The 230,686-nt window shown below is 62.4% G+C and carries 191 protein-coding genes, 4 tRNA genes, 4 pseudogenes and 1 other annotated feature (2 of these 200 only partly in view); of the genes and pseudogenes, 66 read left to right on the forward strand and 133 right to left on the reverse strand.

Features of this window, described 5'->3' with window-relative positions; genetic code table 11:
• The 3 genes in view from GT590_RS00245 to GT590_RS00255 are tightly spaced (each overlapping or abutting the next) and all read right to left on the reverse strand, a layout consistent with a single transcriptional unit that may run on beyond the window.
• A protein-coding gene (locus GT590_RS00245) for an EAL domain-containing protein (protein ID WP_114551701.1) crosses the window boundary here: on the reverse strand, positions 1-466 show its 5' portion. Its footprint begins 2,192 nt before the window's first position; the window shows 466 of its 2,658 coding nt (coding positions 1-466); its start codon is at positions 464-466; its stop codon lies off the left edge, out of view.
• Positions 463-1,779 carry a 23S rRNA (uracil(1939)-C(5))-methyltransferase RlmD gene (gene rlmD, locus GT590_RS00250; RefSeq protein ID WP_114551702.1) on the reverse strand — a complete coding sequence of 439 codons (1,317 nt, stop codon included), beginning with the start codon at positions 1,777-1,779 and terminating at the stop codon, positions 463-465. The genes GT590_RS00245 and rlmD overlap by 4 nt, the downstream gene beginning before the upstream one ends.
• Positions 1,757-2,407: a GntR family transcriptional regulator gene (locus GT590_RS00255; protein WP_009305266.1), complete on the reverse strand. Its 651-nt coding sequence runs from the start codon at positions 2,405-2,407 to the stop codon at positions 1,757-1,759. The genes rlmD and GT590_RS00255 overlap by 23 nt, the downstream gene beginning before the upstream one ends.
• Positions 2,408-2,784: 377 nt before the next feature.
• On the opposite strand from GT590_RS00255, the gene GT590_RS00260 reads away from it, so the two are divergent.
• The 5 genes from GT590_RS00260 to GT590_RS00280 all read left to right on the forward strand — a co-directional run bounded on the left by GT590_RS00260 (position 2,785) and on the right by GT590_RS00280 (position 7,315).
• Positions 2,785-3,561 carry a dimethylarginine dimethylaminohydrolase family protein gene (locus GT590_RS00260; RefSeq protein ID WP_114533569.1) on the forward strand — a complete coding sequence of 259 codons (777 nt, stop codon included), beginning with the start codon at positions 2,785-2,787 and terminating at the stop codon, positions 3,559-3,561.
• A gap of 300 nt (positions 3,562-3,861) precedes the next feature.
• Complete coding sequence (locus tag GT590_RS00265) at positions 3,862-5,364, forward strand: basic amino acid/polyamine antiporter (protein ID WP_009305268.1); 1,503 nt, start codon at positions 3,862-3,864, stop codon at positions 5,362-5,364.
• Positions 5,365-5,517: 153 nt separating this feature from the next.
• Entirely contained in the window at positions 5,518-5,886 is a 369-nt protein-coding gene (locus tag GT590_RS00270) for a phage holin family protein (RefSeq protein ID WP_009305269.1), read from the forward strand.
• Between the two features lie 221 nt (positions 5,887-6,107).
• The gene (locus GT590_RS14640; protein WP_009305270.1) at positions 6,108-6,611 is read left to right on the forward strand and encodes a CidA/LrgA family protein; all 504 of its coding nucleotides are present in this window, start codon (positions 6,108-6,110) and stop codon (positions 6,609-6,611) included.
• 5 nt (positions 6,612-6,616) lie between these two features.
• Positions 6,617-7,315 (forward strand): LrgB family protein, encoded by a 699-nt coding sequence (locus GT590_RS00280; protein WP_009305271.1) that lies wholly within the window; start codon positions 6,617-6,619, stop codon positions 7,313-7,315.
• 235 nt (positions 7,316-7,550) lie between these two features.
• Here the strand turns inward: GT590_RS00280 and GT590_RS00285 are convergent, their stop codons facing one another.
• The 3 genes from GT590_RS00285 to GT590_RS00295 form a co-directional block, all read right to left on the reverse strand.
• Positions 7,551-8,723 carry an iron-containing alcohol dehydrogenase gene (locus GT590_RS00285; protein WP_015761453.1) on the reverse strand — a complete coding sequence of 391 codons (1,173 nt, stop codon included), beginning with the start codon at positions 8,721-8,723 and terminating at the stop codon, positions 7,551-7,553.
• A 109-nt stretch (positions 8,724-8,832) separates the two neighbouring features.
• Positions 8,833-9,627: a ZIP family metal transporter gene (locus GT590_RS00290; protein WP_009305273.1), complete on the reverse strand. Its 795-nt coding sequence runs from the start codon at positions 9,625-9,627 to the stop codon at positions 8,833-8,835.
• A gap of 563 nt (positions 9,628-10,190) precedes the next feature.
• Positions 10,191-11,942, reverse strand: a complete 1,752-nt coding sequence (locus tag GT590_RS00295; RefSeq protein ID WP_009305274.1) for an FAD-dependent oxidoreductase — start codon at positions 11,940-11,942, stop codon at positions 10,191-10,193.
• 201 nt (positions 11,943-12,143) lie between these two features.
• Here GT590_RS00295 and GT590_RS00300 point away from each other — a divergent pair, with 201 nt between their 5' ends.
• Positions 12,144-13,031, forward strand: coding sequence for a LysR family transcriptional regulator (locus GT590_RS00300; protein ID WP_009305275.1), 888 nt, complete (start codon positions 12,144-12,146; stop codon positions 13,029-13,031).
• Between the two features lie 55 nt (positions 13,032-13,086).
• Here the strand turns inward: GT590_RS00300 and GT590_RS00305 are convergent, their stop codons facing one another.
• The 7 genes from GT590_RS00305 to GT590_RS00335 all read right to left on the reverse strand — a co-directional run bounded on the left by GT590_RS00305 (position 13,087) and on the right by GT590_RS00335 (position 20,415).
• Positions 13,087-13,605 (reverse strand): ferritin, encoded by a 519-nt coding sequence (locus GT590_RS00305; RefSeq protein WP_009305276.1) that lies wholly within the window; start codon positions 13,603-13,605, stop codon positions 13,087-13,089.
• 150 nt (positions 13,606-13,755) lie between these two features.
• A complete protein-coding gene (locus tag GT590_RS00310; protein WP_009305277.1) occupies positions 13,756-14,952 on the reverse strand; it encodes a hypothetical protein in 1,197 nt (398 codons plus the stop codon).
• Positions 14,953-15,180: 228 nt separating this feature from the next.
• Complete coding sequence (nrfD, locus tag GT590_RS00315; RefSeq protein WP_009305278.1) at positions 15,181-16,074, reverse strand: NrfD/PsrC family molybdoenzyme membrane anchor subunit; 894 nt, start codon at positions 16,072-16,074, stop codon at positions 15,181-15,183.
• Between the two features lie 6 nt (positions 16,075-16,080).
• Positions 16,081-16,623 carry a 4Fe-4S dicluster domain-containing protein gene (locus GT590_RS00320; RefSeq protein WP_009305279.1) on the reverse strand — a complete coding sequence of 181 codons (543 nt, stop codon included), beginning with the start codon at positions 16,621-16,623 and terminating at the stop codon, positions 16,081-16,083.
• Positions 16,623-18,824 carry a molybdopterin-dependent oxidoreductase gene (locus GT590_RS00325; protein WP_009305280.1) on the reverse strand — a complete coding sequence of 734 codons (2,202 nt, stop codon included), beginning with the start codon at positions 18,822-18,824 and terminating at the stop codon, positions 16,623-16,625. Before GT590_RS00325 ends, GT590_RS00320 begins: the two co-directional genes overlap by 1 nt.
• A gap of 14 nt (positions 18,825-18,838) precedes the next feature.
• Positions 18,839-19,573 carry a molecular chaperone TorD family protein gene (locus tag GT590_RS00330; protein WP_161170775.1) on the reverse strand — a complete coding sequence of 245 codons (735 nt, stop codon included), beginning with the start codon at positions 19,571-19,573 and terminating at the stop codon, positions 18,839-18,841.
• An 80-nt stretch (positions 19,574-19,653) separates the two neighbouring features.
• Entirely contained in the window at positions 19,654-20,415 is a 762-nt protein-coding gene (locus tag GT590_RS00335) for a ferredoxin-like protein (protein ID WP_009305282.1), read from the reverse strand.
• A gap of 382 nt (positions 20,416-20,797) precedes the next feature.
• Between GT590_RS00335 and GT590_RS00340 the strand changes: the two genes are divergently transcribed.
• Positions 20,798-22,927, forward strand: coding sequence for an aldehyde ferredoxin oxidoreductase (locus GT590_RS00340; protein WP_161170776.1), 2,130 nt, complete (start codon positions 20,798-20,800; stop codon positions 22,925-22,927).
• A gap of 242 nt (positions 22,928-23,169) precedes the next feature.
• Here the strand turns inward: GT590_RS00340 and GT590_RS00345 are convergent, their stop codons facing one another.
• On the reverse strand, positions 23,170-23,763 hold the full coding sequence (locus GT590_RS00345) for an iron-sulfur cluster assembly scaffold protein (protein ID WP_161170777.1): 594 nt from the start codon (positions 23,761-23,763) through the stop codon (positions 23,170-23,172).
• Positions 23,764-23,860: 97 nt separating this feature from the next.
• A complete protein-coding gene (locus GT590_RS00350; protein WP_192925259.1) occupies positions 23,861-24,859 on the reverse strand; it encodes a hypothetical protein in 999 nt (332 codons plus the stop codon).
• Positions 24,860-25,255: 396 nt separating this feature from the next.
• Here GT590_RS00350 and GT590_RS00355 point away from each other — a divergent pair, with 396 nt between their 5' ends.
• The 3 genes from GT590_RS00355 to GT590_RS00365 all read left to right on the forward strand — a co-directional run bounded on the left by GT590_RS00355 (position 25,256) and on the right by GT590_RS00365 (position 29,058).
• Complete coding sequence (locus GT590_RS00355; RefSeq protein WP_238329122.1) at positions 25,256-26,608, forward strand: helix-turn-helix transcriptional regulator; 1,353 nt, start codon at positions 25,256-25,258, stop codon at positions 26,606-26,608.
• A 78-nt stretch (positions 26,609-26,686) separates the two neighbouring features.
• Complete coding sequence (locus GT590_RS00360; protein WP_114516220.1) at positions 26,687-27,952, forward strand: 4Fe-4S binding protein; 1,266 nt, start codon at positions 26,687-26,689, stop codon at positions 27,950-27,952.
• A gap of 68 nt (positions 27,953-28,020) precedes the next feature.
• The gene (locus GT590_RS00365; RefSeq protein ID WP_009305288.1) at positions 28,021-29,058 is read left to right on the forward strand and encodes a low specificity L-threonine aldolase; all 1,038 of its coding nucleotides are present in this window, start codon (positions 28,021-28,023) and stop codon (positions 29,056-29,058) included.
• A 70-nt stretch (positions 29,059-29,128) separates the two neighbouring features.
• Here GT590_RS00365 and GT590_RS00370 read toward each other — a convergent pair whose 3' ends face one another.
• The 4 genes from GT590_RS00370 to GT590_RS00385 form a co-directional block, all read right to left on the reverse strand.
• A complete protein-coding gene (locus GT590_RS00370; protein ID WP_009305289.1) occupies positions 29,129-30,040 on the reverse strand; it encodes an acetamidase/formamidase family protein in 912 nt (303 codons plus the stop codon).
• Between the two features lie 12 nt (positions 30,041-30,052).
• Positions 30,053-31,507 carry a sodium-dependent transporter gene (locus GT590_RS00375; protein ID WP_114549969.1) on the reverse strand — a complete coding sequence of 485 codons (1,455 nt, stop codon included), beginning with the start codon at positions 31,505-31,507 and terminating at the stop codon, positions 30,053-30,055.
• 98 nt (positions 31,508-31,605) lie between these two features.
• Positions 31,606-32,859: a DNA (cytosine-5-)-methyltransferase gene (dcm, locus tag GT590_RS00380; RefSeq protein WP_035584663.1), complete on the reverse strand. Its 1,254-nt coding sequence runs from the start codon at positions 32,857-32,859 to the stop codon at positions 31,606-31,608.
• 56 nt (positions 32,860-32,915) lie between these two features.
• A complete protein-coding gene (locus GT590_RS00385) occupies positions 32,916-33,614 on the reverse strand; it encodes an Eco47II family restriction endonuclease (RefSeq protein ID WP_035584660.1) in 699 nt (232 codons plus the stop codon).
• Positions 33,615-33,904: 290 nt separating this feature from the next.
• On the opposite strand from GT590_RS00385, the gene GT590_RS00390 reads away from it, so the two are divergent.
• A complete protein-coding gene (locus GT590_RS00390) occupies positions 33,905-35,383 on the forward strand; it encodes a LuxR family transcriptional regulator (RefSeq protein ID WP_035584657.1) in 1,479 nt (492 codons plus the stop codon).
• 195 nt (positions 35,384-35,578) lie between these two features.
• A complete protein-coding gene (locus GT590_RS00395; RefSeq protein ID WP_021410022.1) occupies positions 35,579-37,135 on the forward strand; it encodes a flavocytochrome c in 1,557 nt (518 codons plus the stop codon).
• Positions 37,136-37,355: 220 nt separating this feature from the next.
• Here GT590_RS00395 and GT590_RS00400 read toward each other — a convergent pair whose 3' ends face one another.
• The 5 genes from GT590_RS00400 to GT590_RS00420 all read right to left on the reverse strand — a co-directional run bounded on the left by GT590_RS00400 (position 37,356) and on the right by GT590_RS00420 (position 40,967).
• Positions 37,356-37,643 carry a hypothetical protein gene (locus GT590_RS00400; RefSeq protein ID WP_009305293.1) on the reverse strand — a complete coding sequence of 96 codons (288 nt, stop codon included), beginning with the start codon at positions 37,641-37,643 and terminating at the stop codon, positions 37,356-37,358.
• A 419-nt stretch (positions 37,644-38,062) separates the two neighbouring features.
• Positions 38,063-38,341: a hypothetical protein gene (locus GT590_RS00405; protein ID WP_009305294.1), complete on the reverse strand. Its 279-nt coding sequence runs from the start codon at positions 38,339-38,341 to the stop codon at positions 38,063-38,065.
• Between the two features lie 31 nt (positions 38,342-38,372).
• Complete coding sequence (locus tag GT590_RS00410; RefSeq protein ID WP_021409982.1) at positions 38,373-38,786, reverse strand: ATP-binding protein; 414 nt, start codon at positions 38,784-38,786, stop codon at positions 38,373-38,375.
• A 13-nt stretch (positions 38,787-38,799) separates the two neighbouring features.
• Positions 38,800-39,105, reverse strand: coding sequence for an STAS domain-containing protein (locus GT590_RS00415; RefSeq protein ID WP_021410015.1), 306 nt, complete (start codon positions 39,103-39,105; stop codon positions 38,800-38,802).
• 2 nt (positions 39,106-39,107) lie between these two features.
• Positions 39,108-40,967 (reverse strand): PP2C family protein-serine/threonine phosphatase, encoded by a 1,860-nt coding sequence (locus GT590_RS00420; RefSeq protein WP_233671073.1) that lies wholly within the window; start codon positions 40,965-40,967, stop codon positions 39,108-39,110.
• 319 nt (positions 40,968-41,286) lie between these two features.
• On the opposite strand from GT590_RS00420, the gene GT590_RS00425 reads away from it, so the two are divergent.
• From GT590_RS00425 to GT590_RS00440, 4 genes are all read left to right on the forward strand, one after another.
• On the forward strand, positions 41,287-41,478 hold the full coding sequence (locus GT590_RS00425) for a hypothetical protein (RefSeq protein ID WP_114516222.1): 192 nt from the start codon (positions 41,287-41,289) through the stop codon (positions 41,476-41,478).
• Between the two features lie 109 nt (positions 41,479-41,587).
• Positions 41,588-42,175, forward strand: coding sequence for a hypothetical protein (locus GT590_RS00430; RefSeq protein WP_114516223.1), 588 nt, complete (start codon positions 41,588-41,590; stop codon positions 42,173-42,175).
• A gap of 110 nt (positions 42,176-42,285) precedes the next feature.
• Positions 42,286-45,933 (forward strand): S8 family serine peptidase, encoded by a 3,648-nt coding sequence (locus GT590_RS00435; RefSeq protein WP_114555347.1) that lies wholly within the window; start codon positions 42,286-42,288, stop codon positions 45,931-45,933.
• 127 nt (positions 45,934-46,060) lie between these two features.
• Positions 46,061-46,279, forward strand: coding sequence for a hypothetical protein (locus tag GT590_RS00440; RefSeq protein ID WP_009305301.1), 219 nt, complete (start codon positions 46,061-46,063; stop codon positions 46,277-46,279).
• Positions 46,280-46,337: 58 nt separating this feature from the next.
• Here the strand turns inward: GT590_RS00440 and GT590_RS00445 are convergent, their stop codons facing one another.
• From GT590_RS00445 to GT590_RS00485, 9 genes are all read right to left on the reverse strand, one after another.
• Positions 46,338-47,279, reverse strand: a complete 942-nt coding sequence (locus tag GT590_RS00445) for a hypothetical protein (RefSeq protein ID WP_009608430.1) — start codon at positions 47,277-47,279, stop codon at positions 46,338-46,340.
• A gap of 325 nt (positions 47,280-47,604) precedes the next feature.
• Positions 47,605-47,865: a hypothetical protein gene (locus GT590_RS00450; protein ID WP_009608491.1), complete on the reverse strand. Its 261-nt coding sequence runs from the start codon at positions 47,863-47,865 to the stop codon at positions 47,605-47,607.
• 48 nt (positions 47,866-47,913) lie between these two features.
• Entirely contained in the window at positions 47,914-50,085 is a 2,172-nt protein-coding gene (locus GT590_RS00455) for an NHLP bacteriocin export ABC transporter permease/ATPase subunit (RefSeq protein ID WP_009305304.1), read from the reverse strand.
• A 12-nt stretch (positions 50,086-50,097) separates the two neighbouring features.
• Positions 50,098-52,296: an NHLP family bacteriocin export ABC transporter peptidase/permease/ATPase subunit gene (locus GT590_RS00460; RefSeq protein ID WP_227111382.1), complete on the reverse strand. Its 2,199-nt coding sequence runs from the start codon at positions 52,294-52,296 to the stop codon at positions 50,098-50,100.
• Positions 52,296-52,805 (reverse strand): hypothetical protein, encoded by a 510-nt coding sequence (locus GT590_RS00465; RefSeq protein ID WP_009608476.1) that lies wholly within the window; start codon positions 52,803-52,805, stop codon positions 52,296-52,298. The genes GT590_RS00460 and GT590_RS00465 overlap by 1 nt, the downstream gene beginning before the upstream one ends.
• Positions 52,802-53,089: a hypothetical protein gene (locus tag GT590_RS00470; RefSeq protein ID WP_009305307.1), complete on the reverse strand. Its 288-nt coding sequence runs from the start codon at positions 53,087-53,089 to the stop codon at positions 52,802-52,804. The genes GT590_RS00465 and GT590_RS00470 overlap by 4 nt, the downstream gene beginning before the upstream one ends.
• A gap of 230 nt (positions 53,090-53,319) precedes the next feature.
• Positions 53,320-53,532: a hypothetical protein gene (locus tag GT590_RS00475; RefSeq protein ID WP_009305308.1), complete on the reverse strand. Its 213-nt coding sequence runs from the start codon at positions 53,530-53,532 to the stop codon at positions 53,320-53,322.
• A gap of 191 nt (positions 53,533-53,723) precedes the next feature.
• Positions 53,724-54,089: a Nif11-like leader peptide family RiPP precursor gene (locus GT590_RS00480; protein ID WP_015761474.1), complete on the reverse strand. Its 366-nt coding sequence runs from the start codon at positions 54,087-54,089 to the stop codon at positions 53,724-53,726.
• 34 nt (positions 54,090-54,123) lie between these two features.
• Positions 54,124-54,429, reverse strand: coding sequence for a hypothetical protein (locus GT590_RS00485; protein ID WP_009305310.1), 306 nt, complete (start codon positions 54,427-54,429; stop codon positions 54,124-54,126).
• 761 nt (positions 54,430-55,190) lie between these two features.
• Between GT590_RS00485 and GT590_RS00490 the strand changes: the two genes are divergently transcribed.
• From GT590_RS00490 to GT590_RS00515, 6 genes are all read left to right on the forward strand, one after another.
• Positions 55,191-56,024 (forward strand): hypothetical protein, encoded by an 834-nt coding sequence (locus GT590_RS00490; RefSeq protein ID WP_161170778.1) that lies wholly within the window; start codon positions 55,191-55,193, stop codon positions 56,022-56,024.
• Between the two features lie 11 nt (positions 56,025-56,035).
• A complete protein-coding gene (locus GT590_RS00495) occupies positions 56,036-56,764 on the forward strand; it encodes a hypothetical protein (RefSeq protein ID WP_147271462.1) in 729 nt (242 codons plus the stop codon).
• A 73-nt stretch (positions 56,765-56,837) separates the two neighbouring features.
• The gene (locus GT590_RS00500; protein ID WP_147271461.1) at positions 56,838-57,575 is read left to right on the forward strand and encodes a hypothetical protein; all 738 of its coding nucleotides are present in this window, start codon (positions 56,838-56,840) and stop codon (positions 57,573-57,575) included.
• 91 nt (positions 57,576-57,666) lie between these two features.
• Positions 57,667-58,635 (forward strand): hypothetical protein, encoded by a 969-nt coding sequence (locus GT590_RS00505; RefSeq protein ID WP_086414248.1) that lies wholly within the window; start codon positions 57,667-57,669, stop codon positions 58,633-58,635.
• A complete protein-coding gene (locus GT590_RS00510; RefSeq protein ID WP_086414247.1) occupies positions 58,632-59,387 on the forward strand; it encodes a hypothetical protein in 756 nt (251 codons plus the stop codon). The genes GT590_RS00505 and GT590_RS00510 overlap by 4 nt, the downstream gene beginning before the upstream one ends.
• An 8-nt stretch (positions 59,388-59,395) precedes the next feature.
• Positions 59,396-59,812 carry a DUF3788 domain-containing protein gene (locus GT590_RS00515; protein ID WP_086414246.1) on the forward strand — a complete coding sequence of 139 codons (417 nt, stop codon included), beginning with the start codon at positions 59,396-59,398 and terminating at the stop codon, positions 59,810-59,812.
• A 219-nt stretch (positions 59,813-60,031) separates the two neighbouring features.
• Here the strand turns inward: GT590_RS00515 and GT590_RS00520 are convergent, their stop codons facing one another.
• Positions 60,032-60,268 (reverse strand): hypothetical protein, encoded by a 237-nt coding sequence (locus tag GT590_RS00520; protein ID WP_086414245.1) that lies wholly within the window; start codon positions 60,266-60,268, stop codon positions 60,032-60,034.
• A gap of 111 nt (positions 60,269-60,379) precedes the next feature.
• Between GT590_RS00520 and GT590_RS00525 the strand changes: the two genes are divergently transcribed.
• Complete coding sequence (locus GT590_RS00525) at positions 60,380-61,171, forward strand: hypothetical protein (RefSeq protein WP_147271460.1); 792 nt, start codon at positions 60,380-60,382, stop codon at positions 61,169-61,171.
• A gap of 191 nt (positions 61,172-61,362) precedes the next feature.
• On the opposite strand, the gene GT590_RS00530 is transcribed toward GT590_RS00525, so the two are convergent.
• The 13 genes from GT590_RS00530 to GT590_RS00590 form a co-directional block, all read right to left on the reverse strand.
• Positions 61,363-64,776 carry a collagen binding domain-containing protein gene (locus GT590_RS00530; protein ID WP_147271459.1) on the reverse strand — a complete coding sequence of 1,138 codons (3,414 nt, stop codon included), beginning with the start codon at positions 64,774-64,776 and terminating at the stop codon, positions 61,363-61,365.
• A gap of 11 nt (positions 64,777-64,787) precedes the next feature.
• On the reverse strand, positions 64,788-65,300 hold the full coding sequence (locus tag GT590_RS00535) for a DNA gyrase (RefSeq protein ID WP_086414242.1): 513 nt from the start codon (positions 65,298-65,300) through the stop codon (positions 64,788-64,790).
• Between the two features lie 70 nt (positions 65,301-65,370).
• Positions 65,371-65,709, reverse strand: coding sequence for a hypothetical protein (locus GT590_RS00540; protein WP_161170779.1), 339 nt, complete (start codon positions 65,707-65,709; stop codon positions 65,371-65,373).
• A gap of 95 nt (positions 65,710-65,804) precedes the next feature.
• Complete coding sequence (locus GT590_RS00545) at positions 65,805-66,797, reverse strand: hypothetical protein (RefSeq protein WP_205289555.1); 993 nt, start codon at positions 66,795-66,797, stop codon at positions 65,805-65,807.
• Between the two features lie 5 nt (positions 66,798-66,802).
• Entirely contained in the window at positions 66,803-67,558 is a 756-nt protein-coding gene (locus GT590_RS00550; protein ID WP_086414239.1) for a hypothetical protein, read from the reverse strand.
• A 13-nt stretch (positions 67,559-67,571) separates the two neighbouring features.
• Complete coding sequence (locus GT590_RS00555; RefSeq protein WP_086414238.1) at positions 67,572-69,257, reverse strand: glucosaminidase domain-containing protein; 1,686 nt, start codon at positions 69,255-69,257, stop codon at positions 67,572-67,574.
• A gap of 4 nt (positions 69,258-69,261) precedes the next feature.
• The gene (locus GT590_RS00560; RefSeq protein ID WP_161170780.1) at positions 69,262-71,799 is read right to left on the reverse strand and encodes a VirB4-like conjugal transfer ATPase, CD1110 family; all 2,538 of its coding nucleotides are present in this window, start codon (positions 71,797-71,799) and stop codon (positions 69,262-69,264) included.
• On the reverse strand, positions 71,768-72,199 hold the full coding sequence (locus GT590_RS00565) for a PrgI family protein (RefSeq protein WP_227791066.1): 432 nt from the start codon (positions 72,197-72,199) through the stop codon (positions 71,768-71,770). Before GT590_RS00565 ends, GT590_RS00560 begins: the two co-directional genes overlap by 32 nt.
• A gap of 5 nt (positions 72,200-72,204) precedes the next feature.
• The gene (locus tag GT590_RS00570; RefSeq protein ID WP_086414237.1) at positions 72,205-72,420 is read right to left on the reverse strand and encodes a hypothetical protein; all 216 of its coding nucleotides are present in this window, start codon (positions 72,418-72,420) and stop codon (positions 72,205-72,207) included.
• Positions 72,421-72,622: 202 nt separating this feature from the next.
• Positions 72,623-74,491, reverse strand: coding sequence for a VirD4-like conjugal transfer protein, CD1115 family (locus tag GT590_RS00575; RefSeq protein WP_086414236.1), 1,869 nt, complete (start codon positions 74,489-74,491; stop codon positions 72,623-72,625).
• Position 74,492: 1 nt separating this feature from the next.
• Positions 74,493-75,071 (reverse strand): hypothetical protein, encoded by a 579-nt coding sequence (locus GT590_RS00580; RefSeq protein ID WP_086414235.1) that lies wholly within the window; start codon positions 75,069-75,071, stop codon positions 74,493-74,495.
• A gap of 38 nt (positions 75,072-75,109) precedes the next feature.
• Positions 75,110-75,613 carry a peptide ABC transporter substrate-binding protein gene (locus tag GT590_RS00585; RefSeq protein WP_086414234.1) on the reverse strand — a complete coding sequence of 168 codons (504 nt, stop codon included), beginning with the start codon at positions 75,611-75,613 and terminating at the stop codon, positions 75,110-75,112.
• Positions 75,614-75,618: 5 nt separating this feature from the next.
• A complete protein-coding gene (locus tag GT590_RS00590; RefSeq protein ID WP_086414233.1) occupies positions 75,619-75,903 on the reverse strand; it encodes a helix-turn-helix transcriptional regulator in 285 nt (94 codons plus the stop codon).
• 641 nt (positions 75,904-76,544) lie between these two features.
• Here GT590_RS00590 and GT590_RS14415 point away from each other — a divergent pair.
• Together GT590_RS14415 and GT590_RS00600 are read left to right on the forward strand one after the other, a co-directional pair.
• Positions 76,545-76,721, forward strand: a pseudogene (locus tag GT590_RS14415) (transposase); the annotation flags it as partial.
• 26 nt (positions 76,722-76,747) lie between these two features.
• The gene (locus GT590_RS00600) at positions 76,748-77,545 is read left to right on the forward strand and encodes an IS3 family transposase (RefSeq protein WP_086414231.1); all 798 of its coding nucleotides are present in this window, start codon (positions 76,748-76,750) and stop codon (positions 77,543-77,545) included.
• A 3-nt stretch (positions 77,546-77,548) separates the two neighbouring features.
• On the opposite strand, the pseudogene GT590_RS00605 reads toward GT590_RS00600, so the two are convergent.
• The 9 genes and pseudogenes from GT590_RS00605 to GT590_RS14785 form a co-directional block, all read right to left on the reverse strand.
• Positions 77,549-78,747 (reverse strand): annotated as a pseudogene (locus GT590_RS00605) (IS3 family transposase).
• Positions 78,353-78,469 (reverse strand) — a sequence feature (AL1L pseudoknot). (Overlaps the previous pseudogene by 117 nt.)
• Positions 78,748-79,240: 493 nt before the next feature.
• Positions 79,241-79,684, reverse strand: coding sequence for an SDR family oxidoreductase (locus tag GT590_RS00610; RefSeq protein ID WP_232453205.1), 444 nt, complete (start codon positions 79,682-79,684; stop codon positions 79,241-79,243).
• Positions 79,685-79,686: 2 nt separating this feature from the next.
• Positions 79,687-79,860 carry a YccF domain-containing protein gene (locus tag GT590_RS00615; RefSeq protein ID WP_086414229.1) on the reverse strand — a complete coding sequence of 58 codons (174 nt, stop codon included), beginning with the start codon at positions 79,858-79,860 and terminating at the stop codon, positions 79,687-79,689.
• A 245-nt stretch (positions 79,861-80,105) separates the two neighbouring features.
• A complete protein-coding gene (locus GT590_RS00620) occupies positions 80,106-80,765 on the reverse strand; it encodes a molecular chaperone (protein ID WP_086414228.1) in 660 nt (219 codons plus the stop codon).
• A complete protein-coding gene (locus tag GT590_RS00625) occupies positions 80,758-81,222 on the reverse strand; it encodes a cytochrome b/b6 domain-containing protein (RefSeq protein WP_147271458.1) in 465 nt (154 codons plus the stop codon). The genes GT590_RS00620 and GT590_RS00625 overlap by 8 nt, the downstream gene beginning before the upstream one ends.
• Before the next feature lie 378 nt (positions 81,223-81,600).
• Positions 81,601-82,812 (reverse strand): NrfD/PsrC family molybdoenzyme membrane anchor subunit, encoded by a 1,212-nt coding sequence (nrfD, locus tag GT590_RS00630; RefSeq protein ID WP_086414226.1) that lies wholly within the window; start codon positions 82,810-82,812, stop codon positions 81,601-81,603.
• A gap of 14 nt (positions 82,813-82,826) precedes the next feature.
• Positions 82,827-83,450 (reverse strand): 4Fe-4S dicluster domain-containing protein, encoded by a 624-nt coding sequence (locus tag GT590_RS00635; protein ID WP_227791081.1) that lies wholly within the window; start codon positions 83,448-83,450, stop codon positions 82,827-82,829.
• Complete coding sequence (locus GT590_RS00640; protein ID WP_233839619.1) at positions 83,447-85,765, reverse strand: molybdopterin-dependent oxidoreductase; 2,319 nt, start codon at positions 85,763-85,765, stop codon at positions 83,447-83,449. The genes GT590_RS00635 and GT590_RS00640 overlap by 4 nt, the downstream gene beginning before the upstream one ends.
• Before the next feature lie 66 nt (positions 85,766-85,831).
• Positions 85,832-85,921, reverse strand: a pseudogene (locus GT590_RS14785) (twin-arginine translocation signal domain-containing protein); the annotation flags it as partial.
• 163 nt (positions 85,922-86,084) lie between these two features.
• Here GT590_RS14785 and GT590_RS00645 point away from each other — a divergent pair.
• On the forward strand, positions 86,085-86,699 hold the full coding sequence (locus GT590_RS00645) for a hypothetical protein (protein WP_161170781.1): 615 nt from the start codon (positions 86,085-86,087) through the stop codon (positions 86,697-86,699).
• A 536-nt stretch (positions 86,700-87,235) separates the two neighbouring features.
• Here GT590_RS00645 and GT590_RS00650 read toward each other — a convergent pair.
• The 5 genes from GT590_RS00650 to GT590_RS00670 all read right to left on the reverse strand — a co-directional run bounded on the left by GT590_RS00650 (position 87,236) and on the right by GT590_RS00670 (position 90,345).
• Positions 87,236-87,454, reverse strand: coding sequence for a hypothetical protein (locus GT590_RS00650; RefSeq protein ID WP_161170782.1), 219 nt, complete (start codon positions 87,452-87,454; stop codon positions 87,236-87,238).
• 179 nt (positions 87,455-87,633) lie between these two features.
• Positions 87,634-87,888: a helix-turn-helix domain-containing protein gene (locus tag GT590_RS00655; RefSeq protein ID WP_086414221.1), complete on the reverse strand. Its 255-nt coding sequence runs from the start codon at positions 87,886-87,888 to the stop codon at positions 87,634-87,636.
• Positions 87,889-88,541: 653 nt separating this feature from the next.
• A tRNA-Met gene (locus GT590_RS00660) sits at positions 88,542-88,618 on the reverse strand.
• 232 nt (positions 88,619-88,850) lie between these two features.
• A complete protein-coding gene (locus tag GT590_RS00665) occupies positions 88,851-89,600 on the reverse strand; it encodes an HXXEE domain-containing protein (RefSeq protein ID WP_161170783.1) in 750 nt (249 codons plus the stop codon).
• 16 nt (positions 89,601-89,616) lie between these two features.
• Positions 89,617-90,345: an HXXEE domain-containing protein gene (locus GT590_RS00670; RefSeq protein ID WP_015761482.1), complete on the reverse strand. Its 729-nt coding sequence runs from the start codon at positions 90,343-90,345 to the stop codon at positions 89,617-89,619.
• A gap of 241 nt (positions 90,346-90,586) precedes the next feature.
• Between GT590_RS00670 and GT590_RS00675 the strand changes: the two genes are divergently transcribed.
• On the forward strand, positions 90,587-91,069 hold the full coding sequence (locus GT590_RS00675) for a TetR/AcrR family transcriptional regulator (protein ID WP_227101294.1): 483 nt from the start codon (positions 90,587-90,589) through the stop codon (positions 91,067-91,069).
• 109 nt (positions 91,070-91,178) lie between these two features.
• On the opposite strand, the gene groL is transcribed toward GT590_RS00675, so the two are convergent.
• The gene (gene groL, locus GT590_RS00680) at positions 91,179-92,765 is read right to left on the reverse strand and encodes a chaperonin GroEL (RefSeq protein WP_009305321.1); all 1,587 of its coding nucleotides are present in this window, start codon (positions 92,763-92,765) and stop codon (positions 91,179-91,181) included.
• A 402-nt stretch (positions 92,766-93,167) separates the two neighbouring features.
• Between groL and GT590_RS00685 the strand changes: the two genes are divergently transcribed.
• Complete coding sequence (locus GT590_RS00685) at positions 93,168-93,962, forward strand: amidohydrolase family protein (RefSeq protein ID WP_009608408.1); 795 nt, start codon at positions 93,168-93,170, stop codon at positions 93,960-93,962.
• 47 nt (positions 93,963-94,009) lie between these two features.
• Here the strand turns inward: GT590_RS00685 and GT590_RS00690 are convergent, their stop codons facing one another.
• From GT590_RS00690 to GT590_RS00700, 3 genes are all read right to left on the reverse strand, one after another.
• Complete coding sequence (locus GT590_RS00690) at positions 94,010-95,329, reverse strand: hemolysin family protein (RefSeq protein ID WP_009305323.1); 1,320 nt, start codon at positions 95,327-95,329, stop codon at positions 94,010-94,012.
• A 278-nt stretch (positions 95,330-95,607) separates the two neighbouring features.
• Complete coding sequence (locus GT590_RS00695; RefSeq protein ID WP_161170784.1) at positions 95,608-96,996, reverse strand: uracil-xanthine permease family protein; 1,389 nt, start codon at positions 96,994-96,996, stop codon at positions 95,608-95,610.
• Positions 96,993-97,568 (reverse strand): xanthine phosphoribosyltransferase, encoded by a 576-nt coding sequence (locus GT590_RS00700; protein WP_009608477.1) that lies wholly within the window; start codon positions 97,566-97,568, stop codon positions 96,993-96,995. The genes GT590_RS00695 and GT590_RS00700 overlap by 4 nt, the downstream gene beginning before the upstream one ends.
• A 327-nt stretch (positions 97,569-97,895) precedes the next feature.
• On the opposite strand from GT590_RS00700, the gene GT590_RS14645 reads away from it, so the two are divergent.
• Complete coding sequence (locus tag GT590_RS14645) at positions 97,896-98,030, forward strand: hypothetical protein (RefSeq protein ID WP_009608410.1); 135 nt, start codon at positions 97,896-97,898, stop codon at positions 98,028-98,030.
• 119 nt (positions 98,031-98,149) lie between these two features.
• Here GT590_RS14645 and GT590_RS00705 read toward each other — a convergent pair whose 3' ends face one another.
• The 7 genes and pseudogenes from GT590_RS00705 to GT590_RS00735 all read right to left on the reverse strand — a co-directional run bounded on the left by GT590_RS00705 (position 98,150) and on the right by GT590_RS00735 (position 111,756).
• Positions 98,150-99,634 carry a basic amino acid/polyamine antiporter gene (locus GT590_RS00705; protein WP_009305326.1) on the reverse strand — a complete coding sequence of 495 codons (1,485 nt, stop codon included), beginning with the start codon at positions 99,632-99,634 and terminating at the stop codon, positions 98,150-98,152.
• 145 nt (positions 99,635-99,779) lie between these two features.
• Positions 99,780-102,647 carry an o-succinylbenzoate synthase gene (gene menC, locus GT590_RS00710; protein WP_009608504.1) on the reverse strand — a complete coding sequence of 956 codons (2,868 nt, stop codon included), beginning with the start codon at positions 102,645-102,647 and terminating at the stop codon, positions 99,780-99,782.
• A 48-nt stretch (positions 102,648-102,695) separates the two neighbouring features.
• Positions 102,696-103,535, reverse strand: coding sequence for a 1,4-dihydroxy-2-naphthoyl-CoA synthase (gene menB / locus GT590_RS00715; protein WP_114519812.1), 840 nt, complete (start codon positions 103,533-103,535; stop codon positions 102,696-102,698).
• 163 nt (positions 103,536-103,698) lie between these two features.
• A pseudogene (locus GT590_RS00720) lies at positions 103,699-106,482 on the reverse strand (phosphoenolpyruvate carboxylase).
• A 711-nt stretch (positions 106,483-107,193) separates the two neighbouring features.
• Positions 107,194-108,117, reverse strand: coding sequence for an alpha/beta fold hydrolase (locus GT590_RS00725; protein WP_015761489.1), 924 nt, complete (start codon positions 108,115-108,117; stop codon positions 107,194-107,196).
• Positions 108,118-108,460: 343 nt separating this feature from the next.
• A complete protein-coding gene (gene menD / locus GT590_RS00730; protein ID WP_161170785.1) occupies positions 108,461-110,287 on the reverse strand; it encodes a 2-succinyl-5-enolpyruvyl-6-hydroxy-3-cyclohexene-1-carboxylic-acid synthase in 1,827 nt (608 codons plus the stop codon).
• Positions 110,284-111,756: an isochorismate synthase MenF gene (locus tag GT590_RS00735; protein ID WP_009305334.1), complete on the reverse strand. Its 1,473-nt coding sequence runs from the start codon at positions 111,754-111,756 to the stop codon at positions 110,284-110,286. Before GT590_RS00735 ends, menD begins: the two co-directional genes overlap by 4 nt.
• 157 nt (positions 111,757-111,913) lie before the next feature.
• On the opposite strand from GT590_RS00735, the gene mscL reads away from it, so the two are divergent.
• Positions 111,914-112,375 carry a large conductance mechanosensitive channel protein MscL gene (gene mscL, locus GT590_RS00740; RefSeq protein ID WP_009305335.1) on the forward strand — a complete coding sequence of 154 codons (462 nt, stop codon included), beginning with the start codon at positions 111,914-111,916 and terminating at the stop codon, positions 112,373-112,375.
• Between the two features lie 6 nt (positions 112,376-112,381).
• Here mscL and nhaA read toward each other — a convergent pair whose 3' ends face one another.
• From nhaA to GT590_RS00805, 13 genes are all read right to left on the reverse strand, one after another.
• Positions 112,382-113,947: a Na+/H+ antiporter NhaA gene (gene nhaA / locus GT590_RS00745; protein WP_009305336.1), complete on the reverse strand. Its 1,566-nt coding sequence runs from the start codon at positions 113,945-113,947 to the stop codon at positions 112,382-112,384.
• Positions 113,948-114,022: 75 nt separating this feature from the next.
• A complete protein-coding gene (gene nrdD, locus GT590_RS00750; protein ID WP_009305337.1) occupies positions 114,023-114,412 on the reverse strand; it encodes an anaerobic ribonucleoside-triphosphate reductase in 390 nt (129 codons plus the stop codon).
• 255 nt (positions 114,413-114,667) lie between these two features.
• A complete protein-coding gene (locus GT590_RS00755) occupies positions 114,668-115,606 on the reverse strand; it encodes a helix-turn-helix transcriptional regulator (RefSeq protein WP_015761493.1) in 939 nt (312 codons plus the stop codon).
• A gap of 884 nt (positions 115,607-116,490) precedes the next feature.
• Positions 116,491-117,429: an aldolase gene (locus tag GT590_RS00760; protein WP_009305338.1), complete on the reverse strand. Its 939-nt coding sequence runs from the start codon at positions 117,427-117,429 to the stop codon at positions 116,491-116,493.
• A 482-nt stretch (positions 117,430-117,911) separates the two neighbouring features.
• Positions 117,912-118,829, reverse strand: a complete 918-nt coding sequence (locus GT590_RS00765; RefSeq protein WP_009608499.1) for a TM2 domain-containing protein — start codon at positions 118,827-118,829, stop codon at positions 117,912-117,914.
• A 155-nt stretch (positions 118,830-118,984) separates the two neighbouring features.
• On the reverse strand, positions 118,985-119,749 hold the full coding sequence (locus tag GT590_RS00770) for a TVP38/TMEM64 family protein (protein WP_161170786.1): 765 nt from the start codon (positions 119,747-119,749) through the stop codon (positions 118,985-118,987).
• Complete coding sequence (locus GT590_RS00775) at positions 119,742-120,725, reverse strand: PRC-barrel domain-containing protein (RefSeq protein WP_009305341.1); 984 nt, start codon at positions 120,723-120,725, stop codon at positions 119,742-119,744. Before GT590_RS00775 ends, GT590_RS00770 begins: the two co-directional genes overlap by 8 nt.
• 153 nt (positions 120,726-120,878) lie before the next feature.
• Positions 120,879-121,415: a YtxH domain-containing protein gene (locus tag GT590_RS00780; protein WP_015761495.1), complete on the reverse strand. Its 537-nt coding sequence runs from the start codon at positions 121,413-121,415 to the stop codon at positions 120,879-120,881.
• A 180-nt stretch (positions 121,416-121,595) separates the two neighbouring features.
• Positions 121,596-122,582 carry a D-alanine--D-alanine ligase gene (locus GT590_RS00785; RefSeq protein ID WP_009608495.1) on the reverse strand — a complete coding sequence of 329 codons (987 nt, stop codon included), beginning with the start codon at positions 122,580-122,582 and terminating at the stop codon, positions 121,596-121,598.
• A 34-nt stretch (positions 122,583-122,616) separates the two neighbouring features.
• The gene (locus tag GT590_RS00790) at positions 122,617-123,090 is read right to left on the reverse strand and encodes a hypothetical protein (RefSeq protein WP_009305344.1); all 474 of its coding nucleotides are present in this window, start codon (positions 123,088-123,090) and stop codon (positions 122,617-122,619) included.
• Positions 123,087-123,920: a hypothetical protein gene (locus GT590_RS00795; protein ID WP_009305345.1), complete on the reverse strand. Its 834-nt coding sequence runs from the start codon at positions 123,918-123,920 to the stop codon at positions 123,087-123,089. Before GT590_RS00795 ends, GT590_RS00790 begins: the two co-directional genes overlap by 4 nt.
• A 276-nt stretch (positions 123,921-124,196) precedes the next feature.
• The gene (gene serS, locus GT590_RS00800; RefSeq protein ID WP_009305347.1) at positions 124,197-125,486 is read right to left on the reverse strand and encodes a serine--tRNA ligase; all 1,290 of its coding nucleotides are present in this window, start codon (positions 125,484-125,486) and stop codon (positions 124,197-124,199) included.
• Between the two features lie 115 nt (positions 125,487-125,601).
• Positions 125,602-128,244, reverse strand: a complete 2,643-nt coding sequence (locus GT590_RS00805) for an ATP-binding protein (protein WP_226844320.1) — start codon at positions 128,242-128,244, stop codon at positions 125,602-125,604.
• Positions 128,245-128,484: 240 nt separating this feature from the next.
• Here GT590_RS00805 and GT590_RS00810 point away from each other — a divergent pair, with 240 nt between their 5' ends.
• Together GT590_RS00810 and GT590_RS00815 are read left to right on the forward strand one after the other, a co-directional pair.
• Complete coding sequence (locus GT590_RS00810; RefSeq protein WP_009305350.1) at positions 128,485-128,676, forward strand: DUF6724 family protein; 192 nt, start codon at positions 128,485-128,487, stop codon at positions 128,674-128,676.
• Between the two features lie 211 nt (positions 128,677-128,887).
• The gene (locus GT590_RS00815) at positions 128,888-129,769 is read left to right on the forward strand and encodes a PfkB family carbohydrate kinase (RefSeq protein WP_009305351.1); all 882 of its coding nucleotides are present in this window, start codon (positions 128,888-128,890) and stop codon (positions 129,767-129,769) included.
• 142 nt (positions 129,770-129,911) lie between these two features.
• Here the strand turns inward: GT590_RS00815 and GT590_RS00820 are convergent, their stop codons facing one another.
• The 5 genes from GT590_RS00820 to GT590_RS00840 all read right to left on the reverse strand — a co-directional run bounded on the left by GT590_RS00820 (position 129,912) and on the right by GT590_RS00840 (position 134,953).
• Entirely contained in the window at positions 129,912-130,808 is an 897-nt protein-coding gene (locus GT590_RS00820) for an acetamidase/formamidase family protein (protein WP_009305352.1), read from the reverse strand.
• Positions 130,809-130,947: 139 nt separating this feature from the next.
• Positions 130,948-132,867, reverse strand: coding sequence for a serine/threonine-protein kinase (locus GT590_RS00825; RefSeq protein WP_081434225.1), 1,920 nt, complete (start codon positions 132,865-132,867; stop codon positions 130,948-130,950).
• A 398-nt stretch (positions 132,868-133,265) separates the two neighbouring features.
• Positions 133,266-133,901 (reverse strand): YigZ family protein, encoded by a 636-nt coding sequence (locus GT590_RS00830; RefSeq protein ID WP_086414203.1) that lies wholly within the window; start codon positions 133,899-133,901, stop codon positions 133,266-133,268.
• A 66-nt stretch (positions 133,902-133,967) separates the two neighbouring features.
• Positions 133,968-134,054 (reverse strand) — tRNA-Leu (locus GT590_RS00835).
• A gap of 68 nt (positions 134,055-134,122) precedes the next feature.
• Positions 134,123-134,953 carry a CPBP family intramembrane glutamic endopeptidase gene (locus GT590_RS00840; RefSeq protein WP_114551612.1) on the reverse strand — a complete coding sequence of 277 codons (831 nt, stop codon included), beginning with the start codon at positions 134,951-134,953 and terminating at the stop codon, positions 134,123-134,125.
• 35 nt (positions 134,954-134,988) lie between these two features.
• Here GT590_RS00840 and GT590_RS00845 point away from each other — a divergent pair, with 35 nt between their 5' ends.
• Positions 134,989-135,762, forward strand: a complete 774-nt coding sequence (locus GT590_RS00845; protein WP_021409653.1) for a traX family protein — start codon at positions 134,989-134,991, stop codon at positions 135,760-135,762.
• A 67-nt stretch (positions 135,763-135,829) separates the two neighbouring features.
• Here GT590_RS00845 and GT590_RS00850 read toward each other — a convergent pair whose 3' ends face one another.
• Together GT590_RS00850 and GT590_RS00855 are read right to left on the reverse strand one after the other, a co-directional pair.
• Positions 135,830-137,179 (reverse strand): LCP family protein, encoded by a 1,350-nt coding sequence (locus GT590_RS00850; protein WP_021409658.1) that lies wholly within the window; start codon positions 137,177-137,179, stop codon positions 135,830-135,832.
• 275 nt (positions 137,180-137,454) lie between these two features.
• Positions 137,455-139,704, reverse strand: coding sequence for a MurT ligase domain-containing protein (locus tag GT590_RS00855; protein ID WP_114556907.1), 2,250 nt, complete (start codon positions 139,702-139,704; stop codon positions 137,455-137,457).
• Positions 139,705-140,304: 600 nt separating this feature from the next.
• Here GT590_RS00855 and GT590_RS00860 point away from each other — a divergent pair.
• The 14 genes from GT590_RS00860 (at position 140,305) to GT590_RS00925 (ending at position 153,370) form a co-directional block, all read left to right on the forward strand.
• Entirely contained in the window at positions 140,305-141,369 is a 1,065-nt protein-coding gene (locus tag GT590_RS00860; RefSeq protein WP_015761499.1) for a polysaccharide deacetylase family protein, read from the forward strand.
• A gap of 192 nt (positions 141,370-141,561) precedes the next feature.
• Positions 141,562-142,836 carry an ArsB/NhaD family transporter gene (locus tag GT590_RS00865; RefSeq protein ID WP_009305360.1) on the forward strand — a complete coding sequence of 425 codons (1,275 nt, stop codon included), beginning with the start codon at positions 141,562-141,564 and terminating at the stop codon, positions 142,834-142,836.
• Between the two features lie 111 nt (positions 142,837-142,947).
• Positions 142,948-143,023: transfer RNA gene (locus GT590_RS00870), tRNA-Thr, on the forward strand.
• A gap of 87 nt (positions 143,024-143,110) precedes the next feature.
• Positions 143,111-143,941 (forward strand): LytTR family transcriptional regulator DNA-binding domain-containing protein, encoded by an 831-nt coding sequence (locus GT590_RS00875; RefSeq protein ID WP_086414193.1) that lies wholly within the window; start codon positions 143,111-143,113, stop codon positions 143,939-143,941.
• Positions 143,942-144,141: 200 nt separating this feature from the next.
• Entirely contained in the window at positions 144,142-144,372 is a 231-nt protein-coding gene (locus GT590_RS00880; RefSeq protein ID WP_114551607.1) for a hypothetical protein, read from the forward strand.
• 209 nt (positions 144,373-144,581) lie between these two features.
• The gene (locus GT590_RS00885) at positions 144,582-145,433 is read left to right on the forward strand and encodes a CPBP family intramembrane glutamic endopeptidase (protein WP_114533273.1); all 852 of its coding nucleotides are present in this window, start codon (positions 144,582-144,584) and stop codon (positions 145,431-145,433) included.
• A 227-nt stretch (positions 145,434-145,660) separates the two neighbouring features.
• Positions 145,661-146,503 carry a stress response protein nst1 gene (locus tag GT590_RS00890; protein WP_114551606.1) on the forward strand — a complete coding sequence of 281 codons (843 nt, stop codon included), beginning with the start codon at positions 145,661-145,663 and terminating at the stop codon, positions 146,501-146,503.
• A 110-nt stretch (positions 146,504-146,613) separates the two neighbouring features.
• The gene (locus tag GT590_RS00895) at positions 146,614-147,099 is read left to right on the forward strand and encodes a universal stress protein (RefSeq protein WP_114556908.1); all 486 of its coding nucleotides are present in this window, start codon (positions 146,614-146,616) and stop codon (positions 147,097-147,099) included.
• Between the two features lie 115 nt (positions 147,100-147,214).
• Positions 147,215-147,925 carry a response regulator transcription factor gene (locus tag GT590_RS00900; RefSeq protein ID WP_114557980.1) on the forward strand — a complete coding sequence of 237 codons (711 nt, stop codon included), beginning with the start codon at positions 147,215-147,217 and terminating at the stop codon, positions 147,923-147,925.
• Entirely contained in the window at positions 147,913-149,508 is a 1,596-nt protein-coding gene (locus GT590_RS00905; RefSeq protein WP_114557964.1) for a HAMP domain-containing sensor histidine kinase, read from the forward strand. The genes GT590_RS00900 and GT590_RS00905 overlap by 13 nt, the downstream gene beginning before the upstream one ends.
• Positions 149,509-149,576: 68 nt before the next feature.
• Positions 149,577-150,395 carry a TVP38/TMEM64 family protein gene (locus GT590_RS00910; protein ID WP_114556911.1) on the forward strand — a complete coding sequence of 273 codons (819 nt, stop codon included), beginning with the start codon at positions 149,577-149,579 and terminating at the stop codon, positions 150,393-150,395.
• A gap of 126 nt (positions 150,396-150,521) precedes the next feature.
• Positions 150,522-151,784 (forward strand): UV DNA damage repair endonuclease UvsE, encoded by a 1,263-nt coding sequence (gene uvsE, locus GT590_RS00915; protein ID WP_114557965.1) that lies wholly within the window; start codon positions 150,522-150,524, stop codon positions 151,782-151,784.
• Between the two features lie 315 nt (positions 151,785-152,099).
• The gene (locus GT590_RS00920; protein WP_101720935.1) at positions 152,100-152,471 is read left to right on the forward strand and encodes a demethoxyubiquinone hydroxylase family protein; all 372 of its coding nucleotides are present in this window, start codon (positions 152,100-152,102) and stop codon (positions 152,469-152,471) included.
• 86 nt (positions 152,472-152,557) lie between these two features.
• Entirely contained in the window at positions 152,558-153,370 is an 813-nt protein-coding gene (locus GT590_RS00925) for a family 1 encapsulin nanocompartment shell protein (protein WP_086414186.1), read from the forward strand.
• Between the two features lie 59 nt (positions 153,371-153,429).
• Here GT590_RS00925 and GT590_RS14650 read toward each other — a convergent pair whose 3' ends face one another.
• The 3 genes from GT590_RS14650 to GT590_RS00940 all read right to left on the reverse strand — a co-directional run bounded on the left by GT590_RS14650 (position 153,430) and on the right by GT590_RS00940 (position 158,493).
• On the reverse strand, positions 153,430-154,674 hold the full coding sequence (locus GT590_RS14650; RefSeq protein ID WP_156732707.1) for a Fic family protein: 1,245 nt from the start codon (positions 154,672-154,674) through the stop codon (positions 153,430-153,432).
• Positions 154,675-154,827: 153 nt separating this feature from the next.
• Complete coding sequence (locus GT590_RS00935) at positions 154,828-156,552, reverse strand: AarF/ABC1/UbiB kinase family protein (RefSeq protein ID WP_156732706.1); 1,725 nt, start codon at positions 156,550-156,552, stop codon at positions 154,828-154,830.
• A 282-nt stretch (positions 156,553-156,834) separates the two neighbouring features.
• Positions 156,835-158,493 carry an FAD-dependent oxidoreductase gene (locus GT590_RS00940; protein ID WP_161170788.1) on the reverse strand — a complete coding sequence of 553 codons (1,659 nt, stop codon included), beginning with the start codon at positions 158,491-158,493 and terminating at the stop codon, positions 156,835-156,837.
• A gap of 192 nt (positions 158,494-158,685) precedes the next feature.
• Between GT590_RS00940 and GT590_RS00945 the strand changes: the two genes are divergently transcribed.
• From GT590_RS00945 to GT590_RS00955, 3 genes are all read left to right on the forward strand, one after another.
• Complete coding sequence (locus GT590_RS00945; RefSeq protein ID WP_009305375.1) at positions 158,686-160,143, forward strand: helix-turn-helix transcriptional regulator; 1,458 nt, start codon at positions 158,686-158,688, stop codon at positions 160,141-160,143.
• Between the two features lie 129 nt (positions 160,144-160,272).
• A complete protein-coding gene (locus GT590_RS00950) occupies positions 160,273-161,229 on the forward strand; it encodes a DMT family transporter (protein ID WP_114550057.1) in 957 nt (318 codons plus the stop codon).
• A gap of 707 nt (positions 161,230-161,936) precedes the next feature.
• Positions 161,937-163,415, forward strand: a complete 1,479-nt coding sequence (locus GT590_RS00955) for a L,D-transpeptidase family protein (RefSeq protein WP_086414180.1) — start codon at positions 161,937-161,939, stop codon at positions 163,413-163,415.
• Between the two features lie 421 nt (positions 163,416-163,836).
• On the opposite strand, the gene GT590_RS00960 is transcribed toward GT590_RS00955, so the two are convergent.
• The 6 genes from GT590_RS00960 to GT590_RS00985 form a co-directional block, all read right to left on the reverse strand.
• Positions 163,837-165,018 carry a 4Fe-4S binding protein gene (locus GT590_RS00960; RefSeq protein WP_192925264.1) on the reverse strand — a complete coding sequence of 394 codons (1,182 nt, stop codon included), beginning with the start codon at positions 165,016-165,018 and terminating at the stop codon, positions 163,837-163,839.
• Positions 165,018-166,034, reverse strand: a complete 1,017-nt coding sequence (locus GT590_RS00965; RefSeq protein ID WP_009305379.1) for a 4Fe-4S binding protein — start codon at positions 166,032-166,034, stop codon at positions 165,018-165,020. Before GT590_RS00965 ends, GT590_RS00960 begins: the two co-directional genes overlap by 1 nt.
• A gap of 9 nt (positions 166,035-166,043) precedes the next feature.
• Positions 166,044-166,709: a 4Fe-4S dicluster domain-containing protein gene (locus GT590_RS00970; protein WP_009305380.1), complete on the reverse strand. Its 666-nt coding sequence runs from the start codon at positions 166,707-166,709 to the stop codon at positions 166,044-166,046.
• Positions 166,710-167,055: 346 nt separating this feature from the next.
• Positions 167,056-167,955 carry a DmsC/YnfH family molybdoenzyme membrane anchor subunit gene (locus GT590_RS00975; protein ID WP_009305381.1) on the reverse strand — a complete coding sequence of 300 codons (900 nt, stop codon included), beginning with the start codon at positions 167,953-167,955 and terminating at the stop codon, positions 167,056-167,058.
• Positions 167,956-167,958: 3 nt separating this feature from the next.
• Positions 167,959-168,618 carry a 4Fe-4S dicluster domain-containing protein gene (locus GT590_RS00980; RefSeq protein WP_009305382.1) on the reverse strand — a complete coding sequence of 220 codons (660 nt, stop codon included), beginning with the start codon at positions 168,616-168,618 and terminating at the stop codon, positions 167,959-167,961.
• 18 nt (positions 168,619-168,636) lie between these two features.
• Entirely contained in the window at positions 168,637-172,218 is a 3,582-nt protein-coding gene (locus GT590_RS00985) for a molybdopterin dinucleotide binding domain-containing protein (protein WP_161170790.1), read from the reverse strand.
• Positions 172,219-172,487: 269 nt separating this feature from the next.
• Here GT590_RS00985 and GT590_RS00990 point away from each other — a divergent pair, with 269 nt between their 5' ends.
• Positions 172,488-173,306 carry a hypothetical protein gene (locus tag GT590_RS00990; RefSeq protein ID WP_161170791.1) on the forward strand — a complete coding sequence of 273 codons (819 nt, stop codon included), beginning with the start codon at positions 172,488-172,490 and terminating at the stop codon, positions 173,304-173,306.
• Positions 173,307-173,324: 18 nt separating this feature from the next.
• A complete protein-coding gene (locus GT590_RS00995; protein WP_009608483.1) occupies positions 173,325-175,259 on the forward strand; it encodes a UvrD-helicase domain-containing protein in 1,935 nt (644 codons plus the stop codon).
• 84 nt (positions 175,260-175,343) lie between these two features.
• Here GT590_RS00995 and GT590_RS01000 read toward each other — a convergent pair whose 3' ends face one another.
• The 3 genes from GT590_RS01000 to GT590_RS01010 form a co-directional block, all read right to left on the reverse strand.
• Complete coding sequence (locus tag GT590_RS01000) at positions 175,344-176,285, reverse strand: hypothetical protein (RefSeq protein WP_161170792.1); 942 nt, start codon at positions 176,283-176,285, stop codon at positions 175,344-175,346.
• A 333-nt stretch (positions 176,286-176,618) separates the two neighbouring features.
• Positions 176,619-177,299: a molecular chaperone gene (locus GT590_RS01005; protein ID WP_009305387.1), complete on the reverse strand. Its 681-nt coding sequence runs from the start codon at positions 177,297-177,299 to the stop codon at positions 176,619-176,621.
• Entirely contained in the window at positions 177,292-178,119 is an 828-nt protein-coding gene (locus tag GT590_RS01010) for a hypothetical protein (RefSeq protein WP_009305388.1), read from the reverse strand. Before GT590_RS01010 ends, GT590_RS01005 begins: the two co-directional genes overlap by 8 nt.
• 200 nt (positions 178,120-178,319) lie before the next feature.
• Here GT590_RS01010 and GT590_RS01015 point away from each other — a divergent pair, with 200 nt between their 5' ends.
• The 8 genes from GT590_RS01015 to GT590_RS01050 all read left to right on the forward strand — a co-directional run bounded on the left by GT590_RS01015 (position 178,320) and on the right by GT590_RS01050 (position 189,605).
• Entirely contained in the window at positions 178,320-178,781 is a 462-nt protein-coding gene (locus GT590_RS01015; protein ID WP_086414171.1) for a hypothetical protein, read from the forward strand.
• Positions 178,782-179,077: 296 nt separating this feature from the next.
• Positions 179,078-180,784 (forward strand): LuxR family transcriptional regulator, encoded by a 1,707-nt coding sequence (locus GT590_RS01020; RefSeq protein WP_086414170.1) that lies wholly within the window; start codon positions 179,078-179,080, stop codon positions 180,782-180,784.
• A gap of 922 nt (positions 180,785-181,706) precedes the next feature.
• A complete protein-coding gene (locus GT590_RS01025) occupies positions 181,707-182,951 on the forward strand; it encodes a DUF3662 and FHA domain-containing protein (protein ID WP_086414169.1) in 1,245 nt (414 codons plus the stop codon).
• 21 nt (positions 182,952-182,972) lie between these two features.
• Positions 182,973-183,386, forward strand: coding sequence for an FHA domain-containing protein (locus tag GT590_RS01030; protein ID WP_009305393.1), 414 nt, complete (start codon positions 182,973-182,975; stop codon positions 183,384-183,386).
• Complete coding sequence (locus tag GT590_RS01035; RefSeq protein ID WP_009305394.1) at positions 183,386-184,573, forward strand: Stp1/IreP family PP2C-type Ser/Thr phosphatase; 1,188 nt, start codon at positions 183,386-183,388, stop codon at positions 184,571-184,573. Before GT590_RS01030 ends, GT590_RS01035 begins: the two co-directional genes overlap by 1 nt.
• Complete coding sequence (locus GT590_RS01040; RefSeq protein ID WP_161170793.1) at positions 184,570-187,344, forward strand: FtsW/RodA/SpoVE family cell cycle protein; 2,775 nt, start codon at positions 184,570-184,572, stop codon at positions 187,342-187,344. The genes GT590_RS01035 and GT590_RS01040 overlap by 4 nt, the downstream gene beginning before the upstream one ends.
• Before the next feature lie 75 nt (positions 187,345-187,419).
• A complete protein-coding gene (gene pknB, locus GT590_RS01045; protein WP_015761515.1) occupies positions 187,420-189,423 on the forward strand; it encodes a Stk1 family PASTA domain-containing Ser/Thr kinase in 2,004 nt (667 codons plus the stop codon).
• A 106-nt stretch (positions 189,424-189,529) separates the two neighbouring features.
• Positions 189,530-189,605, forward strand: a tRNA-Arg gene (locus GT590_RS01050).
• A gap of 70 nt (positions 189,606-189,675) precedes the next feature.
• Here GT590_RS01050 and GT590_RS01055 read toward each other — a convergent pair.
• From GT590_RS01055 to GT590_RS14270, 14 genes are all read right to left on the reverse strand, one after another.
• Positions 189,676-190,992, reverse strand: a complete 1,317-nt coding sequence (locus GT590_RS01055; protein ID WP_009305397.1) for a histidine kinase — start codon at positions 190,990-190,992, stop codon at positions 189,676-189,678.
• Between the two features lie 50 nt (positions 190,993-191,042).
• The gene (locus GT590_RS01060; protein WP_009608420.1) at positions 191,043-191,966 is read right to left on the reverse strand and encodes a sulfite exporter TauE/SafE family protein; all 924 of its coding nucleotides are present in this window, start codon (positions 191,964-191,966) and stop codon (positions 191,043-191,045) included.
• Positions 191,967-192,088: 122 nt separating this feature from the next.
• Positions 192,089-193,396, reverse strand: a complete 1,308-nt coding sequence (locus GT590_RS01065) for a glycosyltransferase family 2 protein (RefSeq protein ID WP_009305399.1) — start codon at positions 193,394-193,396, stop codon at positions 192,089-192,091.
• A gap of 166 nt (positions 193,397-193,562) precedes the next feature.
• Positions 193,563-194,132, reverse strand: a complete 570-nt coding sequence (locus tag GT590_RS01070; protein ID WP_009305400.1) for a QueT transporter family protein — start codon at positions 194,130-194,132, stop codon at positions 193,563-193,565.
• A 453-nt stretch (positions 194,133-194,585) separates the two neighbouring features.
• The gene (locus GT590_RS01075) at positions 194,586-195,296 is read right to left on the reverse strand and encodes a ferric reductase-like transmembrane domain-containing protein (RefSeq protein WP_161170794.1); all 711 of its coding nucleotides are present in this window, start codon (positions 195,294-195,296) and stop codon (positions 194,586-194,588) included.
• On the reverse strand, positions 195,293-195,967 hold the full coding sequence (locus tag GT590_RS01080) for a molecular chaperone (RefSeq protein ID WP_009608413.1): 675 nt from the start codon (positions 195,965-195,967) through the stop codon (positions 195,293-195,295). Before GT590_RS01080 ends, GT590_RS01075 begins: the two co-directional genes overlap by 4 nt.
• Before the next feature lie 130 nt (positions 195,968-196,097).
• Positions 196,098-196,718 (reverse strand): 4Fe-4S dicluster domain-containing protein, encoded by a 621-nt coding sequence (locus GT590_RS01085; RefSeq protein ID WP_021409014.1) that lies wholly within the window; start codon positions 196,716-196,718, stop codon positions 196,098-196,100.
• 14 nt (positions 196,719-196,732) lie between these two features.
• Positions 196,733-199,216, reverse strand: coding sequence for a molybdopterin-dependent oxidoreductase (locus GT590_RS01090; RefSeq protein WP_114557974.1), 2,484 nt, complete (start codon positions 199,214-199,216; stop codon positions 196,733-196,735).
• Between the two features lie 580 nt (positions 199,217-199,796).
• Positions 199,797-200,510, reverse strand: coding sequence for a response regulator transcription factor (locus GT590_RS01095; RefSeq protein ID WP_009305406.1), 714 nt, complete (start codon positions 200,508-200,510; stop codon positions 199,797-199,799).
• The gene (locus GT590_RS01100) at positions 200,503-202,191 is read right to left on the reverse strand and encodes a DUF3365 domain-containing protein (protein ID WP_161170795.1); all 1,689 of its coding nucleotides are present in this window, start codon (positions 202,189-202,191) and stop codon (positions 200,503-200,505) included. Before GT590_RS01100 ends, GT590_RS01095 begins: the two co-directional genes overlap by 8 nt.
• Positions 202,192-202,357: 166 nt before the next feature.
• Positions 202,358-203,359 (reverse strand): ribosome small subunit-dependent GTPase A, encoded by a 1,002-nt coding sequence (gene rsgA / locus GT590_RS01105; RefSeq protein ID WP_009305408.1) that lies wholly within the window; start codon positions 203,357-203,359, stop codon positions 202,358-202,360.
• Between the two features lie 30 nt (positions 203,360-203,389).
• The gene (locus GT590_RS01110; RefSeq protein ID WP_161170796.1) at positions 203,390-204,004 is read right to left on the reverse strand and encodes a hydrolase; all 615 of its coding nucleotides are present in this window, start codon (positions 204,002-204,004) and stop codon (positions 203,390-203,392) included.
• Positions 204,001-205,521, reverse strand: a complete 1,521-nt coding sequence (locus GT590_RS01115) for a TrkH family potassium uptake protein (RefSeq protein ID WP_114552242.1) — start codon at positions 205,519-205,521, stop codon at positions 204,001-204,003. Before GT590_RS01115 ends, GT590_RS01110 begins: the two co-directional genes overlap by 4 nt.
• Positions 205,522-205,575: 54 nt before the next feature.
• Complete coding sequence (locus GT590_RS14270; RefSeq protein WP_181815922.1) at positions 205,576-205,713, reverse strand: hypothetical protein; 138 nt, start codon at positions 205,711-205,713, stop codon at positions 205,576-205,578.
• 223 nt (positions 205,714-205,936) lie between these two features.
• Between GT590_RS14270 and GT590_RS01120 the strand changes: the two genes are divergently transcribed.
• Positions 205,937-207,319, forward strand: coding sequence for a cytosine permease (locus tag GT590_RS01120; protein ID WP_114552244.1), 1,383 nt, complete (start codon positions 205,937-205,939; stop codon positions 207,317-207,319).
• A 170-nt stretch (positions 207,320-207,489) separates the two neighbouring features.
• On the opposite strand, the gene GT590_RS01125 is transcribed toward GT590_RS01120, so the two are convergent.
• The 4 genes from GT590_RS01125 to GT590_RS01140 form a co-directional block, all read right to left on the reverse strand.
• Positions 207,490-208,332, reverse strand: coding sequence for a nitrilase-related carbon-nitrogen hydrolase (locus GT590_RS01125; protein WP_086414164.1), 843 nt, complete (start codon positions 208,330-208,332; stop codon positions 207,490-207,492).
• A gap of 104 nt (positions 208,333-208,436) precedes the next feature.
• A complete protein-coding gene (locus GT590_RS01130; protein WP_086414163.1) occupies positions 208,437-208,742 on the reverse strand; it encodes a hypothetical protein in 306 nt (101 codons plus the stop codon).
• 59 nt (positions 208,743-208,801) lie between these two features.
• Positions 208,802-210,382 (reverse strand): hydantoinase/oxoprolinase N-terminal domain-containing protein, encoded by a 1,581-nt coding sequence (locus tag GT590_RS01135; protein ID WP_086414162.1) that lies wholly within the window; start codon positions 210,380-210,382, stop codon positions 208,802-208,804.
• Complete coding sequence (locus tag GT590_RS01140) at positions 210,382-211,491, reverse strand: DUF917 domain-containing protein (protein WP_009305415.1); 1,110 nt, start codon at positions 211,489-211,491, stop codon at positions 210,382-210,384. Before GT590_RS01140 ends, GT590_RS01135 begins: the two co-directional genes overlap by 1 nt.
• 313 nt (positions 211,492-211,804) lie before the next feature.
• Here GT590_RS01140 and GT590_RS01145 point away from each other — a divergent pair, with 313 nt between their 5' ends.
• The 3 genes from GT590_RS01145 (at position 211,805) to GT590_RS01155 (ending at position 215,396) form a co-directional block, all read left to right on the forward strand.
• A complete protein-coding gene (locus tag GT590_RS01145; RefSeq protein WP_086414161.1) occupies positions 211,805-213,310 on the forward strand; it encodes an ATP-binding protein in 1,506 nt (501 codons plus the stop codon).
• Between the two features lie 55 nt (positions 213,311-213,365).
• Positions 213,366-214,328 (forward strand): DUF1177 domain-containing protein, encoded by a 963-nt coding sequence (locus GT590_RS01150; RefSeq protein WP_114552245.1) that lies wholly within the window; start codon positions 213,366-213,368, stop codon positions 214,326-214,328.
• A 114-nt stretch (positions 214,329-214,442) separates the two neighbouring features.
• The gene (locus GT590_RS01155) at positions 214,443-215,396 is read left to right on the forward strand and encodes an aminopeptidase (protein ID WP_086414159.1); all 954 of its coding nucleotides are present in this window, start codon (positions 214,443-214,445) and stop codon (positions 215,394-215,396) included.
• 180 nt (positions 215,397-215,576) lie between these two features.
• On the opposite strand, the gene clpB is transcribed toward GT590_RS01155, so the two are convergent.
• From clpB to GT590_RS01200, 9 genes are all read right to left on the reverse strand, one after another.
• The gene (gene clpB / locus GT590_RS01160) at positions 215,577-218,240 is read right to left on the reverse strand and encodes an ATP-dependent chaperone ClpB (RefSeq protein WP_086414158.1); all 2,664 of its coding nucleotides are present in this window, start codon (positions 218,238-218,240) and stop codon (positions 215,577-215,579) included.
• Positions 218,241-218,258: 18 nt separating this feature from the next.
• The gene (locus GT590_RS01165) at positions 218,259-218,651 is read right to left on the reverse strand and encodes a heat shock protein transcriptional repressor HspR (RefSeq protein WP_009305419.1); all 393 of its coding nucleotides are present in this window, start codon (positions 218,649-218,651) and stop codon (positions 218,259-218,261) included.
• Positions 218,651-219,598, reverse strand: coding sequence for a DnaJ C-terminal domain-containing protein (locus GT590_RS01170; protein WP_009608498.1), 948 nt, complete (start codon positions 219,596-219,598; stop codon positions 218,651-218,653). The genes GT590_RS01165 and GT590_RS01170 overlap by 1 nt, the downstream gene beginning before the upstream one ends.
• A gap of 77 nt (positions 219,599-219,675) precedes the next feature.
• Positions 219,676-220,392 carry a nucleotide exchange factor GrpE gene (locus tag GT590_RS01175; protein WP_086414157.1) on the reverse strand — a complete coding sequence of 239 codons (717 nt, stop codon included), beginning with the start codon at positions 220,390-220,392 and terminating at the stop codon, positions 219,676-219,678.
• 5 nt (positions 220,393-220,397) lie between these two features.
• Positions 220,398-222,308 (reverse strand): molecular chaperone DnaK, encoded by a 1,911-nt coding sequence (gene dnaK / locus GT590_RS01180; RefSeq protein WP_035584576.1) that lies wholly within the window; start codon positions 222,306-222,308, stop codon positions 220,398-220,400.
• Between the two features lie 377 nt (positions 222,309-222,685).
• Positions 222,686-222,874 carry a 4Fe-4S binding protein gene (locus tag GT590_RS01185; protein ID WP_009305423.1) on the reverse strand — a complete coding sequence of 63 codons (189 nt, stop codon included), beginning with the start codon at positions 222,872-222,874 and terminating at the stop codon, positions 222,686-222,688.
• 245 nt (positions 222,875-223,119) lie between these two features.
• Complete coding sequence (gene hypE, locus GT590_RS01190; protein WP_086414156.1) at positions 223,120-224,142, reverse strand: hydrogenase expression/formation protein HypE; 1,023 nt, start codon at positions 224,140-224,142, stop codon at positions 223,120-223,122.
• A gap of 226 nt (positions 224,143-224,368) precedes the next feature.
• Positions 224,369-224,791 (reverse strand): nickel-responsive transcriptional regulator NikR, encoded by a 423-nt coding sequence (nikR, locus tag GT590_RS01195; protein ID WP_009305425.1) that lies wholly within the window; start codon positions 224,789-224,791, stop codon positions 224,369-224,371.
• Positions 224,792-224,802: 11 nt separating this feature from the next.
• A complete protein-coding gene (locus tag GT590_RS01200; protein ID WP_009305426.1) occupies positions 224,803-225,057 on the reverse strand; it encodes a hypothetical protein in 255 nt (84 codons plus the stop codon).
• A 105-nt stretch (positions 225,058-225,162) separates the two neighbouring features.
• Here GT590_RS01200 and GT590_RS01205 point away from each other — a divergent pair, with 105 nt between their 5' ends.
• Positions 225,163-225,618 carry a hypothetical protein gene (locus tag GT590_RS01205; RefSeq protein WP_114538362.1) on the forward strand — a complete coding sequence of 152 codons (456 nt, stop codon included), beginning with the start codon at positions 225,163-225,165 and terminating at the stop codon, positions 225,616-225,618.
• A gap of 78 nt (positions 225,619-225,696) precedes the next feature.
• Here the strand turns inward: GT590_RS01205 and GT590_RS01210 are convergent, their stop codons facing one another.
• Positions 225,697-227,109 carry a phosphoglucosamine mutase gene (locus tag GT590_RS01210; protein ID WP_161170797.1) on the reverse strand — a complete coding sequence of 471 codons (1,413 nt, stop codon included), beginning with the start codon at positions 227,107-227,109 and terminating at the stop codon, positions 225,697-225,699.
• Positions 227,110-228,098: 989 nt separating this feature from the next.
• Here GT590_RS01210 and galE point away from each other — a divergent pair.
• Positions 228,099-229,205, forward strand: a complete 1,107-nt coding sequence (galE, locus tag GT590_RS01215; RefSeq protein WP_347496711.1) for a UDP-glucose 4-epimerase GalE — start codon at positions 228,099-228,101, stop codon at positions 229,203-229,205.
• Here galE and GT590_RS01220 read toward each other — a convergent pair.
• A protein-coding gene (locus GT590_RS01220) for a GGDEF domain-containing protein (RefSeq protein ID WP_161170798.1) crosses the window boundary here: on the reverse strand, positions 229,202-230,686 show its 3' portion. It continues 378 nt past the right edge of the window; the window shows 1,485 of its 1,863 coding nt (coding positions 379-1,863); the start codon falls outside the window, past its right edge; it ends in the stop codon at positions 229,202-229,204. The two genes, galE and GT590_RS01220, sit on opposite strands and share 4 nt — an antisense overlap.

Raw genomic sequence — 230,686 nt, forward strand, 5'->3', positions numbered from 1 at the left:
CGAGCGCCGTGATGTCCACCGACTGCTGCAAATGCACACGCGACCCGTCGACCCAGGTCACCAGGCTGTCGTAGTTGCGGTACGTGCGCCCCGTCATGGGGCTTTCCTCGTCCCACTCCACCAATGGAACTTCGTCGCCGCAGCTTAGAAGCTCGTCAACCGGGCAGAAGGCGCATCGCTCGGTCAAGCCGCGCTGCAGCACCTGCCAGCACACCTTGCCCTCCGGATCCTCCACGCCGTAATCGTGCTTCATGAACCCGTTCATATAAAGAATGCGATCCGTCTTCGGATCAGTCACGTAGATGCTCGTGCGCATGCCTTCGAGAACCGTATCGAACACGAAGCTGCGCAGATCGGTGGAGCCGCCATGGCTCCCGTCGACCGCGAGCGGCGCGTCGTGCCGCATCCTCGGAACCGCTTCGTCAGGCTCATCGTTCGACGACTGACGAATATCGCAATCGCTCATCGGCCGCTCCTTTCAAAGAAGCCCTCGACGCGCTCCACCAGCGCGATCGTCTCAATGTGATCCGTATGAGGGAACATGTCGACCGGCTGCACCGTGCGAACGGCATAGCCGTGCTGGCGCAAAAAGGCCAGGTCGCGCACCTGCGTAGTCGGGTTGCACGAGATGTAGACGATGCGCCGGGGCGCCAGCGTCACTGCGGCCGCGAGGAACTCCTCGCTCGACCCGGCGCGCGGCGGATCCATCAGCAGCACGTCCACAGCATCGCCTGCGGCGGCGCGCTCGCGCATGAACGCCCCTGCATCGCCCACCGCGAACCGAGCGTTCTCCACGCCGTTGTGCTTCGCGTTCTCGCGCGCGTCGCGCACGGCCGACGCCACCGTGTCCACGCCGATCACCTGGCGCGCGCCGCGCTTGGCGGCCACCAGACCAATGGTACCGGTGCCGCAGTAGGCGTCGATGGCCGTTTCAGAGCCGGTGAAGCCGGCCAGGTCGATGGCGCGCTCGTACAGCACCTCGGTCTGCACGGCATTCACCTGGTAGAACGACTGCGACGAGATGCGAAAGCTCAGCCCGCACAGCTTGTCCAGGATGAAGCCCGGACCGTACAGCGTCTGCTCGCGCTCGCCGAGAATTACGTTGGTCTGGCGCTCGTTCACGTTCTGCACGACCGACGTGATGCGAGGGCAGCGGCGCACCAGCTCTCGACAGAACGCGCGCGATGCGGGGAAAGCGCGGCCGTTCGTGACCAGCGTGACCAGGATCTCGCCGCTCGTATGTCCCACGCGCACCACGGCGTGGCGCAGGAAGCCCGTGCCGGAATCCTCGCGGTACGGCTCGATGCTGAAGCGCGGCATGAGGTCGCGGACCGTGCGGATGATGCGCTTGGCCTCTTCGTTCTCGATGAGACAGCCGTCGGTGGGGACGATGCGGTGCGATCCGGCCGCGTACATGCCGCAGAGGATCTCGCGGCGCGGCTTCTGGGCGCGCTTGCCGTCGCGGCCGCCGCGCGCGTCGCGCCCCTTCCCCGCCCGAGCGTTCGCGGAGCCTTGCAGCTTGCGGCCGGGCGCGTAGGGGGACACCACCTTGTTGCGATAGTAGTACGGCTCGTCCATGCCCAGGATGGGCCGCAACGCGGACGCGTCAGCCACGTCGGCGAACAGCTCGGCCACACGCGTGTCCTTGCTTGCGAGCTGCTGCGCGTACGGAACGCCCACGTGCTGGCAGGCGCCGCACTCGCGCTCGACGGGACAGACGGGCGCTTTCTGCGTGGAACGCTGCGCGGGTTGGGCGCTACCAGACGAGGAACTTGGCATTGTCGATGCTCCAATGTACGTCGCGAATAAACCGTTGCAGCTCTTCGCCGTCGCGCAGCTCGAAGAGCCTGACGATTTCCGCATGCTCTTCGTTGGCCTTGCGCAGCAGGCCGTCCAGCTCGTCGGCGCCCACGTTGGCGTACTCCCGCTTCATGAAGTAGCGGTTCATCTGGTGAATCAGCCCTATCAGACGGGTGTTGCCGCACTTGCGCACATAGCAGTCGTGGAAGTCGTGCTGCAGGTCGTCGTATTTCTTGTAGAGGCCCTTCTCGATGGCCAGCTGCATGGAACCGTGCAAGAACTGCAGCTGCGCGATGTCGTCGTCGGTCATGTCGCCCACGGCCAACAGCGCGGCGCGGCCGTCCAGCGGGCCGATGATCTCCACGATTTCGCGGGCGCTGTCCTCCGTCACGCGCTTGACGTAGAAGCCCTTGCGCGGCACGTTCTCCAAGTAACCGTCGGCGGCCAGCTGGATGAGCGCCTCGCGCACGGGCGTGCGGCTGACGCCGAGCGCATCGCATATCTGCTGCTCGCTGATCTTGTGATCGTCGGCCAAAGTCCCGCCGTCGATCAGGTCGACGATGTGGTTGTATACATGGTCTTTGAGGGAACGGTATTCGTTCGTCATTTCATCCGCCTGTCGTACGGCCTTCGTGTATGCCAATATACCACAAGCACTACGGCGCATTCGCGCGCTTGCCCCGCATGCACGGAGGTTCTGCCGCATTCGCGCTCGCATTCCGACACGCATCATCGCCCGAAAAACACGCCTCAGCGGCTGGAGCGTGTTTTTCGGGCGATGATGCGCTCTGCGCACGCACCCCGCATCGCGCCCGAGGGAATTCGAGGGCTGACGCGCCCCTCGCCGTCGCCAAATGAGACCCACCATCCCCTTTTCAACAACTCCGAAAAACTTCCCGTTTCCTCTTGATTGTATACAATATACAGAATACAATATGCGCCATAGGAAGCAAACGGAAATGACCTCTCACGAAAGGATCCGTCATGACCAAGTTCTCCAACGTCATCGTCCGCCGCCCCGCCAAGTCCATGGTCGAGGGCATCACCTCCGCGCCCGAACTCGGCAAGCCTGATTACGAGAAAGCCCTCAAGCAGCATGACGACTACATCGCGGCCCTCAAGGAGTGCGGCGTCGAAGTGACCGTCCTGCCCGCCCTCGAGCAGTTCCCCGACTCCTGCTTCGTCGAGGATCCCGCGGTCATCACGCGCTGCGGCGCCATCATCACGAACCCGGGCGCCGACAGCCGCAACGGCGAGAAGGACGAGATCGAGCCGGCCGTGCGCAAGTTCTTCGACGACGAGCACGTGAAGCGCATCGTGAGCCCCGGCACGCTGGACGGCGGCGACGTCATGATGGTGGGCGACCACTTCTACGTGGGCCAGTCCGCCCGCACGAACGAAGAGGGCATCCGCCAGTTCTGCGAGATCCTGGAAGGCTGGGGCCTCGAGGGTTCCGAAGTGAAGCTGGAGAAGGTCCTGCACCTGAAGACCGGCGTGAACTACCTGGAGGACGGCAACATGCTGGTGTCCGGCGAGTTCGTGACGAAGCCCGACTTCGAGCAGTACAACCGCATCGAGATCCCCGAGGACGAGGCGTACGCCGCGAACTGCATCTGGGTGAACGGCACCGTCATCGTGCCCGAGGGCTATCCCACCGTGCTGAAGGCCGTGCAAGACGCCGGCTACGAGACGATCACCGTCGATACGTCCGAGTACCGCAAGCTGGACGGCGGCCTGAGCTGCCTGTCGCTGCGCTTCTAACCTGGGGGCTGTCTGTGGCGGCCGTCTAGCCGTTCAGAACCTGGGGGCTTTCGCACCCGGCCCCCGACCGCTCGGCCGGGAAAAGCGCTAGCGAACAATTCACTGGATTGTTCGCTAGCTCAAACCCCCAGAACCTTCACGGCTATCCGACTCGCCACAAACAGCTCGTCTCCTCCGTTCTTACATCGCCGCATACGGCGCGCTGCGGCACTTGCCCGGCGCGCCGTTGCATTTCCGACGCTCGCACCTTGCCGTGCCCTGCGTCAGCATTCCCTTCGACCCCCAGATAAAGGAGGGGCTATGTCGAACGCTGCCTCTGAAACCCTCGACGGGAGCCTCGCCGCCAGCGCAGGAGCCTCCCGCGACAAAGGTCAGATCATCGACCCGAACGGCCTCGATCTGTTCCGCCTCACCATGATGGTGATCACGGCCAGCATCTGCGGAGGCATCTTCGCGCTGGCCGGCGACATGGCCGCCGGAGGCGCCAGCACCGGCGCCGTGCTCATCAGCTGGGCCATCTGCTTCGTGGGCGTGTTCTCGCTCATGATGTGCTTCAACGGGCTGTCGCAGGCCCGCCCCGATCTCACCGGCGGCATCTACGCCTACGCGGCGGCAGGATTCGGCGACTTCGTCGGGTTCAACTCCGCATGGGGTTACTGGGTGTCGGCGTGCCTGTCGAACGTGTCGTTCGCCATCCTGCTGTTCTCGGCGCTGGGGTACTTCTTCCATCCGTTCGAAAGCGGCAACAACCTGCTGTCGTGCGTGTGCGCGTCGGCGTTTCTGTGGCTGCTCGTGTGGCTCGTGTCGCGCGGCGTGAAGGAAGCGGCCGGCATCAACGTCATCGTCACCATCGCGAAGCTCGTGCCGCTTTCGCTGTTCGTGCTGTCCATCGCGCTGCTGGGCAAGTTCGACCCCGCCATCTTCATGGAGAACTTCTGGGGCGAAGCGGGCGGACCCGACCTTGGCACGCAGATCGTGTCCACCATGATCGCGCTCGTGTGGGTGTTCACCGGCATCGAAGGCGCCGTGGTCATCTCGGGTCGCGCGAAATACGCCCGCGACGTGGGCCGCGCCACGGTCATCGGCTTCATCTCGGTGTTCGTGCTGTACCTCATCATCTCGCTGGAGAGCATGGGCGTCATGCCGCGCGCGCAGATGGCCGAGCTGGCCACCCCGTCGATGGCGGGCATCCTCGAACATGCCATCGGGTCTGTCGGCGCGAGCATCGTGAACCTCGGCGTGGTGCTGTCGCTTCTGGGCGCGATGCTGGGCTACGTGATCATCGCCGCCGAGACGCCGTTCGAAGCCGCGCGCCAGGGCGTGTTCCCGAAGTCGTTCGCGCGCACGAACAAGAACGGCGCGCCCATCGTCACCGTGCTCATCTCGGCCGGCATCACGCAGCTGTTCCTGATCGTGTCGGTGTTCTCGTCGTCCACGTACCAATTCTTCTACGCGTGCGCCGTGTCCACCATCCTCATCCCCTACGTGTGCTCGGCGGCCTACTACATGAAGATCGCCTGGAAGCGCGAGCACCTGACGCCCGAGCAGGTGAAGAAGGCCCGCGTGTTCGGCACCGTCGGCTTCGTGTACACGGTGTTCCTCGTGTGGGCGGCCGGGCTGGTGGGAATCATGATCACCACTATCCTGTTCGCTCCCGGCATCATCGTATATGCCATGGGCCAGCGCGAACGCGGCGAGAAGATACTGCCAAACATGGCGGACAAGGCGATAGCCGCCGTCATCGTGGTGCTCATGGCGGTATCGATCGCCCTCATGGCCACCGGGACGATACAGGTGCTGTAGCTCCCACTGCGCCGCCTGCTCGCTCGCGCAGGCGGCGCATACGCGCGGGTCGGCGCCGTTCGTTGGGTTACGGCTCCATGACCGATGTTTTCCGTCTCGCTTTCAGCGTGCTACAGTGATACGGATATATCGTCGCACGTCAAGGAGCGTCCCATGAACTTCATCATCCGCTGGCTCGTCACCGCTATCGCCGTGGGCGTTGCGGTGTGGATCGTTCCGGGCATGGATCTGCTCGGCGGCACCGACGCGTGGGTGGGCATCGCCATCTTCGGCTTGATCCTGTCGCTGATCAACATCAGCATCAAGCCCATCATGCAGGTGCTCAGCCTTCCCATCAGCGTGATCACGCTGGGCATCTTCTACCTGGTGGTGAACACGCTCATGCTGTACATCGCGGCATGGCTGGCCAACGGGATCTTCCAAGTGGGACTGGTCATCGACTCGTTCGGCAGCGCGTTCGTGGCCTCCATCGTCATCAGCATCGTATCGGCGCTGGTGAACGCATTGGTAGGCAAGGACTAGCATCCGGATCGCAACCACCTGCAAGCGGCACCGTCGGTTTCGGCAGTGCCGCTTTCTTTGGTTCGAGAGCGCTCCGAAACGATCGGAAGGGTCGTTTGCGTGAATTCTGAGCGCAGATCGCACGCAAACACGACAACCGCCGTACAATGGGCGCGGCAAAAATTGGGCAGGCGCACAAGCAAAGCGGCGCGTGCGCCCGCATACACGTGAGGATTGGAATCGTGAAACAGCAGACCGACGCCGTCTCAGGCGTCTCCGGGTGCGCGTCCGCACCTGCTCATGGCGATGTCTCTTGGCGCGCGAAAGCAGGACGGGCGGGCAAGCGAGGAGCGCGCTTCGCCGCGCAGCTCGCCCTGGTGGTTGCCGTGTACGGTGCGGGATGCGCGATCGCAAGCGTGCTTCCTGTCCGACTTCCGGGCAACATCGTGGGCATGGTGCTGCTGTTGGTACTGCTGGGCACGGGTCTGCTGAAAGCGCGGCATGTGGGCGACGCCTGCGACTGCCTGCTGGACAACATGTCGCTGTTCTTCATTCCCGCCGGCGTGGCCATCATGGGCTGCGTCTCCCTTTTGGAGGGCAACGCGCTGAAGTTCGCGCTCGTATGCGTAATCACCACGGTGATCGTGTTCTTGGCCACGTCGTACACGGTGATGCTCGTGTCTCGGCTGACGGCGAAGCGCGTCGATGCGACAGGCGTCGCCCGCGTCGCCGACGAGGAGGCGTAGGCGCGATGGACGGCATAGCGCAACTCGCACTGACACTCGCAGTGGGAACCGTCGCCTCGTTCGCAGTGTTCAAGCTTTCCGTGCTGCTGTACGAGCGCGTGAAGTCGCCGCTGCTCAATCCCCTGCTGGTTACCGTCGCGTTCATCATCGCGGCGCTCGTGGCGCTGCGCATCCCCCTGGATTCCTACGAGCAGAGCGTGCAGCTCATCTCGTTTCTGTTAGGACCGGCCACCGTGGCGCTGGCATACTCGGTGTACCGGCAGCGCCAGACGCTCAAGGAGCACTTCGTTCCCATCTTCGCGGGCTGCCTTGTAGGCTCGGTGGTGTCCATGGCTAGCGCCTACGCGCTGTGCAAGCTGCTGGGGCTCGACGATGCGCTTGCGCTGTCGTTCATCCCGAAGTCGGTGACCACACCCATCGCCATCGCGGTATCGCAGCAGCTGGGCGGCATCACGTCCATCACGGTGGCCGCCGTCATCGTCACCGGCATCCTGGGCGCCATCACCGCGCCGCTCATGGCGCGTCTGTTCCGCGTGCGCGACGGCATCGCCAAGGGCGTGGCCATCGGAACGTGCAGCCACGCGGTGGGAACGACGAAGGCCCTTGAGATGGGCGAGCTCGAAGGCGCCATGAGCGGCGTCTCCATCGCCGTGTCAGGTCTGCTGACCACCGCCATCGTCATCGTCGCAAGCTGTTTTCTATAGGAAGACGCCACCTCTCCGCGGCAAGCGGCACGAATGCTTCGCGTGAGACGCCCTTGAGTTCGCTTCCAGCTTGCTGGGGTTCTTGACAGCAATAGCGGAACGGCTCCCGATCCGCAAGGACAAGGAGCCGTAACCAAGTAGCCAAACCGCCGAAGCGATTCGAGAGCCGTGGGGAGTTAGAGCTCCCTGCGGCTCGCCTCTATTATACGAACGGGCGGCGCAAAAGCAAGCGCCGTTACAACGCGATCCTATAGATCTCGCGGGCATCGTCCATGGTGAGCTTCTTGAAGCTGCCGAAGGGCTCGCCCTTGTTCTCTTTGAGCGTGGGGATGAGCTTCTCGATGTCGTCTTCCTCCACGTCGAGCTCCGCGAGCGTGATAGGCATGCCGAGCGAGGCGAAGAACGAGCGCGTCTCGTCGATGGCCGACAGCGCGTCGGCGTTCACGTCGCCCGTAGGCGCCAGTCCGAACACCTCGCGACCGTAGTAGGCGAAGCGCGCCGGGTTCGCATCGTAGACGAACTCCATCCAGGCCGGGAACATGACGGCCAAGCCTGCGCCGTGCGTGATCTCGGGATAGAGGGCCGACAATTCGTGCTCCAGGCCGTGCGTCGCCCAGTCCTCGTGACGGCCGACGCCGGCGAGGCCCTGGTGGCACAACATGCCGGCCCACATCACGTTCGCGCGCGCATCGTAGTTCTCGGGATCCACCATGACGCGCGGCGCCTCGGCGCGCACCGTCTTCATAAGCGACAGGCACAGGTTGTCCGTCACCGGCACCGCGCCCACGTCGTCGAAGAAGCGCTCCAGCAGATGGCAGAACATGTCGGTAAGGCCCGCAGCAGTCTGGAACGGAGGCAACGTGAACGTGAGCTCGGGATTCATGAACGCCAGCTTCGGGCGCTGGGCGTTGTTCGCGTAGCCCGACTTCATCTGCAAGGCGTCGTTCGACACCACCGTGTTCTTCGACGCCTCGCTGCCGGCAGCCGGGATGGTGAGCACCACGGCGATGGGCAGCACGTCGTCCGTCGGCCGCTTCGTCTCGAAGAAATCCCACACGTCCCCGTCGTAGTGCGCGCCCACGGCGATGGCCTTCGCCGAGTCGATGACCGAGCCTCCGCCCACGGCCAGCACCCAGTCGACATCGTGCTCCTTGCACAGCGCGATGCCTTCGCGAGCAAGCGTGATCTCGGGGTTCGGACGCACGCCGCCCAGCTCCACGTGCTTGATGCCCTGTGCATCCAACGATGCCTTCACGCGGTCGATCAGGCCGCTTTTCACGGCGCTCTGGCCGCCGAAGTGCAGCAGCACCGTACGCGCACCGCACTCGGCCAGCTTGCTTCCCACCTGCTCTTCAGCGCCCTTTCCGAACACGAAGTGGGTCGGCGACACGAATTCGAAGTTCTCCATAGACGTTCCTTTCCGCCATGCGTTCACGTCATGTTGATTGTTCGTGGTGCAACGTATCACATAGTACTACCAGCAGCGTCTCCAAGAAAGAGCATCCTGCACCGCGCCTCTAGCCCAGCGCCACGTCCAGGATCATCATGACCAGGAAGCCGGCCATCACGCCCAGCGTGCCGGCGTTGGAGTGCTCGCCCAGATGCGCCTCGGGGATAAGCTCCTCCACCACAACGTACATCATGGCACCGGCTGAGAACGCCAGCATCCACGGCATGTACGGCGAGATGAGCCCGGCGAACAGCACCACGAGGATGCCGAACACCGGCTCAGCCAAACCCGACAGCGCTCCCAATGCGAACGCCTTCGGTGCGCTCATGCCCTCCTGCAGCATGGGCAGCGCCACTGCTGCGCCCTCGGGCACGTTCTGGATACCGATGCCGATAGCCAGCGCCACGGCCATGCCGAACATGGCGGGGTCGCCGCCGTTCTGGGCAGCCATGGCGAACAGTAGGCCAACGCTCATGCCTTCGGGGATATTATGCAACGTGACGGCCGTGAACAGGAGCGTGGGACGATCCCATTTGCTGGGCAGGCCCTCGGGCTTGCTCTCGCCCGGATGCAGGTGCGGCAACAGCTGGTGCAGCACCATGAGGAACGCCACGCCGATGGCGAATCCACCCGCAGCGGGAATCCACCCGACCTGCCCCGCTTCCTCCGCGCGCTCGATGGCGGGAATCAGCAACGACCACACAGACGCCGCTATCATTACGCCAGCCGCGAATCCTAGGAATATCCGCTGAAACACCATGCTGTTGCGCTTGCGAAACAGAAAAACCGACGCAGCGCCCAACGTGGTCATCAAGAAGGTGAAGCCGGTCCCGCCGGCAGCCCACAGCAAAGCAGTTTGCATGCTTGCTCCTATCGTATTCACTCGTTCGTGTCCATCGGCGCGTCGCACGGAATCGGGGAAACCGACGGCATCGCGCAGAGCCGTGTCCTTGTATCAATCCACAGTGTACGACAATAATCGATCGCGCACGCGATGCTTTCCCTCAGCGTCAACTTGAAGCTGCCAGCGCACGGGACCCCATCATCGCCCGAAAAACACGCCTCAGCGCGTGGAGCGTGTTTTTCGGGCGATGATGGGGGGGCTTGCAGCGGAGCCCCCCCCCCGACGCAACGAGGCCGGGGATGCTCCCCGGCCTCATCGAAAGGAATACCGACAGTACCGCTTGGCTGAAAGCCTACTAGCCCACCGCTCACACGATGTTCGTAGCAATACCTCACGAGACTGTTTACTTGGCGAAGATAGTCTTTATTCGTTCGTATTGCGATTTTTTTATCAACTGTCGGACAACGCCGATTGTACGCTCTTTTGTTCGGTTTGCGAACCCTCAGAAGCGTTTTTGTGCAGGTGAACAACCAAATCGTTGCCAATCGTCACCGCGTTGTCACGCCTCCGTTTCTGGTCGGCTACGCAAACTTCCCGGCCGCAAGGTCACGCCCGAGCAGATACCCGAACGTGAGGCAGTTGATGCCGTAGCTGTTACCCGGTATAGCGAAGTTGTACGTGTTGGCGTACATATCGCCCACCATAGCGCCGACGTTGAACAAGCCGGGGATGGGCTGGTCGTTCTCGTCGCACACCTCCATGTCCTTGCTCGTTCGCAGACCGCCCATAACAGTCATGAACATCGCGTAGTTCTGCGCCGCGTAGAAGGGGCCCGCCTCGTCTATCTTCACGAGGAAGTCGGGATTCTTGTAGAAGTCCTCGTCCACGCCCTTGTCGCACAGCTCGTTGTAGCGCGCGACCACCTCTTTGAGCTTCGCAGCGTCCAAGCCCAACTGCTTAGCCAGATCGTCCAACGTGTCGGCCTTGAAGTACGCTCCCGTCTCCACACCTGCGTCCCACATGGCCACCAACTCGTCGGGAGTAAGCGGGGGCAAGGTGTAATCCATGCCGAACGAATACCACTCGTGCCCCTTGTCCAGGATGGCTTGCGGATAATTCGCCGTCCAGATGCCATACGCTACGTTGCCCGGCTGAGACAACAGGTGATTCGAGCTGTAAGGCGCCGAAATATCCTCGCGCTGGTAACGCTCGGTGTTCATGTTCACATTCAAACCCATGTGGAAGCCGCACGGCTCGTGGCTGCCGCCCCAGGCGCCCTGCATCATGGGCGCGTTCGGATACGCATGCTGCCACGCCGCACCAACCCACAGGCCCATCTTCTGACCGTCGCCGCCGTAGATGCCGGTGAGGTTGAAGCTGGTGTTGTAGTCGATCTCTCCCTGCTCGTAACCCACTAGCGGCAGCACCATCGGGCAGTACGCGGCCAGCATCTCCTTGTCGTTGGAGAAGTCGCCCGTGGCCAGCACCACAGCCTGCTTCGCGACGAACTTCACATAGCTGCCGTCGGCCATCTTCGAAGCGATAACGCCCGTCACGCGGCCCTTGTTGTCGTCCTCCCGGATGAGCTGCTCGGCCTTCGTGTCGTAGATAATCTCCACGCCCAGCTTCTGCGCCTTTGCTTCGAGCGCCTCCACGGCGCCCTGCTGGCCCGTCGACACCATGGCGCTGTTGCCCTCGGTGGAGAAGGCGTGCGCGTAGTTCGGCCCCAGGTCGAACGTGTTGTCGCGCTCCATGATGACCTGCAGGCCGCTCTCGCGGGCGATGTCGATCATCCAGTTCATAGCCTCTTCGGACTCGTTATAGCCGCGCATCCACTTCTGCTGGTCGACGGCGAACGAGGCGGCACGCATCTCGTGATAGTAGAACGGCACTGGATCGAACGGCTCGATGCCCAGCTCTTCCATCACCTTCGAGTTCTTCGCGTAGTTCGAGCCGCCGCGAGAGATAGGAGCGCTGGCCGCCGAGAACAGCGTCACCTTCGCGCCCTGCTCGGCCGCCGACACAGCCGTGGTGAAGCCGGACATGCCGCCGCCCACCACGATGATGTCGTTCTCCACCGTCTCGGTGATCTGATCATCGGGAACGGGCTCAGGCGGAATCATGAACGACCACTTCGGCATGCCGTCGGTCAGCTTGAGCACCGCGTCGGACGAGTTGATCGCGCCGTCCATTGCGGGCGATGCAGCCTTCGCCTCGTCGGTCGCGCCGCCGCTGGGCGTGCAGCCCACGATGCCCGCTGCCGCTGCTCCGGCCGCACCCACCGCTCCGAACTTCAGAAAATCACGACGCGAGAATCTTTGTTGCTTTCCCATGATGTGCTCCCTCCTGGTTAGATACCTGCCCCTTGCAGGCATCCCCATCTTACGTACCGAGCCGCATCGCAAGAAAGCAGCTTCGAGTTGCCCACCCGCAACTGTTTTCTGCTTGCGCTCCGATCATGATCGGAGGTATCAAGAAGGCGTCGGCATGCGCTATGCTGGGAGCCGACACGAAACGGCTTCTGGGAGGGGACCGTGGATATTCGGCAACTGGATTACTTCATCGTCGTGGCACAGCTGGGGAGTTTCACCAAGGCGGCCGACGAGCTTTTTCTGTCGCGCCAGGCGCTCAGCAAGGCCGTGCGCAACCTTGAGCACGAACTGGGGCAACCGCTACTGGCGAATCGCGACAACCATCTGGAGCTGACGGATGCCGGGCGCACGCTGCTCGACGATGCCGCTCCGGTTGTGGAAGCTTTCAAACAGCTGGAGCGCCGCCACGTCGGCTGCGTCGGCGCCCCTGCGCTGCGCCGAACGCTTTCGGTGGCCATGGCGCACGGCACGGCGCTCTCCATGCCTGATCGAGCCATCGACGCATTTCGGGAAGAGCATCCCGACATCGTGTTGTCGGTGGAGGAGGTGACCACGGAAACAGCCATCGACATGGTGCGCACGGGCGAATCCGACATCAGCCTCGTGGGATCGGCTCCGCAGTACCTCGAGGAATTCGACCCCATGCTGGTGGTGGAGACGGGCGTGTACGCGTTCGTCCCCGAAGACAACCCGCTCTCCGCGCGCAAAGAGCTGGAGCTGAGCGACCTCGACGGGCAGCCGTTCGTGACGTTCGGCAAGCGAAACCACCTGCACCGCTACTTCGTCGAGGCGTGCGAGGCGGCAGGCGCGCATCCAGATATCCTCATGACCACGTCCGACGCCGAACTACTCGTCCGAAGCGCCACGCAACAGCATGCGCTGTATTTCGGGTTTCCACCCCACGTGCTCAACGACCCGAAGGAGGGGTGCGCACTCGTGCGCATCGCCGTGCCGCATGCCAGTGCGTTCGGTACCTACGGCATAAAACGCAAAGGAGCGCCACTCTCGTCGTCGGCACGGCTTTTCTGGCAGTACCTGGGTTCGCTGTAAACGAAAAAACGCCCCCGCATGGGCGGGGGCGCGATAGCTCGGAGACGCTTGCGGCCTATTCCGCAGCAGCCAGCGGGGACGGCACGGAGTACACGCGCGCGGCGTTCTCCTGATCGAGGTCGTACAAGGCCTTCGCATCGGAGCCGAACAGCTTCATGCGGGTGATCATCTTGTCGGCGTTGTCCTCTTCCTCCTGCTGCTCCTCGATGAACCAGTCGAGGAACTTCATGGTGCGGTAGTCCTTCACCTCGGCAGCGGCGGCGTAGATGTCGTTGATGAGGCTGGTCACGTACTTCTCGTGCTCGAGCGCGGCCTCCAACGGCTCCAGGAACGTGGTGAATTCCTTGTCGGGCTGATCGATGGCCAGCAGCTTCACCTTGCAACCGTTCTCGTGCAGGTAGTTGCGGAAGATAAGAGCATGGTCGCGTTCTTCCTTGGCCTGGATCTCGTACCAGTTGGCAAAGCCCTCGAGACCCTCCTCCTCGTAGTAGTCGGCGAAGGACAGATACAGATACGAAGAGTACAGCTCCTTGTTGATCTGATCGTTCAGCAATTCGTACACGCGTGCGTCCATGAGCATCTCCTTCTTGGGTCGTACGGGGGTGCAAACAGGTTGGGCACCCCGTTTCATCTGCGTATATGATAAACCTCATAAGGCTTTCCGACGAGGTTCGCGCGCACGCTCGCGCCAAATCAACACAGCGGCCAACCGGATGCCAGATGCTTATTCGACCTCTTCGGCCAAGTCGAGCAGCTCGCCCTCTTCGCTCGCCCTCCGCGCGGGTTCGCCCGCCGCATGGAGCCGCCCTATGGCCGCCACCACCTCGCTCAGCACTACAGCCACGATGTAGATCGACAGGACGCTCGACCACAGCAACTGGGCGTGAGCGCCGAACAGCTGAAATACGGTCATGCCGACCGCCACGCTGGCCGCACAGCTTGCGCAAAACGCAGCGAACACTTTGGAGAATCCCACGTCGGAACTCTTCGCCATCCACAACAGAACCACGAGGCCCAGCACATTCATCAACGCCACGCCCAAATAGGAGATGGTAGAGAACAGCATCAGCCCCGACAAGGCGCCGGTAGCGTTGGCGATCGGGCACACAAGCATGAGAGCCGCTGCAACGGGAAGCGCTATACGGTAGAACGCTTGAAGAATGCCGCCTCGCGCGCGGTACGCGTGCGCAACTACCCACCATACCACTATGGCTAGCAGCAGATACGCCATCGGCTTGTACGCGACGTCCCCGGACTCGACACCGATCCGATCGGACCATAGCGTCAAACCGATCGTGAAGAAGTTGAACATGAGGCCGGCAACCGCCGCCCATCCCTTCTGCATGACTTCGCGCATGGTTTCGAGCGGCTTTACCGCGACGACGCTGCGCAAGCCGGCCTTGATTTCGTCGGCCTGCACGATCTGGCTCGCCAGCAAGGGCAGCGCCCCGCACGATACCAAGACGAGCATTCCAAGGCAGAACAGAAACGGCGTGCCGGCATGCGACACCACGAACCACCAGCACGAGGCCGCCAGGAATGCCAGCATCGTGTTGAGCAGTGCCCCTTGGTAGGAAAACAGACGATAGTAGCGACCCCATTGACGCAGCAGGCAGGTCAGGCCGAAGCCCAGGAACAAACCAGCACCCGCAGCGCTCACCGGAGTAGGCAAAACCTGGTAGAGCAGCGCGCACAACACGCCCGCGATCGATGCGAGCAACCCTACGCCGATGGACCAGCGTCGCTTCTCGCCGTCGTGCGCCGAGACGAACACGACGACACACAACGCCACCACGCCCGCAAGGAAAGAATGGATGAACAGATCCGCCGCCCCTTCGAGCGCATAGGCGCCCAGCAGCAGATTGTCGGCATGCAGGCATAGCGCGAATCCGGCAAGAACGCAGGACAGCGCCAAGCCCATGGGCGACCACTCGCGAGCATATTTCGTGATACCGTTGATCAGATTACCTTTCCATGAAGCGATCTATTATAGTGCAAAAGCACGTAAACGCAGGTAACAGATACCAGATCGGCCGCGTGAGAAGTCCTTGATCCCAGCGTTGCGCAGCGGAAACGCTCGGCAGCCCGCAAACGCACGCGCGCCGCCCCGGAGGAGCGGCGCGCGGAACATCAGGCTGGGCGATGCCCGTTACAACATGGGCACCACCATGGTCAGCGGCAGGGCCGCGACCACCACCAGGTAGCGCAGCAGGAAGCCGCCCACCAGCACGCCCGCGTCGGACGCGGCGCTGATCCAGTGAGCTTTGCGGCTCTCCTCGAACTCCTTCGGGCTGAAGAACAGAAGCCACGTCTCCAGCGCTGTGGGCAGCACGAGGCCGATGAGCACGAGCCCGATCCAGAACAGCGGCGCGTATCCGCCGACCAGCAGCGACATCACCGAGTTCCAGCCGGCCGTGGAATTCGTGCACGTGATGAACATGAGCGCAGCGATCAGCACAAGCTCGATGACGGGCAGGCAGAAGTGGAACTTCTTGAGCACGCCCACGCGGTTGAACTCGTCAGCGTGCCTGAAGATGCCGATGAGCAGCACCGACGCCGCACCGGTGGACATGGCCGACACGAGGAACAGGATGGGCAGCAGCGCGTTGTTCCACAGCGGGAACGTCTTGCACACGCCCAGCAGGGCGCCCGTGTACATGGCCACGGCCACGCCGAACACCACGCCGGCGATATCGAGCCACACCGGCACGCGCTTCTTCATGAAGTCGAGGACCACCACGACCAGCGATATCACCGTGAAGCCGCCGAGGAACACGACGCCCCAGGTCATGACCGATCCGAAGTTCGTCAGCAGCAGGGCGAAGCGCAGCGGGTTCATGAGGCCCGCCTTCGCATCGAACATCAGCAAGCACAGGCCGATGATCACCACGATAGGCGCCACCAGATGCCCGATCTTGCGCATCGACACGGCCTCGGGATGTCGCCACCCCAGAAAAGCCGAGGTCACGAACGCGCCGCCGCCGAGACCGGCGAGGAACAGATACCATGCGATGATGGCACCCCAAATAGGTTCAAACGTCATCGTTCATCACCTCACGTAAAATACTTTGGACTTGGTCAGGTCGCCCGCGATAGGCTGCGCGTTCGTCGCGACGATCTCCTTCGAGATGTCGCTGTCCGGGTCGTCCAGATCGCCGAACATACGCGCCCCCGTCAGGCAAGCCTCCACGCACGAGCACATCTTCGTGCCCGTCGTCTCGGCCGACACCGTGCAGAAGCGGCACTTGTCCACCGCGCCCGTCTCCTCGTTGCGCACGCGCACCTGGTAGGGGCACGCCGCCATGCAGTACAAACAGCCGATGCAGCGGCCGTGGTCCACGCCCACGATGCCGTCCGCGCCGATATAGGCGGCGCCGGTGGGGCACACCGCCACGCAGGGGGCGTCCTCGCAGTGCATGCACTGCAAAGGCACCGTCTCCACGCGCACGTTGGGATACGTTCCCACCTCGTGCTCCTCGTAACGGATGAAGTCCTCGGTGGGCAACAGGTTGTTCTGGCGCTGGCAGGCCACGCGGCAGGCGTAGCAGCCGATGCACTTCTTCGTGTTGATGAGCATTCCGTAGCGAGCCATTACGCACCTGCCTTCTTAACGTTGACGACCGTCTCCTGCGTGCAGGCCGACCCGTAGCCCGGCTCCATGCGGAAGGGAACGTAGTCCATCTGGCGCAGGCCCACCTCGTAGGCGGTGTGCTGGTCGGGCGACGAGCAACCGTAGTGGCTGGGCATGTACAACGCCGTCGGGTTGATGCGCTGCGTGACCTTCACGCGCACGCGACCCGTGTGCTGGCCGTTGGACACCTCCACCTCGTCGCCGTCGGCGATGCCGCGGCGGGCAGCCGTGTCGGCGTTCATCCACACGCGCGTGAGGTCGTAGTCCTTCGTGATCTGCATGAGGTCCTCGATGTTGGCCGTCTGGGTGTGGCTGTGGATGGCCTGCTTGCCGCCGATCAAGCGCAGCTCGTCGCCCATGGGCATGACAGCCGGTTCGACCCACACCGGATAGGGCGACAGCCCCGCCTTCTCGCACGCCTCGCTGGCGAACTGCACCTTCTCGGTGGGCGTCTTCCACTTCGGCGTGGAGCCGTAGGAGAACTCCTTTTCGGGGAAGTGCGCCGTGCCCGTCTTCTTCAGCGCTTCCAGCGACAGCCCCACGGTTTGGAGCTGAGCGTCGGCCAGCTCGTCCACGCTGAACTGGAAGTACTCGCCCACGCCGCACGCCTCGGCCAGCTCGGAGAAGATCTGGTCCACCGGACGCGTGTTGGGATGCACCTTCTCCAGCACCTGGTCGCGCAGCGCGACAGCCGGCACCTTGCCACCGATGAACTCCGGCAGCTCGAGGCGCTCGAGGTAGCTGGTATCGGGCAGCACGTAGTCGGCCAGCAGGGCCGTTTCGGACATCTGCACGTCCACGACCACCATGAGGTCCAGCTGCGACAGCGCGTCAGCCAAGTACGCCGTGTTCGAATAACCGGCGGCCATGTTCGAGTTGTAGAAGAACATGCCCTTGATGTCGCCGTTCTTGGCCTGCTCGGCGGCGAAGAGGTTCGTGCCCATGCTGGTCAGCGCCAGCGGGTACTCCTCGGTGCCGGCGATCTTGTTCTCGGGCTTCGGCACGCTGGGGAACTTCTCCTTGTCCACATCGCCCGCAGACACGCTGGGCGTGAAGATGGCGCCGCCCTCCTGGTTCCAGCAGCCCAGCAGCGTGTTGAACAGGCATACTGCGCGCGCCGTCTCGCCGGAGTTCGCGTACGAGCAGCCGAACGCGCCGCGCCAGCTGGGCTCGATGGACGCCGCGGGGGCCGCTTCGGCGAACTCCACAGCCAAACGCGCGATAGTGGTTGCGGGGATGCCGGTGATCTTCTCGGCCCATTCGGGCGTGCAGTCGGCCAGCGACGCGGCCCAATCCTCGAAACCCACCGCGTTATCGGCCACATACTGCTTGTCGTACAGGCCGCGCGTCACCAGCACGTTCGACATGGCCAGCAGGAAGGCCAGGTCGGTACCGGGGTTGATAGGCACCCATTCGTCGGCGAACGCGATGGAGTTGTTGCAGCGCGGATCCACCAGCACGATATGCGCGCCGTTTTCGTGGGCGCGCTGCAGCTCTGCCACCGAGCTGGGGCGAATGGCGTCGGCGTAGCTGCGGCCGATGAACATCGTCATCTTGGAGTTCTCCATGTCGGACGCATAGCTGGCCGCGCCGATGGCCTGGGTGAAGCCGCTTTCCTTCGACAGATTGCAGGCAGCGCCGTGCGTGTACACGTTCGCCGAGCCCAGCGCGTTCATGAAGCGCTTCGTGTAGTACTTGCCCGACGGACGCGGATCCTGCACCATGGCAAGCGCCTGCGGCCCCTTGTCGGCGATGATGGCCTTCACCTTCTCGGCGATCTCGCTGTAGGCCTGATCCCACGAGATGGCCTCGAATGCGCCCTTGTCGTTCTTCTTGAGCGGATCGGTGAGGCGGTCCTTCGAATAGGCGATCTGGGAATAGCCGTAGCCACGGGCGCAGAGCTTGCCCTGGGCGTACGGATGGTCCTCGTCGCCGATAAGCTTCGTCAGGCGCCCGTCGACGACGTACGCCGTGAAACCGCATTTGCTCGAGCAGGCGTTGCACAGCGAATGGACGGTCTTGGTTTCTCCCCCTTGGGCCCCGTCATCAGCGTGCGCCTGCTCCCAAGCGTCGAAGCTCACATAGCCGGCCGCCGCCGTGAGCGCGACCGCTCCGGCGCTGCCAGCCAGGAAGCTCCGCCTGGTTATAGCGTGTTCTGACATAGCTGCTTCCTCTCTTATATGCATGCGTGTAAACGATTGCGTTCGGCACGCGCATCCGCGTCGACCCCTTGCTCGCCAGCACCCGACGTCAACGCCAGATGCTCCCGCATGCCCACGAGCACGTCGACCAGCCCGATGTAGAACCGGGCGTCGTCGGCAAGCTCCAGCAGGCGCATGCGATACGCGGTGAGCCACGAGAACCGCTCCAAAACGAATTGGCGGGCGGCATCTCGCATCCCCGACCGCAGCAGCACGGCTGCAAGGTCGAGCTCGAGCGCCAGATGATCCGGGCACGCCGAAAATTCCGGCGGCACCCGCATGCCCATGCGCTCCACGAGATCGCGCATATAGCGCGCCGAATCTCCCTGGTACATGCCCTCGGCTTTCGAGAACGGAGACGGCAGCGGCCCGTTCGACCACGTCGTGTACAACGACTCTGCCGGCACTGCCGATTCCGGCAGCCCTCCCGTGAAGTGGCGTGCGGCGAACAGCCGCTTCTCGTCGTACGTCGGCGGCGTGAACAGCGCCTTCACCTCTCCGGCGGAAAGGAACTCCTGAAGCGGGCAGCGGCTGCGGACGCGGGCTATCGGGCTGGTCGGCTCGCCGAGCGCGTCGTCGTCCTGCAAGCCGCGCCGAGCGGCGTCAAGAAAATCCGACCACAGCGGGCCGTCTACCAGTTGCTTCCACTCGTCTTGCCCGACGGGCGCGAAACACATCGACAGCACCGTGAACATCTCGTCGTATTCCATGGCTTTTGCCTCCTTTCCGCATCTCTTCGGATCGGCCGCGCTTTCAGCGGGCCGAAACCGGACATGTCCAGCGATCGCGCCTACGCTTGCACGAGGGTCGTCGTCCTCACGACGCCCTGGTCGATGACCTTCTGCGCGATATCCTCCCAATCGATGAACTTGATGGCGCCGTTCGGGCACTGCTCGGCGCAGCGTCCGCACGAAATGCACTTCGTGGATACGCCGGTCTCGCTGTCGACGCGCGGCATGTTCCACGGGCACGCCTGGCTGCACATGCCGCAGCCGATGCACTTCTTCGTGTCCACCGTGCGCGCACCGGACTCTTCGTCGGCGTAGATCGCGTGGACCGGGCAGTAGTTCATGCATGCCGGGTCGGCGCACTGCTTGCAGTGCTCGACAGTGAACTCGCAGTTATCGTAGATGCCGTCCTTGGTATCGACGCTGGCACCGAAGTTGTAGTTCGGCCACACGCGCACGCGGGCTATGTGCTGGCACACGCGACCGTCGTTCTTCAGCGTGCACATCATCTCGCAGCGCTGGCAGCCCGAGCAGCGGGCACGGTCGGTCACGATCATCTTCGTGGGCGTGGTGCGTATCTCGATGCGCCCCGAAGCGATCGAGGCCGACGTGACGCCCCACGATGCCAGCACGCCGCCGACCACGAGGCCGGCAACGCCGCAGCCGGCCATTGCCAGCACCGTGCGGCGCGTAAAGGTTTTCTGCTTGGGCTCCTCTTCGGGCCCGGCGCTCTGAGGCGCGGGCGCGGATGCGTTCGTCTCCGGCGCAGCGGCCGGGAAGCTCGTATCCTCGGAGGTGTTCTGGTTCAGATTGGAATCTGACATAGCCTAGTGCTCCCTCCCTCACATAGGTACGGTGAGTGTCATTTTCCTCGTCCCGTCGTCGCGCGAGTGTTCGATGCCCCTTTTAGGGGAACCGCCCCGAATGGAACGTTCGCGGCGACGGCTTGCGCTCGATATCGCTCCGCGCGCAGCCCCACACAACGCACGAAAGTATAGGATGGCCCCGTGCACGGCCCCTCCCCTCTTTGAGGTACTTTTTACCGCTGATCGGCTAGTTCCTCAAAATACCCTCAAAGAGGGGATGTCTCGTCCGCCTCTGTCGGCATACTGGCGAACGACGATTGTTGTCAGCGCTCGCATCGCCCACGCAGGTTCCCACACAACACCGAACCTCAGTAATCTATCCAAGATTTGGAGATGCAACATGGCTGACGAAACATCGTATGGATGGGCCGGTAAGATCCTCCGCGTCAATCTGAGCACGGGCTCGATCACGACGCAGCCGACCGACCCCTACAAGGAGTACATCGGCGGCATGGGCTTGGCCAACAAGATCATGTACGACGAAGTGCCCGCCGGCACCGACCCCTTCTCCCCCGAGAACAAGCTCATCTTCGCCGTGGGCCCGCTGACGGCTTCCGGCGTGCCCCTGGCCGGCCGCACCACCATCTGCTCGCTGTCCACGTTCACGAAGGATCATCTTGTGGTGGACGCCCACTGCGGCGGCATGATCGGCGCGAAGATCAAGCTGGCCGGCTGGGACGCCGTGGTGCTGGAGGGCGCGTCCGACCATCCCGTGTACCTCAACATCGTCGACGACAAGGTGGAGATCAAGGACGCCGGCTTCGTGTGGGGCATGGGCACCCGCGAGGCCACCGAGATGCTGAACCGCAAGGAAGGCGTCGAGGCATGCGTGGCCACCATCGGCCCCGCCGGCGAGAACCTGCTGCCGTACGCGTGCATCATCAACGCGCGCAACCACTCCGCCGGCGCCGGCACGGGCTCGGTGATGGGCTCGAAGAACGTCAAGGCGCTGGTGGTGCAGGGCAACGGCAGCGTGAACGTGAAGGACCCGCAGGCAGTGGCCGACCTGTCCGACTACATGCTGCGCGAGGTCATCGGCTCCAATAACAACCACGTGGTGCCGCAGACGCAGCAGGAATGGGCCGAGTTCTACGACAAGGGCTCCCGTTGGTCCGCGCGCAGCGGCCTGACCTGGGGCATGGCAGAAGGCGGCCCCATCGACACGGGCGAGCCGAAGCCGGGCGAGCTGAACACGGTGGGCTATCGCTGCATGAAGTCGGTGTACGACCTGGGCGAGGTGGCCGAGAAGTACACCATCAAGATGGACGGCTGCCACGGCTGCCCCATCCACTGCTACTCCGACCTGCGCACCGAGCGTACCGGCGAGCTGGGCGGCAAGACCACGTCGGGCAACACCTGCGCGGCCAACTTCCCGTTCAAATACATGGAGGGCATCCTCAAGACGGGCATCGCCGAGGACAGCGAGTCGGGCATTGTATGGAACACGCTGATCGGCACCACCATTGACGAGTTGGGACTGTGGTGCAACTACGCGCAGCTGTGGCGCGACCTGGCGCACTGCATCAAGGCTGGCGTGTTCGACCGCGTACTTCCCGAAGAGGAGAAGGCGAAGTACGACTGGCAGCGCATCTACAACGACGACCCCACCATCATGGTGGAGCTGCTGAACGACATCGCCCGGAACGACTCCGAGATCGCCCACATCGCCTACGGCCCGTACCACTGGACCGAGCGCTGGGACGACAAGGGCTGGTTCGATCAGCAGCCCAGCCAGCTGATCAACTACCGCGGCTGGCCCGTGCACCACGCCATCGAGTGCTTCGGCCAGGTGGGCGGCGTGTACAACATGATGTTCAACCGCGACGACATGATCCACTCGGCCGTGAACTTCCAAGGCTGCGGCCTGCCCTTCGAGCTGAAGCAGGAAATCGCCGAAGAGGTGTGGGGCGGCAAGGACGCCATCGACCAGAACAAGAACTACACGCCCATGAACGAACGCAAGGCGAACTTCGCCTGGTGGAGCGTGGTCACCGACGTGCTGCACGACTCGCTGACGCTGTGCAACTGGACGTGGCCCATGACCATGAGCCCCACGAAGGCGCGCAACTACCGCGGCGACCTGGACCTGGAGGCCAAGTTCTTCAAGGCCGTCACCGGCGAGGACGTGACCACCGACGACCTGTACCAGGCCGGCGCCAGAATCATGACGCTGCAGCGCGCCAACACCGTGCGCGGCATGACGAAGGAAGACGGCACCAGGGGCGAGAACGACATGCGCAACGTCCATGATGTGATGTGCGCCTGGACGTTCGATATCGACCCGGACAAGAAGCCTTTCACCGAGGGCACCATCAAGATGGACCGCGACGACTTCCAAACCGCCCTGGGCATGGTGTACGACACGTTCGGCTGGGATCACGAGAAGGGCTGCCCGACGGCCGCCTGCCTCGACCAGTACGGCATGGCCGACGTGAAGGAAGAGCTGGACAGCCTGGGTCTGCTGCCGTAGAGCAATCCTCCGCAGGGCCGCAACCCCTCCGCGGCTTTCGCCCCCTACGAGAACGCCCCGAATCCGGGGCGTTCTCTTTTCCGGCAGGAACCGGGGGCGCAGCAGGTTGTCATCCCGAACGCAGCGCGTCAGCGCGAAGTCGAAGGATCCCATGCAACGATAGCCACGGCGTTTTCCGCTGGCGCCGCGCGGGATCCTTCGACTCAGCTCCCTACGGTCGCTGCGCTCAGGATGACGGGGCTCTACGCATTCGCCATCTTCAACTCCACTCTCGTGGATCTCAAAGAACAGTGCTCGCAGATCATGCAGGGGACGCTCAGGGAGTTGCAGGGGACGACTGCGTCAAGCTCTTCGAGGGAGGCCCCTTGGCGAACGAGATAATCGCCGATGAGGGCGCGGACGGCCTCGATGGCGAAATGGAGCGTGTACACCTTGTCCACGGGAACCTCGTCGAGCGCCGTCTTCACGTCGTCGGTCGTGATGGCCAGCGCCTCGTCGAACGTGCATCCTTCGAGCATGGAGCACACCACGCTGGCGCACCCCGTGACGGCCAGGCAGCCGCGCGTCTTGAAGCCGGCGCGCACGAACGTCCGCGTGTCGGGGTCGATCACGGCGAACAGGCGCAGCGCCACCTCTCCGCGCTTCGACTTGCCCACCATGCTCTGGGCGTTGAACCCTTCGGGGGCGCCGCCGTTGCGGAAGTTCGCAACCACGGACAGCAGCGTGTCGGAGTAGCCCGTCACGCCGTCCTCGATCTCGGTTTGGTACACGTCGGCCGTGCGCAGCACATGGCGATCCTGCACCTCGCGGTACACGTTGCGAGCTTCGTCTTCCATGGAAAACCTCTCTTTCTAGCAAGATCCTGCAACTCCGCGCCTGCAGCGCTTCGCTCAGGACGACTAATGCAAGTACGCCGAACGGGCGCGATAGCGTTTACAGAAACATGTCGCGCTCGACGGAGTTCCACTCTGCGAGCGACTTGGCGTAGGCGGGCGTCAGGTACTCGGTGGAGAAGTAGTACACGTCGCCGTTCGACGCAGCGACGGTGTCGAGGTCCGGATAGGCGCCGCTGTCGCGCACGGTGCGCCACAACTCGTCGATTTCATCGGCCGACAGGTTGAACGGCTCGTTGGACAGCGACGACGCCTCCATGGGGCGCGGGTACTTCCGCGATTCGTCGCGCACGCACTCCACGAACGTGAGCACGCGATCGTCCTCGCTGGCGAGGAACGACCACCGCGCGTACGCATCGGTCATGCGCTCGGTGGAGTACAGGTAGTAGCTGTGCTTGCCGATGAGCGCAACGATATCGTCGCAGGGAACGCACGGGGGGTCGGCCGGGGTTTCGGCATCCTGTGCGCTATCGCGCCGCTCGGGATCCTTCGACTCCGCGCCTTCGGCGCTGCGCTCAGGATGACGGAGCTCCTCTGAGGCTTCGGAGCTGCGCTCGGGCTGGCGTGGCTCTTCTGCGCCCTTCGCCGTCGCAGCGCCTTCCGACTCGGGCTCCTCCTCCGTGCGCAGAATGCGGGGAACGCCCACCGCACGGGTCGCCGTGCGAACGGGGGTCGCAGAAGCCGCAACGACGCGCGCGTCGCGCTCAGCCCTGCGATCCTCAAGGTACTCGTACACGAACATCTCCCAGTCTTCGGCCGAGAAATGCGCCGGTACGAGGCCCGCCTTCAACCACTGCGACGGCTGAACAAGCTTGGCATCCGCAGACTGCGCGCGCACGTCATCGAATACCGCCGTCAGAAACAGACGCTCGACCTCTTCGTCGCTCAATTGCGCCTCGGCAGCTTCCCCCTCGCGACTATCGGCAGCCGTTTCGGCAACACGCTCCCATGCGGGCATCGCTATAGGCGCGCTGACGCTTTCCGCTTCGTCGGGAACCTTCAAACCGAGCGATTCGATATCTTCTCCTTGTTCAGCCATAGCCCGGATCACTTCGTCTCGAATTCGCTGAGCTTCTAAGTCAACCACCGCATCGCTCCTTTCCCCTGCGTTGTTTTTCGTATGGTATGATGACCCACGGCGCGCATCCGCCATCCCCTCTTTGAGGATAAATCGAGGTGAATGGAGGACGCGTCCGCGTCGACTACGTACCAAGCACGGGGAGGGAGTGTACGGTTGGGCGCACGCACGACAACAGCACCGACTCCAACAGGCGCCGAGCAAAACCAGGCCCGCAACGGACTCGAGGGAGCGGCACATCGCTTCGCGCCGCTCTGGCCGCTTATCCTTGGTCTGGCTTTCGGGCGGGCCGGACTGATCGTCGCCAGCTATGGAAGCTACACCAGCACCGACGAAGGTATTTTCACCGACGGCGCCATGCTGGTGGCATTAGTCGTCTTGGCTTTGTTCCTGGTCTTCATCGTCCTCAGCAAACGAACGATCAGCAAGCACGTCACCAACGTGATCATGCGCACATGCGTCGCACTGGAAGCGTTTGTGCTGATGGCTCTCGCCGTATTCGACCTTTTCGGCATCGGCGACGAAATCGAGCGCTTCGCGCTGAGCTCGCTGTGCACCCTCGTGTCGTCAGGCGCCATCTATTATTGGCTGCGCCGCGCCCGCGGAACGAGCACGACCACGGCTGCCGTCTTCGTGTTCGCCGCGCTCATCATCAGCGAAGTGGAGATTTATCTGTGCACGCTGCTGCCCGTATTCGCGGGAAACTTCGTTGCCGCCGCGCTCGTGCTGCTGCAATATCCCTGCATAATATGGGCGCGCAGGCAACGCCAACCGCATGACATCGTCTCGCCAACGCAGGCCAACGATTACTTCGGATTCTCAAAAACCATGTTGCAAAGCAAGCAGTTCCTCACTGCCACTGCACTGGGCATCGGATGCCTGTCTATCGTAATCGGCTTGCTGCGCGGCTACCCCGACGGCACCTCCATCGCGTTCACGCCCGCTACGCGCATCGTGTACGCTGCGCTGACCATCGGTGTGAGCGCCGCGTTGATCGTATTGGTGCTGAAGCGGCGAGAACGCGTCATGACCGTAGGGATTTTCGTGATCATGGAGCTGCTGGCCTGCTTCGCGCTGATCGCCTATGCCGGATTTCCCGACATGCTGGACATAGGAGCGGTATTCACCACCACGCTCAACGCGCTCATGGTGGGATTCACCTGGTACGTCATCATCGCGTTCATGAGCTACGGCTGGCGCGACCCGTATTACTACGCCATCGCGGGATGGCTGGTGTGGCTGGGCTGCCGCGCCGTTGCGCGCATCGCGTTGCTGGCGACTCACGAGCTGTTCTCCAACGACATGCTCATGAGCGCCGCGATGGGCACCATGGTGGTCCTCTCCACGCAAGTGGTGTTCGTGCAATTCCTCAATATCACGCGTCGCAACGCCGAGGAACAGGAGGAGCAGAGCGCACGACGACAGAGCATGCTCAAGATCATGGGACTCGACGAACACGAAAGCCTTGCGGACATGCGACAGGCCTCCATGAAGCACAACGCCGAAGAGATGGGCAAGCAGTTCCTGTTGTCCGATCGGGAGATCGAGGTGATGGCGCTGTATGCGCTCGGCTACACGCAGAAGCGCGTGGCCGAAGAGCTGTTCATCACGCAGGGCACGGCGCATGCCCACATCAAGCGAATCTACGCTAAAACCGGCTTGCACTCCCGTCAGGAGATCCTCGACTATCTTGAACAGTACGCGTCGTAGAATAGGATGCCGGCGCTCGCCGCGCATACGGCATGCGTCGGCAGACGAAGAGACGAGAGAAGACCCTGGGGGAACGGGATGCCGAATCTCATCGACATAGCGCAACACCTGGCCGAGCGACCGATGGTGGCGCTGCTGCACGAAGAGCGCTGCTTGCCGGAGCGCGATCTGGGCTCCACCTGCACGCGCTGCGCCGAAGCGTGCCCGGTCGACGCGATCGCCGTCGGGTTGGAGCGCGATGCGGAAGCGTCGCCCGCCGCCGCGTACGGCTCCGTGACGAAGGACGGTCCGGCCGGACCGCGTATCGACGACGATGCCTGCGTGCGCTGCGGCCGATGCGTCACGGCGTGCCCCACCGCCGCGCTTTTGGCGATAGCACCGCTCGACGACGACGCGCTGTTGGAAGCGAGCGTGCGGGCGGGAGCCGCGGCGGCGAAGCGGGCGGCGGGTTTTGCAGCGGAAGAGGCCGAGGGTCAGGGAGATTCGATCGGGACGCGCGATGCGGAAGCCCAGGTCGAGGCTCCGCAAGCCGCAGTCGCTCCCGCTTGCGCTGGATTCGCGTGCGAGCGCGCCCTGCGCGCGGGTCGCATCGATGCCGAGCGTACGGTCGCCCTTCCCTGTATGGCGTGGGTGGACGAAGCGCTCATCGTGCACATGGCGTGCTCGGGCGCGCAGCGCATCGCGTTGCTGACGGCTCCGTGCGCCTCGTGCGAGTACGCTGAAGCCGTCGTGGACCTTCCGAAAACGGTGCGTTCCGCCCAACGCATCCTCGACACGTGGCAGTTCGACGCCGCCGCGAGCATCGTCGAAACCGTCGACGATATAGCCGCGACAGAGGACGAGGACGCCGCAGGCGAAGTGTCGCGGCGCGGCCTGTTCTCGCAAGCGCGCTCGGCGCTGGTGGAGGCGGCCGCCGATGCAGCGTCGGCGCAGATGGACGCGCTGACCGGCCGAAACACCGCCGACGCTCCCGAGCCCGAGCCCGACCGCCGCCGCTGGCAGCTGCTGGACGACCTGCACGCTGCGGGCCTCCCGGCTGGCGATGCCGTCGTGCCGCGCGCGCTTGCACCGCGCGTGGACATCGATCCCGAGCGCTGCTCGGGCTGCGCGCTATGCGCGGGCTTCTGCCCCACGCAGGCGCTGCGCAAAGCCGGCAAAGCGCCAGGTGGGCGCACCCTGCTGGAATTCGATGCCGCGCTCTGCCGCGATTGCGGCACCTGTACCGAAACCTGTCGCTACGGCGCCATCTCCTGCGAGGAGACGCTCACCGTCTCCGAGCTGTTCGCGCTCGAGCCGCGCGCCATCGTCATACCCAAGCGCCGCGTGCTTCCCAGCCGCCGCTGACCGCGGACGATTCGCAACACCGCCCGCCTGCTACCATACCCCCTCATCAGAAAGGAACCGACGCCACGATGCTCCACTTCGACAGCGACTATATGGAGGGTGCCCATCCCGCTATCCTCGAACGCCTGGCCGCCACCAACTTCGACCAGACCTCCGGCTACGGCACCGACGAGGTGTGCGCCGCCGCCCGCGAGCGCATCCGCGAAGCGTGCGCGTGCCCGCACGCGAACGTGTACTTTCTGGTGGGAGGCACGCAGGCCAACGCCGCCGTGGCCGACCAGATCCTGCGGCCCTGGGAGGGCATCGTGTCGGCGACCACCGGCCACATCACCGCGCACGAAGCCGGCGCCGTGGAGGCGTGCGGGCGCAAGACGCTGCCGCTGCCGCACGTCGACGGCAAGCTGGTGGCCGCCGACGTGCGCGCGCTGTGCGAGGCGTACTGGGGCGACGAGAACCGCGAGCACATCGTGGCACCGGGCGCCGTGTACATCTCGCACCCCACCGAGTACGGCACCGTGTACTCGCTGGCCGAGCTGGAGGCGTTGGCGCAGGTGTGCCGCGACTTCGACATGAGGCTGTTCATGGACGGGGCGCGTCTGGGCTACGGCCTGGCCGCCGTGGGCGCCGACGTCACGCTGGCCGACATCGCACGCTTGTGCGACGCGTTCTACATCGGCGGCACAAAGGTGGGCGCGTTCTGCGGCGAGGCCGTGGTGTTCACGAAGCCGGGGCTGGACGACCACTTCTTCACGCTCATGAAGAAGCGCGGGGCGCTGCTGGCGAAGGGCCGCTTTCTGGGTTTGCAGTTCGACGTGCTGTTCGGCCAGGAGGACGGCGAGCTGCGCTACCAGCACATCGGGCGCCACGCCGTCGAGCTGGCGCAGCGCATCGCCGAGGGCTTCCGCGCGAAGGACTACGAGCTGGCCATCGACTCGCCGACGAACCAGCAGTTCGTCATCCTGGACGACGAGACGAAGGAGCGCCTGGCCGAACATGCGTCGTTCGGCTTCTGGGAGCGCACGCCCGACGGCCGCACCGTCGTCCGCTTCGCCACCAGCTGGGCCACCCGTCCCGAAAGCGTGAACGAGCTTCTGGCGCTGCTGTAACACGATAAAAGCCCCGGCTCGCTTTACGGCGAGCCGGGGCTTCGTTGCGTTCTTGGCGCGAGCGCTCGTGCTACGGCTGCGGCACGAGCGGCGGGAACTGGGGCAGCTTCGGGGTTCCCATGCGCAGGCTCAGCTGCACCTCGCAGGGCTTGCAGGCCTGGCTCAACTCCACGTCGCTTTGCACCGACATGTACATATACGTATCGACGGCATCCCAACCCGTGATGCGCATGAGCAGGCGCTGCATCTCCTTCGAGACGTTCATCAGAGCCTCGTCGAACTCCTGCGCGCTGGCGTTCACGTACCACTTGCCGTGCGGGCCGAACGTCTCCAGCACGGGCCAGTTCAGCTCGAAGTCCTTCACCAGCGACACCTTCACCGTGATCTCGGCCGCGATCTCGATGCCCGTGCCGCACAGCTCGGCATCGCCCATGGTGGCGTGCACGTCGCCCATTTGCAGCAGCGCGCCCGGCACGCGCACGGGGAAGTACATACGCGTGCCCTTCGTGATCAGCTTGTTGTCCAGGTTGCCGCCGTGCGCGCCCACGAAGCCGTCGATGACGTCCTCGCCGTCGGGCGCGGTGCCGATGACGCCGATCATCGGGTCGATGGGGAACTTCACGCCGTTGAAGTCGGCCATGCCGTCCTCGATGGGGATGATCTTGCTGCGGTAATCCGTCGTTTGGTACAGCGGTCCGCAGTGGTCGTCGGTGGCGATTACGCCATGGTCGGCCACTTGCACGTCGTAGATATCCACCACCAGCACGTCGCCCGGCTCGGCGCCCTCGATGTACACGGGGCCGGCCGCCGGGTTCGTGAACCCGTACGAGAAGTTGAGATCCTTCATGGTGACATCCTCGTTGGGGATGCGCCCGGCGAAGCAATCCTGCGTCTTGAACAGCAGCACCTCGCCCGGTTGCGCGGTCGCGCACGGCGCGTTGTCCTTGGAAAACGCCAGAACCTGATCGGTGATAACCTGCATGAAGTCCTCCTTCTACGACAGCCCCAGCCACGTGGCGAACTTCGGCACGTAGCCCATGACGAATATGATGATGATAAGCGCCGGAATGCCGAACTTCAGCCACAATTTCGACCAAGCCGGGAATTTCACGCCCTTGCCCGTGTCGGCCTCAGCCAGGAAGTTGTCCCAGCCCCAACCGCCCTTCGTCACGCAGAACAGCACGTAGAACAAGCTGCCCAGCGGCAGCAGGTTGTTCGACACGATGAAGTCCTCGATGGACTGGATGTCGCCGATGGCCGGAACCTGCACGCCCGCCAGCACGTTGAACCCAAGGGCGCACGGCAGGCTGAGCACCGTCACGATGATGGCCGTGCGGGCGACCGCCGTCTTGCGCGTCCAATTCCATTTGTCCATCGACCAGCTGATGAGGTTCTCGAACACCGCGATGATGGTGGACAGCGCGGCGAAGCTCATGAACACGAAGAACAGCGCGCCCCACAGCTGCCCCAGCGGCATCTGGTTGAACACGCTGGGCAGCGTGACGAACACGAGCCCCGGTCCGCTGCCCGGCTCCACCGCGAACGCGAAGCACGCCGGGAAGATGATGAGGCCCGCCACAAGCGCCACCGCGGTGTCCAAACCGCAGATGCGCAGCGCCTCGCCGGTGAGCGAGCGTTCCTTGCCGATGTAGCTGCCGAAGATTTCCATGGCCGAAATGCCCAGCGACAGGGTGAAGAACGCTTGGCCCATGGCCGCGTACACCGCGTCGCCGAACGTGGCCCATTGCTCAGCCGTCGTCGCGCCCGCGAACAGCTTGCCGAAGTCGGGGATGAGGTAGAACTTGAGACCCTCCAAGCCGCCCGGCAGCGTGACCGCGCGCACCACGAGCACGGCCATGATGCCCAACAGGCAGATCATCATCACCTTCGTGATGCGCTCGACGCCCTTCTGCAACCCCAGGCTGCACACAAGGAAGCCCAGCACGATGACCACGAGCATCCAGCCCACCAACTCGGTGGGGTTCGCCAGCATGTCGTTGAACACGGCGCCGACGCCCGCGCTGTCCAGGCCGTTGAACGCGCCCGTGCCCATCTTCACCACGAACGACAGCATCCAGCCGCCCACCGTGGTGTAGAACATCATGAGCACCATGCAGCCGATGTAACCCCACCACGAGAACCAATGCCACTTCCGCGACGGCTGCAGCGCGTCGAACGCCGCCGCCGAGCTCTTCTGGCTGGCACGGCCCACGGCGAACTCCATCACCATGACGGGGAGGCCCAAAATGACGAGGAACACGAGGTACATGAGCACGAACGCCGCGCCGCCGTACTCGCCCGTGATGTACGGGAAGCGCCACACGTTGCCCAAACCGATGGCACACCCCGCGGAAATCAAGATGAAGCCCAAACGCGAGCCGAACCGCTCGCGCTTGGCGACGCCCGCTCCGGCCACGTTCGCCGCGCCGGCCCCCTTGCCGTTGCTCATACCATACCTCTCCCGATGATTCTTGTACGAAATTGCCCGTAAGAAAAGCGTTACGATTGTAGCGTAAGAATTGTATGGTTGAGGCTTGAATCTGCTGGTCACTTCACCTTGAGAGGGGCAACTCGCTCCATGTCTTCGTCTATAGGAATGTAGCCAAGCGAAGCTAAGACGCAGCGTCCTACATGATAGCCAAGGTTGACCGGCACGGCATTCCCAATTTGTTTATATTGATTTGCGAGACTTCCCGAAAAAGACCAGTCATCTGGGAAAGTTTGAATTCTTGCATATTCTCTAACCTTCAGAGGTCGTGTTTCCGATGGATGGCACCTCTCTGTCTGCTTTTGGGCAGGAGCGCATGTCAATGTTAGACTCGGCTGATCCCACGACAGACGTCGCGCCATACCGGTTCTTCCTCCGGAAAGATGATAGCTGCCCCCCATGTATTCACGAGCAACGTCATCCGGAAGATCCCGCCAGCAACCACCTTCAGGAACGCGCTCCATGACCTTCCGCTTCTTCTCGGGATATTCTTGACCCTCCGAATCGGGACAGCCCTCCAATGCCTGCTTAAGCGAAATAAAGTAGTCACGCTCCTTCGGGAATAAGATCGGGCAATCAAGATCTTTTCGAACTGCGAAGATAATGAGCCTCTCGCGCTTTTGAGGAACATCAAGGTACTGAGCACGAAGAATCTTGTAATTGACCCTGTACCCCAGATCGTCAAGCGCCGCGAGCATCGTCTTCAACGTCCTGCCGCCATCGTGGCGTTCGAGCCCCCTGACGTTCTCTCCGATCGCGATTTTCGGCTGCACAACATGAATAGCGCGGGCAAACTCGAAGAACAGGGTGCCCCTCGTATCTTCAAAACCTTTTGATTTACCCGCATAGCTGAACGCCTGGCAAGGAAATCCCGCCTGCATTATCTCGGCCTGATAGGGGCTGAATTCGACATCGTGAACATCCCGATCGTCAATAACCCAATTCAATCCATGAGCATCGCTGTTGTCTTTCAACGCCTGTGCCGCATTCTTGTCGAACTCGTTCAGAAGTACATGATTGATTCCAGCATTGCTGAACCCGAGCGCAGTGCCTCCGGCGCCGGCGAAAAGGTCTATGCAGGTCGCATCGTCGAATGTTTCGTCCGCACGCAGGATCTGATAATCAGTCGAGTCCCCTTCGCCATTGAGCTTGCGGCGAAGGCGATGCAACTCGGCAAGATTGAACATACGCTTCTGGTTTTTATCTCGCGTTGACTTTATAAGACCGAGTTTGCTCCATCTTCTGATAGTGTCTGCCGAAACACCGAGCGCTTGCGCAGCAGCCGTCACGCTTGCAAACTCTTCTTTACCCATCGACCCTCACTTATAACCATTGCCTATGTAATGGTTATAAGTATACCTTATTGAGCTCAGTTCGTTGGCATGCTGATCAAGAAATATTCAAACATTCCTTCATCTTCGAACGGTTCTCCCTCGGCCACGTCTTTCAGAATGCGGGGAAACGCCATGTACAGCTCTTGAAGCGCATTCTCTTTGCCAAACGCCCACGTGTACGCAGTTGCACCATCACAGCATCGCACGGTTTCCTTCACGGGTCGCCCCGACACTTTCCAAGGACGATCGTATCTTTCCGGAGTCTTCGGAACGATTTGGACGAGATAGGAACTTGAACCGTGCATTTTCGAAAACGATTCCAACTTATCCCACATATGCTTCTCATCAGAAGCCTTGATGGTGTTGTAGCGATTCTTAACCTCAACGGCAATCGGTTCCGCATCGGAAGACTCCCGAACCATAAGATCGACGTCGCCGCCGCTGCATCCAAGATCCTTCCATCCCTCGGCAAGCCCGAGAACCGCCTGGTGCCAGCTGCCCACCGCATTCGAGATCGACTTGTTGATAGCCCTCAGCTTCTCGAACGCCATCATGCTTTCGGCGCTTTGATCGAACAGAACCGCCTGTACCATGATGGTGAAAGGATCGGGAGGGGTCTTCAAGGACTGGCTAGAGGCAAGCTTAGCCAATCGCTCGAAAGAATGCTTCGTGACTTCGAAAAGCTTCTGCTCATTTATCCAATCGAGCCCATACGAATGATCACGATCACTCATACTCTCCCCTTAAGACTCTGAGCCTGCATAATGGCAAAACTCGCTGTTTTTACTAGATCAAGCATATCATCTTTCCGCGAATGCCGCAGTGACTTTGCTGATGAGACTACCCTATCCATTAGAGCAAGCAGCACAAAATGCCCGAACATGACGAGGCCAAAGGAAAAGATACTTATCTGACTTTCTTCACGAAAGTTCTCCGATATGCCGCAAGCACGTTGCCGCGCGAAACCCGTCGCGGGCGCATTATAATGATGCGACGCAGCCTCGGGGGTCACGACGGAGGGGATATGGGGAACACCGACAAGCAGCATGGCGCAGGGCAGCTCGGTTCCGACCGACGCTACCTTGTCGCCGTTATAGGCTTCACGTGCCTGTACGCCGTGTGCGTGTCGTTCTTCTATTCCAGCTGGCTGGTCGGACGGCCGGGCTTTGCGCCCACGGCGTTCGACAACGTGCTGAATCCCTCCATCCTCGCCGCTTCGCTGCTGTTCTCGCTGCTCGTGCGTTCGAAACTGCCCCTCGGCCGCACGGCGTGCCTTGCAGCGGGTTACGCCGGCTTCGCGCTGGCGTTGGGCGGCACGTTCTTCGCCGCGACGAAGTCGCTCGACCCTGCCGTTGTCGCCGCTTCGGCGATAGCGGCCGGCATCGGCATGGGACTGGTCATGCCCTTCTATTTCGAGGCGTTCGCACGCTACTCGTCGCGCCGCATCGCCATCGCGTTCGGCATCATGTCGTTGGGCGGCATGGCGGCGAACATGCTGCTGGGGTTCGCGCCCGACGCCGTTTCGCTGGCAGCGTACGCGGTGCTGCTCGGCGCGTCGGCGCTGTGCCTGGGCTTCGCGTACCGTGCGGAAGCCGATGGAAGCGAACGCCGCGATCCCCCGTCGCATGCCCGCGGCGCGCTCTCGAAGCACGATTTCCTCAACGTGTTCCTCGTATCGGGCGTGTGCACGTTCGCGCTGTCCATCGTGTACGGCATCCTCGACACCGCGGCGACGGGCACCAGCGCCTCGCCCGCCGCGTCGATCCTCATCTCGCAGTTCGGAGGCATCGCGGCGGCCGCCGTGTTCCTCGCGTACTTCGGAACCCGTTCGAAGCCGAACCCGTCCATGCTGTTCAACGTGGTGTTCGGCATCCTTGCTACCGGCATCCTGTTCCTGCCGTTTTTGTCGAACGACTACGCCGTGTCGCTGAACATCCTGGCCGCCGCCGGATGGAAGCTCGTCATGCTGGCGCTGTTCTACCTCGTGGTCACCACCTACGCGCACTGCCGTACGAAGCTGCTCGTGGGCATCTCGCTGGCGTACGCGCTGCCGCGCTTCGGCCTGTTCGTGGGGCAGAACGTGGCGCAGCTGCTGGGCGTGGGCAGCACGGCCGACTTCGTGCGCACCACGGCGGTGGCGTTCTTCCTGCTGTACCTCATCCTCATGGTCATCTGGATGGTGAACTCGCACGAGCGCAAGCGCGCCGAATCGCAGGCGCGCGCGGCGGACGAGCTGCTCGGGCGTTTCGCGCAGGAGCAGGAGAGCGTGCGCAAGCTGCGCTGCGACGCGCTGGCCGACGACCACGGGTTGACGAACCGCGAGAAGGACATCCTGTACCTGCTTGCCCAAGGGCGCGACCTTGCGTTCATCTGCGAGACACTGTTTTTGTCGAAGAACACAGTGAAGAGCTACCAGAAGACCATCTACGCGAAGCTCAACGTGCACAGCAAGCAGGAGATCATCGACCTCGTGCATGGGGAGCTCGACGGATCTCGCCGTTAAAGCAAGCTCATCCTGAAGTTCGCTTTAACGATTCCCCTCCTATAACCCCTGATCGCGCACCCCACCTCAAGGGGGGTTTCGCAGTTTCCCGCTTCGGGTGGGGTGCCCGCGCCCGTTTGCGTCCGTAAGGTGGTTTCACGAGATGCGCCCCGACGGCGCATCGAGCACGTGAAACCATCATTGGAGGAGGCAGTAATGGGGATCAACGAAACAGGAGTATCGCGTCGCTCGTTCATCACGGGAGCGGCGGCGGCCGGCGTGCTGGCAACGTTGGGCTTGGCGGGATGCACACCGCAGGATAAGCAGACCGCATCGGCGGCCACAAGCGGCTCCGACACGAAATGGGATGAGGAGTGCGACGTCCTGGTCGTGGGCAGCGGGTACACGGGTCTGGCCGCGGCGCTTGAGGCGAAGAACGCCGGCGCGGACGTCAAGGTAATCGAGAAGACGGCGCGCGTCGGCGGCAACTCGGCGCTTGCGGCCGGCGACTTCGCCGTGTGCAACTCCAGCGTGCAGAAGCGCGAGGGCGTGCAGGATTCCGTCGAGCAGTACGTGGACGACATGATGGTGGCGGGCCTGCACCTCAACGACAAGGAAAAGTGCCGCGTGATCGCCGAGAAGTCCAACGAGACGTGGGAGTGGACCATCGAGATGGGCGCCACCTGGGCGAAGAACGACAACGACGAGTACTTCCTCTACCCGTACGGAGGCCACACCGTTATGCGTTCCATCGCGCAGGGCGACGGCGGCGGCGCGAACGTCACGGGCCCCTTCGCCGAGAAGCTGAAGGGACTGGGCGTCGAAGTCGAGACGAAGCGCATGCTCACCGAGCTGGTGAAGGACGCGAACGGCCGCGTGATCGGCGCCATCGTGCACGACAAGCCCAGCGGCAACGACGTGGAAAGCGGCACGCCCGTCGCCATCAAGGCGAACAAGGCCGTGGTGCTGACCACCGGCGGATTCGGCCGCGACCTGGCGTTCCGCCAGGCACAGGATCCGCGCCTCGACGACTCCGTGGATTGCACGAACCAGGAAGGCGCCACCGCCGAAAGCCTGCGCGCTTCGGTGGCCGCCGGCGCTATGGCGGTGCACACCGACTGGATCCAGCTGCTGCCTTTCATGAGCCCGGACGAGCAGGGCTACGGCGTCGCCGCCTTCTACACCGACGGCCAGGCCAGCTATGCTCCCACGCTGGACGTGGCCACCGGCAAGCGCATCGTCAACGAGCTGACCGACCGCAAGCGCTACGCCGACGCCATCCTGAAAACCGGCCAGCCGTGCGTGCAGATCACGTGCAAGAAGGCGCTGTACGACGGCGGCAGCGGCCTGGAGGGCGCGCTGAAGGCCGGCATCACCACCGAGTTCTCGTCCATCGAAGAAGCAGCCGAGCACTACGGCATGCCGGTTGATGCCGTGAAGGAGGAGATCGCCCGTTACAACACGTTCGTGGCGAACAAGCTGGACGAGGACTTCAAGAAGCCAATCCCCGACGACGCCCAAACCATCGACGAGCCGCCGTTCTACGGCGTGCGCCTGTGGCCGAAGGTGCACCACTGCATGGGAGGCGTGAAAACCGACCTCGAGTGCCGCGTCGTCGACATGGACCTGCAGGTCATCCCCGGCCTGTATGCAGCGGGCGAAGCGGTGGGCGGCATCCACGGCGCGTGTCGTCTGGGCTCCTGCGCCACGGCCGACTGCCTGGTGAACGGCCGCATCGCCGGCCAAAACGCCGCCAAGGAGCAGGGCGCCTAGCATCTGCGCGATGCGGCGTGCCGACCCCCGCTCGCACGCCGCATCGTTTGTCGCCCGAAAGCCGCGGTTTTGCCGCCAAGAGCGAGGCTTTCATGCGACAACGCGCCCCCTACCAACCAACTCGCGCCGCCCCGCCTCCCGGAAGGGCGACAAGCGAACCCCCGACCAAGCAGCGGCTCGAATAGAAGAACGAAAACAAGCGGAACCGCCGCAACCCTTGCTACTCCTCGTCGTCCACCTTCGTCTCGAACGTGAAGCGTGCAGCCTGCATCTCTTTGAGGTACGCCGAGCATATCCTCAGTTCGCGGCCGTCTTCGAGCGTGATGGCGAGCGAGCCCATCTTTCCATCCGTATCGAGTCGGATAAGCTTCATTGACGAGACCGACAGCGTCTTGATGGTCTGCCCGTCTTCCCCGCGCTCCTTGAATACGATCGGCTTCGTCTTCGTGAACCCGAATGCGTCGCGAATCTCCATCTCGCTCATGTCGGCCGTCTCAAACATTGTCATCACCGTTCCTTACCTCCGAGTATAGGGCGCCGCGCGTCATCCTCTCGATGCCCTGGAACGAAGGGTCGACCACGCAACCCTCCGCAGCAAAAAAACAACGATCGCTACCGTAGTATATAATCTTTTTAATCATTGATGACGAAGAGCTGTTCTAAAGAGCGCGCCCGCAATCGCCCAGATGCGAGCAAGGCCGAAGACGGGACGAACGAGCTTCCCGCGAAACGCAGCAAACACCGCCGCACCCAGCGGCGGTTCCCCATCGTTCGCCTCGCGCCAACGATCATGCGCTGTCGAATGCTATTGTTCGAGAAAAATCGACACCACGCACTGACAGAAAAGACCCCCGGGGTCTTTTACCAAGCGAACGCCGGCGTTTGCGAGAGCCTCGCAGCTGCAAACACCGGCAGCACAAGGCAGCGCTACTTGTACGTGATCAGCACCAGACAGCACAGCAGGCTGTCTCCCATGCCGCTGGGCGACAACTGCACGTCCAGGATCTCGTAGCCCTGCTTCTGCATGAACTCCAGCACGCCGTTCAAGATGCGCGACGTGTTCTTGCGGCTGTAGCCGCCCGCCATTTCAAACGCGCCCGCGTGGACCATCCCGTCTTTCGGGCGCAGATCCATGTTCTCCAGATACGTTGCCAGCTTCTCCAGCGCTTTATCCTCGGCGCTCTTACCCGTACCCATGAATCCCATGCTTCAGACCCCTTCCCTTCTGCGACGCGCCCTACCAGCGCTTCGCGATCGTCACTTCGTTGCACCCGTCGACGTAGCGGTACGAATGCGCGTCCATCAGACGCTTGACCATCATGATGCCCAAACCCCCGATGGGAGTCTCCTCCACCGAGCGGGGAGCCTCGGGGTCGGCGTGCCCGAACGGGTCGAACGGCACGCCGCCGTCGCGCAGCACCACCCTCGCCCCGCACCCGTCGGACGCGAGAGACACCGACACCTCCACATCGCCCGACCCGGGGTCGTACGCATAGCGAGCCACGTTCACGAACAGCTCCTCCACCGCCAAGCGCAGCTCCTTGCGCGCCTTGGGCGGGCACTCCGTCGTCCCCAAAGCCTCCGTCAGGAACCGCTGCACAGCAGGCTCGTTGCCCAACGCCGCCTCGATGCGCATGGTGCACGTCTGCACCGCCTCCACCTTCCTACTCCACGTCGAAGACGTCGATAAGACCCGTGATGTCGAACACCTCGCGAATGTCGTCGCTGGCGTTCACGATACGCAGAGTTCCTTCCGCGGCTGTGACCCGCTTTTGCGTGGCCACCAACACGCGAAGACCCGCCGACGACAGGTACTCCAGGTCGGCGAAGTCGAGCACCACCTTGCTCGTGCGCTCGAACACCGGCTCAAGAGCCTCCTCCAAATCGGCAGCCGTATTGGTGTTCAGATGCCCTCCCAACTTGAGAACCGCCTCGTCTCCGAAATAGTCTACTGCGATGTTCACATCCATGGTCACCCTCGATTCCCGGCCGCCGACGCCGCGGGGCCGTTTTCCTGTCCGTCGTAGCGCAGCACCAGCAGCGTGATGTCGTCGGCCTGATCGGCCCCTTCCGCAAAGGCGCGCACGTCCTCCTCGATAACGCCCGACACGGATGCCGGGTATCCGTCGCACTCCCGCTCCACCAGCTGGAACAAGCGTTCGTCGCCGTAACAATGATCCGACGCATCCATGGCCTCGGTCACTCCGTCGGTGTACAGGATCAGGGAGTCGCCCCGAATCATGGTGCGCTCGAACACGCGATAGGGTACACCCTCGAAGCTGCCCAACAGCAGACCCGACCGGTCGCGCATCCACTCGACCGAACCGTCAGCGTGTCGGTACAGCGGCGGGTTGTGCCCGCCGTTGGCGTAAACCAATTTGCCGGATCTCAAATCCAACACCCCAAGCCACACCGTAACGAACATGCCGGCTTCGTTGTCCTCGCACAGGCCGTCGTTCGCTCGAGCAAGCACCTGGTCGGGCGAGAGATCCTCGCGCAGGAGCTGGTTCAGCAGAGCCTTGACGCGCATCATGAACAGCGCTGCCGGTACGCCCTTGCCGGATACGTCGGCTATTACCACGCCGCAGTGATCCTGATCTATCAGGAAGAAGTCGTAGAAGTCGCCGCCCACTTCCTTTGCCGGGTGCATGGATGCCGATAGCCCGAAGTCATCGCATCCTGAGAACGGCGGGCGCACGGTGGGCAGAGCCGAAAGCTGAATGCGGCTGGCCACAGCGAGCTCGGATCGCGCCCGCTCGCGCTCGGCGCCCATGCGCGCGATGTCGTCCATGTGAGCCTGCAGCTCGTCGATCATGTCGGCCGTGCTGGCAGCCAGATCGCCCACTTCGTCTTTCGGGTAGCACTGCGAGCGGATGACGTCGGCCACGGCCGCGGACTTGCTGGCAGCGTAGTCCCGCACCTGGGAGCTGAGCGCTACGAGAGGTTTCACCAAGGTGCGGCGGAGCAGCAGAAGCATAGCCGTCAGGCAAACCGCGAACACGGCGAACGACACCACCACCGTGCTGGCAACCTGCGATCGCACTGCAGCTTCCAGCTCGTCGGTGCCCATCGACACCTCGTAAACCCAGGTCTGGCCGTCCACGGCAAAAGGCACGTACATAGCGTACGTTTCGCCGTCCGGCGCAAGGGCGGGATCCGTGCTGGGCTCGCCGGTTTCGACCGCTTCCCACAAGGCGGGGTAGTCAGCTTTGAGGCGCTGCTCCTCGTCGCCGAAGAAGTGAGCATCCACTCCGCGCTTCTGATCGCCGGAAATCCCCTCCGCAACGTAGAGGACGGTCTCGTTCTGCTCGTCCGGAACAACTACCGCAAGCCTCGACACGCTGAACGAAGCGCGCAGCCGGTCGAGCATCGCGTCCAGGGAATAGAGCGAGAGGGGTATGCTTTTTCGCTCGTACTCCGCCAGCATGCCGTCGAGACGATCCTGATCCTCCTCGGTCGCCTCCTCCTCCGACCCCTTGAGCCTGTCGACTTCGGCATTGTAAGCGCTTATCAGCCCCTGCGTTTCCGCGAGGCTCTGATCGTACGTCGTCGCGGGGTCCAACTCGTCAGCGTTGTCTATCCACGCTTGCAATGCATCCGAAGGAAGCGCCTGCGGAGTGGCGTTCGCGGCGTAACCGCCCACCTGCCCCAAGCGGTAGGCTTCGGACTGCAGGAAGGTATCGCGCGTGCTGACGTACGCGAGTGCGCAGTTGAGCACCACGGCCACTACGGCGAACGCCAGGAACACGAGCGCCAGCTTGCGAATGAGCCTTCCCGCATGCCCATCGTTTCGGCCGGACGACCGCTCCACCCGCCTTTCGTCGTTTTTCACGCAGCACCCCCGCATCGCGTCTTCATCGCATATTCGTTCGATCATAGGCCGGTCAGGCGATCGCTGGCAAGGCGCGCCGAACGAACGACCATTTCCAGCGAACGAAGGACGAGTTAAGCGAGAGAAGGCAAACAGAGCGAGCGGCTCTCGCCGCACAGCGAGCGGCTGACCTTGGCATCGTGCATGATCGTTCGTTCGCCGGGATCGGTCTTTCGTTCCGCACTGCTTGCCTTCGCGAAGGCCGTTTCTATACTGAAGGAATTCGAGACGTCCGGCACGAAGCCGAGCGCCCCCTGGACACGAGAAAGGCGGATAGGCTATGGATGGCTCCAACAAAGACGATCACGCGAAGACCCTTCCAAAGGAGCACGACCGCGACGCGGCAATCGACGACGCGCGGAAGGCCCCGGAAGAGCTTGAAGATGAAGGCTTGGATGCCGTATCGGCCGGCTTCGGCGGATGGTCTCGTTTTGGGCCAGGCATCCCCCCGAAGCCCAAACCTCTTCAGTAACACCTGCTCTTTGCAACCTGGCACCGCTCGTCATCAGGCACTTTCAGACGTCTGGTAGAAGCCGCACCCATACTTCGCCTCATCAATCCTCTACGATAAAGGACACGCTATGAGCAATCCAGCGCGTACCGGAACCCAAAAAGCCCTGCACGTCGTGTCCATCATCATGATCGTGCTCGGCGTGCTGGTAATCCTATCGGGCGCCTCCCTCATCGCGCTCGGAGTGTCGGCCGTCACGATGGGAATGGACCAGCCGATGACTTTGGGCGATACCGAGACCACGGCAGACACCACCTCCGTCGCTCTGGGAATCATCGTCCTCGCCATGGGCTTGGTTCAGCTCGTCGTCGCCGCATTCGGCCTGCGCGGCTCCAAGGACGCAAGCAAGATCGGGCCGTTTAGAATCCTCATCTGGGGCATCTCCCTGGTCATCCTGGCGACCATCCTGTACGGATGGTTTTTCAACGGCAACTGGCACATCCAGAACAGCCCTCTTCTGCTCATCGGCAACGTGATCTACCTGCTGGTGTGCTCCACCCTCGCCGACGTGGTGAAGAGGGAGCACGACCTGGGCATCGTGGGCGAGGCCAAGGCCAAAGTCGAGCGCTCGGGCAGCCAGAAGGCGCTGCTGGTCATCGGCGCCTGCACGTGGCTGGCCTACGACATCATGCGCCAGAGCCGCGGCATCGAGGCGTAAGCGCGAGCGGCCCAGGTGCCCCTGCACAGGTTTCCGAGCCTGTTGCCGTAGTTGCCAAAAGAGCAATTGCAACAAGAAGTATATGCGGTCACGAGAGAAGGGACGCGGCGATGGACGAAACGATAAAGCAGGGGAAGGGCGCGCTTCGCTTGCTGCTGGCGACTATGTTGGCGGCAATGCTGATCCCCTGGGCTCCCCGAGCGGCTTGGGCCGATGAAAACGAAGCAGCTGCCCAGACGCAGACGAGCGAGATCGCCGATCTGCTGGCTGCCGGAGACTACGTCGAGGGCGAGGCTCTCGTCGTCGTTGACAACGCGGCATCTCGAAACAGCCTCCGTTCGCGCAGCGTCGACCCGCTCTCCTCGGCCGAACCGCTCATGGACGCGTCGGCCGAAACGTACGCCACCGCTACGGGCGTCGACGTGCCGTTGGAACAATCTGTTTCCAACGGCCCGGTTCTCCTGCGCAGCGCAAGATCCCTGCCTGAAGACGACGCGGTGAGCATGGTGCTGGTGCGGCAGGAGGGTACCTCAACCAAGGATCTCCTGCGCCAGCTGCAGGACGACCCGCGCATCCTGTCCGCCGAGCCGAACTACGTGCAGCGGCTGGACGACCCCGATCAGACGGCGCTCGATGAGAGCACGCCGCAAGTCGCTGCGGCATTGGGGCTGGATTCGTCGGACGCGGCGCCGTCGGCTCCGGCGAGCGCGGATGCAAGCGGCACGGCCGCTGCCGACCTGTCCGGCTACCAGTGGGGCTGCCGCAACACCGGAGAAGTCATGGTGCAAGAAGAGGCGCCGCCCCTTGCCGGTTTCGACATCGCGCCGCCGAACTGGAACCAGGTCGGCACAACGAACGCCGCCGACGTCGTTGCCGTGGTTGACACTGGCGTGGACTACAACCATCCCGACCTCAACGGCATCATGTGCGATATGACGCAGTACACGGACAGGGGCGGACGCTACGGGATCAACGTCGTGCCCGGCATGGATCCCGCCGATCCGATGGACGATCATTACCACGGAACGCACTGCGCGGGCATCATCGCGTCGCAATGGGATGGCGTGGGGACGAGCGGCGTCGCGTCCGGCGTGCAGCTGGTGGCCGTTAGGGTCGCAGGTAGGCAGAACACGATCGAGAGTGCGGATACCATCAGGGCATACGAGTATCTTGCCGAAGCCGTTGATGCCGGCTTGCCACTGCGCGCCATCAACAACTCGTGGGCCGGAAGGACGATGAGCAAAGCATTCAGCTTGGCGGCGACGAAGCTGGGCGAGAAAGGCGCCGTGACCGTCATCGGGTCGGGCAACGATGCCGCCGACGTTGACAAGATACCGATGACCGCATCCGTGCTCGCGCATAACCCGTATGCGGTCGCTGTCGATGCGTCGGATTCTTCAGGGCAGCTCGCCTCGTTCAGCAACTACGGCGTGGAAACGACCGACGTGGTGGCTCCGGGCATGAACATCATGTCCACCGTGCCCCTCGGCAGGGCGGCCTACGCTCCCGAAGCCGACGGCTCCCCTTTGAGCTACGAGACGTTCGAAAGCGACGCCCCGTCGGTTACGGCGCGCGCGACGCCGACGTCGTCCGAGGATATAGATGCCGTCGTGCAGGGGGCGACCCATTTCGATGCGAGGGGCGGAGCTCTGAAGATCCCCTTTTCCGAAATGCTCACGGAAGAGACGGCGCTGGGCATCAGTTTTCGAAGCGTCGTGGTGTCGATGGAAGTCGATCCGTCGAACCAAGAGGACGTCCGGTACGTAGGAATGAACGCGACGACCACGAACCAGAACAACGACAACCTGCTTTACCAGGTTGCGATAATGAAAGACGGCGTGCTTGATTGGACGCCGGTGGGGCCGACGGCTGTCGCAATCCTTGGGAAGGACCGGGGCTGGACGACCATTGCCTTCGACGCCCAGGCGCTTGCCCAGAATGCCGGCGGCACCTTGGCGTTCGAAGGCGACAAGCTGCAGGTGCGGCTGACGTTCGCACGCGCCGGCACGCCGATCGCCCCGACCGATGCCCTGTACCTCGACACGGTTGGAACGGGCAGGGCCGGCTCCGCGATTCCCTATCAATCTTTGAGCGGGACGTCCATGGCAACTCCCATGGTCACCGGCGCGGCCATGGTGCTCGCGCAGGATGTCGACGGCTCCACCCCGGCCGAGCGCGCTGCGAAGCTGGCGGCGCTCGTGAAGGCCTCCGTGCGTCCGGTGGACGCGTTCTCCGGCAAGTGCTCGTCGGGCGGACACCTTGATTTGAGGGTTGCGTCGGGCGACTTCGTCCCGGTGGTGTCGGGCGCTCGAATGGAATCCGACGGCGACGCCGCACTCGTCATGGTGGAGGGTAGCTACTTCGGCGCAGCTCAGGGTGCGGGAAGCGTGCACATCGGCGGCAAGGAGGCTGCGGTGCGCTCCTGGTCGGACGGCTCCATCGTGACGGAGTGCCCGCAGGGTCTCAAAAGCGGCGTGCTGGTGGTAGAGGTAACGGCCGACAACGGCAAGAGCGGATCGAAGGGTTTCCTGCTGCAGGTTCCCGAGCGACCGGACGACCAATCCACGCCCCTGTTCGAGAAGACCATAGCGCTTCCCACGTCGGATGAGGGCCTGCCGGTTGGCGTGTCGTACGGTCTTCTGACCGGGCTGGGCGGTTCGCTATACCTGCTTCCAAACGACTTCAGCATATCGCATGCGGGCACTTATGCGCTATGGCGCTACGACCCCGACCGGGACAGCTGGACGCAGTGCGCCGACCTGCCCGAGGCTCTCAGCAGCGCGTCGATGACCGTGTTCGACGGCAAGCTGTACGTATACGGCGAAGCGGGCGAGACGGATGGGGCGTTGGCTCCTCGTCTTGTCAGCTACGATCCGGCGACGAACGCCTGGACTTCCCATGACGCTTCCCGCCTGCCGTTTCATGCGACGATAGTGAACTGCGATGGAGCGATGCTGCTGGTGGGCGGCGCCGCGTACGACGGTGCCAAATGGGTCGAGCTGACCGAAGGCAACATCGCCGTGTACGATACGCAGACGGGGGCGGTAACGGCTGCGGGATCCCTCGCGACAGGCCGCTCGACTCCCTTTGTCGTAGCGCGAGGGGCCGAGCTGTTCGTCGCCTTGGGCGATGTGCACGACGTGACGGGCTCTTCGACGACGAGCCCCGTATTCGAGCGCATCGTGAGATCCGGCGACTCGTACGTTGGCAACGACCTGTCCGCCGCCCTGCCTGCGCTTGCGCCCGGCTACGACGATTCGTTCGGCTTGGCAGCGGTCAAAGCCGGAGTGGTGCTGTCGGGCCGTATCAGCGTCGAAGAAGCCGACGGCGGACGCGAGCTCGATCAGGACACCTATCTGTTGGACTTGGCGAACGGAGACAAAAGTTTCCAAGGCATCGACAAGCGCGCCTCCCGGGTGCCGCTGTACTTCCCGAGCTCGACAGCGTACGACGGATGGCTGTACACCATGGGCTTCTCGGTCTACGAGAACGGTGGCCGGGTGATACGGGCCACGCCGATGGAGACGCTGCCCCAACCCGGCGACCTACCTGAACCTGGACCCGGTCCTACGCCCGAACCTGGCCCTGCAGCTGCGCCGGAACCGGTTGTCGGCAAGGGGGATGCAACGCCTCTGGTGAGGACCGGCGACCCATTAGGCGCTTTCGTGCCGGCTATCACGCTGGTCGCCGGCGCCATGCTCGCAAGCATAGGCGTTGCCACGGCTGCACGACAAAAAGCGAAAAAGAACAGGCTATGAAGACGGCAGCAGATGCCACCGGATCTTCTCGATGCGCACACCAGAGCCTACCGGGGTCAAAGGAAGTAAAAGAAGGATGTCTTTGTAAAAAACGACCGGTTATTCGATCTGAAACAGGAGGTAGGTTATGAGCGAATCCAAGAAGCACGACTCTTTGAGCGCCGAAGAGCTGGACGGGGTGGCTGGCGGCGTATTTTTTCAGAGGGATCCCTCCGAATCGTTCTGCCCGTTCTGCAGTATGAGCACGAAGGATCCCAAGTTTAAAGACACTCACCTATATCTTGGCGAAGGAGAGCGTTTCTGCGAGGTGGAATGCAAAACCTATCCTGGCGACGAAATCTGGTGAGATATGGTGAAGGCCGTCGAGGGATCGACGGCCTTCACGGAAGAATGGAAGCTCGCGCTTACGCCTCGATGCCGCGGCTCTGGCGCATGATGTCGTAGGCCAGCCACGTGCAGGCGCCGATGACCAGCAGCTCCACCGCGCCGCTCGCGCCGATGGACGAGAGCATGCCCTGCGCCGCGAGCCAGACGTCGCCGGCGACCTCGATGGCCAGGCCGATGACGCACAGCACGAAGAACGGCTTGACCTTCCGCGGATCGCGAGCGCCGCGCAGGCCCAGGGCGCCCACGACCAGGTCGACGACGCCGCTGCCGACCAGCACGACGCCCAGCACCAGGCCCACGGCGATGCCGGCCACCAGGTCCGGGTCGTTCGGGTCCATCGCGTTCACGGCGTCGGTGCCCAGGCCGGCGGCGATCAGCGCCAGGAACGCGAGGCCCAGCACGATGGAGATGACGGCGAACACCACCAGCACGATGGAGATGACGCGCAGCGCCTTCTGGCTGCCCGAGCGCTCGACTTCGGCCTTGGCCTCACCAACGATGCCTCGGTCATGCTCCTTCTTCACCACGTCGGCGAGGGTGGTGCACACCAGCAGGTAGACGACGTCGCCGATAAGCAGGAAGGGGTCGTCCAGGAATGTGCCGCCCAAGAACCAGTTGTACACGATCATCGCCAGGATGACGATGGAGATGCCCCAGCTGAGCGCGCGATAGGGGCCGACCTTGCTCGCATCGTTGGAAGCGCGCAGGCCAAGGAAGGCAACGATCAGCTGCAAGGCGCCCATGATCAGGACCAAAATGCCCACGGCCATGGTAAGGATGCCCGCCGTCGTCTCGGTGCCCTGGAAGTTCACTGCGTCGTTCAGGCCGAGCGAGTCGGCCGCCGCGCCGGAGGCTATGATGATCGCGCCTGAAAGCGCAACCAAAACTCCGAAGATGATCATGATGATAGAGGTGATGCGCAGAGCTTTCTGCGTACCGGTGCGAGGGGGATGCGCCATAGTACGTCCTTTCTCGAAAACGGATCTTTTAAGTCGAAGTATAGGAGCGCTGCGTCCGATAGGCGCGCGAAAGAGCCCGACAACGGAAAGGACGGCACGAGCGCGGCATATCCCGAAACGAACGCCGACGAGCCCGCGCAGATCCCTAGTCCCCGCCGACGGCGGACAAAGGCATGGCGACCCCGCTCGCAAGCACTGGCGACCCGCCGGGAACCGTCGCAGCAGCAACAGCCCTTTTCGCTGCCGCCGCGCTCGCAACTGCGGCGGCCATCGCGCGACGGACGCGTACGGGACGCGACGATCAGCGTCTGAAGCGAAAGTCCGCTTACTCGCGAAACAGCGTGTAATCCAGATCCGACTTGTTGCACTGCCACACAGTGGCGTTGCTGAAGCCGAAGCGCTCATGGTCGTTCGTAAACGCGGTGCCGTAGAGACTAACGGCAATTTTCATCCCGCAGTAAGGGCAGATGCCGCCGGGCACCGCTTTCGGAAGAGCGGCCACGGCCCTGTCGGACAGAGCCTCGCCGCCGGACACCTCGTCAAGATCGTCCAAGCCAAGCTGCTGGAATTTATCGGAATCGTTCATGTTCGATCCGCCTTTCTGTCAGCCCTTTAAGCGAACAGACCCCCACCCCTACATGGTCTGGCGCTCCACCAGTTCGGCGAATACGCCGCCCAACGCGCACAGCTCCTCGTAGGTGCCGTCCTCCACCACGCGGCCGCCGTCCAGCACGATGATGCGGTCGCATGCGCGAATGGTGGACAGCCGGTGCGCCACGATGATGCGCGTGCACTTCATCCGGTCGAGCGCCTCGCTCACCTGTCGTTGCGTCACGTTGTCCAGCGCGCTGGTGGCCTCGTCGAAGAACAGTACCTTGGGTTTGGGGGCAACGGCGCGCGCGATGAGGATGCGCTGGCGCTGGCCGCCCGAGATTCCGCCCGCGCCCTCGGACACCATCGTATTCATGCCCATGGGCATGGCGCGAATGTCGTCGGCGATCCCCGCCAGCTCGGCCGCCTCCCACGCATCCTCCATCGTGAGCCACGGCGCAGCCACCACGATGTTGGAGAAGATGTCGCCGGTGAACAGCTTTCCGTCTTGCAGCACCGTGCCGATGTTGCGGCGCAAACTGGCCACGTCCAGCGTCTCGATGTCGCGCCCGTCGTACAGCACGGCGCCTTTCTGCGGCTTTTCGAATCCCAGCAGAAGCCTCATGAGCGTCGATTTCCCGCAGCCGGTCTTGCCCACCACGCCCACGGACTGGCCGGGGCGGATCTTCAGCGACAGATCATCCAGCACGGCAGGCGCGCCTTCGGCGTAGCGGAAAGTGACGTTGTCCATCTCGATGCGACCGGAACAATGCTCGAGCACCTGCTTGCCCCCGGCGGACTCCGGCACCGATTTCATGATGGGTGCGGCCATATCGAGGTGCGGCTTGATGGACGCGAAGTTGCCGGCGACGCCGGCCAGCGACATGAACGCGCCCGTGGCCATGCCGTACGCCAGATTGAACGCCATGTACTCCGATGTCGACACACCGGTCTGCACGGCGGTGAAGTAGATGACGATGGTGCCCACCACCGAGACCGCCGTCTGCACGACGTTCGAGTAGCGCATGAGGCGCGGGCCGTTGTACGTCAGCTTGACCTCGTCTTTGTACGAATCGACCCAGGTGGCGTACGCGCGACGCTCCGCACCGGCCAGCCTGATCTTCTGGATGCCGGTGAACAAGGCGTATTCCCATCCCTTGCGGCGCGCGGAGTGCTCCAGCTTGCGCTTGGTCACGCTCACCTGCACCAGCACGGACGCCACCGACACTGCCGCGCTGGCCAGGATCACGCCCAGCGCGGGCAAGGCCAAACCGGGTGCGTACGCAGCTATCTGCGCCACGTACGCCAGAGAGAACACCGAGGTCAAACCCGTGGTCAGGACGATGTTCTGCAGCATGCTCGCCAGCGTCTCGATACTCGAGAGGCGTGCGGACAGATCGCCCGATGCGTACGCGCGGTAGAACGGCGCCGGCAGGGAAAGCGTACGCATCATGGCAGCGGCTTGCACCGACAGGCTCAGCTTCGTGCCAACGCGCGACATGACCAGTTCTTTCGCGCCGCCGATGAGCACCCGGGCGCACGTGACCGACGCCAGCAGCACGGCGATGGGCACCACCACGCCCACGTTGCCGCTATCCACCACCGGTCCGAAAATCAGACTGTTCACCGCAGGCAGAAGCATGCCCAACAACGTCACGGCCAACGTCGCCGCCACGATCATCACGTAATCCGAAAGGTCCAGGCTGCGCACCATGTGCAGCAGCACGTCCCTCACGCCCAGCTCTCGCTGCGGCAGGGGCTGGTAGAAGCAGTACGCTTCCTGCGTGAGCCGCGCAGCATTCGCGCGATCGACGCGTACCTTCTCGCCGGTGGCGACGTCGCTGTACGCGAAACCCCCCGCTGGCTGAGGGATCAGCGCTACCGGCGCGCCGTCGACGAACCCCAGCATAGCCCCCGCCGCGTCGCGCTGCCAGCCTTTCGACAACACGACGCGCCGGCACATCACGCCTGTTCCCCGCAGCTGGGCGTCTATGAGGTCGCGCACGCTCTTCGGGTCGCGCGGGGCATCGGCCGGCTTCACGCGGTAGTACGCCAGCACCTCGCCCACGGCATCGGCCGCGGCTTTGCCCGCATCCACTTCCGCGCCGCCCGCCGCCCGCCCGGTGATGGCCACGGAAAGGTCCCAGGCCGCCTGAGAGACCAGGTCCTCGTCATGCTCCAGCCGTTCTTTGATCTGACTGTCGAACCAACCCATGCGCACCTCCTCCTATTCCTGGGTCACCAGCTGCAGGTACATGCCCCCGCGCTCGCACAGCTCTTCGTGAGTGCCGCGCTCCACCACGCGGCCCTTGTCCAATACCACGATCTCGTCGCAGTCTCGCACGGTGGACAGGCGATGCGCCACCACGATGCAGGTGATGCCGCGCTTGCGCACCGCGCTCATGACCTCCTGCTCGGTCTTGGCGTCGAGCGCGCTGGTCGCCTCGTCCATGATGAGCACGGTGGGATCCTGCGCCAGCACGCGAGCGATTTCCAAGCGCTGCCTCTGTCCGCCGGACAGGTCGCGCCCGCCTTCGGACAACACGGCGTTATAGCCGCCGTCGCGCTGCATGATGACCTCGTGGATGCCGGCATCGCGCGCGGCAAGGATCACCTCGTAGTCCTCGATGGAGGTGTCCCACAGGCGGATGTTGTTGGCGATGGCGTCGTTGAACAACACGATGTCCTGGTCGACCACGGCCACCGACCCGGTCAGCACCTCGCGCGGCACCTCGTCCATGGGCGAGCCATCGAAGCTCACCGTACCCGACCAAGGGCGAAACAAGCCGCTGACCAGCTTGGCAAGCGTGGACTTGCCGCACCCCGAAGGGCCTACGAAGGCCACGCTACGTCCGGATTCCACATCAAGGTCGAAATCCTTGATCAGGGGTTCTTCCAACCTCGAGTATCCGAAGGTCACGCCCTCCATATGCACGGCGCCCTTGAGCTTCTCGCACGATGCGGCGCGGTCGAGCGGAGCCTGGGAGAACGCCGGATCATCCGGATAGCGCATGACGTCCTCGATGCGCTCCATGTCGGTGCGCATCTCCTGCAGCGTCTGCATGACGGACGTCAACGTGGAAGCGGGAGCCATGAACTGCGACAGGTAGCCTTGGAACGCCAGGATCATGCCCACGGTGAACTGGCCTTGCAGCACCAAGTACACGCCCGTCATGAGCACGGCGGTGTTGGTCACCTGCATGACCAGCTGGGGCACCAGCCCCAGTCGCTGCCCCAAGCGCGCGAAACGGACCTGTTGCGTGTTGAAACCTGCCTGGAAGCCGGCCCAGCGCTCGAAATAGCCGCCCTCCGCGCCGGCGGCCTTGATGGTCTCCACCATTTCGATGCCGGAAACCGTGGCGGCGGCCAGCTTGCCCGCATCGCGCATCTGCACGCGCGTCACATTCACGCGCTTCGCCGAGATCAAGCGCGCCATGCCCAGGTTTATCACCACCGACGCTATGCCGATGGCGGCCAACAGCGGACTGTAGGCAACCATCACCACGGCGTACAGCACCAGCAGAACGAAGTTCAGCAGCAGCGGCGCCAACTGCTTCACCAGCGATGCGGCGATGGTGGTGTTGGTGGCCGCACGAGCCGATAGGTCGCCGGCCATGCGCTGCGAGAAGAACTCCATGGGCAGGTGCAGAACCTTCCACATGAACGACGAGTTGGACACTACCGCCATCTTGCCCTCGAGACGTAGCAGGTACATGGCGTTCAGCACCTCGACCACGATGCGCACCGCTCCCACGGCTATCAGCAAGGCAATGAAGGGGTACAGCCATTCCGGGTTCTTCCCACCCAGCAGCCGATCCATGAACACTTGGGAGAGCGCCGGATTGATGATGCCGACGACGGCCGTCACCGCCGCCGTGATGGCCACGAACGCGAGCGCGGCGCGCGAACCCTGTAGGCGCGGGCCAACGAACTCCCATACCGACCGGGGCTTGCCGCTGGGCTGGAAGTCGGGACCCGGCACGAAGCGCAGCATGACGCCCGTGAAGGCGGCATCGAACTCCTCCTCCGTCACGGTCACCTCGCCGCGTGCCGGATCGTTCAGATGCACCTTGCCTCCCTTGAAACCGCGGCACACCACGAAGTGGCTGAAGTTCCAGTGGACGATGCAAGGGAACACGCCCTGCGAGCGCAGCGCCTCGGGCTGCATACGGAAACCCGAGGCCTCGAATCCGTAGGCGCGAGCCGCGCGCACCACGTTGGAAGCCTTGGATCCGTCGCGTGATACGCCGCAGTCCGCGCGCACCTGCTCGAGCGGCACCCATTTACCGTAATAAGCCGCTATCATGGCCAGGCAGGCCGCCCCGCATTCGAGCGCTTCCATCTGCATGATAACGGGAACCTTGCCCGCCATCTGACCAGGCTTGCCTGCAGTGCGAGCGCGGCGCGCTCCCTTACCCGGCAGCATCACGATGCGCCCCCCAGAATCAGGCTGATGGGAGCGAACTCGCTTGTGGCCACATGGGCATCGTACACGCCGTCGGGCAGGTCTATGGTCACGTCGACGGGAAACATCCAACTCGTTGCGTTCACCTTGTGCGCTGCGTACTCGTCCAGCTGCGCGGCCAGTGCGTCGGGAGAGAGGGGCGTGGTTCCCACGGACGCTACGGCGCCTTTGGCGCTGTCGGCGCTCACCGTGTCGCCGACGGCCACCTGACCTACCTCGTCCTCGGCGACGTAGCAGGTCGCGTGGCCGCCTTGCACCACCAACGCAGTAGGCATCGTGTCGACCAAGCGCCCGCAGCACGCCCATATGAAGCCGGCCAGTAACAACAGAAGCACGGCGCCCAGCACCATCCACACCCCGGGATTCGACACGCGGATGTAGTCGTCGAGCTGCTCGGGCGACTTTGCCCGATCCAGGCTTTCCTGGCGAAAGGGCGAAGCCGCCTTGTCTTTTCCGTCGCGTGCGCTCATCGTGAACCTCCCGTTTCGGTCAAACCGTCGAAGCCGGGCAGAACGATGGGAAGCTCGACTCCTTCGCAGCCGGCCGCAACTTCATCCAGTTCGTCAAGCGCCAGCTCGCCTTCGCCCAGCGCCCCCCAGGCGCTCTGCGCCGCTGCGTCGTTCACCCACAGGCCTTCCTGCTCTATAAGGCTCTTGAAGTCGTCAAACGACATGCCCCCCGCCGCATGGCGGGCGGCATCCATCGCAGCCTCGTCACGGTCGGAACGAGGGCTCTTCGCATCGGGTTCGACCATCGTCGCTCCTTGCTCGCGCGGTCAAAAGAAACGGTTCCCCTTTTTCGGGCATCGCTGCGCATCGTGAACGGATGAAGCGCGGGCGACGCTCTTTTCGTCAACCGACAACGATGGGGTACGAACACGCGACTGACAACGCCCCGCGAACGAACGACCACTTTCAACGAACGAACGACCAAGGACGGTTGCTCGTTCGAGAGAAGCGCTTAAAACCGCGCATTTTCATCGGATCAATAGCGGCACTCCGCCCGGATGCCGGGGATGACCTGCTTCCAATATTGGCACATCGTGCAATCCCTTGCGAAGTACGGATCGTAGCTTGAGAGCTGCTTCCCCGTTTTGGGGCATTGGTAATGGGAGACGTAATCGCCGGCCCCGCCGCTGACATCCTGCAAGCCGTCGTCTTCAAGCCTCTCGATCTTCAAGGAATCTTCGTTCTCCATGTGTTCGCTCCTTCGCTTCACGTCGATTGCGGTACCGGCCGTCGCGGCATGGGCATCGCCGACCATCTCCTCAACGCCCAGCTCACGCGCCTGCGCCGCCCATCGCCGCTTACGGGTTTCGCAAGCGGCGACGGGCGGCGGTTCTTCAAGAACCCCCGCCCAAGCTAATGCAGCCGCAGTCGCGTCCGCGCCTAGCCGACCTCCCCCATAAAGCGGCAGATGGAAGTGATCTCGCAGACCTCGCCGGTATCCCTCCGAATTCCCGTTCCCGTGGTCGGGCATTCGCACACCGCCCCGCGGTCGTTAACCAAGCCCAAACCGGTGTACTGGCAGCAGCAGGCTTCGCCTCCGGCGACGGCGCCCAGCTCGTCTTCATCGAGTTCCGCCGATGAGGGGGCGAAGTCCTCGGCCGACAAGTCGAAGCCGGCTTTCCGTGCGATTGCAGCCGCCTGTTCTGCATTCTCTTCGGCAGACAGGCCTTCAAGCGCTTTCAGCTCGTCTTTGATCGACTCGTCCTCGCTCGCCTTCTTCAGAAAGTCTTTCAATTGCTCGTTCATGCGCAATCCTCTCCGTTTCTTCGGTTTGCTGGTTTTACAGCGTTACCACGCAATAGTAATTCGGCCAATCGAACTGACCGTACTTGCAGGTGGCGCAACACTTCGTCTCCGATGCCTGGAAGTCGCACACGTCAGACGGGGACACGACATGATAGGCCCCGCCGACGGTCGCATCCAGCTGTTGCTCGGTGAGCTCGCCTTCCGCGGTTCTCACCGCCATGAAAGCTGCCTCTTTTTCGGGACTCAACTCAAGGCCGAGCTCGGCGCTGACCTCGCGAAGCTCCTCAATCGTCTGGATGCGCGCGGCGCGCTCCATCATCTCTTGCTCGGTAGCCGCCATAGCAGCTCCCCCTTCCTGTTCCGTCCGTCCTTCTTGGACGATGCCTGCCGATAAGTGTAGGAATCGCCGGCCTTCGCACGCAAGGCGTCGCGAACGAACGACCTATTCAACCGCACGAAAAGCCTGTTGCGCAGTGCGCAGCGGTAGGCAAAGGGAACGCTCGTTTCGTTTGAAGGGGCGTTCGTTTCGACCTCGTTTGGCATCGACGAGCCGTCTGCGGCTTTCTTCTATACTGCGGGGAAGGCGCTCGTCGCCTTCATCCTTTTCTGCATTTTGAAAGGTTGCCAGTGAAGAAGGCCGTGTTGCATACTTCGTTCTCGAGCCGTTCGGCGCATGTCTCCAGGAGAACATACCGTGACTAGCGAGAGCAGCAGGCATGTTCGGGGCGAGGCTCCCGTGGACGGTCCTGCTTCTCATCCCCTGATGGACGAGACGATTTCGCTGACGCGCGAGTTCGTCCATCGGTACTGGAACGGCGGGACAAGCTGGTGCGCCGCCCGCCTTTCCGATGATTTCGCATGGATGGGGGCACAGGACGACCAGCCCGACTCATCAAGCGATTCGTTTCGCCGGCAGATGGAGCAAATCGCAATCGAACGACCCCGCGTGGTACTTATGTGCGAGCAGTACCTGCCCGTTGCCGCCCAAGAGACCCTGTGCATCGTGGCAGGGAGCTACCTGGTTTTCGGCGACCCGGCATCCTTACTGGTCTGCGCATTCAAATACCAAACCCGTTCGAGCTCAACCGTGGCTTACAAGACATGGCCGAGCAGCGTGGTTTCGGATACTTGCGCGATGAGGTTGATGCGGACGATGGCTTTGGCAAGCTGGCATCGAAGGGCGATGAGCCCGCCACCCTCGGGCTCAGTAAACAAGAATACTATCTGAGCCGCGCTGAGCGTCGCGTACTTGAAAGCGGCGAGTATTCTTGGGTGAACGACATCCGCGATCGCGTTTCTATGGCGAAGAACCTTGCCCGCAACGAAAGCGAGTTTCGCCAAATCTTAGACATGCTTGAGGTGGACGTTGACGACAACTCGCCCAAGGCGAATCGTGCGGATTGGATCTATTCACTGCGCGATCAAGGTGCCAGGCGCGTTGGCGGCGAGCGCTTGGGTTACACCTTTGGCAAAGAAGCGCTACAGTCGCGCTTTGCCCGGTCGAGTGCCGCAAGGCCAACCATCGCAGCCTCCAAGAACTTCATGGCTATTGCGGTGCAGGCTACGGAAATCAACGACCTTGTAGAGTTGCACAACCTGGCATTCACATTGGAACTCAACGGACGCTATGGCATTGCGGGAATCGACGATTATGCCCGTCGTATCAGCAGCCTTGAATCTAAACGGGAACATGTAGAAACGCCCAGACAAAAGGACCGCATTACCGCGCAGATTACGCAGCTAGAGCAGGCGCGCGAATTCGTGCGCGAGAAGGCCCTGCTTCCGCAGCAGCGCCCGGCACGCCCCAAACGGCAACTTACGCCCGCACAGAAGAAGGTTGCGGCACAGCGCAGCCAATCCGGATACAGCTACGGCGATTCGCGGTATATCGATCGTGGCTATGACCAGCCAAGCCGAGACAGTCGAAGCAGATAGGAGTTTGCACTGTGAACATTCAAGTGTTTTATAACAGCGGGCGCGTTGACGAATTTGACGTGGATCGATTCACGCTTCCGCAGCCCTTTGACGGCAACAACATGCTCACCAATTTCGAGGTGCGCTTTGACAACCTGGATACCGAGAGCTTGTGGCTGCAAGCGCATTTCTATGACATTCGAGCTGAATACCGACAAGATGCGCAAGCCGACACAACGCCCGTTGCACGGCGCATGCGTGGATGGCGCTTTCTGCTGGTGGATAAAACCGAGATCAGCCATGTATCCAAGGTCGTGGTGAACAAAGAAATGGTTGCCTGGCGTGTGGGCGAAGACCTTATCAACGGGATCAAGTTCCGCGCGCAGGAGCTTGCCTGCTTCAACAACGACACGGCATCTTCTATCAACAGCAAAGCCGTGGCCGTGCATGACTATCTTGCCAACACAGATCCAGTTCTTGCTGCAAACGAAGACGAGCTGTGCCAGATGTTCGGATACACCCGAAGAGCCTACGAGCAAGTGCTGCTAGCCGAAGGGTGCCAGCCCACCGAAGAGAAGAAGCCCAAGCAGCAAAACTCAGGCACGGATGCCGAACAGGTTCCGGCCGAAGATGAAGAGGGCGAAGAGGATGAAGAGCTTTGGCTCGATAACCTACCCAACATCGATGAGGCGGATGAGCCCGACGACGACGGCTGGGACGACGACTATGACGATTACAACGATGAGGAGAGTGCACGATGAAGTTTGTATTCGGATTCTTCCGCTGGCTGTTTAAGGCCGTATTCCGTTTCTTCATGTAAAGGAGTGAGTTTTCATGAAAGCAAAAGATGCTCTGGCGCAATGCCGGCAGACTATTAAGAGCCACCCCAAGCAGGTAGCTGCCATTGCTGCTATCACAGTCGTTGCGGTTGCCCTTATCTGCGCGTTTTGCTTGCGCGGGTGCGATAGCAACGATGCTGTTGGCGAAAGTTCGACTGATACCGCAAGTCAAACAAGTAATGACGGCTCATTGAACGTTGCAGCTATTGAAGCTGGTCTAACAACCACAGAAGCGGTGCAAAGCGCTTCGTCGAACGAAGAGCAGAATGCCGATGCGGCAGCAGGCCAAAGCGCAGCAGAGAATGGTTTTGTTGGTTCTGATAGCCAACCCACTGGAACCGACTCAACACAGGCACCAAGCTCTGCACCGTCAGACAGCAATAATGTCGGGGCTTCTGGTGGCAGCAATAACGGTTCTTCGAGCAATAATGAAAGTGTGCCTGCAGCACCAAGCAAAAAGTGGGTTGTGGACTATTCGCAGGTTTGGGTTCAGGACTCCGCAGCGTGGGATGAATCCATTCCAACGTATGGTTACGAAGAAAAATCAATCTGCAATGTTTGCGGCTCAGACATTACTGGTAATGAAGTTACTCACGGCAAGGCCCACATGATGGCTGGCGAAGGCAGTGGTCATCATACCGAAATGGTTCAAGTGGTTACCGGCAGCCAAACCGTTCACCACGACGCTACCGGCCACTACGAAACCGTCGAGAGTGGTGGGCATTGGGAGTAAGATTTCAAGTGTAATTACATCTATTTTTACTCAATTTTACTTCTATGCTGTAATTGGGTAAAATATGGTGAAATTAAAGGAGGTGCAGGATATGGATTTGCCCGCAAGCGTTCTTGGCTTTACCGTTTCACAGGGAGAGACGCCGAATCTTGGCAGCTATCCTATCTTCTACACGCTGCACAACGATATCTCTCTCGGCTCCATCGGCGATACCGAATGCATGTTCGTCGCTCCCAAAGGCACTATCAGGTTGCCGATGCTGGTGAATATGATTGGTAAGCTGCAAGCCGGTTTCAAAATGCCGTGCGTCATCGTTTCGCAAAGCCTAAGCAAATACCAAGTTACGCGCCTATGCCAAGAAGGTATAGCCTGGATCAATTCAGAAGACACCCTTTTTCTGCCCTTTCTGGGGCTTTCCTTCTTGAGCTTTTCGGAACCCGAAGGCGCTAAGCCCTTATCGCCGCAAGCGCAGCGTCTGGCAATCCACATCATCAATGGCTCATGGGTAGGCAAGTCAACCAGCGAGGTTGCTCAGTTGCTGGGCAAGAGCTTGGCAAGCACTTCGAACTATTTCAAAGAAATCGAGCTCGTATTACCGCAGGTTATAGGATCCCAGGGACGCAAGCGTTTTATAGCCGAAGTGAAAGATGCGTCTGCAGCCGAACTGCTTGAAACCTTTGAGCCATATCTTTCGTCTCCTGTTGCATCATCTGTCTATCTCAAGTTCAAAGATAGCAAAGAAGACTTCTTATCCCAAGGTTGCTTCTATGCGGGGATCACCGCTTTGAGCATGCTCACGATGCTTGCAGATGACCACTGGACAACCTATGCGACAGATGAATACAACCATGCTTATTTGGACGAGTATGCAGACCGCATGAACGTCGTCGAAAAAGATGACGTGCCCGATATCTTGCTTGAAATCTGGAACTACGACATAGATGCAGATGGCGACCGAGTTGACGACATATCGCTTTATCTCTCACTGAAAGACAACGACGAAGACGACCCGCGTCTTGATGACGCACTGGAAACCCTGAAGAAAAGGATTTGCTCATGAGTGTTCAAGGCATGGAGCTTTTTAAGGAAAGATTTGCTGACTTCCCCGACCGATATGCATTGATTGGCGGCAGCGCGTGCGACCTTATTTTTGCCAGTCGCGGACTTCAGTTCAGGCGAACCAAAGATCTTGACATCGTCATACTGGCCGATCGACCTGCGAAGGACTTCGCCCAGACGCTCTGGGCGTTCATCGGCGATGGCGGATATACCTGCGGTTGGCGCAATGATAACGATGTGCATTTCTATCGCTTCACGGAACCAACGGACAATGCCTACCCACATATGATCGAGCTCTTTGCAAGGCACCCTGACTTTCCGCTTCACAACGAAGACTCGGAAATTGGACCCCTTCCCCTTGATGAAGACGTATCGAGCCTTTCGGCCATTCTTCTGAATGACGCGTACTACAACTTCCTTACGAGTGGGTTAGATAAAGTTGACGGCATAAGCATTGTAGACGCCGCCCATATCATTCCCTTGAAAGCTCGTGCCCATATCGACTTGAACGACCGCAAACGCAATGGCCAACACGTAAACAGCGCGGATCTTAAGAAGCACAAGAAAGACGTCATGCGTCTCATTGCATTCGTTCCCGCAGAGACGCATATCAGCCTCGATCCTCAGATTGCCAGAGATATGCAGCGCTTTGTTGCGGAAATGCGTGAAGAGAACATGCGTGTTGACCAGCTTGATATCGGAATGACATTGGAACAGGCGCTAGATATTCTTGAGGTAATTTACAAGCTATAGGAGTAAAGATGTCGGCAATAGAGGCACCAAGCGAAGAAGCCCTAACCGAATTAATCGGAGCCCGACTGCTTGAGGTATGGCAGACGCTTGACGCCACCATCAACCAGAGCTACGACATGGAACAAACATGGGGCTCGGGCGGCAAGAAATGGACGTACGAATACAAGTACCGCCGGGGCGGCAAGACACTTTGCTGCCTGTATGCCAAAAGCAACTGCATCGGATTCATGATCATCTTCGGAAAGCACGAGAGGGAGAAGTTCGAGGAAATCAGAGGCGAACTGCCTAAAGCGGTTTGCGACCAGTACGACGCCGCCGAAACCTACCATGACGGCAAATGGGTAATGTTCGCACCGACGGACACGAGCGACTTCAGTGACTACCTTAAGCTGTTGGCCGTCAAGAGAAAGCCCAACCGCATATAACGATGTTGGGTGCAAAAGAAACCCTTATGCTGTTGGATGTTTTACGTCCTACTGCAATTGTTGTCATTAGGTGGATAAATGCAGTAAGGATGCATTTGCATAGCGATGCCATTATGAACAAACAATCATCAAGTCTGCTCTCGATTCGTGGATTGTATTTGCGCAAACTAATGATTCGCGTTAGTTTGCGCAAGATGAGTCCAGACGGATCCCCCTCTCCTAAGCTGCAGCTGACAGAAACTTCCCGCAGGCGTTCATCAATTGTTTACGCGCCTTGGGGTCAATCCCTAAAAGCACGCAACCGGTGCAGGCCGCTATCGTAAACGCTGCCTGCGGGTTGATACGGTCAATAAACGCCGCAATGCTTTCATCAATCTTATTGCTTAGCCCAAACGAAAACGTTTTGGTCGTTCCATCTGTCATGTACTCAAATCCAGTCTGTCCGTTGAATTCCATTGTGGGCCTCCTTTATCAGAATCTCTTGCATGAATTAAGTATGGCGGCTATTATTTATACGTTCAACGCATGAAACTGAATATATTTATCAATATTGACGAAGGGATATCCGTGGAGAGCATAGAATTTACAAAAGCAGTGATCTGGAACGAACGACTCAGCAAGTGCATAGAGCGATACAAGATTGATCACGGAAAAAATGGCAAGTTAAGCTTAGAACGAATAGCTCAGGATTTTGAATCAAAATATGGAGACAGATTACCAAAGCATATTGGGCAACCTGATATAAGCAAATGGCAAAACGTCAGAACTAGATGTGGTTCGGGCAATCCGTTCCCAAGTCCAACATTAATGATTTACATTGCAGATTTTTTTGAAGTTGACCTCGGATACCTTCTCGGAGAGACCGATTCGAAGACTTTCCAAATGGAAGACGCCGTTTCCTTCATGGGGTTGACCGAAGAGGCGCTACAAAAAATACGACTTGCAACGAGCTACGAATCGGCATTCCATGCCGTGCAAATGTCAAATTTTGAAGCAAGAAAAATCATGAGCGCATTGTTCGAGTCAAAGAGTTTTTTTGCCCTAATCTCAGAAATGCAGCGGTTTGATTTCGCCTACAGCGATCCGGGATTATCGGATAATATTTGGAATAAACTCGAAAAGAAGCATGCCGCTGCTCTACTGAATAGGGCATTTGATTTTGATCCCTATGAGAATGAAGACTTTAAACGCGAGGATGATCCTGAATTGGTTGATGCGTATTTAGATGTGCAGGATGCTATTGATAAGATGCACGATCATGACGAAATGAATGCCCTAATCATGGAAGCTCAACGCTATAGAATTACTCGGCAATTTTCTGAGCTAGTCGAAGAGTTATATCCGACCTCCAAAGCATAATAGCGTCGCTGGTTTTATTATTTGCAATTAGCTTTTTATGACAACAGCGGCTGGGGATGAACCCAGCCGCTGCATTTAGTTGATGAATCCTTCTTCGATGCGGGAACAGTCTCCGCTAACCTTTGCGCAAGCAAGCGCGATTAGCGTGAACAGCCCCGACACGAAGCCGAGAAGCCAAAGTGCTATTGCAATCATTCAGTGTCCTTGTCTTCATCAACAGAGGTACCGCTTTTGCGCGCAAGATACATTGCTCCACCAGCGCAAGCAGCTGCACCTGCTAAGGCTGCGAAGGCCCACCAGGGGAAGCTATCGCCGGTTTTTGGCAAGTCACTGTTAGGGGTTCCGGGAGTCTCAGGTGTAGCCTTGTCCTTCATCTCGACCTTCTGCACGTCGCCCGTGGCCTTTACCGTAAACTTCACGTCTTCGGCGATCTCATAGCCATCGGGAGCGCTGGTCTCGCGAAGTGTGTAGTCGCCGGGCTCAAGGCCGTTGATGCGGTGAACCTTGCCGTTGGTATCCCATTCAGCAACCACTTTGTCGTCCTTGTCGATTACCTGCAGGTGTGCACCAGGAAGCTCATCACCGGTTGCGATGTCGGTCTTGGAGATGTCGACCTTGGTGTAGTCATCCTTCATCTCCACCTTCTGCACGTCGCCTGTCTCCTCGACCGTGAACTCGATGGACGTTGCCACGAGGTAGCCTTCGGGCGCGATGGTCTCGGTGAGCACGTAGCAGCCAGGCTCGATGCCAATGATGCGATGAGCGGTGTCGGTAGATACCCATTCCTCGATGACGTTGCCGTCCTTATCGGTCAGCACGAGCGTTGCACCAGGCAATTCTTTGCCAGTTGTCGCGTCGGACTTGGTGATATCGAGGATGGTCGGCGTGTTTTCGAACGTAAGCTCAAGGGTGTCGCCGAACTGAGTACCTTCCACATCTAGCCCAATGAAGCCTTGGTCATCCACCCTGAAGGAGACGGGTGCGGCATCTGCCGGAATGAAGTAGCCTGCAGGTGCCTTGATCTCAACGATTTCGAACGTGCCGTGCGGCATGTAGGGTAGGCTTGCCGTGCCGTCTTCGCCTGTCGTCAGCTCGCATTCCCAGTTGACGTTGAAGCCAGAGTCTACCTCATCGGTAACGGCTGGCGCAGTCTGTATGATGCGGAACGTCGCACCGGAAAGCGCCTTGCTCGTATCGGTCGAGTCAACCTTCAGCAGCTGCAAGGTGGTGGGCATGTCGACGGCATCAAGCGATTCCACCACGACGGGAACGAGCTGGCCCTGAGTTTCGATATTGATGTGGTGCTCATCGGTGTCAAGCGCCCAGCCCTCGGGGCTCTTGGTCTCGTAGGCCACGTAGTTACCCAGGAACAAATCCTCGATGGAGGCCTTACCGTCGGCATCCGTGGTCACATAGCCGACAACCTGGCCGTCTTCGAAGCGAACCGTGCCGTCGCCAGTGACGACGTCGCCCTCGGCCTTGATGCAATACTCAGCGTCCTCGACTGGCACCTCGGTGGTGCCATCGGTCTTGAGCAGTTGAATCTCCGCGCGGATGGGGGCATCAGCATACGTGAGCGTGATGGGGTCGTCCCAAGTGCGGTACTCATCAACCGTGAACGTGATGTCCTTGTCGCCAAGCACGTATCCATCGGGTGCCGCCACCTCATGGATGGTGTAGGTTCCCTCATCGAGCTTCATCGGCAACGTCACATGCCCCGTCTTGCCGATGGTGGTCCAGGTGTCGATGACCGTCTCGTTCATGTGGTCGGTGTAGGTGACAAGCTTACCGTTGCCATCGAAGATCTGGAAACTACATGCGAGCGGGATGGACTTGCCTGTTGTGCTGTCGACCTTCTGGATGGTGAGCGGGGTTTGCGGAATATGGTTTGCCACTACCTGCACGGGGCTGTACTGGCCCTCCTCGCCGATTACAATCTTCCAGTCATCCACGCCGATGAGCTTGATGCCGTGTTCCGCCTTCACGTGCTCGGCCACGTCATCGGGAATGATCTCATGCACCGTGTACTCGCCGTAAGCCAAAGCAGCGCTCCAGCCGACAGGCACATGGGTCTTGGTGGTGGCGAATCCGTTCTCGTCAGTGGTAAGCGTGCAAACGACGCCACCCTTTGCGACTTCGGCTCCGGTATCAGGTGAGACGACCGCATTCTCGTTCTCGTTGATGATCTGGAACTGCACGCCCTCAATTGCGATGCGAGTCAGCTCCTGGTTCTCATCATCGTTGTTCGTGGGGACTTCCTTGAACAATCGGTAGTCACCACGTTTAATGGTGTCGGGAACCTCGGGGCTGTTCCAGGAATATACGCTCTCGCCGATGACGCCATCGCTCGTAATCTGCACGCAGAATTTATTCGGCGGATTGTTGGGGTTCACGCCGTCATCGAGGTTATATCCTACAGGAGCCTTCACTTCTTCGATGATGGCGGTACCCAGTGGCATGCAAGCCGTTGTTCCATTGGTCTGATAGTACAGGTCGTCGCCGGCAACCTTGAACTCATTGGCAAAGTAGGCGTAGCCGTCCGCGTCTGTGGCAAATGTCCATGAGCGCGTAGGTTTACCCGATGCGGCAGCCTCGGCAGCACTGTTGTAGTAGCCGTCGTAGTACTTAACGCTGAACTGCGCTCCTGAGAGGTCGGCCACGCTTTGCGGTCTATGCTCGCTTGTGGTCGCATCAACCTTGCCAACCAGCATGCCAACCGGGTCAGTGCCGGGTGTCTCGGCGACCTTACCACCGTTCACACCGGTTGTTTTCCCTGGATTCACCACTACGGTGTACTTGTTCGGATCGAGCATATAGCCAACCGAAGGCAGCGTCTCCTTTACGTAGTACGTGCCCGCCTTGAGGTTTTCAAGCTTGCCGTAGCCATTGGCGTCGGTGACGATCTTGCCAACGCTCTTGCTGAGGCCGGAATCCGAATACACCGTATATTCCGCACCTGCCAGCGAGTAACACTTATTGCCGGCGGTGATGTCGGGCTTCCCGGAAGTTTTGGTCAGGTCGATGTTGCCGTGCTCGATAAGCTGCGGCGCGACGCACATGCTCTGCGAATTCGAGCTTGTCCATTCCGTGCCCGTTGCCTCATAACGGTTCTTGTTGTCTTTGTAGTAGCTCTTGGCTGCATCGTAGACACCATAGAAATCATCGTTGTCTGGTGTGACGTTGGCAGCAACGTAGCTGGTGTTGTACTCGCACCAAATCATGAACTGAAGATAGCCGGCCCGCTTGAGTGAACTCCAGTTGACATGCGCCTCGTTCAGATACTTTTCGTACAAGCCAATCTTCAGCGCCATATTCGCCGGCATGGCAGAGGACGAATAGGATGACCCTGCCGAGGCGACCTGCGTGATGTCGATGCAGTAAGCCGGCTTGCCATTCAGTTCGAATGCGCTGTCTGCCCAATGACTGCCGGTGTGGCTGTCGTACTGATAGAAGTCAAACGACCAGCCCGTATCGACAAGCGTTGCCTCAACGGCGTAGGCGCTTCGCGATGTCGTGAGTAGGCCCGTTATTCCCGAAAGGGCGATAAGCACCGCAAGCACGATGCGCATCGTTTTCGAACCGCTTTGTCTGATTGCTTTTCCCATGATCAACCCGCCTATCGCGTCTGAGCATTGCGCTGTGGCTGGGAGGATTCCTCAAGTGCGCCGGCACCGTTGCGCGCGGCTTGAGCCTTACCGCTTAGATCTGCCTCCTGTGTGCGGGACTCGCGGTCGTGGGCGTGCGCCTGGAGGTAGTCGCTGCGCTGCTTATCAACCGCATCTTTGATTTCCTGCGACATAACCTTTACCGTGTCGCGTTCGGGCTTACCATCGTCATCGAGAACGGGGTTGCCCTCGCCATCAAGAACGGTTCGTTTGAGCCAGACCTCCCTATCGGCAAGCAAGGGGATATCGCGGAAGTTCTCACCCCTGAAGCGCGAAGCATTGACGAATAGCGGGCTGAATTGATAGCAGCCAACGTCGATGCCATCGATGGTGGTGCCCTTGGGCAGCGTCACTTGGTTGAACGTCTTCAGCTCGCCGGTTGTCTTGTCGGTATACTCGATATCCGTGCGGACGAAGTTCTTGTGAAGCGTCAAAAAGACGTTCTTCTTCTCTGTTTCGGTCATTGTCTCAATCTCCTTTACATTGGCGGTGACGGGGTGTTGTGGAAGACCGCGCCGTTGTTAACTGCATCATTCATCTGCTCACTTGAGCCTCCTTTACAGGATCGTTGCGGCCGCGTTGGTCACCCGCATGGAACGCGCGCGCAGCTGCCTCACGTTCGGATAGGGATCGGGGCACTTGAAAAGCGACGCGCTCGAACTCCTCGTATTCCACGGGCCTCGCCTCGAAGGCCGCAAAGGGTACTGCTTCTCCGATAACGCCCTCGAATTCCTCTGCGCTTTCGTAGTCCCAATACTGGCCGCCGTCGTATTCGGACCAAGTGCCATCGGCGTTTCGCAAATGCGACGAGAAATACCAGCCGAAACCGTTAGGGCTTTCTTCGTCGTCAGTAACGTGCGCCTCGAAGTACATGGGCTCGTGCTCGCACATCAGGTCGTAAACGCGCCAAGCCGCCTGCTCGCAAGGGCAGGAATCATAGTCATACATAACGGTTCACCTCCTCTCTTCTATCCGCCAACGATGTCGCGGGCCCAGCTTCCGCTCTTTACCAAGGACAAGATGAGCAGGATGCACATCGCCAGGTACTGGAGCGCATAGGTGAGCCCGTTGGCAATGCCGTCTATGGGCGTACCCGTTCCGGGGTTCGCCGCATTGAGGCCGCCAAGGATTATCGGGAAGGAAATAAGTAGCACGAGGATGATGATGCCTGCCAGGCACACTGCCACGAAATTCTTGACGTAGCCGATGCCTATCTGGCGGGTATCCTCGGTACCCATGAGCGCGAGCGGTATGGGGCTAAATGCCGCCATGAGGTAGAGCTGGATGGCTCGCGCCCAAGAAACGACGAGCGCAACGATATAGGCCACTAGCACCACAACCCAGCTGATAAGCGCCACGATGAGCATGGCAACGAGCGCCGCTACGTCGTCGTCGGTGGTGACGATTGATACGGCATTAAGGTCGATGGCACCGCCCGTGCCGAACATGTTGATGACGCGCTCGATGGCGAGTTTTGTGATCGAGTAGATGGACGCCATGAGGTCGAAGCTGTTCTGAATAAGGAACAGGAAGACTGCAAAGAAAACGAGCAGGAACACGACTTCCTTCACACCCGGCAGGCTCGCATTGCCATCCATCTTCTGCGAGATCTGGATGAGCTTGATGGTGAACACGAACCCGAGCACGCCGCAGCCAATGGGCAGTATAGCAACCTGCCACACCCCATGGACGAGCGAGTACATGGTGGTGTTGCCCGCCGTGCCGAGCATAGAATCAAAACCGGCGGCGAGGATGCCATCGTAGCCGATGGACTTGAGCATGTTTATCTGGTTCGCGAAGATCCAGTTGCAGCAGTCGCGCAGCACCCCGCAAAGCCATTTATTGATGTCGTCAGCAATCGACGCGAAGGCGAAATCCGGGAACAGCATGAGCGAGCTTAAGATCAGGAATGTCCCCGCGAACGCTAGGACGAAGCGTCTGTCTTTGATAGTTACCGGCATCCGCATCACCCCATGACCTTGAACGTAGCCGGGCCGCGTGCGTATTCAACGGTAAGCACGGTCGATGCGGCATCATCGCAGGTGAAGTTGGCGCTTACCGTGCCGCTTGCGTAGTCGACTACAAGCGATTGCGTCCACGTTGCCTTGGTCGCCGTGGGAACATGCGCATGCGCGTAATCGGTCACGGCTTTGGAGAACCCTTCAGTTGTGCCGCCTAAGAGTTCACGGAACTCATCGTTAACACCTATAACCTCAACGACACCAGCGTTAGGCGCTCCCTGGCTGTAGGTTTTCGCCAGCGTGAAATCATCGCTTAATACGGTATAGGCACCTGCAGCATCTTGGCGTACAAGCACAAGGGAATCCTTGGTCGTGCCATCTGGCAAATCCAGCTTGAGCATGATCGACGTCTGGCTGCTTTCCTTCGTCACCGACTTGACATCGAATGCGGTCATGTTGTTGGCAACGCCGTCAGATTCGGCATAGCGGCCATCCTTAAACGCGATGGTCGACTTGCCGCCGTCGGCAGTCCACACACTGCTCTTCAGTATCGCCAGCGCGTTCTTCTCGTCTGCAGGCAGCTTCTGGCTGGAAGTATCCAAGGTATTCGGCTGTGCCTGGTTGTCTTCTGATTCTACTGGGACAATTTGTCCCACCGTTTCATCCTGGTGGACGAGCGTGCAACGCACGACGCTCGACCCGACTAGGATGACAACGGCTCCTATAGCAAGTGCCATGAGGATCTTGCCCTTCTTGTTCATTGCTTCAACGCTCCTATCTGTTCGCGCGCAACGCGCAGGTGAAATAGTTGATGCCGGAAGAGATCTTGCACACGTCACCGGTCTGCGGCTCATGGATGTACTGGTCTCCGCCGATGTAGATAGCCACATGACCGTACCTGTAGAGGATGTCACCAGGCTGGGCTTCGGACAGAAGAACTGTGGTAAGCGCGCTCTTCTGATCTTCGGTGTAGTGAGGAATGGATATGCCTGCCTGCGCATAGCAGTACTGGGTCAAACCCGAGCAGTCCAAACCGACACCTGGAGTAGACCCGCCCCACACATAGGGAACCCCAAGCTGGCTGTATGCCGCCTGCACAATCACGTCCCCGTTTGCCGTCATAGACTCGAATTGCTCGACGGTCATCCCATCAAAGCGGTAGAGGTTGTAGGTGGTCATGATGCTCTTGAGCGATTCAACGTAGCTTGAGCTTGTGGCATAGCCGGCGTCCTTCAAGCCTTCCGCCATCTTGTCGGACGAATGCGTAGCCATTGCTTCCTTGATAAGCGCGTTTTCCGAATAACGGGAGTTCTGCAAGAAGACGCGGCTGCGGAAGACGATGCAGTCCTTGTGCGACTTGAAGCTGGTGAACTCGGCGGTGATTGTGACGTGCTGCCCGCCATACTCCTCACCGGTCTGCCAACTGGAATGCCCCGACACTTCCTCGGCTAACCCGTAGGATGAGGCCCACTTGATTCCGAACAGGTTATTGTCGCGCGTTGCCAATCCGGACAGATGGTCTCCCTGGCCCGACTCGCAGATGATCTGCGCGATAGTACATCCTGCGGGATGTCCGTATTTCTCTTGGCATTCAAGCGCGGTTACCACCATTTCCTGCGTGATATAGGGAGGCAGCCCTGCCATTGATTGCTTTGCAGCCTCGTTTTCCCAGAAGCCGAAAAGGGCGCTGATGAGCTGAGATACCACCATCATGGCAAGCACGAATGCGATGATGCCCGCGATCACTCCAGCAACGGGTGCCAGTGCACCAGAGGCCATTGCGGCAAGCGTCTTTGTACCGCCTGCCTTTGCGGCAGTCTCCCCGGCAGCCTGGGCTGCCTTTGCCTGCGCGCCGTGTGCCTTGAGCCAGGTACGTCGTGACTGCATGCGCACCTTCGACTCCGCTGCTTTCTCCTTTGTTTTCTTGGAAACAGCCTTGCGAGCCCGATCTTCAACGGATTTGGCAGTACTGGGACAATTTGTCCCAGTAGCCTTTGCTGTAGTGTTGACCGCATCTTTAGAGGTGCGCATGGCTTTCGCTTTGCGGGCCAGCGCTGCTGCGTCGGAGCCCTTCTGATAAGCATCCGACATCCCGCTTGTCTCGTCATCCTCGTCCATCTCTGCTGCAGCGGAAGCAAATATCGCCGAGCGCATGTTGCGGCTCTTCTGCAGGGCGACGCCCGTCTGCCGCGTGACATTGCGTGCAGCCTGATCGCCGGCATCTGCACCTTCTTGTCCGCCTGCCTGGCGTACTGCGCGACCGAGCACGTTTCTGACGGAAACGCCTCCCTTGCGCGCACCTTTCAGCTCAGCCTCGGCAACCGCATCGGCCTTCTTGACGATGCCGGCGTTTACCGCATCGGTGCGCCCCGCCTTGGCCTCGAAGGCATTGTCGGACTCGCCCCGAGTGAACTCGGTAGCCTTCGCCGTATCGGTATGCTTGGCAAGGTTGCTCGACATGAGCCTATCCCTCGGTCTTTTCTTTGAAGCCAAACTCGAAGCGAGCAGCACGCTTGAGCGCTGCAATTTCTTCGGGCTTGGTGTTGAAGGTGTTGTAGAGCAAGCCCTTCGGCCAGTCGTCGGTAATGGCGATGCGGGCAGCACCTGCCACCAGCAAACCCTCGCCTGGCTTCACGGATTCATCGATGCACGCTTCTTCTTGGGCGGAAAGATCCAGTAGGCGCACCCACTCGCGGCGATCGAGCGGAGACTGCTTCAGCAGCATGATGTAGTCGGAGTTCAGCACCATGTTGCGTGCTTCCTCGTGTTCGAGCATATAGATGGAGTTCTGCGTGATGCCCGTGCAGATGAGGTTGAACTTGCGGCCCTCGGCCCAGAACTTGGAGAAGTAACTGATAATGGCCGGATGGCTGAATAGGCTCTGCACCTCATCGATGTAGAGCCAGGTGGTAACGCCGCGCTCGAAGTTGTAGTACATGCGGTTGCGCACCGCTTCAAGTGCCGTGAGCATGCCGAAGACGCGCATGTTGGAGTTCAGGTCCTTGAAGTCGATATTGGTGATGCGGTTCTTGAATGCGACGTTGGATTGGTTGTTGAAGAACGACAAGGCACCCTTCACGTAGCGCTCGTAACGAAGCGCAATGTCGCGTGCCTCAGCCTCGGGCTGGCGCGTAAGGATGTCATAGAAGTCACCAAGCGTCGGCATCCTGTCATGCATGGATGCGGCAACGTAGGCCGCCTCGACGCAACGGCTGATGATGGACTTGTCCGACTCCGGCAGGCCTTGAGCGCCTTCTGCCATGGTGGCAGACGATAGGGCCAATATCGCCTCTATCTTGAAGGCCATTTGCGACGCATTACCCATGTCTGCAACGTCGCCTAAGTCAAACGGATTCATGTAGGTTGACGAATCGGGCGCGAAGCGGATGGACGTGCCACCGGCTGGCTCGACCACGGGCGCGTATTCGCCTGCAGGGTCGAAGATGATAATCTCGTCATCGGGATAAGCCAAGATGGTGTTCATAATCTCGCGCTTGACGCTGAAGGATTTGCCGGAACCCGGCTTGCCGCAGACGAACCCCATGGGGCTTGCCAGATCCTTGCGGTTGCAAATGACCAGATTGCCCGACTGCTTGGACTGTCCCACGTAGCCACCGCCCGGCTGATTGAGCTCTTGTGAGGCAAACGGCATCTGGATAGCCACCTGCGCGGTGGTCATCATGCGACTCATCTCAACATGGTTGTGACCCAGCGGCAGCACCGAGTTCAGGCCCTGGCGCTGGCGGTAAGTGAGCGTATCGAGGTCAATGGAGTTACGGCGCGCCGTGCTCATGATTTGCAGCACTTGCTCGTCAAGTTCTTCCAAGGACTCGGCATACGTGTATACCAGGCCCGTGAAGATGAATAGGCGCTGGTTCTTGTTCTGCAGATGATCGAGCAGGTCTTCGGCTTCTTCTTTGGAGTACTTGAGCTCGGAGGGCAGGATCTGAAAGTCGTAGCCCTTCTTCACTGCCGTCATCTGCTCGTCGATGATCTCCTTGTCCATCCAGGCAAGGCGCTGCTTCACGTAGGCAACGGCCTTCGCCTTATCCATGGCTTGGATGTGCAGCGTGACGTTGAGCGGCAGGGCCAAGTCGATGATGTCAGCCAAGGCGCGGTCGGACAGCTCACTACCGAAACGACGGAATCCCAGCACCTGGCCATACATGCCGTCCGAATAGAAGCAGTCGGCGCGTCCCTGCGGCTTAAAGTCAAGCACACCCGGAGCGATAAAATCCTTGGTGCACAGACCGCTTCTGCATGACAGTTCATCGAACACGGAAGAAGTCAGCTTCTTGCCCGGACGCAGCTGCGAATGGATAGCAGCCAGGCGCTCTTCTCCACGCACCACAGTCGCGTCGCTTCTGATGCGCGCAAGCGTCTGCACGCAGTCGTTTCTCATGCGGGCGAGCTTCGGTACAGCGGCATCCACATTGGGCGCACCAACCGCAAAGGTCAGGTAACGCTCGCGGATGAGGTTAGACACACCTTCGCGCATCTTGTCGTTCAAGATGCGGTTGTATTCATCCACATAAGCGCGCGTGCGCTCCTCGTGGCACTCGAAGAAGATCTTGTTGCCAATCTCGTCTGCCGGTATCGGCGTATTCACGATGTTGAGTTGCACGGAGGTTTCCGCACCGAAGTAATCGAATAACTGACAGTACGTGGAAAAGATCGCCTGCTGGTTTTCCTCTCGTGCAGACTGATAGCTGATGTCGGTGAACTTCAACGTTTGTGAGAAAACGCCGTCCTCTACCTGGGCGATGCCGTCGGCATACATGGCGTCATAGCCGATATAGGCCAGCACGTCCTTCGCCGCAAAACGCGCACGACGCTTCGATGTCGTCTGTTCGGTGAGTTCCTTTTCCTGTGTGCGCAGGCGGCGGTTAACGTCTGATTTGCCGCGCGCCTTGGCGTTTGCGCGTGCCGCGTGTAGTTCCTTCTTCTCTTCTTTTGCGGCGCGCTTTGCTTCACGCCTGGATATCTTCTCGGCTCGGCTCATACAGCTCGGCCCCCTTCCTTTTGGCTTTGCGTGCATGCTTGCGATCTTGTTTCTGCGCGAGGGTTTCGCGCAGGGCTGGCTCTGCCTTGTCGATGGAAGATGCGTACAGGATCCTGTCGTCGTTGAAGGTATGCTGGAACCACAGGGGCATGAATTGTTCGAGCTTCATGGTGTAAGGCCGCCAGAATCCTGCGAGCCAAAACGGCATGGAGACCGCCATGACAGGAAGCGTGGCATTCGATACGTCGATGCCTAAAACGAAGTAGGTGAAGGCCGCTGCGGCAACTGCCGCTGCAAGCCCGCCCGTTACGCAGATAAGCGTGCGAAACGACAACTTTCCAACGATCTTCTCGCTGTATTCGCCAATGTCTTTATGGATTGATACGCTTAGCAACCGCATCACCCCTAGGCGGGAAGCCAGGATGTGTCGAGCATCCCGAAGTAGACGGCAGCGGCGATGATAATGGCACCGCCGGCGATGGTGGAGATGGCGCTGGCAATCTGGCTGCCGCCTTGCTGCTCGCGGATGGCGAGGCCAAGGGACACCGCACCCCAGACGACAAGGAAGCCGCCCAGGAACGTAACGCAGCCGGATACGAGCGTAATGATGTTTGCAAGCATATGGTTTGCACTCCTTTACATGGTTTCGCGGCCCAAGGTGGAAGTGGCCGCTGTTTCAAGTGGTAAAATTCGCTGCGGAGCGTAAGCTCCTTTACATTGGCGGTGGCGGTCCCAAGCGATTGTGTGGAAGCTTTCGTGAAGCGTGCGGTGCCCGTTATGGCATGGCCGCCGCCGTTGAGGTCGCTTACTGGGACAATTTGTCTCAGTGCATAGGCATCACGCTCCCGCGCACCCGTGCGCAGTAATCCTCAAAGTCAAACTTCTCTCGGAACACGGCGTCTTCGCCGTGCCTGTCAACGTACTTGTAGCGGGAATGCGTTTCGGGTCGGTATTTCCCGTCTAGAAGCGGATTCGTTCCTGCGATAAGCAGGATTGCCTGGCTGCGCTTCAGTTTGCCGATCTCGGCGGCCTGGATAAGGTCTCGCTCGCTACGCCCGTAGTTTTTGGTGGTGGATGGATTTGCGCCTCGGCTCTCGTTCACGTTGAGGGTCGACACCGTTTCCTTTCCAATCATCTCCGAGATTTCCTTATTGGTTTCGTTGGACTTGCTACCCAAAAACAACGTCGTGTCGCAGCAGTCGATGATGGTCTGTGCGTCATCTTTATACTCGCGCTTCAGCTGCGCGATTGACTGCAGGATTATGGATAGCGACATGTTGCGACTGCGAACGACGGCGACGGTCTTCTGCACCTCGGGCAAGTGTCCCAAGTTGGCAAACTCATCGAAGATAAAGTGCACCGGCGTGGGCAGCTGGCCCCCAAATTCGGCCAGCGCCTTATCGCACAGTACGTTCATCGTTTGCCACATCATGATGGCGAACAGAAACGCAAAGCTATCCGACGTGTCCTTCATGATGGCAAACAGCGCCGTCTTTTGTCCGGGGTCACCCAACGTATCCAAGTGCATTTCGTCATAACGCAATACTTCGCGCATCTCATCGAAGGTGAAGGGTGCCAGGCGCGCATTGCAGCTGATGATGATTGATTTCAAGGTCTTGGCAGCACCGCTTTTGAATGACGTGTAGTTGTTCAGGCTAAAGTCGTTTTCCGGCTTGGTCGGTGTCCCGGTTTTCACCCAGGCATAGCCGGTGTCGGTTCCGTTTGCAAAGCCGCGCACATCTGCATCGAAGCTAAATGCCTTATCGCTTACCTTCTGATAGGACTGCCCAGATTCGATTTCATGGAACAGCAGATCGAGCGGGCTCATGTATGATTCGTCATCCTCGTGTGCCTCTGCCAGATTGAGCAAAGTCATGAGGCCGGGGATATTGCGATCCTTTTCCGGGCAATGGAATACCAGGTAGCCTATGAGCGCCATGTAGAGCATGCGCTCGGATTTCTCCCAAAACGGATCGTTGCTGCTTTCGCCCTCAGGCGTGGTGTTCTTGATAAGGCAGTCGACGAAGGTGTAGACGTCTGCCTGCGTGTGCACGTAGGCGATGGGGTTGTAGTGCATGGACTTGGTAAAGTCGATGGTGTTGAAGCTCAGGATGCGGTACTTCTCGCGCTCCAGCATGTGACCGACGTCGGGAAGCATCGTTCCCTTGGGGTCGGTGACGAAAAACGACGTGTTTGCCTGCATGAGATTGGGCAGCACATAGTAGCGGCTCTTGCCGGAACCGGAGCCACCGATAACGAGCACGTTGCGATTGCGATCGAGTTCGAGGTCGAACTGCTTGCGGCTCACCGCCATCGCATAGTGTTCGGTGAAGATGATGTTGTTGTCGGAGGCCTCCTTATCGCGGAAACGCTGGCCTTCCTTGATCGTGCCCCAATGGGCAGAACCGTGTTCCTCGCCGTTGCGGTAATTGCCCTCACGCATAAGCGAGTAGGCCCAAACTATCCAGATGCCGCATGCCGCAACAAGGCCCGCTGCAAGAGCGGCAGGCTCAAAACAAAACACCGCGCCACGCTGGGCAATAAAGGCAGGAAGCGCATATACCGCCTCGCTGATATGTGCCAGAATCGGGGCCGGATACGTCGACAGACAAGCCGCGTAAACGTCCACCAAAATGAACGCTACTACGGAGAAAACGGAGGCGAAGATGAGCTTGTCTTTACGCAGCCTCATCCTATTTCGTCTTCACTTCCTGGAACTTGTCCTCGCGACCGATATCGCGCCCACGCCCTTGGCTTCGCCCGGCTTCCAGCGCAGCAGAAGAGGCCCGCACGCGGGCAGACCGCTTCTCCAAGGGCTCGGAGTCTCGGCTCGTTTCCTTCGTTTGTGTTTTAGCCGGCTCCTCGCCCCGGGAAAGCTGTGTGTCTGCTCGCTCAAGAGATCTGTCGACATCTTCAATCAACTCATCGAATACCCGGTCAACTTTGGAGGCGTCCTCATGCTTGAAGAGCAGGGATTCTTGCCCTGTCCTGTCATCGACAAAGAAGCTATGCTCGACGCCGGCGTCTTCAAGCTGCTTGTCCAAGATTTGTTTGATGCTGTCATAGCCTTCCATCTTGGAAAGCTCGTCAAGGTTTAAGCGTGCCCACTTGGGTTCGGCCTCGTCGACACCAAGGTCGCCCTTCGTGTGCTTGAGTGCAACGCTGAGCTTGCGCGCTGCCGCATGCATTGCTTCTTGACCCGCCTGCTGCCCAATATCCATGAGCCAATCGCAGAATTTCTCGCCTGACTCGTCGCCGAAATCGCTTGGCATAGTTGTCTCCTATCTACTGGGACAATTTGTCCCAGTGCCTATTTGTCTCTGCCGTCGCGTTGGGCTACGGGCTGGGTTTTCTGATGAGCGCCCGCATCCTTTACCCGCGTTGCCTTGTCCGAAAGGGATTCTTGTGATTCCAAATAGTCCAGGTCGTGACAGACTTGCGGGCTTGCTGCGGCCATAGAGCAAATCAGATGGTCAAATCTATCTGGATCTTCCACCGTGCCTTCAAAGCTGATGTTCTCGAAATCCAACCAGCCGTCATCAACCCGCTTTAGTGTCCACCACTCATCACCGCCGTTAACTTGCTGGATAAATGCGAGGTCTTTGTAGCAGATGCCCTGACGGATAGCCCAGTTACCGTGGGTGAAAAAGCTGCGCAGCTCTTCAAGGTCGTCGGCAACGCAGAACTCGTACGGATACTCCTCAAGATAGGGGTCATCTTGCCAGTCATAGCCGCCGCGCATAAGCCAGCCATTCTGCTGACACTTCTCAATAAGCGTTTCTTCGATTTGCGTATCGACAGGTCTAAAGTGCACGGTCTCTAGTCACCTGATTCCAATTTTCGAATTGTTTTAGCTACGTCCGATTTGAGCGTCCAAGGGATAAACCTCAAAGGGCAGATTGCCTGAATGGGAATCTGCAGGACAACCATCAGTAAGGCCAGCTCATCTGCGCGCATAGTGCGATCGCCCCTCAGGACGTTTCCGAGCCTTGCGGCGTCAATGCCAGTGCGGCGTGAAAGCTCAACAAGCGTTATGCCCTGTGCTTCCTTCATCTGGTTGGCGGCTCCGAGAATATGCTGTTCTAGAGTTTGGCAATTCTTCATGATGGGCTCCTTACGATTCCTAACGACGGGTCATCAGGAATCGCCTCATCGCCTCTTGGACGTTCGGCCACATCAAGATAATGATTGCGGGGTAGCAAAGGTGAAATCTTCGTATATCGGTAGCAAAGCTTTTCAGTTTGAAATCTTTTTCTTCCGTTTTGAAAGTACGACTGAATTTACGGCCCGTCTGCTCGTGCAAAAAAACGCAAGAAGCCCGCACACTTCGCGGGCTTCGAAATAGAATTTTTAGGCCCTTGGAGGGCATGACTTTGGCAGACGGTTCCACTTCACCTTTTCGCTTCTTTATTTGCGTGCAACCCTGGTTAATTGCTCAAGCGCGATGCGGGAGGCCTGACAAGATAATTATATTGCTAGCCAAATCATATTAATTAGCTACCTGCTAATTGCCTGGGGTGAATCGCCCCGGGTTCCCCGGACAGTTATAGATCACACGAAATCCGAAAGGACGATCTATAATGAACACCATGGAAAACAAGAAGCCTTACAAGAAAAGACCGAAGCAGTACCCAGAGGAGATCAGGCAAGAAGCGATCGATCTTTTCTATAGCTGCCTCAGTGAGTACAAGACAAGAAGGAAAGCATCCGAACATGTTGCTGAGCTCCTCGGTATCGGAGGTCCGGAAACCGTCCAGAAATGGGTGAGGCAGGCCGAGGTCGATGACGGGGTCCGTGTCGGTACCACCACCGATGAAAACGAGGAACTGAGAAGACTTCGAAGAGAAAACGCCGAACTCAAGCGAGCCAATGGGATACTCAAGGCAGCCTCGGCTTTTTTCGCGGCCGAGCTCGACCGGCCACAGAACAAATAATCCAGTTCATAGATATGTTCAAAGACCATCGTGAAGACAGTGGCCTACTCTGGCGTGTCGAGCCGATATGCAAGGTCTTAACAACAGAATACGGAGTTTCGATCTCGAGGTCAGGCTATTACGGCCACAAAAAGAGCCCACCCTCTAACAGGTCTATCAAGGATGCTCGCCTGAAAGATAAGATCCTAAAGATATATGAGGAGAACTACTCTTGTTACGGTATCTTGAAGATGTGGCACGCTCTTCGAAATGACGGAGAGAAAGTCGCTCGTTGCACTGTTGCCCGCCTTATGAGCGAGCTCGGGATCAAGGGAGCTGTACGTGGCAAAGTGAAGAGAACTACGATTGCCGGGAAGAATATACGTTGTGCCGAGGATCTCGTGAGACGCAACTTCAACGCAGACCAACCCAATGAGCTTTGGGTGGCCGATTTCACCTACATCTCCACCTGGGAGGGCTGGTGTTATTCCGCTTTCGTGATCGATGTCTTCGCCAGACGCATCATCGGGTATGCAGTATCGACCCGGATGAATGAAGCCTTGGTTGAAAACGCTTTCAAGATGGCGCTTCATACCCGCGTTTTCGAAGGAAACAGCGACCTTAAAGATGCCATACACCACAACGACAAAGGGAGCCAATATACCGCTATCGGCTTCGCCGAACTTCTCTCAAGCCACGGGATCCGTGCTTCCATCGGAAGCGTTGGTGACTCCTACGATAACGCTTTGGCTGAATCGATCAACGGATCATATAAAACGGAATTAACAAAGAGATTGAATCGCCCCGGGTTTACCGGAGACTCGATTCCTTGAGTCCTATGCTACCTGCATGAACTCCTTTTCCCAATATTTCGCCTCTAATTCAGCTGGCGGAACATATCCTATAGTACCAAACAACCTTTCCTTGTTATACCAGTCAACCCACTCAAGAGTAGAGTATTCAACATCATCAAAGCCTTTCCATGGTCCCATGTGACGAATAACCTCTGCCTTATAAAGTCCGTTGATTGTCTCGGCTAAGGCGTTATCGTAGGCATCACCTACAGAGCCAACGGAAGCCGCTATACCTGCTTCTTCAAGGCGTTCACTGTAGGCAATGGAGAGGTATTGTACGCCAGCGTCATTGTGATGGATGAGCTCTCCATCAGGATTTCTTTGCCATAATGCCATCTCAAGTGCATCAAGCACAAGTGCGGTGTTCATGCGTCGAGACACGTTCCATCCAACAATCCGGCGCGCATAAGCATCGACGATGAAGGCAACATAAACAAAGCCTGACCAGATGGCAACATAGGTAAAATCTGCCACCCAAAGACGATTAGGCGCAGCTACTGTGAAATCGCGATCAACGAGGTCTTTTGGTCGAGTAGCATTCTTGTTCGAGCTGGTAGTGACTTTGAATGCGCCGCGACGGATACCTTGTATACCCAGTTTTTTCATCAAGCGCTCAACGGTACAGCGAGCAACGCTGAATCCTTCGCGTAAAAGCTGTTTCCATACTTTGTCAGCACCGTATCGGCACATACTTTCTTCCCATACGCGATATATCTCAGGCTTCAGTTCCTGGTCACGAAGTTCTCTTTCACTTGGGATTTTGCTCTTGTGAGCATAATAGGTCGATGGAGCGATCGGCAGCATGGCACAAATCGGCTCGACTCCTAGTTCATCGCGATTCTTGTCGATGAAATCGACCATCACTTTTGTTGGCGGTCGAGCTCCGCCCCGAAGAAAGCCGCAGCTCGCTTCAAGATTTCATTGGAGCGTTTGAGCTCCTTGTTCTCTCGCTCAAGCTGTTTCATGTGTTCAGCTGCCGTCATGCCGTCCTTCAACGGTTCACCGGCATCCTCGGCAGTTCTTACCCATTTCCTGAGCGTCTCAGGGGTCATACCGAGCTTCTCGGCAATCGAGATGATGCAAGCCCACTGCGAAGGGTACTCGCCTTGGTGCTCATCGACCATCCGAACCGCTTTGTCTCGGATTTCTTTGGGGTAACGCTTTCCTTTTTGCTTTTCCATAATGGCTCCATCTTCTCAAACTTGGAGCCTCCGGTAAAGTCGGGGCGATTCAGATTCGGTCCTTGGGAATGCTTCGAACAACTCAATCTCGAAACCCATCGGTGGGTACACTGGTTCAATTCGGAAAGGATAAGCGAACATAATGATTTCAAGAGTCCGATAGAAGTAGAGCGGTTGTGGTACAGTGAGGGAGTCGATGTCAGAAGACATCGTAAAAGCAAGGTCTAAAACTGTCCACTAAAGTCGGGGCGATTCAGGGATAGCAAATGACAATAAGATATAGTAAATAACGAGGTCAAAGCGCTTTTTCACTATAAGTGATGGTAAAGCAATCTAGGCCGTGAACAAGTACTGTTTGACTAATCAAGAGATAAGAACAGAAGAAATCACCCCCCAGGAATTTTGCCGAAAACAAAAGAGAGAAGGGCGATGAAACCGCCACCAATCCCTTCCGTCTATACATCGAACGATGAACGCATGCTTTATTCCTATTTCAGCCTCTGCCGTTAATGATTGCGGCAGAGGCGTTGGCGACTAAATGCGGTATGAGATGTGAGCCAATGTTCATGATTTTCGTAGCTGCCGAGTAGTAGACAATGGACGACCGCCCCGTCTCCATGGAGTGATATCCCGCCGCTGCGACCTGTTCGGGTGTAGCTGGGCGGAAAAGCGTAAACATCTTAGAGGCGTTCATCTGCGCTGCCTTCTCGAAGCCCGTTGCCGTCGAACCAGGACAAAGCGCCGTCACCGTGACGCCGCTTTCGCACAGCTCGACATTAACCGCTTGCGAAAACGAGAGCACGAAGGCCTTTGTGACGTAGTAAATCGACATGTATGGCCCCGCTGAGAAGGCTGCCATCGACGAGAGGTTAAGAATGCGTCCGAAACCAGCGTCGTGCATATCCATCCCATATAGATAGGTCGTCTGCATAAGCATGGTCACGTTGAGCCTTGTCGAACGGTGCCAGCGACAGCGCCCGCCATGCGGAAGCTGATCCGCCGCAGCGGGACGCCGGCGATTGTGACGTAGAAGACCGCACCGGCGATTGCATACGCCAGCGCGGTCCATATGCCGCCGATCAGTATCCAGATGATGTTACCTATGGTCTCCATCTTTGCGACCCTCGTCTCTTCTCTCGAGAATGTGAGTCAGGCATTCTTCAGCGGTTGGCTAGATGTCCTGATTTCTATTCTACACAACAAGAACTCCGCGCCTAAGCTGAAGCCGACTTCACTTACCAGTGGAGCTGGCGAGTGTGGAATGTGTTCGATTTCGAAGTGATGAAGTATTCGCTAGCGCCTGCAGCGTGGCGTTGACAACAAATAAACGGAGGCCTGCACACGCCCTTCTACTGCGGTCACAACTTCGACAGTGTGCAGTCCTTTAATTGGCGGAGCATTTCGGCGGCACACCGATAGAAAATCTCGCTCGCCTCTCCGTCTATTGCATCGGCGAAATCTCTCGTCCACGTCTGCACATGGCCTTTCAAGAATGTCTCGTACACACTCTCGCCCACTGCGGCTCCCTCGCTCGGCTTTTCAGCGCCCCCTTCAACCGTGCACAGGTACTGGAGGAATTCAAGCTCGCACGCAATATGGTCGAGTGGCTCGCGCAGCCCCGGCCTATTTCCGACGCCCGCCGCGTGCATCGCGCTTTCCACTTCCGACGTTTCTCGACTGAGAAACAGAACGGGGTCCCTCCCCTCGGCAATCGCCTTCCAATAGCTTCCGTAAGGCGAAACCAGAGGTTCTCGGGTGCCGATGAACAGCCGGGTGTATTCGATACGCAGGGCGTGAAGCGCCGTATCCTCATCACCGGCGTATTTGTCGTCCACGCGTTCGAGCAAGGCGTCGAGGCGCACGTCGGTAATTCCCCATGCGTGGCACACCTCGCGAGAGGCTTGGGAATATTCGCCGGATGCAAGCGCCGCGGCAAGGTCGAAAGCGGGGAACGAGAAGCTTTTGGCGAGCAGTTCGAAAAGACCGGCCCTCTCGAGCCAAACGTTAGATTCAATCATGGGAGGATTCCTTTCTGCGGGTGAAGCGTTTACGCGAAAAGCGGATGGCAACACACCTTAGACGAACGGCGATGTGAACGACCACGAGAATGAACAAGACCTTCGCGCTGGCGGCATGCAGGGGGTCCCAGAAAAAGAACCCGTTCGTCTGAACCATCCCCAAGGCGGGAAGAACCGTTCCGGAAACCGCCAGGCCGGAGCAGGCGCAGACCACGATGGTAACCAAGGTTGCAAAATCGAGCACCAAGAGCATATGGGCCCCGCCCGAATGGGGTTTCACCGCGGCTCTAGCGATACGCATCCCCGTCTCCCAGCCGAGCACGACATGCGCAATCGCCAGGACGACGAGGGCGAGCCCGAGCCATTCATGCGCCAACAGCCCTGTCGCTGCGGGAAGCATCGAAGCCGAAAACGCGACGGAAACAGCCGTCGAGCATATACGGGGAACAGTGCGCACGCGCCTCACCTCAGCCTCTTCAGCGCGAGTATGAGCCCACCGGTCAGAACGCACGGCAAAACGAACCAGAGGTTCAGGCTCGCATCCGAGACCTTGCGGTACCGCCCCAACAGCGAGCTCCACGCGTGGCACTCCATCGAAGAGCACTCGGATACGGGGCAGGTAAGCTCGTTGACCCCATCGGGCTCGGGCACGTTCTCGTAGTCATGGCACAGACCGGAAGCGCACGAGGTGACCGGGCAGGCGGTGACGGGGGTAATCGCTTGGAGGGAGGGCGAAGAATCCGCCGCAACACCGCCTGCAACAAAGACTAGAGCCCCGATGAGGAGGAAGACGCCGGTGATTATCGCGCTCTTACGAAGCATCGGGACCCGCATATTACTCGGAAACCCGCTTGGCCTGGCGCAGAGGGAGGTAGCGCAAGCCGAGGAGCAGGAACAGAGCACCGAGGGCGATCACGCCCAGCGAAACGCCGAACTCGATGGGCTCGGGCCAATACACGAGCCCGCTATAGCCCGCCAGCGAATAACCGTCGGTCCAGTTGGTGATTGTGAAGGCGTTAGCCGTGTCGGCAAAATCGATGTTTGCGATCTGGAAGCCGCCGAGCATGATCTGGCAGCGTTTGCAGAACACGCCCGCGATGACCAGCGCGGACGCAACGACGACGCCGCCGTTCGTGCGTAGCTTCGGGACGAACAGGATCACCAGAGCAAGCGCCATGAACGCCATCTGTATCCAGAAGAAGGGGGCGATGGAACCGGTAGTGAGGGTGGCAACCACCTCGGCCCCGTCCGTCCCGCCGAAGTACCCGCTCGTCAGCAGGTCGCAGGCGAAGAAATACAGGTCGACGCACACGAAGACCGCCAGCATCTTCGCCAAGTTGACGATGTTGTGCTGATCGAGCTCGAGATACCCGACCTTGCGCAGAACGATGACCACGATCAGCACGAGCGCAGTGCCGCAGTCGAGCGCGCTGGCAACGAACCAGGGCGCCATGAGAGCGGTGTGCCAGAACTCGTGAGCCGGCGACAGCGAGAAAATCCAAGCAGTCACGCTGTGCACAAGGATTGCCACGATAAGCGCGACTGCGCTGACGAAGCGAATGCCCGTGTGCTTCATCCTGCCCTGCTCGTAGCGCACGTAGGCCCATAAGTACACGAGAGACAGCACCAGATAAATGGAAAGCACCAAGATGTCCCACATCAGCGGACTGGAGAGGTTTGAGTACACGAACAGCTCCCACAGACGCAGCGGGCCGCCCAGGTCGACCACGACGAACCCGATGGCCATGCACGTGCAGCACACGCTTGACCAGATCGCCACCTTCGAGATATCGCCGAAGCCCTTCATGCCGAATGCGTTCGGAATGGAGCTGATGATTAGGCCGCCCGCCGAAAGGCCAACGAAGAACATGAACAGGGTCAGATAGAGGCCCCACGCGTCCAGGTTGCGCATACCCGTCTGAATCATTCCGCCCGTGAGCTGCACCATCCACAGCACGATACCCGCAACCATCACGATTACACAGGCGATTATGCCTACTCGCACGCCCTTGCCTCCCCAGCGGGAAGCGGTTTTCTCTTTACTCATGATGTTCCTTTCCGCTAGACGAGGTAGTACACGCTCGGGTTGGTGCCGAACTCAGGATGCAACTGGGTGTGCTCGCGTGTGGCGATAAGCAGCGAGACTTCGGAATCCGGGTCGTCGAAATCGCCGAATATGCGTGCGCGGCCCAGGCACTGTTCCACGCAAGCAGGGTCCTTGCCCTCGGCCACGCGCTGTTCGCAAAATATGCACTTCTCCACTGTGTGCTTCTGATGTACCATGGCCCCGGTGTCGCCCAAGGCAACCTCGGCGTAGTACTGCGGTTCTTCCCAATTGAAGCTGCGCACTCCCGTGTAGGGGCAGCTGGCCACGCACATGCGGCAACCGATGCACTTGCTTGGATCCTGGTGGACGATCCCGGTTTCGGAGTCCTTCCATGTAGCACCCACCGGACATACCTTCACACACGCGGGATTCTCGCAATGCTGGCATGCTATGGGCCAGTGTTGGATGTTCGCGTCGGGGAACGTGCCGCTACAAGTATCAGGCTCGTTGCCGCCCTCGGTGAGTACGCGGTTCCAGATGATGTTGTTGGGGATGTTGTTGGCGATCTTGCACACCACGCTGCACGTCTTGCAGCCGCTGCAGCGCTTCAGGTCGATGACCATTCCGTAATGCATTATTCTTCCTCCCACTTCTCCATTTGGCACAGAACGTCGTGGTAGGCGTACGTTGGGCAGCTCCAGTCGCCGATCTGCTTATGGGTGAGTTCCTGGTTGCAGCCGCTCTTGTACTGCGATGCCTGCCAGCCGCGGTCGATGTCCAGGCAGCCGGGTCGGATGCCTGCCGAGAAGCACGCCTTGGCGACGGCGTGGCCGCGGTCGTTGTAGAGCTTCACGTAGTCGCCGTCGGAGATTCCGCGCGCCTCGGCATCGGCGGGGTTCATGCGCACGCAAGGCTCGTCGATCTCCATCTCGCGCAGCAGGGGGTTCTGCCCGTAGTAGGAATGTACGCGGAATCGGCGGGTGCCAGCCGTCAGTTGCAGCGGGTACTTCTCCGCTAGCGGGTTCGCCTCGAAACCGCCGGCGGTTTCGGGCCAGGCCTCCAGAGGCGGCTGCCACGTGGGCAGGCGACATGCAGACGGGTCGAAAACCTGCCCGAAGTACTGGAACGGGCTGGGTGTTTCCTGGTAGAACTGCAGGCGCCCGGTCGCTGTGGGGGGCGCGGGCAGGGACATCTTGTCCATGTAGATGATCTTCGCCTGCTTGAGCGCATCGTAATCCAAACCCATTGCGTTGAATACTTGGGTATCGAGGGTATGTGCCATGCCGGCTTCCATGTCGTCTTGGAAATACTTCTCCAACCCGATACCTTGGCCGATGAGCTGGGCGATCTCGTAGTCAGGCTTGGCCTCGAAGCGCGGGGTGATGCACCTCTCGCTTGCTAGCACGCATCCGTCGATGGCCATGGTGCCGATGGATTCCTGAATCATCGCCGCGGGAAGCACGATATCGGCCATGTCGCAGGTATCGCACCACTCCACGTTCACCGCAACGTGAAAATCGATATTGCGATAGGCCTTGAGCGTATCGTTGCGGTCGGGGCAGGAGTTCAGCAGGTTGGCGCCGAAGGAGAGCAGCATCTTCAGGGGAACGTCCACGGTAGGGCCGGGCACCTCGACGGTCTGGCCGCCATTTTCCATGGTGCAGCCCGGCAGCTGGTAGGAACCCTTGTCGATGAGGTCGTTGAACATGAAGGTCCCCAGGCTGGCGCTGGTGGTGGCATGTTCGGTTTCGGTGCTGGCAAAACCGCTGTCGTTGAGCGAATAGGGGAACGCCGGGTCCTTCACCAGACCCGCCACTATGCGCAGCGCATCGATTGCCGCCAAGTTCTGAAAACCCTGGCCGTAGTGGTCAACGCCGTAGCCCTGGAAGATCTCCGCCTCGCCGTTGTTCACAAGCAGGTTGCAGAACTCTTTGATTACGTCTTCGGATACGGTGACGATCTCCGCGGTGCGGTCCATGGGGTACTGCGCCGCCGCGTCCAGAAGGAGGCTATAGGAGGTGCTTACCTGTTGGCCCTCCACCGTAAGGTCCTTCATGCGCAGCGCGGGACTCGAGGCCGTGCTCGCATATCCGAGCGTACCCGTCGCCTCATCCCAGACGGCGTAATCGTCGTCGGCGCTGCCCTTCGCAATACTCGCGTCCAGGTCGCTTTTGCGCAGGAACATCCCGTCGCTAGTCTTCACCAGGAAGGGGGCGCACGAACGCTTCTGCATGTAGGAATCAGCGGTCATGCCGTTCTCTTCCATGTAGTTGATCATGCCCAGCGCCAGCGCACCGTCAGTGCCGGGGCGAACTGACACGAACAGGTCAGACTTCTGGGCAATCGTGTTGTAGTTCGGATCGACGACGACCAGCTTGCAACCGTTATTCTCAATAGCGTTCGCAATGGCACGCCAGGTGTTCGGCCACGAAACGATGGGATTGTGACCCCAGACCACGAACGTCTTGCAACTCTCAATAATGTCCCAATCGTTGCCGCCCTGGAAATAATATCCGCCGATGTTCACGTATAGAGCCTGGGCTAACGCGAAGTCCGTTGTGCGCTCTTGGTGAGAGAATTCCGCCAGATTCTCCAGGCGGTACAGGTTGTACAGATTGCGCGGCTCGGTCGTGCCGTAGGTGAAGGCACACACGCTGCTTTTCCCGAATTCGTTCTGATACCCTTTGATCTTCTCGCAGATGGTGTTGATAGCCTCATCCCAGCTGATACGCTCCCATTGTCCAGCGCCGCGCTCGGTACCCTCCACGCGCTTCATGGGGTACTTAATGCGCTTGCCCTCGACCAACTGCACCGGGATGCTCGCCCCGCGAGCGCACATGCGCTTAATATCGCGATCCGTATCTGGGATCTCGGCAGCACGCGTGAAAACCACGTTGTCGTTGCGCACCACGGCCTCCAGCGGGCATCCCATGCAAGCGTTGCAGTAGGTCATACACACCGTCTCTTCCACCCCGGCATGCACCTGCGCTTCGCCAATGGAGCTGCATGCGGAGAGCATGCTTCCTGTCGCAGCTGCTCCTGACGCCAGTGCCGCCATCTTCAGGAAACTTCTCCTGCTGAGCGCGGACGCTTTTTCTTTTCCTTCCACGTCTCCTTCTCCCTCCCTTTTCTCGTCCTTTTACCGACACCCAGTCGTTTACCTGGTGCTATTATTGTGAAGGGAGAGCCTGGTTGCATGCGCAACCAACAAGTTGTTGCGCATGCAACCAAAAGGATGTGATTTAATCACCCTGGAAGACGGGAGGATTGACATGGACGACTGCAGCCAAAACGCGCTCTGCGTGAGCCTGCCACCCGAAGTGCGACGCAGGCTATGTGAGAACTGTATCAAGGCGTCCTATGCGCAGGACACGATCATGCCTATCGACACTAACCACCCTATCGTCATCGTGGAAGGAATAGTGCTTGCAGTCTCTTCGGATAAGCCGCTGCTGCTCATGGCCCCGGGCTCGCTGCTGCTGACACCCTATTTCACGCCGCAGAAGGCCACACCTTGGCTCAGATCGGCGCAAGAGGTGGGGGAAGAAATCCGACAGGTTCGCTACCGCTGCATCACGCGGGCCGTGTTCAGCACGCTGACAAACAAGGCGGTTGAGGCGCTGCTCGAAGACCGAGAGTTCCTGCGCACTGTGTTCGACAACCAGCTTGCTCAATCTGACCTCATTACGAATTATCAACGCGCCCTCTATCACAACACTGCTTACACAGCCGTGCGTTTCATCCTGCAGCTCGCACGCTATTACAACATCAAGCGGCTCACCCACGCCCAGATTGCCTTGCTCACCGGGCGCAACCGGACCACCGTCACCAAGGTTATGGGCGAAATCATGCTTGCCGAACCCGAACTGGTGGAAGGCCTCGAGTAGCTGTCACGCTTGTGGATGCGGAAGGTGGTGGGAGCATCAACCACGTCGAACCGCTCGTCGAACACGGCGATTTCTTGGCCCTGGTACTCCAGGGCCGCGGCCTTCCTGCCACGTCGAGCGCGAAGCCGTCCTTGGCCTCGTAGACCATGTAGGCGCCCAGATACAGCTCGGGGCTCGTCACCATGCCATCCGCATCGGTCACTGAATCATGTCGGCCTGTCGTTTCCAGTCCGCATCGATGAAAGCGCCTTGGTCGCCAAAGCCAGCGCTGTTGACGAGTCGGTCGACTACAAGGCTGTCCGCGCGGGTACTCTCGTAGAGGCCGATAGCGGCATCCGGCACCGCAAGGTCGCAGGAGTAGACACGCACGTCGATACCATATGTTTGCGCAGCTCGAACGCCATCTCTTCTAACTTCTCCGTGTTTCTTGACACGAGGTAAATAAATAAAGAGTCGCCCTCTAAGTAGCGAACGGCCATCGTTCTTTCATGCGCTGTCTACCCGGTTTGGGTTACGTAGTCAACCGCCTGTTAAACCTATCTTCTATAAAAATTAGTCTCATTGTTTGCCGTCTCGATTCTTGCCCATACTTCCTTAGTGAAGCAGTACTGGGCGACATGACCAAAGTTGGACCTATCAGGATGCCGGTAGTCCTCTTTCGTTCGCCGTATTATCGGCGTGATGATCTTCTTGTCCCGAAGCTCTTTCATCCCGCGGGCATTTTGATTGGCCGTCAACCCCGTAATGTCGCTCATTAGCTCCGAGGACATCCTTCCAAGCCTACCGTCGGCGTATATCGCCCCGCACAATGCAATCATCACCATAAGACCGTTTCTGCCAACCTTTCGCTCTACCAGCACCTGCATAAGGCCCTGTTGGATAGTCGAATAGGTTTGCGGAGGGAAGCGAGCATACTCTCCTGTGTTTTGCTGGCTTATTCGCTGTACGTTGCGCGGCATATCAATGCCTGCTTCTTGATTTGACTTCTGACGTAGCGCTTGCACAACGCCTTGCTCGTCTTCCACGAATCGTTAATCTGCCACGCGACCAGTTCACCGGATCTGGCCATGCGAAGCGCGGTCGAATAAGAAACGTCCAAGTACGCCGCGGCTTCCTTCAGACTCCAAATTTCACCATCGATATCATCAAAACTCGCATCACTGCATTCCTTTGCCCGGTCTTCATACATCTAAGTCTCCTTCGCTGTGTTGCAATAGCGCCAGATTAACCAGATTGAGCAAACGGTGAAGGGCTTCTTCCAAGACGAGAACAAAGTTGTCTGTTCTGGGAATAATTGCTTTCAAATTGAAATTATTGCCGCATAGAGTCGCTTGATTGTGAAGCGTCGTATGGAGGGTCAAATTTCAAGACTTCATAAATAATCGATAGTCGGTACGATTGGCAAAGGGGACGGCACACGACGCCGGAGCTGCCGCATCATTTCATTTGCCTGGGCTTTGCCCTGCGCGTGTCGTTTCCCATTTCTTTTCCGTCAACACGCACAATCTCCTTGTGGAAAACTTTGCAGATATCCTATCTGATTCGCCGGTGCGCTTGGAGTTATTTAGATAAAGGGAAGATATAAAAGATAAAACGGTTGCGCCACAGCGTTAGCAACAAAGCAGTTGCTTGCTGTACAGCGAAACCTATGCTTGCGCCACAGCGTTTATTCACATTCGCCACAGCGAAATCTTTTCAATAAATGGTTGCGCCACAGAGCAAGCAAAAAGCGGATTTTGCCCAAATTTCCAAGGACAAGAAAAAAGTTTGTCGGTATAATGTCGGTTGACATGTCGGTTGACCGACAAAAAAGTCAGGGCCGAAGCCCTGACCTGCGATTATTGGTCGCGGGGACAGGATTTGAACCTATGACCTCCGGGTTATGAGCCCGGCGAGCTACCAGACTGCTCCACCCCGCATCGTTATGTTGCGCCTACCTCTCCTGCCCGAAGTGCCTTCAAACAGGAAAAGCGGCAAGAAAGAATATTACCCGTCTGCCTTAACGAACGCAAATCATTTCTCAGTGATTCACAAGGTCTACACGTTTTTAACTCGATCGAAAGCGAACTCCTAACCCTTGACGGCGCGGCGAGCCTCGCAGCGTACATGAATACAAGCCACGCCCTATCGCACCCCATACTCGGCGTCCTCTTAATCAACGCGAGCCTCGGACTGCTCGACATCCTCCTTGCAATAGCCGCCGTAACGCATGTAGTACTTGGCATCTTCGAACGCGAACATGCCCGGCTCCTGCTTGCGAACCCACTTCTTGAGAGGCGTCTCCGTAAGCGGCACGCACACGCAGCACATGACAGCGAACAACACCAGACACCACAGCCAATCGGTTGCCGTGACGCCTGCGATATGCGCGATCAGGTACGCTGCGGCCGGCAAGAACATCATGAGCGACGTGGCGAGCCCCGTATGGTAGATGGTCTTCTTGCCCTTGTCACGATACCAGAGGTAGGTGGCGACGCCGCCCGCCGTATGGGCGAACAGCTCCATGACGCACAGCAGGATGACGCACAGCGCAACCGCGTTCGACAGAGGAAGGAAGAAGCAGAGCGCTGCGTAAACGAGCGGGATCCACTGCAGCCCCACGTTGGTGACCATATCCGTGAGCCGGCTCATGGGATAACGCGTCGGATCGTAGAGGCTCTCGTCTTTCGGACGAAACACGCTCGTGTTGTAAAACCAATGAAGACCGCCGGGGAACTTCCACTCCTCGAGCACGTGGAAGGCCATGATGAAAGCCACGAAAACGCCCGCTTTGCTGCCCAGAGGCATGACATCCCAGAAGACGGCGGCAAGCACCGCCACCACCGTCGCCGTAACGCACAGGAACACGATCCACTGGTTATCGCACCATCTATCTAGTTTCTTTGCGAAATTGCTTGCCATTTGTCTACTCGCTTTCCTACTTCGCTTTCTTCGCTTTGCCGAAGAGACCCTTCGGAACGCTGCCGGGATCTGCCGCTGCGGCAGCCTTGCGCTCTTCCCAAACCTTCGCAACGTACTCGCGCTTGTAACCCCAAAGCTCTCGCTCTTCGAACGGATCCTTAGAATCGCGGTCATGCATGAAGAGGATCGGCAAGCCGAACGAGATGCCCAGCAGCACGAGCGAACCGGGGATGCCCCACCAAAGCTGATTAGCGGCTTCCGGCATGAACGTCAGCACGTACCATATGAACACGATGGCGACGGGCAGCTGCAAGAACACCGCCGCGAAAAGACCGGGGTTGTACTTGGACTTCAAGCGCATGTTGAGCACGATGCCATGCGCCGGAATTTGCCAGAGACCCTGGAATATCTGAGCCGCGGCAAGCCAAATGAGCTGCGGGAAGAAGATCGGAACGATATAGCATAGATAGCACAGGACGACGTTGCTGACGAAGCACTGGCGCTGGTTCAAGATATAGCGATCCGGACGCTCGATCTCGTTGAAGACGATCATGTTCGAGATGAGCGGAAAACCGCCCGGCCAGGCATACTCTTCGAACTGATGCACCAACATGCCCATCCAGCTGAAGATGAGCAAAACCTGCACGTAGTCAAGGGCGGCGCTGCCCCAAAGCCCCATAGCGAACGCGAGGATAACGAAAGCGACCCCTCCGATGTAGTACCAATACCTCTGCCAGAACTTCATGCGAACCGCCTCCTTCAACTGCTGAGAACTGAGTTTTGGCGTATTGACATCTCGCTATGGTTTGTACAATAGTAAACACAACGGTTTGTAGTCAACAGTCTGTTGATAGACAAATGTCGCATGCTCAACGCACTATGCAGTATTTGATTTGAAATGAACATTCGAAGCATTTTTGTCGAGGGAGCGCTTGATGGAGAACTAGAGGATACGCCTGAGCAAGACGCTGTTGAAAAACGCACTCGTGCACCTGCTCCAGAAGAAGCCCTTGAACAAGATTTCAGTACTCGAGATATGCGAGACCGCCCAGATAAACCGCACTACTTTTTACAAGTACTACGGAAGCCAAACCGACCTGCTCAACGAGATCGAGAGCGATTTTCTTGCGCAGCTCGACGAAAGCCTTGCACTCATCCCCGAACAAGAAGGCGCCGTAGCGTCTGTGCTCGCCAACCTCTACGAGCAGCGCACGACCTTCTGCACGCTCGTGCGGGCCATCCCGAGCCACGAATTCGCAACGCACCTCTTCTCCCTGCCGGGCATCAACGGGCTCTTCAAAAACCTCGCCATCGCCAGCAGCTGCACGAAATCGCAGACGCAGTATACGCGCGAGTTCATCTTTCAGGGCACCTTCGCCGTCCTCTGTAGCTGGCTGAGCAGCGAAAACCCCGAACCCGTTTCTGAAATCGCCGAGATGCTGGAGCTTCTCAAGGACAAGCTCTTATAACCGGCGCGGCATACCGGTTAAACGGAAACGAGCGCACTCCATGTCGGACGACAGCGGGCCCGCGCGATTGCGCGGGCCCGCATGGCAGAACCGGGTTTCGACGAGGACGTTAGTCTTCCTCGGGCACCATCTCGCTGACGGAGGCGTTCGTGATCAGAATCAGCGACGCCACAGAAGCGGCGGCCTGAAGCGCCGTGACCGTAACCTTCGCCGGGTCGGCGATGCCACGGCCGATCATGTCGCCGTACTCGCCAGTCATACAATCCAGACCCTGGCCCAGCGGCAGCTCCTTGACCTTCTCAACGGCCACGTCGCCGCGATAGCCCGCATTCTCCGCCAGAGCGCGCAGCGGCACCTCCAGCGCCTTGCGCAGAATGTCGATACCCAGCTGCTCCTCGGCGTTCTCGCATACGAGGCCGTCCAGCGCGGACGCGGCCTGCAGCAGCGCCACGCCGCCACCGGCCACCAGGCCCTGCTCTGCGGCCGAGCGGGTAGCCAGCAAAGCGTCCTGGATACGGCTGCGGATCTCGTTCATCTCGGACTCCGTGGCGGCGCCCACTTCCATGACCGCGATGCCGCTGGACAGCTTGGCCAGACGCTCGCGCAGAACGTCGCGGTCGTAGTCGATCTTCTCCGTTTCGATCTGCGCGCGCAGCTGATCGCAACGCTGCTCGATAGCCTCGGGCTTGCCCTTGCCGCCCAAGATGGTGGTACGGTCCTTGGTGATCTGCACGCTGGCGGCGCGGCCGAGCATGCTCTTGCGCGCATCGGCCAGCGTCAGGCCGCGATCAGGCGTGATAACTTCGCCGCCGGTGAGGATGGCCAGATCCTCGAGCTCGGCCTTGCGTCGATCGCCCAGAGCCGGCGCCTTCACCGCAACGCTGGTCAGCGTGCCGCGACGGCGGTTCATCAGCAACGTGTTCAGCGCCTCGCCGCGCACGTCTTCAGCGGCGATCAGCAACGGATGACCGGACTGCATGACCTCTTCCAGCACGGGCACGATGTCTGCGAAGTTGTCGCCCAGACGCTGGTCGGTCAACAGGATGTAGGGCTCGGTGAGCTCGCCTTCCAGGCGCGCCGGGTCGTCGGCCATGTACGGGGAGATGAAACCGTTGTCGAACATCATGCCCTTAAGGATTTTCACCTCGATGCCGAAGTTCTGAGACTTCTCGACCGAGATGACGCCGTCACGGCCGATGGCATCCATAGCCTCCGCGATCTTCTCGCCGATCTGGCGGTCGCCTGCGGAAACCGTCGCGATCTCGGCGATCTGCTCACGCGTGGTAACCTCGACGGCGTTCTTGAGAACCTCGTCGGCCACCACGTCGGCAGCGCGCTGGATGCCGCGGCGCAGCGCCAGCGGATCGGAACCGGAGATGACGCAGCGTACTCCCTCGCTCACGATAGCGTCGGAAAGGATGGTCGCCGTCGTGGTGCCGTCGCCCGCGTCGTTGTTCGCGGCGATGGCGGCCTCGCGCACGATCTTCATGCCCATGTTCTCGATGGGATCTTCAAGATCGACATTGGCGGCCACCGTGGCGCCGTCGTTGGAAACGTTGGGCTTCTCGTGCTCCTTCTGCATGGCGACGTAGCGCCCCTTCGGGCCGATCGTCACCCTCACGGCATCGGCCAGCTTGTTGACGCCGGCAGCCATCTTCGTACGGGTTTCGTTGTCGAACGCAATGTCTTTGGACATAGTCTGGTTCCCTTCTCATCGGTGTGCGGCGCTTCGCCATCACCGCGCGCACGATAGGCGCCTCTGCCGCTCGGCTGAAAAAACACTGACCCGAGCATGCGGAAGCTCATAAAAATCACTGTCGAAAAAGTTAGCACTCTTTTGCTTCGAGTGCTAGTCATAACAAGCTTTTTCCTCGTGACGAATGGAAAGCAGCGCTTTTTTGAAGGGCTTCGAACCTCTTGCCAATCGGAAGGCTCAGCACCGAAGCCTCGAAAGCGGCACCCAGAAACATGCTTCTGCCTAATGCGCCGCGAACGCCGATGCTCTACAATCAGGAGCTGCGCGATGCTGGCCGAGCGTTCAACTCGAAGCCGTTTCGCACCGCGCCGCCGAAACAGCACGACGCGAAGGAGCGCCTCCATGGCAGTGATCGATGCCCATGCTCACATATATCCCGACAAGATCGCCTCGCGAGCGGTCGACGCCGTGGGCGACTTCTACCTCATCGACATGTTCGGCGAAGGCACGGTGGAGCACCTGCTGTCCGCGCAGCAGCATGCGCCCATCACGCACTTCATCGTGCATTCGGTGGCCACGACGCCGGGCAGCGTGGAATCCATCAACAACTTCATCGCCGAGCAGTGCCGACAGCACCCCGAGTTCATCGGGTTCATGGCCATGCACCAGGACTATCCCGAGCCTGAGAAGGAAATCGAACGCGCCATCGGCCTGGGCCTCAAGGGCATGAAACTGCATCCCGACACGCAGCACGTGAACATGGACGACCCGCGACTCATGAACGTGTACGAGATGATAGAGGGGCGCCTGCCCATCGTCATCCACACGGGCGACTACCGTTACGACTACTCGCATCCGCGCCGCCTGATGAACGTGCTGAAAACGTTCCCCGACCTCGTGGTGGACGCGGCGCACTTCGGTTGCTGGTCGCGCTATGAAGTGGGCTACGACATCCTGCATAACGCCGACAACCTGTTCGTGGACGCGTCGAGCTCCCAGTTCTTCCTGGGGCAGCGCCGCACGGTGGAGCTGGCGCGCATGTGGGGCACCGACCGCATCATGTTCGGCTCGGACTACCCCATGTGGAGCCCTGCGGCGGAATACGACCAGTTCGTCACCGCCGGCTTCTCGGAGGACGAGCTGGAGAACATGCTGTGGCACAACGCCGAGCGTTTCGCCGGCGTGAAGGTGGGATAGCGCACGCAACAAGAAGCCCCGCCATTGCTGACGGGGCCTGAAGTCGTTTAGCTTTCGTCGCTTTCCGGAGCGTGCTCGAGCACCACCCGAATCTTGTCGATGCGGTGGCGGTCCATATCGACCACGGTGAACGTGGCCCTGTCGTCGCCGTCCTCGATGGTCACGGAATCGCCCTCGTCGGGGATACGGTCGAACACAGTGAGCAGCAGACCGCCCGCCGTCTCGCATTCCTCGGACTCGAGGGGCTCGAAACCAATGAGCTCGCCCACCTCGTCGATGGGAAGCGAGCCGTCGATGAGGTAGCTGCCATCGTCCAACTGCACGATCTCGTCCGAGCCGCCATGCGCGTACTCGTCATCGATGCGGCCGACGATCTGCTCCATGATGTCGCTCATCGTAACGATGCCGGCCGTGCCGCCGTGCTCGTCGATGACCACGGCGATTTTCGTGCGCTTCTCCTGCAGCGTTTGCAACAACTTCGCGATGGGCACGCCCTCGGGCACGGCCTGGATCATGCGCACGCGCAGGTCGTCGACTGTCGCGTCCTTGGGCATCGTGTAGAGGTCCTTCACGTGCACGAAGCCGACGATGCGGTCCTTGCTGCCGCGGCACACCGGGTAGCGCGTGTACTTGTACTGCAACACGGTCTGGAGGCTCTCCTCCAGCGGATCGTCGAGGTCGATGCACACCACATCGGTGCGCGGCGTCATGATGGCCTCGGCGTCTTTGTCGCCCAGGTCGAAGATGTTGTCCACGTATTCGTTCTGCTCGGGGTCGATGAGTCCGCTTTCGGTGCTCTCGTCGATGAGCAGCTTGATCTCCTCGTCGGTGTACACCTCGTGTTCGTTGGCCACGTCGTGGCCCAGCATCTTCATGACGCCGTTCGTAATGCTGTTGAACAACCACATGACGGGGTACGTGATGCGGTAGAACCACACGAGCGGCGTGGCCGTGAACAGGGCGTAGCGCTCGGTGGAGAAGATGGCCAGCGACTTCGGGATGAGCTCGCCCACCACGATGTGCAACGCGGTGATGATGACGAAACCGATGACGATGGAGATGCCGTGCGTGGCCGCCTCGGGCACGTTGAGTGCCTTGAACAGCGGTTCGAACAGGGCTGACACCGCAGGCTCGCCCAACCAGCCGAGGGCGAGCGAGGCAAGGGTGATGCCCAGCTGGCAGGCTGACAGGTAGGCGTTGACGTTGTCGGCGACGAGCTTGGTGTACTTGGCGCCCTTGCGACCCTCGTCCACGAGGATTTCGACTTGCGACTTGCGTACGCGCACGAGCGAGAACTCGGCGGCGACGAAGAACGCATTCATGAGCAGGAAAAACAGAACGAGCAGCAAACTGAGTGCTATGGGCATAATTGCGGATGGTCCTCCTTTATATGACTATTCGCCATGTAATCGTACGGCATCCGTCCATCTGGTCATACACCCGTTACCGGAAACCCGCAGGTTTCCACAAGTGGGGTTGAAGCCATCCGCCTATGGAGGAGCGACCCAGGAATCCAGAAGCCTCGCAAAGACGCATCATCGCCCCAAAAACACGCTCCAGCGACTGAGGCGTGTTTTTGGGGCGATGATGCGATCGGAAACTCAGGAACATCCGCGGCCGCACGCGCCCAGGCAACCGCGGGGCGTCACGCCGTCGCCAGGTCGCCGTCCTCGTCGACGCTCGGCGCCGCCTCGGCGGTCGAACGTTCGGACATCGCCGTCGCGCCCTCGATGCCGGCGTCCTTCGGCAGCACGAGGTTCGCCACCACGGCCACCAGGAACACCACGGCCACGCAGTTCTGCGCGAACACGCTTTGGATCAGCTCGGGGAAGTTCGCGAACAGGGCCGACACCTGCGTGAAGCCTATGCCCACGGCCAGCGACAGCGCCGCGATGAGGATGTTGCGCTGCGAGAAGCCCGCCCGCGCGATCATCTGGAAGCCGCTGACGATGATGTTGCCGAACATCATGATGGTGCAGCCGCCCAGCACCGCCTCAGGCAGCGACGCGAAGATCACGCTGATCACCGGCAGGAACGCCGCCAGGATCATGATGACCGCGCCCGTGGCGATGGCCTTGCGGTTCACCACCTTCGTCATGGCCACGAGGCCCACGTTCTGCGAGAACGACGTGATAGGCAGGCAGCCGAAGCACGCCGACAGCGAGCTGACGAAACCGTCGCAGGCGATGGAGCCCGAAAGCTCCTTCTCCTTCACCTCGCGGTTGAGGCCCACCATGGTCAGCGCGGAGGTGTCGCCGATAGTCTCGGTGGCCGACACGAGGAAGATCAGCGTCACCGACACGATGGCGCCCAGGTTGAACTCGGGCGTGAACGGCATGAGCTGCGGCAGTGCGAACAGCTCTATGTTCTGGAAGCCGCTGAAGTCGACCGCCCCCGCAACCACGGCGCATGCATACCCGATGACCAGGCCGAACAGCACCGAAAGCTGCTTGGTCTTGCCTTTCGCCAGCACCTGGAACACCAGGCACGAAACCAGCGAGATGGTGCCCAGCAGCAGGTTCTGCGGCGATCCGAAGTCGGCAGCGCCGGAGCCGCCGCCGAACGAAGAGACACCCACGCCCAAAAGCGAGAAGCCGATGGACGTGACCACGACGGCCGCCACGATGGGCGATATGATGCGCCGCCAATACTTCGCGAACAGGCCCAGCACGCCTTCGATGATGCCGCCCACGATGATGGCGCCGATGGCGACGTTGTACCCGTACGTGGCCGCGATGCCCACGAGCACGGTGACGAACGTGAAGCTGATGCCCATGACGATGGGCAGGCCCGACCCTACGCGCCACAGCGGGAACAGCTGGATGAGCGTTCCGATGCCCGCGATGAGCATGGCGCTTTGCACCAGCATGCCCAGCTGATCGTCCGCGAGGCCGGCCGCCGCGCCCACGATGAGGATGGGCGCGAGGTTCGCCACGAACATCGCGAGGATGTGCTGGATGCCGTAAGGAATGGCACGGACGACGGGTATGTCGCCGTCGAGCTTGAACAGGTTCTCGTGTACGAATGCTTTCATCGGAACGCGATCTCCCCCGTCTCGGGGTCCATGCGCTCCACGATGGCGAGCGACTCCAGGCGGTAGCCGCGCTCGCGCAGATCGTCACCGCCGGGCTGGAAGCCCTTCTCGATGGCGATGCCGATGCCCTCCACCGTGGCGCCCGCCTCGCCGACGAGCTCGATGAGGCCGTTCAGCGCGCATCCGTTCGCCAGGAAGTCGTCGATGATCAGCACATGGTCGTCGGCGTTCAGGAACTTCTTCGACACGATGACGTCGTACACGCGACCGTGCGTGAACGACTCGATGCGTGTCGTGAACATCTCGCCGTCCAGGTTGATGCTCTGAGCCTTCTTTGCGAACACCACCGGCACGCCGAAATGGCGCGCCACCACGCAGGCGATGCCGATGCCGGACGCCTCGATCGTGAGGATCTTCGTGATGGGAGCGTCGGCGAACAGCCGCTCGAACTCCTCGCCCATCGCGTCGAACAGATCGATGTCCAACTGGTGGTTGAGGAAGCTGTCCACCTTGAGGACGCCCTCCGACTTCACCACCCCGTCGCGCCTGATGCGTTCCTCCAAAAGCTCCACGTGCCGCCTCCGTCGTCGTTCCGTCTTCATGCGTCGCGTCATCTCGCAGACGCAACGAACCTTTGCAGGACAGTGTAAAGGACGCATGCCGCCAGGGGAACGGGGAATTCGCTAGATCGACGGGTTGCCCGCATGGAAACCACGTGGGAAATGATGACAAGGAATGTGGAATCCGCGTGGGAACAGCGCTGGAACCGCGCAAGATCGAGCAGACTTTCCATGGTGTTGCACGCCATGGAAACGTAGAACGGGCCCGCTATACTTGTAGGTACGGATTCGATCCGGCGGCTTGGTGCCTCTCCCTCTCATTACTCTAGAAGGATGGAGGTGAAGACCATGACCGCTTTGGATTTGCTTGCGTTGGCCGAATTGCTGTTGAAGCTGATGTCTCGTATCATCGAGTTTGCCCTGGTGATAGAAGACGCGCTCCAGTCCCACAAGGGAAAGGAGCGCTCCAAGTAAACCCAAACCGCCGAAGCGATCCGAGAGCCGTGGGGAGCACCAACTCCCTGCGGCTCGCCTCATATTATACGCATCGAACGGCAGCTCGCAAGGGTTTCCAAGCGATGCAGCTCGCGTCCCTACAGCACCACTTGGCCGGTGAACAGCAGCACGAGCGACGTGACGGCGGCGATGAGGATGATGGCCACCACCACCTTGTCCACCGTGCTCTTGAGGTACGGCTCGTTGCGCTCCTTCTTGCCCTTGATGTACATGAGGATGCCCGGCGCGTACAGAAGCGACATGAGGGTGAGCCCCGTCGCGCCCGACGCCCACGCCAGGAAGAAGCTGTACACCACGCCGAACACGCCGAAAATGCGCCACAGCACCAGGCTGCCGCCCACCTTGCCCTTGAACGCGTCGGGCTCGGTGAACGTGAGCTTCGCGAAGTACGCCGCCGACAGCAGGTACGGCAGCAGGATCATGCCGGCCGACAGCGCGTAGAAGAACTGGTACGTGCTGTCCGAGAACAGCATGACCACGAGGAACGCCTCGATGATGACGTTCGTCACCACGAGCGTGACGATGGGGGCGCCCTTCTTGTTCGTCTTGGCGAAGGCCTTGATGAACACGCCCTGCTCAGCCGCCTCGTAAGGCGACTCGCTGGACAGCACGGTGTAGCCCAACATGGCGCCCACCAGCGACAGCACCACGCCGCCGTTGATGAGGATGGCGCCCCACTGCCCCACCGCGTGCTCCATGACGCCCGCAAGCGCCGGGTTCTCCAGCTGGGCCAGCTCGGACAGCGGCATGACGCCCATGCTGAGCACGCTGACCATGAGGTAGATGCTGAGCACGCAGATGAACGCGATGATGGTGGCCTTGCCCACGTCGCGTTCCTTCTTGGCGCGACCGGAGATCGCGACCGCGCCCTCGATGCCCACGAACACCCAGATGGTGATCATCATGGTGTTGCTCACCTGGTCGAAGAACGGCAGGCCCGGATCGGCGCCCTGCGACATGTTCGCCAGAAAGATGCCGAGGTCGAATTTCTGCAGAAAGATGATGGCCGTGATGGCTACGAAGATAGGCACGAACTTCGAGATGGTGATAACGGCGTTCACGCCGGTAGCCTCTTTGATGCCGCGCGATACGAGGAACACGTAGAACCAGATGAGCAGGCTGGCGCCGATGACCGACGGCAGGTTCGTGCCGCCGCCGAAGATGGGGAAGAAGTACGAAAGCGCGCCGAACAGAAGCGCCGAGAAGCTGACCGTGCACAGAAGCGCGCTGATCCAGTAGCCCCAAGCGCTGTTGAAGCCCAAAAAGTCGCCGAACCCCGCATTCGCATAGCTGTAGATGCCGCCCTTCAACTGCGGCTTGATGCGCGAGAGCGCGAAGAACGTCATGACGAGGCACAGCACCCCGATTCCCGAGATGCTCCATGCAGTGAGGATAGCCGCGCCGCTGGCGCCGCCTGCAGCCTGGTCGCCCGCCAACGTGAACACGCCGCCGCCGACGATGAGCGTGATGACCGTGGTGACGAGGCGAAAGATGCCCAGTCCTCCGTGGGGTTGGGGAATGCCCGAAGTGGCGGACGCGTGGTGCGATGCGGATTCGCTCATGTAATCACCGTTTCCTTGATGGACAACTGGTAGCATGATACTCCACAACATTGCATTCCGTCACACCGTTATGCAACATTTTGCATGCAGAGCGGTTGTCGTCCCGAGCGGAGCGCATGGCACGGAGATGGCAAGGGGCGGGACGTCACGCAATGACGAGGCGCTCCACGAGGACGTTTTCCAACGCCGAGCGGTTGAGGTCGCAACCCAGGCCGCTGGCATGGCCTTCGCGGTTGAGCGTCACCATGCCGCGCTCGGCCGTGTAGGGCGGATCGGTGATGTCGCAGGAGAAGTAACGAGCCGTGGCTCCGATGTCGCCGGGCGCACCCACCGCGCTCAGCGTCTCGAACGCGGCATGCAGGCGCCTGGACACGCCCGTGTCGTACATGCCGCCCATCCACACCTCGATGCCCCGCTTGCGCGCCATTTGCACGAAATCGAGCGCAGGCTGCACGCCGCCGCATTTTCCCAGCTTGAGGGCGTAGCACCGCAGCTCGGGCTGCGCCAACGCACGGGACAGGTCCTCGGGGCGCACGATGGACTCGTCGAGGCAGATGGGGGTGCGCAGCGTGCGCTGCAGACGCGCGAGGCGGCTGAACAGGTCGGTCGGCCCCACGGGGGGCAGGCGCCGCGGATCCAGCGGCTCCTCGATCCAGGCGACGTTCAGGCCGTCCAAGCCGCGCAGCTCCTCGGCTTCACGCTCCGAGAAGCTCTGGTTGGCGTCGAGCGTGATCATCATGTCGGGCAACGCGGCGCGCACGGCCTGCGCGCATGCGAGCGCGGTTCCCGGTTTCACCTTCAGCTTCACGCGCTTGTAGCCTGCCTCGGCGCAGCGGCGCGCGGCCGCGGCCGTCTCGACCGCGGAGCCCAGCCCGATCGCCGCGCCGGCCGGCACGGATGCCGAAGCGCCCGCGGTCGCGGCGTTCGCAGCCCCGCCGATCAGCTGCCATAGCGGCTTGCCGACGATCTTGCCGTACAGGTCCCACAGCGCAGGCTCGAGCGCGCCGCATGCCAACGGAAACGCCTTCGCCTCGGGAACGGCGGCGAAGGCGGCGCTCGCCTCGCTGGGATGCAGGAACGCCTCGCGCAGCACGATCGGAGCCAGAACGTCGTGGAGGATGCGCGCGTCCTGGTCGAGCGTTTCCGGCAGATACCAATCCGTCGGAAACGCCACGCACTCGCCCAGCCCCGTGCGACCGGCATGATCCGTCACTTCGACGATGATCGACTCGCGATGCGTCAGAGTGGCCTTGGCTGTTTTGAACGGCGTTTTGAACGGCAGCCGGATGCGGTGCAGCGTGACGCGCGCCACCTCGATGCGCTGGTCGTAGCGCCGCTCGAGCGCGACGCGGTCGATTTTCCCGATGCCCGTGCGCGGGAACTCGTCGAGCACGCACACGTGCTTCGGCAGGTACAGCTTCGACAGGCGCGGCGCCAAGCTGGTGCGAACGTACGACGCCAGCTGACGGTTCGTCAGGGATGCGAGCTGATCCGCCTGCGTCTGCGCTTGCGTCCGCTGCGCGTAGCGGCTCGCCCTCGGACGCGGCGCGGGCGCTTTCTCGCGCTCGACGAACGCAACAGGCCGTCTTCCCCAGCGGGCGTCGGGCGCGCCGAACACGTGGGCGTCGGATACCCCGGCCACGCGCAGCAGCTTCTCCTTGATCTCGGCCGGGTACACGTTCTCGCCGCCCGACACGAACATGTCCTCGGTGCGCTCCTTCACGAACAGCTTGCCGCCGTACAGCGCCGCCGTGTCCCCCGTCAGGAAGAAGCCGTCCACCGTGTACGCGGCGCGCGCGTTCAGGTAGCCGCCGAACAGGCCCGGGCCCTTCACGGCCAGGCGGCCGAACCCGTCGTCGCCGGGATCCACGATATGCGCCTCGTAGCCGGGCAGCAGGCGCAAGCCGCCGGTGAACGAAGCCGTCACCTGGGCGTGGGCGATTTGGCTGGACGTCTCGGTCATGCCGTAGCTTGCGTACACGCGCGCGCCCGCACGGCACGCGCGATCGAGCGTCTGCGGGTTGAGCGCGCCGCCGCCCAGCAGGATGCAGGAGTAGCGCGCGAGCGTTTCCGGCTTGTCCGCGGCCACCATGTCCTGCAGCATCTTATCGACCACCGACACGTGCGTCGCGCCCTTCTTCGCCGCGTCGGACAGCAGACGGACGGCGTCGAAGCGGCGGTACAGCACGAACGGGCTGCCGTTCAGCACGCTGCGCACGACGACCTGGAAACCGCCGATATGGTAGAGCGGCAGCACCGCCTGCCACATGCCCTCGCCGCGACGATTGAGCGTCCGGTTGGACGCTTCGGATGCGAAACAGATGTTTCCCCACGTCAGCGATACGGCCTTCGCACGCCCCGTGGTGCCCGACGTGAACATGACCACGGCGCGGGCGTCGAAGTCGAACACGTGCGCGGCGTGTTCGGCGAAGTGGATGACACTCTCGGCAGCATCCTGCTGCGCCACTTCGCTGCGACGGCGCAGCGACGCGCGGCCCGAGCTGGCGCGGCCGAGCGCCTTCGTAGTGCGGGGCTCGGCGGACGCCGCGTTCACGCGGGCGGCGAAGCTAGGGCGCACGCCGCGCCCCGTCGCACGGACGGCGGACGGTGCGGCCATCTCGCCCGTCAACATGGCCTTCGCGCCTTCCAACAGGCGCGACACGTTGGTCGCATCGACGCGCAACGAAGCCAGCGACACACCGGGCTTGCGGTCGATGTCCAGCAACCGACTGTACTTCTCGGCATCGGTCAGGCGGTTGTTGAGCGCGACCAACGCGAAGCCGCCATACGCGGCAGCCAGCATGACCAGCACGTACGCCGGATCGTTCGGCAGATCCACGGCGACGCAATCGCCCGGACGCACGCCGCGGTCCAGCAAGAGCCGCGCGAGCGCAGCGGACAGCATGCGCGTCTCGCGATACGAGTACGCCGTCTCGTTGCCCGCTTCGTCAACGTACGTGAAGCACGTGCGCTGCGGGAACTGTCGCACCGTGCTCTCGAACGCACCGATCATCGCTGCCGGATTCCTGCCTTTCGGTTGCCGCCTGCCAGACGTGCGATCTTACGGAAACTTGGGGAACTGGGTGAAGTCGGGAGCGCGCTTCTCCTTGAACGCGTCGCGACCCTCCTTCGCCTCGTCGGTGGTGTAGTACAGAAGCGTGGCGTCGCCGGCGAGCTGCTGGATGCCCGCAAGCCCGTCCGTCGCCGCGTTGAACGACGCCTTCATGAAACGCAGCGCCGTGGGGCTGAACTGCAGCATCTCGCGCGCCCACGCAACGCACTCGGCCTCCAGCTCCTCGAACGGAACCACCTTGTTGACCAGGCCCATCTCAAGCGCCTCGGCAGCCGTGTACTGGCGGCAGAGATACCAGATCTCGCGCGCCTTCTTCTGGCCCACGATGTTCGCCAGATAGCCCGCGCCGTACCCGGCGTCGAAGCTGCCCACCTTCGGGCCCGTCTGGCCGAACTTGGCAGTCTCGGCGGCGATGGAGAGGTCGCACAAGATGTGCAGCACGTGCCCGCCGCCGATGGCATAGCCGTTCACCATGGCAATGACGGGCTTGGGCACCACGCGGATAAGGCGCTGCAAGTCCAGCACGTTGAGGCGCGGGATGTTGTCCTCGCCCACGTAGCCGCCGTTGCCGCGGATCTTCTGGTCTCCGCCGGAGCAGAACGCCTCGTCCTCATGGCGGCCGCCGTGGTTGACGCCGGTCAGGATGATGACGCCGACGGACGCGTCGTCGCGCGCCTCGCTGAACGCGTCGTACAGCTCGGTGACGGTGAGCGGGGTGAACGCGTTGCGTCGCTCGGGCCGATTGATGCTGATCTTGGCGATACCGCCTGCTGTTTCGTAGATGATCTCGCGGTACGCCTTGCCCGCCTGCCACGCAATGTCGCCCATGGCCGTCCTTTCGTCGCGCGCCGTGAGAAGCGGCTGCGCCGTGTGTAGAAGGGGATCTCCGACTAGATGTTCCCTATAGTAGCGCGTATCGCGCGTTTTCGCACCTCAAAGCAAAATTTCTCCGGAAAGATCAGGTACACTTCGCCAATGGTTGAAGCGAGCGCTACCCCGTGTTCTGCAGGCCGGCGGAAACCCCGGTCACGGTGGCCAGGATGAGCCCCAGATACTCGGTCTTGACCTCGTCCGAAAGCTCTTCCTGTCGGTTTCGGATCACGCGCAACGCGCGCACTTGGGCAAGCGAGAGCGCGTCCACGTAAGGGTTGCGCACGCGGATGGCGCAACCAAGCACGCGGCGGTGCTGCAGCGGCCACTCGTCTCCCACGATGGCCAGCGCCCACGAACGCGTCAGCTGCATCTCGTCGAACACCGCCTGAGCCAGGTCGTCGCGGTCGCCCAGCGCCAAGTACATCTTCGCAATACGCGCGTCGGTTTTGGCGATGGACATCTCCACGTTGTCGACGAACGTGGCGAACAGAGGCCATTCGCGATACGCGCGCTGCAGAAGCTCCAGGTCACCCACCCGTTCGCACGCCGCGCCCAGGCCGTACCACGCAGCCAGGTTGATGCGCGCCTGCGACCACGAGAACACTCACGGGATGGTGCGCAGGTCGTCAAGCGATTGGGCTCCCAAGCCGCGCTTGGCAGGACGGCTGCCGATGGGCAGCAGGCCCACTTCGGCCAAAGGCGTGACGGTGGAGAACCACGGCGCGAAGCCGTCGGTATGCAGCAGATCCAGATAGCGCTCGTAGGCGGCTTCGTTCAAACGCGCGGCCACATCGGAGAAGCGTACGGATGCCTCGGTGTTGACGCGCTCGACCGACGGCGCCGAGTTCATGAGCGTGGCCGCCGCGACGCTTTCGATATGGCGCAGCGCAAGCGAGCGGTTGCCGTAACGTGCGAAGATGACCTCGCCCTGCTCGGTCACCTTGAATCGGCAGTTCACCGACCCCTTCGGCTGCGCGAGCACCGCGCGGTTCGCCGGCCCGCCCCCGCGGCCCACCGCGCCGCCGCGACCGTGCATGAGCACGACGTCGATGCCGCGCTCCTCGGCCCAGCGGGCGATGCGCTCCTGCGCGGAATGCAGGGCGAGCGTGGCGGTGACGGGGCCGGCGTCCTTCGAAGAGTCCGAGTAGCCCAGCATGACCTCCATGCGTCGACCCGTCTGCGCCAGGCGGCGCTGCACGGCCGGCAGCTGCAGCATCCCGTCCAGCACGGTGACGCAGTTCTCCAAGTCCTCCAGCTGCTCGAACAAGGGAATCACGTCCAGCTCGGGCACGTCCTGCGCGTGCGAGAATGCGAGCTCTGCCAGCTCGTAGACGTCGGCCATGTGCCGAGCGCTCTTGGTGAACGACACGATGTAGCGTCGGGCCATCTTCTGCCCGTAGCGCTTCTGGATGGCGCCGATGGCGCGGAACGTGTCCAGCACCTCGCGCGTCATGGGGTCGAGCTTGCCCAGCACGCCATGGGAGCGGATATCGGCTAGCGCGCGTTCGTGCACGAGCGAGTGCTGGCGGAACTCCATTTCCACCATATGGAACCCGAACGTCGCAACCTGCCATATCAGCGTTTGCACGGGCCCGTACGCGGCGCGTGCGGCACCGGCGCGCGCGAGCGAGTCCTGCACCGTGCGCAGGTCGGCCAGCAGCTCTTCGGGCGACAGGTACATGATGTCGGCGTTGCGCGCCACGGTGCCCTCGAGGCGTGCGGCCATCACCAGCATGACGGCGCGGTGCGGCTCGAAGCCCAGGTCGTCGGCCACCCGTCCCGTCAGCGTCTCACTCATCTCCACGAGATGGCTCCACAGGTTCATAAGCTCTTCCGAGGGCGCGGTGTACCGCGACTCCAGCGTGAGGTTGCGCCCGATGTTGCGGCATTCTTGGGCCAGCTTGGCCACCATATGCGCGAAGTACTTCGCCGCCACGCGGCGCGACACCTTCGCTGTGACGTTCGGGTTCCCGTCGCGGTCCGACCCGATCCAGCTGCCCGGACGGAAGAACGCCGGGCACACGGGCGGCACGCTGCCGGCGTCCTCGCCCAGCACCCAGTCGTCGAAACGCCGGTACACCTGCGGCACTGTATCGAACAGCGTGTTGTCGAAGATGTCGATGACGGTGTCGGCCTCTTCCAGGGGCGTGGGCTTCTTGAGCTCGGTGGGCGAGGTGCGCACGAGCGCGTCGATCTCCTGCAGCATGTGGCGCTCGTTCTCCAGGAGAGCCGATCCGCCCAGGTAGGGATGCTCATCCAGCAACGCGGCGATACGGCGGATCTTGCCCTCTACCGCTTTGCGGCGCGCCTCAGTGGGGTGCGCGGTGAACACGGGGTGGAATTCCAAGCGACCCAGCAGCTCGGCCGTGCGTTCGGGGCCCACCTCGTCCAGCAGGTGGCCGTACGCCACCACCAGCTCGTTCGATGTGTCCACGGCCGACTCCATCGACACGTTGCGCTCCAACTCGCGCAGCGTTTCCACACGGTAGTTCTCCTCGGACAGGTTCGCCAGATGGAAGAACGACGTGAACGCGCGCACCACCACTTGCGCTTGGTCGACCGGCAACGCGTCGATGAGCTCGACGGCCTCGCGGAACGCCCGCGCGCCCTCGGTGTCGGCCGTGGGGATGCCCTGGGCATCGGTGGGCTCGTCTGCGGCGACGGTGCCCGGGTTGCCCTCGTTCGCCCTGATCATGCTGTTGAACAGACGGTCGAAGAGAGCGCAGACGGCCGGATCGTACTCCTTGAGCACCTTTCGCTCCATGCGGAGGAACAGCACGAGGTTGTCGCGCAGGCTCTCGGGGATCTCGATCTCCGTGTAGGACTTGATAGCCTCGGCGGTGTCCGACGCGCCTAGATGACGGTCGAGGGAAAGGGTTGTTCCGCCTTCGAGATCGGCCATGATGCCTCCTGCTCCTGGAAAATGAGACAAAGGGACGGCGTCAATGTCTCATTTCGCCTCGTTCGTTTCTTGCCGCGTCATTATACTCGTTCGGGAACGACCAGAGACAGACTGTAACGCAACCTCGACAAGAGGCGAGGAGCGAAACCGTTTCGCAGCCAGCGCAACTCGCGAATCGGCCCGAAACTCTTCTTGCGAATAGTGGATCGTTTTGTATAATAAGGGCGAGCCGCAGGGAGCGTGTACTCCCCACGGCTCTCGGATCGCTTCGGCGGTTTGGGTTTACTTGTGGCGCTCCTTTCCCCTACGGGTTAGGAGCGCGCTCCTTATCACCAGAAACAGCTCGATGACGCGGGTAGCGAACTCCAAGAGCAAAATCACCAACGAAGCAATCCCCAAAACGGTCATGGTCATCACCTCCAATCATCTAGAATATTGAGAGGGAGAGGCACCAAGCCGCCGGACCGAATCCGTACCTACAAGTATAGCGGGCCCGTTCTACGTTTCCATGGCGTGCAACACCATGGAAAGTCTGCTCGATCTTGCGCGTTTCCAACGCCGTTCCCGCGCGCATTCCACGTTTCTTGCCTCCTTTTCCAATACGGATTCCGCGCGCTTTGCCATCGTTTCTCACGCGAATCGGAAGCGGGCGCTCGGCGCTCCGGCTTGCATCGGCGGCAGCCCAACGCGCCGTCCATCCGGCTCCTCGCGTCATTTCCTCAGAAACGACGCTACTTCCTTGGCAAAGGTGGCGGGGGCTTCCAGGTGGGCGTTATGGCCCGCGCCGGGAATGATGCAGACCGTCGCACCCGCTTCGGCAGCTTGAGCTGCGAGGGCGCGGTACTTCTCGTCGCGCTCGCCCGCCAGGTAGAGCAACGGCGTGCCGCCGGCGCGCAGGACGGCGAGCGTTTCGAGCGTTTCCGCACGCGAGGGCATGACGTGCTGGCCGGCTTGCTCGAACGTGCGCGCAAGAGCCTCGGCGTCGTTCGCCATGCGCCCCGCGCGCAGGCGCTCGCGCACGTCCGGCGGCAGGTCGCGCTGGCTGGCGAACAGGGGCAGCTGCTCCCAGAAATCCATGAAGGCTTCCAGGCCGTCGGCGCGCAGACGGGTCGCGCAGGCGGCATCGCGCTTGGCGACCGCTTCGCGCTCGGCCTGCGTGGCGGGGCCGAACCCGGCGGCTTCCAGGATGACCGCGGAGAACGCGCGCGGGTCGCGACGCAACGCTGCAAGCGTCACGCGGCCGCCCATGGAGTAGCCGAGAACCGCGGGACGGACGCCCTCGACATCGGCGATCAAGCGCGCGAAGGCCAGCAGCGCCTCGCCCTGCGCGTCCAGCGCGTAAGCGCGCGGATTGGCCGGGCGCTCGCTTCCACCGTGTCCCACCAGGTCGAGGGCGTACACCGGCCGGCCGGTTGCGGCCAGCTCGCTCGCCGTCGCGTTCCATGACGCCGAGCTCTGCGCGAACCCGTGCAGCAAGATAAGGGGCACAGCGGACTCGCGGCACGCGGCAGCAATCGCGCAGCCCTCGTCGGGCGCAAGGTCGGCCGCAGAAGCCTCAGCCGCCGGCGCTTTCCACACCTGAAACGAGAAGGATGCTCCACCGCACGAGAAGCGGCGCGTCTCGACGGCGCTCATCATCGGATCCCAAGAGCGCGTGCCGCAGCGCCATGCTCCACGCAACCGAGAAACGGCGAGCGCGTGCCGCGGAATTCGGCCGGAACCTCAAAATGTGGCACGGATCTACGGATTGGGCACGCTTTCGCCTCGGAAATCACCTGAAGAGCCGATGTGTCTCGACATAATCCCAGGTCGCGGTTTTTCTCGGTCGAAACCTTCTGCCCTAACCGTACATTCGTGCCACATTTTGAGAACCGAACCGCGAAACCCCCGCTCGAACCACCGTCGTCGAACGGGCGCTTACCGCATTCGCCAGACGTCCACGCCATCCGCCTCACCTCCCGACTTCGCCGCTCGCGGCTTACGACCAGTACGGGGCGTAGCGTTCGGGGAGGCCTTCGAGGGGCACGCGCACCTCGACGAGCGAGATGCCCGGCACGCCAAGCGCTTCGTCGTAGGCCGCGTCGAACTCGGCCACGGTTTCCACCAGGCGGTGCGGTACGCCGAACGCCTGGGCGGCGGCGCCGAACTCCACGTCCTGGGGCGTGAGGAACAGCCGCTCGAAGTACGCGTCTTCCGAGCGTTGGGGCAGCATGTCGAAGATGCCGCCGCCGTTGTTGTTCAGCAGCACGATGACGATGCTGCGATCCAGGCCGCCCGACGCGCGCTGCACGCGCAGCTCGCGCTGCAACGCCAGCGCGTTCAGGTCGTGCAGCAGCGTCAAGTCGCCCGTGAGCAGGGTCGTTTGCTCGAAATGCTGCGCGGCGCCCAGCGCCGTGGACACGGTTCCGTCGATGCCGTTCAGCCCGCGGTTGCACAGCACCGTCAGCCGCCTGCCGCCCTTCGCATAGAACGTGTCGAGGGCGCGCACGCTCATGGAGTTCGCCGCGAACAGGCACGACCCCTCCGGGGCGCGCTCGGCCACGCGGCGCACGAACGCGCCTTCGAACCCGGCTTCCACCGCATCCACCGCATCGACGCGCGCGCCGGCTGCGGCGTTCGCCTCCAACCACGCCGCCGCGAAAGCACTCTGCCGGTCGTCAGCGGCATCTTCGCCGCCGAGGCTCTGCTTTGCCGCCAGCATCGTTTGCGAGAAATCGAGCGGCGTACAGCGCAGGTGCACGTCGGTGGCGCAGTTGAAATCGCGCGTCTCGAGCGGATCCACCACGATGTTGATCGCGCCCGCGTTCGCCAAAAACGCGGTGGCGCGCTTCGACACCGGATAACGGCCGAAGCGGATGACCGCCTCGGGAACCAGTGCATCGAATGGAGCGCCTAGCACGGTGTCGTACCGGTCGATGACCAGCGGGTCGGCGGCGGTGCGCAAGCCCGAAAGCGGATCGGCCAGCAGCGGGTACTCGAACGACTCGGCCCAGGCCAACAGCGCACCCATCTCGTCCGTCGTCGCGCACGACCCCTCGCCCGCCGCCACCAGCACCCGACGACCGCGCAGCAGTTCGAGCACGCGAGCGGAATCCATCGGATCGAGGTAAGTCGACGGATGGATGAGGCGCAGATCGGACGGCGCATTCAACGCGCTTCGGCCGGTTTCGAACAGCCCTTCGACCCGCAGGTCGGGCTTGAGCGGTTCGTCGAACGGGAAGTTGAAGTGCACGGGCCCGCCCAGGCACGCGCCTGCGATGCGCGGTGCGCCCTCGCCGTCCGTCGCGCGCCCGGCCGCCTCCCCGCCTGCGGCGATGCACGCCTCGCGCGCAGCTTGGCGCGCGAACGCGATGGCGGCCGCATCGGCAGCGGGCTCGGGCATGTTGCGGAACGCGCGCACGTGCGAGCCGTACGCGTTCAACTGGTCGCACGTTTGCGGCGCGCCCAAGCCTTGCAGTCGCGCCGGACGGTCGCCCGTCAGCACGACGAGCGGCACGCGTGACGACTCGGCCTCCAACACGGCCGGGTAGTAGTTCGCCACCGCGGTGCCGGATGTGCAGATGACGGCCGCCGGTTGCCCACTCGCCTTCGCCAGCCCCAATGCGAAGAACGCGGCGCCGCGCTCGTCCACGTCCACGAACAACCGAAGACGATCGGGGAAGCGGCGCGACAGCTCGTAGGCCGTCATGGCCAGCGGCGTCGAGCGCGACCCGGGGCTGACCACCACGTCGTGCACGCCCCATCGTTCCAGCTCGTCGAAGAACGCGCCCAGGAACAGGGCGCTGGCTGTAGGATCGGCCCTCATCGCGCACCCCCGTCACTCGTATGTCGCCGGTCGTTCGTAACGTCAGCGAGGGTTTCCGCGGTGCCCAAGCTGGGGTCGATGGCGGGGGCGTGGCGCGCCTCGCAGGAAGTCCCCGCAGGGGATACTTTGGTACGCGAGTCTTCGTCAGCGGCCACAGATCGGGTGCTGCGGGAAGCCGCAGCGTCGACTCGTTCCGTCGGCTGACAAGCCGACGGAACCTCTTCCCCGTCGAACGCCGACAGGACCGTCTTCAGCTTCATGCCGATTTCGTCGTACTCGTCGTCGGCCACGCTGCCCTCGACGATGCCGCAGCCGGCGTACACCCAGCCCACCTCGCCGTCGAACACGCCGGTGCGCAGCGCCACGGAGAACTCGCCGTCGCCCGCGCCGTCCACGTAGCCGCAAGCGCCCGCGAAGAACCCGCGGTTGTACGCTTCGATGCTCCTGATCAGCATCTGCGCCTCGCCCACCGGCGTGCCCGCCACGGCGGGCGTGGGATGCAGATCGTCCTTCATCGTTCCCAGGTCGACGCCTTCCAACATGCGCGCGCGGGCGGGCGTGCACAGGTGCTGCACGTGGGTGAGCGGCAGGATGCCCGGCTGGGCGGGCACGTCGACGTCGTAGCATGTGCGGTTGAACACCTCTCGAATGAACCGCACCACGTAGTCGTGCTCGGCGCGGTTCTTCGCGTCGGCCATCAGCTCATCGGCCAACCGCGCGCGCTCTTCCTCGGTGGCGCCGGCGGGACACGTGCCGGCCAGGCACATGCTCTCCACCTCGTTGCCGCGCTTGCGTACCAGCAGCTCGGGCGTGCAGCCGCAGAAGAACACGTCGGCGTAGCGGTACAGCAGCACGGTGCCGCGCGCCGAGCCGTCGATGAGGTTCACCAACAGGTCCTTCGACGAGAACGGCTCCAGCGCCTCGAGGCGCTGGCGGCGCGACAGCACCACCTTGCTGATGCGCCCCCGCCCGATGGCGTCGAGCGCCGCTTCCACGTTCGCGCGCCACGCGTCACGCGAGTCGGGCTCCAGCTTGAACGGGATGGTACGGCGGTTGCGACGCGGCGCAGCGGCGGCTTGGCGGGCGAACCGCGCGATGCGGCCAGGATAGACCGGGCTCAACGAGTTCACCTGCAAATACGCGCCGCGATCGTCCTCGACGAGGATCACTTCGGGCAGCATGAACTTCAAGCGGGGAAATGCCTCGAACAGCTCGTCGGTCGGCGACGGGTTCTCGGCGTCGAAACGGTTGAACGAGAAGAAGACGGGCTGCTGGCCGACGGGGCCTTCGAGCTCGCATTCGATGCCGTCGAGCGCAGGCAGCGCAATGCAGCGCCCCATGCCCATGAAGCGGACGGGGCGGTCTTTGCGATAGTAGACGAACTGGTCGGTGAAACCCTTCTGCAGCGCGCAATACGCATCGACGATGTCGGCCTCGATCGGTTGCGTGTATGAAAAGATTCTCGTCATCGTGGCCTCTCCCGCCTTCGTCGCCTTGCTCCCGGCGCGCCGAATCGTCAACGATTTCCGCGCCCGCATCGCATTCTAGCACGACGTCTTCTACACTATTCCTGTCCGACGGCGGACGCACGCATCCTCGCCCGCAAGCACGCAAGAAAGGCACACTATGAAAAAGTTCTTCGAGGAGTTCAAGGAGTTCATCAATCAGGGCAACGTCATGGACCTGGCCGTAGCGGTGGTCATCGGCACGGCATTCACGGCCATCGTGAACTCGGTGGTGAGCGACCTCATCATGCCGTTGATCTCGCTGGTCACGGGCGGTATCGATTTCTCGGACATGAAGATACCCCTGGGCACGGGGCCCGATGCGGCCGCGTTCACCTACGGAAACTTCATCAACGCGGTCATCCAGTTCCTCATCATCGCGCTGGTGGTGTTCCTCATCGTGAAGGCCCTCAGCCGGGCGCGCATGCTGACGCGCCGGGGCAAGCATATCGAAGAGCAGGATGCCCCGAAATGCCCCTTCTGCCTCGAGGAAGTGAACGAGGGCGCCACCCGCTGCCCGCACTGCACCGCCGAGCTGCCCGCCCCGGCCGCGGCGGCCGCGAAAGCGGGAGGCGAAGCGTAGGGCATCTCAACGGATAGGCTCCTCATCTTCCTCGTCGGTCACGGCGCGCAGGATGAAGAATCCCGCGATGCCGGCGATCAGCGATGCCGCCAGGATAGCCGCTTTCGCCATGGCGATCATGTTCGGGTCGACGAACGCGAGGTTCGTCACGAAGATGGCCATGGTGAAGCCCACGCCGCCCAGAACCGACACGCCTCCGATATGGCCCCAGTTCACGCCCTGCGGCAGATCGGACAGCTTCAGCTTCACGGTGAGCCACGTGGCCAGGAAGATGCCCAGCGGCTTGCCGAACAGCAGACCGCAGAACACGCCGATGGTCACCGGGTTCGTGACGATGGACAAGGGATCCATGCCCGTCAGCACCACGCTGGCGTTCGAGAACGCGAACAGCGGCAGGATGAAGAAGTACACGGGGATGTGCAGGCGATGGTCGAGGCGCGTGATAGGCGGGATGGACAAGCGCGACACGCGGCCGATCTCGGCCACCTCGGACAGGTACTCCTTCTGCACGATGTCGGGCTCGCCGGGGTCGTAGCGATCATCGGCGCGACGGGCGCGGGCGGCGAACCAGCTCGGAGCGCGGTCGAGCTTCACCTGCGAGCGCGCCGGGATGGCAAGCGCCAGCAGCACGCCGGCGATGGTGGCGTGCACGCCCGACATGAGAAAGCACGCCCACATCCCCAGGCCCACGACGAGGTACGGCAGCAGATCGTAGATGTGCAGCCGGTTGAACACGATGAGCACGGCGAACAGGCCCAAACCCCCGGCCAGCCACGCCACGTCGAGGTTCGCGGTGTAGAAGACGGCGATCACCATGATGGCGATGATGTCGTCGGCGATGGTGAGCGTCGAGAGGAACGAGCGCAGCCCCGCCGGGATGCGGCTTCCCAACAGCGCGAGAATGCCCAGGCAGAACGCGATATCGTTCGCCATGGGAACGCCCCAGCCCTGCTCGAACCCGCTGCCGACGTTCACCGCCGTGTACACGAGCGCAGGCACGATGGCGCCGCCCGCCGCGCCCAGGATGGGCAGCAGCGCCTTGCGCGGGTTCTTCAGCTCGCCCGCCGTCATCTCGAACTTGATCTCAAGGCCCACCAGCAGGAAGAAAATGGCCATGAGGAAGTCGTTGATGAAGTGCTCCAGCGAGAGGTGCGGCGCGAAATCGCCCAGCGAGATGCCGATGTCGAACGTGCGCCAGAACTCGGCGAAGTACGGCAGCACCGGCGTGTTCTCGATGACGAGCGCCGCCACGGCCGCGGCCAGCATGAGCATGGTCGCGCGCGTGGACGAGTGGGTGAATTCGAGCAGCTTGCGCTTGCGCCGATGGTGGCGGCGCACTTCCGGCTCGAGGATGCGCTCGGTGGGCGCACAGGTGGGATCGCCGCTCAGACAGGCGGGTGGCGCCTCGTCGTGCGGGGTACGGTCGGGGCGGGCAGGCAGCCGGCAGCCTTCACGCTGCGACGCCCGGTCAAGCTGCGCAGGTGCTTGACGGCGTTCGCGAACCTCGGAAACCTCGCGTCCTTCACGCGATGAGCGACTTTCTGATTCGGGTGTGGTTTTCTCAGATGGCATGAATACAGTATACGAAACGGGCTGCGGCCTCGCGGTCACAGCCCGGTAACGCGCGGAAGATTTTACAATGCAGCGTTAACAGCCGTTCGCGCACGCGAATGCGCGGTCGTCACGACAAACGCCGTGCTTGACGCGGTCGGATTCCTCGGAGGTTTTCGCATCGTTCCAGCGATCCATCGTTCCCACGAGATACCCCGTGATGCGACGGATGCGATCGAACGGCACCGGTGCCAGCTCGTAGCGGATGTCCACGTCCTCGCCGTCCACCAGCAGCGCGAGGCCGGTAACGGCGCTGTTCGGATGCTTCAGCGCGCCGCGCTCGAGGTAGGCGCGGATCTCCGTTTCGGTGACGTGCTGGTCGCCTTCGTTGGCATAGCCCACCAGCACGTCCACGCCGTCGACGGTCAGCCGCTCGTTGACCACCATGTCGCCCATCGCGTTCGCCACGCCCATAACCGCTTCCATGCCCCGCTCCTTACCGCGTTTGTTGCTCGGTCTTATATGTTATTGCAATAGTATCATTTATGGAAGGCGCGCGCCAGAGGAGGGAGGGAGCGATCTTGCAACATGGTCGGCCGGTCGGGGAGCGGCTGCGCATGGCGTTCGCTTCGGCGGGTGCATTATCGGCCCAAAGACACGGTTTTCGCGGGAATTCCGTGTCTTTGGGCCGATAATGCGTTCCGCCGTCCGCAAGATGGGCAGATGCGCGATTGGACTGCTCTATGCTTCCCCGTCGGACTGCGAGGGCTTGCGCTCGTGCGTTTCGTTGGAATGCGAAACGGACGGGGTGTCCGCGTCCGCGCCTGCCCCGGTTTCAGCCGCGCCCGCCGACTGCGCCAAGCGGGCTTGCATCGCCGCGACGAGGTGGGATGCGGCTTCGGCCTTACGCTCGGAGTCGCGATTGTAGCGAGCTACGTTAATGAGACAGACGACCATGGCGGCATGCACGAGCAGGGCGACGCTCGCCGCGAGTAATGCGAAAAGCAAGAGGGGGAGCGTCCCGTAGACGTTCCAGACGTTCGCCATCAGCCCCCATAGGTTCAGGGTATCGGCCAAAGCAATAGCTCCGGGACTGGCGAAGAAGAGGGATGCGCACAGCAGGACGAGCCCGCCGACGGCGCTGCGCTTCCCTTCCTTCCGTGCGGCGACCCTTTGGTCGTCCGTGTAGAAGTCCTCGATGTACGGGTGCCGCCGCCGGAACGACCCATGCACGGCGAACGCGCGGATCAGCAAGGCGAAGCCCACCGTGGCGCACGCGAAGTACGCGATGTACGGGCGCGCGCCGGGATTGGCTCCGTTCATGTTCGAGAAGGCGATGGCCACGCCGAATCCCGCGACGAACATCGCGAGGCCCGCCGGCACCGTCCACGCTCGGCGGCGCATGTGCTCGTCGTAGCCGCAGGCGTCGACGGGCGGCGCGTCCTCGGGCAGCGATCGCGTCGGGTCGGGCGCGCGGCCGGTTAGGTCGCCCCGCACCAGATCGTCCAGCGTGCATTCGAACAGATCGCACAGCTTGAGCAGCTTATCCATTTCGGGATAGCTTTTCTCGGCCTCCCACTTCGCCACCGACTGCCGGCTGACGCCGACGAGCATCGCAAGCTCGGACTGGGTCATGTTGCGCGTGTCGCGCAGGTGCTGAAGATTGTCCCTGAAGCTCATGGTCGATCTCCTCTCGCAGGGTGCGTCCGGCTGTTCCTTCGACTTGCATCATGCACCGAAACGGCGGTTACCTCAACCAACCTCGGGATGCTTTTTCGCGGCATCCGCTGCCAACCGGCGGTTGTCACCGCAGGTCAACGTCTGAAGAGCAGATCGTCTGATGACAAAAACGTACGGATGTTTCACGTGAAACACAGGAAGCCCCTCGAATGCACTCTGCGACATGGAAAGGACCCGATCCGGGTTGGCGCATGAAAACTGGGCGCTTTCGCACAAAAAGGCACGGTATGCGACGTCTTGCTGGAAACGACTTTTCGAACGGTTTCGTTTGTTTTGGAAAACGCCTGATCGAGATTGTAGTGCTTGGAGGAACGAGGGAAGCTTCTTCGACAGCATGGTCTGAAAAGCGCTTTTTGATCCTTCGAACGTCGCACGTCGCGGATTTTAGTGCATTGGAGAGGACATCGCATGCAAGGAGCATGCTAGAAAGGGAAACACGAGTTCCGTACAAATGTTTCACGTGAAACATTTCGGCTGGGGGCCGGAGCGAAATTGGTCGTGAGGCGATGGACGCGGGGGGCGTTGCGGCTTCGGCGGGTGCATTATCGGCCCAAAGACACGGTTTTCGCGGGAATTCCGTGCCTTTGGGCCGATAATGTGCTCCTCCGTCCGCAAGACGAGCAGATGCGCGATGTTGCGACGCGGGGCAACCGGCGCGGGACGCCACACGGGGCGGCGTTGCCGATTGCGCACAAGGCGGCTTCGTGCGAAGCAGGATCGACGTGGCTGGTTGAGCGCAAGGCGCCTTCATGCAAAGCGGAGCCGCCCTTTCGGACGGCCCCGCCGAGGTGCGCGATTGCGCGGCTACGCGGATCGCGTCAACCTTACAGCTTGAAATCCTCGTCGCCGTTGAAGACGTCGAGGGCGTCCTCCACGGAGTAGTCGGCCAGCGTGATGGCGCTGATGGCCTTCGTCAGGCGGACGGCCTCGTCCAGCGAGCGCTGGTGGATGTTGCGGCCGGTGGCGTTGCCCACGGCGCCGCCCGTGTGGATCTGGTCGTACAGCTGCGTGAGGAACGTCTCGGCGTCCACCGTCGAGCCGCCGGCGCACACGAGGCCCGTGCGGCCGGACGCCATCGTGGCGACCTTGAGGGCCTCGGCCGGCGAAGAGCCGTCCTCGGGCTTCGGCGGGTTCACCTTCACGAAGTCGGCGCCGAGGCACAGGGCCACGCCCGCCGCGCCCGCGATGAGCGCCGGATCCTTCTCGGCCTTGACGGCCTTGCCGCGGGGGTAGATCCACAGCACGACCAGCAGGCCGTTGGCGTGGGCCTGGGCGATGAGCTCGCCGGCCTCGGCCATCATGGTGGACTCGTACTCGCTGCCCAGGTAGATGGTGTAGCCGATGCCCACGATGTTCACGCCCGCCTCGCGCATGGCCAGCACGGCGTCCAGATCGTAGAGCTGCGGCGAATAGGGGTCGTCCTGGCTGCCGCCCACGATGTTGGTCTTGGAGTTCATCTTCACGAGGTAGTTGATCTCGGGATAGTCGGCGGCGTACTGCGCGATGAGCCCGCGCTGGCCCGCCAACACGCCGCACACGCCCTGGCGGCCGATCTCGAAGAGGTGCTGCGGCTCGGCATCGGCGATGTCGATGCCCTCGCCGTAGAAGTCCTTGTTGAGGTGCTCGATCTTCTGATCGCACGCAAACAGCATGAGACGGCCCGTTCCGCGCGTCGCCTTCATGAAGTTCTCGATGTACTCGTCACGGGATTCCGGCATGACGTCGGCCGGCACCCTCACCTGGTCACGAGTGATTTTGGGCATGGTTTCCTCCTTATAGGATCCAACTCAACGGATGAGGCTCAGAGCCTTATCGATACGGTCATTCTAGCGAAAAAGCGAGGCGGGACGCGCCGTTTCACCGAAAAACCCCGCGAACGAGCCACCGATTCGCGCGAAGCGCGGGCGGGCGGTAGGCGGAGGAGGCGCAACGGCGAACAAGCGGCACCCGACGGACAGTGCGCGAAGCGAGAACCCGGATGTTTCACGTGAAACATCCGGTCGCGCGAAGCGCGAACAGGGCGGGAGCGAAGCGACCCGCCCATGCGCCCGAAGGGCGCATATCGGACTCGCAGGTTGGCCGCGCAGGAGCGAAGCGACCTGCGCCTCGCGCGGAGCGCGAGCACGCGCTCGCAGGTTGGCGCAGTGAGCCAGCGAGGGCGGCCGTGGCGGCCGCCCTCTACGGGGACTTGCTTCGCGACACAGCGTCGGCAAGTTCCGGCGGCCGGGAGGCCGCCGGAACCAAACTAGAACCACTCGCGCTTGTTCAGCACGTAGATCTGCTCGAATTCAGTCTGGGACTTCGTGAGGTACAGGATGCCCTCGATGATGGCGATGACCCAGATCACCCATGATGCCAGCGAGAACGTCAGCACGCCGCCGATGATGGTGACAGCCAGCATGATGAAACCGGCGGTGTTGTAGCCCAGGTAGAACTTGTGGATGCCGAACGCGCCCAGGAAGATGGCCAGCAAACCGGCGGCCACGTGATCCTTCGTCGTGACCATAGGCTGGCTGTACGGCTGCTGGTAGTACGGTTGCTGATAGCCGTAGTACGGCTGCTGCGGAGGCACGGCTCCGGGGCCGGCATGCGGCGGTGTCTGCGGCGCGCCGTATCCGGGAGGAGCGTAATAGCCTGACGCAGGCTGGCCGGGAGCAGGAGGCGCACCCGCAGGCTGCGTGTAAGAAGCGGTGGAAGCAGAGGCGGCAGCCGGAGCCTGGGGCTGGGGCTGAGCCGGGGTAGCCTGCGGTGCAGCCGTAGGCGGAATCGCCTGAGCCGTCGAGTACGGAACCCACTCGGGCTCGGGTTCGGCAGCCTTGGCGGGCTCGGCAGGAGCCGCAGAAGGAGCCGCCGCAGAAGCCTCGGAAGCATCCTCCGTCGACGCATCCGTCGATGCGTCGCTCGGCGCCTCTTCCTTATCCTCGGACCCGGCATCGCACGAGACGACCGCCACATCCTCGACCACGACGGCTTCCACTTCGCCCGTCGCTTCGTCGACGACCACGGCTGCAACCGTCTCCTTTTCAACGTCGCATGCATCGTCGGACGTCGTCGCGGCAAGCTTCGCCTTCGCGGCTTCCAGTTTCTCCTGAGCGGCTTTGAGCTCCGCTTCAGCAGCGGCAACCTCGTCCGCTGCGCTATTCAAAGGTTCGTTGGTGGCCATGATGGACCCACCTCTCATTCTACAAATTGCGTCGATGTCCTGTACCGCCATAGTAGTGCGCGCCGTCGCATCCAAGGAGGTTTCGTCACAATACCGTCAACGACGTTCAGTATTTCTTAAGATTTGCGCATGGGCCGAAGAAAAGCCTGATCGCGTTAGCTGTCTTTATGCGAATGCTTCTCGAGCATTTTCATGATGCGCTCGCGAAAAACGATGCCCAACACGGCGATGACGGCCGCCACCGCGAAGATGATCGCGCTTTCCATAAGGCGTCCGTCAGCCAGCCCGTCGGCGGCGTAGGTGGACACCACGATGCCCGGAATGCGCCCCACGTTGGAGAGCAGCAAAAATGTGCGCATTCGCATGTCCGCGAGCGGCACGAGGTACGTGAACACGTCTTTCGGCAGACCCGGGATCAAAAACAGGATGAACACGATGATGTTCAGCTTGCCGGTTTTCTCGAACTTGCGGAACTTTTCGAGGTACTGCACGGGCACCATGCTCTGCACGAACGGCGCCCCCAGCTTGCGCACCAGCGCGAAGATGAACGCGCTGGAAATGACGCACCCTGCCAGAATGACCAGCGCGCCGATCCAGGGGCCGTACAGCAGGCCCGCCGCGATCTGCACCACCTCGCCGGGAATGAACGCCACGACGATCTGCAGAAACTGAAGTCCCAGCAGTATGAGGAACCCCACGGGACCCGCGCCGCGCACGTCGTTGATGATGCGGTCGAGGCCGCCCGGCTCGAACAACTCGTGGAAGTACGGCCATAGCATCACCACGATCAGCACCATGATGGCGAAGAACGCGATGAGCCCGACGAACTTGAAAATGTCGGCCTTCTCCATCTTATGGCCGCGCACCTCTACCTCTTGCTCGGCTTTTTCGTGCAGCTTGTCCTTCAGCTTGTCAGTCATCGTGGCGAGCCTTGTCGTACTCCTCTTTGAAGGCCGCGAACATGTTCTTCTTGGGCGCGGGCTTCTTGGCGGTCGTCTTCTTCTTGGGCGCGGTCGACGCGGGCTTCGCAGGCGCGGAAACGCCCTCGTCTTCCGCCTCGTCCGTCACGGCCAGAGCCTGGTCGTCGGAACCGGGCTTGACACCGCGCGCCTTGTCGTACTCCTCCTTGAACCCGGAGAACATCCCCTTCGTGGCGGCGATCTGCTTGCCCGTGGCGTACGCGCCCTTGTTCACCACTTCGCCGGTTTTCTTGGCGGCCTCGCTGACCACCGGCTTCGCCCTGTCCACCGTGGTGTGCACCTTGTCGACGGCGACGGCCGTGACCGCGCCGGCCTTCTCGGCCACGCCGCCCTCGGCAACCAGGTCCTTCGCGGCGTCGTCAACCAGCATCGCACCCAGCACCACTTCGTCGGTTTCGCGCCCCTCGGAGCCCACCTGCGCCAGCGCGGCACCCATTCCGCGGCGGAACCCCTTGACGAGGTCGGCCGGAATAGTGCGCTTGCCCAACAGTGCGTTGGCGGTGGCGCCCGAATCGGTGTCGAACGTGTCCACCATACCGGTGATGCGGTTGAAGGTGACGTTGCCCACCATGCCCAGCGAAGTACCGTCTTCGGTCATGACCGGCAGCCCCACCCACAGCACGCAATCGTCCCAGTTGACGCCCAGCGCCTTGCATGCGGCGCGGTCCGTGGCCTCGGGCACGTTGCGGATGGCGATGCGGCCGTCCACGATGTCGTAACCCTCGATGGATACGAACTTGTCCTTGCGGCGGAACATCCACAGCAGATCGGGGCGCTTCACGATGAAGCCGACGCAGCGCTTCTCTTTCGGGTGGAACACGAAACGGCGCACCTTGCCGATGCGCTTCGTACCGTTCTTGCCGCCCACGACGCGGACGCCCGTGAGCTCATGCGTAGTGATGAGTTTGCTTGCCATGGCCTTCTTCTCCACTCGACAACCTGCGCATTTGCCGCGGATGGAACCGCAACCCCCCAGCGCCGTTGCCCTGTCGGACAGTCAGGAAGCGGCGAGAGGGGCGGGGCTTGCGCCCACGTCGACCAACTCGCCGCTTCATGATAGATGCGTATGCTACTTGTCGTCGCCGGAGATCTTGTCGGCAGCGTCCTCGGCCTTGTCCTTCACGGCATCGGCCGCGCTCTGCGCCTTGTCCTCGGCCTTGTCGACGGCCTCGTGCGCCGTGTCGGCCGCGACAGGAATGGTGTCGCTCACCGCGTCGTGCGCCTGCTCGGCGTTCTTGGCCACCTGCGAGGCGATGCGCTGGCGCGCCGCTTCGATCTTGTCGCGAAGCTCGTCGTTCTTCTGCGAGAACGCCGGCTTGATGTTGTCGGCGGCTTCCTGCACGCGCTGCGTGGCCTGGCCGTACAGCTCTTGACCCTTGGCGGCCACGTCCTGCACGACTTCCTGACCCTTGGACGCGGCATCCTGATACGCGTGCTGCATGTTGGCGCCGGCCTGAGAGCCCAGCTCCTGCGCCTCGCCCCATGCCGCGCTCATCTTATCGGTGACCATAGCGCGCGTTTCCTGACCAGACCGGGGGGCGTACAGCAGCGCGACAACCGCACCGGCCAACCCACCAGCCAAAAAAGCTCCAAATTTGTTGCCCATGACGGCCTCCTTCGGGATGTTTGCCTGTTCGTTCATTATAGGGGCATCCGCGCAGCCCCATGCGCGAAAACATGAGCGCTCTATGATTCAGTTGCTGTTTCGTTGCCGACCGAACAGACGCGAAGACGGGCCGCCGGCCTACGACCCGTGAATCGCATACTGCGCTCTCGCCGCAAGCGGTTACCGCGCATATTGGCTGACCAGTTCGTTGAGGACGCCGGACAGCGACAAACCGGAGGCTTCGCAGGCGAGGGAGAACGGCGAAGATTCGGCCAGGGAGGGCGACACGTCCACCTCCAGGACGCGCGCCTGGGCTCCGTCCCAGACAAGATCAACGCGGGCGAGGTCGCGCACCTGATAGGCACGGCACACTTCCAAGGCGGCGCGCTCGATTTCGGCACGGATGGCCTGGGCATCGGCCTCGTCGTTCGACAACGAGGCGGGGCGCACAGGTGCGAACAGCTCGACCGCGCCCGGCGTGCGACAGGCGACCGTATCGCAGAAGCCCTCCTTCGCCACGATCTCCACCGGCGGCAGCGCGTAGGCATCCCAGCCGGAGCCCAGCACCGGCACGGTTACCTCAACGCCGTCGATCCACTGCTCGATGATGACGGCGTCGTCGAACGACAGCGCATCGGACACGGCTTCGCCCAGCTGGTCGACGGAATCAACGCGGCGCACGCCCGAAGCCGAAACGCCGTGCGCAGGCTTCACCGCCACGGGATACCCGCCGATCACGCGGTCTTCCACCAGGTCAAACGCCGTCGCAGCGCCCATGCTCTCGAACGCCTCGCGCGCGATGCAGACGCCCTGCGGCCAGGAAGCCGTCGGCTCATCGCCGGTGATGGCGCGGTAGGCCGCCATCTCGGAGCCGAGGGAGGATTTGTCCCAAGCGCGCCGGCACACGCTGGACGGCGATCCGACGAAGGGCACGCCCACGAATTCGAGCAGGCTCTGGACGGTTCCGTCCTCGCCGAGCTTGCCGTGCAGGGCGTTGAAGCACACGTCGGGACGCTCGACGCGCAGGGCGGAAACGAGGTCGGACGAAGCATCCAACAGCACCGTCCTATGGCCCGCCTCTTCAAGAGCTGCGCACACGTTCTTGGCGCTGGCCAGGGATAACTCGCGCTCGGTCGAGCTGCCGCCCGTCAACACTGCTACCTTCATGATGATGCTCCTTCTGCCGTCCACACAAGAGCGGCTAGCGTACCATCGCATCGCCGAGGAAGGCAATCGCATCGCGAAAAGCGCGCAAAGCGACCAGATCGTCGAGGAAGCTCACCTCGATGCGCGCGCGGCCCGCCGCCTCGTCCGTCCACTCGGTGGTGCCCACGAACACGGCATCGAGAGCGGCGCCGGCATCGGCGTAAGCGGCGGCCGAACCGGCTTCCGCGCCGTCGCCCCTGCGCACGGCCGCCCGCGTTTGAAAATCGATGACCAGGTGCTCCAACAGATGCGGCAGCGACGTGTGGTCCATGACGGCGGCGAAAGTGTCGCCCTCGTCGTTCACGCAGGCATGGCGCGGCACGTGCGGATGGGCCGCGCGAACGCGCGCCGCAAGCTCTGGCGTCGTGCGGCGCGGGACGCCGGGCGCCAGAACCACGTCGCACACCACGCGGTCGGCGCGCACCGTGAGCCGCTCGATGACAAGCGGGGCTGTGCCCTGCGCGCTCACGCGGGCAGGTCGCTCACATCGAACACGCCGCGCGTGCCGGATGCGGCAGCATCGTCGTTCTTGTCGACGGCGTCGGAGGCGCTGCCGCCTTCGTCTGCGGCTTCACTTGCAGAGGCGTCTTCCGGCCCAGAAGCGGAATCGGATTCCGGCTTCTGCCGATCGCCCGGGTCGGGCTCGGGCGCAGCCTCCGGCTCGGGTTCCGCCGCAGGCTCGGGCTCAGGCTCAGGCGCCACCGGCTCGCCCCTCTGCGGCGTAGCCTCCGCATCGTGCGACAGGCGGTCGAGCACCGTGTATCCAGCTCCCGACGGAGGTTCCTCCTGCGGCTGGCCCTGAATCGCGCGCACGAGCTGGTCGAACTGCCAGGCGATGTCGTCCGCCAGCGTAGAGAGCCATGTGTACCCGCTTCCATCGGAAATCACCAGCTGAGAGCGGTCGAGCGAGAAACGATAGCGGCCGGAGCCCTCCATGTTCCCGAACGTGTACGAGATGGTCTTCGCGTCCGTGTCCAGCTTGTACGACCAGCTCACATCTTCGGTCAGCTTGATAGTTTCGCCGTCGATGACCACGACGGCCGTGGTGCCGTGAGTTTGCCATTCGCCCTGGAACTCGGCTGCATCGTCGTAGCGCAGCCAACGGTCCCACGAGAACCCGCCCACGATCAGCAGGACGACCAGCAGCACCGAGCCGGCCACAACAAGCGGCCAGCGCTTTTTGCGCGGCTTCGCTTCCGCACGCTCGCGCCGACGCTTCCCGCGCTCGGCCTCGGTCGACGCTTCGGCCCCATCGTCTTTCGCAGCGTCATCGACGATTGCCGCCGCGTCCTCCTTCAACCTGGCGGCCGCCTTCGCCCTGACCTTTGCAGCGCGCGACGTCTGCTCGAGGGGCGTCTGCCCCTCATTCTCCTCAACGTGAGGCGTCCCGGCCGCTCGCGGCTTCGGTTTCGCAGGCGGCACGTCGGTGCGCTTCCGCGGCGCGACGCGGCCGGACGCCCCTGGCTTCGAGGCGTCCGTCGCGGGTGCGGCAGCGGTATTCGGTTTGCTGGTTCGTTTACGCTTCGTTGCCACGCTTGAAGGTTCCCTGGTTCTTTTCGATAGCTTCGCCTGCCGTTATTCCGGCGCGATGACCTCGACGCCGCCCATGTAGGGCACCAGCACGTCGGGCACGCGCACGGTGCCGTCGGGCTGCTGGTAGTTCTCGATGACGGCGGCCATGGTGCGACCCACCGCCAGGCCGGAGCCGTTCAGCGTGTGGACGTAGCGCGAGCCCTTGAAGTTCTCGGGGTCGCGGTACTTGATGTTCGCACGACGCGCCTGGAAGTCCGTGCAGTTCGAGCACGAGGAGATCTCCTTGTAGCCGTTGTACGACGGCAGCCACACCTCGAGGTCATACGTCTTGGCGGCGGAGAACCCGATGTCGCCCGTGCACAGGCTGATCACGCGGTACGGCAGGCCCAGCAGCTGCAGGATGTTCTCGGCGTCGGCCACCATGGCCTCCAGGTCGTCGAAGCTCTCCTCGGGCTTGGCGTACTTCACCATCTCCACCTTGTCGAACTGGTGCACGCGGATGAGCCCGCGCGTGTCGCGGCCGGCGCTGCCCGCCTCCTCGCGGAAGCACGGCGTGAACGCGCAGTACTTCAGCGGCAGCTGGCCGGCGTCCAGAACCTCGCCGGCGTGGATGTTCGTCAGCTGCACCTCGGCCGTGGGGATGAGGTACAGGCCCTCGGTGGTGTGGAACAGGTCTTCCTCGAACTTCGGCAGCTGGCCGGTGCCGGTGAGCGTCTCGGCGTTGGCCATGGCCGGGCACCACCATTCCTTGTAGCCGCGCGACGCGTGCGTGTCGGCCATGAAGTTGATGAGGGCGCGCTCCAGACGGGCGCCCAGGCCGCCCAGCAGGATGAAGCGGCTGGCGGCTAGCTTCACCGCCCGCTCGAAGTCGATGATGCCCAGCTCGGGGCCCAGATCCCAGTGCGGCTTCATCTCGAAGCCCTCGGCGGCGAAGTCGCGCGGCGCGCCCCAGCGGCGCACTTCGGGGTTGTCGTCCTCGTCGTCGCCCACCGGCGTGGAATCGGCCGGCATGTTCGGCGTGCGCAGCAGCACCTCGCGCAGGGCCTCGTCGGCCGCTTCGCGATCTTTGCCGATGACGGCCAGCTCGTCGTTGATGGCGCGCACGCGCTGCTTGGCGGCTTCGGCCTCGTCCTTCTGGCCGGCGGCCATCATCTGGCCGATCGACTTCGACGTGGCGTTGCGCTCGGCCTGCAGCGCCTCCTCCTTCGCGATGGCGGCGCGGCGAGTCTCGTCGAGCTCGGAGAAGCGCGCCGCGTCCCACGAAGCATGGCGGTTCTTCATCGCCTCGGCGACGGCTTCTTGGTTGTCGCGGACGAACTTGATGTCGAGCATAGTCGCGCTCCTTCACGATGGGAAACAATAGTGCCTTTAGTATACCTCACGGGCGGCGCACCTCGTCGTTCCTTCACGCACCCGGCATGTTCCGTCGGGCGGCCAGCCGACGCCCTTATCCTTCATAGCGCTTTCGCACGTACTTGATGAGGGTGGCCAGCACGCGGCGCATGTCGATGGGCTTCGACAGATGCGCGTTCATGCCGCTGGCCAACGAGGCGCTCACGTCTTCGGCGAAGGCGTTGGCCGACATCGCGATGATGGGCACGGCATCCGCATCTTCGCGATCGAGCTCGCGGATGCACCGCGTGGCCTCGTAGCCGTTCATGTTGGGCATCTGCACATCCATGAGAACCGCGTCGAAGTAGCCTATCTTCGACGCCTCGAACATGACGCACGCCTCGGCTCCGTCCCCCGCTCGCTCCACTACCAGCCCCGCTTCCGCCAGCAGTTCGCAGGCTATCTCGGCGTTGAGGTCGTTGTCTTCGGCCAGCAGAACGCGCAGCCCCTCGAACTCGGTGCGGTCGAGCGCACGCGGCGCGCCCGGCATAGGGGCTTCGTAAGCCGAAACGGGACGGCTCGCCAGCCGATCGCGCGCGCCGAGGGATCGCAGCGCCGCCGCGCTCGCAGCATCGAGTTCGAGGGGCTGCGCATCGTCCGCCTCGGCGCCCTCGCCCTCCTCGAACACGATGCGCTCCGCCTCTAATGCGATACGCAGGTTGAACGTCACCGTGAACGTAGTGCCCTGCCCTTTCGTCGACTCGACGGCGATATCGCCCGCCATCATGGTGACGATGTTCTTCACGATGGGCATGCCGAGGCCCGTGCCCTGCTCGCGCGAGCGTCCCTCCATGCTGAACGGCTCGAAAATATGCTCCTTGAACTCCTCTGACATGCCTATGCCGTTGTCGGATACCGTGAACTTCACCTGGCGATACCCCATGGCGGCACCCTTCGCCACCGTGGTCTCGAACCGAACGCAGCCGCCGCAGGGCGTGTACTTCACGGCATTCGTCAACAAGTTCAGCAACAGTTGCTTGATGCGCCGCGCATCGCCCACGAACACGGCATCGGCGCATGGCGGAGTTGTCACGACGAATTCCTGGGCGCGCTGTTCGCACTGCACGCGAACGGCGGATGCCACGTGCGACAGCACGGCGCTGAGACGGAAAGGCTCGCTGGCCAGGGTCATCTTGCCGTTCTCGATTTTCGAGATGTCCAGCACGTCGTTGATCAGCCCGAGCAGATGGTCAGATGCGTCTCCTATCTTTTTCAGCGTCTCGGCAACTTTCTCGCGATCGTCCGGATTGCTCCGCGCAAGCTGCAGCGTTCCCAGAATCACGTTCATAGGCGTGCGGATCTCGTGGCTCATGCGCGAGAGGAACTCGGACTTTGCAGCATTCGCCGCCTCGGCAACGTCCATCGCATCCTTCATGGACAATTGGATCTCCTTGTCGGCCGTCACGTCGCGCATGACCACGAGCAGCTGCGGCTTATCTTCGAACGTCAGCCGCTTGACCGAGTAAGAAGCCCAGCATTCTTTGCCGGTCTGCTTGCTGCGGAACGAGAACTCCCCTTGCTCGAAGCCCTTCGTCTCGTCCTTCCTAATGCGATCGAACAGAGCCACGCCCTCGGGAGAAAGCCCTATGGTGGCCGCCAACCGCTCGTTTTGCAGAAAGGCGTCAAGGCGATAGCCGATGATGCGTTCGGCCTTCGCCACAATGGGAGTGACCTTGCCGTCGGTGGGCGAATAGAGGTTCACCGCCATATCGATGCTGTCGGACAGCGCCTCGTACAACTGGCCGAGCATGGCGACGTTCTGTTCGCGCAGGCGGCGGCGGTACGCGCCGAACACCAACAGCGCCACCACCACAAGGCAGGCGAAGATGATGGCGAACACCGCTTCGAACGTGGTGGTGACCACGGCAGCTTCGGCACGCACGTTCTCGACGGGCACCACGTTGCACACGTACCAATACCCGTTGTCGACCGGCGCGACGCACACATAACTGGATTTGCCGTCTACCGTGGCCGTGAGCAGCCCCGTCTGCTTGTTCGCCACAACGTCGCGCAGCGTGGAAAGGTCGCTCCGCGAGCGCGACTGCATGAACTGCAAGGCAGCTTCGGTTGAGACCGCGGCATCGGTGTTCGAGGCCGGCTCGCTGTACTGAGACGCCCGGTCAAGGAAGTCGTACAGCGACGTGCCGATGAACACCGGCGTCTTGGTTTCGCCCGTGGGAGGCACCAGCACCTCGCCGGTGGAACCCTCGAACAACATGAAGTAGCCGCGGCCGTCGAACATATCCAGCTGACGGGACATAGAGAACAAGCTTAACGGCACCTGCACGTACAGGGCTCCGACTTGCTGCCCATCGATATAAAGCGGCGTTTGGGCGAGACGCACGCGGGCGCCCGCCTCGTTGGCGAACGTGGCAGAGTACGAACTGCGACCCTCGGACAAAGCCGTTTCGGGCTGAGCCAGCTCGTCGACGGAAAATGCGGAGCCATCCGCGCGAACGCCTCGACCGTCCATCCCGGCAAACGTCGCATTCGCAAAGCCGTGGTGCTCCTGGAAGCTGCTGAGAGCCGGCGCAACCAACGCAGGATCGGTAGTCTGCACGGTAAACGCGCCGATGGCGTTCTGCGACATGTACATGCGGTCGGTTACGTTGCTGGCGGATTGCTCGGTGAACGTGACCACCTGCTGCTCGGCGCTCTGATTGAGCTTCTTGTCGATAAAAGACGTTAATCCGAGCACAGCAGAAACAATCGCCGCCACAATGGCGACGATTGCGATTGATGCCGTTATGCGTCGTTTGCGTTTGCGCTTGTCTTTGCCCATGGCGTGTTGGTGCTTGCCCTTCTTCAGCGCGCGTAAAGAATAAAGGAATATCCAAGCCTACCCGTACCGGATCGGCTCGACATAGTATACTCTAACGCTGAACTGCAAACACTCTGTGGCAATGGTGATGTCACGAGTTAGAGTAACGAGGTAACCATGGATTTCGGTGCGTTGTACGATTTTCTCTTCAACACCTACGCCGGCATCGGATGCCTGGTGGGAATCGGTTTGGTCGTAAGTTTGATCGCGTGCGTCATCATGGAGCGCCGCACGCGCAAAACGTTCGTCAATCACGAGCCTGACGAGGACGATTGGTCCTTTTTCGATGACGACGAAGACGACAAGTAACGTCTTCGCGTTCGTGCCGAACGGCGACCAGACGATGAGGATCGCCTTTTGAAAAGCTCCTTGCACGTACGCGCGATCACTGCTTTCGAGTCTCGCCGCGCGCAGCTTTTCAGCTGCGCGCTCCTGTTTTCAAGCCGTCAATTCTCCCGCACACTCAAACCATATAATTGAACCTCATCGCCTCTTGACAACCCGGAAAGGAAGTACTTCCATGAACGAAGCCGAAACGCATCTCTACCAGCGCGAAGGAGCGTACATCCCCCGCGTCGCCGCCGTGCATGATCTGTGCGGCTACGGCAAGTGCTCGCTGGGAGTTGCCATTCCCGTGCTGTCCGCCGCCGGCTGCGACGTATGCCCCGTGCCGACGGGCTTGTTCTCGTCGCACACCGCCTTCCCCGGCTGGTACATGCACGACACCACCGAGATCCTAGCCGACTACCTGAACGCATGGAAGGGCATCGGCGTGGAGATAGATGCCGTGTACTCCGGTTTCTTGGGCGCACCCGAGCAGGTGGATCGCATTCGCGATCTGTACGCTATGTATCCGAACGCTTTGCGCGTGGTAGATCCCGTGATGGCCGACCACGGCAAGGTCTACCCCACGTATACGCCCGAGCTGTGCTCCGCCATGGCCGAGCTGGCTTGCGGCGCCGACATCCTCACACCGAACCTCACCGAAGCCGCCATCATCCTGGGCGAGCCCATCGGCGAAGATTGGGGCGGCACCGACATCTCCGACGAAGAAGCGCACCGCCTGGTAGATGCCCTCGTGGCGAAGGGAGCGAAGCACGTGGTGCTCAAGGGCATCCAGCGCGAGGGCGAGTCCTGCATCCGCAACTTCGTGGGCGGCAAGGACTGCGAGACGTTCGAAGCGCATAACGAATACCTGCCCTACATGTTGCACGGCACGGGCGACTTGTACGCGTCATGCCTGATGGCCGCCGTGATGGCCGGTCGCTCGCTGCAGGAGGCCGTCGCGTTCGCAGGCGACTTCGTGCACGACGCCATGCTGGTGAGCGCCGAACAGCCCGACTTCAAAGACCGCGGCGTCAGCTTCGAGCCGCTGCTGGGCAAGGTGTGCGAGCTGCTGTAGGAGACGCACGCAACCTGTCAACGCGTTGCCGAAACGGCCGGCCTTTGCGGCGAAACCGCACGTTTCGGGCACGACGCATCCTCCAAGATGTCCTCCGATGGGGTCGGGCGAGAAGGCGACCGCCCGACCACCTTCTCTTCTTCTACAGCTTGAACCCCAGCGATTCCAGCACGTACTTGGGAACCATGAAGCGGACGGTCTTCTGGGGGTCCACCATCTGGCACACTTGCACGTCGGCCACCAGCGACAGCAGCATGACCAGCTCGGCCTCGTCGACGCCGGTGCGGTCGTGCAGCAGATCCACCATCTCGTGCACGGCGCGATCGGCCGCTGCGTCGAGAGACTCGGCGGACGCGATGATGCCGAGGTGCGTGCCGTTCTCGATAAGCGGATCAACCAGGTGCAGGTCGGGCAGCGCAGTGAGCGTGACCGTAGCGTAGCCGGCCACCTCGGCGCCCGACACGCTAATCTCGCCATCGCCCATCGCCGCGTGCATGTCGCCGCAGCCGAACAGCGCGCCCTCCACCGCCACGGGGAAGTACAGCGTCGCGCCCGTGGTGATGGCGGTGTTGTCCATGTTGCCGCCGTGGCTGCCGGGCGTTCCGCAGTTCACCGGATCGCCCGCCGGGGCCACGCCGATGACGCCGATCATGGGGTTAAGCGGGATGGACAGCTGGTCGTTCCACACTAGCTTGTCGCCGTCGATAGCGCACAGGTGCGTGCTCCACGCGTCGAAGCGGTCGCCGCACACGCCCTCGTCCTTGCCCGTGCACGACGCGGTTTGCGGGTCGAGCTCGATGTTCTCGATGGTCACCTTCAGCGCGCCGCCGGGCACCGCGCCCTCCACGAACACGGGGCCGGTTGCCGGGTTGATGCGATCCCAGTCGATCTCGTCCAGCTCGTCCTCGGGCGTCTGCACCTGGTTGCCGAAGCAGTCCTGCGTGCGGATGCGCACCGTCTCGCCCGATGCCACCGTCAGCGCCGGCTCCAAATCGCGCGCGAACGCGAACAGCACGCGCTCGTCGTTAAGTTCCTGCATGAGGCCACCCTTTCTACAAGATTGTGCTGAGGTTAATAGTACTACGGAGGGGGCCGGCTCGGCAGCATCTCTTGTGTCGGATTCTTGCTCGAAAAATACGACGAGCAATCAAGCGGGGGGGGGGACCGCTTTCGCGAGTTTACGCTTCGCCCTCGTAATCTTCCTCGTAGTAATCCGGCTCGGGGACGAGGACGCACATGAGCAGCATCGCCACGATGGGAACGAGCGTGAACACGAGGTTGTTGAAGGACGGCATCCAGGTTGCTTGCCCCGACGCGACCCAAGCGGCCAGGACGATGCCCGCCAGCAGCAGAGCGCTCGCCACGAGCGTGCCCAGCACGGCGAACGCACGCGTCGGGCGCAGGCGGAAGGCCGACAGCGCACCCGTAGCCGCAATCCAGCTGATCACGATGCACCACAGCGCCGGCTGCATCAACAGACTGCCGATGCTGGCCTGCACGTCGAGCCCCGCAGAGAACTGCCAGTTCGTCAGCGCGTCCCAACCAAGCAGGCTGTGCGACCCGCATGCGGCCAACATCACGCTGACCACCAGCGAGAACGCCAGCGCTCCGAACGCGCGCGCAGGCGGCAGGCAGAACCCGGCCACGAGCGGCGTCAGCTGGTTGCAGCCGAACGCCCCGGCAAGCGGCGGCACGAGCGTCGCGTTCGCATCGGCGTCGCCCAAACGCCCGGTGAAGTACCACCAGGCCGCCGTCGCCGCCAGCAGAACGCATCCTGCGGCGGGAGCGTTTCCGGCGATGAGCGCCGCCGATAACGCGAAGTATGCCAACAGCGCGCCGAGATGCGGCTTCAACGCTCCCGCCAACGTCACGAGCGCGAACAGCCCCCAGAACAGCGGGTTGGCGAATCCGCTGGTCTGCGGCAGATTCGCGAACGCCACGAACGCGACCGCCCCGCTGCCCAGCGCGCCCGCCGCATGCGCCGCCACCGTGCGCTGCAGCGGCGTGATGCGCTCGCGGAGCGGCACATACGGAACAGGTGGCGCGGTCTCGGTTTCCTCTTCCTCCTCATCGTCGGCGTGACCGACGATGACGGAGAGCTCGCGCACGCCGCGCTTCGGATCGCCCAGGAACGGCTCCAGCTCCTCCGCGAAATCGGCGACCGTCGCGTAGCGCTCTTCCCGGTCGGGGTCGAGCGCGAAGAAGATCACGTCGTCGACGGCGGGGTCCAGCTCGTCCCAGCACAGCGACGGCAGCACCAGCTCCGCATCTTCGATAACAGCTTCAGCGCGCTCGAGATCGGGTGCCAGAAACGGGTTCTCGCCCGCCAGCATCTCGTACGTCAGCGACGCCAACGCCCATTCGTCGCAGCGCACGTCGAGGTTCTCCTGGCGCATCTGCTCCAGGGGCATGTACCCGATGGTTCCTCCGCCGGCCGCGCCGTAGCCGGACGCGTCGGCCAGCGTGGCCAGGCCGAAATCGGTGACTTTCACCTGGCCTTGATGGTTGATCAGCACGTTGTCGGGCTTGATGTCGAGGTGCAGCACCTGGTTGGCGTGCGCCACCTCCAACGCGTGAGACACCGACGCGAACACGGCAGCCACCACATCCAATGTGAGACGGTCGGCGTGACGATGCAGCAGCTCGGTGAGCGTGACGCCTTCGACGTACTCCATGATGAGGTAGGCGGTGGACTCCTGCACCTCGAAATCGTACACCGCGACGATGCTCGCATCCGACAGCATTGCCGCGGTGCGCGCCTCGTCCAAGCCGGGAACGTGCGCGAGAGAATGTACCAGCGGCCCGTCGCCTACCAGGTCAAACACCGAAGTCGCATCCCCTTCGGCTTCGTCGGCATCGTTGAAAACGGGATCGTCTTCCCAGGGAAGCGGCTCGTGCTGCGGCGCGCGCTGCGCGACGGCGTTCGCCCCTGGAAGCGCCGCGCGCGCGGCGTCCACCTCATCCAGCTCGATGCATTTGATGGCCACCTTGCGTTGGATGCGCGTGTCCCACGCCACCCGCACGGTGCCGAAGCCGCCGGCTTTCGCTTCGCCGATGGGTCGATACCGGTTCAATATGAGCTGTCGATCGCGTGCCATGCGCCTATTATAGGGCAGGCGGCCGCAGATGCCCACGCGAGCTGCCGCAACGCATGCCTTGCGCAAAAACCTTAACCCCTATGTGCAGCAAAATCGAGTTTTTGGCAGTGATCGCTCGCATTCGCCGGCTCCAAAAGCACGCGGAAGAGCCCTGGCAAGCCGTCAGCGAAAGAAACCGCAGGTCGCGTTTTGCCCATGTCGCTTGAGAATCAAGCAAGACTGCCAAAAGCTCGATTTTGCTGCACATAGCGCTGAAGAATTATGCGACAGCGAGGGCGACAAGCAGCGAGCAGCGAGCAGCGAGCAGCGAGCAGCGAGCAGCGAGCAGCGAGCAGCGAGCAGCGAGCACATCATAGCGCAAGCAACTGCGCCTCGCTCCGCCCCAACAGCCGCGAGACTCAGAACGCAGCCTCGAGAGGCTCGCTCACGCGCACGCGCTCCTGGCCGCGTTCAAGCTCGGTGATCTTGAGCAGCAGGGGCTCCTGCGTGCCGTCGAGCATGCGCAGGCGCAGGGTGACCGCATCGTCGTACACGGTATCGAGCACTTTCGCGCCGCAGTCCGACGCAATGCGCACGAGCTGGTCGTACTTGCCGTACGCCGCTCGCACTTCGATGTCCACGCACCGCGACACCACCACCAGCTCCGCCGCCTCGATACCCGCCTGCGTGGCCTGCGTGTACGCGCGCACGAGGCCGCCCGTGCCCAGCAGCACCCCACCGAAATAGCGCGTGACCACCGCGATCACGTCGGTCAGCCCCGCGTGCTGGATCACCTCGAGCGTGGGAAGCCCCGCCGTCTTCTGAGGCTCGCCGTCGTCGGAATAGCGCACGCGCCCTTGCGCGCCCGCGCCGCCCTCGCGCAGCACGTAGGCGTACACGTTGTGGCGCGCCATGCGGTTGGCCGCGCGGATCTCCTCGAGGAACGCCAGCGCCTCGTCCTCGGTTTCGACATGCGCCAAGCTCGCGATGAAGCGGCTCTTCTTTTCCTCGATCTCGGCGGTCGCCCGCCCCGCTATGGTGGTGTAGGAAGTCATGGGGAAAGTGTAGCAGACGCATAGCAGGGCAGCAAAAAACCCGCCGAAGCGGGTTTGCAATTCAGATGGTGCGGGCGAGAGGACTTGAACCTCCATGGGGTTGCCCCCATACGGACCTGAACCGTACGCGTCTGCCAATTCCGCCACGCCCGCACAACAAAGGCTTCTTATCGAAGCGAGTGAACATGATACCTGAGTTCATGGATCGTGACAAGGAGAAATTACACGTTCTTTGAATTTTTCCGAAAGCTACGAAAAGCCGCGTGCGCCGCGGGAAGCAGGAGCACGGTCGAGACAGCAAGCAGAACGAAGTCGATCGGGTCGCCGGTAACGTAGGTTTGCTGCAGGTTTCCCGCCAGCAGCTGCGGGCCCGCGTACAGGAAGTTGAACGCGGCGTGCACGGCGACGAGCGTCCACAAGTTGCGCGTTCCGAAGTACATCGCCGCCATGAACAGGCCGAACAAAGCGGCTTGCACGGGTTTGCACGCCGCCTGCGCAACCGCGACGAGATCGGCGGCCTGAACGGCCGAGGCAGCCTCGCCCAGCGACACGTGCAGCGCGCCGAACAGCACGGCCGACACGAGGGCCGCTCGCAGCATGCCGCGTCGGCCTCCTCCCAACGCCGGAGCGAACGCATCGAGCGCCAGCACCCGGAAGACGCCCTCCTCGAACACAGCGGTCAGGAGGCAAAGCGCGGCCACTTGCATCACGTGCAACGGGGAGGCGTCCAAAGCGGCTCCTTGCGGTTGCACGACCAGCGACGCGAGGCCCGCAGCCAAACCCACGGCCAGCACGTACAAGGCCCACGCGAGCAAACCGCGCCCACCGCAAAGGCGCGGCGCGCGCAAAGCCCGCGGCCGCGACGCCGCCACAGCCGCAAGCGCGACCGCAGCCAGCGCCGCGCCCTGCGCGAGCGACCCGGCGAGGGTGTCGCCGGGAACCAGCGAGAAGCAGCACGCCGTAGCCACCAACGCCGCCACGAACACGGCGGCGCGATGGTTGCGCGCGCAACCGCCGTCCTCAAGCCCCATCGTGGAATTCGCGCGCGTCACGCAGCCTCATCGCCCTTTGCCATCGAATACATCGTATGCAGGCAGTATACTGGAACGCCATGAGCGCCACGTCGAGCATATCAGCAGCTTCCCCGAAGCGGGGCGTTTCCTCGTTCACGCTCAAAGTCGTGGCCATCGTCGGCATGACGTTCAACCACGCCTGCTACATTTTCTATCCCTACCTGCCTGCCGAGGCGCTGCTCCTGCTGTTCGGATTCGGCGGGCTCACCTTCCCCATCATGGCGTTTCTGCTGGTGGAAGGCTACCATCATACCTCGAACATCAAGCGGTACGCCGGTCGGTTGCTGGCGTTCGCGCTCGTCTCGCAGGTGCCGTACGGCCTGTTTCTGGCGCACAACCTCAACGTGCTGTTCACCCTGCTCATCGGCCTGGGAATTCTGTACTTGTACGACACTATGGAAAGCCGCGGCGGATTCTGGCTTGCTGCCGCAGCGCTGGTGACGGCCAGCGCGCTGTGCGACTGGGGGATCATCGGGCCGCTCATGATCCTCATGATGCGCGCGATCCCCGACCGGCGCCAACGCATCGTGTTGCCCCTGCTCGTGCCCATCCTGGGCAACGGCCTGCCGGCGCTCTCCGACTACATGGCAGCGTTCGATCCAGCGCTGCTGCCGTTCGCGCTGTACCCGCTGCTGGGTTGCACGGCCACCATCCCGCTGCTGCTCGCCTACAACGGCTCGCGCGGCCGCCCGATGAAGTGGCTGTTCTATGCATACTACCCCGCGCATATTCTGGTGCTGGGGTTGGCGAAGGGGTTGCTGCTGGGCGATTGGACGCTGGGGCTGTAGAGGCCGATGCCGCACGGGATCCTTCGACTCCGGCGCTGGCGTCTCCGCTCAGGATGACAGAAGACGGCTACTTCCAGTCGCTTCCCAGCATCACGAGGAAATCGCTCTCGAACAGATACGATCCGTCGTTTTTCATGGCTTTTCCAACGCCAAGAGCATCCACGATCTCCTGCGCGCGCGATGCCTTCGCCTCATCGTCGTAAATCACCAGCGTCTTAGGGTAGTCGAAGCTGTCGGCATTGCCCGACTCCACCGAATAGCCCAGTTCCTCGATGCGCTCGGACGCCTCGGTGCCCGCGCCGGTGATGCCGTTGCCGTTGCGCACCGCCACGCTGCCCGTGCGCTTCGCTTTTTTCTGCGTGCCGTCCTCGTTCGTGCTGGAATGCGTCTGGCCGCTGCCGGTGGTTGCCAGCACGGTGTTCGACATCTCGTCGACGATGTCCTCGTCGGTGGGCGGAAGGCCCTGGTTAACGCGAGTCATCATTTTCTTCCATTCGTCGACGTTGTTGATTTCGTACCAGACGTCGTTGATGTACTTGGACGTAGTCGGCTCCATGGCCGAATAGATGTCGGTGGCCGGGTCGAGGCCCTGCATCGTCTGCGCGAGGCCGATGATGTCGGAAATCTCGAGATCCGTAGTCACGTATTGGGAAAGCGCCTGGACGGTGGATGCCATCGTGGCCACGTCGGCCGACAGGATTTTCTTCGCGATGGCGGACAGCACGAGACGCTGGTTCGCTGCACGGTAGGAGTCGCCGTCGCCGTACTCGTCGTAGGCATGGCGCGAACGACACAGGATGAGCGCCTGATCGCCGCTCAGCGTCTGCAGCCCGGCATCCAGATGGCCGCCGGCATCCTCGTCGTCGATCTCCATCGGAACATCCACTTCGACGCCGCCCAGCGCATCGACAATGTCTTTGAAGCCGTCGAAGTTGATCTCGGCATAATGGGAAATGGGCACGCCCGCCAACTTCGATACGGTTTTCACCGTGAGAGCGGCTCCGCCGATGGCATGTGCAGCGTTCAGCTTGTTCTGCCCGTATTCCCCCATGTCTACCAGGGTATCGCGGTGGATAGAGACGAGCGTCGCCTTCTTGTCCACCGGGTCGATGCGCGCGAGGATGATGCTGTCGCTTCGGAACTGATCGCCGGCGAACTCTGCCGACGCTTCACGATCGTTCGAACCATCCGTACCCATGAGCAGGATGTAGAACGGCTCGTTCGCCAAATCGGTATCCACGAGAGCGTCGCGCAGCTCTGCGCTGACGCCGTCGTGAAGGTTTCCCGAGAGTACGTTGTAGTACGCGAACGCAGCCCCCGCCCCGCCCAGCACCAGCACGCCCACAACGGCAAGCGCGATAACCAGCGTGCGGCGACGAGAGCGTGCGCGCGTGCGCTCGTAATCGGCTCGCGACACGCGGCGCGGCGTGGGAGCGGATTCGCCTTGAACGCTGGGGCGACGACCCGGTTCAGTCTGACGGGAGCGGCCGTACGAGGAGCGGGAAAAACGCTCGGTGCTCGCAGGGCGCCGTTGAGGGCTGCGTTTGTTGTCCATTGCGCCATTTTCGCGGCAGCGCTCTACCCGCGCAACCGCCTCCATCGGTTTACTAGGAAAAGCCCACAGGGCAGCGCAGCGGAAGCGGTGTCATCCTGAGCGAGCACCAGGTTGACGCCGCACCGGCGAGCTTCCCGCTACCTGTGCACTCCCAGCTTCTTGACCATGGCGTCGTTCGCATCTTGCTCGACGGCGTCGTCGAGCGGCGCCAACTCGATGGCCGGCTGGCCCGTTCGCGATGTGAAACGCTGGAGAGCGCGTGCGAGCAAATCGTCCGCAACCTCGGGGTTCTTCGCCAGCAGCGGGCCATGCAGATACGTGCCCACCACGTTCTTGTAGCGCACGCCGTCCTGCTTGTCGGCATCGTTGTTGCCGTGCCCCGTGGAAGACGCCACGGCGCCGAAGGGCTCGACGCCCGCGCCGAGGTGCGTGCGTCCCGCATGGTTCTCGTAACCCACGACAGGGCGCTTCGCCAGCGGCGAGGTCAGCACGATGTTGTCGATGAGCCGGTCGCCGGAGCCGCCCGCCGCACGCTCGGTGGTCATGTCGACGATGCCCAGGCCCTGCACCACCTCGTCGCCCAGCAGCCACTCGTGACCGAGAATCTGGTAGCCGCCGCAGATGGCCAGCAAGACGCCGCCGTCCTCCACGTAGGCGTGCAGCTGCTCGCGCATGTTCATGAGCTCGGCCGACGCCAGGCGCTGCTCGCGATCGGGGCCGCCGCCCAGCATGACGAGGTCGACGCCGGAAAGGTCGATGGACTGACCGTGGTTGACGCGCTTGACCTCCACGGGGATGCCGCGCCAGCGCAGGCGCTGTTCGAGGATGCGCACGTTGCCGCCGTCCCCGTACAGGTTGAGCAGGTCGGGGAAGAGGTGCGCGATCACAAGTTCCGTCGGCTTTCCAGCCGACGGAACGGCCCGACGCTGCGAAGAGCCCTCGCATCCGATCTCGGCGCTTTCATGCTTGCCCTCACGCACCGAAGTGCGCTCGGCCGCATGACACGCCGATCTCGAACGCGAGGGCTCTTCTCGCTGACTTTGCTGGACCTGCGAGACATTCGTCAGCACCTCGTGCACCGGGGGCAATGCGGTGTAGTTCGCGATCAGGTACGCGTTCTCCTTGGCCGGCCGGCTAGCGATGCGCGACAGCAGATCTTCGGCGTCCGCAACCACCTGCGATTCGATGCCGGCGTACTTCAGACGCACCTGCATGTCGTTCGCGCGCAAGCCGCCCGCGAACACGGTGAGCTTGGCCGGATCGTCCGCCAGCTCCTCGAAGTCGATATCCCACAGCCACGACACGTCGCGGCCATCGCCCTCCTTGTCGTTTACGAAGAAGGCCACCACCTTGTCGCCCGCGTCCTGCGCCACGATCTTGAGGTTCTGATTGAAGCCGGTGGGGTTCTTCGCGAGGTTCAGCAGCACGCGCCGACCGGCGATATCGAACGTTTGCAGGCGCCCGTTCTGCGGGTCGAAGGCGTCGATGGCCTTCTGCAACGAGGGAAGCGGGCAACCGGCGAGACCGGCAGCGGCAGCGGTTGCCAGTAGGTTGTACACCATGTACGCGCCGGTGTACGGCGCGGCGATCGAACCCGCGGCTGCCCCCTCGCCGTGCCGACGCACGTCGAACGACAACCCGCTCAGGCCCAGCTTCACGCCCGTTGCCGCGAAGTCCAGGGCGGGACGCGCGAACCCGCAGGTGGGACACGAGAACGATCCCAGTTGCCCGTACTGGCGATAGTCGTATTCCAACATGGACGAGCAGCGCTGGCACATCTGCGCGTCGGCCACCGAATTCTGCGGCAGCCCCAGGTTCTCGTCCACGCCGAACGCGATGGAAGGGTTCGCCGCACGCTCGGCGATGCGGACGCACAGCGGGTCGTCGGCGTTGTACACCAGCACCGTGCCCGGCGACTTCTCCAGCGCGCCCACGATGCTGTCCTGGATGCGGTCGATCTCGCCCACGCGGTCCAGCTGGTCGCGGAACAGGTTGAGCAGCACCACGTAGGTGGCCTGCAGCTGCGGCAGGATCTTCGCCAGCCACAGCTCGTCGCACTCGAACACGCCCCAATCCGACGGGCCGGCGTGCAGCAGCGACGTCGCCACGCCCGAGTCCAGGTTCGCGCCGGTCCGGTTGCACACCACGCGCCGGCCCGCCAGCTCAAGCGCGTCGGCCAGCAGGTTCGTCACCGTGGTCTTTCCGTTCGTTCCAACCACGCACACCGAGCCCTGCTCCAGCTTCGGCGCGAGGTCGGCGATGAGACGCGGGTCCACGTACAGCGCGATTTTGCCCGGGAAGTTCGCGGCGGGACGGCGGAACACGTTTTTGAGACCCCACGTTGAAACGGCGCTGACGGCGCGCGCGCCGGCGAACTGCAAACCCATAGGTCATTCCTTTCGATCACGTTGCGTTCAGTATAGTGGTTCCACCGCGCCCCGCACGCCGCCCCCGCCCGCATCGACACCCGCCCTCCATACAAACTTCAGGACGAGCAGCGCCAGCGCAAGGCTCACTCGTCACCCCTCGTCAACCTGACAGCCTCTTCAACCAAAAGAAGAACCGCGCCCCGATTTATCCTCAACTAACCTTGATGCCGCTATGCTGATGAGATAAAGTGATTGTGCAGCCGTCGGCCGAAGCACGCGGCCGCATGCACCCGGCGATCCAGGAAGGTTATGCCCGAACGCTATTACGACGACGCTTTTTTCCAGCATTCGAATGACGAGCGAGCTTCCCGTCGTTCCGATGAGTCGACTTCTCCAGGTTCACGACCACACCAGTACAACACCAGGCAAACCGCACGTTCCACTGCCGCCCGCTCCCGCCCGAACGCAACACAGCAACCGCGCAATGCGGCATCCCCCTACCAGAAGCCAGGACGTTACCATCGACCGCCGAGCCCCGAACAACCGAGGCGGCGCGCTGTTGGAATCATTGCCAGCCTGCTCGTAGTGGCCGCTTTCGCCGTTGGAGGGTACTTCGTCGTGCAGAGCCTGCCTGCCTCCATAACCCTCAATGGAGCCAACCTGGAAGTAGGCGGTCACAAGACGTTGGAAGACGCGCTGCGCGCCAGCGGCATCAAGCCGAAACCCGGCGATTTCGTTGCCGTGGACGGCTCGGTGATCGAAGCAGGAAAGGGCGAGCCGTTTCACGCCACCGTCAACGGCGAAGTCGCTACCGACATGGATACGAAGCTGAACAACGGCGACGTGGTCGAACTGGGCGACGGCAGCGCCATCGAAGAGCCGAGCGAAACCGCCGAGGAAAGCATCCCCTACTCGATCGAAGAGGAAGGGCGCGGACCTATCCACGTGCTCGAGGGGCAAGGCGCCGACGGATTGAAGCGCACGAAAACCGGCTCGGTCTCCGGCCTGACGACGGAAGAAGTCGTGCAGGAGCCTTCCAACGTGGTGCGCCGAAACGTTTCGCCGCAGGTAGGCGAGGACAAAGTGGTGGCACTCACGTTCGACGACGGCCCCTGGCCCGAATCCACCGCCGCAGTGCTCGACGTGCTGGCCGACCAAGGGGCGAAGGCCACATTCTTCACCGTGGGCAATCGCATCGACGGAGAAGGCGTCGACCTCGTAAAGCGCGCAGCAGCCGAAGGCCATCAGATATGCTCGCACTCGTTCGACCACGCGGCGGGCGACGGTCAAAGCGTGAACCTCGGCTACATGACGCCTGAGGATCAGGTCGCCGAAGTGCAGAAGGGCTACGAAGCCATCGAAGCCGCCACCGGCGCCGAAGCCAGCCATGTATTCCGCACGCCGGGAGGCAACTACGGCGAAGGCGTCATGCGCAATGTCGGGCCGCTGATCAGCGCGGAAATCGGCTGGAACATCGACTCGCAAGACTGGCGCAAGCCCGGAGCCGCCGCCATCGCCAACCAGGTGAAAAACGCCTGGCCGGGCGCCATCGTGCTCATGCACGACGGAGGCGGCGACCGATCGCAAACGGTCGAGGCGCTCAAAGACGCGCTCCCCTATCTCAAGTCGCAGGGCTACCGCTTCGTCACCATGGACGAGCTGCTCGGCTATCCGCTCTCCTAAACCTCGCTTCTGCCGCTCGCCGGACGAAGGCCTCCTTTGATCTTCTTCGGGATCGTTCGCCGCGAGACGTCGTGCCTTTGGCGACAAACATCATCGAAACCACCTGTTTCCTCAACATAGACATTGCTATAGTAAAGTACGTGGGCCGCGCATGGGTGCGACCGTTTCAGAAAGAGGGGTCGGCGGTGCTTCATGGACGTTAGCCAAATCGTTGCCGTTGCTGTGTTCGTCGTGGTCATGATCACCATCATGACCGAGAAGCTGCACCGGTCGCTCGCGGCCATCACGGGCGCGATGATCGTGTTGGCCCTGCATGTCATGCCGTTCGACGCGGCCATGGAGCACATCGACTTCAATACCCTGGGCGTGCTGCTGGGCATGATGCTGTTCGTGTCGGTAGTGAAGCTGTCGGGTGTGTTCGAGTTCCTTGCCATCAAGTGCGCACGACTTGCAAAAGGCGACCCTTGGAAGATCATGCTACTGTTCGTGCTGCTCACGGCCGTACTTTCAGCATTCCTGGACAACGTGACCACCGTGCTGCTCATCGGGCCCATGACGCTGACCGTATGCAAACTGCTCGACGTCAACCCCATCCCGTTCTTCATGACCGAGATACTCGCGTCGAACATCGGAGGCACCGCAACGCTCATCGGCGATCCGCCCAACATCATGATCGGCTCGGCAGCCGGATACTCGTTCTTCGACTTCATCCTGTACGATGCGCCCGCCGTGGCGATTATCCTCGTCGCAATCCTCGGCGTGTTCTACGCGCTATACGGCCGCAAGATGAACGTGGACGACGAGCACAAGGCCCGCATCATGGAGCTGGACGAGCACGCGCAGATCAAGAACCGGCGGCTGCTGAAGCAAAGCGTGGTGATGACCGCCCTGGTGGTAGTCGGATTCATGGCGCATGGCGCGTTGGGGCTGGAATCGTGCATTATCGCGCTAGGCGCCGCGGGCATCATCATGCTGATCTCGGGCGAAAGCATCGAGGAAGCGCTGTCGAACGTGGAGTGGACCACGCTGTCGTTCTTCGCCGGCCTGTTCGTCATCGTGGGCGCGCTGGCCGAGACCGGCGTCATCGGCATGCTGGCGAACGGGTTGATCGACGCAACCGGCGGCAACGTGTTCATCACCATGCTGGTGCTGCTCATCGGCTCGGCCGTGATCTCCAGCTTCCTGGACAACATCCCGTTCGTGGCCACGATGATCCCCATCCTGCTGGCCATGGAATCCACCGGCATGGACGTCACGCCGCTGTGGTGGGCCGTGTCGCTGGGCGCCTGCCTGGGCGGCAACGGTACGCTCATCGGCGCCAGCGCCAACGTGGTACTGTCCGACATCAGCAAGAAGCACGGATACGAGATCACGTTCGCGAAGTTCTTCAAGACCGGCTTCCCCATCATGCTGCTCACCATTTTGATAGCCGGCGTATACCTGGTGGTGCGCTTCCCTCCAGCGTAAGCGCACGGGCGCGAGGCGCAACCGACACGAGCGAAAAACTCGCCTCAACCCCTTGCAGGAGCGCGGGGGTTCGGATATACTGCTTACTCGCGCTTCGCTTAGAAGCCGTATGCCAACGTGGCTCAGCTGGTAGAGCAACGCACTCGTAATGCGTAGGTCAGCGGTTCGAATCCGCTCGTTGGCTCCAGAAAAAATGCAGGTCAGGCGATGAGAGTTGCCTGACCTGCTTTGTTTCCGGAGTTTTTCTTTCAGCGCCCTGGAAGGAGATGAGCTCATGTCCAAAGCGAACGGCAGCGAGGCGCTCGTCGCCGAACAGCTCTCCAAAGATCGCGCCGTCATCGAGCTATGCAGACGATCGCTCGTCAACCATTTCGTAGTGCGGGACATGGATGCCGCCTTAGCTTATATGGCCGACGATGTTGAATGGCTGGGTCCGTTCAGCTGTCAAACCGCCTCGGACAAGAAGACCATGGAAGACATCCTGCGACCCGAGTACAGCATACGGCTCGCATTGGCAGACGAGCGTTGGCGCGCCCGTAAACGCGCCAACACCTGGATCGTCTCGGCACGCTATACGCTGCTTGTCGTGTCGGCCGGCGGAGAGCGCAGCATGCCGTTCAAGCAACATGCTACCTACGTATGGGCCCCTACGCCGGACGGGCCTCGCATCGTGCATCTGCACGTGTCGAACGCCACCGATGCGAACCCGCTCTTGCCTTCGCTCGATCCTGGCCAGAACGCCATCGAATTCCTGTACGAGCACTTCGATGCCCAGGGATCCGGCGCCGGCAAGCTCAGCTTCCGAGACACGGACGGAGACGTTCACGTCCTGCATCCCAACGAACTGTACGCTATAGAATCCGACGGTCCACGCTGCGTCATCAGGCATGCGCACGGAAAGTTCGCGGTGCGAGGCGCCTTGGCAAGCCTGGAAAAGGAACTGCCTGCAAAGGACTTCCTTCGCTTGCACCGCAGTTGTCTGGTGCATCGCGGGCACATCGCCAGCATCGAGGATCATCAGGCGCTGCTCGACGACGGCTCCTCCTACCCCATCGCGGAGCGACGCAGCCGGGAGATCAAGCAATCGTTCGAACTGACCTTGTAGCACACCTCGTCGCACGACGCCGACCTCTCCCGCGCAACATGCCAGAGCAATCTGCCGACCGCTGCGTTCGTTGCGTTTGAACGGGCATTCGTTCTCAGGGGATCGCTCTTTGCCGGCGGTTCGATCTATAATCCAGTGGTATATGGGGATTTCGGAATAGGAATGTTCCGCAATGCGATCGGAAGGGCGGCGATTCGATCATGATAGACGACGAAAAGCTCGCCGCCTGTTTTTCCGACAAAGGTATGGAGCTTGACGATGGCGACCTCGACCAGGCGTCGGGCGGTATTAGCTGCCCCGACCAGATCGTCTTCTTCTGCACCAGATGCCATGAAGCGAAAACGGTCACGAAAACCAGCAGCGCGCTGATATGCCCCGATTGCGGCACGCCGTTCGGAGCCTCAACTTCTCCGAATCCCGATCCAACGTAGGGAGAACCAAGGGACGGTACCGGCAATGGCAAGAGCGACGGGCATTGAGAAGCCGTATGACAAGCTCTTCCACCGATGGGACTCTTCGAAAGAGGTCGTTCGTTTCGTTTGAAGGGGCGTTCGTTCCGCGCATCTGAAAATCGTCCTGCTACCCGGTTACAATCTCGCATGCTTCATTATTTCGACCCTGCCAATGAAAGAGGAACCGCATGTCGACGATACGCACGTTTGCACGATCCCATCCGCTGCTCGTAACCGCCGTCGGGCTCGCCATCGGACTGGCCGTGATCTGGTTCGTGCCATCCGACGGGTCTTTGGCGAACATGATGTTCATTCGCCTGGGATTGACCATCGTCATGTTCGCCATCATGGCCGTCGCGGCAGGATGCAACATCATCGTGCCCAACGCCAAAAGCATCGGCCTCTCGTTCAAGAAGTCTATCTACCCGTTGGTCGTAGCGCTGGTCATGGGCGTGTTCGTTCTGCTCGGCACCGCAATGAAAAACGAGGGGATGGTGTCCGACTGGCCCTTGCAGCTGGCGCTGGTCATCATGCTCTGCCTGCTTGTGGGCACGTTCGAAGAGGGCTTGTTCCGCGGCGTCGTTTTCAGCGGGCTGCTGGCTCGTTTCGGCGAGACGCGTCGAGGTCTGATCGGAGCCGTGATAGTCTCCTCGCTGATCTTCGGCTTCGTCCATGTGACGCCGTCCATCATGAACGGCCAAGTGGTCACCGGTTTGGACATGGCCCAAGCGGCGCTCAAAACCCTGCAAGCCGGCATCCTGGGCGCGTTTCTGGCAGCCCTGTTCCTGAAAACGCGTAACATCTGGGGCATCGCGCTGGTTCATGGCCTCAACGACCTTTTCGTGATGCTGGGCGACGCGCTTTTTTCCGGCACCACGTCCACCACGTACGTCAACAACGACGCGATGATGGCCAGCGCATCAGTCGTCATGTACGGGGTGTTCTTCCTGCTGTACATCCCCATCATCGTCTCGACGGTGCGCATGCTCAAGCAAGTCGAAACCCCCTGCAAAGGCCCCTTTGCCGATAGGTGGTCTTGAGCGACTTTGAATCCGCGCGAAGCCCCAACGGCTTCGCGCGCTATTTTTACTCGCGAAAACGACCGCCTATCCACCTAAGGTTCACGCTCTTTCTCGCATTGATGCGCTAACTCGGATCACCGTCCTTCTTCGTCCTCCTTACGCTTCCGCTAACGGAATAAGCGCCGAGCGTTACCGGTGGTACTATCGCCGGACGACCCGACCGAAGGCAACCGGAGGAGCGCGCCATGAAACCTTACTACGAAGGCTGGTACATGAAGCAGCAGCAAGGCGAAGACGTGCTGGCCGTGATACCGGGGCGCGCGCAGGACTCCGCATTCATCCAGGTGGTCTCCAACCGCGGCTCGCACTTCTTGCCGTACCCCCTGGAGGCGTTCGACCGCACCGACGGCAGCATGCGAATCGGCGACAGCTTGTTCACGCCGTACGGAATGCAGCTGCGCATCGACGAACCGGATTTCGAGTTGGTAGGAAGCGTTCGCTACGGTCATCTGCTGCCGCTGCGCTCGGACATCATGGGGCCGTTCGCCTACGTGCCCATGGAAACGAAGCATACCGTGTTCAGCATGCGGCACCAGGTGACCGGATCGATCCGCCTTAACGGTGACGCGCTAGATATTCGCAACGGCATCGGCTATATGGAAGGCGACCGCGGCCACACGTTTCCCCGCAGCTATTTCTGGATGCAGTGCCTCGACGTTCGACAAGATGCCTCCGTCATGCTGGCCATCGCCGAAATACCGCTGGGTCCGATCCGCTTCACCGGCTGTATCGGCATAGTCGCGCTCGGCGAGACGGAATACCGCTTCGCCACGTACCGGGGCGTGCGCATCGTGGAGCATACGCCCACGATGGCGGAAGTGCGGCAGGGCGATATGAGCCTGCGGGTGGAGGTGCTTGACGATCGCGGGCACAAGCTGCAAGCACCCGCCCAGGGTCTGATGGATCGCACGATTCACGAAAGCCCTTCCGTACCCGCGCGTATCCGCTTCGTCAAGGGCGGCGAACCTCTTTTGGACGAGATGGAGCCCCAAACAAGCTACGAATTCGTTTCCCCAACTTCGGCGTAGGGACCGGACGCCCCCTTTGCGTGCCTCGCGGAGCCGATCCCCGCCGCGTTCGCCCGCACGACGCTGGTATACTGGGCGTATCGAGCAACCTTCGCGAGAGAGGATGCACCATGCTGTACGACAATATTATGATCCCCTACGACGGATCGGCTTCGTCCAAAGCAGCCCTTGCGGAAGCGGTGCGGTTCGCGAAGGACGACCCCGGACTGACCCTTCGCATCGTCCAGATCATCGATACCGACCAGCTTGCCATCGACAAGCTGGAAGCCGAAGGACGCGACGAACAGACCGTCGCTTCATCGGCGATGCTCCAGAAAACCTACGAAGAGGTTACCGAAGAGGCCAGCAAGGCGCTGCATCGCGAAATCGACCCTCTGCTGAGCGGGCTCATGAACAAGGTGTACATCGAACTGCTGCAGGAAACGCAAACCGGCGGACAGATCGTGACGTACGCCATCGACAACTTGTGCGACCTCATCGTCATGGGCTCGCGAGGTCTGGGCGCGTTGCGCGGCATTTTGGGCAGCGTCAGCAGCTACGTGCTGCGCAACGCCGACGTTCCGGTGCTCATCGTCAAGGAAGGCACGAACGAGTAGGACGAGCTGTCATCCCGAGCGAGCGGCGCTCGGGGGCTGTTGATGGTTTCTTGACATTCTCGTGCTATGCTCCTTCGCATGCGCGGCAAGACGAATGCGGAGGAGCGAGAAGAACGTGAGCGAACAGAAAGCGGCCATCGAGCGGAACGGCGAGGCCACGCTGCTGGTGGTCGACGACGAGCCGGAAATCGTCGCGCTTTTGGACGAGTACTTCACGGGTTTAGGCTACCGCGTGCTCACCGCCGAAGACGGGGCAACCGCGCTCAAACGCGCCGAGCAGAGCCCCGACCTCATCGTGCTGGACGTGGGCATGCCGCTCATGGACGGCTACGCCGTGTGCCGCCGCCTACGCGAGCATCTCACCTGCCCTATCCTGTTTCTCACCGCACGCGTCGAGGACGTCGACGCGCTGGAGGGCTTTGAAGCCGGTGCCGACGACTACGTGCTGAAACCGTTCTCGTTAGCCGTGCTGGGAGCGCGCGTGAAGGCGCATCTTGCCCGCGACAACCGCCAGCACGTGCGCGCCGAAGTACGCTTCGACGGCGACATCGCCATCGACTACCGCTCGCGCACCGTGACAGCGGCCGGACGGCCGGTGGAGCTGACGCGGCGCGAGTTCGACATCGTCGCATTCCTGTCGAAGCATCCCGGCCAAGTGTTCGATCGCGACCGCATCCACGAGCGCGTGGGCGGTTGGGAAAACGAGAGTGATTCGCAGGTGGTGACCGAGCACATCCGGCGCATCCGCAAGAAGCTGGCCGCAGCGGGCGCCGAACCCGACCCGGTGGAAACGGTATGGGGCATGGGGTACCGATGGCACGCGTAAGGGGCGCCGAGCGTTTCGACGCCTTGCGGGCGCGTTGGCACCACGCGTCGCTCAAAACCTCGTTCATGGTGTACATGCTGGGATTCCTGCTGCTGGCGTTGGTGATGTCCACGGTGACGGCCGGGATGTTCAGCGGGTTGCAGCACCGGGTGATCGCAGACGCGTACGAAATCTCGGGGCTCTACCTCTACGATGCGCACAACCGGACGCTCGTTCCCGCGCGCGCCGTGGATATCGACGAGAACGGCAGCAGCGTGTTCGTTCAAACCGTGCGCGGCGAGATGACCGAGATGCCGCTGACAGACTTGTCGTCGCTCGTGGAGATCACCGACGCGAGCGATTACCAGTATTCGCCGGGGACGGCGTATCTGTACGGTTCCGCCAACGACGACGCACTCAGCGTCGAAACGCCCGAAGCGCCCGACCAAGCCAAGCTCACGCCCGCCGAGCTGCCCGCCTATGACGCGAAAGCGCGCGATCGGTTCGATGCCTGGCTGGCTGCCAACCCTGACAGCCCCTACACGTCGTTCTTCGACGGAGACAGCCAGGACGGCAACACCGTCGGACTGCTCACTTCCGCAGTGGGTTACTACGTGAACACGCCCCCATCGGAGGAGGCGCAGGCGCTGTCCTCGGCACTCGAGCTGCTAACGTTCCTCATGTTCCCGCTGTGGTTCGGCCTATGCATCTTCGCAGCGGCGCGGCGCTTCTTCGGCAAGCGCCTCCAACCTGGATTCGATGTGCTCGACCGAGCAGCGTCCAACATCGCCGAGCAGAACCTCGAGTTCTCCGTGTCGTACGATCGAGACGACGAGCTGGGCCATCTAGCTTCGTCGTTCGAAGCCATGCGCGCCTCGTTGGCCGAATCGCAGCGCGCGCTGTGGCGCACGGCCGAGGAGCGCAAGCGCCTGAACGCCGCGTTCGCGCACGACCTGCGCACGCCGCTCACCATCCTCAAGGGCAAGATCGAGCTGCTGGACGCGCACGTGCAGTCGGGCAACGTGCCCGCCGAGCGTCTGGCTGCCTCCGTCGCCTCGCTGGCCGCGCAGGTGGAGCGCCTTGAGCGCTACGTCGCCGCTATGAGCGGGCTGCAAAAGCTGGAAGACCGCGCCGTGGTCGCGCGTCCGACCGGGTTCGACAGCGTGGCGGGCATGGTGGAGGACGCCGGAACGGGGCTTGCTGCGCACGCCGACCGAACCTTCGCGCTGTCGGTGAGCGCACGTTGCGACCGCGAGCGGCCAGAGCTATGCGTGGATCAGGCCATCGTGGGCGAGGTGGCCGAGAACCTGCTGAACAACGCCATGCGCTATGCGTCGTCCCAAGTGGACGCTCGCCTCGACGTGCGTGACGGCGCGCTGGTTCTCATGGTGGAAGACGACGGGCCGGGCTTTTCGAACGCCGCGCTCGAACGCGGCTGCGCGCCCTTCTTCAGCGAGGTGCCCTCGGCAGAACATTTCGGCCTGGGGCTGAACATCGCGTCGCTCATGTGCGAGAAGCACGGCGGCGGCGTAACGCTGGAGAACCGCGAGACGGGAGGCGCGCGCGTGGTCGCGCGATTCTCCCTGGATTTCTGCGCCGAGTAGACAGTCGGTAGATATTTGCTCCGTACCATCGGAAGCGTACCGAACGCACCCGAGAAACGGAGCATCCCATGGAAGACACCGCCCCGCTGCGAACTTCGACCGTCACCCTGCCCCCGCTTCCTCGTACGCATGGCAACGCTCCCGATAACGCGACGATCGCGACGGACCGGCGTTCCCTGCTGAAGAAGCGCGCTGCCGTGATCGTCGGGCTGCTGGCCCTGACGGCGGGGCTCGCAGGGTTCTGCGTCCTCTACGGGCCGGAGCTGCTTGCCTTCGTTGCCGACGCTCCGCGCTTCCGCGCCTGGGTGGACGAAACCGGCTGGATCAGCCGCATCGTGTTCGTGCTGGCCAACATGGCGCAGGTCGTGTTCGCGTTCCTGCCCGGCGAACCGCTTGAGCTGGGAGCGGGCTACGCGTTCGGCTTCTGGGAAGGCACGCTGTGGTGCCTCGTGGCCAGCGCCTTGGGAACCGCGGCGGTCATGGCGCTCGTCCGCGCATTCGGAATCCGCATCGTCGGCTTGTTCTTCTCGCCCGACAAGATCACGTCGATGCGCTGGCTGCGCGACTCCCGACGTTTCGAAATGCTGCTGTTCCTGTGCTTTCTCATTCCCGGGACGCCGAAAGACCTGCTCACCTATGTGGCCGGACTGGGATCTAGCTCCATCGGACGCATCGTGGCCATCACCACGGTAGGTCGCATCCCCTCCATCGTCTCGTCCACGCTGGCGGCGGGCGCGTTCGGCGACGGCAATTACCTGGGGGCGGCGCTCGTGATCGCACTGACGGCGGTGCTGGCCGCGGCGGGCGTGATAGCGTACCGGCAGCTGACGAAGCGCAGCGACGCGGCCGAGGATGCGGCCTCTAGCGCTGACGCAATGGGAGCCTAGGCGCGCGCCGAGCGCCACTCCGTCACGGGATCGTGCTCCGGCGGTGACCTGGGCGCATCCCGTTTCGATCCGCACGCGCGTAAGATGAACCATCGTAGCGCGGAAACCGGATCGAAGGGAGGCGTCGTGAGCATCGGGTACGCATCGAAGACGCTGGCAGTGCCCGGCGCGCGCATGCAATCGGTGGTGCAGCGGCTGGCGACGCCCGACCGCCTGGCGCAGGTGATCGACGGCAACCTGTGCGCGCTGGACGCCGCCCTCGACTACCAGGCGAAAAACGGCATCCGTCTGTTCCGCATCAGCTCGGACGTGATCCCCTTCGGGTCGAGCCCCGTGAACGCGCTCGATTGGATGCGCGACTTCGAGCCGCATCTGGCCGCGCTCGGGCGCAAGGCGCGGCGCCATGGCATCCGGCTGAGCATGCACCCCGGCCAGTACACCGTGTTGAACTCGCCCGATGCCGACGTGGTGGAGCGGGCGAAGCTCGACCTGGCGTACCACGCGGCGTTCCTCGACGCACTCGGGATGGATGCGAGCGGAAAGATCGTGCTGCACGTGGGCGGCGCGTACGGCGACAAGCCGCGCGCGCTCGAGCGGTTCGCCAACGCGTACGCGACGCTGCCCCTCGCGGTGCGCCGACGGCTCGTCATCGAGAACGACGACCGGCTGTTCACCGCCCAGGACGTGTTGGCGCTCAGCCGTGCAACCGGAGCGCCCATGGTGTTCGACACGCTGCATCACGAGCTGAACCGCGAGTCCGACGCGCCGGACTGGCGGGTGCTGCTGGACGAGGCGGCCGCCACCTGGAAGCCCGAGGACGGCGCGCAGAAGATTCACTACGCGCAGCAAGCCCCTGGTCGCAGGCCGGGCAGTCACACCGACACCATCGAGCTTGCGCCTTTTCTCGCGTTCTACCGCTCGCTTGCAGAGCATCGGGCCGACAGCGCCTTCGCTATGCCCGACATCATGCTGGAGGTGAAGGATAAGAACCTCTCCGCCATCAAATGCATCCTCTGCACCAGCGAGCATGGCCGCTTCGGCCAGCTCGAACGCGAATGGGCGCGCTACAAGTACGCCGTGCTCGAACACGACCAGGCAGCCTACCTCGCCCTGCGGGCGCTGCTCAAGGACAAGCGCACGTGGCCGGCCGTGCCGTTCTACGAGATAACGGAACGCGCGCTGGCCACGCCCGCGGAACAGGGATCGTTTCGCAACGCCGCGCAGCATGTGTGGGGCTACGTGGCGCCGCACGCCGCCCTGCGCGAGCGTGCAGCGTTCGAGCGCCTTCTGGAGCGCGACGATCGCCACGCCGTGAAGCGCAAGCTGCACGCCCTCGCCGAGAAGTACGACCAGCCCTATTTGCTAGAGTCCTACTACTTCGTGCTGTAGCCTTCTTGCGCCCGGCTCGAGCGCGGATGTTTCACATGAAACATCGGACGACGCCCTTCGTCGTGCCCTGACGGCGAATGCAAGGCCCTGTCCTTTCCGCCGTCGCAGCGAAAAAGGGCGCTTGAGCGCTTCGCTCGCTTGGGCAAACACCGCTGAGAGGGCTCTTTTCTTACGTGTAGTTATTGAGAATAGTTCTCAATAATAATGGTTTCGTTACACTGCAACCATGATAAACGGAGTATCATATCGGGCAGAGAGAAGACCTGAACCACCGCCGATTCCATCGGCGCCACGAACACGAAAGAGAGGGATCGTATGCCCAGTTTCCCCAATCCGTTTGCAGGCAACGTTGACCGCAAGATGACGAACGCCGAACTCATGCAGGCGCTCCGCATCGACATCGCGGGCGAGCTTGAAGCCATCTTCCTGTACGACGCCCACTATCAGGCAACCGACGACCCGGCCGCCAAGGCCGTGCTGGCCGACATCCGCGACGAGGAGAAGGCCCACATGGGCGAGCTCATCACGCTGATGCGCCACCTCGACCCCACGGAGACGGAGTTCTTCCTGGAAGGCGAAGGCGAAGTGCAGGAGAAGCTGGCCGAGCTGGGCATCAAGACCGACGGCGAAATCGCCCCGGCGCCCGCGGAGCCCGCTCCCGCCCCCACCGTCGGCGACCTTTCCTAACGCAACCGACTTCCAGCGCGCAGCCGCCGAATGTTTCACGTGAAACATTCGTACGTGCTGCCGCCTTCTCAAGAAAGGAGTCCCTCATGGACTATCTCGCTCGCGAATCGGCCGACCTTTCGGACGGCCTGTGGAACCGCATCGACGAAACCGTTATCGGCACCGCCCGCAACCAGCTGACCTGCCGCCGATTCCTCAAGGTGTTCGGCCCGCTGGGCGCCGGTGTGACCACCGTGGCCGTCGACGGCGTGAACAAGGAAGAGGTGCTTGAGGACGGCATCGGCCGCATCGTCGGCCGCACGCAGCTTGAACTGCCGTTGTTCTACGAGGACTTCACCCTGCTCAGCCGCGACATGGAGTACGCCGCCCAGACCGGCTACCCGCTGGATCTGTCCGTGGCCATCGCCGCCGCCAAGAAGGCGTCGCGCCGCGAGGACGACCTCATCCTCAACGGCAGCAAGGCGCTGGGCACCGACGGCCTGCTCACGGTGAAGGGATCGTCAAAAATCAAGAAGAGCGACTGGTCGCAGGGCGAGAACAGCTTTGCCGACATCACCGCCGGCGTCGCCCAGCTGGCCAAGACCGGCTACCTGGGCCGCTACGCCCTCGTGGTGTCGCCCGACCTGTTCCTCGACCTGCAGCGCTTGCAGCCGAACACCGGCCTGCTTGAGATCGACCGCATCAAGAAGCTCATCGGCGACAACGTGTACATGACCAGCGTCATGGGTCCCGGCAAGGCCGTGCTCGTGTGCGCCGAGCCCGAGTACCTGGATCTTGCCATCGGCCTGGACCTGTCGGTTGGCTACCTGGAGCTCGCGGACTTCAACCATACGTTCCGCATCATGGAAACGGCCGCCCTCCGCGTGAAGGACCCCGCCGCCATCGTGGTCTTCGCGTAAGCGCGGCGCACCCGCAACCCGCACCGCACAAGGAGCCGGCAATCGCGCCGGCTCCTTTTTCACGCAAGATCCTCGATACCGAACGCCTCTTTGCCGCCGTCGCTCAGCTTGAACTTGAGCGGGCGCAGGGATACCGCTTCGACGAAGTTTGCCCGCTCGAGCTCGAGCGCGTACTTGCGAGCGCTCTGGGGCGTGACTTCCAGATAACCCGCGACGTCACGGAGGGTCACTTCGGGGCTCGACCCGAAAAGCGCGACCTGCACCATCTGATACAGCACACCGCAGGCGCGATCCGACAGCGCTCCGCAAAGCCGAATCTCATCGAGATAACTCTCCGCCGTCGCCAACGCATCGCGGCGCGTTCCCAATTCTGCGACAAGCTCTTCTTGCGCGATTCGCACCAAGTCCATCATCTGGAGCACGAAGAAAGTAGCCTCGCCGTGGTTGAGCGGATCTTCTGTCACCGAAAAGGCCTTGTAGTACGCTCCTTTGTGCTCGGCTATGACACGGCAGAGCGACAGCGTGGTGGGCAGTGACAAGGGATTGCTCAGGTAGAGGGCAAGCAGGAACCGTCCCGTTCTTCCGTTGCCATCGTAGAACGGATGGATGTACTCGAACAGGTAATGGGACAGCAGCGCGCTGTACACTTCAGGCATGTCTTCAGACGACACGAGGTCGATCATCTTGTCGAGATACGACACGATGGCGTCCTCCGGCTCGACCCCCCGATGAACCACGCGATCGGTTGGCGCCTTGATATCGACGCCGAATTTGCGGAACAGCTGGCCGTCGGGAGCGTCCCCCGTTTTCAGCGTGCCGGCGACGACCGCGTCGTACAGCGCGCGGATGTCCGCAGGAGTTTCGGGCAGGGCGACATCGCCGCTAGTAAGACCAAGGTACAGGTTCGCGAACTCGATGAACTGCTTCGTCCGACGATCTTCTCCGTCGCCCTCCTCGATGCCTTCAAGCGCCTCCTCGATCTGCTTGCGCGTGCTTTGAACGCCTTCCATTTCGTTTGTGCATACCACCTCGTCGACGATGAGGTTGCGTACGTACGCGCCGCATGCGATGCCCGGCAGGTCGCGCCATAGCTGCGAGACCTTGCGCTCGGCGCGGAGAATTTTCTCGGTGGCGATCGAAAGCTCGCGAGGCACGGCGAGGAACAGCTCGCCGGTGCCCACGTCGATCCCGGTGCGAAACGACGAAGGAGCCGTCAGGCGCGTCTGCGCTTCGTGCTCGTTCTCGCTCTTGCGATTGCTCGATGTATTTTCGTGAAACAATCTGTCGAGCCTTTTGTAAGACAAGGTGCACCCTCCTCCGTCTCTAATCACGAAATCTGATGACTTTTCATGATTATAACGTCAAAAGGTACATTCTAATCGTGAAAATATCTCATTTTTCACGATTATAGATGCTTCGTCTTCTTTCTATGTACTAAAAGTTGCTGCTTTTCACGATTACAGCTTCTCCTCGTTCTTTTGCCGGTGGCGGATAACGAGGTTGCGCCACACGACGTAGGCGCCGAGGACGAACGCGCCCACATAGCCCAGCACGCCCAGCAGGGGCACGCCCAGGAACTGCGGGTGCATGTTCGTGGTGGCAAGCAGGCTCGATCCGATGAACAACCCGGCGGAGATGAGCGCCATAGCCACCGTCCCGCTGACGGAGTAGAGCGCAGCGATGGCATCCAGCGGAATGCCCAGATCGGCGCCGACGCGCACCTGGCCGCGATCGATCATGTCGAGCGTGTGCGATGCCTGGGTGGGCAAGCGCACCGCGGCCTGCGCGGACGTCGCCGCGGTCGAGACGAACTCGCGCGCCTTGGTTTCGAACGCCTCCCAGGTGCGCTCGCGGCGCTTCACGTGGGCGGCGATGATGTCGATGACGCTGGTGTCGGGCGCGATGTCCACCAGCACGCCCTCGATGGTGACCATGCCGCGCGCCAGCAGGGTGAACGAGGGCGGCAGCGCCAGGTTCTGCGTCTGCAGCACGCCGAACACGTCCATCAGCGCCGAACCCACGTTGATATCGGCCAGGTTCACCGTGGTGTACGAGACCAGCAGGTTGCCCAGCTGGCTGAGCAGCCGCCCATGGTTGACCGACCCCTCCGTGCGCACGGCGCCCAGCAGCGCCTCCATCAGCGCATACGGGTCGTTCTCGGCTACGGCGCGAAACATGCGCCCGATCAGCGCGCGCTCGAGCGCCGACAGCTGGCCCACCATCCCCAAATCGATCCACACGATGTCGTCGCCGCGCACGAGGATGTTGCCCGGATGCGGGTCGGCATGGAAGAACCCGTTGTCCACGATCTGCGTCACGAAGCTCTCGGCCAGGCGCTGGCCCAGCTTCGCCGGATCAAGGCCCATCGCGCGCAGGGCGGGAACATCGTTGATCATAGGGCCTTCGACGAAGTCCATGACCAGCACGTCGTCGGAACTGAGATGCGGGTACGGGCGCGGGCTTTCCACCCCCGGCTGATCGCCGAGGAACTGGCGAAAGCGCACGAGGTTGTGCTGCTCGACGCAGAAGTCAAGCTCCTGGCGCGTCGTGCGCTCCAGCTCGGTGACCAGGTCGTCCAACGACAGCTTGATGCCGTCGGTTGCACGGGTGAGCCCTACGAGCGCAACCGCCTGGCGGATGAGGGCGAGGTCCTGCGTCATCTGCTCCACCACGTGCGGTCGACGCACCTTGATAGCCACGTACGACCCCGCCTTCGGAGCGTCGGCAGGCAACGGAGACGCTGCCGCGCCGATGCCCGTTTCCGCATCCCCAACCGCATGCGGCGCGATGCGCGCCCGGTGCACTTGGGCGATGGACGCCGATCCGAGCGGCTTCTCCTCGATGCACGAGAACGTTTCCCGCCACGGATGCCCCAGCGATTCCTCGATGGTGGCGAGCACCGTGGAGAACGGCATGGGCGGCACGCAGGCGCGCAGCCGCTTGAACGCGTCGGCGTACGCGGGCGGGATGACGTCGCTGCGGTTCGCCGCGATCTGCCCCATCTTCACGAACGTCGGCCCCAGGTCCTCAAGCAAGCTGGTCGCCTTTTCCGGCGTGAGGCCCGACAGCACGCGATGCTGCCGCAGGATGCGCTCGATCTCGCGCAGGCGCCTCCCCGACCCCGACCCTTTATCGCGTCGTGCCTCCACGGCCACCTGCGCCACTTCCTTGAGCGTGGCCACGCCGCACCTCCTCGTCTCGCCTGTTCGACCTTCATTCGACAGCCCAGCGTACCATGGCACCATGCGGCGAGCGCACCGGTTGCCCAGCGGTTATCGGATGGATGCCGAGCCGGAGGAAGAAGGGCGGAAACGCACGCCGCCCCGGTCTGCGCAGACCGGGGCGGTTGAAGGGGGCGCGACGCGGAGGGAGGGGAGAGAACGCGTGCGCCCCGTCGGATTGGATGATCGGTCGAGCGGCCGGCATGCGGGCGATTCCGCATGCCGAGCCGACGGCAGTGCGCCTTACGCGTCGATCGTCTCGACGGCGTACTGCCCGGCCAGGCGGCCGCCGCAGTAGGCGCACATGAGCGAGTAGCCTTCGTAGTCGCAGTACGGGGCGCTCATCAGCGTGCCGTTGTCGGCGCCGGCCACGTACAGGCCGGGGATGGCCACGCCCTCGCCGTCGATAGCCTGCAGACGGTCGTTCGTGCGGATGCCGCCGATGGTCACCCATGCGCTGGGCTCGTACTGGAACGCGTAGAACGGGCCGGTGGTCACGGGCTGCAGGAAGCAAGCCGGCTTGTAGAACTGTTCGTCTTTGCCGTCGGCGCAGTAGCCGTTGTACTCGTCCAGCGTCTCGACCAGCTCGGACGCATCGATGGCCTGGGCCAGCGCCTCGATGGTGTCGGCCTTGAAAGCCCAGCCGGCGCTCACGGCATCATCGATGCTGCCTTGCACGTTCTCCAGCGGCTTGTCCTTGAGCGTCATCATGCCGGTGCGCCAGTTCACCTCGTCGGCGCCGCACAGCGTCCACGCGTCCTTGCCGGAATTCAAGCCGTCCACGTACGCCTGGTCGACCACCGCGTAGTATTTGCCGCCGACCAGCGAGATGGCCCCGCCCAGCGCCAGCGGCAGGTTCGCGAACTTGCCCTCGTTCGAGAAGCGGCGGCCCTGGTTGTTCACCAGCAGCGTGCCGTAGATGCCGATGGTGAACGCGGCGCTCTTGCGGTCGTACAGGCCGTCGGCCTTCTGGTTGGAGCCGGTGAACTCGTTGCCCGCGATGCCCCATTGCGTGGACAGCTGGCCGCCCGCGGCCTGCACCATGTCGATGCCCTCGCCCACGGACAGCACGTTGCCCAGCGGGTTCACGAAGGTGCCGAACTTCTCGCGCATCATGTCGACGTTGCCCAGGAAGCCGCCCGTGGCCACGATGACGGCCTTCGCCTTCACGTCGGTCACACCGTCTCCCTCGCACTGCACGCCCGTGCACGCGCCGTCTTCCATGATGAGGCGCTTGCCCGCCGTGTTGAACAGGAACTCGCCGCCCTTGCTTTCCACGAACTCTTGGAGGGGCTTCATGCGATCCTCGCCCTTGGCCTGCGTCTTCGAGTCCTTCGGGTCGCTCTGGAAGTTGGCGCGCACGGACGCATGCCCTGCGCCGTAGTTGTCGGGGCGCAGGCCGGTAGGCACGCCGAAGTCGTCGGTGAACTGGTCGACCGTCTCGCCGGAGATGGCGACGGCCGCCTTGACGGCCGCGGCGTTCGTGGACCAGTGCGCGTACTCCATAATATGGTTGAAGGCTTCCTCCACCGTGAACTCGACGCCGGCTTCCTGCTGCAGCTTCGAGCCCACCATGAACGGGCCGCCCGCCAGCGAGCCGTTGGCCACGCCCACGTTGCCGCCCTTCTCGATGACGACGACGCTCTTGCCGGCACGCACGGCTTCGACCGCGGCCCACATGCCCGCGCCGCCCGCGCCCACGATGGCGATGTCGCATTCCTTCGTCTGGTCGGCGGTCTGCATCGCGGAAGCCGCGTCGTCGGTCGCGCCCTTCGCGTCGGCGTTCGCGCTGCTTGACGCCTGCGGAGCGCATCCGGCAAGCGCGGCCGCGCCGCCCAGCGCCGCAACGCCGCCCAGCGTGAGGAAGCTGCGTCGAGAAAGCCCGTTCTTCAAAGTAGCCATGTGAGGTCCCTCCTAAAGGATTCCCTGTGCGCCCGACCGTGCCGATCGAGCGGCGCGCCCTCCCGAGGCGCTGAGGAAAGCATGCCTCGCATCAGGCGGTTTGTCGCGGGTGAAGTCGCGCGCCGAGGGGTGAATCCGCGTTCACCCCTGCGCTCACCCCTGGTACAATGACACGACGAACAGGAGGTTCCCATGAAATCAAGCGACGTGGTGCGCGCGCTGGCGCCCGCAGATCAGGCCGGCGAGGACGAGCCTCTGTCGGCGCTCATGTACCCGCTGCGCTTCTTGGGGATGGGCCTGCTCATCGCCTGGCTGTGCTGCACGCACGTCGCCTCCATCTTCCCGGGCGACGTGTTCGACCCCGCGCTGCGCTCGGCATTCGACACGGGCATGCGCATCGGCGACATCGGCACATTCCTCGCGTTCGTTCTATTCGCGCCGCGCATCGGGCGGCTGAGCAGGCACAAGGCGTTCTCGTGGGCAGCGGTCGCCCTTACGACGGCTGGCACGGCGGCGGTGGGCCTCGCGCTCATTCCCGGCGGGGTCGGCGAGGCGGTCATCATACCTGCCAGCATCGTCACCGCCATAGGCGGCGCTGTGCTGTTCTGCCTGTGGGCCGAAGCGTACAGCCAGATGGGAGCCACGCGCACGCTCATGTACGGCGCGCTGTCCTGCATCGCGGCAGCCGCGGCGTCGTTCCTCATCTCCACGATGGAGGCGCCGTTCGGCGTTATCGCCACCGCACTGCTGCCCCTCGCATCGCTGGCATGCGCGCACCTGAGCTTTCGCCTGTTGCCAACCGAGCGCGCCGTGGCGAAAGGGGTGCACTACCCCATTCCGTGGAAGCTCATCGTGATCATGGCCATTGCAGGCTTGCTGTCCAGCTTCTCAGGCGCGTTCCTCTCGGCCACGGAATACGTCGGCGCCATCCATCGCGTCGCGGCCACCGGCATCGTGGGCGTCGTGATTCTCGTGATGGCCGTTTCGAAGCGCGACCGCTTCGACGCGCGTTTCCTGGCGAAGGTGGGACTGCCGGTTGCCGTCGTCGCATTCGCCGTCATCCCCTTCGTCGCCCCCATGCAGGGCTACATCGTGTCGGTGCTCATGCGGTTCGCTTACGTATGGTTCACGTTCTTCGTGCTGCTCATGCTGGCGAACATCTGCTACCGCTTCGAGATTCCCAGCCTGCGGCTGTTCGCCATCGCGCGCGCGTCAAGCGAGGCTGCGCTGCTGGCAGGCATCCTGGTGCGACGCGCCCTGTGGCAGACCGACCTGCTGGCGGATCCGACGACGCTCGCGGGGTTCGCCTTGGCCGGCATCGTCTTGGTGCTGGTGTGCGTGGTCATCTGGATGAGCGAGAAGTCCGTGAACGGCGACTGGGGCGCGTCGGGCCTGTCGCTGGCCGACCGGCTGCACGTGCCGGGACCGCGCGAGCGCTTCATGAGCCGCTGCGACGACCTGGCCGCGCAGTACGACCTGACCGCCCGTGAAACCGAGATCATGGGGCTGATAGCCCAGCGGAAGAGCCGCGCCGAGATCGAGCAGGAGCTGTTCCTGTCGCAGAACACGGTGAAGACGCACGTGCGGCACCTGTACGCCAAGCTGGGCGTGCACTCGAAAACCGACGTCATCGCGCTGTTCGAAGAGTGAGGGCGCCGCTCTGCGAGCCCATCTTCGCCCGAAAAACACGCCACAGAGGGCTAATGCGTGTTTTTCGGGCGAAGATGTTTCCCGGCGAGGTCGCAGTTGCAAGCCGCGCCCATGCTATGATGCTGCACTATGGCACGCATCGTGAAACATAGCGAGCATCCTCTTTGGATGTACAAGGCCTTCCTCCTGGTGGCGGCTGCCATCTGGGGATTGGGCACCGTGGTCATCAAGTCGACCGTCGACGAGTTCCCGCCCGCATGGCTCGTCGGCGTGCGCTTCACCGTGGCGGGCATCATTTTGGGCATCGTCATGTTGCCGCGGTTCAGAAAAGCGCTGGACCTCGACCACCTGAAAAAGGGCGCCATCCTGGGCGCGTTCCTGTTCCTCTCGTACTGGGCGAACTCCACGGGACTCACCGACACCACCGCCTCGAACAGCGCGTTCCTCACATCGCTGTACTGCGTGATCATCCCGTTTCTCGGATGGGCGCTGCGCGGGCCGCGCCCGACTCGCTTCAACATCGCCGCCGCCCTCGTGTGCGTGGCCGGCGTGGGCTGCGTCTCGTTCGCGGGGCTCTCGGGGTTCTCGCTGCGCTTCGGCGACCTGATCACGCTGCTGTCGGCGTTCTTTCTCAGCCTGCATGTGCTGTACACGGCGAAGTACGCGCGCGGTCGCGACATGACGCTGCTCACGGTCGTGCAGTTCCTGGTGGCCGGCGTTCTGGGCTTCGGCGCCGGGCTTGCGTTCGAGCCCATGCCCGCGTTCGCCAGCTTGGGGCTGGACACGTGGGTGAGCCTGGGGTACTTGGCCGTGTTCGCCTCGTGCATCGCGCTGCTGCTGCAGAACTTCGCCGTCGCGCACGTCGACCCCGCGCCCGCATCGCTGTTCCTGGCAACCGAGTCGGTGTTCGGCGTGACGTTCTCGGTGCTGTTCTTGGGCGAGATCCTCACCGGCCCGCTGTTCGCCGGGTTCGCCCTCATCTTCGCCGGCATCGTGATCAGCGAATACCTCCCCTTGCGCGCAGAGAAGAAACGCCGAGCAGTGGAAGCTTTCGGAATCGAAGACGACCCCGAACGGGAAACATAGCCTTCCGCATTCCGCATCTCCGAAAATCCTGCCGAGCTCTGTTCCGTTGTTTCACGTGAAACAACGCATTTCGAGAAGCTTCGATCGGACGGCATCGGAACTGCGCGAGATTCGGCAGCGAGGCACGCAAAATCCGTGTTGGATCCGGAGGCAAGGCGCATGGAATCGACATGGAAAGCACGCTAGATTCGCGTCAGATCGAGGAAGATCCGCGCTAGATATGCGCCATCTGCGCGTGAGATGGGATCGTTATACTTGAAGCACGGCCTTGTTAGGCGGGAGGATAGCACCCTCTTTACATCCATTTCCGATTCTAGACAACGGAAGGGGGTGTCCTCTATGGATGAATTGGTGTTCGACCTTACCGGAGTTATCTTGCAGGTTCTCTGCTTGCTCGCTGCTCTTTGCAGTTTGGGAGTTGAGGCGGCTGCGCTTGTTCTGCAAGTTCAGTCGAAAGATAAACCCCGGTCGTCCCAAGGGGACGAACCGGGACCCAAATAAATCCGAACCGCCGAAGCAAGTCCGAGAGCCGTGGGGAGTAAGCAGCTCCCTGCGGCTCGCCTGCATTATACGCGACACGCCCCGTAGCTTCAACCGATTACCGTGATGAGATAACTCACCCTATCGTGGCGAGATGGTTTCCTTTAGAATGGGGCGACGCGCTCGACAAGGACGACGCACATTCGCCTCATCACCCAGGACGCCTTATGAAACACGCCGCACCCGCCGACCAGACGCCCGCTCCTGCAAGCTCGCCTGAAACCACCGCCCGACGGCGTTTCTCGGCGCCCAAGATCATCGGCATCGTCGCGGGCTCCATTGTGGGCCTGCTGCTGATCGCCTACGTGGCCGGCAGCCTTTACTTCACCGACCGCTTCATGCCGAACACCGTGCTGGGGGACCACGACGTGTCGCTGAAAACGTCGTCCGAAGTGCAAGCCATCCTCGACGACGCCTTGAGCGATTACACCGTGGCTGTTTCGGGGCAGGGCTTCTCGATGAAGCTCTCCGCGAAAGATGCGGGCGTCTCGTTCGACGGGCAAGCCATCGTCGCCGACGCGTTGGGCAACACGAACCCCTGGCTGTGGCCGCTCGAAATCGCCCGCGAGCACGACGAAACCGACAGCTTGGCCGCCTCCAGCGGGAGCGGCCTCGCGAACGCGGTGCGCACCGCCGTCGACGAGTTCAACGCCACGGCCACCCCGCCGACGGACGCGGTCGTCGCATTCGACGAGCAGAAGAACGCGTTCGCCGTGCAGCCCGAGGCGACCGGCACCGCCCTCGACGTCGATGCGGTGGCCAAAGCCATCGGCTCCGCCATCGCCTCGATGCAGCCCACGGCCAAGCTGACCGCCGACGCGCTGCAGCAGCCCGCCGTGCCCGCCACCGACCCGAAACTCCAAGCGGCCGCCGAAGCAGCGAACCAGCTGGTCAAAGCCGACATGCAGCTGATGATGGGCGGCGACGTGGCCGCGGAGGTCAACCCGGCCCTCGTCTCCACCTGGATCAGCTTCGACGAGAACCTTACGCCCTCCCTCGACGAGGAGGCGCTCATCGCCTGGGCGAAACAGCTCGAAGCCGCATGCGACACCGTGGGAACCGAGCGCACCTACACGCGCCCCGACGGCAAGGTGATCACGGTGGCGGGCGGCCCGTACGGCTGGCTGACCGACGGCGAAGCGCTGCTCGAACTCGTGAAGGAAGGCGTGGCGAACGGAACCGTCGGCGCAGTGGACATCCCCTGCAAAACCACCGGCACCGCGTACAACGGCGCAGGCGCGCAGGACTGGTCGGCGCGCTACTGCGACATCGACCTCTCCGAGCAGCACGTGCGCTTCTACGATGAAACCGGCACGCTGATCTGGGAAGCCCCCTGCGTCAGCGGCACGCCGAACGGCGCGCACAACACCCCCACGGGCGTGTTCTGGCTCAACCAGAAAGCAAGCCCGTCGGTGCTGAAAGGCACGAACCTCGACGGCTCGAAGTACGAATCCGCTGTGCGCTACTGGATGCCGTTCGTCGGCAACGTCATCGGCCTGCACGACGCCGACTGGCAAGCTGCGTTCGGCAGCACATTGTACCAGCAGGGCCGCGGCAGCCACGGCTGCGTGAACCTCCCCGTCGGATCGGCCGCCGACCTCTTCGGCATCATCCAGTCCGGCGACGTCGTGGTCTGCCACTGGTAGGAGCGAGCGCGGAATGTCGAAAACGAAGCCGGTTCTGCAAGTTTTTCGACTTTGTGGCACGCTTGACGATGAACGACCAGGGGTTTCTCATCAACGCTTCGAGGTGCTTCGTCATCCCGTCTTTCCGCAAAAGCAAAATGCCTGATGAGGGCTTCGGTCTTTCGAGGAAGCTTGCCACAAAGTCGAAAAACTTGCAGAACCGGCTCGGAAACCGACCGGCCGGCTCCAACGCGGATGCTCGATGGCGGATTGCCGCCCGCCGCTCAGCCCGCGTTCACCGTCGCTCGATGCCCGGATCGCCGCCACGCAACCCCATCAGCCCGATCGCTCCGCAACGAAACAGCCCCGCCAACCGGAGGAGGGGGTTCCGGTAGGCGGGGCTTGGGCACAGCGCTCCCGAGCGAAGAGGGAGAGGAAGCGCTTACCTCTCGAAAATGTCTGATCCCCGCATGCGAAGGCGCATGGTGTCCACCATCTGCTGGGCGGTGCCCAACTCGACCGGCCGCGGCGCCATAGCGTAGCGATGCACCGCGCCTTCAAGCAAGTACGCAGGGCGAACCTCGTCGAGCAGCTCGATGGCGTTCTCGGGACATACGTCGCGACAGCTGCCGCACTTCACGCATTCGCCGGGATAGTGGTAGACGCCCAGCGTTCCATCGTCGTTGTCGAATTTGCGGATGGCGCCCGTCGGGCAGAACGTCGCGCACATGCGGCACGACGAGCACGCACGACCGTCGATCACCACGCAACCCCACAGGCGCGTCGCAACGCTGGGCAGTACGGGCTGGCCCAGCTGCGCCAGATTGTCCAACAGCGCCTCGCGCCGATCGGGAACGAAATGGGGCAACGTGCCGTCCTTCGTAACGCGCGGAAGCGCAGCGGGAGCCGCAGCCGCAGGAACAGCCGACGAAACCGCCATGTGCTCGTTGCCGCGGCGCTCAGCGAAGTACGCCGCCACGGCAGCCGCTGCCCCATCAGGGCCAACGCCCTCGACACAGGCGCCGGCAGGCACGCCTTCGACCACCTGCACCCGAGCATCGCTTCCCCAGGCTTCGAACAGGGCGTTGGACGTTGCGGCCACCAGGCGCGCCGTGGCAACGCCGTGCTCCTGCTCGCAACGCGAGCAGTCGCCGCATGCAAGCCGGATCCGGCGTACGCCTTCAACCGCAAGCCCGCTGGTCAGCGACTCGTCCACACGTCCCAAGCACACCACGTTCGCCACATGGCCTTCGTCGAGCAACCCGCCCGCCGCACGCCGCAGCTGCTCGCACGCCACCACCACTTCGTCGCCAACCCGCGCGCCCAGGCACGCTTGCGCAAGCTGCGCATCGCTGGGGTTGCGCGCTTCCAGCGCGCTCGTGGGGCACACAGTCGCGCACGTGCCGCATCCGATGCACTTCGCCGCGTCCACCCGCAGCTCGCCGTCCACCAGCGCGATACAGCCCGACGTGCATGCGTCGGCGCACTTCAAGCACGCGACGTTGCGGTTGCGCACTTTCGCGCACCGCTCCCGGTGCACCACGATGGCCTCGCTGGACACCCCGTCCAGCACGCCTACGATACTTCGGTTCGACCGCGATCGCTCGCTCGCGCGCCCGTCCATCACTCGGCCGTCTTCTCGTCGATGTCGGCCAGCACGACCGTGCTTGCCTGAGGCCCCGCACCCTTCTTCACCAAAAACGGCATGCTGACCGCCTTCGCCGGACACGCGTCCACACAGGCTCGGCATCGCGTGCAGTCGGCCAGAGTGCGCTCGCCGAAATCGGGATGCCGCAGGTTGATATCGGCCTCGCACGCGATGGCGCACTTGCTGCACGCTGCGCCGTTCACCGTCTCCAGGCACTTCGACTCGTCGATGACCGGCCGCCACGTCTTGCTGAAGCGCGACACGAGGTTCATCAGCCCCGCCATCGGGCAGAACCGCGTGCACCACTTGCGCAAGAACACCAGCTCCACCACTAGCAACAGCGGGATGAGCACCACCGACCACGTCATATCGCCCGCCGCGAACAGGCGCCACACCACCAGCACGGTGGCGAACGTCAGCCCGATGGGGCACACCAGGCAGAACACGGGAAAGCCGAAGACGGCCGTGGACAGCAGCGCGCCGCCCAACACGTAGTGGCGCGAATCCAGCTTCGCACGCACCCCCTTGCACGACGAGCAGCTCCCGCAATCGTGAGAGTACGCGCCGTCGGCCGCTGTCGGAGATCCTTCGACTCGCTTCGCTCGCTCAGGGGATGCCGCCGCCTCGCCCAGCTCGCTCTTCGCGATGCCCAGCATCTCCGAGCGCTTCGCCTGCTCAAGCGCCGTGCGCTTCTTGGGCGAGCGGAAGAACCCGCGCACGCGGTCGAGCAGCGGCACGGGGCAGACCCACCCGCAGAACGCGCGGCCCACCGCCAGCACGAGCACCGCCATGATGACGATGGACACCACCGCGCGCGGCACCACGGTCTTGGTGGCGATCATGGTGGCCAGCGCCCCCAGCGGGCACAACGCCGAGAACGTCTCCCAGCCGAAGCCCGAAAGCGTACCCATGCTCACGCCCGCGATCAGCCCGACGGACAGCACGACGAAGATCGCGGCCGCCACGATGGTGCGCAGCTTGTTCGAGTTCATTGCCGCCTCCTATTCCGCCGACTCGATCGGCTTGACGACGATGGCGCGCTCCTGCGCGCCCGACACGATGGACCCCGCCTTCAGCGATACGCACACACTCTCGCATGCGCCGCACCCGTTGCACTTGTCAGCCAGCACGGACACGTGCGGGTTGGCGCCCTCGCCCGTCAGCTCTATGGCCTCGTAGGGGCACGCGTCGTAGCAGTAACGGCACCCCGTGTCGCGGAATGCAAGGCACTGCGCCTCGTCGATCACGGCCAAACCCAAAAGCGTGTTCTCCGCCGTAGCGTCTGCGGGCAGCGCCAGCGCCTCGGTGGGGCACACCTTCACGCACAACGGCTCCCCGCCGTTCTCGTCGGCGCAGTAGTCGCAGAAATCGGCGTCGAACTTCAGCGCGGGCGAGCGCATGCCCAGCAGCCCGTCCTCGATATGCGCAGGCACGATGACGCCGCGCGGGCACGCCTCGTAGCACTTCTCGCATCGGATGCACGCCGACACGAGGCGCGCCTCGTCCTGCCCTCCCGGCGGGCGCACCAACGGGTTATGCCCCGCATAGCGCAGCGCCCCCAATCCCAGCAGCGCCGCCGTGCTTCCCGCGCCGATGAGCAGCGCGCGCCGCGACACGTCCAACGGCCCCTTCGCCCTCTTCGACGAAATCTCGTCCTCTTCGCTCATGTCTCCTCCTTTGCCCACTGGTCCTTATCAGTCAGCGAGGTTTGCTGTGGTGCCGCATATCGGCGCGTCGCACGGCCGAGCGTGCTTCGCACGAGAGGGGCACGTGCGAAAGCGTCGAGATGGGGTGCCACAGCAGACCGCAGCGTCGGCCCTTTCGTCGTTCGACAGAACGACGAAAGGCAGATGACGGGGCTTCCCTGCCTTGCGAGAAGCGGAGCTGTGCCATTCGAGAAGCCCCGTCCATCACATCTGTTTAAGAGCACCGGCCGCGCTGAGCGGCGCAACCGGTTCGGACGCTCGGACCAAGATCGACCAGAATCTCGGCCCGAGCGCGCCCTTCCGTCTCCTAGTACAAAGCGAAGATGCTGATAGCCACCACGTACAGGATCACGCGCCAGCACAATCCGCCCACGGCGACGCACGCCAGGGCGACGCCCGCGTACGCGGCCAGCTTCTTGCCGGTTTCCACCTTCTTCGCAAGCCACGTCAGCACCAGCGGAGCAACCAGGCCGACGGCCACCGTGCCCAGCCAGAACATCACGGCATTGGCACCGGCGAAGATGCTGCCCACGATGGACGCGCGGTCCACCATGGCCACGTCGGGCAGCGTCGGATCGAAGTAGTACTGGATGTCGGCCGAGTACAGCCCGGCCGAGCCGTTGATGATGAACGCGTAGGTGAACACGGCGATCAGCTGCAGCGCGCCGCCGGCCAAGGCCACCTTCACGCCCAGGTCCTTCGCGCTGTCATCGTTCGTCAAACCGGCGATGACCAGCGCCGTCAAGCCGCCCATGAACACGGTGTTCGCCAAGTAGTACACCGGCAGCAGCGGGGTGTTCCACGACGGCAGTGATGCCATGAGGTAGCTCATGCCCGTGATCACCGGCAGCGCCAGGCCCACGACGATGGCCAGCACACCGCACCATTTCGGCGCCATGCCGTCTTCGGCGCGGCGCATCATCAGGAAGTACAGCACCAGCACCACCGCGAACACGATGCAGCCGATGAACTCCAGCGTGATACCCGAGGTGATGTGGCCGAAGCCGTTGAAGATGCGCTCCCAATGCTGCAGGTGCATGAACACCGACAGCCCGCCGACCACCAACGCCGCCAGCGCGGTGACCAGCGATGCAAGCTGCATCTTCTTGCCCTTGCCCATGACGTTCAGCAGGCCTTGCGCGCCCAGCGCGCCGCCTGCGACGCATAGGAAGAAGGTGAAGAGAATAAGGGGCCATTCAGGATGCATAGTCTACTCCCTCCACTTTCGGCCCTCGCGCATGAGGTACATGAGCTTCGGCTCGTTGCCCACATCCGCAAGATGGTGGATATCGTTTTCGGTGTACGGCTCGACGTAGTCCTTCAGCTTCACGCGCGTCTGGGTCATCTCCTCGTACTGGCAGCCGGGGCTGTCGGGATGCGCCGGCCCCTCGAAGTTGTCGACGCCCTGATCGAGGTCGCCGAAGAAGCGGGCGCGGGCGCCGCACTGGGCCACGCACTGGGGAAGCTCGCCCTGCGAGATACGCTGCTCGCACAGCGTGCATTTCTCCACGACGCGCTCTTCCTGATTGAGGTAGCGCACGCCGTACGGGCACGCCATCGCGCAGAACTGGCAGCCGATGCACTTCGACTTGTCGATTTGCACCGTGCCGTCGTCGCGGATGTGGGACGCTTCCGTGGGGCACACCTTCACGCATTCGGGGTTCTCGCAGTGCTGGCACTGGACGGGAAGGAAGTACATCTCGACGTCCGGGAACGTGCCCGAGCCGCCCTCGATGGGATGCGGGCCGACGCGCAGCGTCTTGATCCAGAACGATCCCACGTCGACGCCGTTGATGGCCTTGCACGCAACCGTGCACGCAAGGCAGCCGGTGCAACGGTTCAAGTCGGTAATGATCGCGTAGTTTGCCATGTGGTGAACCTCCTTCCTTTACTTCGATTTCGAATAAGCGCCCAGCGCGTCGCCGCCCACGCTGCCCACGGCAAGCTTGCCGCCGGAGAGCAGGTCGGGGCTTTGGACGCTCGGCTGGCAGCCGACCGCCGCCATGTTCGCGAACGTGAGCTCCACCTTGGAATCCTCCAGGCGCGGATCGTTCGCCAACCATTCCTTGAGGCGCGGATCGTTTGCGTTCGTGATGACCGGATTGCCTTGCGGGTCGCACGGAACCGGGTTGCCATGCGGCGAGTTCTCGGGCGTCGCGGGGTACACGAGCACCGGCACGCCGCGCAGCTGGGACGCGCCGCAAATCCAACACTGCGCGTACTTGTCCATCGTGCAGTTGATGTTCACCAGCTCGAAGCCGTGCGAAGCGGTGTCGATCTCGGGATACCACCAGGCGTGGTTCGCGTTGACCGTGCCCTCCTTGATGCCGTAGTACAAGTCCACGACCTCGCGGATGGCGCCCCACGGGCTGCGGATCCAAATCCACTGCCCCTGCTCCAACCCCAGGCGCGCTGCGTCGTTGGGGTTCATCTCCAAACGAGGGCTGGGCCACAGCTCGCGGCACCACGGCAGCTGGCGATGCTCGGAGTGGAAGTACACCGGCTGGCGGGAGCCCGTCGTCATGATGAACGCGCTGTCCGGATGCGCCGTCAGCGCCTCCTTGTACTCCTCCACCAGATGATCGCCCTGGTAGTTGTCGTTGATGTAGGCGTCCGACGTCTTGATCTGGTCGACCAGCGAGGCGTCGAAGTACTCGGGATTCGATACGCGCGAGTTCTTCGGCTCCACCCAGTGCGGGAACTTGTCGATGTCGGGGATGTTCGGATCCACCGTGTTCGTGCTGGCGAAGGTGGCCGCGCCGTCGGGGATGTACGTTTCGGCGATGGTGGACCACACCTCCACCTTGGCGGTGGGGGTCATGAAGCCGCACTTCTCGTCGATGGCCGCGTACAGGTTGTAGCCACCCTGCTGGCGACGGTAGCCCATCTCCCAACGGCGGTACGTGCCCCAACGCTCGGGGTGCCACTTGCGGCAGTCGAACCAGCCTTCTTCCTGGAACTTCGCCGCGTACTGCGGGAAGTCGGGGCCGTCGGGGAACTCCTCGGTCTTCCACCAGTCGGTGGCGTCCTTGAGCACGCGGTACTCCTGCTCCTCGTAACCGACGCTACCGCCCATCTGCACGAAGTCGCGGTAGTCCAGGTTGTTCCATTCGTCGTATTCGGGGTCGCGGTTGTTCCACACCACGCCCATGGCCTTGTACAGGCAGATGACGGCAACCGGGTCGTAGATGCAATCGCCCATCGGCTCCACGCAGCGCTGCCCGGCGCCGAAGATGCCGCCCGCGCCCTGCGACACGCGGCCCGTGTTCACTTCAAGCCAGTGCAGCACGGGGATCACGATGTCGGCGCAGCCGTTGTTCGGGCAGGACCACAGGTTGAAGTCCAGCCAGAAGTCCAGACGGGTGAGCGCCTCCCAAGCCTCCAGCAGGTTGGACTCGTTCATGAAGTCGCCCGACATGCACACGCCGCCGTGGATCTGGTACGGCGTGTCGATGCCGTTGATGGAGTCCCAGATGGCAGCGGAGTCGGCCCATCGGTTCCAGTAGCGCAGCAGCGGGAAGCGCTCGGCGGAAATCTGCTTCTCGTTGCTGTCGAACGACGTCTTGAGCGCCGGCCACGAGCGGCTGGGCTTGTAGGCGCCGCCCTTACGCTCGGCGATCCAGCGCGCCTCTTCGGCGGTGGGAACCTTGTTGCCGTAGCGCTCGGCCAAGGGCGATTTCTCGTCGATGAGGTACTGCACGAAGTTCTGGATCAGCGGGATCTGGTCTTCCACGGACAGGTCGCGCGGGGTGTTGCCCAGCTCCATGGTGCCCACGTCCAAGCCCCAGTCCTTCGGCTCATGGTCGGTCACCAGCATGTTGGCGCGGCCGCAGCAGCCGTCCACCTGGGCCTTCGACGAACCGCGGTTGCCGGCGGGCTCGTCGGAGTTGCCGGTGATGCAGGCGATCAGCTGCAGCGCGCGGGTGTTCTGCACCGCGTGGCCCGTCTGGTCGGGAGCAAGCTGGTAGTGGATGCCGCCGTTGCCGTGCAGCGGGTTCAGGCGCGTCGTGTAGATGCGCACGCCCTCCTCGATCTTGTCGACCGGCACCTCGGTGACCTCGGACACGTACTCCAGCGTGTACTGCTCCAGGCTGTCGGAGAACGCCTCCCACACCGTGTCGGCGCTGATGGTGGAGCCGTCCTTCAGCTTCACCTCCACGCCGCCGGGGAACAGCGCCGGGTTCTTGGGCAGCCCGGCCGGGTTCGAGCGCTTGCCGCCCTCGTTGCCCTCGTCCCAGTAGGCGTCGTACTGCACGTCGGCCGGATCGGCGAACTTGGAGGGGTCGGGCAGCCAGGCGTCCGCGATGATGGGCTTGTACGGATGCTCGATCCAGGTGCCCGTCGTCGGGATCTTGTGCTTCTCGCCCTCCCACTGGCAGGCCTCGGCATCCCAGTACGTAGGCTTGTTGTTGTTCTCGTCCCAGCAGATGAAGCGCTGGTAGCGGCCCTCGTAGTCCCAGTACTGGCCGATCCACTCGGGGTCGCAGTCGGCCTCGGTCAGGATGCGGCTCTCCATGTCGATGCCGCCGTTCATTTCCATGAACCAACCCTTCGCCGTGCGGCCGTCCTTCTCGGGGTTCCACAAGAACGGGGCGTTCGTCCAACGGCGCACGAACGCGTCGTCGTACGCCTCGTTGTCGAGGATCCACTTGAGCCAACCCAGCGACAGGCACAGGTCGGTGCCCACGCGCAGCGGCAGCCACACGTCGGCTTCCTTGCCCAGCGGCGTCATGCGGGGATCCACCAGGATGTGCTTGTAGGCGCGCTGCGAGCAGTCCACCACCGTACGGTTCGTGGAGTCGTAGTTCGAGTACTCCGACGCGGTGCCCCACTGCACGTACACCAGAGGGCCCTGCTCCACCTCCATCCACGGCGAGCCGATCTCGTCGGTGAGGATGCCGCCGAAGTGGCGCGGGCCCTTGCAGATCTCGTAGGCCAGGTGCGCGTTCGGCGTGGGGAAGATGGACTTCAGCGTGCCGTACGGCGGCTGCGCCCACACACGCGAGGTGCCGCCCATGGCGAAGTTGGCTTCCCCGCCGTACTTCTCCACGATCTCGTTGAACTTGGCACCCGCCTCGTCGAACGCCTCGGCAAGCGTGATGCGCACCCAACCGGGGTCGTCCTCGCCTTTGGGGTTCGTGCGCTTCATGCAGTAGCGCAGACGATCGGGATGGTACAGAGCCAGCATGGACGACTGCGACTTCGCGCAGCAGTGACCGCGGCTGTGAGCGTTGGACTCGTCGCCCTCGACTTTGATGACCTTGTTGTCCTGAACGGTCACCCACACGCCGCACTCCACCTTGCCGCACGCGCGGCAGCAGGAGCGGATGCGCTTGATCTCGCCCGCTGAGGCGTCTTCACCTTCGGCCAACGCCGTCGAAGGCGTTGCTGCGAAGCCCACCGTGGTTGCCGCGGCAGCCATGGCAGAGGCCTTCAAGAAGCTTCGACGACTCAGTGATAGGTTCGCCATGTGCCCCTCCTCTCTTCCTTTTCTCGCTTCGTTCATCTCTGCCGGAACCCGGCGCGACCATACGCCGGAACCGGTTTCCCCATTCTAGGAACGGAGCAAAAGCCCAAATCATAAGGGGTGGATGGATGAAACGCGCCGATATCATCCCCAAAGGATTATTTTGCTTTTCGCGCCCAACCTATACTTGATGGCAGCGAAGAGGTTGCCGTTCGCGCCCGTCATCCGAGCGTGCGGCAACGGGAAGAAACCTGTGAACGAAGGAGACTGCCATGGCACAACCGCGTCCGTCATTGACGCTGATCCTCGACCTCGACGAGCGCCTCGACAGCGAGGACGTGCGCCTGGAAATCGACCGCTGCTACTCGTACGTAGGGTCGACACTGGTGCGCACCCATCCCGCCTGCGACGGCGAGCCGCAGAACATCATGCGCTTCCTCGTGAAGCTGGGCACGCGCCGCTACCTGCGCGCCGAGGACGAGGGCGCCGACGAGCTGTGGAACGACGTTATGGAGCGCTGGTTCTACAACGAGCTGTACAAGGTGAGTAACAACATGCTGATCTACAACCGCCGCCAGCGCGAAGTGGGCAACCCCCAGCTGGTGTTCGACTGGATCGACGTGGAGCTGCAGAACGGCCAGCTGCATGCGCTGCTGCATTGCGACAACGTCAGCGGCATCCGACCCGAGACCAGCGAGCTTCTGACGCAGCTGCGCGCAGCGTACAACGAAGGCGCTCTGGGCGAAGACGTCGTGCGCGCCTACCTGCCCGCGCCCGCTTCATACGAGGAAAAGAAGGCCGCCGGGCTGGCGGCGAAGGCCGAGCGCGACGCGCAGAAGGCGGCGGAGCTGGCTGCGGCAGAAGAGGAGGCCCGGGCTGCGGCCGCGGCGGCCGAAGCCGCGGCAGAGGAGGCGTTTCTGGAGCTGCCGCGTTTGGCCGACGACGCCGCCTCCGAAGAAGAGGCCGAGCCAGCTCTTGAGCCGTTCGCCCTGGACGAGCCCGACTTCGAGGTCGACTACCGCTTGTGGCTGATCGAATACGCCGACGGCAGCACGCGCACGTTCGACTCGCACGCCGGAACCCTCGCGTAACCGAAAAGGAGCCTTACCATGATCGAAGCCATCGCCTCCTTCGACGGGCGCATCGCCAAGGTGCAAGGACCTGCGCGAAGCGGCAAGACCGAAGCGCTCGTTCGGCGTTGCGCCTGCCTCGTGCGCGGCGGCGCCGCCCCGGAAACCATCCTCGTGGAAACGTCGAGCGCCGCAGCGGCTCAGGCGTTCCGCCGTCGGCTTCGCCGCGCGCTCGGCCCCGACCTCCAGCACGCCGCCGACGACGTGCATGTGCGCACCGCGCTCGAAACGTGCGTCGCCGTGCTGGACGCGCCCGCCGCGCGCGCCGCCACCGGCCGCGTGCCGCGCCTGTTGAACGATGCGGAGTACAACTTCTTCCTGGAGGATATGAAGACGCTCGGCCAGCCCATCCGCCGTTTGCGCAAAATGCTCGATTTCTTCTATCGCCAGATGAGCGACCTCGAGCCGCGCGACTCCTGGCTCGCAGGCGGCGAAGAGGAAGCCGTGCTGTCCCACCTCGAGCGCGTGCTGGCCTCACGCGGCGCCATGCTGGCGCAGGAAGCGCCCAGCCTGTGCGCCGCGTACCTGCGCAGCGACGCGGGCGAGGGCGTGTGCGGCAGCTACGCCTACGTGCTGTGCGACGACTTCCAGAACATGAGCCGCGCCGAGCAGACGTGCCTGTGCCTGCTGGCCGACCGCCAGCTCATCGCGTGCGGCAACCCCAACCAGCAGCAGGCCGCGCGCGCGTCGTTCCCCTGCGCCGAGGGCTTCGTGCAGTTCGACGCTCGCCGCCGCGACGTAGCCGTGTTCACGCTGTCCGGAGCGCACGGCAACCCCGCCATCGCCGCGTTCGCCGACGGGCTTTGCGACCAGGGCGACATGGATCCCGCCTTCAAAGCGGGCATCGCGAGCGACGCGCAGACGTCGGACGGCATCATGGCCGTCAAGTGGTCGACGCCGGAAGACGAGCTGGACGGCATCACGAAGTACCTGCGCATTCTGCTCGACGGCGAAGAGGACCTGCACGAGAACCGCACGTGCGTGCTCGTGCCCAACAAGCGCTGGGCGCTCATGGCGCAGCAGGTGCTCAAGCAGCGCGGTTTCGCCGTGGCGCTGGCCGGAGCGTTCTCCCGTTTGGGCGGCGACCCGCGCGACAGCGCCCGCGCCCGCGCGCTCGTGGCGTACACGAAGCTCAACCTGCTGGCCGATCCGCGCGACATGACGGCTTGGCGCAGCTGGTGCGGCTTCGACAACTACCTCACGAACAGCGATGCATGGGGCGGCTTGCAGGCTTTCGCCGAAAAGCGCGAGCTCACGCTCTACGACGCGCTCGCCCTGGCCGACCAGCTGGAAGACGAACCGTTCCTGCGCGCGCACGCCCTGGTCGAGCGCTGGCGCGCGGGCCAGGAGCTTATCGCCGCGAACGCCGGGCGCAAGGGCTTCGGCCTGCTGCACGCCATCGGAGCCGACGATCTGCCCGAGTTCGAGGAGACGGCGCGCGCCCTCGTGGGCGACGAGGATGCGGCAGCGATGTTCGCCCTGCAGCGCACCAACGTCACCGATCCCGCGCTGCCCGACGATCCGCACGTGCTGCACGTGGCCTCCTACGGCGCCCTGTGCGGCATCGAATACGACAACATCTTCGCCATCGCCGCCGTGGACGGCTTCATGCCGCGGCGCGATGCGTTCGAGGTGATCAGCACCGAGGAAGACCGCGAGCGCATCATGAACGAAGAGCGCCGATTGTTCTGCAACAGCGTGTCGAAGGCCAGCAAACGCCTGGTCGTCTCCTATTTCAGCAAAGCGCCGCTCGAGCTTGCCGAGCGTGCCAAGATGCAGGTGGTGCGCGTGAAGGCCGAGGGCAACGGCCGCGTGGCCTCGGTGCGTCCCACCGCGTTTTTGGCCGAAGCGGGAAACGCCGCCCCCGTCACCACCGGCGGTCAAGCCCTCCTCGCCCAGCACGGGCTGAACTAGCCGCCAACGCGCCGCCGCCCAGCGGCGGCGCGAAGCTGCCTTCGTACCGGCGCTCCAGACCAAGAAGAGCCTTCCGACGCGCGGCTACGCAGGCTTTCCCTGCCGCATATCCTGCAGCAGCTCTTTCCGCAGCCGGTAGCGCTTCATCATCCAGCTCGCGTCGTTCGGCGGAAGGCGCTTTCCCGTCAGCTTCGCCACCGCACGCGCCGATTCGTCGAACTTCCGAGCATCGAAGAACTGGTCGGGCGTAATCGAGACCACCGTTACTCCCTGGGAAATCAGCGCGCTGCGACGAGCCGAATCCCGCGTCTCGGCCGCGTTGCCGCTGTGATGCTCGCCGCTGTCGTACTCGACGGCAACGTGCCGCTTTCGCCAATACAGGTCGCATTCGAAGCGTTCGCGCTGAACCAACCCCTTCGTCCGAACCTCGATGCACGCGTTGAGCTCGGGAAGGTCCAAGCCGTATCCGCCGATCATCCGCGACAAGCACAAGGCCATGACCAGGTTCGTCTCCATAGGAGATGCCGACGAGTCCGCAATGAAGCGCAGCGCTCGCAGCGCCTTGTTCGACCCGATGCAGCCGCGCGACTTCTCGACGAAGCGCCTGAGCGAGCGCACGTCGGTCAAAGGCGTGCGTTTCCGAAAACCTCGCTTGTCGCCATCGTACGCATATCGCGCGCACAGAAGGCAGCCGTACCGAACAAGCTCGACCAGCGACAGCTCCGTCGCCATCTCCACGAAGGACCGCTCGGGCGAGCTGATGTACAGCCCGTCGCGCAACCGGACGAAAGATCCAGCCGGAAAACCGGCACTCCACACGTGGCACACGGGGCTGCCCGTCCGCACGCGATCGTTTGCCTGAGCGACCACAACGTGCAGCGGTGCCCCAAACGCATCCAGCTCTCCATCCGTATCCCCCATACGAACGCCGCAGATCGGATGGGCGCGCGAGGGCGTGGGAACCGGCAGCGCATCGCTCACGCGCCAGTACTCGTAGGCAGATTGATATCCGATGAATACGCTCATGGTTGCAGCATACCGGGCGAGCGGACGAATGGCTAGCCGTCTTTTGGGTCCCCGAATCCCAAAACGGGAAAAAGAGCCCTCCGTGCAAGTTTTTCGACTTCGTGGCAAATACGGCAGAAGCCCACCTGGGGTTTTTCGTTCGAAGTTCCGACGAGCACCCCCGCTTCATTCGCTTTGGAACGAAAAAGCCTGATGAACGGCTTCCCCTTTCCAAGAGGTTTTGCCACGAAGTCGAAAAACTTGCACGGAGAGTCTAAAACGGAACCCGGGCCCGCAGACGATCTGCGGGCCCGGCGGGGGGGGGAGGCAACAACGAGAGATTTCGGCAACCTACTATGCGGCGACTTCCACACTGTCCAGCAGCTCGGCGAGGATGGACGCATCCTCCTCGGCGAAGCCCATGGCAAGCTGGGCCAACCCCTGGTAGAACAACGTGCGCGAGAACAGCCGCATGTCGTTGGTCAATAGCGGAAGCCAGTTCAGCAGGTGGTCGTGCAGGAAGGTCCGCTGAGTGCGCAACTGCCCCACGGCCTCGTCCTCGTCGCCTGCCGCCAGCGCCTCGGCCGCGCGCAGGCTCATGCGTTGCATGAACTCGAACTCCAGCGCCACGTGGTCCTCGCCCTCGTTCCATGCGCCACGCTTCAAACCGTTCTCGCGCAGCGTCTGCAGCACTTCGGCGCGCGCCTCCTGCATCATCAGGCGACGTTCGGAGGTGTACACGCTCTCGTACGGATAGGCGGCCGAGTACGCGTTCACCCCGTGACCGATGAACGTGCGCACGAAGTCGATGGCGAGCTCGGTGACGCTGTCGTCCCATGCGGTTTTCAGATAGTCGTACAGCAGATGGTACCCTTCGTCCACCTTCGCGTTGCCCGTAGCGGTGGGGAAGCGCATGGCTTGCAGCTCCCGCAAGGAGTCCGCGTCCACTTCCTCGCGGAACAAGTTTGCCAGCAGGCCGTACGTTCGAGCGCGCATGTTCATGAGCGCAACCAGGTCGACGGTTTCCTCAGACATGGTTCTCCTCCTTCTTCGCAGCGGCGGCTGCTTCCACCGAAGGCAGCATCGCACGTCCCAGATCGGTCAGACGCCACGCGTGCTCGCTCCATTCCAGCGCATCGGTGCGCTCCAGCATGTCGATGAAATGGCCGCCGAAACGCCGCGGGCTCTTCACCTCGTCGAACGTGTCCACCAGGTCTTCTATCTCGGGTTTCGTGCACGGACGCTCGTCGACGGCGCACATGACCGCGCGGTACACCTCCACGTAACGGCTGTCGCGATCGAGCACGATGTCGCGGAACGCAGAGCCCTGCGTCAGCCTCTCGTACAGCGCGCTTCCTTCTTCGGTTGTGCGCCACACAGGGTCGACGCGTTCTTTGATCTCGAGAAACGCAACGCCCTCCTCCATGTCCTCGTGCGGCTCGGCGGCTTCGGGCATCTCCAACGTCAAGGCGCCGGCACGTTCGAGCATGCGGCACAGCGTCATGGGCGCGTACACCGAGCGGTTGCTGGCCTGCGCCGCTTCCACGTGCTCGGCCACGCGGCTCGCCGCGCACCCGCCGCGGCACAACCCCATGATGCTCAGCAGCACGGGCCGGCGACCGGGGTTGTGATCCAGCAGCTCCAGCACGGCAGATTCCACGCCGCCTTGGCGCTTGGGGGTGTACACGGCTTCGCGCTGCATGCTCTGGGGCATGTTGCGCATGGTGGGATAGTCGACGGTATCAAGCGGGTTGTCGTCGTCCATGTCCTCCTGGTCGATCTCCAGATCGTCGGCCATCAGAGGATCGAACTCGTCGTCCAAGCCCAGCACGTCGTCGAACGATACGGTAGGCATCATTCCTCCTTCTTCTCTCTTCGCTGCGTTCGAGTATAGGGGCTGCGCGCGACGGCTCATCATCCTATAAGGCGTAATTACGCAGGGATTCGCACGCATCATACGCCGGGGCTGCGAAATCACCTTGACGCGCGCTTCGCCGGCTCCCTATAATCGGGGCGCGTTGCGAGAAGCGGGGCTTCTTGGGAAAGGAAGCTCCAATGGCCAACGTAGCTTGGGGCAAGAAGATTCTTGCCGTTGCGGTTCTGAGCTGCCTGTGCGCTTCGATCGCGGTTCCCGCCTACGCGTTCTACTACGTCCACGGCGAAGAGAACGTTGCTGCAACCAGCAAGGGCGTCATCGAGGTCACGTGCACGGTGGACGAAACCGCTCAGGGCGGAGGCGTGAAAACCTCGCTCATCATCGTTCCCGAAGGCAGCACCGCCGCTGCTTGCCTGAACGAGAGCGTGGTTTCCAGCAACAGTCAGAACGGCCTTGCGGCCATTCACGACTACAGCGTCTCCAGCTTGGCGGACGAGCTGTCCGGCAAGCAGTACACGTGCACGGTACACAAGGCCGACAGCCAGAAGCCGGGCACGCACACCGCGTTCGACGGAAGCGGCACCGAGGGCGAGAGCACGCCGCTCGAGCGCTTCGACAGCGTGGTGTTCACGGTGGCGTAAGCCGCCGAGCGGGGGTCCGGACGACCAGCCGGGCCCCCGCGCACCTCCCGCTCCGGCTCGGCGAGCGTCCCGTTATTCTTCGCAAGCCGGCCCGATGCAGCACCGCGACGCCTCAGCATGCCCTCGAAAGCAGGCGGGCGCCCTTCCGAACATCATCCTCAGAGGATTATTTTTCTATTACCCCAGATCAAACGTTTGCGCATCGAGCGCAAAACCCTGATCGACTCGCTCACCTCGCTAGAAAAAACAACCTCTGCACGGTATGATGATGCCCAGGGAATCAAGGAGGGGGCTTCATGGGGATTCGCGTTCCTCGCATCACCGTCAACGCCGACTTCGGCGACGACACCGCGTTCGGCGACCTGAGCTTGCTCTCGGTGGGCTACGGACTGCACCAGGCTTGGGTGTACGCCGTCATGTTCGGAACGCCCACCATCTTCGGCACGCAAACCTACGTCACCGGCATGTACGGCAGCCACGCGTCGCTGCCGTTCCTCGTCTCCATCGTCGTGTTCGGGCTGTGCCTGTTGTTCGCCGGCATCACCGATCAACGGCTGTTGAGGACGTACATCTCGAAGAAGACGCTCGCGGCGGGCGCGGCGCTCATGTCGGCCGGAACGTTGCTGCTGCTTGCGACGCCCGTGATCAGCGGCCCGGCGCTGGAAGCGGTGTCGGGCGTCATGACGGGCATCGGCTCCGCCATCCTGATTCTGTTCTGGGGCGTCGCGTTCGCGCGCTGCGACAGCGCTTCCATCGTGCTGAACTCGTCCATCGCCATCTCCATCGCCATCGGGGTGTACGCCATCGGCCTGCATTACGGGCCGTTCCCCATCGCCGGCATCCTCGCGGGCATCATCCCGCTGCTGGAGCTCGCCATCCTCTGGAACAAAACGCCGGCGCCGTATTCCGAGCGCAACGAGGTTCCCATCTTCAAACCGCTTCCGGTGAACCATGCCAAGTTCTTCCTGCGCTTCGGCATTCCCGTGTTCGTGTTCGGCGTGGCGTTGGGCACGCTGCGGCAAACGTCCATCCAGTACATCGTGCCCGCCTCGAACGTAGGCGACCAGATCGCCATGCTGCTGGCCGCCGGATTCGCCTCCGTAGTCATCCTCGTGACCATCGTGGCCCTTGGAGGCGGTGACAAATGGAGCCGGTACTTCCGCCCGCTCGTCCCCTTCATCGCCGTCACGCTGTTCTTCCTGCCGCTTTCCGAAATGAGCGACAACACGTTCGCCACCATGTTCTTGGTGATGGGCTACCTGTGCTTCGAGGCGCTGATGTGGATATTCTTCGGCGAGCTGGCGCAGCGCTTCCGCTTGTCGCCCATCTACGTGTTCGGCCTGGGACGCGGCATGTTGGCGCTGGCGGGGCTGGCGGGTTCGCTGTTTCCCATCGTGGCGGCGAACTGGGTGCATCTGCTTCCGTTCGGCGAACAGGGCGTCATCGTCATCGTGCTGCTGATTATGGTGGTGGCATACGCGCTGCTGCCGCGCGAGCGCGAGATCGAGGCCATCGTCGCACCGTGTCCGCTGGTGAAAGCCGTGTCGTTGGAACTGAGCGACCGCGTGCGCCCGCTAGGGCATGCGGCAGCGGCCGGCGAGGGAGCCGCCGCGCCTGCGCAACCCGAAAGCGCGACGGTAGCGACCAACGCGCCCGCACCCGACGCCGAGATCGCGCCCGCACCCGAACCGGCCGCGCGGCGCGCCCCTTCGCTGCTGGAACTCAGCAGCGCGCGACGAGCAGACGAGAGCGAAGAGCGAAAAGGAGGCGGCCGCTTCCGCGCGAAGTGCGAGACAGTGGCCAACACCTACCTGCTTTCCCGGCGCGAGACGGAGATCATGTTCTTCCTGGCGAAGGGGCACAACGCCGCATACATCCAGGAAAAGCTCTACATTTCGGAAGGCACCGCGAAAACCCACATCCGCCACGTCTACAAGAAGACGAACGTCCACAGCCAGCAGGAGCTCATGCGCCTCGTCGAGCTTGCGGATCCCACCGAATAGCGAGCTTGCCCCTCGCCGATTGCAGCGCGCAGCCTCCGCGGCCGCTCGCAAATCCCGCGTTCCATGCACGACCTGGGTCACGCTCCGCAGGCGCGTTCTCACGATCCCGACACGCTCGCGCGGTTGCACGGCGTTCCGCCCCTCGCCGCCGTGTAGTTCGCGACGCAAGTTTCGCCTCACCCTAGCTCCCACTGAAACGCCAGGCGCCTTCGCGCTCTCACAGCTGCACGACATCCCTTACAGCTACGTCGTGAACACAAGCAGGAAACGGTTTTCGAGGGCGCTTCTGCAAATTTTTCGACCTTGTGGCAACGCCCCCAATTCACGAGATGTTCCGACCAGGCTTTTCTCCGCGCCTCAAAAGCGCGCGCACTACCGTGACGAATCAGCGAACACCTCGACCAGGGAAAACGCTTGCCGCGCGTGCCACGAAGTCGAAAAACTTACAAGCACGGGTCGTATTTCCGTTTCGGGTACGCAACCGACCGTCGGCGCGCGACCACGAGGGCGAAACACAAGCCCGCACCACGGCGCAACGAGCGCGCGAACTCGTCCGCTTCTTCGCGCAGCCCCCGTTTCCCTATCGTCAGCGCCTTCGAGCTGTTCCCGCTTCCCTATCGTCCACGCCCTCGCTTAACTCCCGCTTCTCAGTCACCCGCACTCTCGCGTAACTCCCGCTTCCAATCGTCCACGCCCTCGCGCAAGCCCCGCTTCACAATAATGACGATTGCGTAAAGGATGGGGCGCGGGCAGGGGGTTTATGGCAAGATGGAACATTGCATAGTCATATGCAGGGACACACGAAGTAACCTGGTTGCGTTTGGGCACGCGATCGCGCGGAACACGCCAGCGCGGCGTTGCCTCCCGTGCGCGAACCCGGCATCCGCCGAGGTTCGAGCCACGCACCATTAAAGGAGATGCAATGGGCTTTCTTTCGAGATTCGAAGGCAGGATGGAAGACACGTTCGAGGGCGCTGCCGACAAGATGTTCGACGCTCCCATCTCGCCGGTCCAGATAGCGAAAAAGGCCGAGAAGCAGATGCGCCGCGAGAAGATGGTTGGCGCCGGCAAGCAGTACGCCCCCACGCTGTACACCGTGCTAGTGAACCCGGACGACGACCGCCGCCTGATGGGTTACTACCCCACGTTGGCGGGCGAGACGGAAACGTACCTGACTGCGAAGGCCTCCGAACAGGGCCTCGTGATGGACGGCCAGCCGCTCGTGCGCTTCATCGTGGACGAGGACCTGAAGCACGGCAAGTTCGACATCATCGCCGAAGCGGTGGCCGCTCCCATCATCGCACAGCTGCGCGCCGAGGAGATGCATCGTTACGGCCTGGCCGCCGCTCCCGCGCCCGGCGGGTACGGCGCCCCCGCGCAGCCCTACCCCGCGCAGCGCCCTCAGGCGCCGGCTCCGCAGCAGTACGGCGGATACAACCAGGACTACGCCGCCCCGGCTCCCGCGCCCGCCCCGTACGGCGGCTACGACCAGTACGATCCCCAAAGCCAGTACGAGCCCGCGCCCATGAACGTGGACGCGTACGGCCAGCCCCAGCAGCTCCCCTACGTGCCGGAAGACGAGATCGACCGATCCATCGACTACGGCGAGTACACCTTCGACAGCCGCGACTTCGACGAGCAGCGCGACAGCATCCAGCCTCTCGACCGTCCCGAAGCCGTGGATCCGTTCGCCATCGGCGCAGCCGCAGCCGGTGCGGGAGTCGCCGCCGGCGCCGTTGCCGGAGCGGGTATGGGCGCCGCGACGTCGCAGCCCTACCCCGCCCCGCAGCCGCAACCGCAGGCCCAGCCGCGCATGGCCGCCGAAACCGTCGTGTTCGCCGGCGGGCAGCAAGCGGCGACCCCCATGCCCGCGCAGGCCGCGGTGCGCGCCCGCCTCATCGACACCACGAACAACCGCGCGTACGACCTGGCGTCGGCGCGCCTGCTCATCGGCCGCGAGTCGAAGAACGACATTGCCGTGCACGACGTGAACGCATCGCGCACGCACGCCGAGCTGCGCTTCGAACCGCAAGGCGTATGGACTATCACCGACCTCGGCTCCACGAACGGCACCCTGGTGAACGGCCGCGAGGTTGCCACCCAGCCGCTCTCCGAAGGCGACCGCATCACTATCGGCATGACGAACTTCATGTTCACCCAAGCCTGAGCGGAAACGGAAGGATAACCCGTGATCGACGTCGTACTTCTTATCGTACGCCTCCTGTTCGTCGCGCTACTGTACCTGTTCCTGTTCGCAATTATGAAAACGGGCATCGGGCTGGTGCGCGGCCAGCGCAAGAAGGAACGCACCTGGAACCTCTCGGTGGAGAAGGGGCCGAAGGAGCTGCGCGGCGTATCCATCGTCGTTCGCGGGCCCGTCATCGTGGGCCGCAGCCCCGGAGCCGACATCGTGGTGGGTGCCGGATACGTGTCCGGCCGCCATGCGCGTTTCCAGCTTATGGGGCAGAACCTGTTCGTTGAGGACCTGGGATCCACGAACGGCACGGGCGTGAACGGCCAGCCCATCACCGAGCCTACCGCTCTTCGGAACAACGACGTCGTGAACGTGGGCGACGTGGCCATTCGCGTGAGGTTCGCCTAATGGCCGCCGATCGTTCGTACAAATCCACTCCGCGCACCCGCAAGGGGGCGCTCACCTCGTTCGGCAGCCGCACCGACATCGGCTGCCTTCGCGATCACAACGAGGACAGCCTCGTGGTCACGCCGCCCCTGTTCGCCGTCGCCGACGGCATGGGCGGCCACGCCGCAGGCGAAGTGGCGTCCGAGATAGCCGTGCGCGTGCTGTCCGAACTTGCCCCCGAACATCCTGACGGGGAAGCGCTCGGCCGCGCCATCGAGGAGGCGAACCGCGCCGTCATCCAAGCAGCGCGCGAAGGGCGCGGCCGCCAAGGCATGGGAACCACCATGACCGCGGCCATGCTGGAAGGCGAGCGACTGGTCATCGCCCAGGTAGGCGACTCGCGCGCGTACCTGCTGCACCAGGGCAAGCTCCAGCAGCTCACGCGCGACCACAGCCTGATGGCCGACATGATCGAGGCCGGGCAGCTCACGCCCGAAGAGGCGCGCACGCATCCGCAGCGTTCGGTGATCACGCGCGCGCTGGGCAGCGACGCGCACCTCCACCCCGACATCTACGAGATCAACGTCGAAACCGGCGACCGCCTGCTCATCTGCTCCGACGGCCTGTCGGGCATGATCTTCGACGACCAGATCGAGAATACCCTGCGCCGCGTGCAAGACCCGCAGCGCTGCGCGTCGCAGCTGGTGAACGAGGCTATCGCGGCGGGCGGCCACGACAACGTCACCGTCATCGTGGCCGACGTGACCGGCTACGCCGAAGTGCGCCGTAAGAAGCTTGCGCGCAAGACCAAGCTGTCCATTGCGCTGGTGCTGGTGCTGTTCGCGGCCATCGTCGCCGGAGCCGCCTGGGGCACGCAAACCTACCTGAACACCGCCGCTTATCTGGCAAACGACAACGGCAAGGTGGCCGTTTATCGGGGGGTTCCCGGCTCGGTGCTGGGGCTGTCGTTCTCGCACCTGGAACGCACCACCGACGTGACGGTGGCCGATCTGCAACCAGGCGTGGCTAACCGGCTGAACGAGGGCATTCGCGTGGACGACATGGAAGCGGCCGATGCTCTCGTGAAGGAGTACGAGGACGAGATCGCCGCACGCTCCAAGAACCAGGCGGAAGGCGGCAACGCCGAAAGCGGCCGAAACGCGGACGCGAAGGATGCGTCGGACGCTAAGAACGGCGGTGCCGCGTGACGCGCCGCAATGTAGAACTCGTCCTGCTGCTGGTGGCGGCGCCCGTGGTGGCGCTGCTGTTCGCCATGATCGCCATCAACCAGGGGCAATCGCTCGACATGACCACCCTCGGCGTGCCGGCGGCCATCTTCGTGGCCTTCGTCATCGCGCACCTCGCCGTGCGCAAGTTCGCCGCCAACGCCGACCCGGCCCTGCTGCCCCTCTCGTTCGCGCTGTCCGGAATCGGCATCGCGTTCGTCACCAGCCTGGCGCCCAACCTGGCCGTCGGCCAGGTGATGTGGTTGTTCGTGGGCGTAGCGTGCATGGTGCTGGTGCTGGTGTTCGTGCGCAACCTCGACAAGGTGGCGAACTACAAGTACACGCTCATGATCGTGGGCTTCCTGCTGCTGCTGTCGCCGCTGGTTCCGGGCCTCGGCCAGGAGATTTACGGCAGCCGCATCTGGCTGCATATCGGCAGCTACTCCTTCCAACCGGGCGAGATCGCCAAGATCGTGATCGTGCTGTTCCTGGCGGGCTACCTCGCGCAGAACCGCGAGATGCTGTCGGTGTTCACCTGGCGCGTGGGCCCGTTCAGGCTTCCCGACATCCGAACGTTGCTGCCGCTGCTGCTGATGTGGGGCATCGCGCTGGTCATCGTCGTGTTCGAGAAGGATCTGGGCAGCGCGCTCGTGTTCTTCTTCGTGTTCCTGGTCATGCTGTACGTGGCTACGGGAAAGAAGTTCTACCTGGTCATCGGTTTGGGTCTCATCGCCATCGGCGGCATCGGCGCGTTCATGGCCTTCGGCCACGTGCAGGTGCGCGTGAACACCTGGCTCGACCCCTTCGCCGATGCGCAGAACACGGGCTACCAGCTGACGCAGGCCATCTACTCCATCGCCGACGGCGACTTGTTCGGCGTCGGCATCGGGCGCGGCCTGGCCGAACAGATCCCCGTCGTTGAGAGCGACTTCATCTTCGCGGCCATCGCAGAAGAGATCGGCCTTCTGGGCGCGGCCGGCGTGCTGCTGCTGTTCCTGTGCTTCGCCGTGCGCGGCTTCGTGACGGCGGCGCGCGCGAAGAGCGACGTCAGCTCGTTTGTGGCCGTGGGTCTCACGTCCATGATCGTGCTGCAGGCGTTCATCATCGTAGGCGGCGTGACCAGGCTCATCCCGCTGACGGGTCTTACCCTGCCCTTCATCAGCCAGGGCGGCTCGTCGCTTTTGGCCAGCTTCATCATCGTAGGCTTCCTGCTGCGCTGCGGCGACGAGGGCACGGGCGTGGGTCAGGAGATGGCCAGCGCCACCACCTCGCTGCACGCCAACAGCGTACTGGGCCGCGTGTCGCTGGGCAAGCGCCTGAACCACAGCATGCTCTTGTGCTCCGCCCTGTTCGCGCTGCTGGTAGCGAACCTCACGCTCATCATGGTGGTGCAGGCCGACTATTACCAGAACATGCCGGGAAACAACCATACGCTTGCGAAAGAAGCGCGCTCGGAGCGCGGCACCATCGCCACGTACGACGGCGTGGTGTTAGCGCGCAGCGTGAAGGAGGAAGACGGCACCTACGAGCGAGAGTACCCGGCGGGCGACTTGGCCAGCCACGTGGTAGGCTACTCGTCGCCTCAGTTCGGCAACTCCGGCATCGAGAAGGCGTACAACGACACGCTGAAAGGCGAAGAGAACTTCGCATCGTGGACCGACGTGCTGAACTCGTTCGCCGGCATCGGCACCGCGGGAAACGACGTGACGCTCACCCTCAACTCGAAGATCCAGCAAGCCGCGCAGGATGCGCTTGCCGGACGCAAGGGCGCGTGCGTGGTGATGGATCCCGACACAGGCGCCATCCTGGCCATGGCCTCGGCTCCCACATACAACGCGGCCGACTTCGCGGCGGTCATCGAGCAGGCGAACGCGAACCCTGACGACAGCACCCTCGTCGATCGCGCGGCAGGATCGCTGTACGCACCGGGCTCCACGTTCAAGATCGTCACGCTGGCCACCGCGCTCGAGGACGACGTGGCCGACGAGGACACGGTGTTCTCCTCGCCCGGCACCATGGAGATCGGCAACGCAACCGTCTCTAACTTCAACAAAGCGAACTACGGCAGCCTCACCTTGGCCCAAGCAACCGAGCTTTCGTCGAACACGGTGTTCGGCCAGCTAGGCGTAGAGATGGGCGCTGACAAGCTGGTCGCCGGAGCCGAGAGCTTCGGCTTCAACAAGGAGATCGACTTCCCGCTGTACACGCCCGAATCACTCATGCCCTCGGCCGAGGACCTGCAAAAGAGTCCCTGGGAGCTGGCATGGGCAGCCGCCGGCGAGCCGGTGGGAGACACCACGCGCCCCGGCCGCGAGAGCCCGGCCGGCCCCCAGGCCACCGTGCTCGAGATGGCCATGGTGGGCACAGCCATCGCCAACGACGGCGTCATCATGCAGCCCTACCTCGTCGACAGCGTGAACAACGCCAACGGCGAACGCAGCTTCTCGGCCTCTCCGACGAAACTGATGCAAGCCGTCAGCAAGACCACGGCCGGACGCGTGCGCGACGTGCTGCTGGGCGTCGTGCAGAACGGCATCGGCACCGCGGCCGCCATCCCCGGCATCGACGTAGCCGGCAAAACCGGCACCGCCGAGAAGGAGAACGGCAACGACAGCTGGTTCGTGGGCATGGCGCCGGCCGAGGATCCGCGCGTCGTGGTGGCCATCGTCATCGAGGACGGCGAAGAGGGAGTGGGAACCGCTAAAGCGCAGAATGTATTGAAAACAGCTTTGGAAGTTCAGGGACTTTTGTAGATAAGGTATGCTGATGGCCCGTATACTGTCTGGAAGAAGTATACAGCCCAGCATGTAACCTAAAGGAGCTAAAACGTGACCGGAAACATGATAGGCAGGGTATTCAACAACCGCTACCAGATAACCGAGCGCATCGGCATCGGCGGTATGGCAGAGGTGTACCGGGCGCAGGACAACGTGCTTGGCCGTCTGGTCGCCGTGAAGGTCATGCTGCCCCAATACGCCGCCGACCCGAACTTCACGCAGCGCTTCAAGCAGGAAGCCGCCGCTGCAGCCAACCTCCAGAGCCCCTACATCGTGAACGTGTACGATTGGGGTCAGGACGAGGGCACCTATTACATCGTCATGGAGTTCGTGCGCGGGTCCGACCTTAAAACCGCCATCATCGAGCGCGGCGCCATCAACCAGCGCAAAGTCGCCGAGATCGGCTCGCAGGTATGCCAGGCGCTTTCCGTGGCGCACGGACTGGACATCATCCACCGCGACATCAAGCCGCAGAACATCATGGTGCAGCCCGACGGCAACGTGAAGGTCATGGACTTCGGCATCGCGCGCGCGAAGAATTCCGTCATGACCCAAACCTCCTCGGTGCTGGGCACGGCTCACTACATCTCCCCCGAGCAGGCGCAGGGCAAGGACCTCACCGCCACCAGCGACATCTACTCGCTGGGCATCGTGCTGTACGAGTCGGCCACGGGACGCTTGCCGTTCGACGGACCCGATGCCGTGAGCGTGGCCATGAAGCAGGTCAACGACCTGCCCGTGCCGCCGCGCGAGATCAACCCCGATATCGATCCCGCGCTCGAGGCCATCATCATGAAGGCCATCGCGAAGAACCCGGCCGACCGCTTCGCCACCGCGAAGGACATGCGCCTCGCGCTGAACGACTACCTGGCCGGACGGCCCGTCAACCTGGGCGAAGGCTTCACCAGCGCCGAGACCGTGGTCATGGGCGGCGTGGTGCCCCCCGTCGGCGTGGCCGACGGCACGGCCGTCATGCCCGCGATGGGCGGCGTCAGCCCCGCATCCCCCACCGCGGCGCAGCGCTCCTACAACGCGAACAACACCAGCGGGAAGAAGAACAACAAGAAGACCATCGCCATCGTCATCGGCATCATCGCGGCTCTTGCCGTGGTAGGCGGCATCGCGTTCGCCCTCATGTCGGGCAGCGGGAACGACAAAGACAAGGTCGCCGTTCCCAGCGTGGTAGGCCAGACGGTGGATCAGGCCACAGCCGCCATCGAAGGAGCCGGTTTCGAGCTGGGGAAGGTGGAGGAGTCGTTCGACGACAAGGTCGAATCCGGCAAGGTGATCAGCCAGGATCCGAAGGGCGACAGCAAGCAGGCCAAGGGCACTAAGATCAACCTCACCGTGTCGAAGGGCGTGCAAGAGATCACCGTGCCCGATCTGACGGGCATGACTGCCGATCAAGCGCAGAAAGCGCTCACGGCCAGCGGGCTGAAGTACGCAAAGGGAGCCGCCGAGTACTCCGACACCGTCGAGAAAGACCACGTGGCGCGCCAGGACATCGCAGCAGGCGAGAACGTAGCCAAGGACACCGTGGTCACGTACTACCTGTCGCTAGGCTCCGAAGGCATCGAGGTTCCCAACGTGGTGGGCATGTCGCGCGGAAACGCCGTGACCACGCTGAATAACGCAGGCCTGATCGTGGATACCGACAACTACACCTACGAGGCCAGCGACCAGCCGGAAGGCACGGTGCTCGCCCAAACACCCGCAGCAGGCTCGAAGCTGCAAAAGGACGGCTTGGTGGCGCTAACGCTGAGCAAGGGGCCCGAGAAGAAGACGTTCTCCGTCGCGGTCAACGCGAATGGAGGCGGCAAGATCTCGGCCAGCGCTTCGTCGGTAACCGAGGGCGACAGCGTCACCATCACCATCACGCCCGATAGCGGCTACGAAGTAGCATCGGCCAGCGGCTTGGACGACGTGCCGAAGTCAGGCGGCACCTTCACCATCTCGAATGTGAAGGCGAACGTCAACGTGAACGTGACCTTCCAGGCAGTTACGCCATCCCCCACGCCGGATCCCAAGCCAACCGACGACACCAACAAGAACTAGGAATCTCCGCGATGCGTCTTCGGGCGCATCGCTTTTTTTATGCGTCCTGCAAGGCGTCCTGCAAGCTCGGGGCAAGCCGGACGATTAATGCTACAATATCAAACGCGCCTCCGTAGCTCAGGGGACAGAGCACCGCTCTCCTAAAGCGGGTGCCGCGCGTTCGAATCGCGCCGGGGGCACCATCTGATCGCAAAACGGCGCCTCTCGGGCGCCGTTTCTTCTTGCAAGCCGGAAGCGCGTTCCGCCCTCCTCCTACTGGTACTCGCGCAGAGCCCCTTCCTTCAATACGAGGATCACGCAGGTTCCCTTGCCGAGCTCGCTTTCCACTTCCATATGCGTACCGGGACCGAAGTAGCCGCAGATTCGATCGTGCACGTTCTTCACCGCGATGCCGAGGCCGAGCGACGATTCGGGATGAAGAATGTTGCAGCGCGCCTCTTCGGTCATACCCACGCCGTTGTCGCACACGCGCACAATCACGTCGTTGCCCGTGACCTCGCCCGTCACCTCGATAGTCAACTTCCCCTCGCTCGGCATGGCGTGGCGTACAGCGTTCTCCACGAGCGGTTGCAGCAAAAAAGGCGGCACCAGCATGTCTTCCACACGAGGATCGATCCGCATCTCCATCTCCACGCGGTCGGCACCGAAACGCGCCACTTCGAACGTGAAGTACCGCTTCGTTTGCTCCATCTCACGCGCGAACACGATCAGATCGGCGGAGTCTTCAAGCGTTCGGCGATAGAACACGGCGAATTCGCGCAGCAACTTGCGCGCCGTTTCGGGGTCGGTGCGAATGAGTGAGGCGATGGTGTTGATGGTATTGAACAAGAAGTGCGGATTGATCTGGCTTTGGAGCATCTTCAGCTCCATGCGCGTGGCCAACTGCGTCTGCTCTTCCAGCGCCGATGCCGCCATCTGCGTGGACAGCAGTTTGCCGAACCCTTCGGCGATGGACTTCTGCGTCTCGCTGATGTGCTTCGCTCGGCGATAGTAGAACTTGAGCGTGCCCTCGACGTTGCGGCCTACGGCAAGCGGCACGATGATGGCCGCCTTGATATTCGACGACTCGCTGGGGAAGCCGATATCTTCGGGCGTGAACAGGATGCGCAACTTGCCGTCGGCGAGCGTGGCATGGGTCGCGTGGGTGCGGATGATGCTGCCCGGCAGGTTCTGAGCTTCCTCGAAGCCTGCGTATCCCAAAATCTGCTTTTTGTCGGTGATAGCCACGGCGATAGCCGCGGTGGACGGCAGCAGCAACCCGCAGATCTTCTGCGCGGCCTTGTAATCCATGCCGTCGTTCATGCAGGTCAGCGTTTGGCTAGCCAGCTTCAACATGGAGTCAGACTGACGAGCGCGCACCGAATCGGGATCCATGATGAGACGGATGACCACCACTATGGACAGCGTGAACACCACGCCTGCGCATACCATGATTGCCACATTGCGATACGGCACCGCGATGGACCACAGCAACACAAGACCCGAAAGCGCCGTCACCGTGAACATGAACATCTCGAGCGTGAAGAAGCGCGGCAGCGCCGATTTCGACTCCCTGGTCTCTTCCTGCATGGTACCTCCCCGCGTTGCTCAACCCTGCCCAAGCAGCGCGCTTGAGCCCATCAGCCCAGTATACCGAATTCGTTGAGAACAAGTATGACGGCGGCCACAATCAGGAAGAAGCCGAAGACGAAGCGCAATGCGAGCTCGGGAACCACCCGCACAAGACGCGCGCCGATGACCGCGCCGGGAATAGAGCCCACGGCGATGGCAATGCCCGCCGCGTAATTGATGTTTCCCAGCAACGCCTGCTCGACGACGCCGGGAATGGCGAGGATCATCACGGCGATCAGCGACGTGCCGGACGCCTGGCGCATCTCGATGCCGATAAGAGACAGCATGAGGGGCACCATGATGAACCCGCCGCCCACGCCGACGTAGCCGGATGCCACGCCCGCGCCCAGGCCGATCCCTGCGCCGATGAGCAGCTGCTTGCGCGTGAGTTTGCGCGGCGCAGGGTCGACGGCAGCGCCAGCCTGCGCGCTCACCTTCGTCGGATCGTCAATCGCGTCGTCGTTCGCCGCAGCGTCGCCTACACGCTCGATGGCGGCTTCGTCCGGCTCGATCGTGCTGCTCGACGCTGCATGCTGTTGCGTGCGGTTCTGCGAGCGCATCTTGAAGGCCTTGCCCAGCATTTTCACCGCCGACCAGCCGATGATGAGCGCCGCAGCCACCATAATCATCCAGGCGGGCGAAATCTGCGCAAGCCACACGCCCAAAGGCGAGGTGAGCGCTCCGCCGAGGCCTGCCGCCACGCCAAGCGACACGATGCACGTTTTATGGCGTATATGGGATGCCGCGCCCGATATGGACGTGGGAATAATGGCGAACAGCGACGTGGCCGTGGAAACGACGGGGCTCATGCCGAACGCCAAACGGAAGATGGGAACCATGACCGTGCCGCCTCCGATGCCCAGCAATCCGGACAAAATTCCGATAGCCACGCCGGCAATAGCCGGCAGCACGAACATAGCGAGCACATCCATAGTTTGACGCCCGATCCTTTCCCGATCTCTCAACACGCGAGCCGCTCAACTGCACGCCATCGTACAGCTTAGACTGCGCCCCGTGGAGGCTCCGTCATGCAAACGTTGCCGAGCGTGCTTATTTATTCCGCGACGTTCAGGCGAATCTCGCTCGTCACACCCGGATCGATGCCGGCCGCCGCGATGGCCGCCTGCGCCGAAGCAAGTCGATCGGCTCCGTTGCCGGCGCTGGCCTGGCGCTGCGCGGCCGACTGCATAAGCGCCGTACGCAGGATCTGATCGTTCTCCATGCGCGCCATCAGCTCCGGCCACACGAACTGGAACTCGAAGTACTTCGAGCAGTTGCGCTGGGCATACGTCGTCGCTTCGCCGGTGGCCGCCTTCGCCGCTTTCCGGTACGCCTTCTTGTCGGGGCGCGCCAAGCTCCTCAGAAAGGCGGTCAAACGAATGCGCTTCGTGATGCCTGGCTCAAGGAACGGGCCCGGATACGGCTCCAGCGAAGACGGCTTCACCTGCAAAAGGTCGATCTGCGTGCGGCTGTACTCCATCTTCCGGTATTCGTAGAGCCATCGGAAGATATCCTGACGGAAGCGCGTGCCCTCGCTCTCGGTTTCGGGAGGAAGGTGGCGCAGGCTCCACTGATTGTCGAACCAGATGTCCGAACCGTACATACGCAGGTCAAGCATGTAATCGAGATCTTCGCCGCGCGCGATCCAAGGATCGAACGACAGACGCTTGAACGCCTCTTTATGCAAAGCAAGGCAGCCGCCGCACGTATGGTTCGATCGGGAAAGACGAGGGCCGCGCATGGCCTTCGAGATCCATTTGTTGAAGGCCTTTCCCTGCTGCCAGAAATGGTTGTACCACTTGTCCTGGCTCTTCGACAGGTAGGAGCCTTCGGAATTGAAGTAGAAGCCGGTCTTGGCCAGGATGGGAATGCCCTTCTTCGTGAGCTTGCCCAGGCCGTACATGGCCTTCTGCAGGAAGTCGGCGTCATCCACCACTTCGTCGTCGTCGAGGAACACCACCGAGTCGAAGCCCAGCACGTCGGCCATCACCAGACCCAGGTTGCGCACCGCACCGTAGCCGGACAGGCCGATCTCCTTCTGCAGCTTGCCCAAACCCAGCTGCTCCATGCGCTGCTGGATAAGTGCCAGCTCGGGAGCGCCGATGACCACGGTGTTCAGCGAGGGAAAGCGCGAGACAACGCTTTGAACCTTCTCGGCCGCCTGGTTCTCGATCGACGGCTCGCTGACCACGAGCACGATGATCTGGCCGGCGCCGCGCACCTTCTGCAACGACGCAAGCAAACGCGGGAGCTCGCCGGGTTGCGAGATGGGAGTCGCGTGATCGTAGGTCGTGAGCACGCTGCCGCCTTCTTTGCGGCGACGCGCGGACACGAAAGTGGGGATCACAATAACGGGGTTCATGCACGTCCTTCACTCGGGTACAACTGCGAGGGCTCGGCCCAACCCCATATTGTAGCGATATACGCCCCGCAGCCTTGTCAATTCATCGAATCAGTGAAGGCGAGCTATTTGGTCATATATTAAAAGAAAGCAGGCGCGGCTCACGCGTTCCGCGCCTGCTTTCCCGCTAGCGGGCTACTGCCTTCTTCACCACGTCGAAGCGCTTGAGCGCGGAGAGCAGCGGAAGCCCCAACACGTAGATGACCAGGGCTTCGCCGAGACCGGTGGCCACCACGCCGAACAGGTACATGGGCAGGTACAGCCCGTCGAGCGCGATAGACGTGAACGGGATGGTGTAGTAGCCCAGGCCTTGCAGCAGAAGGGGTAGATACGCAGGCACGATGAGCGCGTTCGCGATCACGGGGCCCAGCAGCGCCAGCTTCGGACGCTCGCGCATTTTCCAACACCACAGCGCGCCAAGGAACGTGGCCAGGCTGCCGAACACCACGTCCAGCATGCCCAGCGCCCCCGTTCCGTTGATGGCGAGCGCCATAAGGTTCGCGATGATGCACCCGACAGTGAGGCCGGGCACGGCCGCCGGCGTAAGCACTGCCAGCACGCACACCGCCTCGGAGATGCGGAACTGCACCGGCCCCCAAGCCAGTCCTTGCAGCGCCAAAAGCGTGATGAGGGTGGCAGCCGCGTACACGGCCGCGATCATGCCCGCTTGGGCGACGTACGTCGTCTTCTTGTTCATGGATATGCTCCTGTTCTCCGCGCGGCGCGGTGCCGCGGGCTTTGGGCAGCTAGTAATCCGCGAGTGCAGGGCCCAACGATGCAAACGCGGAGCCGTCGACGGATGCGAGCGTGAGTTTCGCAACCGGCAAAGGCCGAAAGGAAGTATAGCAGAGGCGCGGCCGAGGGCGCACGGTAAAAGCACGAGGGGCGCCGCATGTCGCAAGCATCGAACACGGGGACGAACCGCCCTGCTTGCTATGCACGCCATGAAGCGCTTTTTGCACAAAAACCCGCGACGTTCGATAACAAGAAGGCCCGAAAGCGCGCCCAAGGGTGCAGCTTTCAGGCCTTCGATTATGCACGATGCTCTGACCTGGCGCTTCACATTATCGCGCAGAAGCCTATCGCAAGCGAACGGTCAGCGAAATCACACATCGGCACTTTTTGTGCGTAGAAGCGCGCGGAGCGTGCATCACGCTGGATTCTGCACGGCATCGCCTACGCGCCCGGACTCCTCCTTGCGGCGGTCGATCGCGGCGCGGCGGATGCGAAGGACGGCGTAGCCTACGAACACCACCGAGTACACGGCGACGGCCATCTGCGCAGGAGCGCCGCCGCGCAGGGCGGAGGGCACCAGCATGAGCAGCAGATGCACGTACACGAGGCCCCAGAAGGGATACGCCAGCAGCTGCACGCGCTTCCACGTCTCCTTCTTCATGCGCTTCTTCACCACGTTGAACGACGTCACCCCCAGCACGACCAGCAGCGCGAACAGCGCCAACGCAAGCGCAAGCGCCACGGCGACATTGGTTTGCGGCAGCCCCGTCGAGAGGTTGGCCGCGTACGAGGAGAGGTAGATGGCCATGTGGCCCAGCGACAGCAGCCACGCCATGATGGACAGCTCGGCGCGGATGGGACGCAGGTACGTCGCCACGCGCGAGTCGCGCGCGAACACCCCGATGTACATCACGACGGCGAACAGCGCGGTAGCCAGCGTGCACTTGTGCAACAGCAGGAACAGCGCGTCGTACAGCATCAGAGGCAGTCCCGCGAACGAGCCGACCACGAACAGCACGTCAAGCGTGGCAGCCAGGGCGTAGAACGCCAACGGACGCGACTTGATGGGCCGCTTGCATGCGAACGCGAATGCCACAGCGCCCGCAAGAACCAAGATGAGCGTCATGAGTGCACCTCCATCACCGTCAACGCCAGCGCCGCGAACGCGCAATAGGGCTTCTCGGCCGCAAGCTCCTGCGTGCGCCGCATGAACGCAGGGAGCCACGCCTGCGCGTGCTCGCGCTCAAACGTCTGAATGCGCTCGGTCCAAGCAGCGACAGCTTCGGCATCGTCGCAGTTCAGAGCATCGGCGAGCTTCGCGTACAGATACGACAGGAATTCGAACTCCTCGAACACGCTATCGCACGGCTCTTTGCGCGCATTCTTCGCCACCACGCCCGCCTCGCGCATCAAGCGCTCTACATCCAGCGTCACCGGCGTGCGGAACAGCGCGGGAACGCCTTTCATCCCCCGCTCCACGTGCAGAAACGCGCTTTCGTACGGGAAGATGGGGGTGTGGCCGCCGGGTGCCAGGTACAGGCGCGAGTACACGATGCGCATATCGGCCAACAGATCGGCCGCCGACGCATCGCGCCAAGCAGCAAGCGCTTCAGCCGTCGAATCCGCCGCCGCCGGGTCGGCGCCCGCATCGAGCAGGCATGCCCGGGCATCGTCGGCGAACGACCCGTCGACCAGCCCTTGCGCCAGGCGCTCATCGGGATACGCGAACGCGCACGACAACAACTCGAACGCATCGGCCTTCCCCACCGCCCGCTTCACCGCTTCTTCTCGCCCCATAAGTCCCCCTTGTTCCGACATCTTCGCCCCAAAAACACGCCACAGCGCGTGAGGCGTGTTTTTGGAGCGAAGATGCCCCGTGCGCCGGAGCCTAAAGGGGGCGATCCCCTTTAGGCCGTCAGCGCCTTATTTACTGCAAGTAGTATACGCTCGGTTTCGTGCCGGCTTCCTCGTTGAGGAACATCGTCTCGCGTCCCTCGATGGCCTTCGACACGTCCGACTCGGGATCGTCTAGGTCGCCCCAGTAGCGCGCGCGGCCCGGGCACAGCTGCATGCAGGCGGGCACGTCGCCGCGGTCGATGAGGTTCTTGCAGAACGTGCACTTCTCCACCGTGCCACCCTTATGCGGCGGGGCATCGTACTCGCCCACCACGACGTCGAGGTAGTACTCGGGGCTCTTGATCAGCGTGCGCACGCCCTCGTACGGGCACGCCTTGATGCACGACTCACACCCGATGCACAGCTCGCTGTCCACCGAAACGATGCCCGTCTCCTCGTCCTTGGTGGTCGCCCCCGTCGGGCACACCTCGAGGCACGCCGGGTTCTCGCAATGCTGGCACTGGAAGGGCAGATAGGAAAGCGTGCAATTTGGATATTCGCCAGCAGCTGTGTCCACCGAATCGCCGCCAACCGTCTTCACTTGATTAAATAGCACGTCATTAGGCAAGTTGTTAGCCATCTTGCAAGCCACAGCGCACGTTTGGCATCCGAAGCAGCGATTCAGGTCGATCGCCATACCGTAGCGGGTCATCTATACCACGCTCCTTACATCTTCTCGATAGCGACAGCAACGTCATTGAACGGCTGGTTCGCGCATGTCTGGTTGAACTTCATGATAGGCAGCGAGGCAAGGTGCCCGTCGATGAACTCCGAACGCTGGAAGCCGCGCGGTACGCTTGCCGTTTTACGCGGCAAGCCGGCATTAAGGACGGCTTCCAGGATGCAAAAGCCGCGATCGTTGTACACCTTCACCTGGTCACCGGCAGCGATGCCCAATTCGGCGGCGTCCTCGGGGTTCATTTTCACTACAGGCGTCGTCTCAACCTCGGAGAGCACTTCGACATCCCACCATTGCGTGTGCGTACGCGTACGCATGTGGTCAGACAGCAGATGGAAAGGATGATCCTTACGCACGACGCTGGCCTCGTCGGCCTCGAGAGAGGGCTCATGATGAGGGACGCGCTCCTTCTCGACATCGACCTCCTGGCCAACGGTGTCAGCGAACGGCGTTTCCTGATAGAAGCGCCCGCGAGCGGTCGGCGTGTTGAACGCGCCTCCCTCATAGGGGCGATAGGGATCGCCCGGGAGGATGCGCATGACCTTTTCTTCTTTGAGCTTGTCGAAGGTGATGCCCATCTCGCGCAGGGCGTCGCTGTCGAGAACCTCCGCGAGAGCGTCCTCGTTGGTCTTCCAACCCCAAAACTCGCCGTATCCCATCTTCTCGACGATCATCTTGTAGATATCGAAGTCAGACTTGCTCTCGTACAGGGGCTCCATGGCCTTGTCAGCCCAGACCAGGTACGGCTGGGTGCCGCACGCGGCGTACATGTCGCTCTGCTCGTACCAGTCGGCGGCGGGCAGGAGGATGTCGGCCCATTTGGCAGTATCGGTCATGCTCTGATCGGCCACGACAATGAAGTCGATCTTGGAGAATGCCTCTTCGATATAGCCTTGCTGGGCGTAGACGGAAACGGGATTTGCCAGTGTGATGTAGAGACTCTTGACCGTGATCTTCTCACCATTGTATTCGCCGGTATCGAGAACATCGTTCATGAGATCGAGATTGTAGCTACGTGTGGAACCGAGACAGGGATTGCCCTTTGAATCGGCGGCGGCGAAGCTGCAGGCGATATTGGTGAATCCGCCCACGTTCATACCAGTCGGACCCGTCGATGCACCCTTCTTGCCAATATTGCCGCTTACCATGCCCAAAGCCAAAACGGACCAGATGGCGTAGTGGCCGTTGTCGTAGTGATCCATACCGTAGTGCGTATAGGTGGTCACGGGGCCGTTCTGCGTGTATACCTCCGCAAGCTCCTTCACGGTTGCCGCAGGAACACCCGTCATCTCCTCGACTTTCTCGGGCGTGTATTCGGCGGCCGTCGCCTTGAGATTATCGAGGGTTGTTTTGACGGCAATGCCGTTCACGTCCGCGACACCGGTCATAGCGGGCTTTTTCGCCTCGTCGAGCACGACCGCCTTGTTAGCATCCTCGTCCCAAACGACATAAGGGTCGATGATGGTAGGTTCGCCGGTTGTGGGATCGGGTTCTCCCTTCGCTGCCTCGACGCCCAGGTCGCTCATCTTGAGGAGGCTGCCATCCTCTTTGATGAGCAGCGCAGCCTCGGTGTGGTCGCACAAGAAGTCAACGTCCTCCCAGCCGTTTGCGAAGATCTCATTGATGATGCCCATGGCCAGGGCAGCATCGGTGGTAGCCTTGATAGGGATGTACTGGTCGGCCTTTGCCGCCGTCATGTTGTACACGGGGTCGATAACGATGAATTTCGTCCCCTGCTCCTTGGCTTCGAGGATGAAGTGCATGTTGTGCAGTTGCGAAACCGCCGGGTTGGAACCCCAGCAGATGATGGTGGAGGCGTTTTTGAAATCGGTAGGCTCGTTGGAGCTGCCGAAATTGGCCTGGCCGCCGAAGCCGATGATGAGCGCCGTCTGCAGAGCCCAGTCAAGGTTACCGTTGACGCGCGACATGCCCATTATGCTGGCGAATCGACTCAGGTAGGAGCCGATACCGAAGACCCCACCGCCGAAGGAAAGGTTGCCGGATTGCGAAATGAGCGAAACGGACTCGGGACCAAACTCTTCAGCATAGCCCTTCCACTTCTCGGCAATGATGTTGACAGCTTCGTCCCAGCTGATGCGTTCAAATTTGCCCTCACCGCGTTCACCCACGCGCTTCATGGGATATTGGATGCGATTCGCACTGTAAACACGACCCATATGGGACAGGCCTTTGCTGCAAATGCGATTGTAACTGCCATCTATCATGTCACGAGCCGTAGTGCGAACCATTTGCCCATCACGCACGTGAACGTTCAAGAAGCAACCGCCGAAACAGTTGCCACGGCAGACGCCGGAAAAGATTTGTGTTTCCGGGACTTCCTTTTGAGGTTCGGCTTTTTCCAGGTTCTGGGTTTGGGGGCTGCAGCCTACCAGCGCGCCCGTCGCCGTCAGCGCTGCCGCACCCTTGATGAAGCTCCTGCGGGTGAACCCATGCGTTGCTTGTTCAGCCATGTGTGCTCCTCTCTTTTTCACTCCTCGGCCGCAAGGCCTTCCGATGCTCGCCCTTCGCAGATAGCGGGGAGGGGATCGCGTTCTGCGAAGGGCGGGGTGAAAAGCCTTGTTCCCCCTGGCCTTTCATGAGTCTCACTTTACGGAGCGCCGAAGGATATTGCGATAAATCGGAAATAAGTTTTGCGTTAAAAAATTCTTAACCACACATTAACGCCGCAGGTCAATGAGCAATTATGCCTATCGTGACTATCGAATGCCATCCAGTTCACGCGCCTATGCTCCCGCGTCTCGCGACGAGAAGCGAGAGCGTTCGCTACGCCGCATTCTGGCAGGAATCGACGGGATTCTGTCGCCATCTCCTCCGATCATCCGAACCCGATTCGATGGCAACGAGCTGAACTGGCGTAATGCAAAGGCGGCTCGTCCAGCGGCAGCCGGGAGTCGCATTTTGCGCCCCTGCAGAACGGAATCCCGTCGTTTTCTGCCAGAATGCGGCGATCTGTCGACACGACCGGCCGATCGCACACTCGCCAGGCGGACACGTCCGAGGAAGTTCCACGCAGCGGACAGCGCATGCCGCCTACTCCAAGGTGTCGGCCATCTTGTAGCCCACCCGCTGGACGGTGAGCAGGTACTTGGGCTCCGAGGGGTTCTCCTCGATCTTCTCGCGGATCTTGCGGACGAACACGGTGATGTTGTTCGTGGGCTTGCAGTCGGCATCCGACTCGCCCCAGATGTACTCCTGGATCTGGCTGCGCGTGAACACCTTGCCCGGATGCGCCGCCAGAAACGCCACGATCTCGAACTCCTTCGTGGTCAGCGCCACCGGGCGCCCCTTCACGCGCACCTCGTATTCGCCGAACCGCACCTCCAGCTCGCCGATACGCGCCACGCCCTCGCGGTTGCGGCAGCGGGCGAAATCGATGGTGTCCTTGTGGCGGCGGATGTTCGCCTCGATGCGCAGCAGCAGCTCGGTGGAATCGAACGGCTTCGTCACGTAGTCGTCGCCGCCGGCGCGGAAGCCGATGCTCTTGTCCACGATGTCGCACTTCGCAGACAGGAAGATCACCGGGATGCGGCGGCCCTGCTCGCGGATGCGCGCGCAGAGATCGAAGCCGTTCGTGCCCGGCAGCATCACGTCCAGCAGCAGCAAATCGGGATGCTCGCTGGCCAGCAGCTCCAGCCCGCTTTCCGCATCCCTCGCGCCGCAGAACGCGTAGCCGTTCGACACCAGCAGCTGCTCGAGCGCTTGCCGCAGGTTGTCCTCGTCGTCGATGACCATGACCTTATACATCGTCCTCCCCCTCTATCTCGCCCACGATCGCGCTCGCGGGAATCGTGATGACGAACCTGCTGCCGCGACCGAGCTCGCTTTCCACCGACACGGCGAACCCTTGCATGTCGCCGTATTCGCGCACCAGTGCCAAACCGAGGCCGCTGCCGTTGTATTTGCGCGTGGACGTGCTGTCCACCTGCACGAACCGCTCGAAGATGCGCGCCTGGTCCTCGGGCGCGATGCCGATGCCGTCGTCCACCATCGACAACGTCACCACGCGCGCCTCGGCGTCGTACGCCACGCGCAGCTCGATGGAGCCGCCGTCGGGCGTGAACTTGATGGCGTTGCTGGCCAGGTTCTCCAGCATGCGCGTCGTCTTCTCGTAGTCGCCGTTGACCAAGGGCACGTCCGACGCCACCTTCGTGCTGAACGACACCTCGTACTTGCGTGCCAGCGGAGCCATGGTGCCCTTCACCGATGCCGCCACGTCGCCCAAATCCATCGGCTCGCAGGTGGCGCGCATGCCGCCCGCATCCGAACGCGCGATGTCCAGCATGTTGTTGATCATGTTGAGCAGGATGCGGCTGTTCTTCTCGATCTCCTCCCACGAGCGACGGTCGTGCTCGTTGGCCGGGTCGCACGCCTCGCGCGATATCTGCGCGAACGTGATGATGGACGTCAGCGGCGTGCGCAGCTCGTGGTTCACCATGCTTAGCAGGTCGGACTTGAACTGCGTCTCCTGCGCCAGGTCGGCGTTCAGCTGCTCCAGCTTGTCGCGCTGGCGTTCCAGCAGGGCGTTCGCCTCGCGCAGGTCCACCGTACGCTCCTGCACCTGCGATTCCAGATGCTCGTACATGCCCCGCAGCTCGCCCGCCATGTCGTTGAAGCCGGCGATGAGGCTCCTCACTTCCTTCGCGGCGAAGCGCTGGCTGACGGACGCGCCCAAGCGTCCCTGTTTCAGCTCGCCGAACGCCGCGTGCATGCCGCCCAACGGCCGCAGCACGAACACGGTGGTCACCACCAAGATGACCAGGCCGATGAACACGGTGATCAGCAGGAAGTACGCCATGTCTCGGATGACGTTGCCGCGCATGGCCGCCTGCTGCTGATCGAGGGGGATCACGATGCTGATGGCCCCGCCGACCGACTCGAGCGTCCAACCTTCCTTCGCGTGGTCGGTGATGTCGAGCTCGCCGACCGGCTCGCCGTGGCATTCAAGGCAGCTGTCGTCCACTTCGAGCGCTTGAAGGTAGCGGAACCGATCCTCGCCGTCGAACGGGGCCACGCCGTAGTATTCGGTCACCGAACGATCGGCGTTGAACGCCTCGAGCGCCTTCGTCTCGAACTCGTCGGGAATGTCCTGCTCGCTGCGCGGATCGAAGTTCGTGTACCGGATGTGGTAGTCGCTGCCCGCCGAGAACAGCCGGCCGACGCTTTTGCCCACCACCGAGCAGTGCAGGCCCTTGAACTCGTAGCCGCCGCTGGACGAATTGTTGATGATGCTTTGGGAGTTGTCCATGAACTGCCACACCACGTCCATCTCGCGCGCGAACGTGCGCGCCTCCTCCAGCATGGCCTGCTCGGTCTGCCGCTGCTGCGAGTACAAATCGAACGCGACGAACGCGAAAAACGACACGGCGAACACCGCCGTCAGAGCGGTAAGATAGATGGTCTTCAGACTGAAAGCATGCTTCCCCATGAGCGCCCCCTACGCTGCGTTCGGAAAAATTCGCAGCGTGCAAGCACCGTAGCATAATCGTCTGATCGAAGCAAAGCTGCGACGAGCAATCAGCGACCTGGGGAAACACACGCATTCGCATCGCCCATCTGGCTATTATGATCTCGTTGCTCAAAGAGAGAAAACCTCAGCGCTTCTTGCGCGGCCTGCCCTTTTTGGGAGTTTTTCCCCGGTCGGAGGCTTTTTCGCCGCGCATGCGGCGAGCCTCTTCGCGGCGCGCGCGCAGGTCTTTCGTCTCCTGGCGAAGCGCCTGGTACGATGCGTAGCGCTGTTCGCTGATATCGCCCGACTCGACGGCGGCGCGCACGGCGCATCCCGGCTCGTCCTCGTGGCTGCAATCGCGGAATCGGCAGCGCTCGGCCGCCTCCTCGATATCCGCGAACGCTGCGCCGATGCCGGTATCGGCCTCCCACAGGCCCAGTCCGCGCACGCCCGGCATGTCCATGATGAAGCCGCCGCCGGGAATGGCCACCATCTCGCGGCTCACCGTGGTGTGCCGACCCTTGCCGTCGCGGTCGCGCACGGGGGTTGTTTCCTGCAACTCGTGTCCTACCAGCATGTTGATCAGGCTCGACTTCCCCACGCCGCTTTTGCCGATGAGCACGGCCGTGGTGTTCGGCGGCACAAGCGCGCGTACCGCTTCCACGCTGGAAGGATCGTCGGCCGACACGACGACGGTCTGCACGTCGGGGCCGGCCAGCGCGCGCACGCGATCGCGCACCGATGCCACTTCGGCATCGCTTTCGGCGAGATCGGCTTTCGTCAGCACCACGGTCACGGCCGCGCCCGTCTCGTAAGCCAGCACCAGCTCTCGCTCGAGCCGCCTCACGTTCACATCGGATAGCGGTTGCGCCACGAACACACGGTCGAAATTCGCAGCCAGCACCTGCGGGAGCGCGCGTTCGGTGGGATCTTTGCGCACGAACGCGCGCGTGCGCGGCAGGATACTCTCGATGATGCCCTTGTCGTGGCCCTCCGGCACGGTCACCTCGACGAAGTCGCCGATCACGGCACGCACTTCCTCGCCTTTCACCAGCGCGGTGGCATGCTCGCAACGCACGAACGACCCCTCGTCGGTGCGCACGAGCGGATATCCTCGATCAAGCTTGACGACCTGGCCTCTTTGCAAAAGCCCTCCTTCGAGTCACGAACAGCGCGCCTACCGCTGCCGTTCCCTCAGCCAATAGAACACGCCCAGCATCACCAGCCCGACGACCACCACGACAATGCCCGGAACGAACGCGTTGAAGTCGAACTCATCGGGATGGCGCTCGCCCGGCGCGATGACGGTCACCGCCTCCGCATGAAGGTCGCTCTGGCCTTCATGATCGGCGCACACGAGATGGAACGTGCCACGCACTTGCAAGATGGTGCCCGTAGTACCATACTCGCCGAACGTGTCGATCTTCGATGCCGATTCGTTGCTCATATACACCGAGATCGTCGCAGAATCGCCCTGAGAGGAAAGCGTGATCCACCGATGCCTCCCCGACACGCCGGCACGGATGCTGTCGCCGATGACCTCGCCTGTTACCTGCACGGTCGGATTGTCGTAATAGGCATCGGCGCCGCTGAGGTCGACGATGGACGTGTCGTAGATGAACGAGCTGTCGGGCAGCTGCTGCGTGTTCACCGCGTTGTCGCCCTCGGCAGGCTCATCGGCATGCGCGGCAGCCGGCAGCGCAAACACCGCCGCAAGCAGCACGGCCAGCACCGCGACGAAACTCACGAACGCAATCGGCAGCGGCAGCGGTTGACGGGTTCCCCACCTCATGACTTTAGCACCCGCCTTTTCGGATTGAGCGACACGATGATCTCCGCCACCAGGGCCAACAGGGTAACGAATTCCAGACGACCTGCCCACATCTGCGCGATGTAGAAGAGCTCCAACGACGGAGACATGCCCGGAGCGGCAAGCCCCGACGACACGCCGCCGTTGCTGGCCATGGCCACCGATTCGAAAATGGCCTGCGGCGCCTCGTAGCCATGCGCGATGCCCACCAGCGTGCCCACCGCGTACGTGGCCACGTACAGCACGAACACCGTCATGGCCTCCTTCACGACTTCCGGTGAAAGAATGCGCCGGCCCACATGGTTGTACGACACCACGACGCGCGCCGAATCGGGCGCAAGCGCCTCTTTGATGGTGGCGATGATGGACTTCATGATGATGCCCATGCGGCTGAACTTCAAGCCGCCCGAAGTGGACCCGCCGCTGCCGCCCACGGCCATGAGGATGGCCAGCACGAAGAACGCGCCCGACGACAGCGCGGTTGTCAGCTCGTTGGTGGTGATGTTCTGAAAGCCGGTGGTGGAGAACGCCGATATCACCATGAACAGCCCGCGTCGCAACATGGCAGGCAGACTGGAAAACTCGGGGCTTGCGCTGAGCGAGGCTGCCAGCACGCATGTCATCACGGCCAACCACAGCACCATCGTGCGGATTTCCAGATCGCGGAAGAAAACCTCCACGTGTCCTTTCCACATTTCGGAGTGCAGAACGAAGTTGATGGAGCCCAGCAACATAAGCAACATGAGCACGATCTCGAGCGGGAACCAATGATAGTACATGACGCTCTGGCTCATAGGGGCAAAGCCGCCCGTGGTGAAACCCGAGATGGCCAACCACAGCGATTGCAGGAACGCGCGCAGCGGTTCCATGCCGAGGAACAGGCACATGGCCGTGAGAATCACCGTGGCGACAAAGATCATGCCCATGCCGATCTTCGCGATGAACTGCGTGGTCTGCACAACGTTGGGCACCACATGTTCGCTACGACCCTCGGACATGTACAGGCTGGCTCCAGCGCGCTTGCCGAACAAACCGAACGACAACGCCACCACGATAAGACCGAAACCGCCCAACAGGTGCATCATGAAACGCCACATGTTGTCGGCGTTCGACAGGTGATCGAGATCGACGATGACGCTGGCGCCTGTGGTGGTCAGACCCGACACGCCGTCGAACAGGGCATCGAGGTAGCTGAGGTAATGGCCCGACAGGTACAGCGGCACCGCCGCCACGAACGCGAGCACGATCCACGCGAACCCAGTAACGGCGAGCGCCTGCTGGCGATTGAGCCGACCCGGATCGATGCGCAGGAACCGCAGCGCCGATCCGACGATAAGCGCAATGCCGATGGTCAGCAGATAGTGCGTCGCAGGAGTCCACTCAGCGCACGCAAGAGCCGTGACGAACGGCACCAGCAGAGCAAGGCTGGAGAAGAGAACGAGCACGCCGAGATAATGGCCGATGACCCGAACGTCGTACAATGTGAACCGTTGCCACATTCTGCGTCTACCTTTGCCTCGAACCGCGCAAACGGGCGAGTGTTTCGATGTCGATCAACCCAGCACGATCCTTACCAAGATGATAAGCGCCCACAGCAGCAACAGGAAGCACGACAGCGACAGCAGCACCACGCTGTAACCCAGCAGCGGCGTCTCGATGACCTGTCGGATGTCCTTGTTCCTTTTGCGCATGCGGGTATTCTAGTACAAATGGCCGCTGTGCGATACGCCCGGCGCGGCAACAGACACAATGATGATGACTTGGGCGCCGCGAGGCTCGCAGAAAGGCCGTTCGACGCTCTCCATAATAAAGTTTACACGCGTAGCTATCGAAGCACGCATGAGCAAGGTATAATCCCACCATTCTTTGATCATTCGATCAAAAAACGCGAAGAGGAACGAGAAAGGTACGATCATGGCTCCTGAAAACGACATCGATTACTCGCTGTCGCGCGTTCCTGATGAAGCGAAACAGCCATTTTGGCGGATTCTTTTCATCAGGATCGGCGCGATCTGCTGCGTATCCCAGCTCATGTTGGGCGCGGCACTAGGCTACGGCCTGACGTTCTGGGATGCCTTCCTAGCAACCATGCTCGGCTCGGTGCTGCTTCAGGTGGTCAGCTGGGCGCTGGGCACGGCGGCCGCGCGCGAAGGCTTGTCCACCAGCCTGCTGTCCCGCTGGACCGGGTTCGGCAAGGTAGGATCCGCCCTGTTCGGCGGCGTGGTGGCTATCTCCATGGTGGGCTGGTTCGGCGTGCAGAACGCGGTGTTTGGCCAGGGCATGGCTGAAATCGTCCCGTTCACAGATTTCCTCGGCACGCAGGAGATCCTGCCCGGCATCATGGCTGGAATCACGCCCGAGTACATCTTCTGGGCCATCATCACCGGCCTGGGCATCACGCTGCTCGTGGTGTTCGGCATCAAGGCCATCGCGAACTTCGCCACGGTGTTCGTGCCGTTGTTCGTGATCGTGGTCATCGTAGCCGCAGCCATCATCCTGCAGAACCATTCGCTGACCGAGCTTCTCACCACGGCCCCTCCGGGACCGGCGCTGTCGCTGGGCGCGGCAACCACCATGGTGGCGGGCGGCTTCATTGCGGGCGCTATCTGCACGCCCGACTACGCGCGATTCCTGAAGAACGGCACCCAAGTGTTCTGGATGACGCTCATCGGCACGTTCGTGGGCGAGCTGGGCATGAACCTGCTTGCCGTGCTGCTGGCGCACGCCATGGGCACCGAGAATATCGTCGACATCATGATGGGCACGTCGGGCATCATCGGCGTCATCATCGTGGTCGCCTCCACGGTGAAGCTGAACGACATCAACCTGTACTCGTCCAGCCTGGGCTTGGCAACCATGATCAACGCGCTGTTCAACAAGGCCATCAGCCGCAACGGACTCGTGTGGGCGCTCGGCATCGTGGGCACGCTGCTGTCGGTCATCGGCATCATCAACTACTTCACCAACTTCCTCACGCTGCTGGGCGTGGCCATCCCGCCCGTCGCCGGCATCATGGTGGTGGACTACTTCATCTTGAAGCGCAGCCGCGCGACGCTTGACGCTTCGCGCGCCAAGGGCGAGCTGCCCGAGAAGGTTGAGAAGTGGAACCCCATCGCCATCGTCTGCTGGATCGCCGGTTTCGCCGTGGGCGAGGTCACCAGCATCATGAACGTGGGCATTCCGGGCCTGAACTCACTGATCCTGGCCGGCGTGCTGTACTGGATCGTGATGAAGGTGTACGCCTCCATGAAGAAGGTGGACACCGTTACGTTCACGGAAACGGACCAAGTGCTGTAAGGCTCGCCGCGATGCGGTGGGTGTGGGCGGGGCGAAGCGAAAGCACACCCCACCGCCGCAAAAGCCCTGATCAGCAATGCGAAGCCCCTGATGTTTCACGTGAAACATCAGGGGCTTCTTCTGTTCACAGCGGCGTCCTCGGATGCAAGATCCTGTCGTTGGGCTTCGTTTTATGGGAGCAGCACCAGATCGTAAAGGTCGGGGCGACGGTCGCGCAGGTAGGGGCTGCGCTGGCGATAATCGACCACTTCGTTCAGGTCGAGCTCCACATGCAGCACCCCTTCGGCCTCCTCGGCCAGCTCGGCCACCACGTGGCCGCGCGGGTTGCACACCTTCGTGTGGCCCGGCATGACCAGCTGATCCTCGACACCGTAACGGTTCACGGCCGCCACGAACGCAGTGTTCTCCAGCGCGCGGGCGGGCGCGTTCACGTCCCACACGTCCATATCCTCCTGGCACCACGCCGAGGGGCACAGGATAAGATCAGCTCCCTGCAGCGCCAGCATGCGCGCGACCTCGGGGAAGCCCATGTCGTAGCAGATCATCACGCCGATGCGCCCGAAGTCGGTGTCGAACACCGGGCAGTCGCAGCCGGAGCGGAAGTAGAAGCGCTCGAGCGCCCACAGATGCTGCTTGTCGTACGTGCCCAGAAGCTCCCCCTGGCGATCGATGACGACCGAGCTGTTGAACGGAACCCCGGCCATATCGTACGCGAGCGCGAGGCCCGCCACCACGTAGCAGTTGTCTGCGCGGGCAGCGTCTTGCAGCGCACGCACCGTGGGGCCGTCTACCGGCTCGGCCAGTTCGGGCACGTGAGGGCCGACAATGTTCAGCTCGTAGCCTGTAGAGAACAGCTCGGGCAACACCACGAGGTCGGCGCCTTCGGCAGCCGCCTCGGCGATCATCCGGCACGCCTTTTGGGTATTCGCTGCCGGATCGCACAGCACGCTCTCGAACTGCACCAGTGCCAAATGCACCGTGCGCCCGCCAGCCGCTTGTTTCGTTTCGGTCATGGGTTTCTCCTTCAACGCCTCAAACCGTTTCGCTGCATTATCTCATGATCAAAGCGCCTTGCACGCGCCCAGTTGGAACGATGAAGGAGGGCATCGGGCGAAATCTACTTTCTTGCACCTTTAGCACAAATCACGACAGCGAGCGTTCCAATGACAAGGGAGAACGCCGCAGCTGAAACAAACCACGTTCCTATCGTATCTTCGATCGTTCTCCAGTCGCCTTGAAGAGCGCTCTCTTTCAGCATCCAGATGATTGCCACAAGAACCGCAAGAGAGCCCACGAAGGACAGACAAAGCAGAACCATTCGCAACAGGTTGCTCTTGCAAAGAAACGCACCCGCTATCCCCCCTATGACTACCACTCCGGAAAGAATCACGATCAAGGCAGAGACGAGAACCATCAGCGTCACCTACTTACCCTCAGACGTCGTCGGGCGTTTCCGGCGGTCGGTCGACCGCCGGAACAAAGCTACAGCATCAGATCGCCGACGGCTTTGACGCGGATGCACAGCGCATCGCCCAGATAGGCCATCGGGATGTCCTCGACGTCGACCACTTCCACGGTGCTCGGATCGGCGCCGGCTTCGATGGCCTCGTCGCACGCGCGCTGCTTCGACTCGGCGAGCGCCTGGTCGCGCGGGGTCTCGGTCAGCGAGAACACCTTGGCGATCTGGCCGGACACCTGCGCGATGGCCGAACCCACTGCGTTCGCCACGCCGAAGTTCTCAGGGCGCAGCACGTTGTCCGAGCCTTCCAGCTGATCAGGAGCCAGAATGGAACCGCCGCCCACGAGGATCACCGTCACATCGCCGGCCGAGGTCTTCATGGCGTCCACCGCATCCTCGATGATGCGCGTGATCTCGACATAGGCCGCGTCCACGAGCGCGGGGTCGAGGTCGGCCACCAGTGCGGGATCGCCCACGCCCTCGGCCAGGCCCTTCGCCACCACGATATCGGTCGCGGTCAGCGTGTCGCCGCCGAAGCACCGCGCCTTCTTCGTGACCAGGTAGCCCACGCTGTCGGGGCCCACCGTCATGCTGCCGTCCTCCAGCTGGCGCACGAGCGAGCCGCCGCCGAGGCCCACCGACACCAGGTCGGGCATGCGGAAGTTCGTGCGCACGTCGCCGATTTCCACGGCCACCATGCTCTCGCGCGGGAAGCCGTGCGCCAGCACGCCCACGTCGGTGGTGGTGCCGCCGATGTCGACGACCACGGCGTCCTTCTCCTGCGTCAAGAACGACGCGCCGCGGATGGAGTTCGTCGGCCCGCACGCGATGGTGAAGATAGGATAGCGCTTAGCATAGTCCACGCTCATGAGCGTGCCGTCGTTCTGGCCCAGGTACACGGCCACGTCGGTAAGGCCCTCAGACGCGAGCGCCGCCTCGAAGCTGTCGGCCGTCGTGCGCGCCACGTCGTACAGCGCCGCGTTCAGGATGGACGCGTTCTCGCGCTCGAGGAAGCCGAGCGACCCGATCTCCGACGACAGCGTGATGGGGAAGCCCTCGCCCAGCTCCTCGCGCAGAACGGCGGCGGCGCGCTTCTCGTGCGCGTCGGACACCGGCGAGAACACGCTGGTCACAGCAACGGACTCGAAGCCCTCTTCGCGCACGACGCGCGCGACCTCGCGGATCTCGTCTTCCGACAGCGCGCTGATCTCGCGACCGTCGAACTCGTTGCCGCCGTGCACGAGGAAGTCGCGCACGCGCATGGCGTTCTTCAGCTCGTCGGGCCAGTCGGCCATGCAGCTGATGGCCGTCGTGGCCGGGGCGCCCACGCGCAGCGCGGCAACCTTGTTCAGGCGCTTGCGCTCGACGATGGCGTTCGTGCAGTGCGTGGTGCCCAGCATGGCGAACCCGATGTTGCGCGCCGCGTCGGCACCGATCTGGGTGATCACCTCGTGCATGGCGGCCACGATGCCGCTCATGACGTCCTCGGTGGTGGGGCTTTTCGTCGCGGCCACCAGCTTGAGGTCGCCGTCGATGACCACCGCGTCGGTGTTCGTGCCGCCCACGTCGATACCCAGACGCCAGATGCGCTTCTGATCTGCCATTACGCCTGCACCTCCTCGTTGTTCATCGCGGCGACGCGCTGCTCAACCGGCACGTAGTCGATGTCGTAGCCGAACGCGCGCGGCCCCACCACGGCCAGGCCCTCGGGCGTGCGCCACTGCGGCGCGCAGGGCATGCCCACCACCACGATGCGGGCGCCGTACTTCAGGCCCTCGGTAGTCACGGGCGAGCCGGACTCCATGTCCAGCGACATGATGAGGTCGGGCGACGTGGTCACCGGCTGGCCGTCGCGCAGCGCGATGAGGTTCTCGTTCTGGAACTCGATGATCAGCTGGCTGCCCTTGTCCTGGTCGAGCCCGTCCACCACGGCGCGACCGCGCACGAACATGCCGTCGGTCTTGCGCTCGACGTCCACCACTTTGCCGCGGAACAGGCGAAACCCGTTCGTCACGTTCAGCACGGCCTCGATGGGGTCGGCATGCTGCTCGCGCGCCTCGCGCAGCGTGCGGCCGATCTCCTCGCACAGCGTGGGCGTGTCGGGGATGCAGTAGTCCTTGAGCTGGCGCCCCGTGCACGGATACGACGCCAGGATGGTGTAGCCGCCCATCACCGACGTGGCCTGGCGCGAGATGCGCTCGAGCCACTTGTCGTCGATCGCGCGCACCGTGACCGTGTTGCCCTTCTCGTCGGCCATGACGGCGGGCTGCCCCTTCACGCCGTTGATGCCCAGCGTGGTCATCTGCAGCTCGGGGAACGCGCGGCCCATGAGATCGCAGTCCACCACGGGGATGCGGCGCGTGGCCGCCAGGATGAACGGGATGGTGGAGTTCACGCCGCCGGCTTCCACCGCGTAGATGGCGTACGGCTCCTGGCCCAGCTCCTTCACCAGCTCGTCGTACGTGGCCATGGGCTCCAGGCCGCTGCAGATCTTCTCCACCATGATGGTGGGGGCGCCCATCATCTGGGACACGCACACCACGGCATCGTCAGGAACTTCGTCGGGCGAGATGAGCTCTACTTCGCCGTACTTCTTGATGGCCTCAATGGCCATGAGCTTGCCGACGTACGGGTCGCCGCCCCCGCCGGCGCCGAGAACCGTCGCGCCAAGCGCCATGTCCTCGATCTCTTTGATGCCGATTTTCCTTCTCATGATGGAATGGAACCTTTCTCCATATGCCGCTGCTTGAACAATCTATACGTTGGATTGTACTGGACTGCCCTTGCGACTGGAATGCCGAAACGGCGATGCACCGAAATGCCGCACGTTTGCCGCTCGCTGCATGAGCAAGAGCATCCCGTAAGGGCTTTTGTCCTCGCAAGATGTTTTCATTGCTTTCATTTTTGCTTTCATCCTTGCAAAATGCTTTCATTGCTTTCATATTTGCTTTCATCCTTGCAAATTGCTTTCATTGCTTTCATACTCGTTGCAAGCAACTATGAGCAAACCAGGAGGTGCGGTCCCAATGAAGGAAGACGATCTTCCGTTCGACCTTGCCAAAACCATTGCGTGCATGCGCGCAGCAGGCACCGATCTTCAATCGTGCGAAGTGAAAAGCGCGGTCGGCAAGCTCCCTAAAGACCTCGCCGAATCCGTCTCCGCCTTTTCAAACGGTTCGGGAGGCACCATCGTGCTAGGTCTTTCCGAAGAAGAAGGCTTCAAGCCCGCCCCTGGATTCGACGCCAAGCGCGCGCAAGACGCTCTGGCCGAAGCGTGTTCCACCAAGCTTACACCCGCCATCCGACCGAATATGAATATCGAAACGTTCGAGGGAGCGCCCGTCCTCGTCGCTTCGATTCCCGAGCTTCCCCCTCGCGACAAACCCTGCCACGTGACCACGAGGGGAGCCTACGAAGGTTCGTTCATCCGAACCGGAGACGGCGATCGGAAATTGAGCCACTATGAAATCGACCGCCTGATCGAGGAACATTCGCAGCCGCGCCACGATGCCCGTATCGTCGAAGGGGCAGCCGAAGACGACCTCGATGACGCGTTGGTCGAAGCCCTCGTGGAACGCGAGCGCTTCCTGCATCCTCGCATTTTCGAGAAATTGGAGAAGCGGGATATCCTGAAAGCCTTACGCGTGCTGGACGAGGACGAAGACGGGGTTCTGCGACCGACGCTTGCAGGGTTGCTAGCCCTTGGGTTCTATCCTCAGAAACACTTTCCGCGCCTCAGCGTGTCGTTCGCCGCGTATCCGGGAACGACCAAGGCAACGTTGCCGGAGACGGGCCAGCGGTTCCTCGACTCGAACGATTTCGTCGGACCCATTCCCGTCATGATCGCGGAAGCGGTCGCAGCCGTTGCGAAAAACATGCGAACCGGCTCGTTTTTCGAAGGGGCATTTCGCGAAGACGTGCCCGACTATCCTCAGGAAGCGGTACGGGAGGCCGTCGCGAACGCACTCATGCATCGCGATTACTCTCCGGAAGCTTGGGGCGCCCAAGTGCAGGTCAACATGTACGCAGACCGGCTCGAGATCCTCAATCCAGGCGGCCTGTATGGAAGCGTGACCGTCGATACGCTGGGAACGCTCGGGTTGTCCTCAAGTCGAAACGAATTTTTGTCCAAAATACTCGGAAGCACCCCATACGCTCAAGCACCCGGGAAAGTGCGCTATGTCGTGGAGAACAAAGGGTCGGGATATGCGGAAATAGAAACGCAGCTGGCGGCCGCATACATGGAGCCGCCGAAGCCCCGTGATCGGCCCGGATCGTTCTCGCTCACGTTCTGCAAGAGGCGCCTGACCCCCAGCGAACAGCACGACTACTCGAACGAGAACATCGAGAACGCCATCCTCGCCATGGCCACCGAACGCGAAACCATCAGCGCGAAAGAAGTGGAGGAAGCATCGCGTTTATCGCGCGGAACCGTTCTTAAACACATCAATAACCTGATTCGCCAGGGATCGCTGGAAGCGACGGAACCGGGCAGCAGCAGGAAAAAACGGTATAGGTTGACGCGTCCCTGATAACGGATATCGCACTCGCGTCTGCAACCATCGATTGAAAAAGGAGATACCTCCCATGATTTTCAAACAGTTGATCGAACTCTACGACCTGTTGGACTCGCCCGCTGCAAGCGGAGCGGGCGTGGTGGAGTACCTGCGCGGCATCGACCCCGCGTGCGATGCCGAAACGTACGTGCTGGAGGGGCCGAAGGGCTCCACCGATATGGTGCGCGTGCGCATCCCCGGTTCGCGCGGGCGCGCCGCCGGCGGCGAGGCGCCCACCATCGGCTTGCTGGGACGCTTGGGCGGCTTGGGCGCGCGGCCCGAGCGCATCGGCTTCGTGTCGGATGGCGACGGCGCGCTGACCGCGCTGGCCTGCGCAGCGAAGCTGCTGTCAATGCACGCACGCGGCGACGTGCTGCCGGGCGACGTGTTCGTCTCCACGCACGTGTGCCCGCACGCACCTACGTTCCCGCACGAGCCGGTGGCGTTCATGGGATCGCCCGTGGCCACGGCCGATGTGAACCGCGAGGAAGTGGGCGGCACGCAGCTGGACGCCGTGCTGGTGGTGGACACGACGAAGGGCAACCGCATCATGAACGAACGCGGCTTCATGATCTCTCCCACGGTGAAGCAGGGCTGCATCATGCGCGTCAGCGAAGACCTCGTCTCGCTGGTGGAAATCGCCACTGGCCGTCGCGCGCGCACGTACCCGCTGTCCATGGCCGACATCACGCCGTACGGCAACGGGCTGTACCACCTGAACTCCATCCTGCAGCCGTGCACCGCCACCGACGCGCCTGTCGTGGGCGTGGCCATCACCACCGAGACGGCCGTACCCGGCTGCGCGACCGGAGCCACCCACCTGACCGACCTGGACGAGGCGGGGTCGTTCATGATCGAGGCGGCGAAGGCGTTTGGCGAAGGCAAGTGCGCGTTCTACGACGAAGACGAGTACGCCCGTTTCGTCGAACGCTACGGAAGCATGGCCCACCTGCAAGGCATGGGCGCCTTGCCCGCCGAGGATCCGGAGGCGTAAGCGCAATCGGGATCCGGAGGCGTAAGCGCAATCGGGATCCGGAGGCGTAAGCGCAATCGGGATCCGGAGGCGAATGTTTCACGTGAAACATTCGATGACTTGAAAGGTTATAGTATGGATCTACAGCAACGTGCACGCATCATTATCGAAACGAATCTTGCGCTTCAGCCAGGCGAGACGCTGCTGGTCGTCACCGACGACCCCACCCGCGAGGTGGGCGAGCTGTTCTACGAAGCCGCCTGCGCCATGGATCATCGGGCGCTCATCATGCAGATGCCCGAAGGCTCGGTAGCAGGCGAGGAACCGCCCGCGCCGGTAGCGGCGGCTATGAAGGCGGCCGACGTCGCACTGTGCCCCACGGCGAAGTCCATCACGCACACGAACGCGCGCATCGAGGCAGCGGCGGCGGGCACGCGCGTGATCACCATGCCCGGCATTACCATGGACATGCTGCGCGACGGCGCCGCCTGCGCCGACTACGCCCAGGTGGAGCGACGCACCCGCCAACTCACCGAGCGCCTGACGCACGCGAAGCATGCGCGCATCGAGAAGGATGGCCATGTGCTGGAACTTGCGCTGACAGGGCGCAACGGCGTGGCCAGTCCCGGCGTGTACCGCGAACCGGGCGCCAGCGGCAACTTCCCCTCGGGAGAGGCGTACATCGCGCCGCTCGAAGACGGGGCGAACGGGACGGTCGTCATCGACGGCTCGATGGTGGGCATTGGCACGCTGACCGAGCCGATGACGGTCACCATCGAGAACGGACGCCTCACGCGCATCGAGGGCGCCGACGCGCAGGGTCCCTACGCCGAACGCCTAAGCGTGCTGTTCGAACAGCCCGAAAACGGCACCATCGCCGAGCTGGGCATCGGCACGAACGAGGCCGCGAAGCTGTGCGGCATCATCCTCGAAGACGAGAAACTCTACGGCACCGTCCACATCGCCTTCGGCACGAACGCCTCGTTCGGCGGCGTCACCAAGGCGGACTGCCACCTCGACGGCATCATCCTTAACCCCACCCTCTACCTCGACGACGAATGCATCATCCGCGAGGGCGAGTTCGTGTAGCGAACTAGCAACCTTCCGCAACCACCGGGATGTTTCACGTGAAACACTCCTGCGGACGGGGCGGTGAAACGGGGCACGGGGTCGACGGATCGGCGCCGCAACACGTAAACGGCCCGGCAAATGCCGGGCCGTTTACACTTGCGACCTTGCGGGAAGCCGCGCTCGTTCTGTTCAGACGACTTACTTCTCGCCGTCGGTCAGCAGGTCGTCGAGGGGCATGGCATCCAGCTCCAGGGGCTCTTCCACGGTGCATTCGTAGTTGCCGTCCTGGTCGATGCTGATCAGCACATGGCTGCGGTCGCGCAGCTTGCCTTCCACTACCTTCTGGGCGATGCGGTCGACGATCTCCTTCTGGATGAGGCGCTTCAACGGACGCGCTCCGAAGATGGGATCGTAGCCGTCTATGGACAGGTGCTCCATCGCCGCCGGTGTCACGTCGAGCGTGATGCGGCGGTCGGCCAGACGGTCGCGCACCTCTTCCAGCTGCAAGTCGACGATAGGCTCGATGTTCGTCATGTTCAGCGCGTTGAACACCACCACGTCGTCGATGCGGTTGATGAACTCGGGGCGGAACGTCGCGCGCAGGGCGCCGTCGATGGCCTGCTTCATGGCCTTCTCGTCGCCATGCTCGGCGAACTCGCGGATGAATTGCGAGCCCACGTTCGACGTCATGATGATGATGGCGTTCTTGAACGATACCACGCGGCCCTGGCCGTCGGTCAGACGGCCGTCGTCCAGCACCTGCAACAGGATGTTGAACACGTCCGGATGCGCCTTCTCGATCTCGTCGAGCAGGATCACCGAGTAGGGCTTGCGGCGCACGGCCTCGGTCAGCTGGCCGCCCTCGTCGTAGCCCACGTACCCCGGAGGCGCGCCGATCAGGCGCTGCACCGAGAACTTCTCCATGTACTCGGACATGTCGATGCGCACCATGGCCTTCTCGCTGTCGAACAGGTACTCGGCCAGCGCCTTCGCGAGCTCCGTCTTGCCCACGCCCGTGGGGCCCAGGAACAAAAACGAGCCGATGGGACGGTTCGGGTCGGACAACCCGGCGCGGTTGCGGCGGATGGCGCCGGCCACCGAGGACACGGCCTCGTCCTGGCCCACCACGCGCTCGTGCAGCTTGTCCTCCAGGTCGACCAGCTTGGCCATCTCGCCCTGCATCATCTTCTGCACGGGAATGCCCGTCCACGTGGAAACGACCTCGGCGATCTCGTCGTCCGACACCTCCTCCTTGAGGATGGCGCCGTCCTGCTGCTTCACGTTCAGCTCTTCCTCGGCCGCATGCAGCTGCTGCTGCAGCGCGGGAATGCGCGCGTAGCGGATCTCGGAGGCCTTCACCAGGTCGCCCTCGCGGGTGGCGCGCTCCTCTTCAAGCTGCGCGCCCTCGAGGTCGCTCTTGAGGTTCTGCACGTGCTCGATGGCGTCCTTCTCGTTCTGCCACTCGGCCTTGCGCTTGTCGAGGTCCTCCTGAGCCGTGGCGATCTCGCGGCGCAGCGCTTCCAGGCGCTCTTGCGAGGCCTGGTCGCTCTCCTTCATGAGCGCCTGCTCCTCGATCTGCATCTGGGTGAGCTTGCGCTCGGCGGCGTCCACCTCCTCGGGCATCGAGTCGATCTCGATGCGCAGGCGGCTGGCGGCCTCGTCCATGAGGTCGATGGCCTTGTCGGGAAGGAAGCGGTCGGAGATGTAGCGGTTCGACAGCTCGGCCGCCGCCACGATGGCGGCGTCGGTGATGCGCACGCCGTGGTGGATCTCGTACTTCTCCTTCAAACCGCGCAGGATGGCGATGGTGTCCTCCACCGTGGGCTCGGTGACCAGCACGGGCTGGAAGCGGCGCTCGAGCGCGGCGTCCTTCTCGATGTACTTGCGGTACTCGTCCAGCGTGGTGGCGCCGATGGCATGCAGCTCGCCGCGGGCCAGCGCGGGCTTCAGCATGTTGCCCGCGTCCATGGAGCTGTCGCCCGTGGAGCCGGCGCCCACGATGGTGTGCAGCTCGTCGATGAACAGGATGATGCGTCCTTCGCTCTGCTTCACCTCGCGCAGCACGGCCTTCAAGCGGTCCTCGAACTCGCCGCGATACTTCGCGCCGGCCACCATCGCGCCCAGGTCGAGCGCCACGAGGTCGCGGTCCTTCAGCGAAGAGGGCACGTCGCCGGCCACGATGCGCTGAGCCAGGCCCTCGACGATGGCCGTCTTGCCGGTGCCCGGCTCGCCGATGAGCACGGGGTTGTTCTTCGTGCGGCGCGACAGCACCTGGATGGTGCGGCGGATCTCCTCGGCGCGGCCGATGACCGGGTCGAGCTTGCCTTCGCGCGCCTTCTGCGTGAGGTTCTGGCCGTACTGCTCCAGCGCCTCGAACTGCACTTTGTTCTGCTGGTCGGTGACGCGCGTGTCGCCGCGCAGCTCCTCGTAGGCAGCCTCAATGCTCTTGCGCGTGACGCCGGCCGTAGTGAGGATCTTGCCCGCGGCGCCCTTCTCCTCGGACAGCGCGATCAGCAGATGCTCGCTGGTGGCGTAGCTGTCGCCCAGCTTCTCGGCGATCTTGACGGCGTTGTCGATGAGGTTCATCAGGGCCGGGCCAGGCACGCCGCTCATCATGCCGGGGTTCCCGCTGACCTTCGGCATGCGCTGGATCTCGGCATCCACGTTGGCCTGCAGCTGGAACGGCTCGGCACCGATGCGCTTGATGATAGCGGACAGGTTGTTCTCTTTCGATTCCAGCAGAGCCTTCAACATGTGAATGGGCTCTGCCTGCGATGACTCGTTCTCGGAAGCGATGACAATCGTCTGTTGCAGCGCTTCCTGAGCGGTCAGGGCTAGCTTGTTCAGGTTACCCATGTTCATACAACGTTCCTCCTTCGCTTAGGGCAGCTGCCGCAAAGCAGTCGGTAAGTCGGATACGCGCACGAGGGCGTTCACGCTTTCGCGCGTTTCAAGCTCGTGCACGCGATCGGCCAGACGGCGCACGCGCTTGTGCAGGTCGTCCAGCTCGGTGTCGCGCTCCTCCAGGCGGCCCTGGAGGTCGAGAATGCGGATGACGCCCGCCAGGTTGATGCCCTCGCTCGTCAGCTCGTTGATCAGCTCGAGCCGCTCGATGTCGGCCGGCGAGTACATGCGGGTGTTGCCGCTCGTGCGCTGGGGCGATACGAGCCCCTTCTGTTCATATGCTCGCAGCGTTTGCGGGTGAACGCCCGCCAGCTGCGCGGCCACGCTGATCATGTACAGCGGGCGGTTGCGGTCGGTTCGGTCGCTCATCACCAGCTCCTCACATCATCGGTCGTAGCCGCTAAATAATCTTCCATGGCCTTCTTCTGGCCTTCGTTCATCTCCTTGGGCACGACCACCTTCACGGTGATCTTAAGGTCGCCCGAGCCGTCGCCCTTCACCTTGGGGGCGCCTTTGCCCCTCACCGACAGCACGGTGTCGTCCTGCGTGCCCTTCGGCACGCGCACGCGCACCTTCGTGCCGTCGGGCGCGGGAACCACCACGCTGGCGCCCAGTGCAGCTTCCGCCACGCTCACGGGCACGTCCATCAGCACGTCGGCGCCTTTACGAGTGTAGTACGGATGCGGATCGATCTTGGTGGTGATCAGCAGGTCGCCTGCAGCACCGCCGTTCTCGCCCGGGCCGCCCTTGCCCTTGAAACGCAAACGCCCGCCGTCCACGGCGCCCGCCGGGATCTTCACAGTGAGCGTCTCGGACTCGCCGCGACCGGGAACGCGCACGGTCACGCGCTTCTCGGCGCCCTTGAAGGCCTCGTCGAACGTCACGTTGAGGGTGACGTTCATGTCCTGGCCCTTGCGCGGACGCGGCTGGCGGCCGCCCCCGAAACCGGACATATCGTTGAAGTCCCAGTCCGTTCCGAACGCGCCTTCGCCGTGGCGGATGCTTTCCAGGATGTCGGCCCAGCTGCCGAAGCCGCCGCCCGCGCCGCCGAAGATGTCCTCGACGTTGACCGAGCCGCCGCCCCAGCCCTGGGGGATCTGGTTCTCGTTCGCCGTGCCGTACTGGTCGTAGAGCTTGCGTTTCTTGTCGTCCGACAGCACCTCGTACGCTTCGTTCAGCTCTTTGAACTTCGCCTCGTCGCCGCCGGCGTCGGGGTGATGGGTGCGCGCGAGCTTGCGAAAGGCCTTCTTTATCTCATCGGCCGTCGCCGTGCGTGGAACGCCCAGCGTCTTGTAATAGTCCGGAGTCGCCGCCATCCGCTCCACCTCCTCAATCTATCGAGTAAACCAAAAGCGGGCAGCCTCTTGGCCTTGCCCGCTCTGGTCGTTTGCTTTTACTTTTCCGCGTCTTCCTGCGGTTTCTCCCGTTTGGGACCGCCGGAGGTGACGGTTACCATTGCAGGCCTGAGAACTTTCGTTCCCATCTTGTAACCTCGTTGGTATACCTCGGACACCGTCTCGTCGGGCACGCTGGCATCGTCCACCGTGGCCACCGCTTGCGCCTCCAGCGCGTCGAACGCTTCGCCGGCCGGGTCGATGACCTCGACGCCGTCCTTCTTCAGCACGTCGACGAGCTTCGCATGCACGGCCTTCACGCCGTCGAACAGGCCGCCTTCGCCGTTCTTCGTCGCGTAGTCGATGGTGCGCTCGAAGTCGTCGATGACGGGCAGCAGGCTGGTGACCAGCTTCTCCGTCGCGCGCGCCTTCTCGACCTCGCGCTGCTCGGTGGTGCGGCGGCGATACGTGTCCCACTCGGCGTGCAGGCGCAGGTACTTGTCCTGCCAATCCTGGGCCTCCGCCTTGGCCTGAGCCACCTGCTCGTCAGCCGAAGGGCCGGCGTCTTCGATGACCTCGGCCTCGATCGCCTCGCCTTGCGGCGCCGCTTCCGCGGCGACAGCGTCGGAAGAGGGGGTTTCCTTGCTGCCGCTCGCGTCGGCGGGCTGGGCCTGCGGCTGGGCTTTCGCATCCGCAGGACGGTCGTCTTCGATGGGAATGCTCTTGCCTGCGCCTTGAGCCGCGCGCTCGGGCGTGGGCTGGTTGGGCTGGGCCATAGCGATTACTTCCCTTCCTTCTTGTCGTCGTCCTCGACGACCTCGTAGTCGGCTTCGATGGTGTCATCGGCCGGGGTGGACTCGGCGGCAGCGGCCTGCGAAGCGGCGTCCGGGCCCTGCGTGGAGTACACGACCTCGGCCAGCTTGTAGCCCGCCTGCTGCATCTTCTCGGTCGCGGCCTTGATGGCGTCCATGTCGGAGCCCTCGAGCGCCTGCTTCGCCTCGGCGATGGCCTCCTCGGCGGCGGACTTCACGTCGGCCGGAGCCTTGTCGCCCACTTCCTGGAGCGTCTGCTCGGTGGCGTTCACCAACGCGTCGGCGTTGTTGCGAACCTCGATCTCTTCCTTGCGCTTAGCGTCTTCCTCGGCATGGGCCTCGGCATCCTTCACCATGCGCTCGACCTCGTCGTCGTTCAGCGCGGTGGAGCCGGAGATGGTGATCTGCTGCTGCTTGCCGGTGCCCAGGTCCTTCGCCGACACGTTCACGATACCGTTGGCGTCGATGTCGAAGGTGACCTCGATCTGCGGCACGCCGCGGCGCGCAGCCGGGATGCCGGTGAGCTGGAACTTGCCCAGCGTCTTGTTGTCGGAGGCCATCTGGCGCTCGCCCTGCAGCACGTGCACCTCGACCGACGTCTGGTTGTCGGACGCGGTGGAGTAGATCTCGGTCTTGCGGGTGGGGATGGTGGTGTTGCGCTCGATCATCTTCGTCATCACGCCGCCCATCGTCTCCACGCCCAGCGACAGCGGGGTCACGTCGAGCAGCAAGATGCCCTCGACGTCGCCGGCCAGCACGCCGCCCTGGACCGCCGCACCCATGGCCACGACCTCGTCCGGGTTCACGGACATGTTCGGCTCCTTGCCGGTGAGCTTCTTCACGAGGTCCTGCACGGCGGGCATACGGGTAGAGCCGCCCACGAGGATGACCTCGTCGATGTCGCCCGTCTTGAGGCCGGCGTCCTTGAGCGCCTGCTCAACGGGCTTCTTCACGCGGTCGAGCAGATCCTTCGTGATGCGCTCGAACTCGGCGCGCGTCAGCGTGTAGTCGAGGTGCTTCGGACCGGAGGCGTCGGCCGTGATGAAGGGCAGGTTGATGTTCGCCTGCGTGGTGGAGGACAGCTCCATCTTCGCCTTCTCGGCGGCTTCCTTCAGACGCTGCAGAGCCATCTTGTCCTGGCGCAGGTCGATGCCGTTCTCGGCCTGGAACTTGTCGGCCATCCAGTCGATGATGCGCTGGTCCCAGTCGTCGCCGCCCAGGTGGTTGTCGCCCGCGGTGGACGCAACCTCGAACACGCCGTCGCCCAGCTCCAGGATGGACACGTCGAACGTGCCGCCGCCCAGGTCGAAGACGAGGATCTTCTCATCCTTGTTGGTCTTGTCGAGGCCGTAGGCCAGCGCGGCGGCCGTGGGCTCGTTGATGATGCGGAGCACTTCGAGGCCCGCGATCTTGCCGGCGTCCTTCGTGGCCTGGCGCTGCGCGTCGTTGAAGTACGCGGGCACCGTGATGACGGCCTGCGTCACCGGGGAGCCCAGCTGCTTCTCGGCGTCGTTCTTCAGCTTCTGCAGTACCATGGCGGAGATTTCCTCCGGCGTGTAGTCCTTGCCGTCGATGTCGACCACCGCGCGGCCGTCCTTGCCCTTCTGCAGCTTGTAGCTGACGGTCTTGCGCTCTTCCGGCGTCTCGTCGTAGGAGCGGCCGATGAAGCGCTTCACGGACGACACGGTGTTCTCGGGGTTCGTGACGGCCTGGTTCTTCGCGGCCTTGCCCACGACGCGCTCGCCGTCCTTGCGGAAGCCCTCGACAGACGGAGTGGTGCGGTCGCCCTCGGCGTTCACGAGGATTTCGGGCTCGGAACCCTCCATGACGGCCATGGCGGAGTTCGTCGTGCCCAAGTCGATGCCAAGAATCTTGCTCATTATCTGCTTCCTCTCTGTTGGAGTTGTTACCTAAGTAAGTCGTTAGCAGTCGGTTTCTGTTTATGCGCCAAAGCACGCCCTGAGGGCGCACTCGGTGGACGAAGGGCGGCGGCTTGGAGATGCGATCCGCAAGCTCAACCTCGCTTCGACAAATTGGACTATATAATCTAAGTCTCATGCTGTCAAGTTAGTTACCAATTTGTCATATAAGTTTTGTTAACGTCCCAAACTATAGCTATCGAATGCCTATTGCGCTCCTCTCGCGCCGCACCGTTACGCCGCTTCCACGCACTTGTTTCCCGAACGCAAAGAACCCCCGCCTCATGAAAGAGACAGGGGTTCTCGTTGCGCTTGTCGAAAGCGAATCGAGCGGGAGGTTAGTCCTCGATGACCTCGGGGATCGCACCCATGGGGCACTCCTCGACGCAGTCGCCGCACGCGATGCAGGCGTCCTCGTTCACGACCTCAGCGACGCCGCCGACCACTTCGAGCACTTCCTGCGGGCAGGCATCGACGCAGATGCCGCAACCGATGCACTCATCGGCTTCGATAACCGGGTGAGACATAGTTAACTCCTTCTCGTCTAAAGCATTCCGACGGGATGCGTCGGGTCACTTCCCCAAAAACTTTATGCCCGCAAGATACCATTGTTGTCCGCAAATGCAAGAAGAAATGGCGAATTTCTCAGGGTGCGGCGGCAAATTCTCTATCGAAAGCGCCGCCGCTTTCATGCCCCGAAAGGCGCTATCGAAGGCCTTTGCGCATGTCAGCGCTCTCTTCCATACGCATGAGGGTGCTGCATGGAGAGCTTCTAGCAAATACGCGGCAATTGCTCGCCCACCAGCATGTCGAGGATGCGCGTGCCGCCGAACGCCGTGCGCAGGAACACCTTGGAGCCGCGCTCGGGACGGACGGCCGACACTTCGCCGATGATGGCCGCACCGGCGCCGTAGCGGTTCGCGCGCATGGCCGCGAGCGCCGCGTCGGCCTCCTCGGCCGCCACAACGCACACCATCTTGCCCTCGTTCGCCACCTGCAGCACGTCGTAGCCCAGCATCTCGCACGCGCCCCGCACGGCCGGCTTCACGGGGATGGCGTCTTCCTCCACCGTGATGTCCGTGTTCGACTGGGCAGCCAGCTCGTTCAGCGTGGAGGCCAGGCCGCCGCGCGTCGGGTCGCGGAAGCAGCGCGTGTTCGGCGCCGCCGCCAACACCTCGGCGATGAGGTGGTTGAGCGGGGCCGCGTCGCTTTCCAGGTCGGCCGAGAAGCTCAAGCTCTCGCGGCAGCTCATGATGGTGATGCCGTGATCGCCCAGCGTGCCGGTGACCAGCACTTTGTCGCCCGGCTTGCACTGCGCGCCACCCAGGTTCACGCCTTCGGGAATGGTGCCCACGCCGCTCGTGTTGATGTACACGCCGTCGCCGTGGCCGCGGTTCACTACCTTCGTGTCGCCGGTGACCAGATGCACGCCGGCCTCCTGCGCGCATTCCGCCATGGAGGCGCAGATGCGCTTGAGATCCTCGATGGGGAAGCCCTCCTCCAGCACGAAGCCGCAGCTGAGGTAGCGCGGCACGGCGCCGCTCGTGGCCACGTCGTTCACCGTGCCGCACACGGCGAGGCGTCCGATGTCGCCGCCCGGGAAGAAATGCGGCGTCACCACGAAGCTGTCGGTGGAGAACGCCAGCCGCTCGCCCGGAGCGGGCGCGGGCAGCACCGCCGCGTCGTCGCCGCGCAGCAGCTCGTCGCCGGCGTACGCGGCGAAGAACACATCGTCGATGATGCGCTTCATCATCGTCCCGCCGCTGCCGTGCCCCAGCATGACCGTGGTATCCATAAAGCTCCTTGCCCTTCTCATGAGTCGATGCGAACGAATGTTTCACGTGAAACACCGCCCGTCCTGCAAAGCCGACGAGGGTTTCCGCGGCGCCCGAGATCGCTCCGCTTCGCGGCCGCGCGCGCTTCGCGCGCAAGGGAAAGCGAACAAATGGCGAGACCGGGCGCCACGGGAAGCCGCAGCGTCGACCCGTTCCGATAGCCGGTAGGCCGCCGGAACCGTATACCTATATATGCTGCCCCGTCGTGGTGACCACGAGACGACCGTTCTTCACGCCCTTCGTGCCCAGGATGAGGTTCGCGATGTCCTGCACGAGACCCGTTTCGCCGCGCAGCACGATGACCTCAAGGCAATGGTGCGCGTCGAGATGCACGTGCATGGACGAGATGATGGATTCGAAGTAATCGTGCTGGATGGCGTGCAGCTTCTCCTGCAAGTCGCTGGCGTGATGGTCGAAGACGATGGTCAACGTGCCCACCACCTCCATGCCCGGCGTGGAGCACTCGTCCTCCACCAACGCGTCGCGCACGAGGTCGCGCACCACTTCGCTGCGGTTTTTCGCCAGCCCGCGACGCGCGACCAGCTGGTCGAAGCGAACGAGCAGCTCCTCGGGCATGGCCACCGAGAAGCGCATGAGATCGTTGCTCATACGTGCGGCGCCTACACGAGGTTGACGGTGACGTTCGCCGAAGCTTCGGCATCGTCCTCGAGGGCATCCTTGGCCTCGTCGAGCAGCGCGCGCACGTCGTCCAGCATGGCCTGGGCGGCATGCATCTTCTCGGAAACGGTGGCGAAGCCGGCGTCTCCCGCCATATGCCCCAGGTTGTGCGCCCAGCGACGCTCCAACTTGATATGGTCGTCGATCTGCTCGATCATCTGCTCGAATTGCCCTGTGTTGATTCCGTTCGTGCACATACGCACTCTCCTATCGTGATGCCGCCGCAGCGCCCATGCCGCGGCGGGCGTTTCTTGCTATCATTACGGTTATACGGCGAACCTATCTCGACCGCAAGGGATCGTGTGAAAAAATCTGCGAATGGTAACATGTACGAAGTGGCTCTCGACGAAGCGTGGGAGCTGTTCGCCGAGCACCTCGATGGGGCGCGGTCGGCGCTCGTGTGCGTAGCGAGCGGGAGCGGATCGAGCGAACGCAGCCGCGCGGCGCTGAACAGCGCGATGGCTTCGTTGGGATACGGAAGCGGCGCGTGCACGTTCGCCGCTGTGGAAGGGCTGGACGACCAGGCGCTGTTCCTGCTGGTGGAGGGGCTCGACCCGCTCTGTCTGATCGCGACCGATTCGACAGCGGCCGCCGCACTGGGACGCGCGTACCGCTGCGAGGTTCCCTTGGGGAAGCCCGGCCGCGCGTTCGGGCGCAGCGTGGTGGCATTCCGCGACTTCGACGCGATGCTCGACGACGGGCAAGACAAGCAGATCGCCTGGGCGCTGCTCAAGAAGCTGCCCCGCTTCGGAGAATAGGAAACGCCCCGAAAGCTCGATGCCCCGGGGCGTTCTGCGTACAAATGTTTCACGTGAAACATTCGCTTCGCTCTTCGTTTAGGACACGACCGCGCTTTCGGCGGCCTTCAGGAGGTCGTGGACCTCGTCCACCGTCTCGGCTTCGGCGTAGATGCGCACGAGCGGCTCGGTGCCGGAGGGGCGCATCATCACCCATGCGTCGCCTTCCAGGTAGAACTTCACGCCGTCGCGACGATCCACATCCACCACCCGCTTGCCGCAGATCTCGGCGGGCGCGTAGTTCGGCACGATCTCGGCGCGGAAGTTCGCCATCTGCTCGTCGGTGATGGTGAGGCCCTGGCGCTCGAACTCCAGCTTGCCCACCTTCTGGAACATATCGTCCACCAGCTGGCCCAGGCTCATGCCGCGCTGCGCCATCGTCTCGCACAGAAGCAGCGCCATCAGCAAGCCGTCGCGCTCCATGACGTGGCTGGGGATGCCGATGCCGCCGGACTCCTCGCCGCCCAGCATGACGTCGCCCTTCTCCATCTCGGCGTAGATCCACTTGAAGCCCACCGGCGTGCTGGTCAGCTCCAGGCCCAGGCGCTTGCACTGGCGCGCCAGCATGGCCGACGCGGTGATGGTGGACACGACGCGACCGGTGAGGCCCTTGTCCTCGGCGAGGTGCGAGGTAAGCAGCGTGATGATGCGATGCGGGTTCACGAAGTTGCCGTGCTCGTCCACCGCGCCGATGCGGTCGGCGTCGCCGTCGTTGATGAAGCCGGCGTCAAAGCCCAGCTCGGGAACCTTCGCGATGCAGCGGTCGACCCAGGGCGGAATGGGCTCGGGGTGCAGACCGTCGAACGTCGGGTCCTCGGCGTTGTTGATCTCGCACACTTCCACGCCCAGGTCGCGCAGCAGCTCGGCCAGATAGATGCGGCCGGCGCCGTACAGCGGGTCCACCACCACGCGCAGGTTGGCGTTGCGGATGGCCTCGACGTCCACGCGCTCCTTCAAGGTGGCGAGGTACGGGGTCATGAGGTCGACCGTTTCGAACGCACCGCGCGCGTCGGTGGGCGCGTCGGAGAACGCGGCCTCCACGCGGTCGGTGAACTCCTTGCCCGCCGCGCCGCCGTCGCTCATGCGCAGCTTCACGCCCAGGTACTCAGCCGGGTTGTGGCTGCTGGTCAGCATGATGCCGCCCACCGCGTCGGCGTTCTGCGCCACCGACCAGCACAGCGTGGGCGTGGGGCAGTAGTCCTGCGTCAGCAGCACGCGGAAGCTCTGCGCCGCCGCGACCTCGGCCGCCAGCTGCGCGTAAGCGTGCGCATCCTGTCGGCAATCGTGACCGACGATGAGGGTGCCGGGCGCGTCGGCCGGACGGCCGGCTGCAACCGCGTCCTCCTTGAACACGCGCGCAGCCGCGTCGATGACGCGCACGAGGTTGTCGTTGGTGAAGTCCTCGCCGATGATGGCTCGCCATCCATCGGTTCCGAAATGAATTTCTGCCACGGAGCTTCCTTTCTCAAAGCCTGTTGCTCACCAGTATAGTCAATCGGCCGAGCAAGGCGCGGTTTCGTCGCAAAATAGACAGGGGAACGGATGTTTCACGTGAAACACTCGCCCGAACACGAAATGCATGTAAAGCCTCCCCGAACAAAACCCGTGCCGTCCTGATACGACGACGAGCACATACAGCACGGACGACCTGCACAGCAACGGACGACCCATCCGCCTCTATTTTCCTTCGCCAAATGCGATGCCGGTCATCCGACGAGGCCTCCGATGGCAAAAAAGCATCGAATTCGGAAGCCCGGAGTCGTGCCTTACACGCGCCGACGTCACGCCGAAAACGCTCGCCGCACAGAGCACCAGGTTACAGGCGAGACCCCTTTCGCCTTCGCGCGAAAAGTTTGCCCGAAAGACGGGATGATTTCCGAATTCGGTTGCTTTTTGCCATTTCGAGCGAGCAGGCTGACTAAGGCGCCCGCAAAGGAAGGCAATCCCGAGCATGATGCGCCAAGCAAGGAACCGAAACTGTTGTTTCGCATGCAGAAACCGAGGAAGGCATGCTCCGAGGGCGAGGGGCGGACCGAGAGGCGAAGGAGAAGGCGCACAGGCGCAACGGGCGCACGTCGCGCAAAATGACTCCGAAAGCAGCACAGGCCGCGGGGGGAAGCGGCCTGTGCTTGGACGAGTGAAACGAGGAGAACCGTTGGAGTCGGTGTGTCCACGAGTCATACTTTACGACGTTTATTATCCTGTGTCAAGAATAATATTCCTGCCTTTTCCGAATGTTTCACGTAAAACATTCGTGCGGCTTCCCGCGGCGCCGCACGGGGCCCCGCGCGAGCCCGTGCGGCCTTGCCGCCGAGCGGAACGCGGGCCATGTGCCTTTTGCTGAATTTGCGCGCGATCTGTTCCACCTGCTACTATGGCAACAGTCAGTACCGAGAGGAGCTTCAATGGCGAACAAGAGCTTGGCCAAGGATCATGCCGATATCTGCGTGCTCGTAACGGGCGGAGCCGGGTTCATCGGAAGTCACACCTGCGTCGAATTGCTGGATCAGGGCTACCACGTGGTCGTTGTGGACGACCTGAGCAACTCGAGCGAGCTCGCGCTTGACCGGGTGCGACAGATCACCGGCCTGGCGGCAAACGACGACCGCCTGAAATTCTACGAGGCGAACATCCTCGATCGCGCGGCGCTCGACCGCGTCTTCTCCGAGAACGACGTGGACGCCATCATCCACTTCGCCGGCTTCAAGGCCGTGGGCGAAAGCGTGCAGAAGCCGCTGGAATACTACTGGAATAACTTCGCGGGCACGCTGGCCCTGTGCGACGTGGCCCGCGCGCACGGCGTGAAGAACCTCGTGTTCTCGTCGAGCGCCACGGTGTACGGCGAGCCGGAGTTCATCCCCATCACCGAGGATTGCCCGAAGCACGACGCCACGAATCCCTACGGCTGGACGAAGTCCATGCTGGAGCAGGTGCTGACCGACCTGTACGTGGGCGACGACGAATGGAACGTTGTGCTGCTGCGCTATTTCAACCCCATCGGCGCGCACGAGAGCGGCCTGATCGGCGAGGATCCCAAGGGCATCCCCAACAACCTGCTGCCCTACGTTGCGCAGGTGGCCGTAGGCAAGCTGGAAAGCGTCGGCGTGTTCGGCGACGACTATCCCACGCACGACGGCACCGGCGTGCGCGACTACATCCACGTGGTGGACCTTGCGCGCGGCCACGTGGCGGCGCTCGACTGGATGGGCGGCAAAGTGGGCACCGGCGAAGCGAAAACGGCCGGCACCATGGCGGGCGAACCGGCAGCGGACGGCACGCGTCGCGGCGTGGGCATTTTCAATCTGGGAACCGGCACGGGCTCCAGCGTGCTGGACGTGGTACATTCCTTCGAGCGCGCCTGCGGACGCGAGCTGCCCTACCAGATCAAGCCGCGTCGCGCGGGCGACGTAGCTGTAAACTACGCGGCCTGCGACAAAGCGCGCGACGAGCTGGGCTGGGTCGCGCAGTACGACCTCGACCGCATGTGCGCCGACGGATGGCGCTGGCAGTCGCAGAACCCGGACGGCTACGCGACCGCTCGGGCCTAGACCGAATCCTCGACGCGGCCCTCGTTCTTCTCGTCGTACATGGCCCGATCGGCCGCGTCGAACAGCTCCTGATAGGTAGCGCCATCCTGAGGATAGCGCGCCACCCCGACGCTCAAAGCGATGGGCACCCCCAACGAGCGCGAGGCTTCTGCGATCAACGAACTCAGAGCCTCGCGCTTCGCTTCGATAACCGCATCGTCGTTTGCGCCCACGAGGAACGCCACGAACTCGTCGCCGCCGACGCGCCCCACCGGATCGCGATGACGGAACACGTCGAGCAACGAACGCGCCACCTCTTCCAGAACCCGGTCGCCCATGCTGTGACCGTATTCGTCGTTGACCTGCTTGAATCGATCCATGTCGATCACGAACAGCAAGCCCCTGCCCGTCTCGGGCAGCAATGCCGCCATCTTCTCCTGGAACGCCATCTTGTTGAACGTCTTCGTCAGCCCGTCCATTTGCGACTTGCGCGTGAGCAGCTCTTCGGTTTCGCGCTGTTTCGTGATGTCGACGATCTTTCCCACGGCCATGTACGGCTGGGAACCTTCGTACAGATACCGGCACGTGAACGAGAACCAACGATATTCGCCCGACAACACGCGTGCGCGACAGGTGATGGTGCGCAGCTCGTTCGGCGGCGCAGGGTTTTCGAACGCCATCCGGACACGCTTGTAATCATCTTCCAGGAAATCGATGAGAGGAATGCCTTTGGCCAGGTAGCCTTCGGCTGAAAGGGAGCTGAGGGAGAACATCCCGCGCGCATTCGGCGTCAGCTCAAGCGTGTCGCGCGGATAAGAATACTCGAACAGCACCGTGTCGGAAAATTCAGCGAGGACCTCGTAACGCTCCGCTCTGCGACGCGCCCTTTTGCGGATGCGGCCAACCACCAGCGCCACGGCAAGGCATGCCGCCGCGCTGATGACGATAAGCAGCGCAGCCGTGTACACCGTCAAACGCAGAATGCTCTCCGAATGCTCGACCAACGAACTTTCCTGCGTGAAGTTCACGATAGTCCAATCGTTCACATCGAGGCGAATAGACGTGAGAAAGGTCATGTAGCCGTTCTGCTTGCCCAACATGACCGTTGCCACATCTCGCTCGTTCTCGATGCTGGCACGTACATCGGCGATCTGATCGGAAGACACGCCCCTTCCCTCAAGCACCTGGTACAGGGTGGATCCCTCATAACCTTCGAATTCCTTCGACACGGGAACGACGGTTCCGTCCTCTTTGATCAGCAGCGTGCCGAGCAGCGTAACCTGCGAGCTCGCCTGGCTCGTATCCAGAAGCTTCTCCGCTTTCACGATGCTGCGCAGCACGCCGACCACGCGCCCGTCGCGATTGACGGGCTTGGCTATGCTGAAGTAGTAGCCGTTCAGGCGGTTCGACTTGCGCACGTCGGACACCACCGTCTCGCCTGCGTACAGATGCCGAAGCGTTTCCTCGTCTCGCTCGTTGCGATTGCTCGCAACGCCCTGCTC

The sequence above is a fragment of the Eggerthella sp. BIOML-A1 genome, assembly GCF_009875595.1.
GTDB lineage: Bacteria > Actinomycetota > Coriobacteriia > Coriobacteriales > Eggerthellaceae > Eggerthella > Eggerthella lenta.

What these genes read in the sequence shown, in the direction of transcription:
- GT590_RS01065 (WP_009305399.1), bottom strand. Translation starts at nt 193,396, where the DNA reads ATGAACCCCGTTATTGTGATCCCCACTTTCGTGTCCGCGCGTCGCCGC.
- GT590_RS01145 (WP_086414161.1), top strand. Translation starts at nt 211,805, where the DNA reads ATGAAGGAAGACGATCTTCCGTTCGACCTTGCCAAAACCATTGCGTGC.
- GT590_RS00945 (WP_009305375.1), top strand. Translation starts at nt 158,686, where the DNA reads ATGAAATCAAGCGACGTGGTGCGCGCGCTGGCGCCCGCAGATCAGGCC.
- GT590_RS00560 (WP_161170780.1), bottom strand. Translation starts at nt 71,799, where the DNA reads ATGAGCCGAGCCGAGAAGATATCCAGGCGTGAAGCAAAGCGCGCCGCA.
- GT590_RS00335 (WP_009305282.1), bottom strand. Translation starts at nt 20,415, where the DNA reads ATGTCAGATTCCAATCTGAACCAGAACACCTCCGAGGATACGAGCTTC.
- GT590_RS00500 (WP_147271461.1), top strand. Translation starts at nt 56,838, where the DNA reads ATGAAAGCAAAAGATGCTCTGGCGCAATGCCGGCAGACTATTAAGAGC.
- GT590_RS00320 (WP_009305279.1), bottom strand. Translation starts at nt 16,623, where the DNA reads ATGGCTCGCTACGGAATGCTCATCAACACGAAGAAGTGCATCGGCTGC.
- GT590_RS00905 (WP_114557964.1), top strand. Translation starts at nt 147,913, where the DNA reads ATGGCACGCGTAAGGGGCGCCGAGCGTTTCGACGCCTTGCGGGCGCGT.
- GT590_RS00280 (WP_009305271.1), top strand. Translation starts at nt 6,617, where the DNA reads ATGGACGGCATAGCGCAACTCGCACTGACACTCGCAGTGGGAACCGTC.
- GT590_RS00910 (WP_114556911.1), top strand. Translation starts at nt 149,577, where the DNA reads ATGGAAGACACCGCCCCGCTGCGAACTTCGACCGTCACCCTGCCCCCG.
- GT590_RS01015 (WP_086414171.1), top strand. Translation starts at nt 178,320, where the DNA reads ATGGCCAACGTAGCTTGGGGCAAGAAGATTCTTGCCGTTGCGGTTCTG.
- GT590_RS00325 (WP_009305280.1), bottom strand. Translation starts at nt 18,824, where the DNA reads ATGTCAGAACACGCTATAACCAGGCGGAGCTTCCTGGCTGGCAGCGCC.
- GT590_RS00310 (WP_009305277.1), bottom strand. Translation starts at nt 14,952, where the DNA reads ATGGGCTTGGCGCTGTCCTGCGTTCTTGCCGGATTCGCGCTATGCCTG.
- menC (WP_009608504.1), bottom strand. Translation starts at nt 102,647, where the DNA reads ATGATCGGTGCGTTCGAGAGCACGGTGCGACAGTTCCCGCAGCGCACG.
- GT590_RS01075 (WP_161170794.1), bottom strand. Translation starts at nt 195,296, where the DNA reads ATGACGCTCATCTTGGTTCTTGCGGGCGCTGTGGCATTCGCGTTCGCA.
- GT590_RS00880 (WP_114551607.1), top strand. Translation starts at nt 144,142, where the DNA reads ATGATAGACGACGAAAAGCTCGCCGCCTGTTTTTCCGACAAAGGTATG.
- menD (WP_161170785.1), bottom strand. Translation starts at nt 110,287, where the DNA reads ATGAGGGCCGATCCTACAGCCAGCGCCCTGTTCCTGGGCGCGTTCTTC.
- GT590_RS00270 (WP_009305269.1), top strand. Translation starts at nt 5,518, where the DNA reads ATGAACTTCATCATCCGCTGGCTCGTCACCGCTATCGCCGTGGGCGTT.
- groL (WP_009305321.1), bottom strand. Translation starts at nt 92,765, where the DNA reads ATGTCCAAAGACATTGCGTTCGACAACGAAACCCGTACGAAGATGGCT.
- GT590_RS00365 (WP_009305288.1), top strand. Translation starts at nt 28,021, where the DNA reads ATGCTCCACTTCGACAGCGACTATATGGAGGGTGCCCATCCCGCTATC.
- GT590_RS00330 (WP_161170775.1), bottom strand. Translation starts at nt 19,573, where the DNA reads ATGGAATACGACGAGATGTTCACGGTGCTGTCGATGTGTTTCGCGCCC.
- GT590_RS00650 (WP_161170782.1), bottom strand. Translation starts at nt 87,454, where the DNA reads ATGAGCGACATTACGGGGTTGACGGCCAATCAAAATGCCCGCGGGATG.
- GT590_RS00755 (WP_015761493.1), bottom strand. Translation starts at nt 115,606, where the DNA reads ATGAGCTTCAGGGACAATCTTCAGCACCTGCGCGACACGCGCAACATG.
- GT590_RS01095 (WP_009305406.1), bottom strand. Translation starts at nt 200,510, where the DNA reads ATGTATAAGGTCATGGTCATCGACGACGAGGACAACCTGCGGCAAGCG.
- GT590_RS01005 (WP_009305387.1), bottom strand. Translation starts at nt 177,299, where the DNA reads ATGTCTGAGGAAACCGTCGACCTGGTTGCGCTCATGAACATGCGCGCT.
- GT590_RS00690 (WP_009305323.1), bottom strand. Translation starts at nt 95,329, where the DNA reads ATGCCCATAGCACTCAGTTTGCTGCTCGTTCTGTTTTTCCTGCTCATG.
- GT590_RS00540 (WP_161170779.1), bottom strand. Translation starts at nt 65,709, where the DNA reads ATGTACTTCGAGGCGCACGTTACTGACGACGAAGAAAGCCCTAACGGT.
- GT590_RS00255 (WP_009305266.1), bottom strand. Translation starts at nt 2,407, where the DNA reads ATGACGAACGAATACCGTTCCCTCAAAGACCATGTATACAACCACATC.
- GT590_RS00440 (WP_009305301.1), top strand. Translation starts at nt 46,061, where the DNA reads ATGAGCGAATCCAAGAAGCACGACTCTTTGAGCGCCGAAGAGCTGGAC.
- dnaK (WP_035584576.1), bottom strand. Translation starts at nt 222,308, where the DNA reads ATGAGCAAGATTCTTGGCATCGACTTGGGCACGACGAACTCCGCCATG.
- GT590_RS01035 (WP_009305394.1), top strand. Translation starts at nt 183,386, where the DNA reads ATGGCCGCCGATCGTTCGTACAAATCCACTCCGCGCACCCGCAAGGGG.
- GT590_RS00615 (WP_086414229.1), bottom strand. Translation starts at nt 79,860, where the DNA reads ATGGAGACCATAGGTAACATCATCTGGATACTGATCGGCGGCATATGG.
- GT590_RS01070 (WP_009305400.1), bottom strand. Translation starts at nt 194,132, where the DNA reads ATGAACAAGAAGACGACGTACGTCGCCCAAGCGGGCATGATCGCGGCC.
- GT590_RS00960 (WP_192925264.1), bottom strand. Translation starts at nt 165,018, where the DNA reads ATGGACGGGCGCGCGAGCGAGCGATCGCGGTCGAACCGAAGTATCGTA.
- GT590_RS00655 (WP_086414221.1), bottom strand. Translation starts at nt 87,888, where the DNA reads ATGTATGAAGACCGGGCAAAGGAATGCAGTGATGCGAGTTTTGATGAT.
- GT590_RS00465 (WP_009608476.1), bottom strand. Translation starts at nt 52,805, where the DNA reads ATGAGCGCACGCGACGGAAAAGACAAGGCGGCTTCGCCCTTTCGCCAG.
- nhaA (WP_009305336.1), bottom strand. Translation starts at nt 113,947, where the DNA reads ATGCCATCTGAGAAAACCACACCCGAATCAGAAAGTCGCTCATCGCGT.
- nikR (WP_009305425.1), bottom strand. Translation starts at nt 224,791, where the DNA reads ATGAGCAACGATCTCATGCGCTTCTCGGTGGCCATGCCCGAGGAGCTG.
- GT590_RS00895 (WP_114556908.1), top strand. Translation starts at nt 146,614, where the DNA reads ATGCTGTACGACAATATTATGATCCCCTACGACGGATCGGCTTCGTCC.
- GT590_RS00765 (WP_009608499.1), bottom strand. Translation starts at nt 118,829, where the DNA reads ATGGCCACCAACGAACCTTTGAATAGCGCAGCGGACGAGGTTGCCGCT.
- GT590_RS00575 (WP_086414236.1), bottom strand. Translation starts at nt 74,491, where the DNA reads ATGAGGCTGCGTAAAGACAAGCTCATCTTCGCCTCCGTTTTCTCCGTA.
- GT590_RS00785 (WP_009608495.1), bottom strand. Translation starts at nt 122,582, where the DNA reads ATGAAGGTAGCAGTGTTGACGGGCGGCAGCTCGACCGAGCGCGAGTTA.
- GT590_RS00600 (WP_086414231.1), top strand. Translation starts at nt 76,748, where the DNA reads ATGTTCAAAGACCATCGTGAAGACAGTGGCCTACTCTGGCGTGTCGAG.
- GT590_RS00620 (WP_086414228.1), bottom strand. Translation starts at nt 80,765, where the DNA reads ATGATTGAATCTAACGTTTGGCTCGAGAGGGCCGGTCTTTTCGAACTG.
- GT590_RS00885 (WP_114533273.1), top strand. Translation starts at nt 144,582, where the DNA reads ATGTCGACGATACGCACGTTTGCACGATCCCATCCGCTGCTCGTAACC.
- GT590_RS00820 (WP_009305352.1), bottom strand. Translation starts at nt 130,808, where the DNA reads ATGCAGGAACTTAACGACGAGCGCGTGCTGTTCGCGTTCGCGCGCGAT.
- GT590_RS00340 (WP_161170776.1), top strand. Translation starts at nt 20,798, where the DNA reads ATGGCTGACGAAACATCGTATGGATGGGCCGGTAAGATCCTCCGCGTC.
- GT590_RS00705 (WP_009305326.1), bottom strand. Translation starts at nt 99,634, where the DNA reads ATGAGCGAATCCGCATCGCACCACGCGTCCGCCACTTCGGGCATTCCC.
- GT590_RS00375 (WP_114549969.1), bottom strand. Translation starts at nt 31,507, where the DNA reads ATGAGCAACGGCAAGGGGGCCGGCGCGGCGAACGTGGCCGGAGCGGGC.
- GT590_RS00695 (WP_161170784.1), bottom strand. Translation starts at nt 96,996, where the DNA reads ATGAAAGCATTCGTACACGAGAACCTGTTCAAGCTCGACGGCGACATA.
- GT590_RS14270 (WP_181815922.1), bottom strand. Translation starts at nt 205,713, where the DNA reads ATGCGCAAAAGGAACAAGGACATCCGACAGGTCATCGAGACGCCGCTG.
- nrdD (WP_009305337.1), bottom strand. Translation starts at nt 114,412, where the DNA reads ATGGAAGCGGTTATGGGCGTGGCGAACGCGATGGGCGACATGGTGGTC.
- GT590_RS00485 (WP_009305310.1), bottom strand. Translation starts at nt 54,429, where the DNA reads ATGGCGGCTACCGAGCAAGAGATGATGGAGCGCGCCGCGCGCATCCAG.
- GT590_RS00550 (WP_086414239.1), bottom strand. Translation starts at nt 67,558, where the DNA reads ATGAACAAGAAGGGCAAGATCCTCATGGCACTTGCTATAGGAGCCGTT.
- GT590_RS00455 (WP_009305304.1), bottom strand. Translation starts at nt 50,085, where the DNA reads ATGGGTTGGTTCGACAGTCAGATCAAAGAACGGCTGGAGCATGACGAG.
- GT590_RS00290 (WP_009305273.1), bottom strand. Translation starts at nt 9,627, where the DNA reads ATGCAAACTGCTTTGCTGTGGGCTGCCGGCGGGACCGGCTTCACCTTC.
- GT590_RS00725 (WP_015761489.1), bottom strand. Translation starts at nt 108,117, where the DNA reads ATGAGCGCCGTCGAGACGCGCCGCTTCTCGTGCGGTGGAGCATCCTTC.
- GT590_RS00520 (WP_086414245.1), bottom strand. Translation starts at nt 60,268, where the DNA reads ATGGAATTCAACGGACAGACTGGATTTGAGTACATGACAGATGGAACG.
- GT590_RS01020 (WP_086414170.1), top strand. Translation starts at nt 179,078, where the DNA reads ATGGGGATTCGCGTTCCTCGCATCACCGTCAACGCCGACTTCGGCGAC.
- GT590_RS00545 (WP_205289555.1), bottom strand. Translation starts at nt 66,797, where the DNA reads ATGCCGGTAACTATCAAAGACAGACGCTTCGTCCTAGCGTTCGCGGGG.
- GT590_RS00385 (WP_035584660.1), bottom strand. Translation starts at nt 33,614, where the DNA reads ATGAGTGATCGTGATCATTCGTATGGGCTCGATTGGATAAATGAGCAG.
- GT590_RS00875 (WP_086414193.1), top strand. Translation starts at nt 143,111, where the DNA reads ATGTCCAAAGCGAACGGCAGCGAGGCGCTCGTCGCCGAACAGCTCTCC.
- GT590_RS00265 (WP_009305268.1), top strand. Translation starts at nt 3,862, where the DNA reads ATGTCGAACGCTGCCTCTGAAACCCTCGACGGGAGCCTCGCCGCCAGC.
- GT590_RS00475 (WP_009305308.1), bottom strand. Translation starts at nt 53,532, where the DNA reads ATGGAGAACGAAGATTCCTTGAAGATCGAGAGGCTTGAAGACGACGGC.
- GT590_RS00845 (WP_021409653.1), top strand. Translation starts at nt 134,989, where the DNA reads ATGCAGGCAGTATACTGGAACGCCATGAGCGCCACGTCGAGCATATCA.
- GT590_RS01100 (WP_161170795.1), bottom strand. Translation starts at nt 202,191, where the DNA reads ATGGGGAAGCATGCTTTCAGTCTGAAGACCATCTATCTTACCGCTCTG.
- nrfD (WP_009305278.1), bottom strand. Translation starts at nt 16,074, where the DNA reads ATGACGTTTGAACCTATTTGGGGTGCCATCATCGCATGGTATCTGTTC.
- GT590_RS00355 (WP_238329122.1), top strand. Translation starts at nt 25,256, where the DNA reads ATGCTGGTGGCATTAGTCGTCTTGGCTTTGTTCCTGGTCTTCATCGTC.
- GT590_RS01140 (WP_009305415.1), bottom strand. Translation starts at nt 211,491, where the DNA reads ATGAGAAGGAAAATCGGCATCAAAGAGATCGAGGACATGGCGCTTGGC.
- GT590_RS01060 (WP_009608420.1), bottom strand. Translation starts at nt 191,966, where the DNA reads ATGGATGTGCTCGCTATGTTCGTGCTGCCGGCTATTGCCGGCGTGGCT.
- GT590_RS00390 (WP_035584657.1), top strand. Translation starts at nt 33,905, where the DNA reads ATGGGGAACACCGACAAGCAGCATGGCGCAGGGCAGCTCGGTTCCGAC.
- GT590_RS00535 (WP_086414242.1), bottom strand. Translation starts at nt 65,300, where the DNA reads ATGACCGAAACAGAGAAGAAGAACGTCTTTTTGACGCTTCACAAGAAC.
- GT590_RS01120 (WP_114552244.1), top strand. Translation starts at nt 205,937, where the DNA reads ATGGCTCCTGAAAACGACATCGATTACTCGCTGTCGCGCGTTCCTGAT.
- GT590_RS00565 (WP_227791066.1), bottom strand. Translation starts at nt 72,199, where the DNA reads ATGCGGTTGCTAAGCGTATCAATCCATAAAGACATTGGCGAATACAGC.
- GT590_RS00670 (WP_015761482.1), bottom strand. Translation starts at nt 90,345, where the DNA reads ATGAAGTTCTGGCAGAGGTATTGGTACTACATCGGAGGGGTCGCTTTC.
- GT590_RS01125 (WP_086414164.1), bottom strand. Translation starts at nt 208,332, where the DNA reads ATGACCGAAACGAAACAAGCGGCTGGCGGGCGCACGGTGCATTTGGCA.
- GT590_RS00970 (WP_009305380.1), bottom strand. Translation starts at nt 166,709, where the DNA reads ATGAGCGAAGAGGACGAGATTTCGTCGAAGAGGGCGAAGGGGCCGTTG.
- GT590_RS00825 (WP_081434225.1), bottom strand. Translation starts at nt 132,867, where the DNA reads ATGGCACGCGATCGACAGCTCATATTGAACCGGTATCGACCCATCGGC.
- GT590_RS00990 (WP_161170791.1), top strand. Translation starts at nt 172,488, where the DNA reads ATGGCACAACCGCGTCCGTCATTGACGCTGATCCTCGACCTCGACGAG.
- GT590_RS00295 (WP_009305274.1), bottom strand. Translation starts at nt 11,942, where the DNA reads ATGGGAAAGCAACAAAGATTCTCGCGTCGTGATTTTCTGAAGTTCGGA.
- GT590_RS00640 (WP_233839619.1), bottom strand. Translation starts at nt 85,765, where the DNA reads ATGACCTACTGCAACGCTTGCATGGGATGCCCGCTGGAGGCCGTGGTG.
- GT590_RS00415 (WP_021410015.1), bottom strand. Translation starts at nt 39,105, where the DNA reads ATGGATGTGAACATCGCAGTAGACTATTTCGGAGACGAGGCGGTTCTC.
- GT590_RS01200 (WP_009305426.1), bottom strand. Translation starts at nt 225,057, where the DNA reads ATGTGCACGAACGGAATCAACACAGGGCAATTCGAGCAGATGATCGAG.
- GT590_RS00370 (WP_009305289.1), bottom strand. Translation starts at nt 30,040, where the DNA reads ATGCAGGTTATCACCGATCAGGTTCTGGCGTTTTCCAAGGACAACGCG.
- GT590_RS00505 (WP_086414248.1), top strand. Translation starts at nt 57,667, where the DNA reads ATGGATTTGCCCGCAAGCGTTCTTGGCTTTACCGTTTCACAGGGAGAG.
- GT590_RS00425 (WP_114516222.1), top strand. Translation starts at nt 41,287, where the DNA reads ATGGATGGCTCCAACAAAGACGATCACGCGAAGACCCTTCCAAAGGAG.
- GT590_RS01000 (WP_161170792.1), bottom strand. Translation starts at nt 176,285, where the DNA reads ATGAGCGTATTCATCGGATATCAATCTGCCTACGAGTACTGGCGCGTG.
- nrfD (WP_086414226.1), bottom strand. Translation starts at nt 82,812, where the DNA reads ATGAGTAAAGAGAAAACCGCTTCCCGCTGGGGAGGCAAGGGCGTGCGA.
- GT590_RS00865 (WP_009305360.1), top strand. Translation starts at nt 141,562, where the DNA reads ATGGACGTTAGCCAAATCGTTGCCGTTGCTGTGTTCGTCGTGGTCATG.
- GT590_RS00400 (WP_009305293.1), bottom strand. Translation starts at nt 37,643, where the DNA reads ATGACAATGTTTGAGACGGCCGACATGAGCGAGATGGAGATTCGCGAC.
- serS (WP_009305347.1), bottom strand. Translation starts at nt 125,486, where the DNA reads ATGCTCGACATCAAGTTCGTCCGCGACAACCAAGAAGCCGTCGCCGAG.
- GT590_RS00770 (WP_161170786.1), bottom strand. Translation starts at nt 119,749, where the DNA reads ATGACTGACAAGCTGAAGGACAAGCTGCACGAAAAAGCCGAGCAAGAG.
- GT590_RS01150 (WP_114552245.1), top strand. Translation starts at nt 213,366, where the DNA reads ATGATTTTCAAACAGTTGATCGAACTCTACGACCTGTTGGACTCGCCC.
- GT590_RS00570 (WP_086414237.1), bottom strand. Translation starts at nt 72,420, where the DNA reads ATGCTTGCAAACATCATTACGCTCGTATCCGGCTGCGTTACGTTCCTG.
- GT590_RS01165 (WP_009305419.1), bottom strand. Translation starts at nt 218,651, where the DNA reads ATGAGCGACCGAACCGACCGCAACCGCCCGCTGTACATGATCAGCGTG.
- GT590_RS00955 (WP_086414180.1), top strand. Translation starts at nt 161,937, where the DNA reads ATGAAACACGCCGCACCCGCCGACCAGACGCCCGCTCCTGCAAGCTCG.
- GT590_RS00665 (WP_161170783.1), bottom strand. Translation starts at nt 89,600, where the DNA reads ATGGCAAGCAATTTCGCAAAGAAACTAGATAGATGGTGCGATAACCAG.
- GT590_RS00445 (WP_009608430.1), bottom strand. Translation starts at nt 47,279, where the DNA reads ATGGCGCATCCCCCTCGCACCGGTACGCAGAAAGCTCTGCGCATCACC.
- GT590_RS00995 (WP_009608483.1), top strand. Translation starts at nt 173,325, where the DNA reads ATGATCGAAGCCATCGCCTCCTTCGACGGGCGCATCGCCAAGGTGCAA.
- GT590_RS01025 (WP_086414169.1), top strand. Translation starts at nt 181,707, where the DNA reads ATGGGCTTTCTTTCGAGATTCGAAGGCAGGATGGAAGACACGTTCGAG.
- GT590_RS00345 (WP_161170777.1), bottom strand. Translation starts at nt 23,763, where the DNA reads ATGGAAGACGAAGCTCGCAACGTGTACCGCGAGGTGCAGGATCGCCAT.
- GT590_RS00360 (WP_114516220.1), top strand. Translation starts at nt 26,687, where the DNA reads ATGCCGAATCTCATCGACATAGCGCAACACCTGGCCGAGCGACCGATG.
- GT590_RS01185 (WP_009305423.1), bottom strand. Translation starts at nt 222,874, where the DNA reads ATGTCTCACCCGGTTATCGAAGCCGATGAGTGCATCGGTTGCGGCATC.
- rlmD (WP_114551702.1), bottom strand. Translation starts at nt 1,779, where the DNA reads ATGCCAAGTTCCTCGTCTGGTAGCGCCCAACCCGCGCAGCGTTCCACG.
- GT590_RS00985 (WP_161170790.1), bottom strand. Translation starts at nt 172,218, where the DNA reads ATGGCGAACCTATCACTGAGTCGTCGAAGCTTCTTGAAGGCCTCTGCC.
- GT590_RS01010 (WP_009305388.1), bottom strand. Translation starts at nt 178,119, where the DNA reads ATGCCTACCGTATCGTTCGACGACGTGCTGGGCTTGGACGACGAGTTC.
- GT590_RS00395 (WP_021410022.1), top strand. Translation starts at nt 35,579, where the DNA reads ATGGGGATCAACGAAACAGGAGTATCGCGTCGCTCGTTCATCACGGGA.
- GT590_RS00760 (WP_009305338.1), bottom strand. Translation starts at nt 117,429, where the DNA reads ATGCCCAAAATCACTCGTGACCAGGTGAGGGTGCCGGCCGACGTCATG.
- menB (WP_114519812.1), bottom strand. Translation starts at nt 103,535, where the DNA reads ATGGGCGACATTGCGTGGCAGGCGGGCAAGGCGTACCGCGAGATCATC.
- GT590_RS00580 (WP_086414235.1), bottom strand. Translation starts at nt 75,071, where the DNA reads ATGCCAAGCGATTTCGGCGACGAGTCAGGCGAGAAATTCTGCGATTGG.
- GT590_RS00260 (WP_114533569.1), top strand. Translation starts at nt 2,785, where the DNA reads ATGACCAAGTTCTCCAACGTCATCGTCCGCCGCCCCGCCAAGTCCATG.
- GT590_RS00775 (WP_009305341.1), bottom strand. Translation starts at nt 120,725, where the DNA reads ATGGCAAGCAAACTCATCACTACGCATGAGCTCACGGGCGTCCGCGTC.
- GT590_RS01135 (WP_086414162.1), bottom strand. Translation starts at nt 210,382, where the DNA reads ATGGCAGATCAGAAGCGCATCTGGCGTCTGGGTATCGACGTGGGCGGC.
- GT590_RS01085 (WP_021409014.1), bottom strand. Translation starts at nt 196,718, where the DNA reads ATGACCCGCTACGGTATGGCGATCGACCTGAATCGCTGCTTCGGATGC.
- GT590_RS00810 (WP_009305350.1), top strand. Translation starts at nt 128,485, where the DNA reads ATGGATTTCGGTGCGTTGTACGATTTTCTCTTCAACACCTACGCCGGC.
- GT590_RS00610 (WP_232453205.1), bottom strand. Translation starts at nt 79,684, where the DNA reads ATGCTTATGCAGACGACCTATCTATATGGGATGGATATGCACGACGCT.
- GT590_RS00480 (WP_015761474.1), bottom strand. Translation starts at nt 54,089, where the DNA reads ATGAACGAGCAATTGAAAGACTTTCTGAAGAAGGCGAGCGAGGACGAG.
- GT590_RS00685 (WP_009608408.1), top strand. Translation starts at nt 93,168, where the DNA reads ATGGCAGTGATCGATGCCCATGCTCACATATATCCCGACAAGATCGCC.
- GT590_RS01090 (WP_114557974.1), bottom strand. Translation starts at nt 199,216, where the DNA reads ATGGCTGAACAAGCAACGCATGGGTTCACCCGCAGGAGCTTCATCAAG.
- GT590_RS00515 (WP_086414246.1), top strand. Translation starts at nt 59,396, where the DNA reads ATGTCGGCAATAGAGGCACCAAGCGAAGAAGCCCTAACCGAATTAATC.
- clpB (WP_086414158.1), bottom strand. Translation starts at nt 218,240, where the DNA reads ATGAACATGGGTAACCTGAACAAGCTAGCCCTGACCGCTCAGGAAGCG.
- GT590_RS00950 (WP_114550057.1), top strand. Translation starts at nt 160,273, where the DNA reads ATGGCACGCATCGTGAAACATAGCGAGCATCCTCTTTGGATGTACAAG.
- GT590_RS00450 (WP_009608491.1), bottom strand. Translation starts at nt 47,865, where the DNA reads ATGAACGATTCCGATAAATTCCAGCAGCTTGGCTTGGACGATCTTGAC.
- GT590_RS00305 (WP_009305276.1), bottom strand. Translation starts at nt 13,605, where the DNA reads ATGGACGCACGCGTGTACGAATTGCTGAACGATCAGATCAACAAGGAG.
- GT590_RS00470 (WP_009305307.1), bottom strand. Translation starts at nt 53,089, where the DNA reads ATGGTCGAACCCGATGCGAAGAGCCCTCGTTCCGACCGTGACGAGGCT.
- GT590_RS00815 (WP_009305351.1), top strand. Translation starts at nt 128,888, where the DNA reads ATGAACGAAGCCGAAACGCATCTCTACCAGCGCGAAGGAGCGTACATC.
- GT590_RS00350 (WP_192925259.1), bottom strand. Translation starts at nt 24,859, where the DNA reads ATGGCTGAACAAGGAGAAGATATCGAATCGCTCGGTTTGAAGGTTCCC.
- GT590_RS01175 (WP_086414157.1), bottom strand. Translation starts at nt 220,392, where the DNA reads ATGGCCCAGCCCAACCAGCCCACGCCCGAGCGCGCGGCTCAAGGCGCA.
- GT590_RS01170 (WP_009608498.1), bottom strand. Translation starts at nt 219,598, where the DNA reads ATGGCGGCGACTCCGGACTATTACAAGACGCTGGGCGTTCCACGCACG.
- GT590_RS01055 (WP_009305397.1), bottom strand. Translation starts at nt 190,992, where the DNA reads ATGCAGGAAGAGACCAGGGAGTCGAAATCGGCGCTGCCGCGCTTCTTC.
- mscL (WP_009305335.1), top strand. Translation starts at nt 111,914, where the DNA reads ATGAAAAAGTTCTTCGAGGAGTTCAAGGAGTTCATCAATCAGGGCAAC.
- GT590_RS00830 (WP_086414203.1), bottom strand. Translation starts at nt 133,901, where the DNA reads ATGACTTCCTACACCACCATAGCGGGGCGGGCGACCGCCGAGATCGAG.
- GT590_RS00510 (WP_086414247.1), top strand. Translation starts at nt 58,632, where the DNA reads ATGAGTGTTCAAGGCATGGAGCTTTTTAAGGAAAGATTTGCTGACTTC.
- GT590_RS00430 (WP_114516223.1), top strand. Translation starts at nt 41,588, where the DNA reads ATGAGCAATCCAGCGCGTACCGGAACCCAAAAAGCCCTGCACGTCGTG.
- GT590_RS00590 (WP_086414233.1), bottom strand. Translation starts at nt 75,903, where the DNA reads ATGAAGAATTGCCAAACTCTAGAACAGCATATTCTCGGAGCCGCCAAC.
- GT590_RS00460 (WP_227111382.1), bottom strand. Translation starts at nt 52,296, where the DNA reads ATGCTGCCGGGTAAGGGAGCGCGCCGCGCTCGCACTGCAGGCAAGCCT.
- GT590_RS00965 (WP_009305379.1), bottom strand. Translation starts at nt 166,034, where the DNA reads ATGAACTCGAACAAGCTGCGCACCATCGTGGCGGCCGCGATCTTCGTC.
- GT590_RS00735 (WP_009305334.1), bottom strand. Translation starts at nt 111,756, where the DNA reads ATGACGAGAATCTTTTCATACACGCAACCGATCGAGGCCGACATCGTC.
- GT590_RS00435 (WP_114555347.1), top strand. Translation starts at nt 42,286, where the DNA reads ATGGACGAAACGATAAAGCAGGGGAAGGGCGCGCTTCGCTTGCTGCTG.
- GT590_RS00490 (WP_161170778.1), top strand. Translation starts at nt 55,191, where the DNA reads ATGGCCGAGCAGCGTGGTTTCGGATACTTGCGCGATGAGGTTGATGCG.
- GT590_RS00780 (WP_015761495.1), bottom strand. Translation starts at nt 121,415, where the DNA reads ATGGGCAACAAATTTGGAGCTTTTTTGGCTGGTGGGTTGGCCGGTGCG.
- GT590_RS01110 (WP_161170796.1), bottom strand. Translation starts at nt 204,004, where the DNA reads ATGAGGTGGGGAACCCGTCAACCGCTGCCGCTGCCGATTGCGTTCGTG.
- GT590_RS00940 (WP_161170788.1), bottom strand. Translation starts at nt 158,493, where the DNA reads ATGGCTACTTTGAAGAACGGGCTTTCTCGACGCAGCTTCCTCACGCTG.
- hypE (WP_086414156.1), bottom strand. Translation starts at nt 224,142, where the DNA reads ATGGATACCACGGTCATGCTGGGGCACGGCAGCGGCGGGACGATGATG.
- GT590_RS00920 (WP_101720935.1), top strand. Translation starts at nt 152,100, where the DNA reads ATGCCCAGTTTCCCCAATCCGTTTGCAGGCAACGTTGACCGCAAGATG.
- GT590_RS00530 (WP_147271459.1), bottom strand. Translation starts at nt 64,776, where the DNA reads ATGGGAAAAGCAATCAGACAAAGCGGTTCGAAAACGATGCGCATCGTG.
- GT590_RS00890 (WP_114551606.1), top strand. Translation starts at nt 145,661, where the DNA reads ATGAAACCTTACTACGAAGGCTGGTACATGAAGCAGCAGCAAGGCGAA.
- GT590_RS00980 (WP_009305382.1), bottom strand. Translation starts at nt 168,618, where the DNA reads ATGGCAAACTACGCGATCATTACCGACTTGAACCGTTGCACCGGCTGC.
- GT590_RS00975 (WP_009305381.1), bottom strand. Translation starts at nt 167,955, where the DNA reads ATGCATCCTGAATGGCCCCTTATTCTCTTCACCTTCTTCCTATGCGTC.
- GT590_RS00285 (WP_015761453.1), bottom strand. Translation starts at nt 8,723, where the DNA reads ATGGAGAACTTCGAATTCGTGTCGCCGACCCACTTCGTGTTCGGAAAG.
- GT590_RS00645 (WP_161170781.1), top strand. Translation starts at nt 86,085, where the DNA reads ATGGACGACTGCAGCCAAAACGCGCTCTGCGTGAGCCTGCCACCCGAA.
- GT590_RS01155 (WP_086414159.1), top strand. Translation starts at nt 214,443, where the DNA reads ATGGATCTACAGCAACGTGCACGCATCATTATCGAAACGAATCTTGCG.
- GT590_RS01115 (WP_114552242.1), bottom strand. Translation starts at nt 205,521, where the DNA reads ATGTGGCAACGGTTCACATTGTACGACGTTCGGGTCATCGGCCATTAT.
- GT590_RS00855 (WP_114556907.1), bottom strand. Translation starts at nt 139,704, where the DNA reads ATGGGTTTGCAGTTCGCCGGCGCGCGCGCCGTCAGCGCCGTTTCAACG.
- GT590_RS01080 (WP_009608413.1), bottom strand. Translation starts at nt 195,967, where the DNA reads ATGGGGCGAGAAGAAGCGGTGAAGCGGGCGGTGGGGAAGGCCGATGCG.
- GT590_RS00405 (WP_009305294.1), bottom strand. Translation starts at nt 38,341, where the DNA reads ATGGGATTCATGGGTACGGGTAAGAGCGCCGAGGATAAAGCGCTGGAG.
- GT590_RS00555 (WP_086414238.1), bottom strand. Translation starts at nt 69,257, where the DNA reads ATGTCGAGCAACCTTGCCAAGCATACCGATACGGCGAAGGCTACCGAG.
- GT590_RS00925 (WP_086414186.1), top strand. Translation starts at nt 152,558, where the DNA reads ATGGACTATCTCGCTCGCGAATCGGCCGACCTTTCGGACGGCCTGTGG.
- dcm (WP_035584663.1), bottom strand. Translation starts at nt 32,859, where the DNA reads ATGGGTAAAGAAGAGTTTGCAAGCGTGACGGCTGCTGCGCAAGCGCTC.